Annotated in this window: 234 protein-coding genes, 6 tRNA genes, 2 pseudogenes and 2 riboswitches (2 of these 244 running past the window's edge); of the genes and pseudogenes, 163 read left to right on the plus strand and 79 right to left on the minus strand. The window is 48.9% G+C overall.

What is annotated here, in order from left to right:
- On the plus strand, positions 1-68 hold the 3' portion of the coding sequence (zwf, locus tag AC8GFK_RS01735) for a glucose-6-phosphate dehydrogenase (protein ID WP_506625484.1). The gene continues 1321 nt to the left of window position 1, outside the view; the window shows 68 of its 1389 coding nt (coding positions 1322-1389); its start codon lies beyond the left edge, outside the window; it ends in the stop codon at positions 66-68.
- On the opposite strand, the gene tgt is transcribed toward zwf, so the two are convergent.
- Positions 69-1325 (minus strand): tRNA guanosine(34) transglycosylase Tgt, encoded by a 1257-nt coding sequence (gene tgt, locus AC8GFK_RS01740; protein ID WP_506625485.1) that lies wholly within the window; start codon positions 1323-1325, stop codon positions 69-71.
- A 34-nt stretch (positions 1326-1359) separates the two neighbouring features.
- On the opposite strand from tgt, the gene AC8GFK_RS01745 reads away from it, so the two are divergent.
- The 7 genes from AC8GFK_RS01745 (at position 1360) to AC8GFK_RS01775 (ending at position 9546) form a co-directional block, all read left to right on the plus strand.
- Positions 1360-2226, plus strand: a complete 867-nt coding sequence (locus tag AC8GFK_RS01745) for an alpha/beta fold hydrolase (RefSeq protein ID WP_506625486.1) — start codon at positions 1360-1362, stop codon at positions 2224-2226.
- Positions 2227-3447 (plus strand): MFS transporter, encoded by a 1221-nt coding sequence (locus AC8GFK_RS01750; RefSeq protein WP_506625487.1) that lies wholly within the window; start codon positions 2227-2229, stop codon positions 3445-3447.
- A 107-nt stretch (positions 3448-3554) separates the two neighbouring features.
- Positions 3555-4517, plus strand: coding sequence for an ABC transporter permease (locus tag AC8GFK_RS01755; protein ID WP_095673216.1), 963 nt, complete (start codon positions 3555-3557; stop codon positions 4515-4517).
- A gap of 132 nt (positions 4518-4649) precedes the next feature.
- Entirely contained in the window at positions 4650-6404 is a 1755-nt protein-coding gene (locus AC8GFK_RS01760) for an ABC transporter substrate-binding protein (protein ID WP_506625488.1), read from the plus strand.
- Positions 6405-6530: 126 nt separating this feature from the next.
- Complete coding sequence (locus AC8GFK_RS01765; protein WP_506625489.1) at positions 6531-7535, plus strand: ABC transporter permease; 1005 nt, start codon at positions 6531-6533, stop codon at positions 7533-7535.
- Positions 7532-8566, plus strand: coding sequence for an ABC transporter ATP-binding protein (locus AC8GFK_RS01770; protein WP_506625490.1), 1035 nt, complete (start codon positions 7532-7534; stop codon positions 8564-8566). The genes AC8GFK_RS01765 and AC8GFK_RS01770 overlap by 4 nt, the downstream gene beginning before the upstream one ends.
- Positions 8566-9546 (plus strand): ABC transporter ATP-binding protein, encoded by a 981-nt coding sequence (locus AC8GFK_RS01775; RefSeq protein ID WP_506625491.1) that lies wholly within the window; start codon positions 8566-8568, stop codon positions 9544-9546. The genes AC8GFK_RS01770 and AC8GFK_RS01775 overlap by 1 nt, the downstream gene beginning before the upstream one ends.
- Before the next feature lie 64 nt (positions 9547-9610).
- On the opposite strand, the gene AC8GFK_RS01780 is transcribed toward AC8GFK_RS01775, so the two are convergent.
- Positions 9611-10141 carry a hypothetical protein gene (locus AC8GFK_RS01780; protein ID WP_506625492.1) on the minus strand — a complete coding sequence of 177 codons (531 nt, stop codon included), beginning with the start codon at positions 10139-10141 and terminating at the stop codon, positions 9611-9613.
- Between the two features lie 16 nt (positions 10142-10157).
- Positions 10158-12110 carry a M13 family metallopeptidase gene (locus tag AC8GFK_RS01785; RefSeq protein WP_506625493.1) on the minus strand — a complete coding sequence of 651 codons (1953 nt, stop codon included), beginning with the start codon at positions 12108-12110 and terminating at the stop codon, positions 10158-10160.
- Positions 12111-12182: 72 nt separating this feature from the next.
- Here AC8GFK_RS01785 and AC8GFK_RS01790 point away from each other — a divergent pair, with 72 nt between their 5' ends.
- Positions 12183-12665: a MarR family winged helix-turn-helix transcriptional regulator gene (locus AC8GFK_RS01790; protein ID WP_095673223.1), complete on the plus strand. Its 483-nt coding sequence runs from the start codon at positions 12183-12185 to the stop codon at positions 12663-12665.
- 93 nt (positions 12666-12758) lie between these two features.
- Here the strand turns inward: AC8GFK_RS01790 and AC8GFK_RS01795 are convergent, their stop codons facing one another.
- The 3 genes from AC8GFK_RS01795 to panB all read right to left on the minus strand — a co-directional run bounded on the left by AC8GFK_RS01795 (position 12759) and on the right by panB (position 15552).
- The gene (locus tag AC8GFK_RS01795; protein ID WP_506625494.1) at positions 12759-13229 is read right to left on the minus strand and encodes a hypothetical protein; all 471 of its coding nucleotides are present in this window, start codon (positions 13227-13229) and stop codon (positions 12759-12761) included.
- A gap of 223 nt (positions 13230-13452) precedes the next feature.
- A complete protein-coding gene (locus AC8GFK_RS01800; RefSeq protein ID WP_506625495.1) occupies positions 13453-14721 on the minus strand; it encodes an MFS transporter in 1269 nt (422 codons plus the stop codon).
- 9 nt (positions 14722-14730) lie between these two features.
- A complete protein-coding gene (panB, locus tag AC8GFK_RS01805) occupies positions 14731-15552 on the minus strand; it encodes a 3-methyl-2-oxobutanoate hydroxymethyltransferase (RefSeq protein ID WP_506625496.1) in 822 nt (273 codons plus the stop codon).
- 76 nt (positions 15553-15628) lie between these two features.
- On the opposite strand from panB, the gene AC8GFK_RS01810 reads away from it, so the two are divergent.
- The 6 genes from AC8GFK_RS01810 (at position 15629) to AC8GFK_RS01835 (ending at position 22829) form a co-directional block, all read left to right on the plus strand.
- Complete coding sequence (locus AC8GFK_RS01810; protein WP_506625497.1) at positions 15629-17296, plus strand: NAD+ synthase; 1668 nt, start codon at positions 15629-15631, stop codon at positions 17294-17296.
- Positions 17297-17357: 61 nt separating this feature from the next.
- Positions 17358-18650, plus strand: coding sequence for a glutamine synthetase family protein (locus AC8GFK_RS01815; protein WP_506625773.1), 1293 nt, complete (start codon positions 17358-17360; stop codon positions 18648-18650).
- A gap of 36 nt (positions 18651-18686) precedes the next feature.
- Positions 18687-19451, plus strand: coding sequence for a heliorhodopsin HeR (gene heR, locus AC8GFK_RS01820; RefSeq protein ID WP_506625498.1), 765 nt, complete (start codon positions 18687-18689; stop codon positions 19449-19451).
- A gap of 180 nt (positions 19452-19631) precedes the next feature.
- Positions 19632-21347, plus strand: coding sequence for a 2-isopropylmalate synthase (gene leuA, locus AC8GFK_RS01825; protein WP_506625499.1), 1716 nt, complete (start codon positions 19632-19634; stop codon positions 21345-21347).
- A 14-nt stretch (positions 21348-21361) separates the two neighbouring features.
- Positions 21362-22108: a DNA repair protein RecO gene (gene recO / locus AC8GFK_RS01830; RefSeq protein WP_095673231.1), complete on the plus strand. Its 747-nt coding sequence runs from the start codon at positions 21362-21364 to the stop codon at positions 22106-22108.
- A 10-nt stretch (positions 22109-22118) separates the two neighbouring features.
- Positions 22119-22829 (plus strand): isoprenyl transferase, encoded by a 711-nt coding sequence (locus AC8GFK_RS01835; protein WP_095673232.1) that lies wholly within the window; start codon positions 22119-22121, stop codon positions 22827-22829.
- Here the strand turns inward: AC8GFK_RS01835 and AC8GFK_RS01840 are convergent.
- From AC8GFK_RS01840 to AC8GFK_RS01850, 3 genes are read right to left on the minus strand one after another with little or no spacing between them, the layout of a single operon-like run.
- The gene (locus AC8GFK_RS01840) at positions 22826-23293 is read right to left on the minus strand and encodes a TspO/MBR family protein (protein WP_506625500.1); all 468 of its coding nucleotides are present in this window, start codon (positions 23291-23293) and stop codon (positions 22826-22828) included. The two genes, AC8GFK_RS01835 and AC8GFK_RS01840, sit on opposite strands and share 4 nt — an antisense overlap.
- 18 nt (positions 23294-23311) lie before the next feature.
- Positions 23312-23677 carry a Fur family transcriptional regulator gene (locus AC8GFK_RS01845; RefSeq protein ID WP_506625501.1) on the minus strand — a complete coding sequence of 122 codons (366 nt, stop codon included), beginning with the start codon at positions 23675-23677 and terminating at the stop codon, positions 23312-23314.
- A gap of 2 nt (positions 23678-23679) precedes the next feature.
- Positions 23680-24429 carry a ZIP family metal transporter gene (locus AC8GFK_RS01850; protein ID WP_506625502.1) on the minus strand — a complete coding sequence of 250 codons (750 nt, stop codon included), beginning with the start codon at positions 24427-24429 and terminating at the stop codon, positions 23680-23682.
- A gap of 65 nt (positions 24430-24494) precedes the next feature.
- On the opposite strand from AC8GFK_RS01850, the gene AC8GFK_RS01855 reads away from it, so the two are divergent.
- The 10 genes from AC8GFK_RS01855 to AC8GFK_RS01900 all read left to right on the plus strand — a co-directional run bounded on the left by AC8GFK_RS01855 (position 24495) and on the right by AC8GFK_RS01900 (position 33138).
- On the plus strand, positions 24495-24764 hold the full coding sequence (locus AC8GFK_RS01855; RefSeq protein ID WP_095673235.1) for an antibiotic biosynthesis monooxygenase: 270 nt from the start codon (positions 24495-24497) through the stop codon (positions 24762-24764).
- Positions 24765-24827: 63 nt separating this feature from the next.
- Complete coding sequence (locus tag AC8GFK_RS01860; RefSeq protein ID WP_095673236.1) at positions 24828-26207, plus strand: glycine--tRNA ligase; 1380 nt, start codon at positions 24828-24830, stop codon at positions 26205-26207.
- Positions 26177-27343 carry a tRNA dihydrouridine synthase DusB gene (gene dusB / locus AC8GFK_RS01865; protein WP_506625503.1) on the plus strand — a complete coding sequence of 389 codons (1167 nt, stop codon included), beginning with the start codon at positions 26177-26179 and terminating at the stop codon, positions 27341-27343. The genes AC8GFK_RS01860 and dusB overlap by 31 nt, the downstream gene beginning before the upstream one ends.
- A complete protein-coding gene (locus AC8GFK_RS01870; protein WP_506625504.1) occupies positions 27343-28002 on the plus strand; it encodes a YdcF family protein in 660 nt (219 codons plus the stop codon). Before dusB ends, AC8GFK_RS01870 begins: the two co-directional genes overlap by 1 nt.
- On the plus strand, positions 27986-29215 hold the full coding sequence (locus AC8GFK_RS01875; RefSeq protein ID WP_506625505.1) for a deoxyguanosinetriphosphate triphosphohydrolase: 1230 nt from the start codon (positions 27986-27988) through the stop codon (positions 29213-29215). Before AC8GFK_RS01870 ends, AC8GFK_RS01875 begins: the two co-directional genes overlap by 17 nt.
- Before the next feature lie 9 nt (positions 29216-29224).
- Complete coding sequence (gene dnaG, locus AC8GFK_RS01880; RefSeq protein ID WP_506625506.1) at positions 29225-31060, plus strand: DNA primase; 1836 nt, start codon at positions 29225-29227, stop codon at positions 31058-31060.
- A 73-nt stretch (positions 31061-31133) separates the two neighbouring features.
- Positions 31134-31208 (plus strand) — tRNA-Asn (locus AC8GFK_RS01885).
- Between the two features lie 29 nt (positions 31209-31237).
- Positions 31238-31651 carry a QcrA and Rieske domain-containing protein gene (locus tag AC8GFK_RS01890; protein ID WP_506625507.1) on the plus strand — a complete coding sequence of 138 codons (414 nt, stop codon included), beginning with the start codon at positions 31238-31240 and terminating at the stop codon, positions 31649-31651.
- 80 nt (positions 31652-31731) lie between these two features.
- Positions 31732-32835: a S1C family serine protease gene (locus tag AC8GFK_RS01895; protein WP_506625508.1), complete on the plus strand. Its 1104-nt coding sequence runs from the start codon at positions 31732-31734 to the stop codon at positions 32833-32835.
- 60 nt (positions 32836-32895) lie between these two features.
- On the plus strand, positions 32896-33138 hold the full coding sequence (locus AC8GFK_RS01900; protein ID WP_506625509.1) for an ACT domain-containing protein: 243 nt from the start codon (positions 32896-32898) through the stop codon (positions 33136-33138).
- Positions 33139-33145: 7 nt separating this feature from the next.
- On the opposite strand, the gene galK is transcribed toward AC8GFK_RS01900, so the two are convergent.
- Genes galK through glpK form a run of 3 tightly spaced genes read right to left on the minus strand, consistent with a single transcriptional unit; the run spans position 33146 to position 36917 of the window.
- On the minus strand, positions 33146-34282 hold the full coding sequence (gene galK / locus AC8GFK_RS01905; RefSeq protein ID WP_506625510.1) for a galactokinase: 1137 nt from the start codon (positions 34280-34282) through the stop codon (positions 33146-33148).
- Positions 34283-34285: 3 nt separating this feature from the next.
- The gene (galT, locus tag AC8GFK_RS01910; protein WP_506625511.1) at positions 34286-35398 is read right to left on the minus strand and encodes a galactose-1-phosphate uridylyltransferase; all 1113 of its coding nucleotides are present in this window, start codon (positions 35396-35398) and stop codon (positions 34286-34288) included.
- 22 nt (positions 35399-35420) lie between these two features.
- Positions 35421-36917, minus strand: coding sequence for a glycerol kinase GlpK (gene glpK, locus AC8GFK_RS01915; RefSeq protein ID WP_506625512.1), 1497 nt, complete (start codon positions 36915-36917; stop codon positions 35421-35423).
- Between the two features lie 68 nt (positions 36918-36985).
- Here glpK and AC8GFK_RS01920 point away from each other — a divergent pair, with 68 nt between their 5' ends.
- Positions 36986-38641, plus strand: coding sequence for a glycerol-3-phosphate dehydrogenase/oxidase (locus tag AC8GFK_RS01920; protein ID WP_506625513.1), 1656 nt, complete (start codon positions 36986-36988; stop codon positions 38639-38641).
- Here AC8GFK_RS01920 and AC8GFK_RS01925 read toward each other — a convergent pair.
- The 6 genes from AC8GFK_RS01925 to AC8GFK_RS01950 are packed head-to-tail and all read right to left on the minus strand — an operon-like array spanning position 38631 to position 43580.
- Positions 38631-39947, minus strand: a complete 1317-nt coding sequence (locus AC8GFK_RS01925; RefSeq protein WP_506625514.1) for a glycoside hydrolase family 25 protein — start codon at positions 39945-39947, stop codon at positions 38631-38633. The two genes, AC8GFK_RS01920 and AC8GFK_RS01925, sit on opposite strands and share 11 nt — an antisense overlap.
- Positions 39944-40213: a hypothetical protein gene (locus tag AC8GFK_RS01930; RefSeq protein ID WP_095673249.1), complete on the minus strand. Its 270-nt coding sequence runs from the start codon at positions 40211-40213 to the stop codon at positions 39944-39946. The genes AC8GFK_RS01925 and AC8GFK_RS01930 overlap by 4 nt, the downstream gene beginning before the upstream one ends.
- Positions 40214-40236: 23 nt before the next feature.
- On the minus strand, positions 40237-40923 hold the full coding sequence (locus tag AC8GFK_RS01935; RefSeq protein ID WP_506625515.1) for a LuxR C-terminal-related transcriptional regulator: 687 nt from the start codon (positions 40921-40923) through the stop codon (positions 40237-40239).
- 54 nt (positions 40924-40977) lie between these two features.
- Positions 40978-41826, minus strand: a complete 849-nt coding sequence (locus AC8GFK_RS01940; protein WP_506625516.1) for an ADP-dependent NAD(P)H-hydrate dehydratase — start codon at positions 41824-41826, stop codon at positions 40978-40980.
- A gap of 9 nt (positions 41827-41835) precedes the next feature.
- The gene (locus AC8GFK_RS01945; protein ID WP_506625517.1) at positions 41836-42522 is read right to left on the minus strand and encodes a response regulator; all 687 of its coding nucleotides are present in this window, start codon (positions 42520-42522) and stop codon (positions 41836-41838) included.
- Positions 42519-43580 carry a sensor histidine kinase gene (locus AC8GFK_RS01950; protein WP_506625518.1) on the minus strand — a complete coding sequence of 354 codons (1062 nt, stop codon included), beginning with the start codon at positions 43578-43580 and terminating at the stop codon, positions 42519-42521. Before AC8GFK_RS01950 ends, AC8GFK_RS01945 begins: the two co-directional genes overlap by 4 nt.
- A 98-nt stretch (positions 43581-43678) precedes the next feature.
- Between AC8GFK_RS01950 and phoU the strand changes: the two genes are divergently transcribed.
- Genes phoU through AC8GFK_RS01965 form a run of 3 tightly spaced genes read left to right on the plus strand, consistent with a single transcriptional unit; the run spans position 43679 to position 46470 of the window.
- Complete coding sequence (gene phoU, locus AC8GFK_RS01955; RefSeq protein WP_506625774.1) at positions 43679-44329, plus strand: phosphate signaling complex protein PhoU; 651 nt, start codon at positions 43679-43681, stop codon at positions 44327-44329.
- Positions 44330-44378: 49 nt separating this feature from the next.
- The gene (gene xylA, locus AC8GFK_RS01960; protein WP_506625519.1) at positions 44379-45536 is read left to right on the plus strand and encodes a xylose isomerase; all 1158 of its coding nucleotides are present in this window, start codon (positions 44379-44381) and stop codon (positions 45534-45536) included.
- A gap of 19 nt (positions 45537-45555) precedes the next feature.
- Positions 45556-46470, plus strand: a complete 915-nt coding sequence (locus AC8GFK_RS01965) for a Ppx/GppA phosphatase family protein (RefSeq protein ID WP_506625520.1) — start codon at positions 45556-45558, stop codon at positions 46468-46470.
- On the opposite strand, the gene AC8GFK_RS01970 is transcribed toward AC8GFK_RS01965, so the two are convergent.
- The 4 genes from AC8GFK_RS01970 to AC8GFK_RS01985 form a co-directional block, all read right to left on the minus strand.
- Positions 46467-47345: an NUDIX hydrolase gene (locus AC8GFK_RS01970; protein ID WP_506625521.1), complete on the minus strand. Its 879-nt coding sequence runs from the start codon at positions 47343-47345 to the stop codon at positions 46467-46469. The genes AC8GFK_RS01965 and AC8GFK_RS01970 overlap by 4 nt on opposite strands.
- The gene (locus AC8GFK_RS01975) at positions 47342-49405 is read right to left on the minus strand and encodes an RNA degradosome polyphosphate kinase (RefSeq protein ID WP_506625522.1); all 2064 of its coding nucleotides are present in this window, start codon (positions 49403-49405) and stop codon (positions 47342-47344) included. The genes AC8GFK_RS01970 and AC8GFK_RS01975 overlap by 4 nt, the downstream gene beginning before the upstream one ends.
- A 74-nt stretch (positions 49406-49479) precedes the next feature.
- Positions 49480-49553: transfer RNA gene (locus tag AC8GFK_RS01980), tRNA-Ile, on the minus strand.
- A gap of 13 nt (positions 49554-49566) precedes the next feature.
- Entirely contained in the window at positions 49567-50376 is an 810-nt protein-coding gene (locus AC8GFK_RS01985; RefSeq protein ID WP_506625523.1) for an alkaline phosphatase family protein, read from the minus strand.
- A 58-nt stretch (positions 50377-50434) separates the two neighbouring features.
- Here AC8GFK_RS01985 and AC8GFK_RS01990 point away from each other — a divergent pair, with 58 nt between their 5' ends.
- On the plus strand, positions 50435-52543 hold the full coding sequence (locus AC8GFK_RS01990; protein ID WP_506625524.1) for an alpha-galactosidase: 2109 nt from the start codon (positions 50435-50437) through the stop codon (positions 52541-52543).
- A gap of 47 nt (positions 52544-52590) precedes the next feature.
- The gene (ald, locus tag AC8GFK_RS01995; RefSeq protein ID WP_506625525.1) at positions 52591-53670 is read left to right on the plus strand and encodes an alanine dehydrogenase; all 1080 of its coding nucleotides are present in this window, start codon (positions 52591-52593) and stop codon (positions 53668-53670) included.
- 32 nt (positions 53671-53702) lie between these two features.
- Here the strand turns inward: ald and AC8GFK_RS02000 are convergent, their stop codons facing one another.
- Both AC8GFK_RS02000 and AC8GFK_RS02005 read right to left on the minus strand, forming a co-directional pair.
- Positions 53703-54008: a lycopene cyclase domain-containing protein gene (locus AC8GFK_RS02000; protein WP_506625526.1), complete on the minus strand. Its 306-nt coding sequence runs from the start codon at positions 54006-54008 to the stop codon at positions 53703-53705.
- Complete coding sequence (locus AC8GFK_RS02005) at positions 54005-54340, minus strand: lycopene cyclase domain-containing protein (protein ID WP_223298461.1); 336 nt, start codon at positions 54338-54340, stop codon at positions 54005-54007. The genes AC8GFK_RS02000 and AC8GFK_RS02005 overlap by 4 nt, the downstream gene beginning before the upstream one ends.
- Positions 54341-54388: 48 nt before the next feature.
- Here AC8GFK_RS02005 and AC8GFK_RS02010 point away from each other — a divergent pair, with 48 nt between their 5' ends.
- Positions 54389-55345, plus strand: coding sequence for a Brp/Blh family beta-carotene 15,15'-dioxygenase (locus AC8GFK_RS02010; protein WP_506625527.1), 957 nt, complete (start codon positions 54389-54391; stop codon positions 55343-55345).
- A gap of 25 nt (positions 55346-55370) precedes the next feature.
- On the plus strand, positions 55371-55955 hold the full coding sequence (locus AC8GFK_RS02015; protein ID WP_506625528.1) for a M23 family metallopeptidase: 585 nt from the start codon (positions 55371-55373) through the stop codon (positions 55953-55955).
- A 50-nt stretch (positions 55956-56005) separates the two neighbouring features.
- Here the strand turns inward: AC8GFK_RS02015 and AC8GFK_RS02020 are convergent, their stop codons facing one another.
- The gene (locus tag AC8GFK_RS02020; RefSeq protein ID WP_017955223.1) at positions 56006-56209 is read right to left on the minus strand and encodes a cold-shock protein; all 204 of its coding nucleotides are present in this window, start codon (positions 56207-56209) and stop codon (positions 56006-56008) included.
- Between the two features lie 317 nt (positions 56210-56526).
- On the opposite strand from AC8GFK_RS02020, the gene AC8GFK_RS02025 reads away from it, so the two are divergent.
- Together AC8GFK_RS02025 and AC8GFK_RS02030 are read left to right on the plus strand one after the other, a co-directional pair.
- Positions 56527-57012: a DUF3145 family protein gene (locus AC8GFK_RS02025; protein WP_506625529.1), complete on the plus strand. Its 486-nt coding sequence runs from the start codon at positions 56527-56529 to the stop codon at positions 57010-57012.
- A gap of 19 nt (positions 57013-57031) precedes the next feature.
- Complete coding sequence (locus AC8GFK_RS02030; protein ID WP_506625530.1) at positions 57032-57787, plus strand: SIMPL domain-containing protein; 756 nt, start codon at positions 57032-57034, stop codon at positions 57785-57787.
- 5 nt (positions 57788-57792) lie between these two features.
- Here the strand turns inward: AC8GFK_RS02030 and AC8GFK_RS02035 are convergent, their stop codons facing one another.
- From AC8GFK_RS02035 to glgX, 6 genes are all read right to left on the minus strand, one after another.
- The gene (locus AC8GFK_RS02035) at positions 57793-59181 is read right to left on the minus strand and encodes an acyl-CoA carboxylase subunit beta (protein ID WP_506625531.1); all 1389 of its coding nucleotides are present in this window, start codon (positions 59179-59181) and stop codon (positions 57793-57795) included.
- Positions 59182-59190: 9 nt separating this feature from the next.
- A complete protein-coding gene (gene fabF, locus AC8GFK_RS02040; RefSeq protein ID WP_506625532.1) occupies positions 59191-60429 on the minus strand; it encodes a beta-ketoacyl-ACP synthase II in 1239 nt (412 codons plus the stop codon).
- A gap of 33 nt (positions 60430-60462) precedes the next feature.
- Positions 60463-60711, minus strand: a complete 249-nt coding sequence (locus AC8GFK_RS02045; protein ID WP_095673267.1) for an acyl carrier protein — start codon at positions 60709-60711, stop codon at positions 60463-60465.
- A gap of 115 nt (positions 60712-60826) precedes the next feature.
- Complete coding sequence (locus AC8GFK_RS02050; RefSeq protein ID WP_506625533.1) at positions 60827-61855, minus strand: beta-ketoacyl-ACP synthase III; 1029 nt, start codon at positions 61853-61855, stop codon at positions 60827-60829.
- On the minus strand, positions 61855-62763 hold the full coding sequence (locus AC8GFK_RS02055; RefSeq protein WP_506625534.1) for an ACP S-malonyltransferase: 909 nt from the start codon (positions 62761-62763) through the stop codon (positions 61855-61857). Before AC8GFK_RS02055 ends, AC8GFK_RS02050 begins: the two co-directional genes overlap by 1 nt.
- 17 nt (positions 62764-62780) lie before the next feature.
- Positions 62781-64895 (minus strand): glycogen debranching protein GlgX, encoded by a 2115-nt coding sequence (gene glgX / locus AC8GFK_RS02060; protein WP_506625535.1) that lies wholly within the window; start codon positions 64893-64895, stop codon positions 62781-62783.
- 78 nt (positions 64896-64973) lie between these two features.
- Between glgX and AC8GFK_RS02065 the strand changes: the two genes are divergently transcribed.
- The 30 genes from AC8GFK_RS02065 (at position 64974) to AC8GFK_RS02210 (ending at position 92920) form a co-directional block, all read left to right on the plus strand.
- Complete coding sequence (locus AC8GFK_RS02065) at positions 64974-65756, plus strand: electron transfer flavoprotein subunit beta/FixA family protein (protein ID WP_506625536.1); 783 nt, start codon at positions 64974-64976, stop codon at positions 65754-65756.
- The gene (locus tag AC8GFK_RS02070) at positions 65753-66703 is read left to right on the plus strand and encodes an electron transfer flavoprotein subunit alpha/FixB family protein (RefSeq protein ID WP_506625537.1); all 951 of its coding nucleotides are present in this window, start codon (positions 65753-65755) and stop codon (positions 66701-66703) included. The genes AC8GFK_RS02065 and AC8GFK_RS02070 overlap by 4 nt, the downstream gene beginning before the upstream one ends.
- Before the next feature lie 30 nt (positions 66704-66733).
- Positions 66734-67876, plus strand: coding sequence for a cysteine desulfurase family protein (locus AC8GFK_RS02075; RefSeq protein WP_506625538.1), 1143 nt, complete (start codon positions 66734-66736; stop codon positions 67874-67876).
- A complete protein-coding gene (gene mnmA / locus AC8GFK_RS02080) occupies positions 67873-68946 on the plus strand; it encodes a tRNA 2-thiouridine(34) synthase MnmA (protein ID WP_506625539.1) in 1074 nt (357 codons plus the stop codon). Before AC8GFK_RS02075 ends, mnmA begins: the two co-directional genes overlap by 4 nt.
- Positions 68943-70964, plus strand: a complete 2022-nt coding sequence (ligA, locus tag AC8GFK_RS02085; RefSeq protein WP_506625540.1) for an NAD-dependent DNA ligase LigA — start codon at positions 68943-68945, stop codon at positions 70962-70964. The genes mnmA and ligA overlap by 4 nt, the downstream gene beginning before the upstream one ends.
- 12 nt (positions 70965-70976) lie before the next feature.
- A complete protein-coding gene (locus AC8GFK_RS02090; protein WP_506625541.1) occupies positions 70977-71099 on the plus strand; it encodes a hypothetical protein in 123 nt (40 codons plus the stop codon).
- A 6-nt stretch (positions 71100-71105) separates the two neighbouring features.
- The gene (gene nadD / locus AC8GFK_RS02095; RefSeq protein ID WP_506625542.1) at positions 71106-71657 is read left to right on the plus strand and encodes a nicotinate (nicotinamide) nucleotide adenylyltransferase; all 552 of its coding nucleotides are present in this window, start codon (positions 71106-71108) and stop codon (positions 71655-71657) included.
- Positions 71644-72018 (plus strand): ribosome silencing factor, encoded by a 375-nt coding sequence (gene rsfS, locus AC8GFK_RS02100; protein ID WP_506625543.1) that lies wholly within the window; start codon positions 71644-71646, stop codon positions 72016-72018. Before nadD ends, rsfS begins: the two co-directional genes overlap by 14 nt.
- Complete coding sequence (locus tag AC8GFK_RS02105; protein WP_506625544.1) at positions 72011-72670, plus strand: histidine phosphatase family protein; 660 nt, start codon at positions 72011-72013, stop codon at positions 72668-72670. Before rsfS ends, AC8GFK_RS02105 begins: the two co-directional genes overlap by 8 nt.
- 34 nt (positions 72671-72704) lie before the next feature.
- Positions 72705-72777, plus strand: a tRNA-Ala gene (locus AC8GFK_RS02110).
- Position 72778: 1 nt separating this feature from the next.
- Complete coding sequence (leuS, locus tag AC8GFK_RS02115; protein ID WP_506625545.1) at positions 72779-75250, plus strand: leucine--tRNA ligase; 2472 nt, start codon at positions 72779-72781, stop codon at positions 75248-75250.
- Positions 75251-75307: 57 nt separating this feature from the next.
- Positions 75308-75919 carry a ComEA family DNA-binding protein gene (locus tag AC8GFK_RS02120; protein WP_506625546.1) on the plus strand — a complete coding sequence of 204 codons (612 nt, stop codon included), beginning with the start codon at positions 75308-75310 and terminating at the stop codon, positions 75917-75919.
- 170 nt (positions 75920-76089) lie between these two features.
- Entirely contained in the window at positions 76090-78039 is a 1950-nt protein-coding gene (locus AC8GFK_RS02125) for a ComEC/Rec2 family competence protein (RefSeq protein ID WP_506625547.1), read from the plus strand.
- Between the two features lie 15 nt (positions 78040-78054).
- A complete protein-coding gene (gene holA, locus AC8GFK_RS02130; protein WP_506625548.1) occupies positions 78055-79005 on the plus strand; it encodes a DNA polymerase III subunit delta in 951 nt (316 codons plus the stop codon).
- Positions 79006-79109: 104 nt separating this feature from the next.
- Complete coding sequence (gene rpsT, locus AC8GFK_RS02135) at positions 79110-79379, plus strand: 30S ribosomal protein S20 (RefSeq protein ID WP_017955201.1); 270 nt, start codon at positions 79110-79112, stop codon at positions 79377-79379.
- Between the two features lie 47 nt (positions 79380-79426).
- Positions 79427-81307 carry a translation elongation factor 4 gene (gene lepA, locus AC8GFK_RS02140; RefSeq protein ID WP_506625549.1) on the plus strand — a complete coding sequence of 627 codons (1881 nt, stop codon included), beginning with the start codon at positions 79427-79429 and terminating at the stop codon, positions 81305-81307.
- Between the two features lie 6 nt (positions 81308-81313).
- A complete protein-coding gene (gene hemW / locus AC8GFK_RS02145; protein WP_506625550.1) occupies positions 81314-82432 on the plus strand; it encodes a radical SAM family heme chaperone HemW in 1119 nt (372 codons plus the stop codon).
- Positions 82433-82458: 26 nt separating this feature from the next.
- Positions 82459-83187, plus strand: coding sequence for an HrcA family transcriptional regulator (locus AC8GFK_RS02150; protein ID WP_506625551.1), 729 nt, complete (start codon positions 82459-82461; stop codon positions 83185-83187).
- The gene (dnaJ, locus tag AC8GFK_RS02155; protein ID WP_506625552.1) at positions 83184-84302 is read left to right on the plus strand and encodes a molecular chaperone DnaJ; all 1119 of its coding nucleotides are present in this window, start codon (positions 83184-83186) and stop codon (positions 84300-84302) included. Before AC8GFK_RS02150 ends, dnaJ begins: the two co-directional genes overlap by 4 nt.
- Positions 84302-85018, plus strand: a complete 717-nt coding sequence (locus AC8GFK_RS02160) for a 16S rRNA (uracil(1498)-N(3))-methyltransferase (protein ID WP_506625553.1) — start codon at positions 84302-84304, stop codon at positions 85016-85018. Before dnaJ ends, AC8GFK_RS02160 begins: the two co-directional genes overlap by 1 nt.
- A 32-nt stretch (positions 85019-85050) precedes the next feature.
- Entirely contained in the window at positions 85051-86034 is a 984-nt protein-coding gene (locus tag AC8GFK_RS02165; RefSeq protein WP_095673291.1) for a PhoH family protein, read from the plus strand.
- A 9-nt stretch (positions 86035-86043) separates the two neighbouring features.
- Positions 86044-86493: an rRNA maturation RNase YbeY gene (ybeY, locus tag AC8GFK_RS02170; protein WP_506625554.1), complete on the plus strand. Its 450-nt coding sequence runs from the start codon at positions 86044-86046 to the stop codon at positions 86491-86493.
- 13 nt (positions 86494-86506) lie between these two features.
- A complete protein-coding gene (locus tag AC8GFK_RS02175; protein ID WP_223298464.1) occupies positions 86507-87370 on the plus strand; it encodes a hemolysin family protein in 864 nt (287 codons plus the stop codon).
- A complete protein-coding gene (locus tag AC8GFK_RS02180) occupies positions 87363-87674 on the plus strand; it encodes a cytidine deaminase-like protein (RefSeq protein ID WP_506625555.1) in 312 nt (103 codons plus the stop codon). The genes AC8GFK_RS02175 and AC8GFK_RS02180 overlap by 8 nt, the downstream gene beginning before the upstream one ends.
- 32 nt (positions 87675-87706) lie before the next feature.
- Positions 87707-88495, plus strand: coding sequence for a fumarylacetoacetate hydrolase family protein (locus AC8GFK_RS02185; RefSeq protein ID WP_506625556.1), 789 nt, complete (start codon positions 87707-87709; stop codon positions 88493-88495).
- A complete protein-coding gene (gltX, locus tag AC8GFK_RS02190; protein ID WP_506625557.1) occupies positions 88492-89955 on the plus strand; it encodes a glutamate--tRNA ligase in 1464 nt (487 codons plus the stop codon). Before AC8GFK_RS02185 ends, gltX begins: the two co-directional genes overlap by 4 nt.
- Positions 89956-90006: 51 nt before the next feature.
- Positions 90007-90078: transfer RNA gene (locus AC8GFK_RS02195), tRNA-Gln, on the plus strand.
- A 57-nt stretch (positions 90079-90135) separates the two neighbouring features.
- Positions 90136-90208, plus strand: a tRNA-Glu gene (locus AC8GFK_RS02200).
- Between the two features lie 29 nt (positions 90209-90237).
- Positions 90238-91629 (plus strand): FAD-binding oxidoreductase, encoded by a 1392-nt coding sequence (locus tag AC8GFK_RS02205; protein WP_506625558.1) that lies wholly within the window; start codon positions 90238-90240, stop codon positions 91627-91629.
- Positions 91630-91690: 61 nt separating this feature from the next.
- A complete protein-coding gene (locus AC8GFK_RS02210) occupies positions 91691-92920 on the plus strand; it encodes an acetyl-CoA hydrolase/transferase family protein (protein WP_506625559.1) in 1230 nt (409 codons plus the stop codon).
- On the opposite strand, the gene AC8GFK_RS02215 is transcribed toward AC8GFK_RS02210, so the two are convergent.
- On the minus strand, positions 92909-94000 hold the full coding sequence (locus tag AC8GFK_RS02215; protein WP_506625560.1) for a glycerate kinase: 1092 nt from the start codon (positions 93998-94000) through the stop codon (positions 92909-92911). The genes AC8GFK_RS02210 and AC8GFK_RS02215 overlap by 12 nt on opposite strands.
- A 36-nt stretch (positions 94001-94036) precedes the next feature.
- On the opposite strand from AC8GFK_RS02215, the gene AC8GFK_RS02220 reads away from it, so the two are divergent.
- Complete coding sequence (locus AC8GFK_RS02220; protein ID WP_506625561.1) at positions 94037-94882, plus strand: fumarylacetoacetate hydrolase family protein; 846 nt, start codon at positions 94037-94039, stop codon at positions 94880-94882.
- Between the two features lie 3 nt (positions 94883-94885).
- Here the strand turns inward: AC8GFK_RS02220 and AC8GFK_RS02225 are convergent, their stop codons facing one another.
- Positions 94886-96922 (minus strand): hypothetical protein, encoded by a 2037-nt coding sequence (locus AC8GFK_RS02225; protein WP_506625562.1) that lies wholly within the window; start codon positions 96920-96922, stop codon positions 94886-94888.
- 91 nt (positions 96923-97013) lie between these two features.
- Positions 97014-97529, minus strand: a complete 516-nt coding sequence (locus AC8GFK_RS02230) for a TIGR00645 family protein (RefSeq protein ID WP_095673299.1) — start codon at positions 97527-97529, stop codon at positions 97014-97016.
- A 58-nt stretch (positions 97530-97587) separates the two neighbouring features.
- Here AC8GFK_RS02230 and AC8GFK_RS02235 point away from each other — a divergent pair, with 58 nt between their 5' ends.
- Both AC8GFK_RS02235 and AC8GFK_RS02240 read left to right on the plus strand, forming a co-directional pair.
- Entirely contained in the window at positions 97588-98427 is an 840-nt protein-coding gene (locus AC8GFK_RS02235; protein ID WP_506625563.1) for a CE1 family esterase, read from the plus strand.
- A 20-nt stretch (positions 98428-98447) separates the two neighbouring features.
- A complete protein-coding gene (locus AC8GFK_RS02240; RefSeq protein WP_506625564.1) occupies positions 98448-99794 on the plus strand; it encodes a pyridoxal phosphate-dependent decarboxylase family protein in 1347 nt (448 codons plus the stop codon).
- 3 nt (positions 99795-99797) lie between these two features.
- Here the strand turns inward: AC8GFK_RS02240 and speB are convergent, their stop codons facing one another.
- Positions 99798-100796, minus strand: coding sequence for an agmatinase (speB, locus tag AC8GFK_RS02245; RefSeq protein ID WP_095673302.1), 999 nt, complete (start codon positions 100794-100796; stop codon positions 99798-99800).
- Between the two features lie 76 nt (positions 100797-100872).
- Here speB and AC8GFK_RS02250 point away from each other — a divergent pair, with 76 nt between their 5' ends.
- From AC8GFK_RS02250 to AC8GFK_RS02265, 4 genes are all read left to right on the plus strand, one after another.
- The gene (locus tag AC8GFK_RS02250) at positions 100873-101241 is read left to right on the plus strand and encodes a hypothetical protein (protein ID WP_506625565.1); all 369 of its coding nucleotides are present in this window, start codon (positions 100873-100875) and stop codon (positions 101239-101241) included.
- A gap of 117 nt (positions 101242-101358) precedes the next feature.
- Positions 101359-102282: a C40 family peptidase gene (locus AC8GFK_RS02255; protein ID WP_506625566.1), complete on the plus strand. Its 924-nt coding sequence runs from the start codon at positions 101359-101361 to the stop codon at positions 102280-102282.
- A 2-nt stretch (positions 102283-102284) separates the two neighbouring features.
- Complete coding sequence (locus AC8GFK_RS02260) at positions 102285-103484, plus strand: C40 family peptidase (protein WP_506625567.1); 1200 nt, start codon at positions 102285-102287, stop codon at positions 103482-103484.
- Between the two features lie 2 nt (positions 103485-103486).
- Positions 103487-104290: a WD40/YVTN/BNR-like repeat-containing protein gene (locus tag AC8GFK_RS02265; RefSeq protein WP_506625568.1), complete on the plus strand. Its 804-nt coding sequence runs from the start codon at positions 103487-103489 to the stop codon at positions 104288-104290.
- A gap of 27 nt (positions 104291-104317) precedes the next feature.
- On the opposite strand, the gene AC8GFK_RS02270 is transcribed toward AC8GFK_RS02265, so the two are convergent.
- Entirely contained in the window at positions 104318-105424 is a 1107-nt protein-coding gene (locus AC8GFK_RS02270) for a monooxygenase (RefSeq protein WP_506625569.1), read from the minus strand.
- Positions 105425-105486: 62 nt separating this feature from the next.
- Between AC8GFK_RS02270 and AC8GFK_RS02275 the strand changes: the two genes are divergently transcribed.
- The 5 genes from AC8GFK_RS02275 to AC8GFK_RS02295 are packed head-to-tail and all read left to right on the plus strand — an operon-like array spanning position 105487 to position 110686.
- Positions 105487-107958 (plus strand): alpha/beta fold hydrolase, encoded by a 2472-nt coding sequence (locus AC8GFK_RS02275; protein ID WP_506625570.1) that lies wholly within the window; start codon positions 105487-105489, stop codon positions 107956-107958.
- Positions 107955-108803, plus strand: coding sequence for an ABC transporter permease (locus AC8GFK_RS02280; protein WP_095673305.1), 849 nt, complete (start codon positions 107955-107957; stop codon positions 108801-108803). Before AC8GFK_RS02275 ends, AC8GFK_RS02280 begins: the two co-directional genes overlap by 4 nt.
- Before the next feature lie 19 nt (positions 108804-108822).
- Positions 108823-109440, plus strand: coding sequence for a DUF305 domain-containing protein (locus AC8GFK_RS02285; RefSeq protein ID WP_506625571.1), 618 nt, complete (start codon positions 108823-108825; stop codon positions 109438-109440).
- Positions 109441-109464: 24 nt separating this feature from the next.
- Complete coding sequence (locus tag AC8GFK_RS02290; RefSeq protein ID WP_506625572.1) at positions 109465-109848, plus strand: hypothetical protein; 384 nt, start codon at positions 109465-109467, stop codon at positions 109846-109848.
- 7 nt (positions 109849-109855) lie between these two features.
- Positions 109856-110686 carry a cytochrome b5 domain-containing protein gene (locus AC8GFK_RS02295; protein ID WP_506625573.1) on the plus strand — a complete coding sequence of 277 codons (831 nt, stop codon included), beginning with the start codon at positions 109856-109858 and terminating at the stop codon, positions 110684-110686.
- 6 nt (positions 110687-110692) lie between these two features.
- On the opposite strand, the gene AC8GFK_RS02300 is transcribed toward AC8GFK_RS02295, so the two are convergent.
- Positions 110693-111013 (minus strand): hypothetical protein, encoded by a 321-nt coding sequence (locus AC8GFK_RS02300; RefSeq protein WP_506625574.1) that lies wholly within the window; start codon positions 111011-111013, stop codon positions 110693-110695.
- A gap of 118 nt (positions 111014-111131) precedes the next feature.
- Here AC8GFK_RS02300 and AC8GFK_RS02305 point away from each other — a divergent pair, with 118 nt between their 5' ends.
- From AC8GFK_RS02305 to AC8GFK_RS02335, 7 genes are all read left to right on the plus strand, one after another.
- Entirely contained in the window at positions 111132-111359 is a 228-nt protein-coding gene (locus AC8GFK_RS02305) for a hypothetical protein (protein WP_095673312.1), read from the plus strand.
- On the plus strand, positions 111359-111730 hold the full coding sequence (locus AC8GFK_RS02310) for a type II toxin-antitoxin system death-on-curing family toxin (protein WP_506625575.1): 372 nt from the start codon (positions 111359-111361) through the stop codon (positions 111728-111730). Before AC8GFK_RS02305 ends, AC8GFK_RS02310 begins: the two co-directional genes overlap by 1 nt.
- A gap of 37 nt (positions 111731-111767) precedes the next feature.
- Positions 111768-112127: a DCC1-like thiol-disulfide oxidoreductase family protein gene (locus AC8GFK_RS02315; protein WP_506625576.1), complete on the plus strand. Its 360-nt coding sequence runs from the start codon at positions 111768-111770 to the stop codon at positions 112125-112127.
- 61 nt (positions 112128-112188) lie between these two features.
- Positions 112189-112338: a hypothetical protein gene (locus tag AC8GFK_RS02320; protein ID WP_506625577.1), complete on the plus strand. Its 150-nt coding sequence runs from the start codon at positions 112189-112191 to the stop codon at positions 112336-112338.
- Between the two features lie 15 nt (positions 112339-112353).
- Entirely contained in the window at positions 112354-112491 is a 138-nt protein-coding gene (locus tag AC8GFK_RS02325) for a DUF2256 domain-containing protein (protein ID WP_095673316.1), read from the plus strand.
- Positions 112492-113328: a bifunctional DNA-formamidopyrimidine glycosylase/DNA-(apurinic or apyrimidinic site) lyase gene (gene mutM, locus AC8GFK_RS02330; RefSeq protein ID WP_506625578.1), complete on the plus strand. Its 837-nt coding sequence runs from the start codon at positions 112492-112494 to the stop codon at positions 113326-113328.
- Between the two features lies 1 nt (position 113329).
- Positions 113330-113971 (plus strand): UbiA family prenyltransferase, encoded by a 642-nt coding sequence (locus AC8GFK_RS02335; protein ID WP_506625579.1) that lies wholly within the window; start codon positions 113330-113332, stop codon positions 113969-113971.
- On the opposite strand, the gene AC8GFK_RS02340 is transcribed toward AC8GFK_RS02335, so the two are convergent.
- Positions 113963-114157 carry a hypothetical protein gene (locus AC8GFK_RS02340; protein ID WP_506625580.1) on the minus strand — a complete coding sequence of 65 codons (195 nt, stop codon included), beginning with the start codon at positions 114155-114157 and terminating at the stop codon, positions 113963-113965. The genes AC8GFK_RS02335 and AC8GFK_RS02340 overlap by 9 nt on opposite strands.
- An 85-nt stretch (positions 114158-114242) precedes the next feature.
- Between AC8GFK_RS02340 and AC8GFK_RS02345 the strand changes: the two genes are divergently transcribed.
- Positions 114243-114371 (plus strand): hypothetical protein, encoded by a 129-nt coding sequence (locus AC8GFK_RS02345; RefSeq protein ID WP_506625581.1) that lies wholly within the window; start codon positions 114243-114245, stop codon positions 114369-114371.
- A gap of 89 nt (positions 114372-114460) precedes the next feature.
- Here AC8GFK_RS02345 and AC8GFK_RS02350 read toward each other — a convergent pair whose 3' ends face one another.
- On the minus strand, positions 114461-114751 hold the full coding sequence (locus AC8GFK_RS02350) for a hypothetical protein (RefSeq protein ID WP_506625582.1): 291 nt from the start codon (positions 114749-114751) through the stop codon (positions 114461-114463).
- Positions 114752-114824: 73 nt separating this feature from the next.
- On the opposite strand from AC8GFK_RS02350, the gene AC8GFK_RS02355 reads away from it, so the two are divergent.
- Positions 114825-115574, plus strand: a complete 750-nt coding sequence (locus tag AC8GFK_RS02355) for a hypothetical protein (RefSeq protein ID WP_506625583.1) — start codon at positions 114825-114827, stop codon at positions 115572-115574.
- On the opposite strand, the gene AC8GFK_RS02360 is transcribed toward AC8GFK_RS02355, so the two are convergent.
- On the minus strand, positions 115575-116312 hold the full coding sequence (locus AC8GFK_RS02360; protein ID WP_506625584.1) for a trypsin-like peptidase domain-containing protein: 738 nt from the start codon (positions 116310-116312) through the stop codon (positions 115575-115577).
- A 30-nt stretch (positions 116313-116342) separates the two neighbouring features.
- Here AC8GFK_RS02360 and AC8GFK_RS02365 point away from each other — a divergent pair, with 30 nt between their 5' ends.
- The 3 genes and pseudogenes from AC8GFK_RS02365 (at position 116343) to AC8GFK_RS02375 (ending at position 118067) form a co-directional block, all read left to right on the plus strand.
- Positions 116343-116678, plus strand: a complete 336-nt coding sequence (locus AC8GFK_RS02365; protein ID WP_506625585.1) for a putative quinol monooxygenase — start codon at positions 116343-116345, stop codon at positions 116676-116678.
- A 39-nt stretch (positions 116679-116717) separates the two neighbouring features.
- A pseudogene (locus tag AC8GFK_RS02370) lies at positions 116718-117080 on the plus strand (DoxX family protein); the annotation flags it as partial.
- A gap of 339 nt (positions 117081-117419) precedes the next feature.
- Positions 117420-118067 carry a BglII/BstYI family type II restriction endonuclease gene (locus tag AC8GFK_RS02375; protein WP_506625586.1) on the plus strand — a complete coding sequence of 216 codons (648 nt, stop codon included), beginning with the start codon at positions 117420-117422 and terminating at the stop codon, positions 118065-118067.
- Between the two features lie 2 nt (positions 118068-118069).
- Here the strand turns inward: AC8GFK_RS02375 and dcm are convergent, their stop codons facing one another.
- Both dcm and AC8GFK_RS02385 read right to left on the minus strand, forming a co-directional pair.
- Positions 118070-119320 carry a DNA (cytosine-5-)-methyltransferase gene (gene dcm / locus AC8GFK_RS02380; RefSeq protein WP_506625587.1) on the minus strand — a complete coding sequence of 417 codons (1251 nt, stop codon included), beginning with the start codon at positions 119318-119320 and terminating at the stop codon, positions 118070-118072.
- Between the two features lie 70 nt (positions 119321-119390).
- Positions 119391-120074 (minus strand): hypothetical protein, encoded by a 684-nt coding sequence (locus AC8GFK_RS02385; protein ID WP_506625588.1) that lies wholly within the window; start codon positions 120072-120074, stop codon positions 119391-119393.
- Between the two features lie 271 nt (positions 120075-120345).
- Here AC8GFK_RS02385 and AC8GFK_RS02390 point away from each other — a divergent pair.
- The 3 genes from AC8GFK_RS02390 (at position 120346) to AC8GFK_RS02400 (ending at position 122093) form a co-directional block, all read left to right on the plus strand.
- A tRNA-Ala gene (locus AC8GFK_RS02390) sits at positions 120346-120418 on the plus strand.
- Positions 120419-120485: 67 nt separating this feature from the next.
- The gene (locus AC8GFK_RS02395; protein WP_506625589.1) at positions 120486-121583 is read left to right on the plus strand and encodes a hypothetical protein; all 1098 of its coding nucleotides are present in this window, start codon (positions 120486-120488) and stop codon (positions 121581-121583) included.
- A gap of 39 nt (positions 121584-121622) precedes the next feature.
- Positions 121623-122093 (plus strand): phosphate-starvation-inducible PsiE family protein, encoded by a 471-nt coding sequence (locus AC8GFK_RS02400; RefSeq protein ID WP_506625590.1) that lies wholly within the window; start codon positions 121623-121625, stop codon positions 122091-122093.
- A gap of 127 nt (positions 122094-122220) precedes the next feature.
- On the opposite strand, the gene AC8GFK_RS02405 is transcribed toward AC8GFK_RS02400, so the two are convergent.
- Complete coding sequence (locus AC8GFK_RS02405; RefSeq protein ID WP_506625591.1) at positions 122221-122595, minus strand: hypothetical protein; 375 nt, start codon at positions 122593-122595, stop codon at positions 122221-122223.
- Positions 122596-122732: 137 nt separating this feature from the next.
- Here AC8GFK_RS02405 and AC8GFK_RS02410 point away from each other — a divergent pair, with 137 nt between their 5' ends.
- From AC8GFK_RS02410 to AC8GFK_RS02425, 4 genes are read left to right on the plus strand one after another with little or no spacing between them, the layout of a single operon-like run.
- On the plus strand, positions 122733-124346 hold the full coding sequence (locus AC8GFK_RS02410; RefSeq protein WP_506625592.1) for a hypothetical protein: 1614 nt from the start codon (positions 122733-122735) through the stop codon (positions 124344-124346).
- A gap of 3 nt (positions 124347-124349) precedes the next feature.
- Positions 124350-125549: a hypothetical protein gene (locus AC8GFK_RS02415; RefSeq protein ID WP_506625593.1), complete on the plus strand. Its 1200-nt coding sequence runs from the start codon at positions 124350-124352 to the stop codon at positions 125547-125549.
- A 9-nt stretch (positions 125550-125558) separates the two neighbouring features.
- Positions 125559-126662 carry a hypothetical protein gene (locus AC8GFK_RS02420; protein ID WP_506625594.1) on the plus strand — a complete coding sequence of 368 codons (1104 nt, stop codon included), beginning with the start codon at positions 125559-125561 and terminating at the stop codon, positions 126660-126662.
- 46 nt (positions 126663-126708) lie between these two features.
- The gene (locus AC8GFK_RS02425; RefSeq protein ID WP_506625595.1) at positions 126709-127671 is read left to right on the plus strand and encodes a Gfo/Idh/MocA family protein; all 963 of its coding nucleotides are present in this window, start codon (positions 126709-126711) and stop codon (positions 127669-127671) included.
- Here AC8GFK_RS02425 and AC8GFK_RS02430 read toward each other — a convergent pair whose 3' ends face one another.
- Positions 127672-128223 (minus strand): DUF4287 domain-containing protein, encoded by a 552-nt coding sequence (locus AC8GFK_RS02430; protein WP_506625596.1) that lies wholly within the window; start codon positions 128221-128223, stop codon positions 127672-127674.
- A 63-nt stretch (positions 128224-128286) separates the two neighbouring features.
- On the opposite strand from AC8GFK_RS02430, the gene AC8GFK_RS02435 reads away from it, so the two are divergent.
- From AC8GFK_RS02435 to AC8GFK_RS02465, 7 genes are all read left to right on the plus strand, one after another.
- On the plus strand, positions 128287-128757 hold the full coding sequence (locus AC8GFK_RS02435) for a hypothetical protein (RefSeq protein ID WP_506625597.1): 471 nt from the start codon (positions 128287-128289) through the stop codon (positions 128755-128757).
- Between the two features lie 38 nt (positions 128758-128795).
- Positions 128796-129449 (plus strand): hypothetical protein, encoded by a 654-nt coding sequence (locus tag AC8GFK_RS02440; RefSeq protein WP_506625598.1) that lies wholly within the window; start codon positions 128796-128798, stop codon positions 129447-129449.
- Positions 129450-129452: 3 nt separating this feature from the next.
- Positions 129453-130358 carry an ROK family protein gene (locus AC8GFK_RS02445; protein WP_506625599.1) on the plus strand — a complete coding sequence of 302 codons (906 nt, stop codon included), beginning with the start codon at positions 129453-129455 and terminating at the stop codon, positions 130356-130358.
- A 1-nt stretch (position 130359) separates the two neighbouring features.
- Positions 130360-130704 (plus strand): phosphomannose isomerase type II C-terminal cupin domain, encoded by a 345-nt coding sequence (locus tag AC8GFK_RS02450; RefSeq protein ID WP_506625600.1) that lies wholly within the window; start codon positions 130360-130362, stop codon positions 130702-130704.
- Positions 130704-133121, plus strand: coding sequence for a glycoside hydrolase family 2 protein (locus tag AC8GFK_RS02455; protein WP_506625601.1), 2418 nt, complete (start codon positions 130704-130706; stop codon positions 133119-133121). Before AC8GFK_RS02450 ends, AC8GFK_RS02455 begins: the two co-directional genes overlap by 1 nt.
- Positions 133122-133216: 95 nt before the next feature.
- Positions 133217-133456, plus strand: coding sequence for a DUF4258 domain-containing protein (locus AC8GFK_RS02460; protein WP_150121992.1), 240 nt, complete (start codon positions 133217-133219; stop codon positions 133454-133456).
- Positions 133449-133757 (plus strand): DUF2283 domain-containing protein, encoded by a 309-nt coding sequence (locus AC8GFK_RS02465; protein WP_095673345.1) that lies wholly within the window; start codon positions 133449-133451, stop codon positions 133755-133757. Before AC8GFK_RS02460 ends, AC8GFK_RS02465 begins: the two co-directional genes overlap by 8 nt.
- Here AC8GFK_RS02465 and lexA read toward each other — a convergent pair.
- The gene (gene lexA / locus AC8GFK_RS02470; protein WP_506625602.1) at positions 133754-134395 is read right to left on the minus strand and encodes a transcriptional repressor LexA; all 642 of its coding nucleotides are present in this window, start codon (positions 134393-134395) and stop codon (positions 133754-133756) included. The genes AC8GFK_RS02465 and lexA overlap by 4 nt on opposite strands.
- A 148-nt stretch (positions 134396-134543) precedes the next feature.
- Here lexA and AC8GFK_RS02475 point away from each other — a divergent pair, with 148 nt between their 5' ends.
- The 9 genes from AC8GFK_RS02475 (at position 134544) to AC8GFK_RS02515 (ending at position 143736) form a co-directional block, all read left to right on the plus strand.
- Positions 134544-134912 carry a LysM peptidoglycan-binding domain-containing protein gene (locus AC8GFK_RS02475; RefSeq protein WP_506625603.1) on the plus strand — a complete coding sequence of 123 codons (369 nt, stop codon included), beginning with the start codon at positions 134544-134546 and terminating at the stop codon, positions 134910-134912.
- A 205-nt stretch (positions 134913-135117) separates the two neighbouring features.
- A complete protein-coding gene (gene nrdR / locus AC8GFK_RS02480; RefSeq protein WP_095673348.1) occupies positions 135118-135639 on the plus strand; it encodes a transcriptional regulator NrdR in 522 nt (173 codons plus the stop codon).
- Between the two features lie 3 nt (positions 135640-135642).
- Complete coding sequence (locus tag AC8GFK_RS02485; protein WP_506625604.1) at positions 135643-138483, plus strand: vitamin B12-dependent ribonucleotide reductase; 2841 nt, start codon at positions 135643-135645, stop codon at positions 138481-138483.
- 209 nt (positions 138484-138692) lie between these two features.
- Complete coding sequence (locus AC8GFK_RS02490; RefSeq protein WP_506625605.1) at positions 138693-139214, plus strand: DUF2202 domain-containing protein; 522 nt, start codon at positions 138693-138695, stop codon at positions 139212-139214.
- 536 nt (positions 139215-139750) lie between these two features.
- A riboswitch (FMN riboswitch) is annotated at positions 139751-139878 on the plus strand.
- Between the two features lie 13 nt (positions 139879-139891).
- Positions 139892-140887: a bifunctional diaminohydroxyphosphoribosylaminopyrimidine deaminase/5-amino-6-(5-phosphoribosylamino)uracil reductase RibD gene (gene ribD / locus AC8GFK_RS02495; protein ID WP_506625606.1), complete on the plus strand. Its 996-nt coding sequence runs from the start codon at positions 139892-139894 to the stop codon at positions 140885-140887.
- Positions 140888-141499 carry a riboflavin synthase gene (locus tag AC8GFK_RS02500; RefSeq protein ID WP_506625607.1) on the plus strand — a complete coding sequence of 204 codons (612 nt, stop codon included), beginning with the start codon at positions 140888-140890 and terminating at the stop codon, positions 141497-141499.
- Complete coding sequence (gene ribB / locus AC8GFK_RS02505; RefSeq protein ID WP_506625608.1) at positions 141489-142697, plus strand: 3,4-dihydroxy-2-butanone-4-phosphate synthase; 1209 nt, start codon at positions 141489-141491, stop codon at positions 142695-142697. The genes AC8GFK_RS02500 and ribB overlap by 11 nt, the downstream gene beginning before the upstream one ends.
- Positions 142697-143152, plus strand: coding sequence for a 6,7-dimethyl-8-ribityllumazine synthase (gene ribH / locus AC8GFK_RS02510; protein WP_506625609.1), 456 nt, complete (start codon positions 142697-142699; stop codon positions 143150-143152). The genes ribB and ribH overlap by 1 nt, the downstream gene beginning before the upstream one ends.
- A gap of 8 nt (positions 143153-143160) precedes the next feature.
- Positions 143161-143736, plus strand: a complete 576-nt coding sequence (locus AC8GFK_RS02515; protein WP_506625610.1) for a DUF1349 domain-containing protein — start codon at positions 143161-143163, stop codon at positions 143734-143736.
- 11 nt (positions 143737-143747) lie between these two features.
- On the opposite strand, the gene AC8GFK_RS02520 is transcribed toward AC8GFK_RS02515, so the two are convergent.
- A complete protein-coding gene (locus AC8GFK_RS02520) occupies positions 143748-144521 on the minus strand; it encodes a dioxygenase family protein (protein WP_506625611.1) in 774 nt (257 codons plus the stop codon).
- A 43-nt stretch (positions 144522-144564) separates the two neighbouring features.
- Positions 144565-145542 carry an aldo/keto reductase gene (locus tag AC8GFK_RS02525; protein WP_506625612.1) on the minus strand — a complete coding sequence of 326 codons (978 nt, stop codon included), beginning with the start codon at positions 145540-145542 and terminating at the stop codon, positions 144565-144567.
- A gap of 38 nt (positions 145543-145580) precedes the next feature.
- On the opposite strand from AC8GFK_RS02525, the gene AC8GFK_RS02530 reads away from it, so the two are divergent.
- Both AC8GFK_RS02530 and AC8GFK_RS02535 read left to right on the plus strand, forming a co-directional pair.
- Positions 145581-147578, plus strand: a complete 1998-nt coding sequence (locus AC8GFK_RS02530) for an ATP-dependent DNA helicase (RefSeq protein ID WP_506625613.1) — start codon at positions 145581-145583, stop codon at positions 147576-147578.
- Between the two features lie 4 nt (positions 147579-147582).
- Complete coding sequence (locus AC8GFK_RS02535; RefSeq protein ID WP_506625614.1) at positions 147583-148164, plus strand: TetR/AcrR family transcriptional regulator; 582 nt, start codon at positions 147583-147585, stop codon at positions 148162-148164.
- Here the strand turns inward: AC8GFK_RS02535 and AC8GFK_RS02540 are convergent.
- Both AC8GFK_RS02540 and AC8GFK_RS02545 read right to left on the minus strand, forming a co-directional pair.
- Positions 148157-149128, minus strand: coding sequence for a hypothetical protein (locus AC8GFK_RS02540; RefSeq protein WP_506625615.1), 972 nt, complete (start codon positions 149126-149128; stop codon positions 148157-148159). The genes AC8GFK_RS02535 and AC8GFK_RS02540 overlap by 8 nt on opposite strands.
- A 27-nt stretch (positions 149129-149155) precedes the next feature.
- A complete protein-coding gene (locus AC8GFK_RS02545; protein ID WP_506625616.1) occupies positions 149156-149641 on the minus strand; it encodes a hypothetical protein in 486 nt (161 codons plus the stop codon).
- 85 nt (positions 149642-149726) lie between these two features.
- Between AC8GFK_RS02545 and AC8GFK_RS02550 the strand changes: the two genes are divergently transcribed.
- The 3 genes from AC8GFK_RS02550 to AC8GFK_RS02560 are packed head-to-tail and all read left to right on the plus strand — an operon-like array spanning position 149727 to position 152223.
- Positions 149727-150647 carry a heme/hemin ABC transporter substrate-binding protein gene (locus AC8GFK_RS02550; RefSeq protein ID WP_506625617.1) on the plus strand — a complete coding sequence of 307 codons (921 nt, stop codon included), beginning with the start codon at positions 149727-149729 and terminating at the stop codon, positions 150645-150647.
- Positions 150647-151618: a FecCD family ABC transporter permease gene (locus AC8GFK_RS02555; RefSeq protein WP_506625618.1), complete on the plus strand. Its 972-nt coding sequence runs from the start codon at positions 150647-150649 to the stop codon at positions 151616-151618. The genes AC8GFK_RS02550 and AC8GFK_RS02555 overlap by 1 nt, the downstream gene beginning before the upstream one ends.
- Positions 151615-152223 (plus strand): ABC transporter ATP-binding protein, encoded by a 609-nt coding sequence (locus tag AC8GFK_RS02560; RefSeq protein WP_506625619.1) that lies wholly within the window; start codon positions 151615-151617, stop codon positions 152221-152223. Before AC8GFK_RS02555 ends, AC8GFK_RS02560 begins: the two co-directional genes overlap by 4 nt.
- On the opposite strand, the gene AC8GFK_RS02565 is transcribed toward AC8GFK_RS02560, so the two are convergent.
- Entirely contained in the window at positions 152185-152652 is a 468-nt protein-coding gene (locus tag AC8GFK_RS02565; protein ID WP_506625620.1) for an NUDIX hydrolase, read from the minus strand. The two genes, AC8GFK_RS02560 and AC8GFK_RS02565, sit on opposite strands and share 39 nt — an antisense overlap.
- Before the next feature lie 70 nt (positions 152653-152722).
- On the opposite strand from AC8GFK_RS02565, the gene AC8GFK_RS02570 reads away from it, so the two are divergent.
- The 5 genes from AC8GFK_RS02570 (at position 152723) to AC8GFK_RS02590 (ending at position 157927) form a co-directional block, all read left to right on the plus strand.
- Entirely contained in the window at positions 152723-153478 is a 756-nt protein-coding gene (locus AC8GFK_RS02570; protein WP_506625621.1) for a PKD domain-containing protein, read from the plus strand.
- Entirely contained in the window at positions 153475-154467 is a 993-nt protein-coding gene (locus tag AC8GFK_RS02575; protein ID WP_506625622.1) for a DUF4192 domain-containing protein, read from the plus strand. The genes AC8GFK_RS02570 and AC8GFK_RS02575 overlap by 4 nt, the downstream gene beginning before the upstream one ends.
- Positions 154468-154477: 10 nt before the next feature.
- A riboswitch (SAM riboswitch) is annotated at positions 154478-154593 on the plus strand.
- A 10-nt stretch (positions 154594-154603) separates the two neighbouring features.
- The gene (metX, locus tag AC8GFK_RS02580; RefSeq protein WP_506625623.1) at positions 154604-155701 is read left to right on the plus strand and encodes a homoserine O-acetyltransferase MetX; all 1098 of its coding nucleotides are present in this window, start codon (positions 154604-154606) and stop codon (positions 155699-155701) included.
- Between the two features lie 394 nt (positions 155702-156095).
- Complete coding sequence (locus AC8GFK_RS02585; RefSeq protein WP_506625775.1) at positions 156096-157724, plus strand: RNA polymerase sigma factor; 1629 nt, start codon at positions 156096-156098, stop codon at positions 157722-157724.
- A 17-nt stretch (positions 157725-157741) separates the two neighbouring features.
- Positions 157742-157927 carry a CDGSH iron-sulfur domain-containing protein gene (locus AC8GFK_RS02590; protein ID WP_095531611.1) on the plus strand — a complete coding sequence of 62 codons (186 nt, stop codon included), beginning with the start codon at positions 157742-157744 and terminating at the stop codon, positions 157925-157927.
- On the opposite strand, the gene AC8GFK_RS02595 is transcribed toward AC8GFK_RS02590, so the two are convergent.
- Entirely contained in the window at positions 157928-158137 is a 210-nt protein-coding gene (locus AC8GFK_RS02595) for a DUF7455 domain-containing protein (protein ID WP_095531610.1), read from the minus strand.
- A 187-nt stretch (positions 158138-158324) separates the two neighbouring features.
- On the opposite strand from AC8GFK_RS02595, the gene AC8GFK_RS02600 reads away from it, so the two are divergent.
- Positions 158325-160445: a DNA gyrase/topoisomerase IV subunit B gene (locus AC8GFK_RS02600; protein ID WP_420021860.1), complete on the plus strand. Its 2121-nt coding sequence runs from the start codon at positions 158325-158327 to the stop codon at positions 160443-160445.
- 10 nt (positions 160446-160455) lie between these two features.
- Here the strand turns inward: AC8GFK_RS02600 and abc-f are convergent, their stop codons facing one another.
- Positions 160456-162054: a ribosomal protection-like ABC-F family protein gene (gene abc-f, locus AC8GFK_RS02605; protein ID WP_095673369.1), complete on the minus strand. Its 1599-nt coding sequence runs from the start codon at positions 162052-162054 to the stop codon at positions 160456-160458.
- A 56-nt stretch (positions 162055-162110) separates the two neighbouring features.
- On the opposite strand from abc-f, the gene AC8GFK_RS02610 reads away from it, so the two are divergent.
- Entirely contained in the window at positions 162111-162869 is a 759-nt protein-coding gene (locus tag AC8GFK_RS02610) for an O-methyltransferase (RefSeq protein ID WP_506625624.1), read from the plus strand.
- On the opposite strand, the gene AC8GFK_RS02615 is transcribed toward AC8GFK_RS02610, so the two are convergent.
- Genes AC8GFK_RS02615 through AC8GFK_RS02625 form a run of 3 tightly spaced genes read right to left on the minus strand, consistent with a single transcriptional unit; the run spans position 162870 to position 166241 of the window.
- On the minus strand, positions 162870-164396 hold the full coding sequence (locus AC8GFK_RS02615) for a DNA gyrase/topoisomerase IV subunit A (RefSeq protein WP_095673371.1): 1527 nt from the start codon (positions 164394-164396) through the stop codon (positions 162870-162872).
- A 26-nt stretch (positions 164397-164422) separates the two neighbouring features.
- Positions 164423-165328 carry a carbohydrate kinase family protein gene (locus AC8GFK_RS02620; protein ID WP_506625625.1) on the minus strand — a complete coding sequence of 302 codons (906 nt, stop codon included), beginning with the start codon at positions 165326-165328 and terminating at the stop codon, positions 164423-164425.
- A 4-nt stretch (positions 165329-165332) separates the two neighbouring features.
- Positions 165333-166241, minus strand: coding sequence for a pseudouridine-5'-phosphate glycosidase (locus AC8GFK_RS02625; RefSeq protein ID WP_506625626.1), 909 nt, complete (start codon positions 166239-166241; stop codon positions 165333-165335).
- A gap of 50 nt (positions 166242-166291) precedes the next feature.
- On the opposite strand from AC8GFK_RS02625, the gene AC8GFK_RS02630 reads away from it, so the two are divergent.
- A complete protein-coding gene (locus tag AC8GFK_RS02630; RefSeq protein ID WP_506625627.1) occupies positions 166292-167377 on the plus strand; it encodes an alkaline phosphatase family protein in 1086 nt (361 codons plus the stop codon).
- On the opposite strand, the gene sepH is transcribed toward AC8GFK_RS02630, so the two are convergent.
- Positions 167374-168213, minus strand: coding sequence for a septation protein SepH (gene sepH / locus AC8GFK_RS02635; protein ID WP_506625628.1), 840 nt, complete (start codon positions 168211-168213; stop codon positions 167374-167376). The genes AC8GFK_RS02630 and sepH overlap by 4 nt on opposite strands.
- A gap of 61 nt (positions 168214-168274) precedes the next feature.
- Between sepH and AC8GFK_RS02640 the strand changes: the two genes are divergently transcribed.
- From AC8GFK_RS02640 to era, 8 genes and pseudogenes are all read left to right on the plus strand, one after another.
- A complete protein-coding gene (locus AC8GFK_RS02640; protein ID WP_506625629.1) occupies positions 168275-169039 on the plus strand; it encodes an inositol monophosphatase family protein in 765 nt (254 codons plus the stop codon).
- A 108-nt stretch (positions 169040-169147) separates the two neighbouring features.
- A pseudogene (gene rplS / locus AC8GFK_RS02645) lies at positions 169148-169489 on the plus strand (50S ribosomal protein L19); the annotation flags it as partial.
- A gap of 221 nt (positions 169490-169710) precedes the next feature.
- Positions 169711-170361, plus strand: coding sequence for a signal peptidase I (gene lepB, locus AC8GFK_RS02650; RefSeq protein WP_506625630.1), 651 nt, complete (start codon positions 169711-169713; stop codon positions 170359-170361).
- Between the two features lie 18 nt (positions 170362-170379).
- Positions 170380-170985 carry a ribonuclease HII gene (gene rnhB, locus AC8GFK_RS02655; protein WP_506625631.1) on the plus strand — a complete coding sequence of 202 codons (606 nt, stop codon included), beginning with the start codon at positions 170380-170382 and terminating at the stop codon, positions 170983-170985.
- 60 nt (positions 170986-171045) lie between these two features.
- Positions 171046-171426, plus strand: coding sequence for a YraN family protein (locus tag AC8GFK_RS02660; protein WP_506625632.1), 381 nt, complete (start codon positions 171046-171048; stop codon positions 171424-171426).
- The gene (locus AC8GFK_RS02665) at positions 171423-172943 is read left to right on the plus strand and encodes a YifB family Mg chelatase-like AAA ATPase (RefSeq protein ID WP_506625633.1); all 1521 of its coding nucleotides are present in this window, start codon (positions 171423-171425) and stop codon (positions 172941-172943) included. The genes AC8GFK_RS02660 and AC8GFK_RS02665 overlap by 4 nt, the downstream gene beginning before the upstream one ends.
- On the plus strand, positions 172940-173797 hold the full coding sequence (gene dprA / locus AC8GFK_RS02670; protein ID WP_506625634.1) for a DNA-processing protein DprA: 858 nt from the start codon (positions 172940-172942) through the stop codon (positions 173795-173797). The genes AC8GFK_RS02665 and dprA overlap by 4 nt, the downstream gene beginning before the upstream one ends.
- A gap of 32 nt (positions 173798-173829) precedes the next feature.
- Positions 173830-174747 carry a GTPase Era gene (era, locus tag AC8GFK_RS02675; protein ID WP_506625635.1) on the plus strand — a complete coding sequence of 306 codons (918 nt, stop codon included), beginning with the start codon at positions 173830-173832 and terminating at the stop codon, positions 174745-174747.
- Here era and AC8GFK_RS02680 read toward each other — a convergent pair.
- The 3 genes from AC8GFK_RS02680 to glgA are packed head-to-tail and all read right to left on the minus strand — an operon-like array spanning position 174734 to position 177613.
- Positions 174734-175543, minus strand: a complete 810-nt coding sequence (locus AC8GFK_RS02680; protein ID WP_506625636.1) for an undecaprenyl-diphosphate phosphatase — start codon at positions 175541-175543, stop codon at positions 174734-174736. The two genes, era and AC8GFK_RS02680, sit on opposite strands and share 14 nt — an antisense overlap.
- 20 nt (positions 175544-175563) lie before the next feature.
- A complete protein-coding gene (locus AC8GFK_RS02685) occupies positions 175564-176439 on the minus strand; it encodes a DMT family transporter (RefSeq protein ID WP_506625637.1) in 876 nt (291 codons plus the stop codon).
- A 7-nt stretch (positions 176440-176446) separates the two neighbouring features.
- Positions 176447-177613, minus strand: a complete 1167-nt coding sequence (glgA, locus tag AC8GFK_RS02690) for a glycogen synthase (RefSeq protein WP_506625638.1) — start codon at positions 177611-177613, stop codon at positions 176447-176449.
- A gap of 57 nt (positions 177614-177670) precedes the next feature.
- Here glgA and glgC point away from each other — a divergent pair, with 57 nt between their 5' ends.
- Positions 177671-178894: a glucose-1-phosphate adenylyltransferase gene (glgC, locus tag AC8GFK_RS02695; protein WP_506625639.1), complete on the plus strand. Its 1224-nt coding sequence runs from the start codon at positions 177671-177673 to the stop codon at positions 178892-178894.
- On the opposite strand, the gene AC8GFK_RS02700 is transcribed toward glgC, so the two are convergent.
- From AC8GFK_RS02700 to xylB, 3 genes are read right to left on the minus strand one after another with little or no spacing between them, the layout of a single operon-like run.
- Positions 178884-179810, minus strand: coding sequence for an alpha/beta hydrolase (locus AC8GFK_RS02700; protein WP_506625640.1), 927 nt, complete (start codon positions 179808-179810; stop codon positions 178884-178886). The two genes, glgC and AC8GFK_RS02700, sit on opposite strands and share 11 nt — an antisense overlap.
- A 12-nt stretch (positions 179811-179822) precedes the next feature.
- Entirely contained in the window at positions 179823-181337 is a 1515-nt protein-coding gene (locus AC8GFK_RS02705) for a cryptochrome/photolyase family protein (protein ID WP_506625641.1), read from the minus strand.
- Positions 181331-182755, minus strand: coding sequence for a xylulokinase (gene xylB, locus AC8GFK_RS02710; protein ID WP_506625642.1), 1425 nt, complete (start codon positions 182753-182755; stop codon positions 181331-181333). The genes AC8GFK_RS02705 and xylB overlap by 7 nt, the downstream gene beginning before the upstream one ends.
- Positions 182756-182842: 87 nt before the next feature.
- Between xylB and AC8GFK_RS02715 the strand changes: the two genes are divergently transcribed.
- The 3 genes from AC8GFK_RS02715 to AC8GFK_RS02725 are packed head-to-tail and all read left to right on the plus strand — an operon-like array spanning position 182843 to position 185771.
- On the plus strand, positions 182843-183868 hold the full coding sequence (locus tag AC8GFK_RS02715) for a 6-phosphofructokinase (protein ID WP_095673391.1): 1026 nt from the start codon (positions 182843-182845) through the stop codon (positions 183866-183868).
- 42 nt (positions 183869-183910) lie between these two features.
- Entirely contained in the window at positions 183911-185266 is a 1356-nt protein-coding gene (locus AC8GFK_RS02720; protein WP_506625643.1) for a class II 3-deoxy-7-phosphoheptulonate synthase, read from the plus strand.
- A 10-nt stretch (positions 185267-185276) separates the two neighbouring features.
- Complete coding sequence (locus tag AC8GFK_RS02725; protein ID WP_506625644.1) at positions 185277-185771, plus strand: methylated-DNA--[protein]-cysteine S-methyltransferase; 495 nt, start codon at positions 185277-185279, stop codon at positions 185769-185771.
- Here AC8GFK_RS02725 and AC8GFK_RS02730 read toward each other — a convergent pair.
- The 9 genes from AC8GFK_RS02730 to AC8GFK_RS02770 all read right to left on the minus strand — a co-directional run bounded on the left by AC8GFK_RS02730 (position 185745) and on the right by AC8GFK_RS02770 (position 195076).
- Positions 185745-186794, minus strand: a complete 1050-nt coding sequence (locus AC8GFK_RS02730) for a threonine aldolase family protein (protein ID WP_506625645.1) — start codon at positions 186792-186794, stop codon at positions 185745-185747. The genes AC8GFK_RS02725 and AC8GFK_RS02730 overlap by 27 nt on opposite strands.
- Positions 186795-187673, minus strand: a complete 879-nt coding sequence (locus AC8GFK_RS02735) for a DMT family transporter (protein WP_506625646.1) — start codon at positions 187671-187673, stop codon at positions 186795-186797.
- The gene (locus tag AC8GFK_RS02740; RefSeq protein WP_506625647.1) at positions 187670-188542 is read right to left on the minus strand and encodes a deoxyribonuclease IV; all 873 of its coding nucleotides are present in this window, start codon (positions 188540-188542) and stop codon (positions 187670-187672) included. The genes AC8GFK_RS02735 and AC8GFK_RS02740 overlap by 4 nt, the downstream gene beginning before the upstream one ends.
- A 4-nt stretch (positions 188543-188546) precedes the next feature.
- Positions 188547-190445, minus strand: a complete 1899-nt coding sequence (gene pknB / locus AC8GFK_RS02745; protein ID WP_506625648.1) for a Stk1 family PASTA domain-containing Ser/Thr kinase — start codon at positions 190443-190445, stop codon at positions 188547-188549.
- A 10-nt stretch (positions 190446-190455) separates the two neighbouring features.
- On the minus strand, positions 190456-190992 hold the full coding sequence (locus tag AC8GFK_RS02750) for a uridine kinase family protein (RefSeq protein ID WP_506625649.1): 537 nt from the start codon (positions 190990-190992) through the stop codon (positions 190456-190458).
- Positions 190958-191548, minus strand: coding sequence for a nicotinamide riboside transporter PnuC (gene pnuC / locus AC8GFK_RS02755; protein ID WP_506625650.1), 591 nt, complete (start codon positions 191546-191548; stop codon positions 190958-190960). The genes AC8GFK_RS02750 and pnuC overlap by 35 nt, the downstream gene beginning before the upstream one ends.
- Before the next feature lie 94 nt (positions 191549-191642).
- Positions 191643-192521: a phytoene/squalene synthase family protein gene (locus AC8GFK_RS02760; protein WP_506625651.1), complete on the minus strand. Its 879-nt coding sequence runs from the start codon at positions 192519-192521 to the stop codon at positions 191643-191645.
- Positions 192522-194006 carry a phytoene desaturase family protein gene (gene crtI, locus AC8GFK_RS02765; RefSeq protein ID WP_506625652.1) on the minus strand — a complete coding sequence of 495 codons (1485 nt, stop codon included), beginning with the start codon at positions 194004-194006 and terminating at the stop codon, positions 192522-192524.
- The gene (locus AC8GFK_RS02770) at positions 194006-195076 is read right to left on the minus strand and encodes a polyprenyl synthetase family protein (protein WP_506625776.1); all 1071 of its coding nucleotides are present in this window, start codon (positions 195074-195076) and stop codon (positions 194006-194008) included. The genes crtI and AC8GFK_RS02770 overlap by 1 nt, the downstream gene beginning before the upstream one ends.
- Positions 195077-195119: 43 nt before the next feature.
- Here AC8GFK_RS02770 and metF point away from each other — a divergent pair, with 43 nt between their 5' ends.
- On the plus strand, positions 195120-196007 hold the full coding sequence (gene metF / locus AC8GFK_RS02775; protein WP_506625777.1) for a methylenetetrahydrofolate reductase [NAD(P)H]: 888 nt from the start codon (positions 195120-195122) through the stop codon (positions 196005-196007).
- Positions 196004-196621 (plus strand): CDP-alcohol phosphatidyltransferase family protein, encoded by a 618-nt coding sequence (locus AC8GFK_RS02780; protein ID WP_506625653.1) that lies wholly within the window; start codon positions 196004-196006, stop codon positions 196619-196621. Before metF ends, AC8GFK_RS02780 begins: the two co-directional genes overlap by 4 nt.
- On the opposite strand, the gene AC8GFK_RS02785 is transcribed toward AC8GFK_RS02780, so the two are convergent.
- From AC8GFK_RS02785 to AC8GFK_RS02800, 4 genes are read right to left on the minus strand one after another with little or no spacing between them, the layout of a single operon-like run.
- On the minus strand, positions 196618-198126 hold the full coding sequence (locus AC8GFK_RS02785; RefSeq protein ID WP_506625654.1) for a phytoene desaturase family protein: 1509 nt from the start codon (positions 198124-198126) through the stop codon (positions 196618-196620). The two genes, AC8GFK_RS02780 and AC8GFK_RS02785, sit on opposite strands and share 4 nt — an antisense overlap.
- Complete coding sequence (locus tag AC8GFK_RS02790; RefSeq protein WP_506625655.1) at positions 198123-199196, minus strand: glycosyltransferase family 2 protein; 1074 nt, start codon at positions 199194-199196, stop codon at positions 198123-198125. The genes AC8GFK_RS02785 and AC8GFK_RS02790 overlap by 4 nt, the downstream gene beginning before the upstream one ends.
- A gap of 6 nt (positions 199197-199202) precedes the next feature.
- A complete protein-coding gene (locus AC8GFK_RS02795) occupies positions 199203-200009 on the minus strand; it encodes a carotenoid biosynthesis protein (RefSeq protein ID WP_506625656.1) in 807 nt (268 codons plus the stop codon).
- 14 nt (positions 200010-200023) lie between these two features.
- Complete coding sequence (locus AC8GFK_RS02800; RefSeq protein ID WP_506625657.1) at positions 200024-200722, minus strand: spheroidene monooxygenase; 699 nt, start codon at positions 200720-200722, stop codon at positions 200024-200026.
- 15 nt (positions 200723-200737) lie between these two features.
- Between AC8GFK_RS02800 and AC8GFK_RS02805 the strand changes: the two genes are divergently transcribed.
- Both AC8GFK_RS02805 and AC8GFK_RS02810 read left to right on the plus strand, forming a co-directional pair.
- Positions 200738-201403, plus strand: a complete 666-nt coding sequence (locus AC8GFK_RS02805) for an aquaporin (protein WP_506625658.1) — start codon at positions 200738-200740, stop codon at positions 201401-201403.
- Complete coding sequence (locus tag AC8GFK_RS02810; RefSeq protein WP_506625659.1) at positions 201404-201802, plus strand: arsenate reductase ArsC; 399 nt, start codon at positions 201404-201406, stop codon at positions 201800-201802.
- Here AC8GFK_RS02810 and AC8GFK_RS02815 read toward each other — a convergent pair.
- Entirely contained in the window at positions 201799-202287 is a 489-nt protein-coding gene (locus AC8GFK_RS02815; protein ID WP_506625660.1) for a YbaK/EbsC family protein, read from the minus strand. The two genes, AC8GFK_RS02810 and AC8GFK_RS02815, sit on opposite strands and share 4 nt — an antisense overlap.
- Positions 202288-202316: 29 nt before the next feature.
- On the opposite strand from AC8GFK_RS02815, the gene AC8GFK_RS02820 reads away from it, so the two are divergent.
- Complete coding sequence (locus AC8GFK_RS02820) at positions 202317-203519, plus strand: MFS transporter (protein ID WP_506625661.1); 1203 nt, start codon at positions 202317-202319, stop codon at positions 203517-203519.
- Here AC8GFK_RS02820 and AC8GFK_RS02825 read toward each other — a convergent pair.
- On the minus strand, positions 203516-204256 hold the full coding sequence (locus tag AC8GFK_RS02825) for a sulfite exporter TauE/SafE family protein (RefSeq protein ID WP_506625662.1): 741 nt from the start codon (positions 204254-204256) through the stop codon (positions 203516-203518). The genes AC8GFK_RS02820 and AC8GFK_RS02825 overlap by 4 nt on opposite strands.
- A 68-nt stretch (positions 204257-204324) precedes the next feature.
- The gene (locus AC8GFK_RS02830; protein WP_506625663.1) at positions 204325-204747 is read right to left on the minus strand and encodes a DoxX family protein; all 423 of its coding nucleotides are present in this window, start codon (positions 204745-204747) and stop codon (positions 204325-204327) included.
- A 214-nt stretch (positions 204748-204961) separates the two neighbouring features.
- On the opposite strand from AC8GFK_RS02830, the gene AC8GFK_RS02835 reads away from it, so the two are divergent.
- The 21 genes from AC8GFK_RS02835 to AC8GFK_RS02935 all read left to right on the plus strand — a co-directional run bounded on the left by AC8GFK_RS02835 (position 204962) and on the right by AC8GFK_RS02935 (position 227067).
- Positions 204962-205255 carry a DUF6504 family protein gene (locus AC8GFK_RS02835; RefSeq protein WP_095673414.1) on the plus strand — a complete coding sequence of 98 codons (294 nt, stop codon included), beginning with the start codon at positions 204962-204964 and terminating at the stop codon, positions 205253-205255.
- Between the two features lie 2 nt (positions 205256-205257).
- Positions 205258-208494, plus strand: coding sequence for a DNA polymerase III subunit alpha (locus AC8GFK_RS02840; protein ID WP_506625664.1), 3237 nt, complete (start codon positions 205258-205260; stop codon positions 208492-208494).
- Positions 208491-209684, plus strand: coding sequence for a DNA polymerase IV (gene dinB / locus AC8GFK_RS02845; RefSeq protein WP_506625665.1), 1194 nt, complete (start codon positions 208491-208493; stop codon positions 209682-209684). Before AC8GFK_RS02840 ends, dinB begins: the two co-directional genes overlap by 4 nt.
- 36 nt (positions 209685-209720) lie before the next feature.
- Positions 209721-210074, plus strand: a complete 354-nt coding sequence (locus AC8GFK_RS02850; protein WP_095673417.1) for a DUF3040 domain-containing protein — start codon at positions 209721-209723, stop codon at positions 210072-210074.
- Between the two features lie 199 nt (positions 210075-210273).
- A complete protein-coding gene (mraZ, locus tag AC8GFK_RS02855) occupies positions 210274-210705 on the plus strand; it encodes a division/cell wall cluster transcriptional repressor MraZ (protein WP_095531561.1) in 432 nt (143 codons plus the stop codon).
- A gap of 209 nt (positions 210706-210914) precedes the next feature.
- Positions 210915-211886, plus strand: a complete 972-nt coding sequence (gene rsmH, locus AC8GFK_RS02860; protein ID WP_506625666.1) for a 16S rRNA (cytosine(1402)-N(4))-methyltransferase RsmH — start codon at positions 210915-210917, stop codon at positions 211884-211886.
- Positions 211886-212314 (plus strand): cell division protein FtsL, encoded by a 429-nt coding sequence (ftsL, locus tag AC8GFK_RS02865; RefSeq protein ID WP_506625667.1) that lies wholly within the window; start codon positions 211886-211888, stop codon positions 212312-212314. Before rsmH ends, ftsL begins: the two co-directional genes overlap by 1 nt.
- The gene (locus AC8GFK_RS02870) at positions 212307-214112 is read left to right on the plus strand and encodes a peptidoglycan D,D-transpeptidase FtsI family protein (protein ID WP_506625668.1); all 1806 of its coding nucleotides are present in this window, start codon (positions 212307-212309) and stop codon (positions 214110-214112) included. Before ftsL ends, AC8GFK_RS02870 begins: the two co-directional genes overlap by 8 nt.
- A complete protein-coding gene (locus tag AC8GFK_RS02875; RefSeq protein ID WP_506625669.1) occupies positions 214109-215590 on the plus strand; it encodes a UDP-N-acetylmuramoyl-L-alanyl-D-glutamate--2,6-diaminopimelate ligase in 1482 nt (493 codons plus the stop codon). Before AC8GFK_RS02870 ends, AC8GFK_RS02875 begins: the two co-directional genes overlap by 4 nt.
- Positions 215587-216978 carry a UDP-N-acetylmuramoyl-tripeptide--D-alanyl-D-alanine ligase gene (locus tag AC8GFK_RS02880; protein ID WP_506625670.1) on the plus strand — a complete coding sequence of 464 codons (1392 nt, stop codon included), beginning with the start codon at positions 215587-215589 and terminating at the stop codon, positions 216976-216978. Before AC8GFK_RS02875 ends, AC8GFK_RS02880 begins: the two co-directional genes overlap by 4 nt.
- Positions 216975-218033 (plus strand): phospho-N-acetylmuramoyl-pentapeptide-transferase, encoded by a 1059-nt coding sequence (mraY, locus tag AC8GFK_RS02885; protein ID WP_095673422.1) that lies wholly within the window; start codon positions 216975-216977, stop codon positions 218031-218033. The genes AC8GFK_RS02880 and mraY overlap by 4 nt, the downstream gene beginning before the upstream one ends.
- A 7-nt stretch (positions 218034-218040) precedes the next feature.
- Positions 218041-219435, plus strand: coding sequence for a UDP-N-acetylmuramoyl-L-alanine--D-glutamate ligase (gene murD, locus AC8GFK_RS02890; RefSeq protein WP_506625671.1), 1395 nt, complete (start codon positions 218041-218043; stop codon positions 219433-219435).
- On the plus strand, positions 219428-220591 hold the full coding sequence (gene ftsW / locus AC8GFK_RS02895; RefSeq protein ID WP_506625672.1) for a putative lipid II flippase FtsW: 1164 nt from the start codon (positions 219428-219430) through the stop codon (positions 220589-220591). The genes murD and ftsW overlap by 8 nt, the downstream gene beginning before the upstream one ends.
- Positions 220588-221670 carry a UDP-N-acetylglucosamine--N-acetylmuramyl-(pentapeptide) pyrophosphoryl-undecaprenol N-acetylglucosamine transferase gene (locus AC8GFK_RS02900; RefSeq protein WP_506625673.1) on the plus strand — a complete coding sequence of 361 codons (1083 nt, stop codon included), beginning with the start codon at positions 220588-220590 and terminating at the stop codon, positions 221668-221670. Before ftsW ends, AC8GFK_RS02900 begins: the two co-directional genes overlap by 4 nt.
- Complete coding sequence (murC, locus tag AC8GFK_RS02905; RefSeq protein ID WP_506625674.1) at positions 221670-223043, plus strand: UDP-N-acetylmuramate--L-alanine ligase; 1374 nt, start codon at positions 221670-221672, stop codon at positions 223041-223043. Before AC8GFK_RS02900 ends, murC begins: the two co-directional genes overlap by 1 nt.
- A complete protein-coding gene (locus AC8GFK_RS02910; RefSeq protein ID WP_506625675.1) occupies positions 223036-223707 on the plus strand; it encodes a cell division protein FtsQ/DivIB in 672 nt (223 codons plus the stop codon). The genes murC and AC8GFK_RS02910 overlap by 8 nt, the downstream gene beginning before the upstream one ends.
- Positions 223708-223850: 143 nt before the next feature.
- Positions 223851-224978 carry a cell division protein FtsZ gene (gene ftsZ / locus AC8GFK_RS02915; RefSeq protein WP_095673428.1) on the plus strand — a complete coding sequence of 376 codons (1128 nt, stop codon included), beginning with the start codon at positions 223851-223853 and terminating at the stop codon, positions 224976-224978.
- Between the two features lie 18 nt (positions 224979-224996).
- Entirely contained in the window at positions 224997-225659 is a 663-nt protein-coding gene (gene pgeF, locus AC8GFK_RS02920; protein WP_506625676.1) for a peptidoglycan editing factor PgeF, read from the plus strand.
- Entirely contained in the window at positions 225656-226300 is a 645-nt protein-coding gene (locus tag AC8GFK_RS02925; RefSeq protein WP_506625677.1) for a YggS family pyridoxal phosphate-dependent enzyme, read from the plus strand. Before pgeF ends, AC8GFK_RS02925 begins: the two co-directional genes overlap by 4 nt.
- Before the next feature lie 12 nt (positions 226301-226312).
- On the plus strand, positions 226313-226780 hold the full coding sequence (locus AC8GFK_RS02930) for a cell division protein SepF (protein WP_506625678.1): 468 nt from the start codon (positions 226313-226315) through the stop codon (positions 226778-226780).
- A gap of 5 nt (positions 226781-226785) precedes the next feature.
- Positions 226786-227067 carry a YggT family protein gene (locus tag AC8GFK_RS02935; protein WP_095673432.1) on the plus strand — a complete coding sequence of 94 codons (282 nt, stop codon included), beginning with the start codon at positions 226786-226788 and terminating at the stop codon, positions 227065-227067.
- A gap of 4 nt (positions 227068-227071) precedes the next feature.
- On the opposite strand, the gene ileS is transcribed toward AC8GFK_RS02935, so the two are convergent.
- A protein-coding gene (gene ileS / locus AC8GFK_RS02940; protein WP_506625679.1) for an isoleucine--tRNA ligase crosses the window boundary here: on the minus strand, positions 227072-227321 show its 3' end. 2867 nt of this gene lie beyond the right edge of the window; only the last 250 of its 3117 coding nucleotides appear in the window; its start codon lies beyond the right edge, outside the window; the stop codon is at positions 227072-227074.

Genomic DNA, 227321 nt, shown 5'->3' on the forward strand with positions numbered 1-227321 from the left:
ATCTCATTCCTGGCGGTTGGGCACCTGTTGGTTCTGAAGCAGAGACTCTAAAAGATCTACATCAGTAATTAATCGCGGGCTTGCCCCGATTTATGTTTGTAGCGTCCCATAAATTCTGTCTTCATTTCCTGGAAGCTGCCGTCAACGAGCGCTTGGCGCATCTGATCAACCAGGCGCACGATAAATCGCTCATTGTGAATAGTCGCAAGCGTTCCTGCGAGCATCTCTTTGCCTCGGAACAAGTGACATAGGTAAGCACGGGTGTAGTTCTTGCAAGTGTAGCAATCGCATTCATCATCAATCGGATTGAAGTCGCGCACAAATGGCGCATTGGAAACATTGAAACGACCGGTCATTGTGTAGACCGAGCTGGTGCGAGCGATGCGAGATGCAAGTACGCAATCGAAGGTATCGACGCCATTTTCCACGCCAACAAAGAGATCTTCTGGAGCGCCAATACCGAGCAGGTGCTTTGGCTTATTTTCAGGAAGCGTTGAATTGACCCAACCAACGATGGTGCCGAGTGAATCTTTATCGAGCGCTCCACCAATTCCGAAGCCATCGAATTCGATACCCGATGAACTCATGGAACCTAAATCAGATGATGCCTTCTTGCGAAGATCTTCATACTGCGCACCTTGAATGACTCCAAAGAGAGCTTGGTAAGGCTTTTCTGCGCGTGATTCGGTAAGACGCTTATGTTCATCGAGGCAACGGATTGCCCAATCGTAAGTACGTGACATCGCTAGCTCTTGATAAGGGCGAGTGTTGTGAAGTGTTGTGCATTCGTCGAAGGCAAACATGATGTCAGCGCCCAGTTGATGCTGAATCTGCATCGACACTTCGGCGGTAAAGCGATGCATCGAACCATCGAGATGGCTCTTAAATGTCACGCCTTCATCATCAACATGCGCAAGACGCTCCTTATTCTTGGCAATTACTTGATCAGAACGGAAAGTCTGCGCATCCATGGCAAGAACTTTCTTGAATCCAACGCCAAGTGAGAGAACTTGGAATCCACCGCTATCGGTAAATGTGGGCTTATCCCAATTCATAAATTTGCCGAGCCCACCTGCTTCATCAAGAACGCTTGGACCAGGCTGCAAATAGAGGTGATAGGCATTAGCCAATAAAGCTTGTGCGCCAAGTTCTTCCATCGCTTCAGGAAGAACTGTCTTCACATTGGCTTTGGTACCGACGGGAATAAATGCTGGAGTTTGAATTTGTCCGTGGGGAGTTGTGATCACTCCGGCGCGAGCTAAACCGGATTCAGCGGCATGGGTAATCTCATATGAGAAGCCCTTATTTGATGTAGCTGAATCCATGTTGCATATTGTGTCAGAGTAATAGACTGACCAAATGCCTCAATTTAAACTCAAAGATGGTCGCGAACTCGAGATTCTCGATAATGGAATCAACTCTGAAAACGCAATCATTTTTCACCATGGAACTCCGGGCCATGCCAGCGCATGGTCTGAGTGGTTAGAGGCGGCAGCATCAGCAGGCATTCGCGCACTTTCCTATAGCCGCGCTGGTTACGGAACCAGTGATCGCAACCCTGGTCGTAGCGTTATCAGTATCAACAACGATATTGCGCAGCTACTTGATGCAAAGAACATCACCAAATTTGTTTCTATCGGTTGGTCAGGTGGGGGACCGCACTGCATCGCCAACACATTTGAACCACGCAACGTCGGCGCAATTTCACTCGCGGGCGTCGGAGCCTTTGGTGTAGACGATTTAGATTTTCTCGAAGGTATGGGTCCAGAAAATCACGATGAATTTGGTGCAGCGCTCAAAGGCGAAGCAGTTATTGATCAATGGATGAATGACAACGCAGGTCCCATGAAATCAGTAACCGGAAACGATATCCGCGAAGCATTCGGTGGATTAATTGGCGATGCCGATAAAGCAGTTCTTGAAGGCGATGCAGCAGATCAGATGGCAGCAACAATGCGCAGTGGGTTAGCAGTCAGCTTTGATGGTTGGATTGATGACGATTTAGTCTTTGTAAAGCAATGGGGATTTGATCTAGCTGACGTCACCAAGCCTGTCTTCTTATGGCAGGGCGATGATGACTTTATGGTTCCTCATACGCACTCATACTGGCTGGAAAAACACATTCCAACGGCAACGCTCTCATTTAAACCAGGCGAAGGACATATATCGCTCACAGTTAAGTGCCGCTCGGAAATTCTTGCGCAGGCGCAGGATTTATTGAAGTAAATGCTCTTTAAAGAATTTACCGTTCTGCTTAATCCGCAGTCACGGAAGCTAGTGATTGGCATGTGCCTCAACGCTATTGGCGGGGGCATGACGCTCTCACTTTTACTTGTCTATCTCCACGATATGCGCGGCTTTACCAATACCTTCGGCGGCCTTTTGCTTTCATATGGCGCAATTGTCAGCATTGTTGCCAGCACGCCGATGGGCGCTCTGGTCGATCGCATTGGCCCCAAGAAGGTAATGATTGCTGGCCTCATCTGTAACTCTGCTGCAGCGTTTTCGCTCTCATTTGTAGAGACTCACTTTCATGCAATTCTTGCGCTGACTTTTATCAATATTTCAGCACAAGCAGTCTGGCCAAGCCAGAGCGTAATTTTGACTCGCGTAACGCCTGAAGTTGATCGTCCTAAAATCTTTGGCTTTAACTTCATGTTGCTCAACCTTGGTCTTGGAATGGGTGGTTTGCTTTCATCTCTGATTATTCAAAAGGGTGACTTACTCTCATTCCAGATTATGTACTGGGTTGATGCAGCAACTTTCTTAATTTATCTACTCATTGTTTTTTCATTGCGTGGCGAACATGTCAACAAATACATTCCGAAAGAACATGAACCCACGCAGGGTTCCTATCGTGACTTGATGCAGATCAAACCGCTGATGTATCTAGGTTTTGCCGGAATCATTCTCTTCACATTTGGTTATGGAACCATTCAGGCTGGTATTCCTGTCTTTGCTACACAGTTCCTAGAGCTATCTCCTAAGTGGCTCGGAATTATCTTTGGAGTAAATACGATCTCCATCGTTCTCTTTCAACCACTTGTCATGCGCATTCTGGAAAAGTATTCAAAGTACACAGCGCTTATTTCTATTGGAATCATCTGGGCGCTCTCTTGGGTCTTTGTCGGCGTCTCTCCATATCTTCCTGTTCTTGCATCTGGCATAGCGCTCTGCATGAGCCAACTGGTCTTCGCATTCGGAGAAATGGTGCAAGCGCCGACGATTCCGGTACTTGCCAATGAACTTTCTCCTGAACATATCCGTGGCCGCACCAATGCCCTGATGAGTTTGCAGTGGTCAGTCTCGGGCGTCCTTGGGCCAGCCATCACGGGGCTGATGCTGGGGGCCGATCTGGCAACGGCCTGGGTTGTCGTAATGTTCCTCGGATGCTTCCTCTCTATTCCGCTCTTTCTGGCGATGAAGAGGCTGGCTCTCAAGGGGTGAAATAGGTCTAAATCGGACTTATGGGGTTCCGTTTTCGCTCAAATGCGACTACCTTGCAGTACTCGCGGGTAGATACGACCTGCGTCGAAGTTGAGGGAGCGTTCTAATTGGCTGAGTCCGTACTCAAGGAAGAGTCACAAGAGATTGTTCAGCGCACCCCAAAACAGATCGCTTGGGCGCGCTTTAAGCGCAACAAAGTTGGCGTTTATGCGGGATACACGACGATCTTCTTCTTGCTCTGTTCAATTCTTGCACCTCTTATTACACGCGCATTCGGAGTAGATAACACAACCATCTACGAAGGCGTTCTCGACGAATTCGCGATGCCTATTGGTAAATGGGGCGGCGTTTCATGGGATCACCCACTTGGCGTCGAACCAGGCGTCGGTCGCGACGTCTTCGCACTCCTTCTCTACGGTTCACAACTTTCATTCTTAGTAGCAGTCATTGCTACAACAGCATCAATCGGAATCGGAATGTTGATTGGAATTGCAACCGGTTACTTCAAGGGTCGTGTTGATTCAATCGTCGGACGTTTTGCAGATTTCCTTCTTTCTTTCCCAGGTACCTTCATGATCATCGCGCTCTCACTTCCATTGGTGCAGCGCGTTGAAGCAACCGGTATCGCACATGAAAATGCTGCGCGTATCTTGGTTTTGGTTATCTTCTTGGTCTTCTTTGGCTGGACAGGTTTTTACCGACTTATCCGTTCACAAGCTATGTCATTACGCGAACGTGATTTTGTTATGGCGGCGCAAGCAATGGGCGCTTCAAGCTGGCGCATCATTGTGAAGGAGATCCTTCCTAATCTTTGGCCAACAGCAATCGTCTTTACCTCGCTCTCGCTTCCTGCATATATCGCAGCAGAAGCAACCTTCTCCTTCTTGGGCGTTGGCGTACGACCACCAGCTTCAACATTCGGACTTGTGTTATCTGATGCCGTTGGTTACTGGCGTAACGACCCTGCATATCTTCTTATTCCATCAGTAATCCTGATTGCCATTGTGCTCTCGCTCAACCTATTGGGTGATGCGATCCGCGATGCACTCGATCCTAAAGCAGGACGATAGAAAGACCCTAGATTTCCCATAGCAATATGGGAAAGAAGCTTCAGTGAAGAGATATCTCGCGAGTTTCTCTTAATGAAGTTTCAACTCTGATTCACGACCCGTGGACCAGAACCGCTTCTACAAGGAGGACACATGTCCGGTTTGAAAACTAGCCGTCGCATCCTTGCTTCAACAGCTGCAATCGCACTTGCTGTTGGCGTAACAGTTGCTGCAGGCTCAAGTGCAAACGCTGCAGAAAAGCCAGTTACTGGCGGCACTTTGTACTTCATTACACATCAAGAGCAGTTTGACCACGTAGATCCAGCCCGTGTTTACACAGGCCGCGATATCGCGTTCTTCAACTCATACATCTACCGCAACTTGGTTTCATACAAGCCGGTCCCAGGATCAGCAGGTTCATCACTCGTTGCAGACCTTGCAACAAACACTGGTGTTCCATCAAACGCTGCTAAGACATGGAAGTTCACACTTCGTTCAGGCATCACATGGGAAGACGGCTCAGCTGTTACCTGTGCTGACGTCAAGTACGGTGTTTCACGTCCATTCGCTGGCGATGTAATCACAGATGGTCCTCAGTACCTCGTACAGGCACTCGATATCCCTAAGGATAAAGATGGCGCATCTGTATACAAGGGTCCTTACAAGAAGACCGGACAGGCTCAGTTCGATAAGGCAGTTTCTTGCTCAGGTAACACAATTACCTTCAAGCTAAACCGCTCATTTGCTGACTTCAACTACGCACTTACTTACCCAGCAGGTGCACCAGTTAAGGCTTCAAAGGACACTGGAGATAAGTACGACCTCAAGCCATTCGCTAACGGTCCATACAAGATCGCTTCATACAAGATCGGCGATCAGATGGAACTCGTACGTAACGCTGCTTGGAAGAAGTCTTCTGACGCAATCCGTACTCCATACCCAGATAACATCGTTGTTCGCTTCGGTCTAGCTGAAGATGTTCGCGATCAGATCATGCTCGAAGATCAGATCCCAAACACAGCTTCACTTGATTCACTACAGCCAGCAAACACACGTGCATTCTTCGCTGACCCAACAAAGAAGGCTCAGCGCTTTAACGTGTACGACCCATACGTTCGCTACTCAGCAATGAACGTTAAGAAGGGCAAGATGGACTGCCTCGACGTACGTAAGGCACTCTTCTTCTCAATCGATACACAGGCTCTCATCGACCTTTCAGGTGGACGTGAGTTCTACGGCGACCCAGGAGATAACCCTGTTAAGCCAGTTCTCGGTCTTGACTATGCAAAGACAAAGGGCAACATCCACGATCCAAACTGGAAGATCACTGGAAATGCAACATATGCAGCTTCATTGATGGCTAAGGCAAAGACCTCATGCCCAGATGCATACGCTCGCGCGACATCTGCTGACAAGGGAATCGTTTGGGATATTGCACAGTCTGCAACAAACGAGAAGGCATCTGTATTGATTCAGAATGCTGCAAAGGAAGCTGGCATTGTTGTGAAGTTCAACTTCATTCCATCAGGTCAGTACTACTCAACAGTTCTCAACAACGACAAGCAGAATGACATTTCAACTGCTGGTTGGGGAGCTGACTGGGCAAACGCATCAACAGTTATTCCTGAACTCTTCACAAAAGAGGGTGGATTTAACTTGGCTCAGAACTGGGATGATCCTGCATACGCAGCATTCAAGAAGAAGTCAGATGCAGCAAAGGTAGAAACAAACCGCACCAAGCAGGCAGCGATGTGGAAGGAACTTTCACAGTACGTTATGGATCAGTACTGGATCATCCGTCCTGTCTTCTCAAAGACCCAAGAAGTTTGGGGATCTAAGGTCGGCGGCGTGTACTACTGGGAGCCACAAGGTAACTTCGGCTTCGGACAGATGTACGTAAAGAACTAATTAATCTCTAGAGAAATCTAAAGTTAATTAGCTATTCGTAGCTGGTTGCGGGCGGTTCAGTAATGAGCCGCCCGCAACTCCACGAAATCAAGAATTTTTAATCGTTAATTTTTAGGAGATATAAAGATGTTGAAGTACTTAGCTCGACGATTGAGTGCGACCTTTGTGGTCCTTACTCTCGTCAGCATGTCTGTATTTGGCATCTTCGCAGTACTTCCGATGGATCCGGCAGCTCTTACCTGCGGCAAGGCATGTTCGCCTTCAGTAATCGAAGCTAACCGCCATCGTCTCGGACTCGATGTCCCAGTGCATGTGCAATATGGAAGATTTGTTAAAGGTTTAGTAGCAGGTCGCGAGTACGGCGATGGCGCAGCGAAGATTGAATGCCCAGCGCCAGCTTTCGGATATTCATTTAACCGTCACGAGTGCGTGACCACACTTATCAAGGAAGCATTCCCAGTAACACTTTCCATGGCCCTAGGCGCCTTTGTTCTCTGGATTTCGGTAGGTGTCAGCCTTGGAATTTTGGCGGCGCGAAGAAAGAACCAATGGCAAGATCGAGCGGCAACGGCCTTCGTCCTTGTCGGTACATCTCTTCCAACATTTATCTCAGGAATTCTGATTCTGCTCTTCGTCGCACTTAAATTTAATTTGATTAACCCCATCGAGTTGGGCCGCTGGGTCTCACCATATGAAGACCCTGTTGGTTGGTTTAAGACTTTTATTTTCCCATGCATCACGTTGGCACTTCTCTATGCTGCCAACTACACACGCTTTACCCGTTCGAATGTCATCGAGACTTCTTCTGAAGATTACATCCGTACTGCGCGCGCAAAGGGCTTACCTGAAGGTGAAATCTTGCGCAAGCACACACTTCGCGCAGCTCTTGCTCCAATCGTCACAATGGCCGGTCTAGATTTTGCTGGTTTGCTCGGAGGCGCAATCATTACTGAAAGTATCTTCAACTTACCTGGGCTCGGACGCCTATCAATTCGTGCCGTGCTCAATGATTATGACCTTCCAACAATTCTTGCCACAACTATCTTGGCTGCAACATTCGTTGTTGTCGCTAACTTGTTGGTGGATATCTTGTATGCCTATATCGATCCACGAGTGCGAGTTGCATCATGACCCAGAAGCCATTCCTCGAGGTTAAGAACCTCAACGTCGCATTTCCTACTGAAGATGGCCTCGTTCAGGCATCTAATGACATCTCATTTACCGTCGCACGTGGTGAAACCCTTGCGGTCGTAGGCGAATCCGGTTCAGGAAAGTCTGTTACTTCGTTGGCTGTTATGGGTCTACACGATCGCAAGCGCACTCAAATTACTGGCCAGGCATTTCTCAATCTCGAATCAGGCCCTGTCGATGTTATCTCTGCCGATGAAGAGGTAGTTCGTAAGCTGCGCGGCAAGGCGATGTCGATGATCTTCCAGGATCCAATGTCTGCTCTGCACCCTTATTACTCAATCGGCAACCAGCTCATCGAAGCGTGGTCTCTCTATAATGAGGGCGATAAGGCTGCCGGTAAGAAGCGCGCTATCGAGATGTTGGACCTCGTAGGAATTCCAGCTGCATCAAAGCGCGTCGATGAATTCCCACACCAATTCTCAGGCGGTATGCGCCAGCGCGTAATGATTGCGATGGCTTTGATTAACAATCCATCACTTCTTATCGCTGACGAACCAACGACAGCTCTCGATGTGACAGTTCAGTCACAGATTCTGCAACTCATCCGAGATATGCAGAAAGAGTTCAACATGGCTCTTATCTTGATTACTCACGATCTTGGCGTTGTTGCTGAAGTCGCTGACCGCGTCAACGTGATGTACGCAGGAAAGATTGTCGAAAGCGGCGGCGCAGAAGATATCTACTACCGCCCTGATCATCCTTATGCGATCGGTCTTCTCAACTCGATTCCAAAGATTGGCGAACTCGAATCAAAGCGTCTCGTTGCGATTCCTGGACAGCCACCATCACTGATCAATCTTCCTCAGGGTTGTTCATTCCGTGCACGTTGCTCATTCTCAGATCGCGTTCCTGGCAATCTCTGTGCAACAACAGCGCCAACTCTTGATCAAAAGACAACTGACCACTTCTCACGTTGCCACCTCTCAGAGGCTGAGCTCGTCAAGGCCCGTAAAGAAATCGGTGGCAACTAATGACTCATCCAATTCTTAAGATCGAAGGACTCCAGAAGCACTTCCCAACAACAACGGGTGGAGCATTCTCGAAGGTAAAAGGAAATGTTAAGGCAGTCGATGGCATCGACCTTGAAATTTACGCGGGCCAGACAATCGGCCTCGTCGGTGAATCAGGTTGCGGTAAGACCACAGCTGGTCGCACCATTTTGAAGTTATACGAACCAACGGGCGGCAAAATTACCTTCGACGGTCAGGACATCACCAATCTGACTCCGAAGCAGATGAAGCCACTTCGTTCACAGATGCAGATGATCTTCCAGGATCCATTCGCATCCCTTAATCCACGTCAGACTGTTGGAAGCCTTATCGGCGCAGCATTTGAAATTCAGAAGATCACTCCTGAAGGCGGAATTGAAGCTGAAGTTCAGCGCCTCATGGCTCGCGTGGGACTTAACCCTGAACATATCAACCGCTATCCACACGAATTCTCTGGCGGACAGCGCCAACGTATCGGCGTAGCTCGCGCGATTGCACTGAAGCCAAAACTGATCGTTGCTGACGAACCTGTATCGGCTCTCGATGTTTCTATTCAGGCACAGGTCGTTAACCTTCTTGAAGATCTGCAAGATGAATTCAATATGGCTTACATCTTCGTCGCTCACGATCTTTCAGTTGTTCAGCACATCTCAGATCGCGTGATTGTTATGTATCTCGGCAAGGTGATGGAAGAGGCAGATAAGGTCGATCTCTTTACTCACCCACGCCATCCATATACAAAGGCGTTGCTATCTGCAGTTCCTGTTGCAGATCCAATCAAGGGACGTAAGCGCGAACGCATTATTTTGCAGGGCGATCTTCCAAGCCCAGTAAATCCACCAGCAGGTTGCGTATTTAATACTCGCTGCTGGAAGGCGCAGGATAAGTGCCGCACAGAAGTCCCACAGTTGATGCAGATCGGCACCAATCACCGCATTGCATGCCACTTCCCCGAGGACTGAGAATTAAAAGCAAATAAGAAAGCCCCGACCAATTGGCCGGGGCTTTCTTATTTGCAATAACTAGTTAAGCGATCTTTCCATCTACCTGAACAGTTGATTCGCCGATGCGCACTGTCAGAGTAAGTGGTTCACCAGCTGCTGCTTGGCAACCTACGCCGTACTTGTAGCTAATTTCGCCGCCTGCCTTAAGAGCTTCAGTTGGGGCTCCGTTGATATCGAGGTCACCAAGGACGTCGAAGCAGACATTGGCACCTGATACAGCTTCGAGTGAGACTGTGGTGAAATCAAGTGGAGTTGAACCACCATTCTTGATGATCACATCGAATGAGTTAGAAGTCTTTGGCTTCTGATCGATATTTGTCATGAACTGTGTTGGCGTAAATCGAGTTGGAGCCGAGACAGTCACAAAGACGCCATTGCCAAGGTCGAGCGGTGAGTCGAAGCCGATTGTTGCTGTTGGGGCTTCTTCTTGGACGAGGGTTGAGGTATCTGCAGGGAGTTCAGGGCCGCTATTGGTCGCTGAGCGAAGGATTGCTCCACCGATAAGGACGACGACAGCGATGATGATCCACTGCTTACGAGAAAGTTTTTTCATGGTCGCGATTCTACCTTTACCAAATCCGTACGCGCTCTTTAGGCGCTAGCCAGAGCTCATCTTTTTCAGTAACTGCGAATGCGTCGTAGAACTCTTGGACGTTACGCACAATCTGGTTGCAGCGGAACTCATCAGGGGAGTGTGGGTCGATGGCGATACGGCGACGAACTTCTTCAGGACGGTTCTTATTGCGCCATGAATGCGCGTAAGAGAGGAAGAAGCGTTGATCGCCCGTAAATCCATCGATCACAGGGCTTTCGGCGCCCTTAAGGGCCAATTTATAGGCCTTATAGGCGATTGCAAGGCCACCAAGATCTCCGATGTTCTCACCCAGTGTGAAGGCGCCGTTCACGTGGATATCAGGTGTGCTTTCAGGTGAGAGCGCATCGAATTGCTTTACAAGAACGCTGGTGAGCTCTTCAAACTTTGCGCGGTCTTCATCTGTCCACCAATCGACCATGTTGCCATCACCGTCGTACTTAGAACCTTGATCATCGAAGCCGTGGCCAATTTCGTGGCCGATAGTTGCACCGATTCCGCCGTAGTTGGCAGCCATTTCAGCATCGAGGTCGAAGAATGGTGGCTGCAAGATTGCCGCCGGGAAGACGATCTCATTGGCGAGCGGGTTGTAATAGGCATTTACTGTCTGAGGGGTCATATGCCATTCGTCGCGATCGACAGGTGCGCCAATCTTTGCGATGGCATAGGCATGATCGAATTCAGCGATGCGCCAAAGGTTGCCGATCAAATCATCAGCAGAAATCTCAAGAGTTGAATAGTCGCGCCACTTATCGGGATAGCCGATTTTGGGAGTGAACTTCTTTAACTTCTCAAGAGCTTTCTCCTTGGTGACATCAGACATCCAGGGAAGTTCGAGAATGCTTAAGCGATATGCCTCGAGGAGGTAATCGACCAAGACCTTCATCTCTTCCTTGGCGCGTGCCGGGAAGTGCTTTTCAACATAGACCTTGCCGATTGCTTCACCGAGTGCGCCTTGAGTAACTGAGACTCCGCGCTTCCAGCGATCACGGATTTGAGGAGTGCCAGAAAGAGTCTTGGCGTAGAACTCGAAGTTCTGCTGGACGATGTCATCGGTTAAAAACGCAGCGCTCGCAGAGACGAGGTTGAGTTTGAGCCAGGCAACCCATGAATCGCGGTTGGCATCGAAGTTGGCGAACATCGCGGAAACTGATTCAAAGAAAGATGGTTCGCAGACAACCAGGGTCTCAAATGCCTTTGCTGGCACCTTGGCATTGGTTGCCCAGGTATCGAATAAGAAGTGTGGGGCAAGGGCTTCAAGCTCTGCGCGGCTGTACTTGTTATAGGTCAGCGTTGCATCGCGGTCCTTCACCTGATCCCAGTGGTGGGTAGCAATCTCGGTCTCGAGGGCCAAGATCTTTGTCGCAAGATCTGCGCCATTAGCGATTCCAACTAACGCACACATCTTGGTGAGGTGATCAATGAAGGCGGTGCGAATCGATGCGAATTGTTCTTCGCGGTAGTAAGACTCATCGGGCAGTGATAGCCCGCCCTGGCCGATGTACAAGATATTGGTATTGGAATCCATCGCATCGGGATAGATAGCTGCCCCAAAGATTCCGCCGATGCCGCGCATTTCAAGGCGGGCCATGACGGTAATGAATTCTTGAAGATTGGTGATGCCATCGATGGAGGCAAGGTCATCGACTATCGGTGAAATGCCACGAGCCTTGATGGCATCGGTATCCATAAATGATTTGTAGAGGTCACCGATCTTCTGAGCTTCACCGGTACCTGAAGATGTTTCAATAATCTGGCGAACTTGCTCTTCGGCTTCATCATGAAGTTTGCGGAAGATTCCATCGCTTGAGCGGTCTGCTGGCATCTCGTACTCGCGGACCCACTTGCCGTTGTAGTGGCGGAAGAGGTCATCTTGCGGGCGGACCAGCTGGTCGAGCGAAGCGGTATCGATTCCTGATGTGAGGCTCATGTCATCCAATTCGGTTGTATGAAAAGTAGTTGAAAGTTCAACATATTCTACTTCTGCCGTACACTTCTATGCATGGCAGGGCAAAACGCTACAACACCACGTTGGTTAAACCCTGCCGAAATGAAGGCTTGGCGCCGCTACATCATCGCTAGCCGCCGCTTACTTGAGGCCCTGGATTACGACCTCGATCACCACGAACTTTCGATGGCAGATTACGAAGTTTTGGCTCAGCTCAGTGATGCCCCAGAGCGGAAGATGCGTATGAGCGAATTGGCAGATGTCGCCATGCTCTCGAGGTCACGACTTTCACACAGAATCAAGGTGATGGAGAAGGCTGGCTGGGTAAAGCGCGAGGCCTGCCCCGACGATAAACGTGGCTACTTTGCGGTGATGACTGCCAAGGGTTGGAAGGCGATTGTGGCTGCAGCCCCAGACCATGTCGATAGCGTGCGCACTCGATTCTTAGATCATCTAACCAAGGAAGATCAACGAGTTCTTGCTGAAATTTTTGAACGCGTTACAGATTCATTGAAAGAGAATCCAATCGAGGAATAAACTCTAGAAGATTAGTTTTAATTCTTAACCGTATATTTCTTGCAATAAAAAACCCCGCCAGTTACCTGGCGGGGTTTTTTATAAGAGGTTAAATTACTTAGCCTTCTTAGCTGCCTTCTTACGACGCTTTGGAGCAGCCTTCTTTGCAGCTGGCTTAGCAGCTGCCTTCTTGCGCTTTGGAGCAGTCTTCTTTGCAGCCTTCTTTGCAGCTGGCTTAGCAGCCTTCTTACGACGCTTCTTTGGAGCAGCAACTGTTGCAGCTGCAGCCTTCTTCTTGCGACGCTTTGGAGCAGCCTTCTTAGCAGCTGGCTTTGCAGCAGCTGCCTTCTTGCGCTTTGGAGCAGCCTTCTTAGCTGCTGCCTTCTTACGGCGCTTTGGAGCTGCCTTCTTTGCAGCTGGCTTAGCAGCTGCCTTCTTGCGCTTTGGAGCTGCCTTCTTCGCAGCTGCCTTCTTACGACGCTTTGGTGCAGCTGCCTTTACAGCAGCCTTCTTACGACGCTTTGGTGCAGCTGGCTTAGCAGCTGCCTTCTTGCGCTTTGGAGCAGATTTCTTAGCTGCAGCCATGTGTTTATCTCCTAATCGGAAGGGTTCGGATCCGTCACCCAAACCTGTTTCGTGGATAAGTGTGACGGAATATAGAAAAAAATGCCACTACATAGTGAGAAATTTCGCAGTGCGTGTCGCTAATTATTTTTTTATTTTTAATGTGCTCTTTCGCATTTTCAATAACTTATTTTCTAAATTTTTAATAAAAATCTGGCGAAAAAGTTAAATATTCGATTGAGAGTTAGGAATTTTCCCGATTTTTACGAATTTCTCGCTCTCGAACGGCAAATTCGTTCGTTTCGACGTCGTATTTCCACATTTTCGGCAAGAAAATTGCCAAAAATCCGACCACAACGACGCACATCAGCCCTCCGGAAGTTACCGAAAAGGACAAGCTGGTAGCTGCAGCCATTGATGCGGCGCGAAGTTGTCCCGCCAATGGACCAACCGAATAGGAAAGAAGTTCGATTCCAGCAAGCCGTCCGCGGAAGTTATCGGGGATGGTTTGGTTCCAAATATTTCCGCGGAAGAGGGCGCTGACCATGTCGAAGGCTCCGGCAATTGTTAAGAAGATCAGAACGAGGATCAATGAATTGCTCAACCCCGCAGCGGCAACTGCCAGACCCCAACCCATCGCCGCCAGAATCACGGCCCGACCGTGGAATCGGTAGGTGCGAGTCCATCCGGAAGTCAGTGTGATGAAGACCGAGCCGACGGTTATTGAGGCATAGAAAAATCCGAGCGCCCAAGGAGCATTTAATTCATCAGCCCAGAATGGATACAGCGCCATCGGCATTGCAAGTGTCATTGCAGCGAGATCAATTATGTAGGTACCCAATAAATCTTGGCGTTTAAATGCATATTTCACACCATCTAATAACGCTGCCAGAGATGGCTTTTCGGCCTCTTTTGAAGGCGGAATAGATCGCACTCGCGAGAGGAAAAATAATGAAAGCAAATATGTTCCGATGTCGACAACGAATCCTGCACTTACTGACATCGTTGAGAAGATAACTCCACCAAGTGTTGGACCAACAATGACGCCGAGCTGCCAACGCAAACTTAAGAGCGCACTTGCCGCCGGCAGATCTTCATGGCTGACAAGACGAGGCAACATCGCATCCATTGATGGGCGCTGCAATCCATCGACCACGGCAAAGAAGGCGGCGACGAGATAAATGATGAATGTCTTGGGGCTGCCCATGAGCGAATTTCCAAGGAGGACGAGGACCAATACAAGAGCGCCGGCTTCAGTCGCCCAGACCATCTTCTTGCGATCGACTGAATCGGCTAGAACTCCGCCATACAGTCCGAAGATGATTAGTGGAACGATTTCAACGACACCTAAGAGTCCGACCGCTAGATAGGAACCGGTGAGCTCTTTAAGTTGGAATGGCAACGCGACATAGGTAATCATCGATCCGAAGTACGAAATGAGCCCCGCAGTCCAGAGATTTCGGAAATCCGGGTATTTCTTTAGCGGAGTTAGGTCGATTGCGAACTTTGCCATCTGAGAAAACTAGTGGAAAGTCTCTCTTTCGGTTGGGAACGTTCCGGATCGAACTTCCTCCGCGAATTCTTGGGTGGCGGCTAGTAATTCGGCGCGCATATTTCGGTATGCCTTGGCCAACTTTGGGGGATTGGCGGTGAAGCCAGCCATATCTGTCCAGACAAGAACCTGAGCATCGCAATTACTTCCGGCGCCGATTCCAATCGTTGGAATAGAAAGGGCAGAAGTAATTCGCGCCGCTAAATCGGCAGGGACTAGCTCTAGAACAATGGCAAATGCGCCAGCTTTTTCGAGGGCGAGCGCCGCTTCCAAAATTGCATCTCCATCGGTGCGACCCTGCACGCGATAGCCACCTAGTTGATGAAGTGATTGCGGAGTAAGGCCCAAATGGCCCATGACAGGAATGCCGGCGGAAGTTAATTTCTCAACTGTTGCAAGGTGGGCACCTTCTAGCTTTACCGCCATTGCACCTGACTCTTTAAAGAAACGAATTGAAGTAGCAAGTGCTTGTTCAGGAGAAGATTCATAAGAACCAAAGGGAAGGTCTGCGATAACTAGGGCGCGCTTTGAGCCGCGAACAACTGCGCGGGTCAGCGGAATCAGATCATCGACAGTGACGGGGATGGTGTTCTCTTCCCCTAAGAAATTATTGCCGGCGCTATCTCCAACTAATAGGACAGGGATACCGGCCTCATCGAAGATCGATGCCGTCATCTGCTCATAGCTGGTGAGCATCGCCCATTTCTCGCCGCGCTCTTTGGCAGCGCGCAGGTCGAGGATGGTCACGCGTCGGTGGGATGCACCGCCATAAAGGGTCGTTGAAGTACTCATTTTTATCTCCTGCCTCGAAGCCTCATGCGAGGTCCCCGGGTCTTCCATCAAATGGTACTCCCGTTACTCTTGAACTATGAAGTTGCGATTGGCGCTAGCTCAAATCAACCCCACGGTCGGTGACCTGGCGGGTAATGCTGCGCTGATTAAGCAATCAGTAGATCAGGCAGTAGGTGCGGGTGCGCATATCGCGATCTTCCCCGAGATGGTTCTGACTGGATATCCCGTTGAAGATTTAGCGCTCCGTCCTTCGTTTCAAATAGCGAGCAAGACAGCTCTCTTGGCGCTCGCTTCTCAATTAGATAAGAGCATCGTTTCTATCGTTGGTTACCTAGACCAGGTCGATGGCAAGCCCCAGAACATGGTCGCTGTTATTGCAGGTGGAGAAGTAAAGGCGCGTTATGCCAAGTGCCACTTGCCTAACTACGGCGTATTCGATGAATTCCGAAATTTTGTAGCGGGGGATTCAACACTTGTTGTTCGCATCCACGGCGTCGATGTCGGAATCGCAATCTGTGAAGACCTCTGGATTGATGGCGGAATCACCTCACAGCTTGCAGCCCGCACACCAGGGCTCGTCATCGTTCCTAATGGTTCACCGTATGAACGCGCAAAAGATGACGTTCGTTTAAGCCTTGTTACCAAACGCGCTCGCGAGGCTAAGGCGCCACTTGCCTACGTCAATATGACCGGCGGCCAAGATGATTTAGTTTTCGATGGCGACAGCATCGTTGTGAATGCAGAAGGTGCGGTCATTGCACGCGCTCCTCAATTTGAAGATGGCGTCATGATTGTTGATGTTGAAGCTGCGACTGGCACATCAAAGCCTGATGTCATCATCTCTGACGATGCAGTCGAAATCGCAAAGCCTTCTATTCCTGGGATCGCGCATCGCTTGGGTGATGAAGAAGAGATGTGGAACGCCATCGTTGTAGGCCTTCGCGATTACGTCATTAAGAATGGTTTCAAGTCAGTACTCGTTGGGCTTTCTGGCGGAATCGATTCCGCACTCGTTGCAGCTCTTGCCGTTGACGCACTTGGTCCAGACCGCGTCTTTGGTGTGGGCATGCCAAGTAAGTATTCATCTGATCATTCAATTGCCGATGCCGAAGCGATGGCTGCACATACCGGCCTAGCTTTTCGCATCGTTGAGATTCAGAAGATGGTCGATGCCTTCCGTGATCAGGTAGAGCTGACTGGTCTTGCTGAAGAAAATTTGCAGGCGCGTGTTCGCGGAACAACGCTGATGGGTCTTTCTAATCAAGAGGGTCACTTGGTTTTGGCAACAGGAAATAAATCAGAGCTTGCCTGCGGATATTCAACGTTATATGGCGATGCCGTCGGTGGGTATGCGCCGATTAAAGATATTTACAAGACCGATGTCTGGGCGCTATCTCGTTGGCGCAATCAGGTGGCAAAAGAAGCTGGTGAAGTTCCGCCGATTCCAGAGAACTCAATTACCAAAGAGCCATCTGCTGAATTGCGTCCAGATCAGAAGGACTCTGATTCACTTCCTGAATATGAAATTCTCGATCAGGTGCTGAAGGCATATGTCGATGATGACCTAGGGCGTGATGCGCTAATTGCGGCTGGCTTTGATAAAGATTTGGTCATGCGAGTAATCGCGATGGTCGATAAGGCTGAATACAAGCGTCGCCAATATCCGCCTGGCACCAAGGTTTCTAAGCGTGCCTTTGGCAAGGATCGACGCCTGCCAATGACCAGCAAGTGGCGCGAACTCTAATTTTGTAACACAGCCGTAACTTCGCTTTGGCACGATGGGGCGCATGTCCCCAAGTGAAAACATGAGCAAGCAGCAAGAGTTTGTCCTTCGCACCATCGAAGAGCGCGATATCCGTTTTATCCGTTTGTGGTTTACAGACATTCTCGGAACTCTTAAATCTGTAGCGATTGCACCTGCTGAAATTGATAGTGCTTTTGAAGAAGGCATTGGCTTTGACGGTTCTGCGATTCAAGGATTCGCTCGCGAATTTGAATCCGATATGTTGGCAAAGCCAGATCCATCAACTTTCACCATCTTGCCGTGGCGCGCTGAAGCACAAGGTGCTGCACGTATGTTCTGCGATATCACTTTGCCGAGCGGTGAAGCATCTCCTGCAGACCCACGCAATGTTCTTCGTCGCACATTAGATAAGGCAGCGAAGATGGGATACACCTGTTACACCCACCCAGAAATTGAATTCTTCCTCTTTAAATCACAACCAGAAAAAGGCGTTGCACCAGTTCCTGTAGATCAAGGTGGCTACTTCGATCACACGCCTGCTGTTGTAGGACATGACTTCCGTCGCCAAGCAATCACGTTGCTGGAAGCGATGGGCGTCTCTGTTGAATTTAGCCACCATGAAGGCGCTCCTGGTCAGCAGGAAATTGATCTTCGTTATGCAGATGCCTTGAGCACTGCCGATAACATCATGACTTTCCGCCATGTCATTAAAGAAGTTGCACTGAACCAAGGATTCTTTGCATCCTTTATGCCAAAGCCATTTACCGAACATCCTGGCTCTGGAATGCACACGCACGTTTCGCTCTTTGAGGGCGAGAAGAATGCTTTCTATGACGATAAGGCAGAGCTCAATCTTTCAACTGTCGGTCGTCAATTTATTGCCGGCATCTTGAAGCACGCTGCTGAAATCACAGCCGTCACCAACCAGTGGGTCAACTCTTATAAGCGCCTGCAAGGTGGGGGAGAAGCTCCATCGATTATTAACTGGGGCCATAACGATCGCGGCGCACTTGTACGTATTCCTATGTATAAGCCAAATAAAGAGAACTCAACTCGTATCGAATTCCGCTCACCGGATTCTGCATGTAATCCATACCTTGCCTATGCAGTGATGATTGCAGCTGGCCTTAAGGGAATTGAGAAGAAGTATGTTCTCGAACCATCAACGGATAACCAACTTCTTCCGTCAAACCTGGAAGAAGCGATCTTGGTGATGGAGAAGAGCGAACTTGTCCGCGAGACTCTGGGCGAGCACGTCTTCGATTACTTCCTTCGCAATAAGCGTGCAGAGTGGCAGGACTATCGCCGCCAGGTCAGCGCCTACGAATTAGATCGCTATTTACCTGTCCTTTAACAGGGAATCGTGAGGAGTTCTTTGTAGCCTTGTCCTATGGCTAAAGAAATCAACGCAGGATCTATTCGTCGCTACAACCTTATTGCTGGCTTCTTTCATCTTGTTCAGATGATCACAGTGCTTGCGCTAGCAAATGACTTCACGCTACCGATTGTTGCGCGTTACATGGCAGGACCTCCAGGAAGCGTCTTTGCTGAGCCCGTTACTTTGCTCGAAGCGCCAATCGGTCTAACCGTTGCAATATTTCTTGGTCTCTCAGCTTTCTTCCACTTCCTTGTAGCAAGCCCACAATTCTTTGGTCGCTATAGCGCAGGGTTAGCGGCACAACGCAATTACTTCCGCTGGGTTGAGTACTCCTTGAGTTCATCAGTAATGATAGTTCTGATCGCTCTGATTACAGGCGTATCTGATGTTGTCGCTGTCATCGCACTCTTCGGTGTTAACGCTTCAATGATTTTATTTGGATGGTTACAAGAGAAGTATGAGCAGCCAGGAAATGGTGGATGGCTTCCTTATATCTTCGGATGTATCGCGGGCGCTGTTCCATGGCTTGCGCTCTTGTTCTACGTTCTTGCAATTGGTGGTCCAGGAGATACCAAGGCGCCAGCGTTTGTTTATGGAATCGTCTTCTCAATCTTCATTCTCTTCAACACTTTCGCCATCGTGCAGTATCTGCAATATAAAAAAGTTGGCAAGTGGTCGGATTACATTCGCGGTGAGAAGACCTATATAACGCTCTCACTCGTTGCTAAATCGGCCCTTGCTTGGCAGATCTTCTCTGGCACCTTGATTCCTCAGTAGAACTCGGGTTATCCTTAAGCCATCATGAAGCTCCGCGGACTCCTCCTTATCCGCCGTAGCGAGGCCTAAGGTCCGAAACTTTCGAGTTTCGGCCCGTAAAGAAAGACCGGTCTCCTCGCTGCGGAGTTTGGTGTTGCCGGTAAACACCGCAGGTAAACCAAACAAATAAGGAGCAGTTAAATGAATTTCCCAAAGCAAACGCCTTCAAAGATGCCGGTGCATCGTTATTCACCATTTATCCCTGTAGAACTTGAAGATCGCACCTGGCCAAGCAAGAAGATGACCAAGGCCCCACAGTGGTGTTCAGTCGATCTTCGCGATGGCAACCAAGCGCTTATCGACCCAATGGATACGCCCCGTAAGCTTGCAATGTTTAAGTTGCTCGTTGCAATGGGTTACAAAGAGATTGAAGTGGGTTTTCCTTCAGCATCTCAGACAGATTTCGACTTTGTTCGAAAGATCATTGATGAGGATTTGATTCCTGATGATGTCATCATCCAGGTTCTGACCCAGGCTCGCGAACCGCTCATCCGTCGCACCTATGAAGCCATCAAGGGTTCTAAGCAGGCAATCGTTCACCTTTACAACTCGACATCTACTTTGCAGCGCCGTGTTGTATTCGGCCTTGATAAAGATGGCATCAAGAAGATTGCAACAGATGCGGCTCAACTCTGCCTTGATTTAATGGCAACAGTTCCTGAGACCAAGGTTTCATTTGAATATTCACCAGAGTCATATACCGGCACGGAACTCGAATTCGCTGTCGAGGTATGTAATGCGGTCAATGATGTTTGGAAGCCAACGCCACAGTGGAAGACCATCATGAATCTTCCGGCAACTGTTGAAATGGCAACGCCAAATGTTTATGCCGATTCCATCGAATGGATGTGCCGCAATCTCAAAAACCGCGAGAGCGTGATTGTTTCGCTACACCCACATAACGATCGCGGAACAGGCGTTGCAGCGGCAGAACTTGGCTACTTAGCTGGTGCTGATCGCATTGAAGGAACTCTGTTCGGTAACGGAGAACGCACTGGAAACGTATGCCTTGTCACTCTTGGCATGAATATGGTTTCTCACGGAATTGATCCACATATCGATTTCAGCGATATCGATGAGATTCGCCGTACTGTCGAATACGGAAACCAACTCCGTGTTCCAGAACGCCACCCATACGGTGGAGACCTTGTCTTTACAGCTTTCTCTGGTTCACATCAGGATGCCATTAAGAAGGGCTTCGAACATCTCGAGCGCGATGCAAAGGCTGCAGGAAATACTGTCGATAACCACACTTGGGCAGTTCCATACCTTCCAATCGATCCTAAAGATATTGGTCGCTCATACGAAGCAGTGATTCGCGTGAATTCACAATCAGGTAAGGGCGGAGTCGCATACTTGATGAAGAACGAGCACCATCTCGATCTTCCACGTCGCCACCAGATTGAATTCTCGAAGATTGTTCAGGCAAAGACAGATAACGAAGGTGGCGAAGTAACTGCAGAGCAGCTGTGGCACATCTTCGAAGATGAGTATCTGCCAACAGATTCAGCACCGTGGGGTCGTTTCCGACTTAAGGGAATGTCACAAGTTTCTGTGATGGGTGAAGATGTTCAGCTCACTGTGAAGATGACAGATCGTGGAGAAGCGGTTGAGTTAGCCGGAACAGGTAACGGACCAATCGCAGCGTTCTGCCATATCTTGCAGAACTACGGCGTCGATGTGCGCGTTCTCGATTTCCACGAGCATGCACTCTCATCAGGAGGCGATGCATCTGCTGCTGCCTACCTTGAGTGTGCGATTGCAGGAGATGTCTTCTGGGGAGTCGGAATCGACCCTAATACAACGACTGCTTCTCTTAAAGCGGTCGTGTCTGCAATCAATCGCGCTATTCGCTAACTATCGTACGCAGTATGTCTGCGCCTCAAACAAAGCTCTATCGCGATGAGGCAATCATTCTGCGCACGCAGAAGTTAGGCGAAGCAGATCGCATCATTACTCTGCTCACCAAAGAGCATGGCCGTATTCGCGGTGTAGCAAAAGGCGTTCGTCGTACTATGTCGAAGTTTGGCGCACGCCTTGAACCGGGCAGCCATGTCGATATCCAGATGCATGCCGGCAAGACTTTTGACACCATCACCCAAGTTGAAGCGATTATGAATTACGGCGAAGCGCTCACTGAGGATTACCAGCGCTGGACAATTGCTCACGCAATTCTTGAAACAGCAGAGCGCTTCACTCAACAAGAAGAAGAGCCAGCTGCGCAAGAGTTTCATCTCGTTGTCGGAGGCATGAAAGCACTCGCAGAAAACCGCTACGACTCATCTCTCATCCTTGATGCATTCTTGCTTCGATCGCTTTCCATTGGTGGATACGAGCCATCGATGACTGCATGTTCTCGCTGCGAAAAGCCAGGACCTCACCGTTACTTCTCATTGGTCGGCGGCGGATCTGTCTGTATGGATTGCCGCCCATCTGCATCAGCAACGGCTTCTAGTGAAGCTCTTGAATTAATGCAGGCTCTACTTAAAGGCGATTGGGATACGGCAGAAAAAAGCGAACCAAGACATCGCCGAGAGGCTAGTGGTTTGGTAACTGCTTACCTACAATGGCACCTTGAACGCGGACTACGAAGTTTGCCGATGGTTGAGAGGGCTTAGTTAGACACTGATGGCTAAGAAGATTGAGATTCCCCAGCACATCGCAATCGTGATGGATGGAAATGGGCGTTGGGCCAAAGACCGTGGCCTTCCGCGTACAGCGGGACATCAGGCCGGCGAAAAGGTTCTCTTCGATATTGTCGAAGCTGCCATTGAATTTGGTGTCAAAGAGATCAGCGCATATGCATTCTCAACAGAGAACTGGAAGCGCAGCCCTGAAGAAGTGAAGTTCTTGATGGGCTACAGCCGCGAAATGCTGCGCACCCGTCGTGATCGCCTCAACGAGATGGGTGTAAAGATCAATTGGTTGGGTCGCCCACAGCGACTATGGAAATCAGTGATTTCAGAGCTTGAAGAAGCCGAAGAACTCACCAAGAAGAATAAGAAGCTCACTCTCAATATGTGCGTTAACTATGGTGGGCGTGCAGAGATCGTTGATGCCGCTGCTGAATTAGCTCGCGATGTAAAGCGTGGAAAAGTGAAGGCTGATGCAATCACTGAGAAGACTTTAGAGAAGTACCTTTACTCACCAAAGATGCGCGATGTCGATATGTTCTTGCGATCATCAGGCGAACAGCGCACCAGTAACTTCTTGCCATGGCAATCTTCCTATGCCGAATTCGTCTTTATGGATGTCTTGTGGCCAGATATGACGCCAAAGCTTTTGTGGAAAGCGATCGAGATTTACTCAGAGCGTGAGCGGAGATTCGGCTCAGCTTAATTATTTGCTGCGTAATTGGCGTTAAGAGCCGCTGCAGTGAAGATCCAGATTTGGTAGGGGATGAGCGCTATCCCAACTTTGATTGATTGCGTAAAGGTAATGGCCAGAAATGGAATCGTCAGAATTGCTGTTGTGAAAAGAGAGATGGTCGCACCTCGCAAATCATGGACCTCGTAAAACAGGTAAGACCAGCGCAGAGCAATAATGACGCTCGCTGCAAAGAGAGCCACAGCTGAGGCAACAACTACTGGTGATGCTTTGCTCGCAATAACCCAGAGCGCGATTCCGATAACGATGAAGTTGTAGGGCCAGATCAGACCAAAGACAAAGCCGGGAGGCTGCCATGAAGGCTGGTTAAGTGATTGATACCAACCATCTTGCTTATTCCAATAGTTGGCGCCGCCTGCATATACGAGAACAAATCCAATTCCGATGACTGCGCTGATTGTTCTCCAGATGCTCATGACTTAACTATCTCACTCTTAACACTTACTGCAGAGGCCAAATATTTCTGCCGTGTGTCCTACTTCGCGAAAACCGTGTTCCTCAGCCATTACTTTCGCCCATTTTTCAATGGCGCCACCTTCGATTTCAACGGTAACACCGCATGATTTGCAGACTAAGTGATGATGGTGAGCTTCTCCACAAAGGCGATAGATAGCTTCTCCATCTTCGCGGCGCAAGACATCGACAACCTTGTCATTGACCAAACTCTGCAACGAACGATAAACAGTGGTGAGACCAATGCTTTCACCTTCTCGTTGCATAAGTCTGTAGACCTCTTGTGCACTAGCAAATCCGCCAGCGCGCTCGAGAGTACTTAAGACTCGGGGGTTGGAACGAGACATTCTTATTCCATGCCGTGAAGGAATCCGACAAGAGCCCACATCACGAGCACACCGATAATCGTTGCCATGATTGTGTATCGAGACTTATGTCGTGAATGCGCTTCAGGAAGAATGTGAGAAGTTGCCAAGTAGATAACTATTCCAGCAAAGATAGCTAGATAAAGCCCAACAAAATTATCGTTAACGGCAAAGCTAGAACCGATTGCTGCTCCGCTGATACGTGCAACTGCATCTACTCCAAGGAGCCAGACACCCTTCTTGCCCCAAGAACCGCTCTTGATCAAGAATGAAACGGTATTGAGTCCATCTGAGAATGCGTGAACGAGAAGTGCGATGAAGACGGCAACTCCGAGATTATTACTGACAGAGAAAGCAACACCGAGCGCAACGCCATCAAGGAATACGTGGCCACCCATCGCTAGTGCGCCAAATGCACCTGCAATATTGGATGAGTGATCGTGGTCGTGACCGTAATCAGATTCAGCTGGCTCGTGAGAACCGAAGATCTGTTCGTAGAAGTGAAGAAGTAAGAAGCCTGCAACCAGTGCGATTGATGCAGCAGGTGCATGGAGAAATTCCTGAGTATTGAGTTCGAAGATTTCAGGAAGTAGATCGAATGCAACAAGGCCTAGAAGTAGTCCGGCTGAAAGTCCAAGGACCAAGTGAAGGCGATCCTTTGACTTAATAGCTAAGTAGCCGCCCGTTGTTGTTGCGATTGCAGTCGATGCCGCCAAGATGATTGCGATGTTCATAGCCAGAAGGTATCACAAATGAAAATGATTTTCATTTCCGTTGCCCAGCACCCTAGGCTCATCTCATGATTGCAATCGCACGATTCCAGGTTCCCATGAGTGAATCGGCCTCATTCCGCGCCGAGATTGAACTGGCCCGCGATGTCTTGGCCCAGGCGGCCGGATATCTCTCGGGAACTGTTGGTCAGAATCTCGATGAGCCGACGCTCTGGGTTTTAAGCACTGAATGGGAGAACGTGGGCTCATATCGCAGAGCTTTAAGTTCTACTCGCGCAAAGTTAGAAGCGATTCCTGTACTTGCTCGCGCGATCGATGAACCTGGAGCCTACGAGTAAACTAAGCGCACGATTGCAACGACCGTTGCCTTTCGCCGACAGCCAGCCGGATGGAGATTTGAAATGGCCGTAGACCGTCTAGAAAATATTGTTTCGCTATCAAAGCGTCGTGGATTTGTATTCCCCTCATCAGAAATTTACGGAGGCCTTCGCGCTTCTTGGGATTACGGCCCACTCGGAGTAGAACTCAAAAATAACGTGAAGCGCCAGTGGTGGAAGTCAATGGTTATGGGTCGCGAAGATGTTGTTGGTATCGACTCATCAGTGATTTTGGCGCGCGAAGTGTGGGAAGCATCAGGGCACGTTGCAACATTTAGCGATCCGCTTACCGAATGTACTGCTTGCAATAAGCGTTACCGCGCAGACCACCTTGAAGAAGCATATGAAGCAAAGCATGGAAAGCCACTTGCATCTCTTGCAGATATGAACTGCCCAGCATGCGGCAATAAAGGCCAATTCACAACACCTAAGCAGTTCTCAGGTTTGCTCAAGACCTTCCTTGGACCAGTCGAAGATGAATCAGGTCTTGCCTACCTTCGCCCAGAAACCGCGCAGGGAATCTTTATTAACTTTGATCAGGTAATGACAACATCTCGCAAGAAGCCACCTTTTGGTATCGGCCAGATCGGTAAGTCATTCCGTAACGAAATTACGCCAGGAAACTTCATCTTCCGTACTCGTGAATTCGAGCAGATGGAGATGGAATTCTTCGTCGTTCCAGGAACAGATGAAGAGTGGCACCAATACTGGATCGATACACGTCTTGCTTGGTACAAGGATCTTGGAATTAATCCAGATCGCCTACGTATCTACGATCATCCAAAAGAGAAGTTGTCGCACTATTCAAAGCGCACAGCAGATATCGAATACAAGTTTGAATTTAACGGCACCGAATGGGGCGAGCTCGAAGGTATTGCTAACCGCACAGACTTCGACCTTAAGGCTCACTCAGCAGCATCAGGCAAAGATCTTTCATACTTCGATCAAGAGAAGAATGAACGCTGGACTCCTTATGTCATTGAACCTGCAGCAGGTGTAGATCGTTGCACGCTTACATTCATGATGGATGCGTACACAGAAGATGAAGCACCTAATGCAAAGGGCGAAATGGAGAAGCGCGCTGTGATGAAGTTTGATCACCGCCTCGCACCTGTAAAGGCTGCAGTTCTTCCACTTTCACGTAACGCAGACCTTTCACCTAAGGCACGCGATCTTGCGGCGCAATTGCGCAAGAACTGGAACATCGACTTCGATGATTCAGGTGCAATTGGTCGTCGTTACCGTCGCCAAGATGAAATCGGTACTCCGTACTGCATCACTATCGACTTCGAGACACTTGAAGATCAAGCAGTCACAATCCGCGATCGCGACACCATGGCGCAAGAGCGCATTGGTATCGATCAAGTAGAAGCATGGCTAGCGCCACGTCTACTCGGCTGCTAGATCCCTTACAACTCCCGCTCAAAGATGGAGTCCATCTAGTAGACCCTCCTGTGGTGCTTGCACCGATGGCAGGAATTACCAACGCGCCATTTCGCATGCTTTGTCGAGAACAAGGCGCTGGTCTCTTTGTCTCTGAGATGGTTACTGCTCGCGCACTTCTAGAACGTATTCCTGAAACGCTGCGCATGATTGAACCAGGTGCAGGCGAATGGCCTCGTTCGGTGCAGCTCTATAGCGTCGATCCACATCATATGGGTGAAGCGGTAAAGATGATCGGTCGCGAAAATTTAGCTGATCACATTGATATGAATTTTGGTTGTCCAGTTCCGAAGGTAACTCGTAAAGGCGGGGGAGCAGCACTTCCCTTTAAACGTAATCTCTTCCGCGAAATTGTGAAGGCGGCTGTTGATAATGCAAAGCCATATGGAATTCCTGTCACTGTAAAGATGCGCATTGGTATCGATACTGATCACCACACATATCTAGAGGCAGCAAAATCTGCAGCAGATTTAGGTGTTGCCTGGGTTGCACTCCATGCGCGTACTGCACAACAGATGTACGAAGGCAAAGCAGATTGGTCTGCCATTAAGAATTTAGTGGAACATCTCAAGCCAACCGGAGTACCGGTATTGGGCAATGGCGATATTTGGTCAGGTGCAGATGGCGCAGAAATGGTGCGCCAAACAGTCTGCGCAGGCGTTGTTGTAGGTCGTGGATGTCTCGGACGTCCATGGCTCTTTGCCGATCTCGTTGAATCTTTTTCAGGTGGAGATAACCGCGTTTTGCCAACTCTGCATGAAGTGCGCGAAGTGATGTTCCGTCATGGTGAACTCATCGTTGATTACTTCGAATCTGAAGATCGCGGATGTCGCGACCTTCGTAAACATATGGCTTGGTATCTCAAAGGCTTCCGCGTTCCATCAGAACTCCGTCGCCAATTCGGCATGGTTGGCTCACTTAAGGAACTTCGCTTCTTACTTGATCAACTCGATGATCAGCCATATCCCATTGAGATTGGCGATAAACCACGTGGACGCACAAGCAGCGGTCGTCCGCCAACCTTGCCTGATGGTTGGCTCAATGATCCTGACGAGATGATTCATCTCGATGCTGAAGATATGTTCTCGGGTGGCTAATGTTTAAGCTCATTCGCCGCCTGATTTCTCTCGTACTTGCCATCGTTGTCATCATTCCTACATACGCACTCTTCGTTACTTGGAACTCTGCAAAGAATCCAACAATTCGCACCTCAGCTGATGTCATCGTTGTGCCAGGTGCTGCTCAACTTAATGGCGCACCAGGTGAAGTTCTTCTTGCGCGCTTGCAAGAGGCGAAGCGAATTCAGAAACTGGGATATGCACCCCTCATCATTACCGTTGGCGCGGGAGCACCGGGGGATCGCACAACAGAGGCAGCTGCTGGTAAGTACTGGTTAACCCGCAACGGAGTTTCTCGTAGCAAAGTTATTTCACTTCCGGTTGGTCGCGATACTTTGACGCAGACAAAGAGTTATATCGATGAGATGCGCAAAAGAAAGCTGACGAATGTCATCATCGCAACTGATGCCTATCACTGCCAGCGCGCAATGACGATGGCAAATGATTTTGGTGCAGTTGCAACATGTTCACCTGCTCAATCAGGGCCAAATACACTGGAAAATTCACGATACCGATACTTAATTCGCGAAGCGGGCGCTTATCTTGCCTACATCACCTTAGGTCGCCGAGGTATTCATATCTCAGACCATCTCACCAATAGCGGGCTTGTAAGGTATGTGTATGACATCGTCCAGTAATTACAGCGCAGCAGATCAAGAGCGCTTTCTCGACGAGCCGGCAAAGCGTCCTGGCCGCACAGAATTTATGCGCGATCGCGCACGAGTTATTCACTCTGCAGCACTTCGACGTCTAGCTGCAAAGACTCAGGTAGCTGTGCCATGGGAGAACGATTTCCAACGTACGCGTCTATCTCACTCACTCGAATGCGCACAGATTGGTCGCGAGCTCGGTGAATCACTGGGTGCAGATCCTGACTTACTTGAAACAGCATGTTTGTCGCACGATATGGGCCACCCACCATTTGGACATAACGGTGAAGAAGCACTGGCAGAAGTTGCCGCCCCTTGTGGAGGCTTCGAAGGCAACGCGCAATCTTTCCGACTACTCACTCGCATTGAAGCAAAGACAGTTGATGCAGCAGGAAAGACAATCGGATTAAATCTCACTCGCGCTTCCCTTGATGCCGCAACGAAATATCCATGGGCGCGCGCAGAGAATCCTCGCAAGTTCGGCGTCTATGACGATGACACTGAAATCTTTAACTGGGTTCGCCAAGGTGCACCAGCAGGACGCAAATGCATTGAAGCGCAGATCATGGATTGGTCTGATGATTGCGCTTATTCGGTCCACGACCTCGAAGATGCAATCTTTGCTGGGCAAATCACTGTCAAGAATTTTGATAATGACTTTGACATTCTCTATACAGAGATGGTCAATGGCTATGGATCGGATGCGAGTAAAGATGAAGCAGCAGCTGCACTTACGCGCCTGCAAGCTCTTTCCTGTTGGCCAGCATCATTCGATAGAACTCATCGCGCACTTGCTCGCTTGAAAGATACAACTTCACAGCTCATTGGTCGCTTTGTTCTTTCAGCCGAACTGGAAACTCGCAAGATTCATGGAGATGGTCCACTCACTCGATACAGCGCAAACCTTGAAATTCCGCGCGAGCAGAAGATTGAAGTAGATTTCCTTAAGGCAGTTGCTGGGCACTATTTGATCAATGCGGCAGCATCACAAGAGCGATATGCAAAGCAACAAGTAGTAATCCACGAACTCGTCGAGATGCTCTTTGAAGCAGCGCCTAATGAACTCGACCCCATCTTCGAAGATGATTGGAAGCTGGCCACTACCGATTCCGAACGCCTACGCGTTGTCGTAGACCAGATTGCCAGCCTGACTGACCCGGGCGCATATGCGCTCCATGCACACCTTTCAAAGCGTCGCTAAGGTAGGAACATGAGCGGTCGTATCAAGGCAGATGACATCGTTTATGTGCGCGAACATGCACATATCGATGAGGTCGTCTCTGCTGCTGGCGTTGCTCTCAAAAATGCTGGTGGGGGACAGAAGAAAGGTCTCTGCCCATTCCATGATGAAAAGTCACCTTCGTTTCACGTAACTCCATCAAAGAATTACTACCACTGCTTCGGTTGTGGCGTTGGTGGCGATGTCATCGACTTCATGATGAAGACGGATCACCTTTCATTTACAGAAACAATCGAACGTCTGGCATCTCAAATTGGTTACACACTTCGCTACGAAGAAGGTGGGCCTACCCAGCCGACGTCACAACGTTCACGACTCTATGCAGCCAATCTTGCAGCTGCGAAGTTCTTTCAAGATTTACTCAACACATCTCCCGATGCAGCACATGGTCGCGATCTTCTGACCAAGCGCGGCTTTGATAAAGCAGCATGTGATTCATTTGGAGTTGGTTATGCGCCCAATGGTTGGGATGGACTCACCAAGCATCTTCGCGCAGCTGGCTTTACGATCGACGAACTTGAAGAAGCTGGACTTTCGAAGATGGGCGAACGTGGTCCTATCGATAAATTCCGCAATCGCGTTATGTGGCCAATCAAAGATATTTCAGGCGACATCGTTGGATTTGGTGCACGCAAGTTAGCAAGTGATGAAGAAGATCAAGGTCCTAAGTATCTCAACACCTCTGAAACTCCTATCTATAAGAAGTCACAGGTTTTGTATGGTCTTGATATGGCTAAGAAAGATATTGCTAAGAATCGTCAGGTAGTAGTTGTTGAGGGATATACCGACGTGATGGCCTGCCACCTAGCAGGAATCACAACTGCGGTTGCCACCTGCGGAACTGCTTTTGGTGATGATCACATCCGCATCATCCGCCGTTTGCTCATGGATGCCGATGCATTCCGTGGCGAAGTTATCTTCACCTTCGATGGAGATGCAGCAGGACAGAAAGCTGCCATGAAAGCTTTCGGCGATGATCAGAAGTTTGTAACTCAAACATTCGTTGCCGTCGAACCTGATGGCCTTGATCCATGCGACCTACGTCAACACAAGGGTGACTTAGCTCTGCGCGATCTGATTGCAAAGCGAGTGCCACTCTTTGAGTTCGCAATCCGCACCGAGCTCAAGAAACACAATCTGACTACGGCTGAAGGTCGCGTTAATGCACTCAATACTGCAGCGCCATTAGTGGCGGCTATCCGCGACAAATCACTTCGCCCTGAATACATTAAATCTCTCGCTGGGTGGTTAGGTACAGAAACTGAAGTCGTAACCGCTGCCGTTAATACCGCGCTGAAGAAAGTTTCAACAACAACTGCGCCTGTCGAAGCGCCAACTGCAGATACTGCGTGGCGACCAAACCCAACTGAGCCAACGCTGATGCTCGAACGTGAAGTATTGAAGGCGAAACTTCAGATGTCAGGGTTGGTTACCGACTGGAAGACAATCGAAGAAGAAGCATTTACTCACCCTGCATACCGCGAACTTCGTCGCATCATTGATTCATTCGGCACCGAACCAGTTCTACTTGAAAATGTCACAGATGAACGTATGCGCCAACTCTTCACCGAGCTTTCTGTAGAACCGGTGCGAACAGATGGAGCGGTATCTGAGAAATATGTTTCCAGCATTGTCGCTCGCCTGCGTGAAGTATTGGTCAGTCGCAAGATTGCAGATCTCAAATCAAGTTTGCAGAGACTCAATCCCGTTGAAAACGAGGAGCAGTACAACGCAGCTTTTGGCGATTTGGTAGCCCTGGAAACCCAGAAGCGTGGCCTGCACGAACTCTCCATCGCTTCGCTGTAGTTCCTTTTTCTTCGCTCATTTCTTCTCATTTTGGCAGGGGTTAAACCCTGAGGTAGAGTTGCGCCCGTTACATTCCCTGATAGCTCAACGGCAGAGCAGTCGACTGTTAATCGACAGGTTCTTGGTTCGAATCCAAGTCAGGGAGCCATTTATACCCATTTGCCTTACCCTTTTTCCATGAACGTTAATCCCAATTTTCAGCGTCGTGGCTTCTTACGCGCCCTTATGGTTTCGGCTCTTGCCGCAATTTCTGGAAGCAAACTTTCACCTGCAAAAGCTGCTGCAAAGGGAAAGAACATCGTCAAGCTCGCAAAGGTTCCCGTGGGTGGAACATTTAATTTCACGCACTCAGCGCAAGGAATGCCAGCAATTCTCTTTCGCACCAAAACTGGAGTCTTTGCTTATTCAGCAATCTGTACGCATCAAGGTTGCACCGTGGCCTACAACCCATCTTCAAAGCGACTTCGCTGCCCATGTCACGGCGCTGAGTTCGATCCGCTAAAGGGCGCCAAGCCAATCGGTGGAGTGACTGAAGTTCCGCTTGGAAAAGTTAAGGTGGCAGTCAAAGGCGCTTGGATAGTTGAGGCGTAAGAAAGCCGAAGCTGGAAGTCCCCCACAAGTCCATAAGTAGTATCAGGAAAATCTCAGGAAGATAAGACAGGATCATGGTTATGAAGAACATAAAAGTAATTGGCGCATTTGTAGCCGGAGTTGTCATTGCAGGCTCTGTCGCAACTGCTGCGATCACACCTTCCACCGGAACGCTAAAAGCTTGTGCAGATAATCGCACTCAAGCTCTCTTCCTATCCTCCAATGGCACCTGTTCTTCCAGCCGCACACTCGTTGAAATCGGTGGCAACGGCATGAATACCAAGACGATTTCATCTCTCGTTACTCCTTCTGTTGTCTCCATTTCGGCCACAACATCAAGTGGCGGAGGAACCGGATCAGGCTCGATTTACAAGAGCAATTCATCTTCTAGCTACATCATCACCAACAATCACGTGATTGAAGCAGCAGCAACCACTGGCACCATCAAGGTTGAACTCACAAATGGCGAGCAGTACACCGCCAAGATTGTGGGACGCGATCCTGGTTATGACATTGCAGTGCTTCAAATTCAAATTGGTAACTTGCCAGCTATCGCACTCGGTGACTCTTCTAAGGTAAGCGTGGGAGACCCAGTTCTCGCTATTGGTTCACCACTTGGCTTAGCAAGCACAGTAACTAGTGGAATTATTTCTGCGCTTAACCGTCCGGTCTCTACCGGAACTGTCGATGCGCAGTCATATGTAAATGCAATTCAAACCGATGCTGCAATTAACCCTGGAAACTCAGGTGGAGCCCTTATCGATTCACAAGGTCGCATCATCGGCGTTAACTCGGCAATTGCAACGCTTTCTAGCGGATCTGCCAGCGGATCAATTGGTCTAGGTTTCTCAATTCCAATCAATGAAGCAAAGCGCGTCATCGATGAAATCATTGCGACAGGTAAATCAACCCGCCCAGTACTTGGCGTTTATTTTGATCCAACCTTCACGGGCGTAGGCGCGAAGATTGCACGATTGAGTGCAGGAGAAGGTGCCGAGAAGGCAGGCATTCCTGTTGGCTCGGTCATCCGCAGCATTGATGGGGTTAAAGTTATTGATAACGACACCGCCATCGTGCGCATCAGATCCTACGTTCCAGGAACTGTCGTTTCAGTACTTGTAGATCTACCAACGGGCGGAAGCAAGACCTTCAAGGTCACGTTAGGGTCGGCGCCGTCGCTCTAAGAATTCTGTAAGAAACATACCCGTTACCTTAAATACATAGGTAGCGGGTATCTTTCTGCCATGGCTCTCTTCACATTGCAGGTATCTCTTCCAGACCGTCCTGGCTCACTCGGAATGCTCGCATCTGCAATCGGTTCTGCAGGTGCAGATATCCGCGGACTCGAAGTTCTTAAGAGCGAAGATGGAACTGGCTACGATCAAATTACAGTTGCTGTCCCAGGAACTGATCCTTCAGATCTCGTTGAAATTCTTAACTCAATTGGTGGAGTCGAAGTACTTTCGATTGAGCCATTCACTAATTAATTCTTAATTAATTAAGAAGGTTTGCGCTAGCACCAGCACTCGGTAGCGATGTAAAGAATCGTGGTTTCTTAAAGCCTTGTGCTTCAAATGCCTCAGAGACCGCTTCCCGTGTCTTCTGAACGTCACTGGCTTTAATCAGCGCAATAGCGCTTCCACCAAAGCCGCCGCCAACCATGCGCGCACCCATGGCACCTGCTTCAAGAGATGCATCGACTGCAACATCGAGTTCAGGGCAAGAGACTGTGTAATCATCGCGAAGCGAGACATGGGATGCGTTAATCAATTTCCCTAAAGTCACGAAATCTGATGCTCGAAGAGCGGTCACAGCATCAAGGACTCGCGCAATTTCAGTAGCAGCGTGACGAGCGCGGATGAACTCTGTTTCGGTCAACTTGTCGCGATTTGCTTCTAGCGATTCGAGAGTTAAGTGGCGCATTGATGGAATATTTAACTTTGCAGCAACAGATTCACAGGAAGCGCGACGTTCTGCATAACCGCCATCTACTAGTGCGTGATGTGCTTGCGTATCGATAATGAGAAGTTCGAGCCCAGCATCGGCTACGTTAAAGGGAATTGATTCGGTGCTGAGGTCGCGACAATCGAGAAGAAGCGCAGCTCCCGCTTGAGCCATAAGTGAAACAGATTGATCCATGATTCCGCATGGCACTCCAACGTAATCATTTTCAGCCTTCTGTGTTGCTCGTGCTAAATCTTCCTTGCTCTTATTGAGCGAGAAGAGAGTGTTGAGAGCTACGGCGACTGAACATTCGAGGGCGGCAGAGGATGAAAGTCCGGCGCCGGATGGAACAGTTCCGTCGACCAATATATCTACACCTGTTGAAATGCCAAGAGTCCAGATGACACCGAGAACGTATTTCTCCCAGTCACCTTTACTGCCAGGCTTCACATCGTTGATATCGATAGTAAAAATCTTTTCTTTACGTTGATGAGATGCGATGCGGACTAAACCATCTTCGCGAGCAGCAATTGCTGCATAGGCACGGTCGGCAATAGCAAAGGGGAGTACGAAACCTTCGCTGTAATCGATATGTTCGCCGATGAGATTGACGCGACCAGGTGCCTCTGCAATTACTTGAGGTTTACGGCCATAAAGCTCTTCAAAGGTACGTGCAATTGATGCCATGGTTTAAAGCTTTACATCTTTTAACTGCTGGGCAGATTGCTCTGGCTTCATATCCATAATGAATGCACCCATGGCAGATTCTGAGCCCGCGAGATATTTAAGTTTTCCTGGTGCGCGACGCACGCTAGTGATCTGCCAATGAAGGCGAAGTAGATCGCGACCTTCTCGCACAGGTGCCTGATGCCATGCAGCGATGTAGGCCATATCAATTCCAAAGACGCCATCAAGACGTTGCATAACTTCGATTGCAATCGATGGGAATGAATCACAGGCAGCTGGTACTAGCTCGGTCAGATCTGCAACTGGCTGCAACGGAACAACATGAATTTCAAATGGGTAACGCGATGCATAAGGTGTGTAAGCGACCCAATGTTCATTACGAGCAATGATGCGGACGCCATCGCGAAGTTCGCGGGCTAGAACGTCATCGAATAAGACGCGGCCGGTCTTGGCGTGATGGTTGCGCGCAACTTCAAGCATCTTGGTGACACGCGGCGGAAGGTATGAGTACGCATAGATCTGACCGTGTGGGTGCGCCAGAGTCACACCGATTTCTTCTCCGCGGTTTTCAAAAGGTGCGATGTGAGAAATAAATGGAAGTTTCGAAAGTTCAGCCGTGCGATCGCGCCAAGCTTCAAGCAGTGTGCGAACTCGCTGAGGAGAAAGGGATTTAAATGCGCCACCGTGGTCTGCGGTAAAGCAGATAACTTCGCACTTTCCGGCCGCTGCACCTTCATCAGTATCTGAACCAACCATGTCAGGAAGAGCGAAATCGCCATCAGGTGGCCGAAGAGATGGTGAACGATTATCAAAGACAACTACTTCAAAATCATTTTCAGGAATTTCAGTGAGAAGCTCACCTGTTGTTGGGCAGAGTGGGCAGAGTTCTTTTGGTGGCAAGAAGATGCGACCTTGGCGGTGGGCAGCCATGGCAACCCATTCGTTAACAAGGGGATCGAGGCGAAGTTCGCCGATTCCTGGCTGCTCTTCTTCAGGGCGTTGATCAGGAACGGTACGAGTTTGGCCTGCAGTGTCGTAATAGCGGATAGTGCGACCGTCGTTCATAGTGCGGCTTGTGCGCACTACACCTGCAGAAAGTTCGACTATCTCATCCATGATGGACGTACTCTACCTTGGGTTAGGCCCAGTTGAGGGTGCGTTCAATCGCTTTCTTCCAACCGGCATATCCAATTGCGCGATCTTCGCTACTTGATGTCGGGTTCCAGCGACGAGATTGTTTCCATTGCTTCTTCAACTCATCAGTATCTTTCCAGAATCCAACTGCGAGACCTGCTGCATATGCAGCACCAAGTGCGGTTGTCTCAGTGATCAATGGTCTGGTGATATCGATTCCCATAATGTCTGCCTGCATCTGCATGCAGAGTGCGTTAGCAGTAATTCCTCCATCGACGCGCATTTCCGCCATTGGTACACCGCTATCTGCAACCATCGCATCCATGACGTCACGAGTTTGATAACAGATTGCTTCAAGTGCTGCACGTGCCAGGTGTGCCTTTGTGGCCGCGCGAGTGAGTCCGACGATAACGCCACGTGCATCGCTGCGCCAATATGGAGCAAAGAGTCCTGAGAATGCTGGAACAAAATAGACACCTGCTGTATCGGTAACAGAGGAAGCGAGAGATTCAGTTTCAGCTGCATTGGTGATGATTCCAAGCTGATCGCGTAGCCATTGAATGGCAGAACCCGTAACAGCTACTGAACCTTCGAGTGCGTACATCGCAGGCGCATCACCAAATTTGTAGCAGACGGTAGAGAGAAGGCCATTCTTGGATCGAACAATCTCTTTGCCTGTATTAAGAAGTGCAAAGTTTCCGGTGCCGTAGGTGGTCTTTGATTCACCACGTTCGAAACAGACTTGGCCAACCATCGCAGCATGTTGATCGCCCAAGATTCCAGCGATAGGAACAGCAGATCCAAGAGGTCCATGCGGATCCGTCATCGCGTATTTTTCAGATGAAGATTTGATCTCCGGAAGTACAGTGCGAGGAATATCGAAGTAACCCAGAAGCTCGTCATCCCATTGCAAGGTCTCTAGGTTCATTAACAAGGTGCGACTGGCGTTGGTGACATCGGTGAAATGGACTCCGCCTTGAGTTCCACCAGAGAGGTTCCAGAGCAACCAGGAATCAATTGTTCCGAAGCGCGCTGAACCAGATGCGATAGCTGCCTTTACGGCATCTGAATTTTGAATCAACCAGTTCATCTTGCTGCCCGAGAAGTAAGGGGCAATCGCTAGGCCGGTCTTATATGTAATTGCATTCTTCGCGCTCTGCGCAAAACCTTCGAGGTAATCAGCTGTGCGGGTGTCCTGCCAGACGATTGCGTTATGAAGTGGACGTCCCGTTGTGACATCCCAAGCGACAGTGGTCTCGCGCTGATTGGTTATTCCAATTGCAGCTAAATCTGAACCCAAGATATCGGCTTGTTTCAGGGCTCCGGCAATGACCTCTTTGGTGCGATCCCAAATTTCTGCGGCATCATGTTCGACCCAACCTGCTTGAGGAAGTATCTGACGGTGCTCCATTTGATGTTGGCCGACAACTTTTCCATCAGCATCGAAGATCATGAATCGCGTGCTGCTAGTTCCTTGGTCCAAACTTCCGATGTATGCCATATAGTTAAGACTATTCAAACCCTTGAAAGTACTCAAGCACACTAAGGAATTGGTAGCTCTCAACACCGATGTTTACTTCACAGCTCAATGCGCAGCAACGCGAGAAGGCCATCGCCTCGCTGACCTCTAAAGAATTCGACATCCTGATTATCGGTGGCGGAGTCAATGGTGTTGGAGCAGCCCTCGATGCAGTTTCGCGTGGATTGAAAGTTGCCCTCGTTGAAGCGCACGATTATGCAGCAGGAACATCAAGCCGTTCCAGCAAGTTAATTCACGGTGGCCTCCGCTATCTCGAACAATATGACTTTAAATTGGTGCGCGAAGCTCTTCACGAGCGCGAACTCATGGTTTCAACTCAATGTCCTCACCTCGTAAAGCCAGTCAGCTTCCTCTATCCACTCACCGAAAAAGTTAAAGAACGCACCTACGTTGGTGCTGGGCTTGCTCTCTACGATGCGCTTCGCGGATTTAAGCGCGCACTTCCTTCTCATAAGCATTTAACTGGCAAGACCATTGCAACCATTTCACCATCGCTGCGTCAGGACATCATTACTGGTGCGATCCGTTACTTCGACGCACAGGTCGACGATGCCCGCCACACCATGATGATTGCTCGTACAGCTGCCCGTCACGGCGCGGTGATGGCAACAGGCGTTCGCGTTGAAGATTTAATCCGTAACGGCAAGAAAGTTACTGGCGTCGTTGCTCTCGATACTCACACAAATAAGAAGTTAAAGATTTCTGCCAAGGCAACGATTATGTGCGCTGGCGTCTGGAGCGATGAGCTTCACGAGCAATTCGGGCTCACAGCAGGCTACTCAGTTGCGATGTCTAAGGGCGTGCACATAGTTGTTCCAGGAGATGCCATCCACTCTAAAGATGGAATCATTTTAAAGACTCCGGTATCAGTGCTCTTCCTAATTCCTTGGGGAGATAAGTGGATTGTTGGAACTACAGATACTCCTTACGAAGGAGATCGCGCTAAGCCACTTGCTACACAAGAAGATGTGCAATATATCTTGGATCAAGCCAACCGTGTTCTTGAACCAAAACTAAAGAGCGAAGATATTCTCGGAGTCTTTGCAGGCCTTCGCCCACTAGTAGCTAATAAGACAAGCTCTGCGACAACAAAGCTTTCTCGCGAACATACCGTCGATCGTCCTGCACCAGGATTCGTCAGCATCGCAGGCGGTAAATACACCACCTATCGCGTCATGGCTAAGGATGCCGTTGATCTTGCAGTCCTAGATCTTCGTCGCTTAGTGAGTGACTCTGTTACCGAAAAGCTTCCGCTCATTGGAGCAGATGGATACTTTGCTTTGAAGCAGCAGGTAGCAAAGATTGCCGAAGAGAATTCAATTTCTGAAGCAACTGTTACGCACCTACTCGATCGTTACGGATCACTCATCGAAGAAATCCTCGGACTGATTGCCGATGACTCATCACTTGCCGAAAGACTTATCCCAGATCTTCCATATATCAAGGCTGAAATTCTCCATGCAGCTTCTCATGAAGGCGCGCTTTCAGTTGAAGATGTACTTCTTCGCCGCACACGAATTTCTTTTGAAGCTGCCGACAGTGGGGCAGAAGCTGCAAAGGAAGTTGCCAAGATAATTGGTGACGAACTTGGGTGGGGAGCGAAAGAACGTAACGCTTCAGTGAGCGCCTTCCTTGAAGTTATTGCTCAAGAAGAGGCTGCTTTAGTAGAGCTAGTTAATTCTTAATCTGGTTTCTACAACTATCGCTTGCCGGTTTTACTGAAGGCTTCTTAGTTGGCGCAGGTGGCGGAGTTGGACCCTGTTCGATAGTCAAAGTCAGGGGCGCTTTAACTTCTGAGTGAGTTCCAGATGCATCTTTAAAGCCAACATTGCCGACCCATGTACCTGCAGGAAGTCCAACGATCGACAACTTCCATGAGCCACTTGTTTCGCGAGCAATAGTCTGAGTAACTTTTGGAATAACGGAGTTAGAAGAGTGGAAGTAATACTTAACCGCACCTGTAACTACCGGTGAATTATCTGGTCGTTTTACTTCAACAGAAATCACGGCGTTCTTATTAGTTGTTGATGCACTGACAGCCGTGATGGTGATGGTCGATGTCTCACCTTGCGGCATAAAGTCGGCAGTATCAGGCAACCATGTGCCAGTTAGCAGACTCTGGAATTTCTCTGGTCCGCCGCCAAATACATTGAGATCTAAGCGACTACCGGGAACTCCGTACTTAGGCGCAATTCCACATGATGTGTACTGCCAGACGGTCCAGTTTGCAGTACATCCTGCTGTTGTCCATGAATGAACATAACAACCCGCTGCCTTCACATGTGAGCCCAATTTAAAGTTTGGAAGCGCGCCTTCTTTTGCTGGATCGATTGCATATTGCGCAATCCAGAGTGGATAAGAGCTCAGCTCCTTATCTCTTATCAGAGAATTTTCTAGGAAGTAAGGAGATGAGTAGATCAACGGAGTTCGACCTGTCTTCTCCTTGATGGTCTTTAAGAATGTCTTTGACCAGAGAGTGGCGGCACTTCGGGTAGCCGTCTTCTTGCAAACCTTTGTGCTGCTGAGGCGTACGCAGTTATTTTCTAAATCCAGTGCTACGGGCAGATCCATCTCGTTATAGCCGCCCAATGAAGCGATACGCCAAATTACTTTCTGCGCTTGAACTTGGGCATCTTTTATAAGGGCTGATGGTGCTGTCACATCCGGAAGAATCGCGTAGTGATAGAAGCCGGTATAGATACCAGCTGCTTGTGCGCCAGTGCGATCCATCTTTACGTACTTGGCTGCAAGTTGATCTGCATCATCTCGAGAATCTGAAGCTTTGATCATGACAAATGCGACACCTGCATCATGCATCTTGCCGAAGTTAATTGGCTTCCCATTGGGATGTTGCCATCTACTGATGTCGGCACCATGAATGCGCCCACCAGGACCATTTACATTGAGCTCTTTGGCTGAAGCAGGGGAGATGCTTGTCAGTGAAAATGCTGCAATAACTGAAGCAGAGAGGAGCGCGCCAAACTTCTTCACTTTTCTACAACCACAGCTGTGATGCCAAAAACGTCAAAGATTGCGCTTTGAAGCAGTGAACGATGGCGAAGACGTGCTTCTTGATAATCATGACCAGTTGCCAACTTGTTGCTATCGCGGAAATCTAAGGTGAGTCGACCATTTTCAAAGGATTCCAAACGCGCATCAAAGTATGCAATCCAGACAACTCGATCGCGACTTTCAACGAGGTCGAGAACTTCATTCCATCGCTGGCGTAAATCAGTGAGAGTGAGTTCTGCGGACATGCGGCGACTTTACCGCACGAGAGTTAATGTCTAGGGGCGCCGAGCCATTTGAAGTACTCGCCGGCGAGAATCACTCTCAGATTTCGACTGCGATCAGGTGAGATAGAAAGGTGTTGAGCGATGCGCGCCACAATCTGTTCAACAGACTTTTCAGATACATAACGTATGCGCGCTATTTCAGAGTTACTCAAGCCCTGTGCAACCAACCGCAAAGTTTCAATTTGAATATCAGTTAAATCGCTCAGAATACTGATGAAGGAGTTTTGATGAACAGCTGAGTGTGCGCTGATCCATTTCATGGCAGATCCATCGTGAGCGGAATCAATGCTCTCTGAAAGTGCGTAGGTAATGATCGAAAGGTCTGAGACCGATCTCTTGAGAATGATCTTGCTTCCGTGCGGGATATTCTTTTCAAGAAGTCCAAAGAGGCGAAGATCAGGGCACGATGTAGTGATGACTATTCCTAAATCTGGTTCCATTCTTCGAAATTTTTGAAGCAAAGCAACTGCTTCTTCTCCTGAAAATTGCAGATCAATCATCACTACTTCAGGCTGAAGTGAATTAAAGAGATTCTCGGCAACAAAGACATTTGCAGCCTCGCCAATAACGTTGATGCTATGTAATCGCAGTGAAGCAGACATAGTTGCAAGCTCGAAAGCATCATCATTAACGAGTAAGACGCGAGCAGGGTTTGCCAGAGTTTTAACCATAGATAAGGGTAAATCTCCTCTCTTGCTTTCGTGGAGAGGGGATATCCCTAGAATTTACTTAATGATTTTGCGTATTGCGTTCTGAATCTCATCAACAATCATCGATGCTGAGATAGGAGCGCCTTGCGAAGCAAGTAGTGCTGCTTGGTTATGAATGTATGCACCCGTTGCTGCAACATCAGCTAAACGCTCCGGCGAGTTGAGAATCTCAATGTAATTGGTAGCAACAAGGGCTCCGATTATTCCGGCAAGGACATCGCCTGAACCAGCTGTTGCAAGCCAAGGAGTTGCTTTCGGAAGCGCGATTGCGCGGTCGTTATATGCCACAACTGTCTTTGAACCTTTCAGCAAAACTGTCACATTAAGTAGCTGTGATGTCTTCTTCGCCCAAGTAAGCGGATCGGCTTCAATTGCTTCAGAACTTACTGTTATTGAGTGCGATGCAAGCAAGCGAGAAAGTTCACCAGCATGTGGCGTGATGAGAGTTGGCTGACTTAACTTTCCTGCATAAGAAAGAGCTCCCGCATCTAGAATTGTTGGAACAGTTTGCGCCTTCATGAGCGTGAACCAACGATGACGTAGCCATGTGGTGAAGTCGCTGTACTTTTTATGATGAATACCAGAACCGGCGAGCCAGGTTGTAACTGGACCGGGTTGCACAACGGTTTCAGGTGCATCGTGCAGGACAAGATGGGCTAAGCCTGATGAGCTATGGAAGCGAACCATGCCGATACCTGTGGCAAGGGCTGCAGATGTAGTGAGGACTGCTGCACCTGGATATTGCGCAGAACCAGTGATTGCTCCTAGTACTCCGCGAGAGTATTTATGATCAATATCGCTAGGAGTAATGATGCATCGAGCTGCATCTCTTGCGGTAAATGTGCGAACGCTTTTCTCAGCCATAGATTGATTCTACGCCTCGAACTTGTAACCCAATCCACGAATAGTTTGAATCAAGAGAGGATTAGCTGGATCGACCTCAATCTTTGAGCGCAAACGTTTAATGTGAACATCGAGAGTCTTCGTATCACCGTAATAATCGCCGCCCCACACGCGATCAATGAGTTGGCCGCGAGTAAGGACGCGTCCCGCGTTTCGCATCAGGAATTCAAGAAGTTCAAACTCTTTGAGCGGAAGATTGATGGCGACTTCATTTACCGTCACTTGGTGGCGTTCAATATCCATCTTGATTCCAGCAATGCTGTGCACGCTTGAGCTTTCAGTAGTTTCGTTATCAAGTCCACCTCGACGAAGTACAGCCTTGATTCTCGCAACGAGCTCACGTGATGAATATGGCTTCGTTACATAATCATCGGCACCGAGTTCGAGCCCAACGACCTTATCTATCTCAGAGTCCTTGGCAGTTAGCATGATGATTGGAACGGCAGATGTGGAGCGAATTGTTCGACAGACATCAATGCCAGAAACTTCGGGAATCATTAAATCAAGCAGAATTAAGTCGAAGGTGTCGCTCTTAAATGCCTCGAGCCCCTGCTTTCCAGTTTCAGCCACAACAGTTGAGTAACCCTCTTTCTCGAGAAGGAAGCTGAGCGCCTCAGAGAATGAAATTTCATCTTCAATGATCAAGATTTTTGTCATGACTGTGGCTCTCCAGGGTTTGCATAAATTGGAAGTCTGAGTGCGAATGTAGAACCTACATTTGGTGAACTCCAGACTTTAACTTCGCCACCATGTTTGGTTGCGACATGTTTAACAATTGATAGTCCTAAGCCCGTGCCTCCTGTTTCGCGTGAACGCGCAGGATCTACTCTGTAGAAACGTTCAAAGATACGAGCCTGATCGGTTTCTGGGATCCCAATTCCTTGGTCTGTAACAGAGACCTGAACAATTCCATCTTCGAGGCTGGTGGTAACAGAGACCTTCGTAAACTCAGGTGAGTAGTTAATTGCGTTCTCTACCAAGTTATGGATTGCCATTGTGATTTGTTCGGGGTCTCCGAGCACGCATGCATCAGGGGAGTCAGCCAACGCAACTTCAATTTTGCGAGCCAATGCAATGGTCTGACATTGATCTACGGCAACTTGAATCATGTCATTAACGCTATTTTCTTGGGCAATCGATAACGGATCTGAATCTTGAAGTCGCGAGAGATTGATGATCTCTTGAACTAAATCCGTAAGTCGCTTCGCCTCGTGTTGCATTCGAGATGCAAATTTTGTCACGGAGACAGGGTCATCTTTTGCTGAAAGCACTGCCTCGCTAAGTAGAGAAAGGGCTCCAATAGGAGTCTTTAGCTCGTGAGAGATATTGGCGACAAAATCTCGTCGCACTTCGTGTACTCGCTGCGCTTCAGATTCATCGCTAATAAGAACCATTACAAGAGAGTGTTTTTCGAGAGCAACTACTTTAAGAGTGAGCTCTCTTGTGCCTTCACCGATTGGTCCGCGAGGGATATCGAGTTTTCCATTGTGCGGATTTCCTGTTCGTCGCACTGCACGCACAATTGCAAGGATTTCTGGCGAAAGAAATTTTCCATCACGAAGGATGTTTAGATTTTCGACGCCTGATGACGTGATGATTGGAGTGTCACCGCCCGAAAGTAGGAGGACATCCTGATCAAGCTCATTGATGAGATCTAGGAAGAGATCTGGGGCAGGACCCTCTGTAATTTCATCCGAGCCCTTGCGAAACCACATGATGTAAGCCTAACGCCGGCTCACCCCTGTTTACCTTCCGTTCACGTGAATGATTTCCATAATTCACTCATACCCCTTACTTTTGCCCAATGGCTCTCATCCGCTCGATATTTCAAGAAGAACTCGATGCCGTTTCTCAGACCCTTGTGGATCTGACGAAGATGGTGAGCGACTCAATCAATAAAGCGACGACGTCACTCATTGACGCCAACCTCTCTCTTGCAGAAGAGGTAATTACCTTTGATGAAAAAATCGATCAGATTCAGCACGATTTGGATGCGCGCATCATTGACATTATTGCTCGTCAACAACCAGTAGCAACTGATCTTCGAGCGCTCATCACCGCACTTCGCATGAGCGCAGATCTAGAGCGCATGGGCGACTTAGCTCACCACGTTGCAAAGGTTGCGCGACTTCGCCATCCTGATTCTGCAGTACCTCTTGAACTTCAGACAACAGTTCAGCGCATGGGACATGTTGCAGAAAACATTGCGCGCAAGGTTGGCTCTGTTATTGAGACCCGCGATACTTCACTTGCTCTTGAAGTTGAGAAAGATGATGACGAGATGGATAAGCTCCATCGAGATCTCATCTCAGTTCTGACTTCAGCAAAATGGACAGCAGGTGTGGATTCAGCGATTGATCTCACTCTTCTAGGCCGCTACTACGAGCGATTCGCAGACCATGCAGTCTCAGTTGCCCGTCGCGTTTACTATCTTGTAACGGGCGAATTCGCTCCAGCAAAGTAAAATTCGCTAAATACTTTTGAAGTAAGGCATTTTCGAATAGGGTCAGAGTATGACCTACACACCTACACCTGCAGATAAATTCACATTCGGTCTCTGGACTGTCGGCTGGCAAGCACGCGATCCCTTTGGAGATCCAACCCGTGAAGCTCTCGATCCAGTTCGCACAGTCAATGAACTCGCTGCTCGTGGTGCCTATGGTGTGACTTTCCACGATGATGATCTATTCCCATTTGGATCCGATGATTCAACACGTCAGGGACATATCGATCGCTTTAAGAAAGCACTTGCTGAGACCGGAATGAAAGTTCCGATGGCAACAACAAACCTCTTCAGCCATCCCGTCTTTAAAGATGGTGCACTCACAAGCAACGATCGCGATATCCGTCGCTTTGCAATTCGCAAGGCGATGCGCAATATTGATCTCGCAGTAGATCTGGGCGCCAAGATCTATGTCTGCTGGGGCGGACGTGAAGGCGCTGAATCTGAAAGCTCAAAGGATGCCTACGTTGCTCTCGAGCGGTATGCAGAAGGCTTTAACATCCTTGGTCAGTACGTCATCGATAAGGGTTACGACATTAAGTTCGCAATCGAACCAAAACCAAATGAGCCACGTGGAGATATCTTCCTTCCAACTATTGGCCATGCACTTGGATTTATTGAAATGCTCGATCACCCAGAGATGGTTGGTCTTAACCCAGAAGTTGGCCACGAGCAGATGGCGAACCTCAACTTTGTTCATGGAATCGCACAAGCGTTGTGGCAGAACAAGTTATTCCACATCGACCTCAATGGTCAGCGCGGTCCAAAGTATGACCAGGACTTCGTCTTTGGACATGGCGATGTAAAGAGCGCTTTCTTCCTCGTCGATCTTCTTGAGCGCTACGGATATTCAGGACCGAAGCACTTTGATTACAAGCCTGTACGCACCGATGGTGATTCAGGTGTGTGGGCATCTGCAACTTCGAATATGCGCATGTACTTAGTTCTCAAGGAGCGCGCAGCGGCATTCCGCAAGGATCCACGTGTCATTGCAGCGATGAAGGAATCAAATATTCCAGGTCTTTCAGAGCCAACTCTTGCAGCTGGTGAGACATGGAAGGATCTTGCAAGAGATTCTTTCGATGCAGATGCAGCTGGAAAACGCGGTTATGGATATGAAATCCTCGACCAACTCGCTATGGAGCATTTGATGGGTGTTACTCCCTAACACTCGTTAGACTTCGCAAATGCGACTTGGTGTATTAGATGTTGGCTCCAACACCATTCATCTACAGGTAGTCGATGGCCACCTTGGTGGTCCGCCAGTTCCTAATTCATCTCACAAGTCAGTTATTCGACTTACTGAGTATCTAGATGAGACCGGTGCAATTACCGATCTTGGTATTAATCGCATCACGGATGCAATTCAGAGCAATATGAAGAGCGCTGAACACCTAGATATCGATGAACTTCTAGCTTTTGCAACTTCTGCAATTCGTGAAGCAACAAATTCGGATCAAGTTATCGCTCATGTGAATAGAGCTTGCGGCATAGATCTTCAAGTACTGAGTGGCGAAGAAGAAGCACGCTTCACATTCCTTGCAGCACGACGTTGGTTAGGGTGGTCTTCTGGAGACTTACTCGTACTCGATATCGGTGGGGGATCTCTTGAAATCGCGCGAGGCGCAGAAGAAGACCCAACTTTTAAAACTTCTATGCAACTTGGCGCCGGACGCCTCACTCGTCAATTTCTCAAGGGCGATCCATTTACCTCCAAGTCGCTTAAAGCGCTGGAGGAATACCTCGAAGAGAAAATCGAACCACTTGCATCTTCGCTATCTACCTTTGAGAAAGATAACGCGGCCGGAACAAGTAAAACCTTCCGTACTTTGGCAAAGCTCGCCCAGAATTATTATCCAAAGCTAGGACCACACTTAACGTTAAATGCTCTCGAAGAGTTGGTACCTAAGCTTCAAGCTCTTGATGTCGATGCACGCAAAGAACTTCAATCCGTATCAGCAGAGCGCGCCCCACAGATTGTTGCAGGTGCCATGGTTGCTAAACAGTTAATGCAGACACTTGAGTTGAAAGAGATTCGTATCTGTCCGTGGGCTCTTCGCGAAGGAATAGTTCTCCATCGCCTCGACTGGATTGAACGTTAATTACTGATACTTAAGTAATCGAGCCCGACTATCTCTCCACGGACGCGATGCACTATCCAAGCATCACCTGGTTCAAGCTTGATTAAATCTTTATTCTTCAACTTGGTATTGAGAATCCCGCGCAACATTGTTGGAATCACCGGGTTGTGGCTGCAGATAAGGATGTTCTTCTCATCTTGCTTGAGGGCATTGGCGAAAGAAACTGATCGAAGCGGGTCTGTCTCAAAAGTCTCTTCATTAAGACTTGGTACCTGAGTGATAGTCAATCCGCGAGAATGAGCTAACGGAGTAACTGTCTGGACACAGCGAAGATAATCTGAGGTGTACACCTCTTCGATTGCAAAAGGCTCGAGATGCTTAATCAGTAACTGCGCCTGATCAAGACCAACTTCATTAAGGGTGCGCTGAGAATCTTCCTCATCCCAGTCGCCACGCTCTAGGGCTTTGGTGTGGCGGAGAATGATGAGGGTGTCTGTGAGCGGCTCTTGGCTCATGAAGTTCTCAATGATTTCTTTATCTGATCCATGTGTAGCGGCGACAAGAGCATCTTCGGCGCTCAGCCAGCACATTTCATCAACTTCTTCATTTGGGATAAATGCGCTTGCGTCGAGTGCGCAATGTGCAGCCCAGAAGATAACTCTCTTGCGCTGTCCACTTTCTTCATACTCCACAGATCCAAGCTGGCGAGTAAATGCAGCTTTAATTCCAGTCTCTTCAATCAACTCTCGATACGCGCACTGCAACGCGGTTTCGCCTTCCTCTATCTTGCCCTTTGGCAGAGTCCAATCGTCATACTTTGGTCGATGGATGAGTGCGATCTCTATAGATCGATCGCCTAATTCACGCCATAAAAGTGCGCCAGCGGCTCTAATCATGCGCGATTAAATTTCTCGATGAAGTGATCTTGGAAATTCACCAAGAACTTGCCGTCGTGATCTTTAACGTTTCGGACCCATTTGTTTTCATCGTTGAGGCTCCAGGTTGAGTAAGTATCAGATACGGAATCATCAAGAATAGATTTCAGCGATTCCTTATGTTTTTCAGATTCAATTCGAACCAGCGCTTCAACGCGGCGATCTAAATTTCGGTGCATAACATCAGCGCTGCCGATGAAGTAATCCTCAGCGCCATCATTGCGGAAGTAGTAGATACGTGAATGCTCAAGGAAACGGCCAAGAATTGAGCGTACTTTGATGTTGTCACGACGTGCTTGATTGTTGAGTTGAATTGCACAGATACCGCGGACAATAATTTCAATCTTGACGCCTGCATCTGCTGCCTCATAGAGAGTGTCGATGATTTGCTCATCGAGCAGTGAATTGAGCTTGAGCCTGATCCAAGATGGTTTTCCGTCTAAGTGATTCTTTGTTTCGCGCTTGATTCGTGCGATAAGTCCGTTACGAAGACTATGAGGCGCCACTAGAAGTCGCGAGTAATCATGCTTAGCTGAATAGCCAGAGAGTTCGTTGAAGAGTCTTGAAAGATCTTCACCTAAAACCGGATCTGAGCTCAGGATTCCAAGGTCATCGTAGAAACGCGCCGTCTTAGGGTTGTAATTTCCGGTGCCGACATGGCAGTAACGGCGAAGTACATCGCCTTCTTCGCGGACAACAAGTGAGAGCTTGGCGTGCGTCTTAAGTCCCATGAGGCCGTACACAACGTGAACACCTACTTCTTCAAGTTTTCTCGCCCAGCGTACATTCGCCATTTCATCAAAGCGAGCACGAATCTCAATTACAGCAAGTACTTGCTTGCCTGCTTCGGCGGCTTCAATGAGAGCTTCAACGATTGGTGAGTCACCAGATGTGCGATAGAGCGTCTGCTTAATCGCTAAAACATGTGGGTCACGAGCAGCGTTTTCAAGGAATTTCACAACCGATGAAGTAAAGGATTGATATGGGTGGTGCAGAAGAATTTCACCCTTACGGACTGCAGAAAAGAATGAATCTGTTGATTCAGGGTCTACATCACGAAGTTCGTGCGCAGTCTCACTTCTAAAAGGCTTGTACTTCAGGTGTGGGAAATCAAGGTCTGCAATCTGATTGAGGCTACGAAGATCTAGCGGTGAGTCGTACTTAATGACATCGTGCGGTTCAATCTGAAGCTCGTCCATGAGTTCATTGAGAACATCTGCGTGAATGACTTTATCCACCTCAAGGCGAACAGGTGGTCCAAAGCGACGGCGAGTGAGTTCTTTCTCCATCGTTTCTAGGATGTCATCAGTCTCATCTTCATCAAGATCAAGATCCTGGTTACGAGTCACACGGAAGAAGAAATGATCCTTGAGCTTCACGCCTGGGAATAGTTCAGCAAGGTGCTCAGCGATAAGTTCGTCAATCAAGACAAATCTAAATTTAGTGGTATCTGAAGTTCTGATGAAACGTGGCAGATTTGAAGGAACTTTTACTCGAGCAAAGCTGATGTCGTGATCTTCACTTGATTCGATATTAACGCCGATGTTGAGTGAGAGACCAGAGATATATGGGAAAGGGTGTGATGGATCAACGACAAGCGGGGTAAGAACCGGAAAAATTCGGTTGTTGTAGTAATCCTTGAGATGCTCGCGTTCATCATCAGTGAGGTCAGCAATCTTTACAAATTCGATTCCTTCAGCACGTAACTCAGGAATGATGACATCGCGGAAGCGATCAGCTTGTATGTTGACCAACTCTTGTGTGCGCTTAAGCACAACCTTGAGGAGTTCTTTTGGTGCATAGCCTGCCGAGTTAACGGTGGTGCTTCCGCGTTCAATTTTGGCTTTCACTGAAGCAACACGAACCATGAAAAATTCATCAAGGTTCGAGGAGAAGATGGCTAAGAAGCGAAGTCGTTCGAGAAGGGGAATGGTTGGATCCTCAGTGAGTTCGAGGACGCGGGTATCGAAGTCGAGCCAGGTGAGCTCTCGATCTTGATAAGGGGCTACAACTTCTTTCACCGGATAAGAATGGCTTAAGTAGGTGAACATCAGGTAATCGTTAGATGAACCTAGTCATTGAAGATCAATAAATGTGAGGCGGGTCGGGCTCGAACCGACGACGACCGAATTATGAGTTCGGGGCTCTAACCAACTGAGCTACCGCCTCGTCGTCGCCAATCTTATAGTGCCAAGAGTATTTGTCCGACTAACTCTTCAGGCTTGATTTGAGCAGGCCACGACGGATGCTGAATACCGATTCCCTGCGCAATCACAAATGATGCGCGCTCTTGTGGGCTGTCTCCGCCATGTCCACCTTCATCACGATGGCCGTGATCAGTTGTAATCACAATGAGCCACTTTTCATCGTGCTTCTGATGTCTTGCAAGAATCACTTGATGTAGTTGTGCAACTAAGCCATCAATTCCTTCGATTGCATCAAAGTAGGAGCCTTCAACAGTTCCATCCAAATGTCCTGCTTCATCAGCTCCGCAGAAATAAACAAAACTAAGGTCGGGGCCATTCTCTTCGATGAAAGCGATTGCGTCATTTGCAACTTCAACGTCTACGGTTTCATAACCATGCGTTTCACCATCGCGGACAAATATCGAATGCTTTCCTATTTTTTGATCTTCATTCCTCGTCCTAATCACAGGACCGACGTCGTTGGGATCAATGAGGGGTGGCCAGCCAGCAGCGGCGTATGTTCTGATTTCGGAATTGCGAGAAGCGGCCTGAGATAAGAAATCTGGCGCTGAGTCCAGGCTGTGATCTGTGTACTCGTTATTAACGACCTTGTGTACCTGTTGAGTCACACCCGTCAGCAAAGTTGTCCAACTGGGACCAGAAACAGTGGGCATATCGACAGACATATCGCTGTAGTAGCAATTAGATCGAAGTGCGGCCAAAGTTTGTGCACGCCCAGAGTCAATAGCGCGTTGAAGCATCAGACCATCAATACCGATGAGAAGGATTTTGGTCTGCGAAGTCATCGAGAAAGAGTAGGACATTGCTCTACTTTCGCTCTAGAGCTATCGGTAGGATTCACCCATGATTCACCTCAGCCAATCGCGCTCATCAATCATCTTCGCTCACGATGGGGACTCACTTGAAGTTCTTTATTGGGGCAAGAAGTTAGGTGCTATTGATAAGGCCGCTGCTGAATCAATTCGTGCAGCGCGCACCAAGCCTGCTTTCCATGGCGGCCTTGATGTTGCACCTGGCAACCTCATTCTTCGCGAACATGCACGTGGATGGATTGGTCATCCTGCACTTCGCGGTCATCGCGGGGGAGTAAACGCATCTAACTCCTTCTCAGTAACGAGCGCGGTTCAAAAAGATCAATCGATGATTGCAGTCTTCACAGATGCAATCGCTGGAATTGAAATTGAAATGACTTACACGCTCACACCATCAGATATTTTGTTGATAAATGCGAAGGTCACAAATACATCTGAAGGAGATTACTTCCTCGAGCACTTCTTGTACTGGTTACCGCTGGCCGAACAAGCAGATCAAGTTCTTGATTTCTACGGACATTGGACAAAGGAACGTCAGCCGCAACGCCGCTCGATCGATTACGGCGTTATAACTCGCGAAGGTTTTGAAGGTCGATCAGGCCACGATTACACAATTACGCAGGTAGCACTAAACCACAACACAGGATTCCGTCATGGTGAAGCCTGGTCACTTGCCATGGCATGGTCTGGAAACAACATTCATCACGTCGAGCGTTTGATAGATGGTCATAAATCAATCGGTGCAGGTGAGTACTTACTTCCAGGTGAAGTAATTTTGAAGAAGGGCGAGAGCTATGCAGCACCTCGCGCCGTTGCAACATTTAGTGATCGCGGTCTTGATGGCCTTACCAATAATCACTACACATGGATTCGCTCGCGCACCAATCACATTACAAAGGTTCGCCCACGTCCGCTCACACTCAATATGTGGGAAGCCGTCTACTTCAATCACAATGAAGAAGGCATCCGAAAGATGGTTGATAAGGCTGCTGAAATCGGAGTCGAGCGCGTTGTTTTAGATGATGGTTGGTTTGGTTCACGCCGCAATGACCGCGCAGGTCTTGGTGATTGGGTTGTCTCAAAAGATGCATGGCCAAATGGCCTTGCTCCAATCATTAAGTACATCAATGACAAGGGAATCGAATTCGGTCTCTGGTTTGAAGGCGAGATGGTCAATCGCGACTCTGATTTGTATCGCGCTCATCCTGATTGGATTTTGCAGGAACCTGGACGTATTCCGGTTGAAGGTCGTTGGCAGCAAGTTTTAGACCTTACAAAAGAGGGCGCCTATAACCATGTGCTTAGCCAAGTAGATGCAGTGCTCTCTGAGTACAACATCGCCTACATCAAGTGGGATCACAATCGTCATTTAACGGATCCGATTTCAGATGGGCGCCCTGTTGTGCGCAAGCAGACTGAAGCCATCTATCGCATGTTCGATGAACTGAAGAAGCGCCACCCAGGACTTGAAATTGAATCTTGCTCTTCAGGTGGTGGTCGCATTGACCTTGGCATGATCGATCATGCAGATCGCTTCTGGACATCTGATCAGAACGATCCACTCGAGCGCCAACAAATTCAACGCTGGACAGGCCTTGTGATTCCACCAGAGTTCCTTGGTACTCACGTTGGTCCAACCGTGGGACATCAGATGCACCGCACCCATTCAGTTTCATTCCGCGCGCTCAATGCACTCTTTGGCCACGCTGGAATCGAGTGGAACATCAACGAAGCAGATGCGCAAGAGACCGAGACCCTTAAGGCATATATCAATTTCTATAAGAAGCACCGCGATCTTCTTCATTCAGGAACAGTTGTTCGCAGCGATGAAATTATTGGCGATGCCCAGTTATATGGCACGGTTGCACTCGATAAGAAGGAAGCAATCTTTACCTATATGCAACTCACCTCTGCAGATAACTTCGGACCACTTGTGACAACCTTCGACGGACTTGATAAAGAGACTATGTATCAAGTCAGCGTTGTTGAAGAGTTAAGTGCATCTGACTTCATTCAGAAGAAGGCGCCAGGTTGGTGGCCAGCACTCAATTTAACTGGCGATCAACTTGCACATATTGGGCTACAACTTCCAGTCTTAAAGCCAGAGACCGGGCTGTTATTCCACTTTAAAGCTCTTTAGGAGTAGCATCGGTTAAGTCCAGTCAACGTCGACTATAGGAGTTAATTGTGCTTGTCGGTATCCCAAAAGAAGTTAAGAACAACGAATTTAGAGTCTCAACTACACCGGCAGGAGTTCACTCTCTCGTCATCGCTGGCCACACGGTCTTTGTTGAAAAGAACGCAGGCGTTGGCTCGGCAATTACCGATGCTGATTATGTAAAAGCTGGAGCGACAATCCTCGATACCGCCGATGAAGTCTGGGCGAAATCCGAGATGATCATCAAGGTCAAAGAGCCAATCGCTGAGGAATACCACCGCATGCGTAAGGGCCAGATCCTCTTCACATATCTCCACCTTGCAGCTTCACGCGAATGCACCGATGCCATTGTTAAATCAGGAATCACTGCGATCGCTTACGAAACAGTTGAAATCAATCGCTTCCTTCCGTTACTTGCTCCTATGTCAGAAGTTGCAGGACGTATGTCTATTCAAGTTGGCGCAGCTGCACTTCAGCGCCCAGCTGGGGGACGCGGAGTATTACTCGGGGGAGTTCCTGGAGTTGCTCCAGGCAAGGTCGTAATTTTGGGCGGTGGAAGCGTAGGAGTTTCTGCTGCTGCAATGGCTATCGGTCTTCGTGCCGATGTCACTCTTCTTGATATCAATCTCAAGCGCCTTGGCGAAATTGATGAAATGTTCCATGGCCAGGTTAAGACCGTTGCTTCATCTCCATACTCAATCGAGCAATACTGCATGGAAGCAGATCTCGTTGTTGGTGGCGTACTTATTCCAGGTGCGGCAGCTCCAAAGCTTGTTACAGATGCAATGGTTGCAAAGATGAAGCCAGGATCCGTTCTCGTCGATGTTGCTATCGATCAAGGCGGATGCTTCGAAGGCTCACATGCAACAACACATGCTGATCCAACATTTAAGGTTCATAACTCTCTCTATTACTGCGTGGCAAATATGCCGGGTGCAGTTCCTGCAACATCAACAGCAGCGCTATCCAATGCAACGCTCAAGTACTCACTTGCCCTTGCCAATAAGGGTTGGCAGAAGGCTCTTGAAGATGATGCAGCGCTAGCTGCTGGGTTGAATGTGCATGAAGGAAAGATCATGTACGCCGCAGTTGCTGCAGCGCATGGTTAAATCAGCTTCTTGAAAAGCTAATTCTTGAATCGTTAGTGGCGCTGGAAGCCTTTACGGCCCCAGACTTCCCACAACCCCATCACGCCCAACAAGAGCGCGAAGCCGAAGAGAACATCTTCGGCAGGGGCGGAGAAGAGTCGTAGCCCCATGATTGCTTCAGGGTTGTACATGACGATATTTCTTGAAGTCAGCCACCAATTTGTTAAGAATTGAAATGGCAAGATGATTGCGTAGGAAGTCCAGAACGCTGGTCGTGTAAGCATCGATGTCTTAAACACAAAGAGGTCGACCATGACAGCAATAGCAAAAGCGGTAATCGCAATATCTGAATAGATCATTCGCCGAATTCATCCTTTCGCCAATGTGGTTTCACGGTGGTCACACCTTCGATAGTGAAGATTGCTGCCATCGGAATCACCATAAAGAAGAGATATTCCTCAAGCGGAATATTGAGCGGGCCGTAAATTCCTAAAATTTGTTCACGATCAAAGAACCAATGGCCTTGTGCAATCGCATAGGCATCCCATGCCAGGAAGAGGATGCTGATTGGTAGAACGCTGATTGCGACTCTTTTGATGCGGCGCAGAACACCCGTCTTGAGGTAAATCTCGAGCCAAGCAGATCCGCAGAAGGTGAAAATCAGCATCGCCATATATGACCACTGTTTCATATTCGTATTTTTGCATACATCCTCATGAATCTTGCTACTGTGACGTTTATGGACACAGCAAAGTTGAGAACCTTTTCAACAGTCCGAACCGCATCTTCCCTTGCTGCAGCAATCGGAATCGCCCTCTCTTTGCTCTTCTCTTCATGGCTCGGTGCCGATTCACTCAATTGGCAGGTAGCAATTGCAGTTCTTGCTTTGGCAGTAGGCATTCCGCATGGATCACTCGATCACTTGGTAACTCTTCCAAAATCTAAGCCTCTGCTGATGGCTTTCTTCATAGTTATATATGTGGCTATTGCACTTGCCGCTATTTGGGCGATTTTGCAGTGGAACGTTTATGGGTTTATTGCCGTAGTGCTCATGAGTGCAACTCACTTTGGAATCGGCGATAGTGCATTTATTGCAGAACTTGATCGTGAGAAAGGCCGCACAGAGAGAGCTATTCCAGTCTTTGCTTACGCCTCGGCAGGCGGGTTGATTCCAGTTGTCATTCCTCTTGTGCAGAGCCGAAGCACTGAAGCTCTTGAGAAGGTAAATGAGAACTTAGTTGATTGGCACTATGGATTTACATCAGAGATTCAAATCATCGTTGCGGCAATTGCAACCATTAGCCTTCTGATTCTTATCTCCCGAAAGCGCTATCGCGATGCAGTGGATATTGCACTTCTGGCAGGGCTTGCATCGATTGCTCCGCCGCTTGTCTCATTCGCTATTTATTTTGGTTGCTGGCATGCAATGCGCCACACAGCGCGATTGACCTCATTGCTTCCACGTTCACAGGCTGCGTATCAACAATCACGTGGCTTTAAGGCATTTAGTTATGCGGTTATTCCAGGGCTACCGGCACTGGCCGGCACATTTATATTCGTTATTCTGCTGGCTGCAATCGCTCGTGAAAATATCAGCGATCACTTTCTCTGGCTTACTTTGGTCACAATCTGGGCGCTGACCGTTCCTCACATGATTGTCACAGCCAAGTTAGACCGCGCCGCTCTCAAGGATTAACCCCTGATTAGTTAGGCTTCGCAGCATGTTGAGAAAAATACTTCTGCTCACTCTTGTCTTTACATCAGTTCCTTCAGCTCAAGCAGCACCGGTCTATCTCTTCCCTGTAGCAAATTGCGACGTTAATTATGCGCGCGCACATCACGACTATGCAGCGACAGATATTTTGGCAAAGGCTGGCTGCCGCTTTGTCGCCCCCATCAATGGAATTGTCGATGAAGTAAATCGGGTTGATAAATGGAGCGGTAAAACCAATCTAGGAATTGATCGCGGCGGTCTTTATGTCTCGATCATCGGAGAAGATGGAGTTCGTTATTACGGCTCTCACCTACGCTCAATTCCGGCAAGCATTCAACCTGGAGTAGAAGTTAAGGCTGGACAAGTATTGGGCGCAATCGGATCAACTGGCAGCGCACGCGGAACTGCGCCACACCTTCACTTCGGTATTTCATGGCCAACGCCTGCAGATATTTGGTGGGTTCGCCGCGGTGAAGTTCTTCCTTGGAAGTATCTCGATGCATGGAAGAGTGGAAAAGATTTATCGCCCGTGAAAGCAGTTGCGGCGCTGAAAGCTAAAGTAGGCGAGATTCCGCCTGAGCCAAAAAAGTAGAAAAAAATAAGGCCCACCGATTTCTCGGCGGGCCTTATTCGTAAGTGAAATTAGTTAGCGTTCACTGCGTCTGCCTGAGGACCCTTTGGACCCTGGACGACCTCGAATGAAACTGACTGACCCTCTTCAAGGCTCTTGTAACCGTTTCCCTGAATTGCTGAGTAGTGAACGAATACATCTTGTCCGCCACCATCAACTGCAATGAAACCGAAACCCTTTTCAGAGTTGAACCACTTAACTGTACCTGTTGCCATATTTTTTACTATTCCTTCGATATGTTGGGAGTTCGAGAATTCCTCAAACTCCAGTCTTCGTCTTGCTACAGCCATACCGAGTAAAGAAGTAAATCTAACAACGGGTACTGATAAAGCGTCCGACTAGGAATAAGGGTACCTGCTACTTCCGCGTATTCCTATTCCCAGTTTCCATCGATCACGCTCAAATCAGAGCTCTAAAACGCTCATATTCACAAAGTCGGTGGAAAGTTGTATAAATAGAGCACTCACTAGCAATTGGTAGTCGTTGTGGATCGGGGAAGGTCGCACAAATCGCACCTTGCTAGGAGCACCACATGCATGAAAAAAACCTCGCCGGTCTGGTCGTCATCCACTCCGCGCCTACTGCGCTGCGCCAACATATTGAATGGGGGCTTAACTCACTGTTGGGTGCACCTCAACAAATCTTCTGGCGCGATCAACCACTTACTCCTGGCACCGTTCGCACTTCACTCGAATTCCGTGCACCCATTGGCACGGCTGCCAAGATAGCAACAGCGCTTAAGGGATGGCATTACCTGCGCTTTGAAGTCAGCGAACTCGGTACACATAATGGCGAACTCTTTAGATTTACCCCTGAACTTGGAATCCATCGCGCAACTGTCGACCAAGTTGGAACAATTCTCATTAGCGAAGATCAAATTCGTAAGGCACTCGCGCACTTTGATGAGTTAGAGGTTCGTGAGAATCTCGAGAGAACTCTTGGAAATGAATGGGAGGTAGCACTCGAGCCTTATCGAGGCGTCGACCTTCAAGAAGTTGCGCGACTTCGCGCTATCTAAGTGGAGATAGAATTAGACCATGACAACTCAAGCACCTATGACCTCAACTGAACGCCGCCGCTCGATTCTCTACATCGCAATCGCTCTTATTCTTGCGATTGCCCTAGGCGGTGGACTCGTCAAAGTTGGTGCAGGATTTGCAGCACGTAATGCAAATGGAATTACAGTCACTGGATCTGCGAAGACATCTGCAACTGCCGATAACGTTGTGTGGACGCTCAATGTTTCACTGACACGTCCAACAGTTTCTGAAGCTGTCACCAGAGTCGGAAACGATGTCGCAGCAGTGAGCAAATATTTGACCGATGGTGGAATTCCGGCAGAAGAGCTGACACTTGGCTCTGTCTCTACTTATGCGAACGAGCAATGGGTCAACGGCAACAACACAGGCAAGATTCTGAACTACCGCGCATCGCGTGATGTAGTTGTTCGCTCAAAGGATGTCGAACTTGTTTCAAAGCTTTCGCAAGGAATCGGAACAATCTTGCAGCAGGGCGTGACCGTTAATAACTACGGACCTCAGTACTACCTTTCAACTCTTCCTAAGCTTCGCCCACAACTTCTTGAAGAAGCGATGAAGGATGCCAAGATCCGCGCTGAAGCAATTACCAAGGCGGTGGGTGGCAAGGTTGGATCAGTGCAATCAGTTCGCTCAGGCGTATTCCAGGTGACAACACCGGATTCAACGATGACTCAAGATACTGGTGCTTATGACACATCAAGCATTGAAAAGACTGTTACATCAACAGTCTCAGTAACCTTCTCAGTTAAGTAAGAGGACTACAGAGGAATATTGCCGTGTGAACCACGGCGATATTCAGTCTCTGCCAAAACCTTTGCAATAGCGCTACGAGTCTTATCTGGCTCAATCATTTCATCAACTGCGCCGATTTCAATTGCACGTGCAACGCCACCAGAAACCTTTTCATGTTCTGCCGCAAGTTCTAGTTCCATATCCTCACGCTGATCTGCAGGAAGATCAGCAAGTAAACGACGATGTAGAACGCGCACAGCAGCAACTGCGCCCATCACGGAAACTTCTGCTTGTGGCCAAGCAAATACGCGTGTGGCACCGAGTGATTTTGAGTTCATCGCAACAAACGCTCCGCCATAAGCTTTACGTGTAATAACGGTAACGCGTGGAACAACAGCTTCAGCAAATGCATGGAGCAACTTTGCACCGCGTCGCACAGCGCCTTCCCACTCTTGTCCGATGCCAGGTAAGAAGCCGGTGACATCTGCAATCACAACGAGTGGAATACCGAAGGCATCACAGGTGCGAACAAAGCGCGCAGCTTTTTCACCTGCTGCAGAATCTAGAACTCCGCCGATTACTTGAGGATTATTTGCAATCACTCCAACTGTGCGACCACCTAGGCGACCAATAACAGTCGTCATGTTTTCGGCCCACATATCCAATAGTTCGAGCTTCTCTCCATCTTTATCGAGAATGGCATCAACCAACGGATGTACTTCATAAATTCGCTTCGCTGAATCAGGAACAAGATGGGCAAGAGGAACATCATCAACGTTTGGCGACATCAGCCCTTGGTTGGCAAAGAGCGAGACAAGATCTTGAATCTCGCGGAAGGCAACCTCTTCAGAAGGCGCAATTACATGTGCAACGCCGGAATTCTTACTGTGCGCTTCAGGTCCACCGAGTAGAGCCATATCGACGATATCGCCCGTTACAGATTTCACGACATCAGGACCTGTTACGAAGATGCGACCTTCGGGTGCAAGAACAACAACATCTGTAAGTGCGGGCCCATAGGCACCGCCGCCAGCAGTTGGTCCAAGCACAAGGGATAACTGCGGAATACGACCACTTGCTGTAACCATCGCTTGAAAGACTTCACCGAATGCATTGAGGGATGCAACGCCATCACTTAAACGCGCACCACCAGAGTGCCAGATTCCGATGACAGGAATTTGTCCACCCATTGCGGCGCGATATGCCTGAACAATTACTTGCGAGCCTTCCATGCCGAGTGCGCCACCTTTAATTGTGGGATCAGATGCAAAGACAACGACTTTATTTCCCTTAACCAGGCCAGTGGCTGCAACCATTCCGCAATCGGTGCGAGGTATGAGAAGTTCGTAGCTGCCACCATCAAGGAGTGTGGCTATACGTGATTCAGGATCAAGTGGGTTGATCGGTGTTGCCATGGCTCTAGATTAGAGCGATTTAAATGCAAGTACTACGTTGTGGCCACCAAAACCGAAAGAATCATTGAGCGCTGCGATATCTCCCGCTGGAAGTTGACGAGGTGTGTCGCGAACGACATCGACAGTCACAGCTGGGTCTAAGTTTTCAATGTTGATTGTTGGGGGAGCAAGGCGGTCTTGTAGAGCCTTGACGATAAAGACGGATTCAATTGCGCCAGCGCCACCCAGTAAGTGACCTGTCATCGACTTTGTTGCAGAAACTGCAACGTGATCTGCATCCGCACCGAGTGCTTTACGAAGTGCATTAGCTTCAGCAACATCGCCTGCAGGAGTTGAGGTTGCATGTGCATTGAGGTGCACGATGTCCTTTGTAGATAAACCAGAGTTCGCTAGAGCGAATTTGATTGCGCGCTGTACGCCGCTGCCCTCAGGATCTGGGGCTGCAATGTGATAACCATCAGAGGTTAAACCTTGTCCGCCGATTTCACAGTAAATCTTTGCACCACGCGCCTTGGCATGTTCGTACTCTTCAATAACAAGGATTCCGCCGCCTTCGCCAAGTACGAAGCCATCGCGATCAACATCGTATGGACGTGATGCGCGAGCAGGTGCATCGTTGCGAGTAGAAAGTGCTTTCATCGCAGCAAAGCCAGCCATCGGAAGCTGGTGGATTGCAGCTTCAACTCCACCGGTAACGATGATGTCGGCGCGATTGTTCTTAATCATTTCAAAGGCATAGCCGATTGCTTCGGCACCGGAAGCGCATGCGCTGACGGGTGTATGCACGCCAGCCTTTGCTTGAAGTTCGAGGCCAACATTTGCAGCTGGACCATTAGGCATCAACATCGGAACAGTGTGTGGACTGACTCCGCGTGCGCCCTTTTCGTTGAGGTTAACAAATTGGTCGAGGAGGGTGATGACTCCACCGATTCCTGAGGCGATTACTACGCCAAGACGTTCCTTATCGATGTCATCAGGTGAGCCTGCATCTTTCCAGGCCTCGCGAGATGCAACGAGAGCGAACTGCTCTGAACGATCGAGGCGACGCATTTCAACGCGCTCCATCTGATCTGCAGGTTCTGTCGCAACGCGCGCAGCGAAGTGCACAGGTAGGAGCTCACGCCAATCTTCGGTGAGAAGACGGACACCAGACTGGCCGGCCAATAAGGCCTTCCATGTCGAATCCACATCTCCACCAAGGGGCGTTGTTGCACCTAAGCCTGTAACGACTACGCGACGTTGTGACATACCGCTAGATCAATTCTTCTTTTGGATCTTTACTTATGCAGCAGCGTTAACGATGAAGTTGACTGCATCGCCGACTGTAGCGAGTTCAGTTACCTTCTCATCAGGAATCTTTACGCCAAAGCGCTCTTCGCATGCAACTACAACTTCAACCATGCTAAGTGAGTCAACTTCGAGATCTTCTGTGAAGTTCTTATCCAGTTCGATTGATGCAGCTGGGATACCCGCTACTTCTTCAACGATCTCTTTGATTCCTGCAAGTACATCTGCTTGTGAAAGCGCCATTGTGTTTCCTTCTCTGTTGTTATCTGGTGTAACCGGTACTTCATTTCTTGAGGTTGCAATTGTCTACGAAAGGAGGGCTTACTTCCCAGTAAACGGGCGGGTAATCCCAAAAAAATTATGGTTTTGGAGGTAATTTCACAACTTGTCCCGCGTAAACGAGACCTGCGCCATATCCAATGAGTAGCGCTAATTTGCCGTGAAGCTCAGGATGTTTCTGCAAGAGAGCATCCATTGCAAGAGGAATCGATGCAGCAGATGTATTGCCATTCTTGCGAATGTCATCGGCGATGATCACAGAATCTGGCATATCCATCTCTTTTGCCATCGTTTCAATGATGCGCACATTTGCCTGATGAGGAATGAATGCATCAATGTCGTTGACAGTAAGTCCTGCTGATTCAAGAGCCTTCAGCGCCGCCTTGCTCATTGAGAATACTGCCCAGCGGAAAACTTTCTGCCCTTCTTGAGAAATATTTGGCCACTTGCTGCCGGCTTTAGTCAGCTGTGTCTCTGTATCGCGAACTTCCATCCAAGAAGGATTCATCTGAATCGCATCGCGATTATCAGCATCTGAGCCCCATTCGACTGGGCCAATACCTGCATCTTGTGAGGCACCGATAACAACTGCTCCTGCGCCATCGGCAAAGATGAATGCAGTTGCGCGATCATCAGGATCTGTGAAATCAGAAATCTTTTCTGCACCAATAACAAGAACAGTCTTTGAGGTTCCAGATTTAATGAAATCGTGCGCCATAGCAACGCCATACGAGAAACCAGCACAGGCTGCATTGATATCAAAAGCTGCTGCCTTGGGGTGGCCTAAGCGTTGCAGGATTGCAGTTGCAGCAGATGGAGCTTGGAACGGAAAGGTAATTGTTGCAACGATGATGGTGTCGATATCAGTAATTGAAAGCTTTGCTTTCTTCAGTGCATCTTCAGCTGCCCATGTAGCCATATCGAGAACGGTTTCTGTCTCATCTGCAAAGCGACGAGATTCAATTCCTGTGCGCTGCTGAATCCATTCATCACTTGATTCAATGCGATCGACGATTTCAGAGTTAGGGACAAGACGCTTCGGGCGATATGAACCGACGGCAAGAATCTGGCTCTCGCTACCTGTCTTTGATGCAATCATCTTTGACATTACTTACCTCCGTGGTTTGCAACGAAGGCACGCGCTGCATCAAGATCTTCTGGGCTCTTGAAAGCAAATTGTTCGATAGATGGCGCAGCGCGCTTAATCAAACCTACAAGCGTTCCTGCAGGTGCGACTTCGATAACTCCGGTAACGCCAAGTGAAACGAGAGTCTCCATGCACAAATCCCAGCGAACTGGATTAGCAATCTGATTCACGATGCGCTCTAGTACTTCCGCACCATCTTTAACGACTGCACCATCTTTATTGGAAAGCACTCCAACACTTGGCTCTGACGCTGTCATCGTTGCAGCAAGTGTGCGCAGAGGTTCGACTGCAGGTTGCATATAAGAGGTGTGAAACGCACCCGCCACAGCAAGTGGGCGAACACGCGCTCCTTCGGGTGCAAGTTGTGCAATTGCATCAAGGTCTCCGGCGGCAACGATCTGGCCACCACCATTGTCATTCGCTGCAACCAGACCTAGATCTGCAATTGCACTCAAGACCACTTGGCGATCTCCACCGAGAACTGCGGCCATTCCAGAAGGAGTAACTCCTGCAGCTTTTGCCATTTCAACGCCACGTGCACGAACTAACTTCATTGCATCAATTGGTGTGAGTGCGCCTGCAATAGCCGCGGCAGTAATTTCGCCAACAGAGTGCCCGGCAACATATGAAAATGAACCGGTTGCGCCAAGAGCATGCGCGCTCATCAAGCCTGCAGCAACGATGAGTGGCTGAGCGTTAGCCGTATCTTTAATCTCATCGGCATCTGCAGTTGTTCCAAGGCGTACGACATCAAGACCAATTGCATCTGATATTTCTTGTGCCAAAGTGCGAATCTGCGCATCTTCAAGCCATGCGCTTAACATTCCGGGAGTTTGTGAACCTTGTCCTGGAGCGATGATTGCGAGCATGTCTTTAATATAAAGGATTACGAACGAGTAACTAGCCAGACTTGAGCGCAGTGTGGCGAAACATTCACTTTTTCTGATGGCATTTTGATGATTGGTTCGTGTGTATCTACAAAAGAGGATGCATCAAAGATGCGGCGGAAACTTGTTCCCCACTTGCTATCAGGAAGAGTGAACGCAGTTTCTTCTCGTGAGGAGTTAAGGAAGAGAAGTAATCCGCGATCAGGACCGGCTTCAATTAATACAGTCAGGCTTCGCTTTTCACCATCAGCCCAATGATCTTCAGTCATCTCACGACCACCCAAGCTAAACCAGGCGATATCTTTTCGTTGCGTTCCAAGATCAACGCGACCTGTAAAGAATTCTGCTGCAACATCTGCGAGGTACGTCTTGCGAATGCGTGTTAACTCAGAGACTGAATCGCGCATATCGCGTTGAAGTTCATTGAGATCCCAATTATTTGCCCAGCCACCCATAAAAGTTTCAGATGAATCGGCGATACCTGCAGACATATTGCGCGGCATGGAATACGCATTATTTGATCCAGCTTGTGTGCGACAGAGTTCATCGCCCATCGTGATCATCGGAACACCAGCAGAGAGCAGCAACGTTGCCATCATCGACTTCTTCAGTGAATGGCGCAGTGAGACCAATGCAGCATCATCAGTAGGTCCCTCAACTCCCATATTCCAAGAACGATTCTCATTGGAGCCATCACGATTATCTTCTTGGTTAGCTTCATTGCGCTTTTCCGAATACATCGTTAAATCAGTGAGAGTGAAGCCATCATGGGCTGTAACAAAGTTGATTGATGAGGTTGGGCCGCGGTAGTAAAAGACATCTGATGAACCGCTGATGCCTGCTGCAATATCAGCAACGCCTTCACCGTAGCCACGAGCCAGATCGCCCAGCCAGAACTGACGCACAGAGTCGCGATAGCGATCGTTCCACTCGCGCCATGGATGCGGGAAGTCGCCGAGTGAATAGCGCGAAACATCCCACGGTTCGGCAATCATCTTAAAGTTACGTAATACTGAATCTGATTCGATAGCTGACATCAGAGATGAATCAAATGCTGAACCCGTTGAGTAAAGCGCAGTGGCTAAATCGAAGCGGAAACCATCAATTCCAACTACTTCTACCCACCAGCGAAGTGAATCGATGATGTGGCGCACTCCGTGTGGGCGAGATGCCGCAACGGTGTTTCCGCATCCTGTGACATCAACATAATTTCCACTGCTGTCATGGCGGTACCAAGCGTTGTTATCAATACCTTTAAAACTTAACGTTGGCCCACCAACGCCACCTTCGGCAGTGTGGTTGTACACAACATCGAGAAAGACTTCGATTCCTTCGTTATGCAATTGGTCGACCGCCCACTGCAACTCTGAAACCGGATCATCCGTTGCTGCATATTCACTGTGAGGAGCTGAAAATGCAATCGCGTTATAGCCCCAATGATTCTTACGACCGCGTTCCCAAATTCCAGGTTCAGTTGCATAAGAGTGAATAGGAAGGAGTTCGAGCGCTGTGACACCTAAATGTTTTAAGTGAGAGATAGTGCTGGGATGTCCCAAAGCTTTATACGTTCCGCGTTCACCTTCAGGAATCTCATGGTTCTTTGCAGTAAGTCCTTGCACATGCGCTTCATAAATAATTTCTTGAGTCCATGAATAGATAGGACGGTTAATGTCGCGAGCGCGATAGTCAGTCACGACTGAGTACGGAACAAACCCTGCGCTATCGCGATCATCGCGAATCGAAGTATCTCCAGCACCTGTTGCGTCAGTTGAAACGTGGCCATAAATCTGCGGAACGTACTGAAGCGTTCCATCGAGCTTATGTGCGTAAGGATCGATCAATAATTTCGCGGCGTTAAATCGTGAACCATGTTCAGGCGCCCATGTGCCATAGACGCGATAGCCATAACGCTGACCTGCGCGCACACCGGCGAGATAGCCATGCCAGATGGGGCCATTGCGGTGAGAAAGGGCGAAGCGGGTTTCTACCAACTTGCCGTTGACCTCATTAAAGAGGCAGAGCTCGACAGCCGTTGCGGCATTGGTCCAGATAGCGAAGTTGCAGCCACCGTCAGTGAGGGTGGCGCCAAGGGTTCGCGGGTCTGCAGGAAGCACGGGGTTATCTTGCCTTGCCCGCGTGAAATAGGCGGGACATCGTTGTGAAAAAGGCTACTGGTCAGTAACATACCCGCCATGAAGATAGCAGTGTGCGTAAAGCAAGTTCCCGATTCATGGGCTGAGAAGAAGATGGTCAACGGAGTTCTTGATCGCGAGAACGTTGATGCAGTTCTTAACGACCTCGATGAATATGCCGTTGAAGAAGCACTTCGTATCGCAGAAGCTCATGGCGGTAATGAAGAAGGTGGCGCACATACCGTCACTGTTATTTCAATGGGGCCAGAACGTGCAACTGAAGCTGTCCGTAAGGCACTTTCCATGGGCGCAAACGATGCAATCTTGGTTTCCGATAGCGCACTCGCAGGATCGGATGCGCTCGCAACATCAGCTGTCCTTGCAAAGGTAATTGCAGATGGCGGATATGACCTCGTTATCTGTGGCACCGAATCAACGGATGCGCGCATGAGCGTTGTACCAGCGATGATCAGCGCTCGCCTTGGTTGGGCGCAACTGACATTTGCATCAAAGGTAACCGTGGATCCTGCCGGAAAAGTTTCCATCACTCGCGTTACCGAAGCTGGCGTCGATGAAATCTCTGCCGCATTTCCTGCAGTCATTAGCGTTGTAGAAAAAATCAACGAACCTCGCTACCCATCCTTCAAGGGAATCATGGCTGCGAAGAAGAAGACTATTGAACAGAAGGATTTAGCTGCTGTTGGAGTTTCTGTGCAGAGCGCATGGTCACAAGTTAACGATGCAACACCGCGTCCACCGCGCGCAGCTGGTATCAAAGTAACCGATGAAGGAAACGGCGGAGAATCCCTCGTGAACTTCCTAGCAGAGAAGAAGTTGATATGAGCAACGTATTGATTCTCGCTGATTTTTCAGGCGATAAGGCAACAAAGACCACTGCAGAACTTGCTACTGCAGGTGCACGCATTGGCGCAGTAACTGCTGTTGTTCTTGCCGGCACCGGAAAAGGCGCAGCACTTGCTGCAACTGTTAACCAAGGCCCTATTGCAAACGTTCTTGTCATCGAATCAGATGACTTTGCATCCCACGGAGTTGCGGCATCAGCAGATGGGCTTGCTCAGGTAATTAAAGAGAAGTCACCAACTGCTGTACTGATTGCATCACATGCTTTCGGCAAGGAAGTTGCTGCACGCGTTGCAGTGCTGACTGAATCCGGAATCATCACAGATGCAGTCGATGTTGCCGCAGATGCAACAGCAACACAGTTGGTATTCGGCGGATCAACAACTGTGCACTCAAAGGTTTCACATGGCGTTGCCATCATCACTGTTCGCCCCAATAGCGTTGAAGCAGATTTCTCTGCATCAACTCCTGCCATTGAAAATGGAACGGCTGCAGTGGGTGCTGATGCAAAGAAGGCAACCATTTCTTCTTCACAACCTCCAGTTAAGGGCGGGCGTCCTGATCTGACTGAAGCAAATATCGTTGTCTCAGGCGGACGCGGAACAGATGGAAACTTCGCACCTGTCGAAGCATTTGCAGATTCATTAGGTGCAGCAGTTGGCGCATCACGAGCTGCAACAGATGCTGGTTGGTATCCACATTCACATCAGGTCGGCCAAACTGGAAAGACAGTGAGCCCACAGCTCTATGTCGCATGCGGAATCTCTGGCGCAATCCAACACCGCGCAGGAATGCAGACTTCAAAGACAATCGTTGTGGTCAATAAAGATCCTGAAGCGCCGCTCTTTGATATCGCAGATTTCGGCGTTGTCGGCGACCTCTTCAACGTGCTGCCGAAGGCGACCGAAGGCGTAACTGCCCGAAAGTAGGTTTTCCGTAGTAAGAACTAGACTGCTCCAATGAGCGTCTATCTCGACCATGCGGCTACTACGCCGATGTTCGACGTTGCTATCGAGGCGATGAATTCATCGCTACGCAAACTCGGTAACCCTTCTTCACTGCACACTGAAGGACGTTCAACTCGTAAAGATGTTGAGGATGCTCGCGAAAAGATTGCAAAGGCCGTTGGTTGCTTAGCTAGCGAAGTTATCTTCACTGGTTCAGGTACCGAAGCCAATAACGCTGCCATTAAGGGTCTGTTCTGGCACACAGATAAGAAAGTCATCCTGGTTTCAAGCATCGAACACCATGCAGTTCTTGATCCTGCACATTGGTTAGCTGAACACGAAGGCGCTGAACTTATTCAGATTCCCGTGAATACCGATGGCGTCATTGATCTTGAATTTCTCAAGAAGACAATCGCAGAGCGTGGTTCAGAGATTGCGCTGATTTCAGTCATGCACAGCAATAATGAAACCGGCGTTATTCAACCGATTGCAGAAATTGTTAAGGCAGCTGCTGATATCCCAGTTCATTGCGATGCCGTCCAGAGTTTTACCAAAGTGCCAATCTCATTTAAAGAGTTGGGTCTCTTTGCCATGACAATTAGTGGCCATAAAGTTGGTGGCCCGCTTGGAATCGGTGCACTGATCTTGCGTCGCGCAGTTGAAATCCCTGCGTTGTTACACGGCGGGGGACAAGAGCGCGATATTCGAAGCGGTACCTTGAACGCTCCATCGATTGTGGCACTTGCTGCTGCAGTTGAAGCCAATCTTTATGATGCAAAGATAGTTGCCACACTGCGTGATTCTTTTGAAGCAGGTGTCATGGCTGCTCGACCTGACGCAGTCATTAACGGCAAGAATTCAGGGCGCCTTCCAGGAATTTCAAATATAACTTTTCCAGGCACACAGAGTGATTCACTCTTGCTGCTGATGGATTCAGAGAAAGTTTCCTGTTCAACGGGTGCTGCTTGCACAGCAGGTGTTCATCGCCCTAGCCATGTATTGATGGCGATGGGCTTATCTGATGTGGTTTCGCAATCATCGCTACGCTTCTCGTTCGGCAGCACCAATACGCAAGCAGATGTTGATTTCGCACTCTCCGTTCTTCCAACCGTAATCGAACGTGGTTTAGCGGCCAATGCAGTGGGTAAAAAGTGAAGATCATTGCAGCCATGAGCGGTGGCGTTGATTCAGCAGTTGCTGCAGCGCGTGCAGTTGAGGCAGGACATGAAGTTATTGGCGTGCACTTAGCGCTGTCATCTAATCCTCAGAAGTACCGCAGCGGTGCTCGCGGATGTTGCACCATCGAAGATTCACATGATGCACGTCGCGCTGCAGATGTCATCGGTATTCCTTTCTATATCTGGGATATGGCTGATGAATTCCACGAGGGCGTCGTTGAAAACTTTATGAGCGAATACAAAGCAGGGCGCACACCTAACCCATGCCTTCGTTGCAATGAAAAGATTAAATTTGCCGCAGTTCTAGATCGCGCAAAGGCAATGGGATTCGATGGCGTAGTCACCGGGCACTATGCGCGTACTCGCGAAAGCGATGCAGGTCGCACGTTGCACCGAGCAGTAGATCCGCTGAAGGACCAGTCATATGTTCTTGCAGTACTTAATCGCGAACAAATTAACGGCGCAATCTTTCCTCTTGGTGATACCGAGAAGGTAGATATCCGTAAAGAGGCAGAAGCTCGCGGTCTTGCTGTGGCTCAGAAGCCAGATAGCCATGACATCTGCTTTGTTCCATCAGGAGATAACGCAGGCTGGTTGCGCGATCGCATGGGTAGCGAAGTTGGCCCCATCGTTGATCAAGATGGAAATAAGTTAGGCGAACATAAGGGTGCCTACACCTACACAATCGGGCAGCGCAAAGGTTTGGGTCTCACAGTTCCAACTGCTGATGGATCACCACGTTTTGTCTTAAAGATTGAACCTGTTTCAAACACTGTTGTCGTAGGTGCGCGCGAAGATCTCGCTGTGACTTCAATGCGCGGTGAACGCCCAATCTTCTGTGGCCCTGAAGTAGGCGCCGCACCTTTACGCGGCTTTGTTCAGGTACGCGCACATGGCGCCGCACTCGATTGCACCTATTACATGGATAACGGCCAACTCGTTGCCGAGCTTGATCAACCTCTACTGGGCCTTGCAACAGGTCAAGCAATGGTTATCTACGATGGCGACCGCGTCGTTGGTTCGGCGACAATCTGCGAGACCGCATGACAAACGCAGCACGCCATCGCATCACCGAACTCACTCAAGAGATTCGCGATCACCAATTTAAGTATTACGTTCTCGATGCTCCAACAATCACAGATGCTGCCTTCGATAAGTTATTAAAAGAGTTACAGGCCCTTGAAGCAAAGCATCCTGAACTTCTTGAACCAGATTCACCGTCTCTTGGCGTAGGCGGGGGATTTGCAACCACCTTTGATCAACATGATCACATCGAGAAGATGATGAGCCTTGATAACGTCTTTGATTCAGACGAGCTAAATACCTGGTTTGATCGCGTTGAAAAAGATTCCCTAAGCCCTGATTACTTGTGCGAACTTAAAGTCGATGGACTTGCCATCAACTTGCTCTACGAGAACGGCCAACTTACCCGCGCACTTACTCGTGGCAATGGCGTTACCGGAGAAGATGTCACGCTCAATGTAAAGACCATTAAGGGTTTACCTCACACACTTTCCGGAAAGAAAATTCCATCGCTGATTGAAGTACGCGGTGAAGTTTTCTTACCTGTTGCTGCCTTTAACCAACTTAATGAAGAGCTCGAAGAAGCTGGTAAACCACTTTTTGCCAATCCTCGTAACTGCGCCGCAGGTTCATTGCGTCAGAAAGATCCTCGCGTCACAGCTTCTCGTGCACTCGATGTTGTTGTGCACGGAGTCGGTGCAAGTGAAGGAATCACCTTTGATTCGCAATCTGATGCTTATGCGCAACTCAAGGCGCTCGGTCTTCCAACTTCAAACCGCTTCAAAGTCTGCAATAGCCGCAAGGAAGTCCTTGATTTTATTGAGAATTACAACGTTCATCGCCACGATGTCGAACATGAAATTGATGGCGTTGTTATCAAGGTCGACGACATTGCTGAGCAGAAAAAACTCGGCTTTACATCGCGCGCTCCTAAGTGGGCTATCGCTTATAAGTACCCACCTGAAGAAGTAACAACGAAGTTGCTCGACATCAAGGTCAGTGTTGGTCGCACAGGCCGCGTGACTCCATTCGCATTTATGGAGCCCGTCAAAGTTGCAGGATCCACAGTTACCAATGCAACGTTGCACAACCAAGAAGAGATTGAACGCAAAGGCGTATTGATCGGCGATACCGTCATCATTCGAAAAGCCGGCGATGTAATTCCTGAAGTATTGGGTCCAGTTCTTGATAAGCGCACAGGTAAAGAGAAAGCATTTGTGATGCCAACTCACTGTCCTGAATGTGGCGCAGAACTTCGGGCAATCACTGAAGGCGATGTAGATATCCGCTGCCCCAACACCCGTAGCTGCCCAGCTCAATTGCGCGAACGTATTTACTACATCGGCTCTCGTGCAGCGCTCGATATCGATGTCTTGGGATATGAAGCAGCAGTAGCCATGCTGCAGGACAAGATCATTACCGATGAGGCAGATATCTTCTCGCTCACCGAAAGCGCTTTGATGAAGTCATCTTTCTTCACGAAAAAAGATGGCACTAAGGGCAAGAACCTCGAGAAGTTACTTGAAGCGCTTGAAGAAGCGAAGGTGCGTCCACTGTGGCGCACAATCGTCGCGCTCTCTATTCGCCACGTGGGACCAACGGCTGCACAAGCTCTTGCTACAAACTTCGGAAGCATGGATGCAATCGCAAAGGCATCTGTTGCAGAGCTTGCTGATATCGATGGCGTTGGTGAAGTAATTGCGCAATCGATTGTCGAATGGTTTGAAATCGATTGGCATCGCAACATCATCAAGCAGTGGACCGCAGCCGGTGTTGCCATGGTCAATGCAAAGGTTGAAGACCTGCCGCAAACTCTTGCTGGGCTTACCTTTGTTGTAACCGGTGGCCTCGAAGGATTTACTCGCGATTCGATTGCCGAATCAATTACTGCGCATGGCGGCAAGCCATCGTCATCGGTTTCTAAGAAGACAGATTATGTATTGGTCGGAACTGACCCAGGTTCAAAGCTGGCCAAGGCGCAAGAGTTAGGCGTCACAATCATCGATGAAGCGCGCTTTTTAGAACTTCTTGAGGGTAAGTAGTAATCTTCACTCATGATCATGCTCAACGCTGAAGAAGCCGTCCGCGAACTTCCGATTCCTCCTTATGCATTCGGACTCATTGCATTCGGTGTCTTTGTATTACTTTTGTACGTAACGCTTCGTCTAGATAAGTAGTTCACTTTGCGCGTTGGGCTCTACGGCGGAACATTCGACCCGATTCATAACGGTCATATCCATGTCATCCAAGAGCTCATTACCCGAAAGATTGTCGATCACCTTTTAGTTCTTCCAGCAGGGCAACCGCGTCTTCGCGATAACGAACCACATGCAACTGGCGCACAACGTCGCACTATGTGCCAGCTGGCAGTAAATGAACTACCTGCAGAGATTAAGAAGCACATCGAAGTTAATCCGATTGAAGTTTTACGAGAAGGACCGAGCTACACCATCGACACTGTCGAAGCGGTAGCCCAGTTCTACGAAGGCGACACCATCGTTTTAATCGTAGGCACCGATGCTTACGAGAAGATTGATCAATGGCACCGTGCCGATGAGTTGAAGAAGATGGTCGAGTTCGTCGTTATTGATCGGCCAGAATTTCCAGGAGAGCACAACACCAGCGTGGATGCGATTGCAGTATCTGCAACCGATATCCGTGCACATAAATCTGATGCAGTACCCGCAGCAGTTGCGGCCTTTATTAAGGAGAATAACCTCTATGCCAGCAAGTAAAGCCTGCGTCGAACGCACACAGATTGCAGCGCGCGCTGCCGTCGATAAATTCGGTACTGAACTCGTTGCACTCGATCTCTCGGATCAGACAGTGCTCAGTGAGGTATTCCTTATTGTTACCGCCTCAAACTCAAAGATCATCGACACCATTGCTGATGAAGTTGAAGAGCAGTTGCGTTTAGTTGGCGATAAGCCACTGCGCCGTGAAGGAACTGATGAATGGGTACTTCTTGATTATTCAGATCTCGTAGTTCATATCCAATCAACAGAGCTACGCCGTTATTACATGCTTGATCGCCTATGGAATGACTGCCCAAAGATTGAGCTCGATATCGTTAAAGAGGAAGCAGCACGTGGCTAACCAGATCATCCTCTGGCGCCACGGACAGACCGAATGGAATGTGGCCAATAAATTTCAAGGCCACACAGATATTCCGCTCAACGATGTAGGACTTTTTCAGGCAGCACATGCAGCGCCAATCATCGCGGCAATGAGCCCAACGATGTTGATTGCAAGTGATTTGATGCGCGCCCAAAGCACCGCACATGAACTGGTGAAATTAACTGGACTTGAAGTAATTACCGATGCCCGTCTTCGTGAAACAAATTGTGGAAATTGGGAAGGACTCACAGGAGATGAGATTCGCAAAGTAGATCTCAACAATCTACGCGAGTGGTCTCTTGGTGGCGATAATCCTGCTGGCGGAATTGGTGAACGCCGCAGCGAAGTTGGAGCACGAGCAGTTGCTGCAATTACTGATGCACTTGCTGGAAAAGATAATCAGCGAATCGTTGTTGCAACCCATGGCGGAACATCTCGCACAGTGATTGGTTCCTACCTCGAACTTCCAATCCCATATTGGTCACGAATCGGTGGACTTTCTAATGCGCAGTGGTCAATCCTTGACCATTCTCCAAAGGGTTGGTTATTGGTCGAACATAACGCCGGATCTATTCCAGAGCCTGTATTCGGCGAAGAATCCGGCGCAGTCATACCCGACTCCGTGCGCTAAACTCTGCGCTCCATCAATATTTAGAAGCATTGACGGGGATATGGCGCAATTGGTAGCGCGCTTCCATGGCATGGAAGAGGTTAGGGGTTCGATTCCCCTTATCTCCACGTGAGTACTGAACGCGAACACGCGGCATACGACTTTGCATACGTGCAAGAGAAGTGGCTGCCTATTTGGGACAAGCTCGAACCATTTAAATCTGGTCGAGCAGATGATGCACGCCCAAAGAAGTATGTACTCGATATGTTCCCTTACCCATCAGGTGATCTTCATATGGGTCACGCCGAGGCATATGCACTTGGCGATGTCATCGCTCGTTACTGGATTCAAAAAGGTTTCAACGTTATGCACCCAATCGGTTGGGATGCATTTGGATTGCCGGCAGAAAATGCTGCAATCAAGCGCAATGAAGATCCACGTATCTGGACCTACGAAAACATTGCAACACAGAAAGCTTCGATGCGTCGCTACGCATGTTCATTCGACTGGGATCGCGTTTTCAATACATGCGACCCCGAGTACTACAAGTGGAACCAGTGGCTCTTTACCAAACTTCACGACCGTGGCTTGGCATACCGCAAGGACTCTGCAGTTAACTGGTGTCCAGGTTGCCAGACAGTATTGGCTAACGAACAGGTAGTAGCGGGTCTCTGCGAACGTTGCGATTCAGCAGTTACAAAGAAGAAGCTCAACCAGTGGTACTTCAAGATCACTGATTACGCAGATCGCTTACTCGATGACATGTCTGAACTCGAAGGCAAGTGGCCTGAAAAAGTATTGCTCATGCAGCGCAATTGGATTGGTCGCTCACAAGGTGCCAACGTCAACTTCGTTATCGAAGGTCGCACAGAGCCAGTAACTATTTATACAACTCGTCCCGATACTTTGTACGGTGCAACATTTATGGTCGTTGCAGCTGACTCAGCACTTGCTGCAGAACTCGCAGCAGGAACTCCTGTTGAAGCTGAGTTCACTTCTTATCTTGAAAAGATTAAGGCAGCATCTGATATCGATCGCCTTGCAACAGATCGCCCTAAATCTGGCGTTGATCTCAAGCGCTTTGCAATCAACCCAGTTAATGGTGAGAAGTTACCTATCTGGGCATCTGATTACGTATTAGCTGATTACGGAACTGGCGCAATCATGGCTGTTCCCGCTCACGATCAGCGCGACCTCGACTTTGCAAAGGCGATGGGACTTCCTGTCCGCGTTGTTGTTGAAACTGGCGAAGAAGATCCCAATGAGACAGGCGTTGCCACGACTGGCGATGGAAAACTCATTAACTCTGGCGCACTCGACGGTCTAACAAAGGTCGATGCGATCACTGCAATTAATAAGCAGCTTGAAGCAGATGGTCTTGGAAATTCAGCTCGTAACTATCGCTTGCGCGACTGGCTTGTATCTCGTCAGCGTTACTGGGGCACGCCAATTCCTATCGTTCACTGCGATAAGTGTGGCGAAGTAGCTGTTCCAGATTCAGAACTTCCATTGCTCTTGCCTGATGCAAAGGGACTAGATCTCAAGCCAAAGGGTCAATCACCCCTTGCTGCTGCTACTGAATGGGTCAATACCAAGTGTCCAAAGTGCGCAGGCCCTGCGATGCGCGATACCGACACCATGGATACCTTCGTCGATTCATCCTGGTATTACCTGCGCTACCCATCTTCAACCAATGCAACCGAGCCATTTAACCGCGCAGATGTTGATACCTGGTTGCCAGTTGATCAATATGTCGGTGGCGTAACCCACGCAATCTTGCACCTTTTGTATTCACGCTTCTTCACCAAGGTTTTGTATGACATGAAGATGCTTTCATTCACCGAGCCATTTACACGTCTTCTCAACCAAGGAATGGTTGTCATGGATGGCTCTGCGATGTCGAAATCTCGCGGCAACCTTGTGCGCCTCTCTGATGAACTTGAAAACCACGGCGTCGATGCAATTCGTCTCTCGATGGTCTTCTCAGGCCCACCTGAAGATGACGTTGATTGGTCAGATGTTTCTCCATCAGGCTCAGTTAAATTCTTAAGTCGCGCATGGCGTCTTTCAGGTGATGTCACATCAGCACCTGGCGTTGATTTCAGCACTGGTGATATTTCACTACGTAAGGCAACACATAAAGCGCTTCATGATGCTGGTTTTGCAGTCGAATCTTTCCGCTTCAACGTAGCTGTTGCTCGCGTTATGGAACTTGTCAATGCAACACGTAAGGCAATCGATTCCGGATGTGGAGCTGCAGATCCTGCAGTTCGTGAAGCAACGGAAGCAACAGCGATCATGTTGTCACTGGTTGCTCCATTTACCGCCGAAGAGATGTGGGAGCGCCTTGGCCACAAGCCTGCTATCGCAACTGCTGGTTGGCCTGCGGTAGATCCAGCGCTCCTTGTGGATGATGAAGTCGAAGCTGTTATTCAGATCAACGGCAAGATTAAAGATCGCATGAGCGTTTCTCCAACGATTTCAGATGCTGATTTCGAAGCTGCAGCCCTTGCTCTTCCTTCGATTGTCGCTGAACTCAACGGTGCGACTCCTAAGAAGGTTATTGCTCGCGCGCCAAAGCTCGTCAATATCGTTCTGTAATCAACAGCCCGCACCTTTTCGCGCAATACGCTGCGCAACTTCTAGCACCATCCGCGGATGGACAATAAATATCTAGATCAATTACATAATTGGTGGGGCACTCTCCACTATTCATCTCTTCAGAAACGTGGCCTCGCAATCATTGCGGGCCTCGTACTTCTGATATCTGGCCTCTTCGTCGCGCGCGGCGCATCGCAAGAAGTTGTTGCCGCTCCCGCACCTCTTGAGATCGAAAGCATCTCGCTGCAGACACTGATGGTCGATGTTGCCGGCGCTGTCGTAAACCCTGGCGTGTATTCGCTTCCCCTGAATGCACGCGTTGTCGAAGCGATAAAAGCTGCCGGCGGAATAAAGAAGGGTGCAGATACATCTGACATTAATCAGGCGCGCATCCTGAAAGATGGCGAGCAGATCTATGTATATCCATCAGCTTCAAGCGGAAGCGGAACAGCATCTCGCCCTGCATTACGTAAGAACGGCCCCATCATGATTAATCGGGCAACTGTTAAGGATTTCGAATCACTCGATGGAATTGGTCCGGTACTTGCTAACCGCATCGTTGGTTATCGCAAAGTAAATGGACCATTTAGTGCAGTTGAAGACCTCTTAAAAGTTCCAGGTATCGGACAGAGCAAATTCGCTCAATTCAAAGAGAAGCTGCGCGTGTAACCGATAGCCGCGCCCTTGCACTTGGGGGAGCGGTCTGGGTTGGTGCACTGACGCAAAGTTGGAGCGCACCGTGGAGAATCTCTGCGGTTGCGCTCCTTCTGACGTTGGTCACCATTAAGAAGAGGCGATTTAGCGTTCTTATTGTCGCGCTCCTAGTTGGCGCATCGGTTATGTCGATACGCATTGGGGCGTTGCAATCAAGTGCGATTCATAACTATCAAAACTCAACAACGGATGTGGTTCTGCAGGTAACGACAGATCCCACAAAGATTGCACCAAAGATCATGGGCACCGCCTTTGCGCCCACATCATTTAGCTTTATTGGGCAGGCGCTAGAAATAGATAATCACTATCGCCTGCGAATTCCTGTGCGAGTAATTGCAGCCACGAAGAACGTTCAGGGTTTGTTACCTGGACAGAAGATTCGTGTCAGCGCCAAAGTTCTGACCAGTAAAGAGAAGCGTGTTGCTGCCCTTCTGATAGTCGGCAAAAAGATTGAGGTACTTACGCCGCCATCGATGTGGGCACGTTCTTTGGCAACTATTCGTTCTGGTCTTCGGAGTGCAACTGGCACAGGGGACGCCGGTGCGTTAATTCCCGGAATGGTGATCGGCGATGTCAGTAAACAGAGCGTTGATTTCAAGAACGATATGCGCAGATCGGGGCTAACCCACCTTGTTGCAGTAAGCGGTGCCAACTTCGCCATCGTTTCAAGCTTTGTCTTATGGGGAATGCAATTCTTCTTCCGTCGTGTTAACCACCGTTTGATTGCAACAGCTATTTCATTGACTGCATTTATCGCACTGGTCCGCCCATCTCCTTCGGTTTTACGTGCAGCAGCAATGGCTGCAGTATTGCTCTTTGCACATGGAACCAGGCAAGGGCGAGATTCATTGCCGGCTCTCGGTTTTGCAATCGGCGCAGTTGTGATTGCCGATCCTTTTCAAGCACGAGATCCGGGTTTCGCTCTCTCTGTTCTTGCCACCGCTGGCTTATTACTGCTTGCACCGAAGATAAAGCCGAAGATCTTGGCGCCACCGATTGCGGCAATGGTCTTCTGTACACCTGTCATAGTTGCTATATCTGGCTACATCAGCCCCATGAGCATCATCGCCAACGTACTTGCAGCTCCGGCAGTCACACCTATAACTATTGTTGGATTTATTGCAGCGCTGATTTCACCTATTTCGCCACCTCTTTCATCTGCACTGATATTTCTTGTAAAACCTTTTGCAACATGGGTTGTCTGGGTGGCGCGGTGGATTTCACAGTATCCAGTTCTTACTCTGCGCACAGGTCTCTATGGATTCGCCATTGCAGCAGGTGTTGTGGCGCTTATCTACTTTGGTCGCAAGAAGTTCGCTATTGCGCTTCTTATCTTCGTCATCTCCATCTCATGGTTACAACGCTTTCCTGCCGGAGATTGGCAGGTAGCTAATTGCGATGTGGGGCAAGGAGATTCAATGGTGATTAATCTTCACCATAATCGAGCGATAGTTATTGATGTTGGCCCAGATCCGCAGCTGATGGATAGATGCCTTCACCAACTTGGAATCAAAGAGATTCCCTTACTCATTCTTACCCACGTGCACGCAGATCATGTTGGGGGATTGCAGGGAGCAAAGAAGAACCGCATCGTTGGCACAACATGGTTTGGCAATATCAATGCAGGAGCTAAAGCACGCATCGATAACATTGAAATCGATGTAAAGTGGCCGCAACAAGGTGACTTCGACGGCAATCCCAACAACTCGAGTATCGCTGCAACATTTACATCACCTGACTTCACCCTCTTCGCCGCAGGTGATATCGAACCCCCAGTGCAGGCGCAGCTCCTATCGCGGATAGGAAAAGTTGATATCTATAAAGTTGCACATCACGGTTCGCGCTTCCAAGATTTCGATTTACTGCGCGAACTTTCACCCACCATTGCAGTGGTGAGCGTCGGTAGCGAGAATAGCTACGGACATCCCGCACCCAGCACTATCGAGGCTTTGACCCAGTTAGACGCTAAGGTATTGCGTACTGATGTCGATGGCGCTGTTGCTATCCGGGCTGAGCGCCATCGATTATCTATTCAGCGCAGCAAGCGCTGGGGACGCCTATTCTTCTGGAACTAATGAAAGGAGCAGACCATGAACGCTTTCTATCTGCTCCTGGGTTCTGAAGGTGCACTTGCCGATCGCGCGCTGGCAAAGTTACAAGCGCAGCTCAAGGAAGAGAAAGCTGAATCCACCACCATCGACGCATCCGATGCACAGGTGGGCGATATCGCCGATGCCCTTGCTCCATCACTTTTCTCCGAACGTCGCGCACTGATCATTAAAGATTTGCAAGACCTGCCCGAAGATTCCAAGGCCGAAGTAACTCGCTACCTTGATCAACCAGATCCCACCATGACTGTGATTTTCGTTCACAAAGGTGGCGTCAAAGGTAAGGCTCTGCTTGATGCAATCAAGAAGATCAAACCCGAAATCATTCCCTGTGATGCCATTAAGAAAGAATCCGAAAAAGAAGATTTTGTTAAAGGTTTATTCCAAGATGCAGGACGCAAAGCAACACCAGGTGCTATTAAGGCAATGGTTGGCGCACTCGGTACAGACCTTCGCGAACTTCAATCAGCTGTTTCACAGATTGCACTCGATGCGCCCGCAGGTGCAATTGATGAAGCGATGGTCGATAAATTCCACCAAGGACGAATCGAAACAACAGGATTCGATGTTGCCGATGCAACTATCGATGGCAACTTGCCCGTCGCACTCATTACTTTGCGCAGCGCACTTGAAACAGGCACAGATCCCGTCATGGTCACATCTGCAATTGCATCTTCACTTCGCTCACTCGCAAAAGTTTCCGGAACAAATCGCGGAACAAAATCATTTGAATTAGCAGGACAACTCGGAATGGCTCCATGGCAGATAGATAAAGCTCGCCGTCAGCTTCAATCCTGGACTCCTCGCGGAATCGCAACGGCAGTTGAGGCGATCGCCAAGGCTGATGCCGATGTGAAGGGGGCCTCATCTGACCCCATCTTCGCGCTGGAAAAAGCCCTCCAAACCATCACCGCCGCCCACGGCCAGCGCTGATTTCCCGCTCAATCTCGATTTTGGGGTGACCCCCCTGCGCTGATAACCTACGCGTCTGCACAAATCACAAGGTTTGGCTAAAACACACAGACGGAGCAATACACGTGGCAAATATCAAGTCGCAGATCAAGCGTATTAAGACAAACGAGAAGGCATACCTTCGCAACAAGTCTGTCTCATCATCAATCAAGACTGCTGTTCGCAAGTTCCGCGAAGCTGTCGTAAAGGGTGACGCTGCTGCAACTACTGCTGAACTCCGTGCAGCTTCAAAGGCTCTCGATGTTGCAGTTTCAAAGGGCGTTATTCACAAGAACGCTGCTGCAAATAAGAAGTCTTCAATGGCTAAGGCTGCTGCTAAAGCCGGCGTTCGTTAATTCTTCGCCAACCCTTTAAAGATAACTCAAAGGTAACGGTCTCTTAAGTGCCTGCAATATCCATTGCTAAGGCGCCACAACCAGCTTCAACAAATCCGGCGCAGATTCGCAATTTCTGCATCATCGCCCATATCGATCACGGCAAATCAACTCTTGCCGATCGCATGCTCCAAATTACTGAGGTAGTCGAAGCACGCAATATGCGCGCGCAATATCTCGATCGCATGGATATCGAACGCGAACGCGGAATCACTATTAAATCTCAGGCAGTTCGTCTGCCATGGCGCAGCGGTCTTGATGGACAGGAATACATCCTGAACATGATCGATACACCTGGCCACGTCGACTTTACCTACGAAGTTTCACGCTCACTTGCTGCATGCGAAGGCGCTGTATTGCTCGTTGACTGTGCACAAGGAATCGAAGCGCAGACTCTTGCAAACCTCTACCTTGCAATGGAGAACAACCTCACCATCATTCCTGTACTTAACAAGATCGATCTTCCAAACGCACAACCAGAAAAGTTTGCGGCAGAACTTGCCGGGCTTATTGGCTGCAAAGTTGAAGATGTGCTGAAGGTTTCTGGAAAGACTGGCGATGGCGTTGCAGATCTCCTTGATCAGATCATCGCTCAGATTCCAGCTCCTGTCGGAGATGCCGATGCACCTGCCCGCGCACTGATCTTTGACTCTGTCTACGATGCATATCGCGGCGTTGTTACCTATGTTCGAGTTATCGATGGCCACATCAATCCGCGCGAACAGATTCAGATGTTCTCTACTGGCGTTAAGCACGAGGCTCTTGAAGTCGGCGTTATTAGCCCAGAACCGCTTCCATCAAAGGGTCTTGGCGTTGGCGAAGTAGGTTACTTAATTACTGGCGTGAAAGATGTTCGCCAATCACGAGTAGGCGACACCATCACCAACTATGCGCGTCCAACTAAGGAAGCGCTCGGCGGATATAAAGATCCAAAGCCAATGGTCTTCTCTGGTTTGTTCCCACTTGATGGCGCTGATTTTCCTGTACTTCGCGATGCGTTAGAAAAGCTACAGCTCAACGATGCAGCACTCGTCTACGAACCAGAAAGCTCTGCAGCCCTCGGCTTCGGTTTCCGTTGCGGCTTCCTTGGTCTTCTTCACATGGAAATCGTGCGCGAACGCCTAGAGCGCGAAGCAAAGCTCAACTTGATTTCAACTGCTCCAAACGTGGTTTACCGCGTCACCATGGAAGATGGCAAAGAGTTTGTTGTTACCAACCCATCAGAATTTCCTGACGGCAAGATCAATAGCGTGAAAGAGCCGATTGTTAAATCAACGATTCTTGCGCCTTCAGAATTCATCGGAACCATCATGGAGCTCTGCCAAGAGCGCCGTGGCGTGATGTTGGGTATGGATTACATCTCTGAAGATCGCGTTGAAATTCGCTACACACTTCCTCTTGCAGAAATCGTCTTCGACTTCTTCGATCAACTTAAGTCTCGTACACGTGGTTACGCATCTCTTGATTATGAAGAGATGGGCGATGAAGATGGAAACCTTGTAAAGGTCGACATCTTGCTCCAGGGCGAAGCTGTCGATGCCTTTAGCGCAATCGTTCACCGCGACAAGGCTTACTCATATGGCGTCATGATGACCGGCAAGTTACGCGAGCTCATTCCTCGCCAGCAGTTCGAAGTTCCTATTCAGGCAGCTATCGGCTCTCGCATCATTGCTCGCGAATCTATCCGCGCGATCCGTAAGGACGTTCTTGCTAAGTGCTACGGCGGAGATATCTCTCGTAAGCGCAAACTTCTTGAGAAGCAGAAGGAAGGTAAGAAGCGCATGAAGATGGTGGGACGCGTTGAAGTTCCACAAGAAGCCTTCGTTGCAGCTCTTGCTACCGATGCCGATATCGAAAAGATTAAAGCAGCCCGCAAGCTCGAAGGCTAGTTAGTCATGCTCTCGTTCTACGTCCATATTCCATATTGCGTACGACGCTGTGGCTACTGTGATTTCAACACCTACACACCTTCTGAACTACAAGATGGCGCAACTCTTGAAATCGTTTCTGGCGACTACATCGATGCCGTTCTCAAAGAGCTAGATGCCGCGCCAGTAGAGACAGTCCCAACCATCTTCTTTGGTGGCGGAACTCCATCGCTCTTGCCACCTAAAGATCTAGGTCGCGTTATCACTGCCATCAAGGCGCGCAATGGAGTTACTGAAGATTGCGAAATTACCCTTGAAGCTAACCCAGATTCAGTCACACAAGAGAAGCTCAACGAACTCTTTGCGGTCGGCTTCAACCGCATCTCATTCGGAATGCAGTCATCGAATCCTGAAGTTCTCAAAGTCTTAGATCGCACACATAACCCAGAAAACGTTCGCAAGGCTGTCGATATGGCGCGCATTGCAGGATTTGAATCTGTGAGCGTTGATCTTATTTACGGAGCGCCAGGGGAGTCCTTAAGCGATTGGGCAGCCACAGTAAAAGAGGCGCTCTCACTCAACATCGATCACATCAGCGCCTATGCACTCATTGTTGAAGAAGGCACAAAGCTTGCAGCGCAGATCAAGCGCGGTGAATACACAATGCCTGATGATGATTTGATGGCAGATATGTATTTACTCGTTGATCAGCAATGCTTGCAAAAAGGTTTGAAGTGGTACGAGCTATCTAACTGGTCAAAGCCAGGACATCAATGTCGCCACAATATTGCGTACTGGAAATCAAATAACTGGTGGGGCTTAGGACCTGGCGCGCATTCTCATATTGACCAGAAGCGTTTCTGGAATGTGAAGCACCCAAATGCATATAAGGAAAAGGTCTTTGCAGGTATTTCACCGATTAAAGATTCAGAAATTTTGAGCGATGATGAGAAAAAGTCTGAATACATCATGCTCGCTATCCGCATGCCTGAAGGCGTGAAGAAGGCAGCTCTTACCGTTGCTCAATATGAGCGAAGCATGGAATACATCAAGAGCGGCCATGTAATAGAGAAGGAGAACGCACTAGCGCTTACTCCTAAGGGGCGCCTTATCGCTGATCGCATCACGCATGAAATGCTTCGTTAGCACTCGCACGCTAAGATTGCCAAACTATGACCACTGATCGCCGCCTCGAGATTCTTCGAGCAATTGTCGACGAATATGTCGAAACCCAAGAGCCGGTTGGCTCAAAGGCGATTGCCGATAAGCGCGCACTTGGAATTAGCCCAGCAACTATTCGCAATGAGATGGCTGTTCTTGAAGAAGAAGGTTTGATTACCCAACCTCATACAAGTGCGGGGCGCATCCCAACAGATCGTGGATACCGCCTCTTTGTAGACAAAATTTCAGCCGTCAAGCCACTTTCAACTGCCGAACGTCGCGCGATTGAAACATTCCTTGAAGGTGCGCATGACCTCGACGATGTCGTAAAGAGAAGTGCAAAGTTATTGGCAGATATCACCAAGCAGGTAGCAGTTGTGAAGTATCCAAAGATTGGTGATTCACAAGGTCGCGAGATGATGGCGATTTCCGGAACTGCAAACCTTGCTCGATCTGGTGAAGATCTTGGAAACACCCTTTCTCCTATTCTTGAAGCGCTTGAAGAACAAGTGGTTTTGCTTCGCTTGCTTAGCGATGCGCACTCAACAGTGCACGTGACTATCGGCAGCGAACAACCGGATTCAAGCTTGCAGACAACTTCTCTTGTCACAGTTGGATATGGCACTGATGCATCCCTTGGAATCCTTGGGCCAACACGCATGGATTACGCAGGTTCTATGGCTGCTGTTTCTGCAGTTGCTCGCTATGTAGGTCGCTTCATCACCGAAGGAAATAAGTGATGGCTGATTTCTACGACCTATTGGGCCTTGATCGCACTGCGACAGCCGATGACATCAAGAAGGCGTATCGCAAGATTGCGCGCGAACTTCACCCAGATGTAAACCCAGATCCAGAAGTGCAGAATAAATTTAAAGAAGTTACTGCTGCCTATGACACCTTGTCTGACCCACAGAAGCGTCAGCAATATGACATGGGCGGCCAAGGTGGATTTGGTGGGGGATTCGGCGGTGGCTTTGGCGGCGGTGGATTTAGCGACATCATGGATGCATTCTTTGGTGGCGGTGGAAATCGCGGACCACGTCCACGTATGCGCCAAGGACAAGATGCACTCATTCGCCTTGAAGTAGACCTCAACGAAGCATGCTTCGGAACTGAACGCGACATTACTTTGGAATCAGCAGTTGTCTGCCAGAAGTGCGAAGGACAAGGAACAGCAAACAACACAGCGCCTTCTATGTGTCCTGTCTGTAAAGGCCGGGGAGAAACTCAATTTGTTCAGAAGTCATTCCTTGGTCAGGTAATGACTTCTCGTCCATGTAATAACTGTTCTGGTTATGGAAGCGTTATTACCGATCCTTGTCGCGAATGTGGTGGCGATGGACGCGTACGCGCACGCCAGACAATCAACATTAAAGTCCCTGCTGGCGTTGAAACCGGTAACCGTATTCAGTTGGCTGGACGCGGTGAAGTCGGACAAGGCGGGGGACCAGCAGGAGATTTGTACGTTGAAATCGTTGAAGCAGAACATGAATTCTTGCTGCGCGATGGCGATAACTTGCACGTGGCAATTGAAGTTTCATTTGCAGCAGCAGCTCTGGGCACAACAGTTCACGTTGAATGCCTTGATGGCCCAGTAAAGGTCGATATCAAGGCCGGAACTCAGAGCGGAACAACGATTCCGGTTAAGGGCAAGGGCATGACTCGCCTTCGCACTACACACCGCGGAGATTTGATTGTGCACGTTGATGTGGCAACTCCGAACAAGCTCAGCCGCGATCAAGAGAAGTTGCTCAAGGAATTTGCCTCATCTCGTGGTGAAAAAGATGGCGATGTAAAGATTAAGGGCCACAGAGAAGGTCTCTTCACTAAATTCAGAGATGCCTTCGGTCGCTAATGCTGACCTTGTTCTTCGTTGAAGATCTGCCAACCACAGTTGGTGCCACTTACGAATTCGATAATGAAGATGCCAACCACGCTATCCGTGTATTACGCATGAGCACTGGCACCATCTTTAATCTCTCCGATGGAAATGGTTCATGGGCGCAAGTGCAGGTACTTACTGTTGCTAAGAAATCTATGCAGGTAAAGGTTCTTGAGACAGGTCACCAAGATCCACTTGATACGCACTTCACCGTTATTCAAGCTATTCCTAAAGGCGATCGCATCAAGGAAAGTATTGAGATGTGCACTGAAGGTGGCGCCGATCGCATCGTCATGTGGAAGGCTGCTCGTAGTATCGGAAAATCTGATGACAAGATTGAAAAGCTTCAAACAACTGCGCGCGAAGCTTCTAAGCAGTCACGACGTTTTCGTATCCCTGAAGTGATCGGTGTAGCTGCAACGAACGCAGTTGTTGATCAGATTGCGCAAGCAGATTTAGCGATTGTCTTCCACGAATCAGCGACTATAAAGGTCTCAGAACTTGTTGTTCCTGGTTGCAAGAAGGTTGCCATCATCATCGGACCTGAAGGTGGCCTAACCGATGAAGAGGTCGACACCTTTGCAGCAGCTGGCGCCAAGGTTGCCCTGATGGGACGCCCGGTTTTGCGCTCAGCACATGCCGGTTTAGCTGCTTTATCTGCGGTCAACACCGCCCTTTCCGTGTGGTGATTTCACCTCAATACCGATAGATTTTCAGTTATATGGAACGCCTCTTAATCACCGTGCCGCCCGCAATCCCGATGGTTTCACTCGTCGGTATCAATGATGCAAATATGTTGGCCATCGAAGCAGCATTCCCATCAGTCAACGTCACAGTCCGCGGCAACGAAATCACTCTGCGCGGTCCACATATCGATTGCATCGCCATGGAGAAGTTGATCCACGAGATGATGCTTGTGATTCGCTCAGGTCAGGTGCTTACAACGGATGCAGTCACACGCAGCATTGCGATGCTTGAAGCAGAACCAGCTCAACATCCAGCTGAAGTTCTCTCACTCAATATTGTCTCTAACCGCGGTCGCACGATTCGTCCCAAGACTGCAAACCAGAAGCTCTATGTCGATGCCATTGAAGAGAACACAATCACTTTCGGTATAGGTCCAGCTGGTACAGGTAAGACCTACCTTGCAATGGCTAAGGCTGTTGCTGCCCTGCAAGCGAAGAAGGTCAATCGCATTATCTTGTCTCGTCCAGCTGTCGAAGCAGGCGAGAAGTTGGGCTTCTTGCCAGGAACACTGAACGAGAAGATCGACCCATATCTACGCCCACTCTTTGATGCTCTGCACGACATGATCGATGTCGAAGCAATTCCACGTTTGATGCAGACTGGCGTTATTGAAGTAGCGCCCCTTGCCTTTATGCGTGGTCGCACACTTAACGATGCATTCATCATCTTGGATGAAGCGCAGAACACCACACCTGAGCAGATGAAGATGTTCTTAACTCGCCTTGGCTTTGGTTCAAAGATGGTTATTACTGGCGATGTCACCCAGAACGACCTACCTAATGGACAGCGTTCAGGTCTTGCCATTATTCGCGACATCCTCGATGGCGTTGATGACATTTCATTTATGGAGCTGACAGCAGATGACGTAGTCCGTCACCGTCTGATCGGCGATATCGTCAAGGCCTACGACTCATATGATGCAACCAAATCGGTTCCGCGTCCGATTCGTAACTCGTAATTCATATATATGACGGTTGAATTAGTAAATCGCTCTGGCGCTTTGGTGCCAGAAACTCAGATGCACTCACTTATCAATTACGGCATTGAGTACATGGAGCTCAACCCTGAGTGCGAAATCTCGCTTACCTTTGTTGATGTTACAGAGATGGAAGAGCTTCACATTAAGTGGATGGATGAAGCTGGTCCTACAGATGTTCTTTCTTTCCCTATGGATATGCCAGAAGAAAAGGGCGAAGCGGTAACGCTCGGCGATATCGTCATTGCTCCTGCAGTTGCTGCAAAGCAGGCACAGGATGCTGGCCATAGCGTCGAACATGAAATCTACATACTTGCTACACATGGCTTGCTCCATATCTTGGGCTATGACCACGCATATCCTGACGAAGAGAAAGTCATGTTCGCGTTGCAAGAGAAGATTGTGAAGGAGTGGTCGCTCGCTGCGACTGACACAATATGAAAGTAGATTTAGGGTGAAGAAAAATATAATTAAGAAGATCAACCTGGCATTTAAAGGCTTCGCCTGGGGACTTTTATCTGATGAAGAAGAGCTCCGTGATCTGATGGATCGCGCTCACACACGTGGGCTTGTCGAATCTGATGAACACGAGATGATTCACAACGTATTCGAGCTCGGTGACACCCTGGTGCGCGAACTCATGGTTCCGCGTATCGATATGGTCTGGATTGAAAGCGATAAGACTCTACGTCAAGCTCTTTCACTAGCGCTACGTTCTGGCTATTCCCGTATCCCAGTTGTCGGCACAGGTATCGATAACATCATCGGAATTACCTATGTAAAAGATTTAGCAAAGCGCGCATTGGATCACCACGAAGCTGAGACAACTGAAAAGGTTGAGCAGCACACACGCCCTGCCGTCTTTGTCCCCGAAAATAAAGAAGCTGCCGAGCTCTTGAAAGAGATGCAGCGCGATCAGATTCACCTTGCCATCGTTGTTGATGAGTACGGTGGAACTGCCGGCATCATCACTATCGAAGATATTATTGAAGAAATCGTGGGCGAGATCGCCGATGAATACGATGATGGCGTTGAAGCGTTCACTTGGATCAGCGAGAAGAAGGCACGCGCCAAGGCGACGATGCACGTTGAAGATTTGGCCGATGAACTCAAGATTGATATCGACCGCCACGAATTTGAAGATGTAGACACTATTGGTGGTTATATGGCAGAAAAGTTGGGCCGCGTTCCAATTGCAGGTTCGACAATTGATTTGCAGGGATGGTCGATCACCTCTGAACGTCCTGTAGGTCGCCGTCGCCGTATTAGCTCAGTTATTATTGAGCGCCCAGAGAAGGAGATTGATGAGCATGAATAATCCAGAAGATACAAAGCTGGTAACTCTTGCGACCTCAACTCTTGTTCGTAGCGGCGCACAACAAGCTGCAGCACTGCGCGATAACACTGGACGCACCTATGTTGCAATCAATGTGACTTCACCATCGCTTAACCTTGATGCCTTCGAAGCAGTTCTGACTGTTGCACTTGCATCAGGAATCACTGGTATCGAGAGCGTTGTCGCAACAGGATCACAGCCTGCAAATATCAAGGCGATTAAGGATTTCGCTCCCACTGCAACTATCTTCTTTATCGATTCGAACGGCACCGAAAGCGCGCTTTAGCCTTATTTACCCCTTAAAGATAAGATTGCCCAATGCGCGTAGTTCGTTTTACTCCTCAGCCAGATGCTGGCCTAGGTACCGACCCGCTCTTTGGAATCCTCGAAGAAGATAACCAAATCTCGATTATCTCTGGCGATCCGATCTATCACGGCATCCAGAAGACAGCGGCAAAGGTCGAACTCACCAAAGTACGCCTCTTAGCGCCAGTTATTCCTCGCTCAAAGATTGTTGCAGTCGGCAAAAACTATGCAGACCACGCAGCTGAAATGGGCGGCGTTGTTCCTGACGAACCGATCATCTTCTTGAAGCCAAATACTGCAGTGATTGGCCCTAGCGACACAATCGTCTGGCCGGCAATGGCGCCAACAATTGATTACGAAGCAGAGCTTGCCATCGTTATTGGTCGCGTCTGCAAAGAAGTTCCTAAAGAGCGCGTGAAAGATGTGATCTTCGGATACACCATGGCAAATGACGTTACTTCTCGCGAACTTCAGAAGCGCGATGGACAGTGGATGCGTGCAAAGTCATTCGATACTTTCTGCCCACTAGGCCCATGGATTGAAACAGAATTCGTACCCGGCACACAGCGCATCACCACAACTCTTAATGGTGAAATCAAGCAAGATGCCAAGCTTTCCGACATGATCTTTAAAGTCGAAGATATCGTCCACTTCGTTACACAGGTAATGACACTTCTTCCAGGCGATGTCATCATCACCGGAACACCCGCAGGAATTGGTCCAATGCCTGAGAAATCAACTATTGCTATATCCATCGAAGGCCTTGGCCAACTAACTAATAAGGTGAGCGCTCGTCCATGACAACTGCTAAAAAGGTAAAGGTACGTTTTGCGCCATCTCCAACAGGTGACTTACACGTTGGAAATATCCGCACCGCACTCTTTGATTGGGCTTATGCACGCCACACAGGTGGAACTTTCCTTTTCCGTATCGAAGATACCGATACCACTCGCGTAACCGATGAATATATTCAGGCAGCAATCGACACTTTAAAGTGGCTCGGACTGCAATGGGATGAGGGTCCAGAAGTCGGTGGCGATAACGGTCCTTACCTACAGTCACAGCGTCTTGGAATTTATGCCGAATGGGCACAGAAGTTCCTTGATCAAGGCGATGCCTACTATTGCTATTGCTCACCTGAAGAACTTGAAGCAGTGCGCGAAGAACAACGCAAAGCAAATGTGGCACCTGGTTATAACGGACATTGCCGCGACCTAACAGCAGATCAAATCGCTGCTTTTAAGGCGCAAGGACGCGAAGGCGTAGTGCGTATGCGTATGCCTGATGGCACAACAACATTTACCGATGAGATCCGTGGAGATGTCACCTTCGATCACAAGTTTGTTCCTGACTTCGTACTTGTGCGCGCAGATGGTTCACCTCTGTACACGCTCGCTGTTGCAGTCGATGACATCTTGATGGGCGTTACCCACGTGCTTCGCGGAGAAGATTTGCTCTCATCAACTCCTCGCCAGATCCGCGTTTATCAGGCGATGGGCGTAAAGATTGAGGATTACCCAGTCTTTGCTCACTTGCCGTTCGTTATGGGTCAGGACAACGCCAAGCTTTCTAAGCGCAATGGTGAAGTTTCAATTGCTTGGTATCGCGAACAGGGTTACTTGCCTGAGGCAATCTGTAACTACCTCGCACTTCTTGGTTGGTCACCAGGGGATGACCGCGAAAACATTTCGATGAAGGAACTCACAGAGCTCTTTACCGTCGAGAAGGTTCACTCATCTCCAGCACGTTTTGATATGAAGAAGCTTGAAGCAATCAATGGCGACAAGATTCGTGCCCTCAGCCTTGAAGAGTTCGCTACTTGGACGATGCCATTCCTGATCAAGGCCGGCGTTATCACTGGCACCGATGCTGAAATCGAATTGGTGAAGAAGGCTCTGCCTCTTATCCAAGAGCGCATCGTAAAGTTAGATGAGGCTCCACAGCTTCTTAAGTTCCTCTTCGTTGAAAAGTTTGCAGTCGATGGCGATGCAGTTTCAAAGATTTCCGATGCTGCAGCTAAAGATATTTTGAAGCGCTCACTTGCAGATCTTGAAGGCGTTGCAACGTGGAACCACGAATCAATCGAGGCAGTGCTTCGCGCATCTCTGATTGAAGAACTGGGCCTCAAGCCACGCATTGCATTTACCGCTCTGCGTATTGCAACAACCGGCAGCACTATTTCTCCGCCGCTCTTTGAATCTATGGAGTTGCTCGGGAAAGAGGCTTGCCTAGCCCGAATTACGCAGGCTCTCGCCCTCTAATTTTTGGGGTAAACTTCAACCTCGCGCCGCCAAGCGCAAAGCTTTAAATAGTGGGGTATGGGGTAATTGGCAGCCCTGCTGATTCTGGTTCAGTAAGTCTAGGTTCGAGTCCTGGTACCCCAGCGCAGTACAAAGCAGTACCTACAACTTCATATGTTTGTCCTAGTTATTTTTTGGCACGGCCCCGTCGTCTAGCGGCCTAGGACTCTGGCTTCTCAAGTCAGCTACGAGGGTTCGAATCCCTTCGGGGCTACACATGTATCGATAAGAATCGAGATGTATATGGCTTTTACAGAACGCATTGATTTATCTGATGCGCAAGTAAAGGCCATTTCTGCTTTAGTAAACGGTCGCATCTCTCAGAACGAATCAGTTCTTGATGCACATGGGCGTGATGAATCTGCCTTTCCTCCTATTCGACCATCAGCGGTAGTAACCGTGCATTCCACTGAAGAAGTTTCAAAGGTGCTCGCTTATTGCAACGCTGAAAAGATTCCTGTCACAGCATTTGGCGCTGGATCATCTCTTGAAGGCCATGTTCTGCCGCTCTTCGGTGGCATCTCATTAGATTTAAGTGAGATGGATAAGATCGTAAAGATTTCACCTGATGATTTAACTGTCACTGTTCAAGCAGGCGTTAAGCGCATGGCGCTCAATAAGAAGCTAGCCAATGACGGGTTGTTCTTCTCAGTTGACCCAGGCGCTGATGCAACTATCGGTGGAATGACTTCAACGGGCGCAGCCGGCACGACCACAGTTCGCTACGGATCGATGCGCGAGAACGTATTGAAGTTAACTGCCGTTCTTGCAGACGGAACTGTGATTGAAGCAGGACGCGAGACTCGCAAACTATCTGCGGGCTATGACTTAGCGCGTTTGATTGTTGGCTCTGAAGGAACTCTGGCAGTTGTCACTGAAATTACGCTTCGTGTATTTGGCATCCCTGAAAAGATGGCGGCAGCAGTTTCGCGCTTTCCATCCCTTGCAGACGGTGTACAAGCTGCGATAGCCATTGTCCGTTCAGGTGTTGCTATCGCTCGCTGTGAATTCCTTGATGCGCAATCGATTAAGAACGTCAACGCCCACGATGGCTTAACTCTGCAAGAAGCGCCCACACTGCTCTTTGAATTCCATGGTTCACCACGTGGCGTTGAAGAAGATGCCAAAGTTGTTCAAGAGATCACCAGTGATTTCGGTGGAACAGATTTCGAGTGGACTGCCGAAGAAGGCGAACGCCGTAAGTTATGGCAGGCACGCCACAATGCTTACTGGGCAGGCATTGCAGCGTTTCCTGGAATGCGCGCAATCAGTACAGATGCAGCAGTTCCGCTATCAAAGCTTGCTGAAGCAGTTGGCGTTGCAGAAAAAATCCTTAAAGAATCACCTTTCCCGCATTCAATTCTGGGACATGTTGCCGATGGCAACTTCCACACCTTTATCGTTACAGATCCCAAGAAGCCTCATGAACTCGATGAAATCCGCGAGCTAACCCATAAGACAACATCGGCGATTATCGCTATGGGTGGCACATGTACTGGCGAACATGGAATTGGCGCCGGAAAGATTGACTCACTTCTTGAAGAAGCAGGAGCTTCATCAGTTGCAGTGATGAAATCGATTAAGGCCGCCCTTGATCCCAACGGCATTTTGAATCCGGGCAAAATTTTTCACTAGGTAAGTGCTAGCCCTCGCACTTTAGTAAAAGCGAGCTGAGTGAATGCAATAAGTTTGATACATGCGAGTTATTACTGTCGATCAATTGAAGTCAGTTCTAGTTAACCTTCCCGAGAATCCTCGAATTATCGCTTCAGGTAACTTTGCAACACCGAATACTCTTCTCAAGGTTGCAGATGAGAACATATCTGAGTTCAAGCTGCATATGCTCAACGCTCAGCCAGGGATTCCAGATCGTGAAGGCATCACTTACGAGACAGCATTCGTTGGCCACGGAATGCGCAGACATCCGCGCCTTGAATACATTCCATCACGTCTTTCACTATTGCCCGTAGTCATCCGAGACTTTGCCCGCCCTGATGCAGTCTTTATCCATACATCTGAACGTCGCCATGACACGGTCTCCCTTGGTACCGAAGTAAATATCTTGCCTGCGGCAATCGAAACCGCCCGTGCACACGGTGGAGTAGTAATTGCTCAAGCCAATAAGCAGATGCCTTACACCTATGGCGATGCACAGATTTATGAATCAGAGATTGATTACCTTGTTGAAGTCGATGAGCCACTACTGACAAAACCTGAGACAACTTTTGCACCTGAGTCTCTTGAAATTGGTCAGCGGATTGCAGCGTTGATTGAAGATAACTCAACTCTGCAGCTCGGAATCGGTGCGATTCCTGATTCTGTTCTTACATCACTCAAAGATCGCAAAGGTTTAAGAATCTGGACCGAGATGTTCTCCGATGGAGTCTTAGACCTTCACAAGATGGGCGTGCTTGACCCAGATATTTTGTTGACCGCTTCTTTTATCTTCGGCTCACAAGAGTTATATGAGTGGCTACACCTGAACCGTCGCGTGCAAATGTTGCGTACCGAACGCACCAACGATCCAAGCGCCATTGCTAAGCAGGCAAAGATGCAATCGATTAACGCAGCACTTCAAATCGATCTCTTTGATCAAGCAAACGCTTCTCATGTGCGCAGCGAGATTTACTCAGGCTTTGGCGGTTCTACTGACTTTATTGTGGGTTCCCTTCATAGCCGTGGCGGTCGTTCCTTCATGGCACTTCCTTCATGGCATCCCAAAGCTCAGGTTTCAACAATCGTTCCGCGCCTGACTGAGAACATCACCAGCTTCCAGCATTCATTTGTTGTTACAGAACAAGGAGCTGCTGCTTGCTTTGGACGTACGCAATCTGAACAAGCGCTTAATTTGATTACTCATGCAGCGCATCCAAATGCGAAGGAAGAACTAATCGCTGCGGCATCTGAGTTGAAGCTACTGAAGTAACTGCGCTATCGAAGCACCTAGTTGTGTGACTAGGGGAGCAGGGTTAGTAATGCACTTATTTATATCGGACTCAATCGACGTCAGCGTGTGAATACCTGCATACCCAGAGGCGTGATGCGTATCCGCATCACCGCAGACTAAGTAGGTAGGAATTGATAACTTCGCAGCGCGCTGCAAGATTCCCCACGGAGCTTTGCCGTGCACGCTCTGCGAATCAAAGCGACCTTCGCCGGTGATGATTGCATCAGCGCCAGCAATCTTTGAGTCAAAGGTAACGAGGTCAAGAATTAAATCGATTCCACTTCGCGCTTCAGCCTTTAAGTACGCATAAGCCATAAAGCCAAAGCCACCTGCAGCACCCGCACCTGGCGTTGTTGCATATTGACCAGCCACAAGGGATGCAAAGTGAGAAAGAGATTCTTCAAGAACTTCTACCTGCTCTGGCGTTGCACCTTTCTGTGGAGAAAAGACGTGCGATGCGCCGTTAGCACCAAGCAGTGGATTGGTGACATCGCTAGCCAAGGTAAATGAAACATGTGCAAGACGGGGATCTAAACCAGATGTATCAATCGTTACGCAATTAATGAGCGCAGCAACACCCGGCGCAATTTCAGCACCTGTTGAATCAAGCAGCTTTACGCCAAGTGCTTGAAGTGCTCCAGCACCGGCATCTGTTGTTGCAGTTCCACCGATAGCGAGAATGAACTTCGTGGCACCTTTATCAAGGGCCGCAAGAATCAACTGTCCTGTACCGAAAGAAGTTGCGTTCAGCGCATCTTTCTTACCATCAGGTAATTGAGATAAACCAGATGCCTGCGCCATTTCAATAAAGGCGGTATCACCCTTGATTGCAATGAGTGCGGAAACAGGATTGCCCATGGGGCCTAGAACTTCAACAGAGTGCGAAGTAAACCCGGCTTGCAGCACTGCATCGAGAGAACCTTCTCCGCCATCGCCGATTGCAATCTTTATCGTTTCACAATCTGGGATTACCGAATGAATTCCTGATTCAATCCATGTTGCAATATCGCCTGAAGATGCGCTGCCCTTAAATGAATCAGGGGCGATAACAATCTTCATGTATGAATACTAAGAGCGCTGCGCTAATCTTCCATCATGAAAATCGCGAGATTCGGCCAGGTAGGTTCAGAACGTCCAGCAGTGATGGTTAGCCAGACTCAAGCAGTCTATGTAGATCACTTGATTAAGGATTGGAATCGCCCCGAACTCGAAGCTGGCGCGTACGAGAAGGTGAAGTCAGCAGACCATTCTGCGCAGGCTCCCTTTGATATTGCAGGCCTTCGCATTGCAAGCCCGGTTGCTCGTCCAACAAAGTTGATCTGCATCGGCCTTAACTATGCACGCCACGCAGCTGAATCTGGAATGACACCGCCTCCAGAACCTGTGGTCTTTATGAAGGCACCTGATTGCCTCATCGGACCTAACGATGAAATCGCGATCCCGCCGAATTCAACGGCCACAGATTACGAAGTAGAACTTGCCATCGTTATCGGCAAGCGCGCTCTGTATTTGAAGAATGAATCAGAAGCTCGTAGCCACATTCTTGGATATTCAATTAGCCAAGATGTTTCTGAGCGCCACTGGCAGATAGAACGCGCTGGCCAATGGGTTAAGGGAAAGTCATTTCCAACATTTAACCCAATGGGTCCAACGATTGTTACAGAAGATGAATTTAAGCCAGATGATGTTCGCTTGTACTGCACAGTCGATGGCGAGAAGCGTCAGGATTCACGCACCAGCGACTTGATCTACGGCATCGATCACATCGTCTGGTACTTAAGCCAATTTATGGAGCTATTCCCAGGCGACATCATCAATACCGGAACACCCGAAGGTGTTGGTATGGGCTTTAAGCCAACAAAGTATTTGGCTGCAGGTCAAGAAGTAATCACAGGTATTGAGGGCATCGGAGAGATGCGCTCAAAGACTAAAGCTTCTTAACTCTTACTTCACCGTAAATTGCTTGGTAAGTAGCAAGCGGCCATTTACTTGCACAGTCACGATGCGCTTTCCTGCACCTACAGTGTTCTTGCCAACGCGGCTAACAACGCCATTGATCTTTACGATCACTGACTTACCAGTTGTATTTGATATATAGACCGAAATAACGCGACCAGCCAAAGAAGCACTTGCACGAGATTCCGGCGCAGCCTTTACAGTGACTGTAAATGTACGAATCGCGCTAGCAAATGCTGCTGTACTTGCTTGTGTAGCAGTGATTGTTACGGAACCAACAGCTACTGGGCTAAGCACTCCGTTAGAAACTGTTGCAATCGCAGGGTTACTTGATGTGAAGCTCCAGGTACCTGTTGATTGACTTACAGGTGCTGCAATCGGCTTTGCTCCAGCTCCGATTGTGAGCTCAAGGTTTGCAAATGCTGCAATCGTTGGCGATGGCTTTACAGTAATTGTTGCCTGCACAGTTGGAGATTGTCCGTACTTGCCAGCAGGTTCTTGATAGGCAGAGATCACTGCAGTTCCTGCCTTGATACCTGTGATGACGTTATCGACAATGGATGCAACTGATGGGTCAGATGATGAGAAGACCCACTTGCCTTGCGAATTAGAAGTTGGAAGAACTGGATTAGTCAGCTTTTCACCAACACCAACGCTCTGTGGTGCAAAGGCGCCCAGTGTTGGAGGAGTACCGATAACGAGAACTTCAAAGGTAACTGTATTTGCAAGATAGCTATCTGTTGCTGCTTGAGTCAGAGTAATTACTGACCTACCTGCGTTATCAAATGTCAGCGTTCCATTAGTTACCCCTACAACTGTTGGGGCACTTGATACGGCAGTCCAAGCACCATCTGAGAGAGATGTTGGATATGCAATCTTGAGCGCTGGGTCTCCAACAAGTTTGGTGACAGAAGCAGGGGCAACAAGTGTCTGCTTACCCTGAATCTTCACTGTAATTACCTGTGGTGCAGATGCTGCGTAATTACCGACGGCTGCCTGAGTTGCAGTCACTGTGATCTTGCCAGGCTTAAGCGCTGTAAGCACTGCCCCATTTGTCGACGCAATTGCAACGTTAGAAGATGTATATGTCCAAGCACCAGTTGAGTTCGATGTAGGCGCTTGAAGCACAACTGTCTTTGTCGCTCCCGGATCTAGTTCAATTGCAAGGTCTTTAAAGTTACCAACTGCCACAGTTGGTGCCACTGCAGAAATAGTCACCGTCATCTGCACTGTTGCGGAGCGATATCCATCGGCCGCAGACTGCTTTGCAGTAATAACGGCGCTTCCTGTCTTGATTGCAACCAGCGTGTATCCCTCTAGGGAAGCAACAGTTGGATCAGAGCTAGTGAGCGTCCATCCACCCTTTGAATTCGATGTTGGCAGAGTGAGTTGAACTTTCGAGACGCTATCAATTGAAAGAGTGATATTGCTAAAGGATCCAATTGTTGGAGCAGGTGCATTGATAGTTAAGTTCATAGTCTTTGTGGCAGTTGCCCACTTCTGTGTTGTGGACTGCGTTGCACGAATCTGAACAGTGCCTGCATCGCGAAGAGAGACGGTATTTCCTGAAACAGTTGCGATATCTGTATTAAGAGATGTGTAGCTCCATGAACCATCTGATGTCGATGTTGGCGCTGTTAACGTGATGAAGTTCTGCGAAAGATTTACGGTCTGATCTGCAAAGCCGCCAAGAGTTGGAATGCCGGGATTTACTGTGAGGCGACTATGGCGTGATGATGCGTTGTATTCACCAGATGCTGCCTGGAAATATTCGATAACAGTTGTTCCCACCGCAAGCAGTGTGAGGTTCAAACCATTCGCTGTTGCGATTGCAGGGTTATCAATCACAACAGTCCATGCACCTGGTGAATTCGATGTCGGCGCAGGAAGAGTAAGAGTCTTCTGATCGAGGGTCGCCACTGCAGGTGTTGGGGTCTGGATGATTGTTACCGCCGCCTGAACCGGAAGTGCTGTAAAGGCAGATAGAAAGAGTGCGATAACGATGGGCAGCGATTTGATTCTCATGTGCCCATTATCGATTTATGAGCACAGTCCAGATTGAATCGACACCCCTATAAGTTAAAGGATTCTCTGTGAATTATCTTTCGGACCAGAACTATCTTTCAGATTTGTGGCGATCAGCCATCATCTCCATGAGGGCAAAGAGAACGCCAGATACGACGAAGGTCATATGAATTCCGATTCGCCAGCCTTCGCGGTTGGCATCGAAGGTTCCTTCTTGCATAAAGTCTTTAAGAAGTTCGATCACTGAGATAGCCACGAGTGAACCGATGAGCTTGATCTTCATGCCGCTTGAATCAACATGTCCCATCCAGTGTGGGCGATCTTCTGCGCCATCTGCGATTGCAATCTTTGATACGAAGTTTTCATAGCCGGCAAAGAGCACCAAGATGATGAGGTTGCCGAGCAATACTGTGTCGAGAAGTTCGAGAACCTGAAGCGTAATTTCACTCATTGTTGAAGTAGTGATGTGGCTCATGATGTGCCAGAAAGAGTGGAAGAAGCGATACAGAATTGGAATAAGGGCTAGAAGCAGACCGATATAAAGGGGAGCCAATAACCAGCGTCCGGCGAAGATTACTTTTTCTAGAAAGTGCTCGAGTTTCAACATGGGCAAAATTATGGCAGTCCAGTGTGACAAAGCTCGGTAGACATACAAAGATAGAACAATGAAGTTACGCCTGCTCGCCCTGCTTGCGCTAACTCTGGCATCCCTATCGCCTGCAGATGCGGCACAGACCTTTACTGTCGGCGGCGATCGCCCCGTCACGGTCCATCTGCCAAACCAACTTTCTGATCCCGCACCACTCCTTATCTTGCTTCACTCAGCTTCTACTTCGGGTTCGCACTTAGAGAAATACATGGGAATTGCACCTCTTGCTAAGAAGTCAGGCGTTATCTATATCGCACCCGATGGAATGGTGAACCCCATTGGAAAACGTTTTTGGAATGCATCGAAATCTTGCTGCAATCGCTTTAAGCAAGAAGTCGATGACGTTGCCTATATCAATTCATTGATCGATGAAATCAGCGCAAAGCAACCCGTTGATCCAAAGCGTATTTATTTAATTGGCCATAGCAACGGCGCATTTATGTCATTTACCTTTGCATGTAAGACAAATAAAGTCGCAGCAATCGTTGCTATCGCAGGTGCCATGGATGACGCAGCCGACTGCACGCCATCAGCGCCGCTCTCACTACTTAATATTCACGGCACTGCCGATAAGACCATCAAAGTTGGCGGGGGAGTCATGAATGACTTTCCCTACACAAGCGTGAAGACCACAGTGAAGAAGATTGCCGCTGCCAGCAAGTGCGTTGATCCCGTGAAGGTAAAGAAGGATTTCGAACCCACCATCAAGGGCCAAGAGACAACAATCTTTGACTACACCTGCGGTACACCGACCCACTTGCAATATTGGGAGATCAAAGACGGAGCACACCGCCCCAACTTGCCATCTGATTTTGCGCAACAGGTCATGGATTTCCTGCTCAAGCAGCATAAGTAAAGAACTGGCAGAATCCACCCGTGCATGAATTCACCGCAGAGGTAGAAGAACTCGCAAAAGCTGTCATGGAGTACAGCCTTGCTCGTTTGAAATCAGATCCGCCACTTGATGGCCCTCGCACAGAAGCAGATCTCTACTCTGAACTTGGTAACACCATTACCGCACAAGGTCTTGGCGGCAAAGAGACTCTCAAAGTATTTACCGACACTCTCGCATTGGCCTGTATCTCTACAGATCACCCACGCAACCTCGCATTTATTCCATCTGCGCCCAGTGAATACTCAAACCTCTTTGATCTCGTAGTCGGCGCATCTTCTCTCTATGGCGGTTCATGGCAAGAAGGCGCTGGCGCAGTCTTTGCAGAAAACCAAGCAATCAAATGGCTGATTGATATTGCAGGACTTCCACAGTCAGCCGGTGGAGTCTTTGTTCAAGGCGGCACGATGGGAAATCTTTCAGCTCTCGTTGTCGCGCGTGATCAAGCACGCAAAACACACCCCGATACTCAGCGCTGGGTGATTGCCTGCAGCGCCGAATCACATTCATCAATTACATCTGCTGCCCATGTGATGGATGTTGATGTTCTTAAGATTGAAACAAATGATGAACTACGTCTTGATGGTGCACACGTTGCTAAGGCAATCGATGATTTACATGCCACCACAAATAAGCGCGTCTTCGCGATTGTCGGAACAGCAGGAAGCACCAACCTCGGGATCGTTGATGATTTAGCGACACTTGCTAAGACAGCCAAAGAGCGAAACATCTGGTTCCATGTCGATGGCGCATATGGTCTCGCAGGTCTTTGTGCACCATCTGTTCGCCACCTGTATAACGGCGTTGAAGATGCAGATTCATTTATCGTCGATCCACATAAGTGGCTATTTGCTCCATACGATGCCTGCGCACTTGTCTATCGAAATCCCGCGTTAGCTAAAGAGACACACACTCAGCACGCCAGCTATCTTGAAACTCTGCACGATGATTCTTGGTCGCCATCTGATTATGCAATCCACTTAACTCGTCGCGTACGCGGATTACCTTTCTGGTTCTCACTCGCAGCCCACGGCACAGATGCGTATTCAGAAGCTGTTGAAGAAGGAATTCGCCTTGCTAAGGAATCTGCAAAGCGCATCGTGGCTCACCCAAACCTTGAGCTCGTGCGCGAACCAGAGCTATCTATCGTTGCCTTTACTCGCAAAGGTTGGACTCCAGCCCAGTATCAGCAATGGTCTGATGCACTGCTAGAAAAGCAGATCGGCTTTATTCCACCATCAAAGCATGCAGGTGAATCAATCTTGCGCTTTGCCTTCGTAAACCCTTGGACATCAATGGATGATGTCCAGATGATTCTCGATACGCTCTAGTTCTTAGCGATCCAACAAGTTCTGCGTTGGATCATATGTAGAACCATTACGGCGCTTTGCAATTGCACTGAGTGCTTCTAGAACAACGCGGTTAGCCAAGATTGCGGTGATATCAGCGCTATCAAATGCTGGTGCAACTTCGACCACATCGATACCAACGACAGGCAATTCAAGACAGATACGGCGAACTGCTTCAAGCAATTCACGTGAAGTCATTCCACCTGGTTCAGGAGTTCCTGTTCCTGGCGCCATTCCTGGATCTACAACATCGATATCGACAGATAAGAAGACTCCATCGCAACCATCGGTGAGCGTTGCAAATGATTCATCCAATACAGCCTTAAGGCCGCGGTGATGAATCTCAGTCATCTCGTATGAACGCATTCCTTGATCGCGCATCCACTCGAGAGTCTTGTTATCTGGCCAATATCCACGAAGACCTAGCTGTAAGAAACGATCTCCGCGGACATAACCTTCATCAATTAATCGACGCATCGGTGTTCCATGCCCAACGAGTGCGCCCCACTGATCTTCGCCGGTATCAGCATGTGCATCAAAGTGCACCATCGATACCTTGCCGTGACCTAAGTGGTTTGCAATACCGGCAACGTCAGCTGATGCAATGGAGTGATCTCCACCCAACACAACAGCAATTGCACCTGCACGTGAGATCTTTTCAGTTGCTTCGCGCAAGACAGCAAGGGATGCGACTAAATCTCCACCAGGCATCAATAAATCACCAGCATCAAAGACCTTAAGATCTTTCAAACCATCTGTGCGCAGAGCTAAATGTGGACGTTCTCCATCATGTGGCAAGTAATCGCCACCGCGAATAGCTTGCGGACCAAACTTCGCACCTGAACGATGTGAAGTTCCGCTATCGATCGGTGCGCCCACGATGATGACATCAGCACCCTTATAGGTCGCAGGATCATCAAGATCACATGCGGGAATACCTAGAAAGGTAAATGCCGGTCCATACATATTGCCGTGGTTAACCATGAGTGAAGAATATCTCTCAGGAAGAGATAAGCATGTACAAAGGGACAGAGAATGCCCGTATTGCTAACCTTGGGGTGTGTTCAAGTCGAAATTAAGAATGTCACGAGCGGCCTCGGCCTTCGCTCTTGTCATTTCACTTCTTTCTACTGGCGCAGTTATTGCTCATAATTGTCACAACGAGGCTCAAGCCCCCGTCGTGACTATGGAACATGAGCACTCAACTCATTCTGAAGCAGGCAGCGCCGGATCCAATCTCCTTAACGAGATTTGTTTCGGAATCATCTTCTTCGCACTTCTCTTCGGAGGCAAGTACCTCTTGCTCCGCCGCAGAGCGAGAAACCTAGACAGACTGCTGGGCTTCTGGAATCAATCTCTCAACTATCTGCGCCCCCCAAATCTCACTTTCGCGCTCTCTCTCCCACAACTAGGAATCTCCCGAATCTAATACTTCTCGCTGCCCATTTCACCCCACAGCGAGAAGAGGATTCTTTTGAGACGTTTTATTTTTTTATTAGCTATCTACATGGCTTTGTCGGCCAACCCCGCAATAGCGGCCCCGACCGTGCAAAGTGCCCAACGTGAAGTCGACCGACTTCGTACTCTGGCTGCAGAAAAGTTTGAAGCGGCCAATGAGATTAATATCCGAATACGTAAACTTGAACAAGAGACACAAGTCTTACAAAAGCGCGAAGCAACTTTGCAAATAAAGCTAGATGAGTCTCAGAAAAAGTTAGCTCGTATCGCGATAGCCAAGTACAAATCTGACGGGCTGGGAGAGTCGCTGGGCCTACTTTTCTCTAGCGATCCCACCGGATTCTTATCTTCATCGGGAACCTTGGATGTAATTGCAAGAAATTATGCGGCTCAAAGTCGTGAGTATGCAGTAAGTAGGCAGAACGTTGAAGCTTCTCAATTTGTTATTTCAGATCGAACAGCACTGCTCAAGTCAGAGCGGACAAAACTCAAAGTAGAAGTTTCTCGAGCTAAGTCGGCTCTAACTAAAGCAGAGAAGATTCTTAATTCACTCAAAAAGGAAGATCGTGATCGACTAGCCAGGGAAGAGGCAGATCGCGAGAACAAGATCTTGAGCGCGTCTCAAAAGTTTGCCCAGAGTTACAAAGGAGATAACACTCGAGGCTCGATTGCACTAAAGTACGCTTTACAACAAGTCGGTGATATCTATGTCTGGGCTGCAGCCGGTCCAACCAAATGGGACTGCTCGGGACTTACGATGCGTGCATTCCAACAAGCGGGAGTTTCACTTCCGCACTCATCCCGTATTCAAGTTAGATATGGCAAGTCAGTCTCTTACGGATCTGTAAAACCCGGTGATTTGCTGTTCTTCGGAAAGCCGATTAGTCACGTATCCATCTACGTGGGTGGCGGCAAAATGGTGCAGGCTCCCCGTCCTGGAAAACGGGTTGAAGTAATCCCACTTACTCCACGTTTTGGCTCGAAGCCCTTTGTTGGGGCGCGGAGGCTCTAGCGATGAAAAAAATTAACCTCTACCTCACCGTCCTTCTGATATTTCAAATCTCTTCATCGGGAGCACAAGCCACAAACCACAAACCAACGCTTGCCCAAATTGAAGCTGCAAAGAAAGCAGAGTTGGAAAAGAAGGCAGTAGCCGATGCGGCGATGAAACGGTTAGCGAAAGCGCGTGGAAATCTCAAACTACTCACTGCACTAGCAAATAAGGCTCAGGCTCGATATCAGGAGGCGCAAACACAATTGGTTAAGGCGACCGCACTTGCTCAGAAAGCCGCCGCTGATTACCAAGAGGCTGCAGCAGCCGTTGCTTCCACTCATCGGGAAATCGGAAAACTCGCTGTCAATGCCTACACATCTGGGGGAGGACTTTCCGATCTTGAATCAGTGCTTTCAGCATCTGGCCCGCAGGAGATGATTGATCGGATATCAACTCTCGAAAACTTGGGTGCTTCAAATAAAACCGCGCTCAAGCGATTTAAAGCTGCAGAGGCGATTGCACAAGAGGCCAAGAAGGTCGCTGAAGCTGCCAAAGATGCCCAACGAGTAATCACTGCAAAAGTTGCAGCAGTAAAGAAAGAGGCCGATGATGCCAAGACTGAACAGCAAAAAGAAGTAAATAAACTTCAAGCGGTCCAGGATAAATTGCAGCGCGATTTAGCATCGGCAAAGAAAGTTCGCATTACTCTGGAGCAGAAGCGACAACTTGCGATTCTGGAAGAGACGCGTGCCAATGAAGCGAGCAAAGTTAAGGGCCAATCCAAAGTTTGGAAAACCGGTGGCCCAAATGGCAAGAGCACTTCACGAACAACTGAAGCACAGAGAGCCCAGGCAGTTGAATTTGCAAAGCGACAAGTGCTCGCCCGAAAGCCGTATGTCTGGGGTAATGAAGGTCCGAGTTCATTCGATTGTTCTGGGCTTGTCTATGCAGCCTATAAATCAGCTGGTTTAGGTTGGCCAATCTGGGATCGACTTAACTCTGGTCTGTATTACACATACACAAAGCAGATTCCTCTAGCTGAAATGCAACCAGGCGATCTGCTCTTCTACTCCTATAAAGGAACCATCAGCACAATTCACCACATGAGCATTTATGCAGGCAATGGAATGATGTGGGAAGCGCGGTCGACAAAGAGCGGTCTTCGTTTCTCCAGCATTTACAGCGTAGATGGCCTCATGCCATACGCAGGAAGGGTTTAGCAATGAAAAGAATAATCGCAGTAATTCTCTGTTGGATAGCGCTCGGTTCAGCACATCCAGCAGCAGCATCTGGTGAAAGCCTTGGCTCGATTTCTCATATCCATAACGTCAGAGTTCTCGGTCAGAAAATTCTGCTGGGCACTCACGAAGGCTTATACATACTCAACGGTGAGAATGACATCACTAAAGCAAGTCCAGAGAACTTCGATGTAATGGGCTTGAGTATTGATGGATCTCGAATCTATGCATCTGGTCATCCTGGTGCAGGTTCTTCATTGCCTAACCCAATTGGATTATTGCTCTCAACAAATACTGGAAAGAGTTGGAAGAAAGTCTCACTGCAAGGAAAAGTTGATTTCCATCTTCTTGAAAGTTCGGGTGCCGAACTCTATGGAGCTGATTCGCAGAGTGGCGATCTCTTCTACTCAAATAACGCAGGAAGAAGTTGGTCAAATCAAGGCAAGAATACTTTCTCGGAGATTGCCATAAATCCAGTGAAGAAACGTGAAGCACTAGCCATTCGAGAAGGAGCGCTGATCTGGAGCAAAGATTCATTTAAGAGTGAGCGAAAACTTCCTTCGAAATTGAAGTTCAGCCAGATTGAGTGGAATAAGAAATTCTTGCTGGCAAGTTCAGGTAGCAAATTGCTCGCTTCAGTAGATCAAGGCAGAACATGGAAGACTCATTTCACCTTCAGCGCAGCCATTGGAACTATCACCCAATCATCTGAGCTCATAGTTGTTATCACGGGTAGCCAAGTCTGGAAATCATCCGATGGAGGAAAGTCATTCGCGCAATTTATTTAGCGAGTTGATTCTCGTACCCGAGATTGGTTATTGCGGAGTTGCTGCAATTACCCCGAGACACATTTCATCAGATGAACCTTCACCCCATGTGATGTAGCGCGGCGCTAGTGACTTTAACTGCGGAATCTTCTGGCGCAGCGTTGGATCGAATGTGCACTTCACGCGAATCGTGTCGCCTGCAACAACCTTTACCGGAGTCTTTAAAACTGTCGCAGATTGGTCATCGAAGTTGTAATTCTTCACATCAAGGAGCAACTTTTCAGTTGGCTTTCCTGGATTGAGAATGATGGAAAGTGAACGGCCGAGCAAGTGCATATGTGGCGCTGCAGCAATCACAGTGAAGTTGGTATTAATAACCTTGTCACATTGCGAAGTAAGAGATGCCACCGGCTTAAATGGATCTTGACCACAGAGGGCGTTGATTCCAGCAGATTCAAATGCGCTGGTTGTACTTGTACGTGCAGCTAAATCAATCAGAGATTGCTTGCGATCACAGAGAGGACCAGTCACCCCAGCAGGGCATGCCAATTCAACAGGAGCAGGGAAGAGTTCAACATGGAGTTGCTTCACGGTTGATCCCTTTGCAGGAATTGTCTCCATCACAATCTTTGATTGATCTGTCTCTACCTTGCCCCCGCTTGCTGCAAGTAAGTTGTAGTGGACTTGAAGAACGAATCGTTCATTCTTCTTAAATGGTGTCCCGTATCCCGCAGGTGAAACATCTTTGCCACGTCCTGGCGCCCATGAGCTGAGCCAAGGGGATGAGATGAATGTCGAAAGCATTCCGCCGAGACCAGATCCGCCAAAACATGGCCAGCCTGTTCCATTCTTATCTGCAGCAATCGCTTCTTCAAGATCTGCATCTGTCACGCGGAAGATGATTGCGTGGTGAACATAATTCTTACGTTGCGGAATAAATTGAATTGAGCGGATGATGGAATCCTCAGTGACCTTTGGATCAAGTAAGAAGCAGCGATAATCATCGGTGCCATTCTTAGGAGCAGCAGGTAGATGCGCCTTCTTCATCGTCACGGTATATCGCTTGGTCTTAGCTGGTGCGGCTTCGGCAACATGTGGCAAAAGAGATGCAGATAACACTGCAACAAGAGCAAGTGGAAGAACTCGTAACTTCATAACGGTGAGAATACCGAAAATTCGGAAATGCAGCGAAGCGAAAATCCAACTACCTTTACCAAGTGAGAATCAGTAGAGTTAAATTACAAGCGATAGCAGCACTTTTTGTTCTATCAGCCATCTCCCTGACTCCGATTCCAGCCACAGCAGACTCTGTGCAAGTTCGCACAATTGATACAGCAGGTGCGGTTTCACTTGATACATCGCTCTACCTTCCAAAGAAGGTTCCAGCTCCTGCCATCTTGATCGCCCATGGATTTGGTGGCAGCAAAGATTCTGTGGCAACCGACGCTCAGTACTTTGTAGATAAAGGTTTTGTTGTTCTCACATGGACTGCGCGCGGTTTCGGTAAATCAACTGGCCAGATTTCGATGAACGCCCCTGATGCAGAAGTTGCAGATACCAAGGCTTTAATTTCCTACCTTGCTCGTAATAAGAATGTACTTCAAGATAAATCAGGAGATCCACGCGTTGGCATCATGGGTAGTTCCTATGGCGGAGCCAATGCGCTGATGACAGCTAGCGCTGATTCACGAATCGATGCTGTCATTGCCGACATCACCTGGAGCGACCTAAAGAACGACTTATTCCCGCAGAGCGCAGCAGGTGTCACAACACCTGGACCATTTAAGAAAGTGTGGGCCGGAACATTCTTCTCGGCCGTATCGCTACAGGGCGCATACCTCGGTGAGTGCGGAACCTTTACTCAAGCTTGGTGCGATGCATATTCCAACGCAGCAATCAACGGCAAGCCAACTGCTAGTGAAAGCAAACTTCTCGGATCTGTTTCGCCAAAGAATTATCTGCAGGCAATCACTGCGCCAACCTTGCTCAGCCAGGGACAGGCAGATTCACTCTTCCCGCTGACTGAAAGCTTTAATTCGGCCAAAGCAATTGAGAAGGCGAAACCAAATCTTCCACTTGCCCTTATCTGGCACGCCGGGGGACATGATGGCGGAATAGACCAGACGAGTTACCTGCGCGAGCAATATCTGCAATGGTTTAAGAAGAATTTGCTGAAAGAGAAGATTGAATTCCCTGCGTTCCAATTTACAAAGACCAACGGTTCAATCTCGTTACAAGATTCCACCGTTATTCCTAAGGTATTTGCGAGCCCGAAGCTGCCAACAGATGCGACGGTAAAGCAGCTTCAGTTACTAACTCCAACTGTGGCACTTTCATTTCCTATCGGTGGAATTCCAAGTGCAATTTCAGCACTTCCTGGAATTGGTTCAGCTGGCGCACTTGCCTCACGCGTTGCTTCAACCATCGCTGGATTTAGCCCAGCGCTATTGCCCGGACAAAGTGGCTTGATCGAAAGCGCTCCGCTGACAGAGCCAATCTCTGTTGTCGGTCCATCATCTATCAAAGTTCGCATCACCAGCACAACAGGAGATGCCACTCTCTTCTTTTCATTGGTAACAAAGTCACCAAGTGGTTCTATCAATCAACCAAATGGTGTTGTTGCACCGGTACGTCTTGAGAACATTCCGCAGACCGGAACTGAAGTAACAATTAACTTGCCTGCCACAATTCTTGATGCATCAGTCGGCGACATCATTGCAGTCGGTGTTTCAAGTACTGATCAAGGCTATGAACTGCCTAAGCCATCACGCTTCTATTCTGTTTCAGCGCTATCGCCACTTTCCTATACGACTTCTGATGCAACTGCATCGCGTGCAGGGTCTGCCAACTTGATTTGGCCAATTGCCGCAGTACTTTCAGTTCTACTTGCAGCGGTTTATATCCGCGTACGCAGACCAAAGATTGCACCGAGCCATGAGAACAGCACCGCACTCGTAGAGGTTGAAAATCTCGGTAAGGTCTACAAGGACGGATACCGCGCAGTCACCGATCTTTCGTTCTCGGTAGAACGCGGACAAGTTGTTGGATTGCTCGGTCCAAATGGAGCTGGAAAGACCACAACTCTTCGTATGTTGATGGGCTTGATCTTTCCAACAGAAGGTTCCATCTTTATCGATGGCAAGCCTGTCTATCCAGGATCAGAGGCGCTAGCTAATCTCGGTAGCTTCGTTGAAGGTCCAGGTTTCTTGCCACACCTTTCTGGTCGCGAAAATCTTTCTCTCTACTGGCGCAGCATCGGTCGCGATGGCGAGCAGTACCTTGATGAAGTAGTTGCAATTACCAAACTTGGAACCGCACTGGATAAGAAAGTGCGCTCTTACAGCCAAGGTATGCGCCAACGCCTAGCAATCGCACAAGCAATGCTCGGCATGCCAGACCTACTTGTTCTCGATGAACCAACCAATGGTTTGGATCCACAACAAATCGCTGAGATGCGCCAAGTACTCAAGGATTACGCAGCAACTGGTCGCACCGTCATCATCTCTTCACACTTGCTTGCCGAAGTTCAGCAGACCTGTAGCCATGTGGTCTTGATGCACCGCGGTCAATTGATCTCGTTTGGCCCGATGAAGAAGTTGCTCGCCAAGAATCGCAAGGCTAATAACCTCGAAGAGATATTCCTCGAACTTATCGGCGATGACTTAGTCATCGGAAAGGAGAAGAAATGAGCTACACAGCCTCGAAGACTCTTCCCTATAACGTCGAGCTCTATCGTCAGTTAAAGCGCAAGCGCACAGCCTTTGCCTACGCATTCGTACTTTCACTGCCAATCCTTGTTGCTATCGCTGTGAAGTTCGGCCCATCAGGAAACAGTGGGGGACCAACCCGGCTAGGTTCTGGAACAACTGACCTTATTGGTCTTGCAACAATCGGCGCTGCCAACTTCACCACCACAATGTTGTACTTCGCCACACCATTCCTTCTTGTCACTGTAGTTGCACTCTTTAACGGCGACACTGTTGCATCAGAAGCATCGTGGTCGACTCTTCGCTACTTGCTTGCATCCCCAGTTCCACGTCGACGTTTATTAATTCAGAAAATCAAAGTAAGCCTCACGCTCTCAGCGATTGCTGTACTGCTGATGCCGATATCCGCCTGGATAGTTGGCACCATCGCATTCGGAACAAAGCCTTTACAGACACCACTTGGTGCAACTTTCACCAACTCAGTTGCGCTTTCACGAATAGCAATCATGACTGGCTACCTTGCAATCTCACTTCTCTTCGTTGCAGGCCTTGCCTTCTATTTAAGCGTTCGCACCGATGCACCACTTGGCGCCGTCGGCGTCGCAGTTGGTATCTCAATCTTGCTCAACATTCTTGATGCCATCACCGCGCTCGGCAGCATCCGCAACTGGCTTCCCGTTCACTACGCCTTCTCGTGGTTCGACGCCCTGTCCACCACCATCGACTGGTCAGTCATGATCCGCGGCGCCAGTTACTGCTTTATTTCAGGAACTGTTCTATACGCGCTAGCAATCAATCGATTCGCTCATAAGGACATCACTTCCTAGAAGGGCTACTCTAGAAACTATGCAGATCACCATTGATAAGAAGACGGGCGTATTTCTAGCCATCATCGCGCTACTTCTTGCCGTAATCGCTTCCTTTGCCATCAACCGCGGAGATCGCAGTGATCAAAATGGCTCTCAGGGCATGGGCCATCACAACGATTCTGCCTATGGCAAAGCTTCAGGAAATTACACAGGCGCCGACATCATGTTCTTGCAGATGATGATTCCTCATCACCAACAAGCAGTTGATATCTCAACCCTTGCCATCAGTAAATCTAAAGACGCAGAACTTCTTGCTCTTGCAAAGAAGATTCGCGCAGACCAGGCAGCAGAAATTGTTCAGATGAAGGCATGGCTCAAAGATGCAGGTGCATCAGAAGATATGGGCCACTCAATGGATGGAATGGGTGGAATGCTTAACGATGCTGAACTCTCTGCTCTGAAAATAGAGAGCGGTTCCAAGTTCGACATTTTGTGGCTCAAGGGAATGACTGGTCACCACGATGGTGCAATCCATATGACTCAGATGATCGAAGATGCGCAGAATGCCGATATCAAGGCTTTCAGTGTAAAAGTCATTTCTGATCAATCAGCGCAAATCGCTCAGATGAAAGAGATGCTCAACCGCATTAAATAGTTAATTAAGTGGAAGAATAGAACTATGGCAACCACAAAGAAGACCGCAGTTTCAAAGACAGCTACTAAAGCTCCAGCGAAGAAGACAGCAGCCCCAGCACCTGCCCACCAAGGCATTGATTGGCGCTCTCTCTATCTCTACGCAGTCTGCCTCGTTACCCTGCTCGTCGTACTCTTCTCAACAGTTGCCCTCGTTAATGCAATACTCGATGCAGTATTTCCAGACCCTGCCTACGTAGACCCTTATCTCAAGGCCGAAAACGCACCGGACCCTGCGCTCTTGCAGCAGCAAGAAGATAACAATCAGCGCCAGGCGCTTAAGAACATCTTCACAACTTTCTCAACAATGGCGATAGCAGCACCTGTCTATCTCTATCACTGGCGCCAAGCTCGCAAGACAGGCAACTAATTTTCCAATGCGCCGCACCCTGACCACTGCACTCGCACTCGCGATGGCATTCACCATTGCACCATCTGCTTCAGCTCATCAACCTGTCGAACTTCTTGATACAGACACCACACCAGCTGCTGGTCCACTTCTTGCCGACGGCACAGTTTCATTTGCGGTTCGAGCTTCATTTACCAAGTCAGGTCAGAAGAAGGCTTTCCGCGCAGCGCTCAAAGATGGCGATCAATTCGATCTGCAGTATTTGATTGTCGATAAGAAGCCTGAGAACGCAATGAAGAGCACCTTGCTTCCTCAGCTGGTAATTACTTCACCAACAGGTAAGAAGACCACCATCAAATACACTGAACGTACAAAATTCTACGAACCATTTGGCCGCACCAATTTCCTCTATCTAGCGCGCTATTCAGTCCCTGCAGAAGCTGGTATCTACAATTTTGTAATCACTTCCCGTGCAAAAGCTGCAATTACTCTTGGCGTTGGAATAAAGGAAGTTCCAGGAGAAGTTCTCCGTGGACCAGCACCAGCTTCAACTCCATCACCTGCTGCAACGAAAGAAACTCCACAACCTTCTGCATCACCCACACCTGAAATAACAACACAATCTGCCTACACAATGGCAAAGGTGAAAGAGAATAACTCTGCTGCTAGTTGCTGGACTGTTGTAAGCGGTAATGTGTATGACCTGACCCAATGGATTAAATCCCACCCTGGTGGATCTTCTGCAATCTTGAGCCTCTGTGGCACAGATGGAACCGCATCATTTAAAGCACAACACCGCGGTTCAGGGCGACCAGAATCAACTTTGGCCGGTTATTTACTCGCGCCGCTAGCTAAGTAATTAGTACTAAGGCAGCCTCACAACCAAATCAACTATCGAATCCGCATCAGCACTTGCTCCAAGTTCAATGCTGACATTGGTACTAAAGCCACGCAGCGTTGCTTCTGACAACACCACCATCTGCGCCGCAATATCTGTCATCCAATAGAACGCACCTGGCCCCACCTGTTCAATAATCTCTGCAGCCCTTTCAAGTGCCTCATCACTGAATTTCTCAACACCATCGCGATTATCTGCAAGCACCTGCAATAAGAAATCCTTGATCGCCTGTGCATCGCCTCGCACCCGCGCGTGCTCATCAAGAATCTCAGTGAGTTCGCGATCCATCGCCCTATGCCTTAACCATGTGAACATGCCTCAAAGCTAGAGCCACCCGCTGACACCGACGCGATAAGTGCTATCATGATGCATCAAGATTCATCAAGAAATCCATTGGAGGCCAACAATGACCACTCAACGTGAGAAATTCTCGTCCCAAGCCGACCCCGAAATCTTGGCCGCCGCTCGCGAGCTCGCGCAGAAGCAAGGGCGTCAATTCCAATCAGTTCTAGAGGAAGCGCTCACCGAATATTTAGAGCGCAATCAACTTGATCGACCTCGCGCGCATGTACTTGAAGCATTTGGACTGAGCATGGATCAGTTCGATGATCTATATCAAAAGCTCGCCCAGTAATGCCAGCTATCCAATACCTCACTGTTCCTGATGTCCTCGCAATGCATATGGTGCTCATTAAGAAATATGGCGGCAGTGATGGCATTCGCGATATGGGTGCACTTGAATCTGCCGTAGCCAGACCCCAATCGGGGTATTACAAAGATGTCATCGAATCAGCAGCAGCGCTACTTGAGAGCCTAGCTATCAATCACCCGTTTATCGATGGTAACAAGAGAGTTGCATTTGCTGCGACCGATACTTTTTTGCGAATTAATGGATACACAATAAATTCCGATAGCAAATCACTCCATAAGGATCTAATGAAATTTTTCGACACTGGTCAATTCAAAATGGGAACCTTGGAGCCGTGGCTTCGTAAGCTATTGTGATTTAGCCCCCCACTGACATCTCCAGTAACCTCAAGCCATGAATCCAATCGCCACAGTCATCTTCGATGGCGAATGCAGATTCTGTCTCGCATCCCTTAACTGGCTACGCCTCAATGCAGATATCAACGCACACCCATTCCAACAGGCAGACCTCCCCTCCTTCGACCTGACCCGCGCCGAGTGCGAGAAAGAAGTCATCGCCATCATCGACGGCACCACACACCGCGGCGCCGCAGCCATCGCACACCTTCTCGCACTTCGTGGCAACAGCAACCTTTCACGCCTCATCACAGCCTCAGGAAAACTGGGCGACGCGAGTTATCACTGGGTAGCAACGCATCGAAACTCACTCGTCATCAAAGCGCTCACCGTCATCCTCGAGCGCGCAGCACGCTAACGCGCGTTCCCACCCATACTCACCTAGGATTGCGCACACCTACCTAGAAAAGAGATATCTCATGGGCGCTTGCACTTGTGGTTACACAACAGATCCAGAGAAGAACTGCAACGGAACACATAAAGTCGTTCAGGCAGTTAAAGCAGATATTGCTGAGAAGCTTGCAGAGAACGGCTTCCCTCACGCATCTGAATACGTAAAGAACAACTAAACCCTTTCACATCGCATGCAGGCAAAGATCAAGAACGGCTTCCCACCCAAGACCTGCCTGCGCTGTGAACGCCCCTTCGAATGGCGCAAGAAATGGGCGCGCGATTGGGAGAATGTGAAGTACTGCTCCGAAAAATGCAAAGCAGGAAAGTAAGTGCCCGAACTTCCAGAAGTTGAAACAGTTCGCCGCGGCCTCGATCACCTCATCACCGGCTATCGCATCACCGAAGCTCACAACCTGCACCCGCGCGCACTCAAACCAGAATCCATCGCACCACTTGCATCCCTTGTCGGCGCAAAGATCACCGGCACCAATCGCCGCGGAAAATTCCTCTGGCTCACACTCAATCGCCCCTATGTCTTAGTCGCACACCTGGGCATGAGCGGACAATTTCTCATCCACCAGAAAGATCGCCCCAAAGCCACACATATCCGCGCACAATTTCAATTAAAGAAACCACTGCGCTCACTTGATCTCGTCTTTAACGATCAACGCACCTTCGGCTGGTTATCGGTTGAAGAGACCACAAACAACGTCCCCTCATCTGCCCAACACATTGCACCTGATCCATTTGATCCACTCTTTAACAAGCAAACCACCATCAACAATTACTTAAAGCGCAATATCAAGATTAAGACAGCACTCCTCAATCAAGAGATCATGTCCGGAGTCGGCAATATCTATGCCGATGAAACTTTGTGGCGCGCCAAGATCCACCCAGAAACACTCACCTCAGAACTCACACCCAAGAAAGTTGCAACCATCATCGACTTCGCCACCGAAGTCATGCAGGAAGCAATCAACCAAGGTGGAACTTCATTCGATGACCTATACATAAACGTCAACGGTGAATCCGGATTCTTTGAACAATCCCTTGCCGCCTATGGCCAAGAAGATGAACCATGTCCGCGCTGTGGAACACCCATTAAACGCATTACCTTTGGAGCCCGCTCATCTCATTTCTGCCCACGCTGTCAAAGGAGAAAATAAGATGAAGAAGTTCCAAGGCCTGCGCAAAGCTTCACATTTTGGCCCCACACTCATCGTCACCACAATCGGTTTCGCATTCGCCACTCACTACTGGTGGGAAGGCCCCGCATATGTCATCGCCTTCGGAATCTTCTGCGGCCAACTCATTGTCGGTTGGACCAATGATCTCTATGACTACCAAGACGACTTAAGCCACAACCGCACCAAGAAACCACTCGTTGCAGGTCTCATCACTCCTGCTTTCTTGCGCAAGTGGATCTACTTCATGACTCCCTTTGCATTCATCGCTAATCTCCTTGGCCCACTCGGCTTCTACGGAGGACTCGTCTACATGCTCGGCATCGCATGTGGCCTTGCCTATAACTTCTACTTTAAATTCACTCTTCTTTCACCACTTCCATACGCCATCGCATTCGCTGCCCTTCCATCATCGATAGCAATCTCAAAAGAGATCACACCGCCTACATGGATGTGGCTCGGGGGAGCGCTCTTTGGAATGGCTGCACACTTCATCAACGTCATCAAAGATTTGGATGAAGATCAGCAAAGCGGCATCAACGGATTACCTCAACGCCTCGGTAAACGCCGCTCCATCATGGCAGCAGCGATTCTTATTGCTCTCGGTCTTATCGTTCTACTGTAAATCAGCGCAGGCTTCAGCAGCCTTCTCATTCGCATAATCCAAGTTTGAACCTGTCTCATCAAGCCACTTAGCAGCTTCTGTCTCAAGGCACTTGTTATATGCAGCAGGATCACTCTTGCTTTCACCGCAGCCCGCAAGAGTTAGCGATGAAGCAATAATTAGAATTGCCAAAGTTGCTTTTGTCATCCCACAAGAATAATCAACCGAGCATGTGAGTCAAGGTCTCTTGTTGTGTAGTGCTCGTTAAAGCCATATCTGTTAAATTGGACCTATGAGCACAGTGACTAAGCCAAAGCGTAAGAAGATCACCGCGTACCAACTATTTGGTTGGACCCCGCTCCTAATAACAACCGTCGGCGCAGGCATCGTGGTTGCCTTAAGCGTGTTGCGGGATTTGTAATCCTTCGACCACATAAAAAATATGCGAAGTAGATACATTGCTTTTGTCACAGCAGTCCTAGCAACTTCCATTCTTTCACCCGCGGCAGCTCAAGCTGCAACTAAAATTGGCAAACCTTGCAACAAGCCCAACGCAATTTCGATCGCCAGTGGCGTATCGGTGAAGTGCCTCAAAACGGGATCCAAATACACATGGAAGAAAGTTGCGGCAGCCAAGCCAACTTCAAAAGCGACAATGGCGCCCGCGCAACCAGTTACATTTCCAACTTCATTTTCAGATTTAAAGGCTAACCGAAAAGGAATTTCCCAGGCGGTATGGTCAAAAGTCAATGCAGCAATAACAACTAACGCAGCAAAAATCGGGACTTTCGAAATTTTCACAGGTCCTAACACGAAGCCTTACTACGAGGATTACCTCAAGGTCGCCACACTCGTATCTAAGTTATTCCCAAATATGAAGGAACCTTCCTCGAACATCGTCATCCGTTACAAATACGAAGACCTTGAGTGGGCAACGACAAAGATCGCCCAGCTCTTGCCTAAATCAGAGATTGAAAGACTAAATCGTGATGAAGGTGGCCGTCTGCTAAGCAGTAACTGTGAGCCCGAACGAAATACATGTTTTGGCTCTAAACAATTGACCACAACTACGGGGGTCAACGTAATTCTCCAGGGCGTTCCAACTTCCTCCCCGGCCGGTGATTCAGTCGAGAGACAACGTTTCTTTGAAGGCATGTTGGAAGCGCATGAGTATTTCCACTCTTTCCAGCGCATCCCATTACTGAACAAGCCTCTTGAGCAGAAGGATTACCCTCCTGTGTGGTTTGTCGAAGGATCTGCGGAATGGGTTCAAAATGCAGCAACCAACGGCACTAACTTCCAAAAGTATAAGAACTTCATCACCGCAGATTGCAGATCTGTTTGCACAAACCTGACTCAAGCAGATATCACCAAGATTCTTACTGAATCCACGAATAGTTTCTGGCCAAACGAGTACGACTACTTCCTGAATTACAACCTCGGGAGCGTCATTATTGAAAGCCTTGTTGCAATCACAAACCCAGAATCAATTATTGCTTTTTATGACCAAATCGCAGAGCGAATTGGATTCGAAGCAGCGTTTAAGAGCGTCTACGGCCTGGCGTGGAAAGAAGCTATCCCAATCTTGGCAGAGGTGACCTTCCTTAACCTCCAAGGCAAGTAACTATTCCTCCCAGTAAAACTTTCCATCGCATTTAAGGATCTTGGAGCACATCGCATCTAATGACCTGGCGACGTTGTACTGCTCGTCAATTGCGCTCTCAGTCAATGTGCCAATGACGTTGCCTTCATTATCAACAACAGGCCCACCGCTATTGCCACGCGATGCATTAGCTGTAATGAGAACCTCGGTCTGATTGATATTGAGTACTGACCCAAAAGAGACCGAGCCTTGATATCCGTCGGCGCTTCCAACAACCATCGTCCAATAACCAGGAGATGGCATGTACTGGGACAAACTCAACACCGGAATTTTCAGATCAGAGACAATTACCGCTAGATCATTTTTCTTGTCGAGAGTGATAATTCGCGCTGAATAATCTTTAGCAAAGAGTCGATGAACTGTTAGATATTTTTCGTTACCGATGCAATCTTCAACAACATGGTGGTTGGTGATAAATACCTTGTCGTATTTTGCGTATGCCTTTTCTTCGAGCTGTACCGCCCAAGCAGAACCGAGACTTTCTTTGCCCGGAACGTCGCAATTAACCATCACTGTAGAACGCTGGGTATGTTCGACCAGCCCTCCCACATCACGAGGCTGCACATACCCATCACTACGAGGATCGGTTAATTGATACTGCCCCGAAGGTGACCATGCCAAGAGGAAGGCACCCATAGCAAAAGGGGCAACAACTATGACAATGGCTGCAATGAACTTATTAGCTGGTGATTCGCTCATACCCATCAGCCTAGGCACCCCCACTGACAAATGCCCGCATCTTCCCAACCCATTCAATCTGCGCTTAAATCAGATATGGAAACTTTGATTCTGACATTCCCTTGCAAGCCAAGTGCTGGAAAAGTTCTCCTCGAAGCTTTCGCAACGGCCCTCTCGGATACCCGCGCATTCCCAGGTTGCATCTCTGTCACTACCTACACAAGTGCAACAAATCCCGACGACATCATTCTCATTGAAGAGTGGGATACCAGAGATTCTCAAATGAAATACATGCAATGGCGCGCAGAAACAGGAATGCCCGAACAACTGGGACCTCTTCTCGCAGGACCTCTCAAAGAGGAATGGCTTGTTGCACACTCCATTTAATTCTCACCTCACACCTAACCTCACTCCATGAACGCATTCATGCGTAAGGCCACACAGATCCTCTTAGGTGCCACCCTCATCTATACCGGCACACTCCACCTCACAAGCAGTCGTGAAGAATTCCAAGCACAAGTTCCACCATGGGCACCATTCACACCCGACTTCATTGTTCTTGCATCCGGAGTAGTCGAGATAGCCCTTGGCCTTGCCCTCGTATCTCTCCAACGTAGGAAAGCAGTCGGAATAGCAACAGCTGCCTTCTTCATCGCAATCTTCCCTGGAAACATCTCTCAATTCGTCAATGGAATCGATGCATTCGGACTTAACGATGACCGCGCTCGCGCAATCAGACTGCTCTTTCAACCACTCCTTGTTCTCTGGGCGCTTTGGTCAACCACTGCCATGCCTAAAGGAACCTTCAAACGCTTTTGGAATTATGTAAAGAAAACAATTCGAGAAAACAAAGCGGCGACAGTGATTGGAATCCTGATTGGAGGAGTCGCGACAAGGTTCCTCGAGGACGGGAATTTGTTGGTAACCACAGTGCTGACGGGGATGAGTGTGGTGGGGACGTTGGTGATTGCGATAGCCGTCAAGCTAATACTCTACTAATTCATTAATTTGCTCAAAGAATCCTGCTCTAGAGCCATGAATATTGTGAGATTTGGAACGGGTGTAACCTGTTGAAAGACTATGTAAATCAGTAGAATTCAGTTCACGCGAAACGAAGGGTACTGATTAATGAATTTTATTACTCATAACCATAGATTTGCCTTAGATATTGTTGAATCAAATCCAGAATTAAAAAGCCTCTGGGAAGAAATTACGGCTTCCATTCTCTCAATTACAGATGAGCAGTTAATTGCTGAGTTTTCAAACACCCCAACAAAGATGAGTATTAGCGACGCTATAAATAGACTTTTAGATGCAGAATTGGTCAAACGCGGCTGGATTGCGCAGAGTGCGATTTTTCAGGGGGAAGAGTATTTAGAGAAGAAATGGCGCTTGGACTTTTCTAAACGGATTCAGAATCCTGCGAAAGGGATTTCTGGTATGGCAATTGAAGTCGCATTTAACCACGGTGAAGCAATCGCCTGGAATTTGATGAAACCAGTATTAGCGGCAGAAATGAATCAGGTGGAATTGCAAACTGAAATAGGTTCAGGCGTTGGAGTCTATATATGTGCAGCATCAGATTTAAAAGAGGCAGGCGGGTTTGACGGTGCAGTAGGAGAATATGAAAAAGTTTTGAGGTACTTAAATCCAATGTTCCAAAAACTATCAGTTCCATTAATCATAATCGGTCTAAATGCACCAAAAACTTTCAGGATTGAAAAGACCAAAAACCCAATTACCAAACGAAATATTGGAAAAGTAGTAAAAATTTAGAACTATTTAATTTCGCTAGCGAGAACTTTTCCAACTTTTTCAATCAGTCCAATCACTAGAGCATTCCCCATAAAAAATGCTCGCTTAGCATCAGAAACAATCTTTCCGTCAGAACTTTTTTTGCTCCAGTCATCTGGGAATCCATTGAGTCGTTCGAGCTCGATTGGAGTTAGTCTCCGGTAACCATTCTTAGTCTTAATAATGTGTTTGAATCTGGAAGGCGTAGTTCCGCCTTCACCGGTCAAGATTGTTCGACTTGGATTAGTTAGTAGATCAGGGAAAGCCATCTTTCCTTCAGCGTAGTTATACGTGACCCCACTTCCCTTGTGGGTGCGCTCGATACTTTTGGCACCCTTTAGATATTTCCACTCTTTCAGTCGCTTTTCTTCTACCCAATACTCATCGGGGACTTGTGAATCAGGCTGCAAAACTTCACCTAAGACAACAGGAGATGATGAAAGTTTTGCCTGTGTTTTTACCGTGTATGCAATTCCGTCTATGAAATAGCCTGCTGAGAGAAACGGACTCTTCTCTTTGCCCTTATTAAAGCGTGCACTAATTTCATCTGCATCCGCACTCAAATCTACTTCCTGCAATTCATCAACAGGTTTTTCAATTGGTAAGGCACGAGCAAGAATTCCTGTCTTGGCAATTACAGCTGCAGGGGACACTTTCTTTCCAGCTTTTTTGCGCGTTGCAACAATGAAAACTCGAATGCGCCGTTGAGGGAATCCATATTCAGCAGCATTCACTACCCGCCATTCAATGGTGTAACCCTCGTCGCCAAGAGTTTTGAGCATCACGGCAAAGTCGCGACCTCTTTGGTTTGAAGGAGATTTCAAGAGGCGATCGACATTCTCGAGAAAAATAAACTTAGGCTTTTGGCCATTTACGAGACGAAGGATTTCCCACCACAGCACACCCTTCTTCCCCTTTAATCCTTTAGAAGAATTGAGAGTCTTTGCAACTGAGTAATCCTGGCAAGGGAATCCACCAACGAGGAGGTCAATATTTTTTGGAAGAGATTTAATCTTTGCGATGTCAATATTTGTGTGACCATCTTCGCCGAATTGAGCGACATAGACATCTGAGGCATGTTGAACTTTTGTAGAAGGCTCCCATTGATTGGAAAAAGTTGTTTTCCAACCTGCACGAGCAAGGCCAATTCGGAACCCGCCTACGCCTGCAAAGAGCTCGGCGACGTTACCCACCGGATTTACTGGTTCTTTAAAGCCTTTTGATTTATATGCCACGTTTTGCCTCCGGGACGAAGCATAGGAAGAGGCACTGACAAGGTGTGGGATCGACGCGCGAATAGCGAGGTTAGATTGCCGTTATGGAGGTTTGCGAAGGCAACGCCAGCTTCGGTTCCTCTTCGTAAATCCTTTTCTCAATTCCCTTGAGTTCCTTCAAGACTTCTTCGATTCCATGTTCATTTACTGCTGTTGCAGAGCCTAGGAATCTATTGAATTCGCGGCCGGTTGCGGGATCGAAGCGGACTCCGGAGGTTTTCTGGCGGTTGGAGACGCTGAGGAAGTAATCGGATTGGTCGGGAGTTGTTGAGGCCATGAGAAGTTTGTCGAAGTCCCATTGTTGAGTCTTGATGGGGCCGGTGAAGATGAGGCGGTCGGTGGTGAGCATGACGACGCCTTGATCTTTATCCATCTGTAGTTCTTCACCGGGGATTACTTGGCCTTGCATTGCTCCTACGCGAAAGCGGATGCCTCCGCCGATGGGAATGCTGACTCCGGATGATCCGCCGGTGTAGCGAGAGGGAGTGCGGCCTGCTTCGTGGAAGATGCCTGTGGCAGACCAGAGTGTGCGTTCACCTTTTGCTTGCATGAGTGAGTTGGGGACTGAATCTTCGCCATTGGATGCGGCGGTGAAGACGGTGATGAGTTTGGTGAGCGTCTCTTTATCTTCTTGCCAGATTGCGTGAAGGCGGTTGTATTCATTGGTTGCGGCTTTGTCGGCGCGCTTAGCTTTGAAGTTTGCTATCCATCCCATGGCATAAGGGTAGTGACTGGGAGTGACAATCGGTCTTGGATTTATCCATAATTTTTTACCATCGGTAGATAAGTCTCAATAATCGCCTGATATCTTGTTGGCATGCTGATTCGCTGGGTTGGCTAACCTGAGTTACAAGGCGAATTGACATTGGAGGTGGGGACAAAAAGCGGGTTCTTCGGAGCCCGCTTTTTCACATTCCAAAGTTATGCACATCCAAACACATTTCACATTTCTGGCGATCACGTCCAAGCCACTATTCGCGGGCCGGGGTGGGGTGGTGTAGTGGTAACACGTGTTGATTCGCCATCAGCAAAATGCGAGTTCGATTCTCGTCCTCACCTCCGGTCCACCCACGACCTACCTCACGAAACTAGTGACTTTGTCAGGGCTACGAATTAACCTCGGGGTATGAGAAAGCATCTGCGCTTGGTGGCTCTGTTAATTCCTATGGTGCTTGTTGCCTCGAATTCATATGCCGCAGTTAAAGCGGGAAGTGCTTGCAAAAAGGTGGGATCCAAGAGTGTCAGCGGTGGAAAGAGTTACACCTGTATCAAGAGCGGCAAGAAGTTGGTCTGGGATAAAGGTGTGCTTGTAAGTAAGCCAATGCCGGCCGTTTCGGCAACGCCATCGCCTTCTACTGCGCAGAAGATTTCCTTTACGCCTTGGGAAAGTTCATTTGTAACTGAACACATGACACAAACCGCATTGAGCAAAACCAGCGAATATCTTGGAAACGTAAAGCCAAGTAACGCTTATGGTTTCACTGTTGACCCAGCTATAACACCATCAGATCGTGAATGGATAACAAAGGTTCTTGATTACACCAACGGCGCATTTAGCAATGTATTGCAAGGACGCGTTAAGGTCTTTCTAGGTACGACACATCAATGGTCTGCCACAACACTTCGAAGTGCTGGCACCTGGGTTGGAGATCCGGGATCTCCATATCCGTGCAGTAATGGGGTAAATGACGCTTACTGCGCTGGCCCTGATTTAACACTCCTAATTTATAGCGACATCTACAAGGCGAATTCGAATTACCAGTGGGATGCCGGAAGGCGCTCAACACCTGCGCACGAGTTATTCCATAATGTTCAGTTTGCACTAGGCGGGCGAAATGTTGCTCCAAGCGATCCAACACATATTCCGCGATGGTTAATGGAAGGTAGCGCCAATTATTTCGGGTTCTACATCGTAGATAAGTTGGAGCTGGCTACTTATGAATCGGGAAGAAATCAGCAAGTTACTACTAACCCTAACTATCGAACCGTCACGCCATTAGTTGAGTACGACAATTTCAGTTCAGATCCATACGGAATCGGGCAAGCCGCAACTGAGTATTTGATTGCATCGATTGGCTTTGAAAACTTCTTGAATATCTGGAAATTTACAAAAGCCGAGGAGAGCTTCGCCTTAGGTTTCCGTAAAGCAGTAGGCATCGAGATATCGGATTTCTACTCGAAGTTTGAGGCTGCTCGAGGTTCAATGAAAATCGGAACTCGGTGAGTCGCACCATAAGGGCTTGGCGCAGGCGTACCTTTAACTATGGCTAAAGAAGAGAAAGACCGGGTAGAGACTTCGATCCTGCCGCTTAAGTATGTGGATCTCGTTGAAGATATCTTCCATGCGGTGCTGGCTATCGCACTCTTTGCTATTGGTGTGGGGGCCTTCTTCTTCAGCATCAAGCGCTTGCTTGAGACAGCGCCCTTCTTTCCTAACGGAATGATTCAAGGCGTTAATGACATTTTATTTATCGTCATCATCTTAGAAATCTTGCGCACTGTTATCTCGCGCTTCACCGATGGCGTGTATCAGCTCGATAAGTTCCTGATTATTGGTGTGATCGCTGCTGTGCGACATATCTTGACTGTGGGCGCATCTCTTACCTTGGAAAGCGGAAAGAGCGATACGGCGTTTGAGAGAGCGATATTTGAGATGGGGCTCAATGCCCTGATTGTTGTGGCGCTGGTCTTTGCAATCTTTATGTCAAAGAGCGCGCATAGAAAAGCGAAGTAGCTTTACTCGAAGTCACCGCCGCGCCCCGTAAGGCGCTGGCGGTTCTTTCGAGGTCGATCAGCTCTCGTAATGAGAAAGATAACCGCGGCTGAATAGATCGCGATGAGAGCTAATCCGAGTCTCATGGTTATCCGAGTACTGCTAAGACAACGAGTGCGAAGATTGCAAGGTCAAGTGCCACGATTGCAATTGCTGAGAGTGAAAGCAAGCCGCGTGAATCTGCGATTTTCCGTGAGAGTGCAGATGGCTTATCAATCTTCTTGAGGTCGAGTAGGAGCGCTTCGCCTTCGCGAACGGCTGCGTACTGGCTGATGGTGGCAAGGATTCCGGTTGCTGCTGCAACGCCGAGGGCTAAGTACTTTGCGCCATCTGAAGCTGTTTCAAATGATCCGATTGCAGCGAGGACTAGAACGCCGATCAATACAAGTGCTGGTGCGACCTGTGCTTGAATGATTTGGGCGCGCATCTGGTTCCACTGCTTGAGTAATGATTTTTCATCCATGGTGTTGCCTCTCTCCGTGAGCTATCCAATGTGGATACGTAAGAGGTTAAGGGGTGCGGGGGCGAAGTGCTACCCCAAATTCGCGTGTATTTGGGTGGGGTGGTGACATTGTCGGTCTGGGGTTTTAACCTCAGGGGATGAGAAAGCATCTGCGCTTGGTCGCTCTACTAATTCCAATGGTTCTTGTTGCCTCGAATTCTTATGCCGCAGTTAAAGCGGGGATTGCGTGCACCAAGGTGGGTGCGAAGAGCGTCAGTGGCGGAAAGAGTTACACCTGCATTAAGAGCGGCAAGAAGTTAGTCTGGGATAAGGGCGTGGTTGTTGCGAAGCCTTCGGTTGCAAAACCATCTCCGGCTCCTTCTGCGAGTGCATCAGCTGCGCCTGTTGCGAAGCCAGAGGTTATAAAAGTCAATTTCAGCAATACATTTTCAACTGATCAGGGGTACTACATAGATTTTACGGATCCTTGTCAATGGGATTCTGCGCTTGACGGAAAACTGATGGAGATACAGCAGTACTTCTGGAACATTAATCGATGTGCAGGTCAGATGCGTATCAATAAGTACACATTAGGCAATGCTCGACCATCCAGTACTTTTGATTCGAAATCACTATTCGCTAATCCTGAGCCTTGCAAGTTAGTAACTCCAAAAGGAGTGATGACTAATAATGGATACACCACCGCAGAGCCAGAAAGAAACAGATGGTCGGATGAAAGACGTTATCCATCACCCGACACAGTGATTCAACTTGTGCCGATCTATTCTGAAGACACAGCGGAACCGAGGAATTCACCATCTGAGGACTATGTGGTGTACCTGAATTTCTTGAAGGATTGGATTGATTACTCAAGTGATCTTGGATCAAACGTGGAAATTCGCATTCCAAGCAAATATATAAAGATGGATAAGAAACTCGGTGATTACGGGATTAGCCATACAAATCGCTACGACTCGCCAGGTCACGTTGCATTCAATAAGGCGATGGTTGTAGCCACTGATGACTCGATTGACTTCAAGGGCGTAAATATTGCGATTGTTGTTCCGCCTGCGGGCACTGACACTTCTGTGTTCGCGCAAGCCTCAATTGGTTCATTGGTAACAAAAGAAGGAACTGTTGGCGTGGCAATGTCTGAATACGGAGTAAAAGCCGCAAGACCTAATGCATCCAATTTTTCAGGGCTTGGACACCCATTCTTCTGGATTCACGAATTAATGCATTCAGGATATGGATTCGATGATCATTACGGGGATACACAGCAGAATTTGAATACTGAATACGGCATGGGGTGGCTCACGTTAATGACTCCATATGGAGGCGATCTAACTACGTGGGAAAAGTGGATTCTTGGATTTATGAAGGATTCGCAAATCCAATGCGTAACTGGAGGTCAATCATCTACACATTGGATTGCACCCTCGACAGTAAAAACTACGGAGAGCAAAGCAATTGTTATCCGAGTCTCCGCTACGAAAGCGATTGTTGTTGAAACTTTGAGGCCTGGAGGTCTCTATTACAAAATTCCAAAAGATACGCAGGGAGCTCTCGTCTACGAGATAGACCTACTGCAGGCAAATCATGGAATGGGTATGAAACTGTCTCTTCCGATTGGGCGTAACGTGAACAATAAGCCATTCTTTATGGCTTCGTATCCACTTAAACAAGGAGAATTCACGATTTCAAATGGATACAAGATCACAATTGTTGAATCAGGTACTTTTGGTGATGTAGTGAAAGTGGAAAAGGTGTAGTAGATGAGAAGAAATATTCTTACATGGGCTTTGGTGGTTGGCGTTGCTTCTGTATTTCTAGTTCCGAATTCATCTGCGGCAGTCAAGGCAGGCGCCGCCTGCACCAAGGTGGGTGGGAAGAGCGTCAGTGGTGGAAAGAGTTACACCTGCATCAAGAGTGGTAAGAAGTTGGTGTGGGATAAAGGCGTTCTGGTTGCTAAACCATCGGTAGCAAAGCCAACTCCGGCACCTTCCGCGAGTGCCGAGGCATCTGCTTCTCCAAAACCTGTTGTTGTTCCAGCGGTGACATACCCAGAAGGTCCTACAAGTTTCGATGATCTCGTCGAGAAGTATCAGGGAATTTCTTATGCTGCATGGAGGAAATCAACAACAGTCCTCAAGGCTGCCGACAAAGTAGTTGTGCCATTTAATTCTGTCACTGGACCGAAGACAACGCTTGCGTACAAGACACCAGAAAAAATTTATGACTTGGTCTCGCGCATGTATACCGGGTATCAAAGCGCGAAAGATTTAACAGTTCTTTCATTTTCATACGATGACCGCGACTGGGCTGAGCAACAAATGAGAACGATTCAACCTTCATCAACTTGGCAATGGATTAAATTCACTGCCTGCGAGACTCGTGAAACTTGCTGGGGTGGCGGAATGCATACCGATGCAAGCGGAAAGGGCTTAATGGTTATGACAACTGAAGTTGTAGATGAGAACCACACTTCGGGAACCTTGGATGCGCACGAATACACACATGCAGTGCAGCAGAATCAGATGGGTCGCTCGCAACCTTGGCCACCTTCAGGAACTTGGCCACCAACTTGGTACCTGGAAGGGCAGGCTAATTACACTCAATATGTAGCGGTCTATAACGAATCGTTTGAGGAGTATCGGAAGAAGCGACGTCCATCTGACGAAGGTTTATATCGAGATTCAAAGATCACTTCACAGTGGATTCAGGACTACTTCGTTGTAGATCCTCCTGCAGATTGGTTCAATAAGTATGAACGTTGGCGCCAATATGACCTCGGTGCCATGTTGATCGAAGTACTGACCGCGGTTAAGGGCCCTGCTTCAACAATGGAGCTCTGGAAGCAATGTGGCACAGGGTTAAAGTTCAAGGATGCCTTCGAAAAGGTTTACGGAATTTCATTCGATAAAGCGCTACCAAATATCTCCAAAGCGATAGCCCTTCAATTAGGTCGCAGCTAAGTTCCGAACATGAAGAGAATGATTCGCGCGCTAGCATTCATGATTCCAATGGTTCTGGTTGCCTCGAACTCATATGCCGCTGTTAAAGCGGGAAGTGCGTGCACCAAGGTTGGGACTAAGAGCGTTACTGGCGGAAAGAGTTACACCTGCATTAAGAGCGGCAAGAAGTTGGTGTGGAGTAAGGGTGTGGTTGTTGCGAAGCCGTCGGTAACAAAGCCAACTCCCGCTCCTTCAGCGAGTGCGATCCCTGTGTCGGTCGCATTTACTCCGTGGGCTAGCTCTTTTGTAACTGAAGATATGACCAAGGCAGCGCTTTCAAGCACGAGTGCATATCTTGGAATCGTGAAGCCAAGCAACGCATACACATACACCGTGGATCCTGCCATTACTGAATCTGATCGAGCTTGGATAACCAAGATGCTTGATTACACCAACGGTGCATTTAGTGAAGTTTTGCAAGGACGAGTAAAGGTTTATCTTGGTACAACACATGAATGGTCTGCCACTGTTATGCGCGCTGCCGGTGATTGGGTAGGAGATCCGAAAGGTCCATATCCGTGCAGTGATGGAACGCGAGATGCTTACTGTGCGGGAGAGAATATTGCTCTCATGATTTATAGCGATATCTATAAGCCCAACTCGAATTACCGCTGGGATGTGGGAAGGCGTTCAACTCCTGCCCACGAGTTATTTCATACTGTTCAATTTGCTTTAGGCGGAAGAAATCTTGGACCAGATGATCAAGCTCATATTCCACGCTGGTTGATGGAGGGAAGTGCCAATTACTTCGGGTATTTCATGGTCGACACGCTTGGGATTGATAGCTATGGAAGTGGCAGAGGTAATCAAGTTTCTATGAATCGTGCCTATAAAACTATCGTTCCACTTGTTGAATATGACAATTTCACTTCCGATCCCTACGGGATTGGACAGGCAGCCACGGAGTACTTAATCGCATCCGTTGGTTTTGAGAATTTCCTAAATATTTGGAGGTTTACAAAATCTGAAGGCACGTTTGCTAAAGGATTCGCAAAGGCAACAGGTATTGAGCTCTCTGACTTCTATGCCAAGTTTGAGGGCGCACGAGGATCCATGAAAATAGGTTCTCTGTAATCAACTTAAGGGTGACATATCTCTTCTCGCAAAATAGAGTGCACCCATGACAACATTTAAATGGGGTTTTGTTGGGGCGGGCATGATTGCCAAGAAGGCTTTATATCCGGCTATCTCCAGATCTAATGTGGGTGAGATTCATGCTGTGGCATCGCGTGATGCAGATAGGGCGATGACTATCTCGCCTAAGGGTTTGATCTATACAGATTACGACCAGTTATTTGCTGACCCTGCTGTTGATGGTGTCTATATCTCTTTGCCGAATGCTTTTCACTTGCCGGTCGCTATTAAGGCGATGAAGGCGGGCAAGCATGTCTTGTGTGAGAAGCCTTTGGGAATGAATGCAGCTGAAGTAAAGGAAGCGATTGCTGTATCGCAAGCAATGGGCGTTTTATTTGTTGAGGCATCATGGAATAGATGGCATCCGCGTACACAAAGAATTCAAGAGATTGTGCAGTCAGGTGAATTGGGTGCGATTAAACGTATTCGTGCAGCCTTTACTTACGATGGATTAGATCGCGGCAATATTCGCCTTGACCCAACTATTGGTGGGGGAATCTTGTATGACTTGGGGCCATATTCAACTGTGGCACCTTTGTGGTTAATGGACTTCCCTGAAGTTTCTAACTTATCTGTGCAGTCGGTGAAGCATTCAGGTGGAGTCGATGAGACAACGCGTGTGAATTACAAGTTGGGCAACACTGTCTGCGAGACAGTGGCATCGTGCAATATTCCTGAGACCAGCTGGTTAATTGTTGATGGCGAAAAGGGAAGTGCGAAGATGTTGGGCGACAACGTCTTTAACTCACGCCATGCGGGTAGCTTGCTAGAAGTTGAAGTGGGCGGAGTTAAGCGGGTTGAAGAGTTTGGTCCTGTTGATCCATATCAAATCATGGCCGATAACTTTGCGCGTAAGGCTATGGGTGGAAGTGATTGGGTAATGCCACTGACTGAATCTGTGCGCTTTGCAGAACTCTTTGATGCAGCTTTTGCTCAGATAAAGAAGTAACTACTTAGTTTCTGCAATACGAGCTTTGACCATATCGAGGATTAACTTCTCTTCGACCTTCCAATCACTTGGAATCACGATGGTCTTCTTATTTACCTTTAGGTGATCCATCTTGTCGCGGAATGCATCGAGGACATCGGTGCTCCATGGAGCGATGGTGATGTGGTTCTTTGAACATGAGCCACCGAAGATGTAATCATCACCTAACTTGAGCATTGGTTGGTTCCAGGCGATGACAAGTTCAGTCTTTGGGTACTTGGTTTGAATCACCTTAAAGATCTTGCGCAGAGTCGTGGCCTGCTTTGGGTCGATGGTCTTGTAGTAATCAGCTGGGGTGTCATGACGACGTGAAGAAGTAGATCCGCGGGAATACATCACGAGTGCGTTGGCATGGGCCTGCGAAAATCCGTAGTTCTCGCGCAGGTGAGCAATCTGTTGTGGGTACTTCTCGTCCTTGATTTCCTTCATAATCTTGAACCAATAGGACATCTTTTCGCCATAGCGCTTTTCAATAGCGGGGAAGTGAGCCTCACGTGAAGGATCTTTAGGCATAGGCTCAGAATACGCGAGATTGAGGCGTAGACTGAAGGTATTGCATTCGATGAGCGGAGAATAATGAAGCGCCAGAAGAAATTAGCCCAAATTGATTATGTCGTGAGCTTGATGGGAGCCATGATGTTGGTCTGCTTCTGGCTCATCATCTCGACACTTCCAGACTTTTTCTTCATTAATCCGCAGGGAACCAGTAGTGAAATCCGCCGGGCCGAATTGGTTCTATCAACAATTGGTTGGATTCTGCTCTCAACAGTAGCTCCACTACTGCTATTTCTCTATGCAGCAGGTCTTCATGGAGCTCGTAAATTTCTTCCGGTTGCTGCGCTGTGGTGGCCAATCAGCCTCACCATCTCTCAAGTTACCGTGTACATACTTGATGGTGCTTTCTATCTAGATTACTTAGTTAAGTTTCCTGTCTTCATCTTCACCGACATTATTCTTCCGATATTCGTGCTGATTCTCTGGCATGACCTTCGCGAAGATAAACCGTTTGAGATTCATGAAGATGCACGAGACTTGCTGCAACCATGAAAGGTAGAAATCGCTTAGAAGGCTTTTCTTTAATTTCAGTGGTTTTTGGCTTGCTTCTTTCATTCGCAGTTTCACAGGCGCTTTCTCCGCTTCCGTCATCTGCACTACTTCTTAAAGCAGATGAAGAAGTCGTTTATGAGACCGCGGGCGAATCTGTGGGCAGCGCATCCGTTTTACCTGTAGTTGTCGCTGGTTCAACAGGTGCACCTGGTCAGGTCGGATCTAAGGGAGCGGTTGGTCCGATTGGACCCCAAGGCGAACAAGGGATTCAAGGTCTTCAAGGTGAAGATGGATTGCAAGGGCCTGCTGGCGAAAAGGGAGATAAAGGCGACCAGGGGATTCAGGGCGAGATAGGTGCAACAGGTGCAACAGGTGCAACAGGTGCAACAGGTGCAACAGGTGCAACAGGTGCAACAGGTGCAACAGGTTCGTCTGGAAGTAATGGTTCATCCGGAGCAACTGGCGCGCAGGGACCACAAGGTGCAACAGGTGCAACAGGTGCAACAGGTGCTGTAGGTCCGATGGGACCAGTTGGACCTACCGGAACATTTAGCAGCGCAGGTTTTGAAGAGCGTAAGGCATGCTCATTTGTTGATGGGAAATTCAAAATTCCTGTGGGCACACTCATTTTAGGTTCGTGTGCCGAAGTTGGAGTTGAGGGCAAAGACGTTGTGATTGTGATGCGCCCCTAATTTATGAATTCTGTTTCATTAGCAATTGATGTCGGAGCTACCAAGGTAGCGGTTGGCTTAGTGACACTCTCGGGGCAGGTGCTTGCGCGTATTGATGTGAATTCAAAGGCGGGCTCGATTGCAGAGCTCAATGGTTCTTTGGCGGACGCGATTAAGAGCGTGATGGCAACACCTGATGTGGTTGTGGTGGGTGCGGGAATTGGATCGGCAGGACCTATCGATAATGTGAAGGGCACAATCAATCCGGTCAATATTCCGCATTGGGTTGATTTCTCACTCGTTGATTTTGTCCGTGAAGTTTCTGGTCTTGCTTCTGTTCGCATTATTGGAGACGCAAGTGCGCTTGCTTATGCTGAGTTTGTTCTGGGTGCAGGTCGTGGTGCAACGAACTTGATGGGTATTGTGGTTTCAACAGGAATTGGTGGTGGCGTTGTTTTGAATGGCGCATTCCATGTGGGGCGCACAGGTAATGCGGGAATGATTGGCCATAGCGTTGTTGTGCAAGGTGGAAATGAATGTGCGTGTGGCCAACGCGGATGTGTTGAGGCGTATTCAAGCGGAACCAATATGGCGAAAGATTTTGGCGCAGATAACTTTGAGGCTGTGGCTAACGCTGCGCGTTCTGGTGATGGTGCGGCAGTTGCTGCAATTGAAAAAGGTGCGGCTGTTTTAGCTCTTGGGTTGTTGAATGCGGTGGCGCTGATGGATCTCGACACCATTGTGGTGGGCGGGGGAGTCATGTTGGCCGATGATGTGTATTGGCCGATATTGGTGAAGCACTTTGAAAAAGAGATGAAAGCGCTCAATTTCCCTGGAAATGTGGCGTTAAAGAAGGCAACACTCGGCAAAGATTCAGGACTTGTTGGCGCTGGTTTGGTTGGATTCATCTCACCAACAGAAAGGGCATAGCGTGCTGGAATTCTCAGAACGTCCGTGGGGCACTTATCAAGTGCTGCATAGCAATGCCTTTTCACAGGTGAAGGAAATTACCGTCAAGGCCGGAGCTCGCCTTTCTTATCAAACACATGAAAAGCGCGCAGAGCACTGGTTTATTACTCAGGGGCCAGCGATTGTCACCATTGATGGAGTAACAAAGACTCTGCAGATGGGTGAATCAGTTGATATCGCAGTCGGTGTTGCACACCGCATGGCAGCTCCTGAAACAAATGGTGTGACATTTATTGAAGTACAGACAGGTACTTACTTTGGCGAAGATGACATCGTGCGCCTTGAGGATGATTTCGGCCGCAACTAATGAAGGTTGTGCGGCGCAGCGTTACTGAAGGCTTCTCACTCGCACTCGATACACCGCAAGGCCGCAAGACTTTTCCGGCTTCCGTTCCGGGTTCAATCCACACAGACCTCATTGCAGCAGGCGTCATAGGTGATATTCGCATTGATGGCACAGAGGTAGAACAAGAGTGGATCCGTAACGCTGGTTCGGTTTATGCGGCGCAGATTCTGGCGCAGAGTGGTGGCGGTAAGTACGAATTAAAGTTTGATGGCCTTGATACCTTGGCAACTGTTTCGGTCAATGGTGCGGTGAAGTTGGAATGCGAGAACATGCACCGCGCGTATTCGATTGATGTCACTGATAGCGCAACCGATGCAATGGATTTAAAGGTGGAATTTAGGGCACCTCTTCCTGAAGCGCTGAAGAGACAAGATGAGATGGGTAAATATCCCAACCCATATGACATGCCCTATAACTACTTTAGAAAGATGGCATGCAGCTTTGGTTGGGATTGGGGTCCCATCACAGTAACCAGCGGTATTTGGAAACCTATTTGGTTGATGCAGTGGGATGAAGGAATTCTTGATGAAGTAGGGATCGTTGCAGATGTTGTTGATGGCATTCCGCAGTTGCGTGTGCGCACGGTGGGGCGCGGAAGTGCAACGGCTGTTTCAGTGCGCATTAGCGGCCACGGCAAAGAGAAGAGCTATACAACAACGCTAGGTAGCGATGAAGTCATTACCTGCGAGGGCTTTAAGCTCTGGCATCCACGGGGATTCGGCGAAGCAACGCTGTATTCAGTTGAGGTAACGCTGCTTAACGGTGCAGGTGAAGTCATTGACGAAGCCAGTAAGCGAGTGGGCTTTAGGCATGTATCTCTTGATCAAAGTAATTTCGGAGATCGTCAGATGTTTGCCATCTGCGTCAACGACAAGCGTGTGTGGGCCAAGGGAGTGAATTGGATTCCAGATGATCCTTTCCCGCATCGAGTTTCGAAAGAGCAGTATGCGCAGAAGATTCATGATCTTTACTCAGTTGAGGTAAATGCCATCCGTGTCTGGGGTGGGGGAATCTATGAGTCAGATGATTTCTATGATCTTTGTGATGAACTCGGAATTATCGTCTGGCAGGACTTCCTCTTTGCATGCGCGGCGTATCCAGAAACACCTGCGATGTTTGAAGAAGTTGCAGATGAAGCACACCAAGCAATTACTCGATTGGGTTCACATGCGAGCCTTGTGATGTGGTGCGGTGGCAATGAATGTATTGAAGGTTTCCAGCATTGGGGATGGCAAGAAACGTTAGCAGGTAAAGCGTGGGGACTTAATTTCTATCTCGATACTTTGCCAGCGGCGCTGGCTGCCTTCGATGGATCACGTCCTTATATTCCAGGTTCTCCTTTCTCGACGCTGAAAGAAGATGTGAAAGATTTTTCTTCAGGAACAAACCACATCTGGGATGTCTGGAATGACACTGGGTATCAGCGCTACGAGGAATATTCGCCATCGTTTTCTGCTGAGTTTGGATATAACGGACCAGGTTCTTGGCGCACGCTAACCAAGGCGATTGGTAAAGCGAATTTAGATTCAGCAGATAGCGATTTAGCCACGCATCAAAAGGCATTCTTCGGGATGGATAAAGTGGCAAATGGTCTGGTGCGCGAATTCAGTAAAGAATTTACGCAAGGTCCTGCTTGGTATTTTGCAGCGCAGCTAGTGCAAGCCCGTGCTGTTGAAGTGGGGTTAAAGCACTTTAGAAGCCAGTATGAAACCTGTTCAGGATCTGTCTTGTGGCAGTACAACGATATGTGGCCAGCAATTAGCTGGGCAGTTCTTGATTCAGCATCATCGCGAAAGTTATCTTGGTATGCGATGCGCGAGGCGTATAGGCCGCAGGTATTGCACTTCTCAGGGGTGATGCGAAAGCTGATTCTGATTAACGATACGGATACGCCGTGGCACGACATGCTCAACCTTCATCTGGTGGGCAAGAATGGTGAAGTCATTGAACAGAGTTCACGAGAAGTAGTTCTAGCTCCGCGTTCGCAGGCAAGTTATGAATTAGGTGAACTATTCAAGACTGTAGAAGTTGCAGCTATTGATGGATATCTGGTGGCAGAACTTGGCGAGATTCGTACCGCTCGACGTATCTTGGATGCAGCTGTTCAGGAAGTCTGTGCGCATAACGTGGCATTAGTTGAAAGAGTTGAGGGCAAGCAGGTGCGGGTTCTTGTGCAGGCTGAGTGCTTTATTCACGAGCTTTCGATATTGCCTGAATTGGTTGCAGCAGATCGCGTCACGGTATCGGCTGAGCGAGTTACTTTGCTGCCGGGTGAATCAATCAACATTGTAATTGATTGTTCTAGTAATGAAGATGCTCAATTGGTCGCAGCACAGATTGAAGAGATTACCTGGAGCCTGAACCGCTTAATGAATTAAAGCGAGCGCAGTACTGCTGTAACGATTCCTAGAACTTATCAACAGAGAGCAGAATTCTTAGCTCATAGCGGGGTAGGGGCACCTACCTTCCGCCGATGGATTTCATATACAGCCGGCATGCACGCCGGCAAATGTTGGAACGCAGAGTAACCGAAGAGGAAATTAATTACGTTTTACATCGATATTCACTGACCTACCCAGCTGACAAGGGAGGAACATCTCTCTTTGCAGAACTTCCAGATGGGCGCAAATTGGTGGTCTGGCTAGCAAATAGTCGGCCGCTGAATAAACCGTTCTTTATAAAATCAGTAGCTAGGAGAGATCGACATGTGTAATTCGATTATTGAAATTGACCTTGAAGTCGAGGCTGCGGCAGTTAATTTCCTGCAAAAGGGTTCGGAACGCACTGATCCTTTTGGAGAAGATATAAATGTAGATTTCGCGGCAACAGGCGAGGTGGTGTCGGTGGAATTTCTGAGTTTTAAGAAACTCGACTTGACCGAAGCGGAATTAATCGCTTTGAATCCTCATGCAAATATGGAAGCAATTTATGCCATTGAGTTTGCACAACGCTTCTTACTCGCAACGCTTTCAGAGGCTTCCTTGCAAGGTAAGGCAATCGAGGAAGCGAGTTAGAGCGAGCGCAGTACTGCTGTAACAATTCCCAAGACTTCACATTGATCGCCATCGATTGGCGCGAAGTCATCATTGGCAGGAAGCAACCAGATGTGGCCGCTCTTGCGTGAGAATGTTTTTACAGTTGCTTCGCCATCGATCATTGCAGCAACGATGTCGCCATTGTTGGCATCTTTCTGCTGACGAATAACAACGTAATCGCCATCGCAGATAGCTGCATTAATCATCGATTCACCCTTGACCTTGAGCATAAAGAGTTCGCCCTTGCCAACGAGTGATTCAGGAAGTGGGAAAGTTTCTTCAATTTGTTGATCTGCAGTGATTGGAACACCTGCTGCGATCGAACCAACGAGAGGGATAAAGCGAGTCTTATCTGTGTGGGCACCTTCACCGGTCATGCTGTCGGGAAGGACGACCTCCATGGCGCGGCCTCGGTCGGCATCGCGGCGGATGAAGCCCTTCTCTTCCAAGATATCGAGCTGGTACTTAACGGATGCGGGGGAGTTGAGCCCTGCTGCCTCACCGATTTCACGCATAGATGGGGCATAGCCCTGGGATTCGGTTGAGGTCTTGATGAAGTCGAGGATTGTTACCTGGCGGGTGGTCAGCTCAGGCTTGGGTGTGGGGTTCTTGGCCATACACAGATTCTTCCACAGGTTGGGGATAAATTCAAACAAATGTTCGAAAAAATGTTGCAGATGTCAGTGGGCAGGTATATGGTTTTCCTATCGAACAAGTGTTCGAAAACCTTCCCCAAGGTTTAAGGCGTAGCAGGAGCTGAGAACTATGAGCACATTAACACTTTCAACATATGGCTCTGAAAGCATTGTAAATCAAGCACTTTCGACCGTTCCGTCTGGCATTCGTTTGAATCGCCGTGGTCGTCTAGCGCGCACCTTTGTGGTTCTCTCTCTCGCTATCGTCTTGGGGTCAGTTGTCAGTGCAAAGGCAGGGGCGGGCACCGATGTGGCACCTGCTGCTGCCGGATCCTTCATCACAGTCACTGTGGCGCCCGGAGATACCGTCTGGTCGCTGGCTACACGCCTTGCAGATGGCGGCGATGTGCGCTCGCTCGTCTCAGAGATCATCTCGGTCAACTCATTGGCCTCAGTCGATGTTGCTACAGGTCAGAAGCTACGTATCCCGCTTAACTAGCCAGATCTGCAGGGTTGGCCGCGACACGAAGACGCGCCACGCCTTTCATCCTGCAAACTCTCAAGATTTGCTTTACAGTTCCCACTATATGTAGGGGTCGAAGACGCAAAAACTTCCATAAGTAGTGGTTTTACGGTAGTTTAGCCAATTCGCTAATACACCGAAATTTGGGAAAAACTGAGCATTCGAAGGGAGACACGCCGAAATGATTTGTCCGTTCTGCAGACACGATGATTCTCGAGTCGTCGACTCCCGTCCGGTCCAAGATGGCACAGAAATCCGCCGTCGCCGCGAATGCCCTAAGTGTGGCCAACGCTTCTCAACACAAGAGGTGGCGCTGCTCAACATCATCAAGCGATCAGGGGCTACTGAACCATTTAGCCGCGAGAAAGTTCTTGTGGGCGTCCGTAAGGCATGCCAAGGTCGCCCAGTAAATGAAGATGATTTGGTTCTCTTAGCCCAGCGAGTAGAAGAAACCCTTCGCTCAACCGGTCAAGCAGAAATCGAAGCTCAAGAAGTAGGGCTGGCAATTCTTGCGCCACTACGCGAACTCGATGAGGTGGCTTACCTCCGATACGCGTCTGTGTACCGTAACTTTGCCTCCCTTGAAGATTTTGAAGGTGAGATTGCACTTCTCCGCGCCCTCCCATCAAATGCAACAACAGCTACAAAAGCAGTAAAAACACCAGATACAACATCAACAGTTCAACAGAAGACGGGGAAATAACACATGTCAGATACGGTCATCAATCGACCAGTAAAGATCAAAGCTCACAACACCCTCAAGGGTAAGGGCTTAACGATCGAACGCATTTATACAAAAGAAGGCGTTCATCCATACGATGAAGTTAAGTGGGAACGTCGCGACGTCGTTCAGGCTAACTGGAAAACAGGCGAGACCGTATTTGAACAACGCGGTGTTGAATACCCTGACTTCTGGTCAGTGAATGCTTCAACAATCGTAACCACCAAGTACTTCCGTGGCGCAGTCGGTGCTGAAAACCGCGAATGGTCTCTTAAGCAGGTCATTGATCGCGTTGTACTCACCTACACAAAGGCCGGAAAAGAATTCGGTTACTTTGCAACTGATGCAGATGCAACAATTTTCGAGCACGAACTTACACACATGCTCATGCACCAAATCTTCTCTTTCAACTCCCCAGTTTGGTTTAACGTCGGAACTGCTGCCCCACAGCAAGTATCTGCATGCTTCATCTTGTCTGTTGATGACACTATGGATTCAATCCTTAACTGGTACCGCGAAGAAGGAATGATCTTTAAGGGCGGTTCTGGTGCCGGTCTTAACCTTTCACGTATCCGTTCTGCAAAGGAACTTCTTAAGTCAGGTGGAACAGCTTCAGGGCCAGTTTCATTTATGCGCGGTGCTGATGCATCTGCAGGAACAATCAAATCTGGTGGCGCAACCCGTCGCGCTGCAAAGATGGTTGTTCTCGATGTAGATCACCCAGATATCGAAGAATTTATCGAGACCAAGGTCAATGAAGAGGACAAGATTCGCGCCCTCCGTGATGCTGGCTTTGATATGGACCTTGGTGGAAAAGACATCATCTCTGTCCAGTACCAGAATGCAAACAACTCAGTACGCCTTTCAGATAAGTTCATGAAGGCTGTTGAAAACGGTGAGCAGTTTGGTCTAACAGCTCGTTCAACTGGTGAAGTTATTGACACAGTTGATGCGCGCGAACTCTTCACAAAGATCGCACAAGCTGCATGGGCATGTGCTGACCCAGGAGTTCAATTTGATGACACCATCAATGATTGGCACACAACTCCAGAGACAGGTCGCATCAATGCGTCAAACCCTTGCTCTGAGTACATGTCACTTGATAACTCATCATGTAACTTGGCTTCACTTAACTTGATGAAGTTCCTCAAGGCAGATGGTTCATTCGATGCAAAGACATTTGCAAAGGCATCTGACTTGATCATCACCGCAATGGATATCTCAATCTGTTTCGCAGATTTCCCAACCGAAGCAATTGGTGACACAACTCGTGCCTTCCGTCAGCTCGGAATCGGATACGCAAACCTTGGCGCGCTTCTAATGGCATCAGGTCTTGCATACGATTCAGAAGGCGGCCGTGCTCTTGCTGGTTCAATCACATCGCTTCTCACCGGAACGACATACAAGCGTTCTGCTGAGCTCGCAGGAATCGTTGGACCATATGCAGGCTTCGCACAAAATGCTAAGCCACATGCACGCGTTATGCGCAAGCACGCTGCTGCTTCATCTGCTGCAAAGCAAGAAACCACACTCGATATCGATGTATGGGCAGAAGCAAATAAGGCGTGGGATGCATGTCTTTCAATTGGCGATAAGAACGGATGGCGCAACGCGCAGATCTCAGTTCTTGCACCAACAGGAACAATTGGTTTGATGATGGATTGCGATACAACTGGTATCGAACCTGACTTCTCACTCGTTAAGTTCAAGAAGCTTGTCGGTGGCGGATCTATGCAGATCGTTAACCAGACAGTTCCACAGGCTCTTCGTAAGCTTGGATACACCGAAGAAACCATCGAAGCGATCGTTGAATTTATCGCTGCAAATGGACACGTCATCGATGCCCCAGGACTTAAGCAAGAGCACTACGAAGTATTTGACTGTGCACTTGGTGCACGATCAATCGCTCCAATGGGCCACGTCCGCATGATGGCTGCTTGCCAGCCATTCTTGTCAGGTGCAATTTCAAAGACAGTTAACCTTCCTGAAGACGCAACTGTTGAAGAAGTTGAAGAAGTTCACCTCGAAGCATGGCGTATGGGCATCAAGGCACTTGCTGTCTACCGCGATAACTGCAAGGTCGGTCAGCCACTTTCAGATGGCAAGGCTAAGAAGAAGGAAGCAGTTGTTGAAGAAGACGTTGCAACTCCAGTGCGCAAGCGCCTTCCTAAGTCACGTCCTGCAACAACAACTTCATTCTCAGTCGGAGGCGCAGAGGGTTACATGACCGCTGGTGCATACGCTGATGGTGCACTCGGTGAGGTATTCCTCAAGCTCGGTAAGCAGGGTTCAACTCTTGCCGGCGTCATGGATGCATTCTCAATCGCAGTATCGATCGGTCTTCAGTACGGAGTACCTCTCGAGACATTCGTAGAGAAGTTCACCAACCTACGCTTCGAACCAGCAGGTATGACAGATGATGCAGATGTTCGCATCGCACAGTCAATGATGGATTACATCTTCCGTCGCTTGGCACTTGATTACCTTCCATTCGAACAGCGTTCAGCAATGGGTCTCTACACAGCAGCAGAGCGCGCAGCTGCTCTCGATAACGGTGGCGAATATGCACCAATCGCGAGTGCTGATACCCCAAAAGCGCCTGTTGCGGCGGCTCCTGTAGCTGCTCCAAGTAAGCCAGTAGCAGTAAAGATTGAAGCAGCACCAGCTGCTCCACTTGCTGCAACGATTGGTTCATCATCTGATCTCCTAGAATCAATGGGAATCAAATCAGATGCACCGATGTGTATGACATGTGGCGTGAAGATGCGTATGTCAGGTGCTTGCTACGTATGCGAAGGTTGTGGAAACACATCTGGTTGCAGCTAAAGATTAACCAACCCCGTTAAGAAAGCCCGCCGGCTAAACCCGGCGGGCTTTCTGCTTTTGGGGCTAGCACTCAGAACCCCTGAATTCAGCGGGTGCACAAGTGATTCCCAGCAAGTATCTATTTGCCTCTCACCTTTGTAGAGGAATCTTCATTTTGAAGGCGAAAGGTTCCAGATTGGAACTTTTAAAAGCCATCAGGGGAAGTAAAAATGTTAAAGCAGAAGAAAGTCTCAATCGCAGTTGTTGCCGCACTCTTTGGAGCACTCGCTATGGCACCTGGAGCTTCAGCTGCTGTAACTAGTCGTCCAACAACAGCACAGAAGTTGCAGTTGCAGTACCTCGTTGAAGAAGAGAAATTGGCTCGCGATGTGTACGCATACTTGGCGGCAAATGTGACTTCACAGAAGTTCTCAAATATCGTCAAATCTGAGCAGACTCACATGGATAACGTTGCAGCAGTGTTGAAGACCTATAACTTCTTCAACCCAACTACAACTCGTGCAGCGGGAGTCTTTAGAGATCAAGAACTTCAGGCTCTCTATAACCAGCTCACAGCACAGGGTTCTGCAAGCATTGCAGATGCCTTCGGAGTGGGCTTAGCTATTGAGAAGCTCGATATTTCTGATCTCGAGAAGATGTTGAAGGTGACATCAATGCCTGCAGATATGCGCGCGATGATGGAGCTTCTCCTTAAGGCTTCTTACAACCACTTGGCTGCCTTCCAGCGCTAAGTTTCATAACTGTTAGTAAAGGAATCCCTCGACTTGGTTACAGGTCGGGGGATTTCTCTCTTTTCACTCAAAACTTTCCTAAATCAATGAATCTAAAATTGCTCGAAATGCTATTTTTCCCTTGGCGAACAGATGCGCCTCTGAGGACTCGCATCTGGTGGCCGGCAAGTCAGCTTTGATTCAATTCGAAGGTGGCTACCGGCCACGTCACCAAAATGGAACGCCGCCTTGAGAAAACTCAAGACGACGCCCAACTTCGGTTAGGAAGTATCGGAATGCCCGTCGTTCCTGCGGCGGGCATTCTTCATTTCTATAAATAGAAATATGAATCTGCACGTGCACAAAACAATTTGGAGCGCTTCTTCTAGCTTCATAACTCCTCCCTTCTCTCATCCACCACGGATGCGGCGGAATAATTGGGGGAAGTCAGTGACGGACCCAACGAGATCTGGAAGCGAAGTGCGCGAAAAATAGGTCTTTGAGCCAAACTTTGTATTTGATTTCTCGACCCCTGTGGATGAGTAGTAGACTCACGGTGTTGTTATCGGGGTCGATGTAATTTCGAACCGGCGGTTATAGTCCGCGACCCGCACATATCCAATGGGCGGTTGACTCAGTGAAACTCTGGGACCGACGGTTAAAGTCCGGATGAGAGATAACAGCGGAATCGGTGCACCATGTTTATCGATGACGCCTACGCGCATCTGTACTCACTGAGCCTTCAGGGTCTCGGTGTGAGTACCCCCAACCCAAATGTCTCGGCCGCAATCTATGGCGCAGATGGGTCTCTAATCTCTGACGGTTTCCATAACCGCAAAGTCTCAGTAGATCACGCAGAAGTTGTGGCTCTTAAAAAGGCCGGCAGCGCAGCACGTGGAGCGACGATGGTTATCTCTCTTGAACCGTGTGCGCATACCGGAGCAACTCCACCATGTGTTCAGGCAATCATTGATGCTGGAATTACAAAGGTCATTTACGCAGTTGCTGATCCCAATCCGATCGCAGCTGGGGGAGCCCAGAAGCTCGCTGATGCCGGAATCCTTGTCGAGCATCGCGAATCTGAACAACTTAACTTTGTACAACGCGCCTGGCTACATAAAGAGCGCACAGGTCGTCCACTCATGATCTGGAAGGTTGCTACAACTCTGGATAGCAAAGTTGCTGCCAGTGATGGAACTTCGCAGTGGATTACAGGTCCTGAATCACGCGAAGACGTTCAGGAACTTCGTGCGCAATCTGATGCAATTTTGATTGGCACTAATACGGCCCTGGTTGACAACCCACATCTGATTCCACGCGGGCATGAAGCACGCCCTGTGCGCGTGATCTGCGGCGAACAAGAAGTTCCTGCCACCAACAAAGTATTTGATAACGAAGCTCGCACCATAGTCGTGAAGAGCAAATCAATCCCAGAGCTAATCAAGGTATTAAGCGATGAAGGCTTCAATCAGGTACTTGTCGAAGCAGGCCCAACGCTGGGTTCAGCGCTTATGGCTTCTGGAAAGATCGACGAACTGATTGTCTATCAGGCGCCAAAGATTCTGGGCGCAGGCAAAGAATTTGTAAGCCACTTAGGTATTTCAACGCTCAATGATCACCTCAAGCTAGAACTTCTTGGTGTTCAGCCATTTGGTAGCGATATCAAATCTCACTATCTAGTGAAGGGGCGCTAAATGTTTACAGGACTTATTACCGAACTCGGGACTGTGCAATCTATTGAACGCGGTGAAAGCTCAGCGATCTTCACAATCAAAGCTCCAGAATCAGTGCAGGGCTTAGCGATTGGCGACTCCATTGCAGTGAATGGAACTTGCTTGACTGCCACCTCTTTGTCCGCAGATTCATTCACAGCAGATGTGATGGTGCAGACGCTGTCTTTGACATCTCTTGGCCAACTAAAAGTTGGCTCACCTGTAAACCTTGAACTGGCGGCGCTGATGGATATGCGCATGGGCGGTCATATCGTGCAGGGCCATGTCGATGGCACCGGCACAGTGGCGCAGTTGGCACCAGGTGAAAAGTGGGCACAGTTCGATGTTATAGCCCCTGAGCATTTAACTAAGTATGTAGTCGCACAGGGTTCAATCACTCTCGATGGAGTCTCACTCACCGTGGGCAATATCGATGATGCAACCAACACAATCACGGTTTGGCTCATCCCTGAAACTCTTGCAAAGACAAACCTGTCTTCTAAGAAAGCTGGCGATCTCATCAATATCGAAGTCGATATCTTGGCCAAATATGTCGAACGCTTGATTTCGAAGGGGGTTGCTCGTGGAGAATAATTTCAGCGCAGCCCTTGATCGCTTTAGACGCGGTGAACTTGTCATTGTTGTTGATGATCACGACCGCGAAAATGAAGGCGATCTCATTATGTTGGCAGAAAAGGCCACTGCCGAAAAGACTGCCTTCATGGTTCGCCACACCACCGGAATCTTGTGTGTAGCAATCACTTCAGAACATGCTCATCAACTGCGTCTTCCATATATGGTCGAACAGAATCAAGATGTTCGCAAGACTGCCTTTACTGTCTCTGTTGACTTGGCTGAAGGAATCACAACGGGCGTTAGTGCAGTAGAACGCACCAAGACAATTTGCGCCCTCGGTTGTGCAACTTCACGTGCCACAGATTTCATTCGCCCTGGACATATCTATCCGCTGATTGCACATAAAGATGGTTTGGCAGCTCGCGGGGGACATACCGAAGCAGGAATCGCACTTGCTGAACTCACTGGCTCATACCCAGCAGCGCTGCTCTCTGAAATTGTGGCCGAAGATGGATCGATGGCACGCGGTGAAACACTGCAAGCATTTTCCGCAGAACACCAGATTCCGATTATTTCTATTGCAGAGATTAAGAAGCACCAGGAATCACTTGCTCCCGTTGCTCGTGTTTCTACATACCCGGCTCATGAATTCGAATGGGTTCCTGTGCAGTTACGTGATGCCGAATGGGATCTTGCAACGTACCCATCACTGAAACACCGCGAGCAAGTAGTGATGCGTTTCTGCACCGAAGATAAGGTGCCGATGGTTCGTATTCACTCGGAATGCTTTACTGGAGACGTGGTTCATTCTCAGCGTTGTGATTGCGGACAACAACTCGATGCATCTATTGCGGCGATTGAAGCCTATGGCTGTGGTTACATCATCTATATCCGCGACCACGAAGGCCGCGGCATTGGGCTGACTGAAAAGCTCAAGGCATATATCTTGCAGAACGAAGGCCTCGATACAGTCGATGCCAATCTCAAATTAGGCCATGTTGTTGATTCTCGTGATTGGTCTGAAGCCATTGCAATCTTAAAGAACTTGGGCGTTTCAGCAATCAAGCTATTGACTAACAATCCTGAAAAGGTGAAAGCTGTTGCTGATAGCGGAATAGCTTGTGAGCAGGTTTCTTTAAGCGTTGAACCTAATGAATTTAATAAGAAGTACCTAGCAACTAAGGCAGAGCGCCTTGGTCATACGGGAGGAAAATAATGGCCGGCCACGCACCAGAAATCGCAGTACCAAAATTTCCTAAGGCAAAGGTCGCCATCATTTCTTCTTCATGGCACCTCGATATCTGTAACGACCTCATTGCAGGCGCTGCTCGAGCACTAGAAGCTGCAGAAGTTAAGAAGATCAAAGTTGTCTACGTACCTGGTTCCTTTGAGATTCCATTGGCCGCGCAGAAGATGTTTGAAAAGGGTTATGACGCAGTAGTTGCCGTAGGGCTTGTTCTTAAAGGCGAAACTCCGCACTTTGATTACGTCTGCCAAGGCGTTACACAAGGCGTTGTTGATGCGCAACTGAAGTGGTCGAAGCCAATCGGTTACGGCGTATTGATGTGCAACGACCTTGATCAAGCAATCGCACGTTCTGGCCGTCCCGGAAGTAAAGAAGATAAGGGTTACGACAGCGCTATTGCTGCCCTTGCTTTGATGGGTCTTTAATTCACCTCATGAAGAACGTTGCATGGAGTGAAGGCACCTGGACTCGTGAACCGGTCTCGCAATCACAAGAAGGCGCCGTTCTCACAGTAGAAGCAGCTGCTGAAAGTGATTGGTGGCGCACAACTTCTTACGGCTTTATCCATGACGATGGCCACGCCCTCGTTAAAGAATTTCCCAACGAATCAGCGATCGAAGTTACATTCGTTCTGAATTACACCGAACAATTCGACCAAGCTGGAATCTTTATTACTGCAGATAGCGAAAATTGGATCAAGGCAGGCGTTGAATTCTGCGATGGCTTTCCTCAGGTGGGCGCCGTCGTTACGCAGAAAAATTCAGATTGGTCTGTAGCTCCCGTTGCTGAATGGATGAATAAAGAGGTAACTATTCGCGTCAGCAGATCAGGTGATGCCGTCACTGTCCGAGCTGGGATTAACAATGATTTACGCCTAGTTCGCGTTGCACCACTTGATCCATCGCGCACATGGAAGGCAGGCCCAATGTTCTGTGCACCAACTCGTGCCGGGTTGAAAGTGAACTTTACGAATTGGTCTGAAGGACCAGCTGATTCAGATCTGCATTAATTCATTTGAAATTAGGCAACAAGCAGTGAACGCTTAGAAAGCCCCATCCAAAAACCTTCAATCAAAGTCTCTGGAATTGCATCGACTTGCGTTGCAGCGCCAAGAGTTACAAATAATGGAGTGAAGTGCTCGACGGTTGGGTGGGCATAGTTCACAGCCGGCGCTAAATCCTTATAAGAAGCGAGCATGTCTACATCACCGCGAGAAAGTGCATCTGCTGCCCACTGATCAAAGTCTGATGACCAGCCCGGAGCCTTGGCATCAATTGACCAATCGCGAAGGAATGGAAGACCGTGGGTCATAAATCCAGAACCAATTATCAGAACTCCTTCGTCGCGCAAAGGACGAAGTCGCTTTCCGAGTTCTATTAACTTTCCTGGGTCCGATGTCGGCATAGACATCTGAAGAACAGGAATATCCGCATCGGGATACATGATGCGAAGTGGAACCCACGCGCCATGATCAAGGCCGCGACGAGATTCATGAAGTGGCTCGTGATCAGGCATCATCGCTGCAATGCGTGCAGCAAGTGCTGATGCATCAGGAGTTTCATATGTCATTTCATAGAACTTCTGAGCAAATCCACCGAAGTCATAGACAAGGGGAGTGCCGGCGACAGGTGATGTAATCGAGATTGGTGCAGATTCCCAATGCGCTGAAACGATCAGAATTGCCTTGGGCTTCTCAAACTTTCTGGTGATTTCAGCGATTTGCGAAGACCAGACAGGATCATCGAGCAGCAACGGAGCGCCGTGGCCGATATAGAGAGCTGGCATCTGGGTCATGAATGCAGGCTATACCTAAGTAGTTGAAATTTCAACTACATCTTTAGTCACGGAAAGGTGGCTGCGGAACAAGCTCTTCATGGAGTGGTGGATTAGCAGGCAGCGATGCGTTGAGCTGTGCCATTTCATCTGCGCTGAGTGTCACGTTAAGGCCGGTGAGGGAATCCAAGATTGATTCCTTGCGAGTGGCCCCAGGAATAGGAATGGCAACAGGTGAACCAGCAAGATGCCATGCGATGGCGATGGCAAATCGAGAGACACCATGTTTTGCAGCAACTTCTTCAAAAGCTGCAAAGTGAGCATTCTCTAAGCTCTGTGAATTATCAATTCCTCCAAGTGGAGACCATGGCAAGAATGCGATGCCATGCTCTTCACAAATTTCGAGAACATCTGCCCAAGCGCGAGATCGAGGCGACCATTCATTTTGAACGGAAACTAGTCCGCCTTGTGCAGGTGTGCCACCAATCTTGATTGCGCGGCGCAGTTGCTCAGCGCTGTAATTACTCACACCAATATTCTGAACGATTCCATGTGCCTTTAACTTCATAACATTCTCAAATTGCTCTTCAAAGGGCATGAAGTGATTGAGGCGGTGGTGCTGCCACAATTTGATGGTGCTTAGCTGCATCTTGGCCGCCGAAGCTTCCACTGCGCGATAGAGGTAATGCTCTGATGCATCTCGACCTGAAATTCCAAACCAATTGCCTTCATCTGGGGCGCGAGTAATTCCACCCTTAGTTGCAATGACAATCTCATCTTTTTGGGCTGGAGTTCCATTCCAAGTGCGCACTGCTTCTGCCACGAGAATCTCATTGTGACCCACTGAGTTCCAAGTAGGTGCGTAAATATCGGAAGTATCAAGTAATCTCACGCCCGCATCGAGAGCTGCTTGGATTACGCCGATTGCGGTATCGCGCTCCTTGAGAATCCAATCTTTGCTCGGTGGCATTCCAGACAGCGGCATACATCCCAAGCCAATAGCAGGGACTTTATAAGGACCAAGCACACGTGTTGATGTCATGCAGTCAGTATCGTCATTGAACCGTTAAAGTGCCACTCATGAGTGATCTATCGGCACAGGTGCGCAGTGCACTCGATGCCGCAGTCACCGCAATTGGTGGATCTGCTCGTGAAGGCCAGATTGAGATGGCCGAAGCCGTTGCCAACGCCCTGACTGACCGCCACCACTTGATGGTGCAGGCTGGCACAGGTACAGGTAAATCTCTTGCCTATTTAGTCCCTGCTTTGGTGCATGGCCGCAAAGTCCTGGTCGCAACAGCAACTCTTGCTCTGCAACGCCAATTAGTCGAACGCGATTTACCCGCAGTTGTTCCGGCGCTAGAAAAAGCACTGGGCCGCGACATTACTTATGCGATTTATAAAGGCGTTGGAAACTATATCTGTCTGCAGAAGATGAATGCAGATGAGACTGATCCTGATGGCGAACTATTACTGGAATCTTCTTATCTAGAGAAAGATGCAAAGCGCCTGATTGCATGGGCGAAGACTCCAGGAGTTTCAGGAGATCGCGATGATGCACCTGAAGTGGATCGCAGAGTATGGGCGGCAAATTCTTTATCGGGACGCGAATGCGTGGGCGCTGATTCATGTGCGTGGGGAGCCCAATGCTTTGCAGCGAAAGCTAAAGCAAAAGCGCAAGATGCTGATGTTGTCGTTACCAACCACACCTTGCTGGCAATTGAAATCGTTGATTCGCATCCCATCTTGCCCGAACGTGATGCAGTGATTCTGGATGAAGCGCACGAATTTATGGATCGCACAACGCAGGCGGTAACGGAAGAACTCACATCAGGTCGAGTGCAACGCGCTGCTGCAATGGCTCGCAAGTACATGCCAGGCAAGCCATCGGATGCCTTCACCAATGCCGCAGATAGTTTCCATGATGCGATGGCCGATTACGGCGAAGATGTAAAGGGCGATTTCTCAGCGCAAGGACGACTTGAAGAGATTCCGATGTCTCTTGAAGCACCGATTCGTAAGGTGAAAGAGGCAGCAACTGCCATTGTTCAGTTAATCAATGCGGACGATGAAATTATTGACCCAGACGAAAATGCAGAACGCGCACGAGTAAAAGGCGCCGTTCAGGAAATCGCAACGACGGCAGGCAAGTTACTGAAGATGGGCAATGAACATGTGCTCTGGTATGAGCCAACATTCTCAACTCTGCACTTAGCTCCGCTCTCTGTCTCGCACGTTCTTCGAAGCAATTTACTTACCCAAAACCCAGTCATTGCAACATCTGCAACACTGACAGTTGGCAATAACTTCGATGCGATGGCGCGCAGTATTGGCTTCGTTGTGGGCTCTGACTCTGATGAAGAGATCAAGCCCGGTGAGATTGACCCAGCAAACCTGCAGATGCTCGATGTGGGATCCCCATTCGATTTCGCAAACCAAGGCGTTCTCTATATGCCAAAGCATTTACCTGAACCAGGGCGCGAAGGTCCGAGCCAAGAAGTATTGGATGAACTCGGCGAGCTGATTGATGCAGCAGGCGGTCGTACTTTAGCGCTCTTTAGCTCTTGGCGTGGAGTAGAGGCAGCCGATGCACACCTGCGAAAAGTTTTGGTGGATTTACCAATTTCGATTATTACTCAGAAGCGCGGCGATGCGGTGGGTCCATTGGTAGAACGATTTGCAAAAGATGAAACATCAATCTTGCTCGGAACAATGTCCTTATGGCAGGGAGTCGATGTTCCTGGCAATTCGTGCATCTTGGTTGCCATCGATCGCATTCCATTTCCGCGTCCTGATGAACCAGTGATGTCGGCGCGCTCTTCTTTGGCTGATGCATCAGGTGGAAGCGGATTTATGCAGGTCTCAGTTCCACGGGCCGCCTTGTTGTTGGCGCAGGGGACAGGGCGCTTGATTCGCAGCATTGATGATCGCGGGGTCGTAGCAATTCTCGATTCGCGTATCGTGACAAAGCGCTACGGAAGTGTCCTACTTAACTCAATGCCGCCCCTGTGGCGCACGAGCGATGGCGCTGTCGTCCGAGATTCACTGCGCAGACTTGCGGCGAGCGTGGAAGAATAAAGATGTGCCTCGCATTCAGACCGATACCCTCGCGCAACATCGCGATTGGCGTCGTAATCAACTAATCGAAGCTGCAGCTGCCATCGCACTCGAATCCGGCGGAGAATCCATCACGGTTGCAGCAGTTGCTCAAAAGGCGGGGCTTTCACGCACTTCTGTCTATGAATATTTTGCAAGCAGCTCAGACCTAGTCGCAGATCTTGTAATCGATGAACTCAATGAGTTTGCACAAACCTTAGAAAATGCACTGACAGGCATCGATGATTCCTACCTCGCCATTCAGACTTGGATTTCCGCATCCTTAGAGTTTGTAGCCGATGGTCGACATCTTCTGGCAAAGGCGCTTAGCGCTGCCGACCTTCCGCGCGAACGCAGTGCTGCAATCGGTGCAGCACACCGCAATCTCTTATCCCCGCTTACGCGCAACCTTCAAGTAATTGGAATTTCAGATATTTCGCAAGCACTTGCTCTCTTGCAGGCAGCAACTGATGCCGCAACAAAACGCATTGAAAGCGGAAACGATGCAGAACGCGAGGTCGCAATGACCACCGCATTCTGCATCGCAGGAATCCGCGCCCTTATTTAATCGGGATAGCAATCATCTGATCAAGCAGTGCCCAGGTATCTGCTTTACCTGCAGCAGTTGCCTTAATAGAACAACTTCCTGACTTCACAGCCTTAACTGTGTTGCCTTCTACAGTGCACTTCTTGCTTAGAGACTTGTAGGTAATAGCACTACCAAAGTTGGTTTCCAAAGGAAGCGCCTTGATCTGACCCTTCTTTATAGTCTTTGTTGCTCCCTGAATCTTTTGATTTCCGAGTGTGAGGATGAAAGGAAAGTTTCCAGACGCTGCAGCCGTTGTGGCATTACCTGCAGTTGTGTAACCGAGTGCGCACTGACCAGCACCCTTAAGCGCAGTAAAGGCGCCGTTGGCATAAGTGCAATCTGCAGTCAGTGATGTAAATGTGACTGGCAAACCAGACTTGGTTGTAGCAACAATCTTTGCCTCCGCGCGATAAGCCAAATTGCTTGGAACATTGCGCACAAGTGGCTTGCCATTGAGAGTCACTGTTACTTCATCAGCTGCCAGAGCGGGAGCTGCAGCACCTTTAGCAAAGGTGAGCGGGAAGAACTTATCCTCTGAGAAATCTGTTGGTGCAGTGTGATCTAAGCGGAAGAAGAGGCCGCATTGTGAAGTTGTGCAATCTACTGAGACTCCCTTACCGCTGATTGTGCTTGCTACCTTGATGCCAATCGGACCTGTTGGGCTAGTTGTACCTGGCCCACCAGCAGCTGTTACCCAGAGCTGAATAGTGTCGCTACATGTTGCAGGGCGCGCAGTTCCGACTGGAGCGATGCATTGTTGGATATACATACCCGCAGTTGTAGGAAACTTAGTAAAGCCGCCATTGATTGTGGCTCCAGCAGGATTGAGGTTTGTAAGTGGGCTACTTGAGAAAGCGAAGGTCTCAGCTTGTGATGGGCTCACTGAGATTAATGAGATGACCAACCCAGTAGTTATAGCGAAGATACTTTTCTTGAGTTTCATAGTGATGCTCCTTGGCTCTGTGATGCGTTATTTTCGAGTAAATGAAATTGGGATAAAGAGATCTTGAGTTCGATCTCCTTCATGAAGATGATCAGATCTGACAGTGATGGCGCATTTAACTTTTGTGCAATCAAACTTTCCTATTTTCTTTGTCACAGCGACTTGTTCTTTAAATCGTCCGCCGGCCTTAAACGGAATCGCCAGCCCTACTCCATATGCAGGTGGATTGGATGAGATCCAATAAGAGGCCTCTTTCACGCCCTGAATATCTGCGCCGCCACCACACGGTGAGGGTGCTTGGCCTTTCTTGGGGAGAACGCAGTACGCGAGATAAATACCGATTGTTTCATCGAAGCCTTTTCCAATCACGGTCAGATTGCCATCTTTACTTACTCGCGAAGTAGTGACTGAAATAGATTGACCGGATGCACCTGAGATAGAAGTTGCGGCGTACGACGTTGTGGAAATGCTCATGAGAAGAGTCAGCAATCCGATGACGACGCTTTTCTTCATACACCTGAGCCTAAATCTGTAGCCAGATTTCTTTATCCGACAGCTCTGTCGTACCTGTCGGAAAGATATTTGAGAGGATAACTCCATGCGTAAATTCAAGGGATTTCTGGCAATAGCTGTTGCCACAATCACTATGGCAACGCTCACCGGTTGCGGATCAACGCCAACTGCTCTCGAACAAATTGATAGTGCGCGCAGTCTGCAGATTGCCACCGATGAAACGCCTCGGGTGAGCCGAGTGATTGCACTGGCTAATGGCTCTGCTGAAATTATCTCTGCCCTGGGATTTAAATCTCTGATTATTGGTCGCGATATCGCAAGCACGGATGCTGATTTGAAATCAATTCCAATTGTGACTTCAGGACATCAAGTTGTTGCTGAAAAGATTATTTCTATGAAGCCAGATCTGGTTCTGGTAGATAAGTCCACAGGTCCTGCCAGCGCACTCGCTGTGCTCAAGAGTGCAGGAATCAAGGTGAGTGAAATACCAGAAGCGTGGACGTTGACAGACATTCCAGCAAAGGTGAGGGCAGTTGCTCAAAGCATCGGCACTCCGAAGAGTGAAGTTCTACTCAACGATAAATTCTCAGCTGCCTTCCAAGCTGCAACTGATGCATCACTCAAGAATGTTCGAGCCGCCTTCCTTTACTTACGCGGAGGAAGTGCCATCTATCTCATAGGCGGAGAAGGATCTGGCGCTGATTCTTTGATGCAAGCAATCGGTGTTACGGATGTTGGGGCGAATAAGTTCTCACAACCTTTTACTCCGATGACCAGTGAGCTCATGATTTCACTCGACCCCAATCTCATCTTGGTAATGACTAAGGGTTTGGCATCTGTTGGGGGAGTATCGGGGCTGGTGCAGCTTCCAGGAGTAGCGCAGACAAGTGCTGGAAAGAAAAAGCGCGTTATCGCTGTTGATGATTCACTTCTGCTCTCTTTTGGACCGCGTACCCCTGATTTGATTACGCAACTTTCTGCTGAGGTAAGAAAGGTAATGCGCTGATGAAACGCTACCTTCCACTTCTTATCTCACTCATTGCCTTCGCACTCTTTGCACTCTCGCTCGGAGCTGCTGATATTTCTCATGTCTGGGGCTACATTCTCAACCCATTTCATGATGTGAATTCAGCATCTCATCAGATTATTTGGCAGATACGCGCTCCTCGCATCGGGGCCGCCATCTTGGTTGGTTTATGTCTTGGTATCGCAGGTGTGCTCGCGCAAGGTTCAACAAATAATCCATTAGCCGATCCTGCGATTTTAGGAACATCTGCTGGAGCAGCAGTCGGAGTCTTAACCGGCGTAATTTTCAATATCGTGGCAATTGGTAGCGTCGGAGCAGTTCTCTTCGCTGCCATAGGTGCACTCCTTGCAACGCTTCTGACATTTTCATTGGCGCGCTCAGCGCTACAACTGATCACAATTGGAATCGGCGTCTCTGCAATTCTGACTGCCATTGTTGGCTTAGCGCTATCAATCGTTTCCAGGCCAGATGCACGCTCAGTCTCTTTCTGGTCATTTGGATCCCTTGCACTCGTTACCCCAAAAACTTTGGCGGTACTTCTACCCGTTGCAATCATCTGCGCTCTCCTTGCATGGAAATTAGCGCCAACAATTGACCTACTCTCGCTAGGCGATGAATCAGTACGCCATATGGGATTTGATCCACAGAAGATTCGTCTGCGTTCATTTGTTGTCCTGGCAACTTTGGTTGCTGTCACTGTCTCAACCGTCGGCGCCATCGCCTTCTTAGCTTTAGCTGCGCCGCACATTGCGCGATATCTAGTTGGTCCACAGAATCGCAGACTCGTTTACTTCTCAGCCATTATCGGCGCTCTGATCCTGCTCATTGCAGATACCGCATCGCGCGCCTTAGTTCCGCCTAACGAACTTCCGATTGGGCTACTCACCTCATTGGTAGGTGCACCAATTCTTATTCTCACCTTGAAGAAAGGTGGAGATATATGGCGATGATTTCAATGAGAGATATCTCCATCGTTCGAAATGGGCGTACCGTTCTCTCGCATTTTTCTGCAGAAATCGAACCCGGCACAATCACCGCAATTATTGGACCAAACGGTTCTGGAAAGAGTTCGCTGATTGCAGCTATTGCAGGCGATATTGCGTTGTCTGAGGGCGAAATTTACTTATCTGGAAAGAATCTCTCAGACCTTTCCTTAATTGATCAAGCCGCACTTCGTAGCGTGGTTATACAGAATCGTAATTACTGGCTTTCATTTAGCGCGCAAGAAGTAATCGAGATGGGCCAGAGCAAAGACGCCCGAGAGCGAATTCCATCAGTGGTGGAAGAACTTGATATGGCTCAATACATCAACCAGAGCGTCACGACACTCTCTGGGGGAGAAGCGCAACGAGTAGAAATCGCACGTGCTCTGGTGCGTGATACTGAGATTTATCTCCTAGATGAACCGTTGGCTTCGCAGGATTCGCAGAGCAAGTTTCGAATAATTGCCAGCTTAGAGAAGCTACGCGCAGAGGGAAAGACCATCTTAATTATTGCTCATCTTGATAAGAATTCTTTAGCTTGGTGCGACCAAGTTATCGATACATTGGCGTAACTCAGGCCAACTACGCTCGAAACTGGGATGTAGCGGCAACCGCGTTACATCATCGAATTTCACCCAGCGAACTTCATGAGATTCATCGTTTAATTCATGGCCTTCTAGATTTTCGTTGGCAAAGGCAATCACTGTTGAGTAGCTCCAACCTTCGTGATCATCAGTAAAGGTATGAACGGGCTCCAGATCTTCCGGTTTGATGCCTGTCTCTTCAACTGCTTCACGGATTGCACCTTCAATAATTGTTTCGTGCGAATCACGAGCTCCGCCTGGAATTCCCCAGGTATCGCCGTTATGCACCCATGGTGCGCGGTGCTGCAAGAAGACTGAACCATCGCGAATAATCAAAAGGCCTGCTGCGCCGTGCTTGCCCCAATGTTTTGAGCCGCATGCGCATTCGATCCAGCCATCACCATCGCGCGCAGTCATACTCCTAGAGTATCCACAGTTCGCAGATTTCGAACTTTGAAGCGATAGATACGCACTTACCCTCCCGCGCATGAAGAAGATGATTGCGTTCTCATTAATCCTTACATCTATTGCACTTCCCGCACATGCCACAGATTGCATAGAAAAGGCTTGCATTGATGTCTATACCCAAGATGGAAAGATCATCATCGAAGGACGAAAGGGAAGTGGTCTGCCTGAGAAGAAGGCAGTTGCCCCAGCGCCCGTAAAGACTCGCAAAGCGATTGTGCGAAAACCAGTTGCGCCAAAGCCAAAGGTGACAGGAACTGCGAAGCCCAAGGTAATTACATCAACGAAGAAGCCCGTGGTGCGAAAGAAACCCACGCCGTTAGCTTCAGCAAGTGCAACCTCGCTGAGCGACAAATTAGTAGAAATCCTGCCAACTGCAGGAATCGCATATTCGCCTTCTTTTCAGCCATTGATAAAAGTTCCCGTCTTTTTCTGGAGCGATATTCCTGAAGTCATCACAAAGAAGATTGAGATTGTCGGAGAAGTCGTTGATGTAAAGCTCAAACCAACCTTTCTCTGGCATTACGGAGATGGCGTTGTATTTGTAACGCGAAAAGTTGGCGCTCCTTATCCCGAAGGCGAAATCCAACATACCTATTCCAATCCGGGCCATTACTTAATTCAACTTATAACGCGGTGGGAAGGCAGCTTCACCATCAGCGGAGTCACCGCGCAAATTCCAGGAAAGATCGACACCGTCTCCATTCTTCCCATCACCGTTGTTGCAGCACCTACTCGTTTTACTCCACCCGTTCTCTATAAGAAAGGCAGACCATGACAACACTTACTTCTCCTCACGATCTACTTGCAGCAATTCCATTTCTTATCGGTTACCACCCGGATCGCTCTCTCGTGCTTGTTTCGCTTAAGGACGATGCGATTGGCATGGCGATGCGCGTTGATTTACCGAGCGAAATTGCACCTGAAAGCTATGACTTACTTGCATCTCATTTGGTGCGCGAAGAAGCCGATGGGGCATTCATCGTCGCCTATAGCGGTGAATCCGAAAGCGATGCCGAAAGCGCTGTTATCAATACTTCTGCGGCTCTTATCCGCGCGGGTCTCGATATCAAGGAATCCCTGGTCGTTCGCAATAACCGATTCCGTTCGATGCTCTGCACAGATCTGACATGTTGCCCGCCTGAAGGAAGTGAAATTCCAGACCTCGATACTTCACGAATTGCTGCAGAACATGTCATCGCAGGACACCCGATGCCATATGAATCAGTTGAAGGTCTTGTGCAATCCATCGCTGCCGTTCCGTCTTCGTTTGAACTTAGTTGGCAGGATGAAGTACTGGCCTTCATCGTTTCCAGTGATGCCGAAGAACTCAATGATTTACAGCGCGATGGCGCCACAGCAATTATTGATTTGGCTGGCGAATACCGCGAAGGTCGAGGCGCCGAAGATCGTGAATTAGTAGCTCGGGTTATTGGTCGTATGAGCGATATTCAAGTGCGCGACTTTGCACTGGGTTCTCATTCTGAAGAGAGCGCCGATCATTACTGGTCGATGTGGCATCAACTTCTGCGTATTGCACCCCGTGGCTTTGTTGCTCCCATTGCTTCTCTCTTTGCGGCGATGGCCTACGAACGAGGCGAAGGTGCGCTGGCGCATAAGGCGCTCGATCGGGCGCTCGATGATGATGACCAGTACTCCTTAGCCCTTCTCCTGCGACGAGTCTTCACAGCGGGCTGGCCGCCGCACTCATTTACTGCGATGCGGGCTGAACTTCACCCCAAAGTGGTGGCGACAATCTTCGGGTAATATTTGCACCGGTCACGAGTTCTCATCGATAGCCCCGGCTGATGAGACGGCAACCCTCCACCGCGGTGGGGTGCTCCGGGTGACGACCAGGCAGGTGCGTGTAATGCGCAGTTGCAAGTGCGTGAAGGATTTTTCTATGAGCAGAACACCTAACTTCAATGTCACCGGTGCGTGGCTTGAGGGCGATGACCCAGGCGATCGTAAGTTCGTCAAGATTGGTTACTTACTTCTTGAAAATGGCGAGACGCTGCCAGACATCACCATCGCATATCAAACATGGGGCACGCTTAACGCAGATAAATCCAATGCAATTTTGATCAACCATGCGATGACCGGATGGTCAGATGTCACTGGTTGGTGGCCACAGATGGTCGGCCCTGGACTTCCATTCGATACAGATAAATATTTCATCGTCTGCCCGAATGTCATTGGGGGGTGTCAAGGCTCAACTGGCCCGTCGAGTATTGCCCCTGATGGAAAGCGTTACGGTTCCCGCTTTCCTATCATCACCATTCGCGACATGGTGAACGCTGAAGTTGCATTTAGTAATGCACTCGGAATCGATAAATATTTATTGGCAGTTGGACCTTCACTCGGTGGAATGCGTTCACTCGAATGGGCGGTCCAACTTCCAGATCGCGTTGGTGCCATCTGCACCATTGGTTCATCAGCTGTTGCCACAGGCGATCAAATTGGAACTGCATCGATTCAAATCCGTGCCATTAAGGCGGACCCACATTTCAATGATGGCGATTACTACGAGCAAGAGCGCGGACCAATCGATGGCATGGGAATTGCCCGCCGCATCGCGCACCTGACCTATCGCACCGAATCCGAGATGGATGTCCGCTTTGGTCGCCAGCTTCAGGGAGATGAGACCGGCCGTTACGCCGTTGAGTCATACCTGGACCACCAGGCGACAAAGCTGGCCAAGAGATTTGATGCCAATACCTATATCGCTCTGACTGATGCGATGAACTCACATGACATCGGCCGCGACCGCGGAGGAGTGGCAGCAGCCCTAGAAGCCATCACAGTTCCGGTCGTTGTGGTCTCGATTGATACCGATCGCCTCTTCCCACCTCGACTTCAGGTTGAGATATCTGAGCTAGTTCCGACTGCAGATGCGCCAATAACCATCAGTTCTGACTTTGGACACGATGGATTCTTAGTTGAGGCAGAGGCGATGGGCGATGCGATTCGGCACGCCTTGAAGGTTGCGGGTACAATATAGGTATTGCTTCGAGAAGTTCGAAGAAAACAACCAAAGGACAATTGTGGCTGTATTTAGTGCGCTCAAAAACAAGGCAAAGGGCAAGAAAGCTGCAGCAAAGCCAGCAGCAAAGAAGGCCGTAGCTAAGAAAGCTCCTGCAAAGAAGGCGACTCCAGTTAAAAAGGCTGTTGCAAAGAAAGCAGTAGCGAAGAAGGCAGCACCAGTTAAGAAGGCAGCGCCAGTTAAGAAGGTTGCAGCTAAGCCAGTCAAGATTGAACTCAAGAAAGATCTCACTGCGAAGGAAGTACAACAACTCGTTGATTTGAAGAACGCAGTTGCGCGCCAGAAAGAGATCATTGAAACTCTTGCGGCAAGCGGAATCGATAATTACCGCAAGGCAGTGAAGAAAGAATTTATGGCGCTCGCTCTTGAAGCGCGCCAGCTCGATGTAGAAATTCCAGAAGCAACTGAAAAGGCACGCAAGGCAGGACTTGGCGCACCAAGTCGCATCTTGTCGAAGGCACAGCTTGCACTCATTGCACCGAAGGAAGAGCCAAAGCCAGCTGTTGAAGCACCTGCAAAGGGTGGCAAGGCTGCAGTTGTTCTCGATGAAGATGGCAATGAAATCGTTGTCGAAGAAGTAGAACTCGAAGATGTTGAAACACTTATCGCTGAAGCTGCTGAAATCATTGATGCAGAGGCAGACGGAAAAGATCAGCCACGCGTTGTCACTCTCTCAGATGAGACAAAGAATGAAGAAGGCTCATTTACCCTTCTTGATACAGATGCAGATGATGAAGAAGAAGATAAGAACGAGCGCGAAAAGCATAAGAAGGATCTCAAGAATGTAAACCTCGTTCTTGAAGCTATCAACGGCAAGATCCAGGGCGTTGAAGTCGCTCCTAAGCACAATATTGATCAGGCTGATGCAAAGGCGCTGACCTTCAAGCAGATCCAACAGCAATTTGCGATGAACACCTTCAATGAAAAATCAGCGAAGATGATTGCAGAAGCTGTAAACCAGGGTTACCTCAAGAACCTCGAAGATTTGCAGTACTTCTTCAATGAGCAAGCTCGATTTATTCAGATTGAAATCAAGCGCCTCCCACCAGAACAGACTGTTCTTACAGCAGGTGCAACAGCTGACCCTGTAAAGGATTACCTCAAGCAGATCGGTCGCGTTGCTCTTCTTAACGCAGAGCTTGAAGTAGAACTTGCTACACGCGTTGAAGCTGGTCTCTTTGCTGAAGAAGCACTGAAGAACACTAAGAAGATTGATAAGAAACTTAAGCGCGAGCTCGAGTGGATCGTTGAAGATGGAAAGCGCGCAAAGAACCACTTGCTCGAAGCAAACCTTCGTCTCGTTGTCTCTCTTGCAAAGCGTTACACAGGTCGCGGAATGTTGTTCCTTGACTTGATCCAAGAAGGAAACCTCGGTCTTATCCGTGCTGTCGAGAAGTTCGACTACACAAAGGGCTACAAGTTCTCGACATACGCAACATGGTGGATCCGTCAGGCAATCACCCGCGCGATGGCAGACCAGGCCCGCACAATCCGTATTCCTGTTCACATGGTTGAAGTCATCAACAAGCTTGCACGCGTGCAGCGCCAGATGCTGCAAGACCTAGGACGCGAACCAACACCTGAAGAGCTCGCAAAGGAGCTCGATATGACACCTGAAAAGGTTGTCGAAGTTCAGAAGTACGGTCGCGAACCAATCTCGCTTCACACACCACTTGGTGAAGAAGGCGACTCTGAATTCGGTGATTTGATTGAAGACTCTGAAGCTGTAAAGCCAGAAGAATCAGTGACATTCACAATCTTGCAGGAGCAGTTGATGCAGGTTCTCGGTGGGCTCACCAACCGTGAGGCTGATGTGATCAAGGCTCGTTACGGACTTACAGATGGTCAGCCAAAGACCCTAGATGAGATCGGCAAAGTTCACGGCGTAACCCGCGAACGTATTCGTCAGATCGAATCAAAGACAATGTCGAAGCTGCGCCACCCTTCACGTTCGCAGTCACTGCGCGATTACCTCGATTAAAAAGATCGGTTCTCGTAATGTCTGATGCAAAGGCTTTTATCAACCCTAAGAGCGGTTCCATCCGCATCACAGGAGTTGTCGATATCGTCGATGCAGATGGCAATGTGATTGAAACTATCGAAAACCCAAAGTTCTGCGGTTGTGGTCAATCAAAAGAAAAACCCTTATGCGATGGTTCGCATAAGGGTCTTCAACAAAACTAGTTACTTAACTTCAACCAACTTCTCTGACTCGTCCTGAATCTTTGCAGCGACGGTCTTAAGCTTTTCGGCATATTCCTTGCCGTGATGTGCGCAGAACATCAGTTCTCCACCGGTCACTAAAGTTGCACGCACATAAGCCTGTGCGCCACATCGATCGCATCGATCGAGGGCATTTAGAGGTGTGGATTCGAGGATTACTTGCTCGGTCATCGCGCTCTCCGTTTCGCTTCGGTATTGCCTGTGTGGTGGGAAGTTGCCTTACATCTATGGAACATCATGCCAGTTCTCTTTATTCCCCGCTCGGTAAAAAGATTCGAATATTGTGTGAAGTATCGATTTTCTTGAGATATCTCACCCTAAATAATCAATATATGAGACCTTCGGCGCGCTTAACCAGATGCGAACCATTCGCTGGCTAACCTTTGCCACCGTGGCAGATGAATTGAACTTTGACGTAGCGGCGGACTCTAAGGATTCCTATACCGCCAAAGACCTAGCTGTCCTCGAAGGTCTCGATGCCGTTCGTAAGCGCCCAGGTATGTATATCGGTTCAACCGATTCACGCGGCCTTCAGCACTGTCTCTGGGAAATTATTGATAACTCAGTCGATGAATCTTTGGCAGGTCATTGCAAGAAGATCGAAATTAATCTTGAAGCCGATGGCTCTGTAGAAGTTCACGACGATGGTCGCGGTATTCCTGTTGATAAGGAACCAAAGACTGGCCTAACAGGCGTTGAAGTGGTTATGACCAAGCTCCACGCAGGTGGAAAGTTCGGTGGCGGTTCATATGCTGCTTCCGGTGGTCTTCACGGTGTCGGTGCATCAGTTGTAAACGCACTTGCAGAACGCCTTGATGTTGAAGTCGACCGTAACGGCAAGATTTACTGGATGTCATTTAAGCGCGGCGTTGCTGGCGTATTCGATGGCGATGGACCAAAGGCTGAATTCACGCCGCAATCAGGTCTTCGTACTATCGGCAAGATTTCTGCAAAGGTAACAGGAACACGCACCAAGTGGTGGTCAGATCGTCAGATCTTCCTTAAAGATGCTGAACTTGATCTTGAAGATATCTACGCACGCGCACGCCAAACATCATTCTTGGTCCCAGGACTTTCCATCACCGTTAACGATAACCGCAAGAAAGAGAAGACCACACAGGTCTTCTTCCATAAGGGCGGAATCTCTGAGTACTGCGACTTCTTGCAGCCAGATGCACCAGTTGGTGAAGTAATTCGTATTTACGGTACTGGCCACTATCAAGAGACTGTTCCAGTTCTCGACGATAAGGGACACATGGTTTCAACTGATGTTGAGCGCGATATGGAAGTTGATATCGCGATGAAGTGGGGCGTTGGCTTTGATTCAACTCTTCGCTCATTCGTGAACATCATTGCTACCCCAAAGGGTGGATCTCACGTACTTGGCTTCGAGCGCGCAATCACTAAGGCATTTAACGAAGCGATGCGCAGCGCAGGTATCTTGAAGAAGAATGAAGCCGATGTCATTAAAGATGACGTCATGGAAGGCCTGACAGCTGTTGTCACAGTGCGTATGTCTGAACCGCAGTTCGAAGGTCAGACCAAGGAAGTCTTGGGCACAGCAGCTGCCACAAAGATTGTCTCGGCAGTCGTTGCCGACAAGTTGAAGGAATTCTTCGCAACAACTCGTCGTATCGATAAGGCTAACGGCAAGTTGATCATGGAAAAGATTGCCAATGCCTCACGCACACGTATTAGCGCGCGTGCTCACAAAGATATTCAGCGCCGTAAGAACGCTCTTGAATCTTCATCACTTCCGACAAAGCTTTCCGATTGTCGTTCAGAAGATGTCACTCGTACCGAACTCTTCATTGTAGAAGGTGACTCAGCGCTAGGCACAACAAAGGCTGCCCGAAACTCAGAATTCCAAGCAATCTTGCCTATCCGCGGAAAGATCCTTAACGTTCAGAAGGCATCACTTTCACAGATGCTCGATGATAAGGAGTGCGGATCTATCATTCAGGTTATTGGCGCTGGCTCAGGTAAATCATTTGAACTTGATGAAGCTCGCTATGGCCGCATTATTTTGATGTCAGATGCTGACGTTGACGGCGCACATATTCGCTGCCTCTTGCTTACTTTGATGTATCGCTACATGCGTCCAATGCTCGATGCCGGACGCGTCTTTGCTGCTATTCCACCACTGCACCGCATTGAAACAATGGGCGCAGGCGGCAAGAAAGGTGAATACATCTATACATACTCAGATGATGAGATGAAGAGCGTCACCGCAGATTTGAAGAAGAACGGCAAGCGTTGGAAAGAACCAATTCAGCGCTACAAAGGCCTTGGCGAAATGGATGCTGATCAGCTCCGTGAAACCACTATGGATCCTGATGTTCGTACGCTTCGCCGCATTACTGTCCCAGACGGAGAAGCTGCTGAGAAGATGTTTGAGCTCTTGATGGGTTCAGAAGTTGCTCCTCGTAAGGAATTTATTGCAACTGCTGAGATCGATCGCGAACAGATCGACGCTTAAGCCTTAGTTTTTAGTCAATCGAAACTAAGTCGAAGTACTCTTCTTTCCAAATATCTTCATCGCCATCAGGCAACAAAATCACGCGCTCTGGTTTAAGAGCCTGCACGGCTCCTTCATCGTGAGAGACCATGATGACTGCGCCTTGATATTCACCAAGAGCCCCAAGGATTTCTTCTCGAGATGCTGGGTCTAAGTTGTTTGTAGGCTCATCGAGAAGCAGAACGTTCGCAGCCGATACAACCAAGGTCGCAAGTGCCAAACGAGTTCTTTCGCCACCAGATAAGACCTTTACTGGCTTATGAACATCATCGCCAACAAAGAGGAATGATCCAAGTACGTTACGAGCTTCTGGTTCACGCAAGTCATCCTTTGAAGACAACATATTTTCAAGAATAGTGCGCTCGAAGTCGAGCATTTCATGTTCTTGGGCGTAGTAGCCGAGTTTCAAACCATGGCCGTGTTCAACTTTTCCGGTATCGGATTCAAGTTGGTTGGCAAGAATCTTAAGAAGAGTGGTCTTGCCAGCTCCGTTAAGTCCCAAGATCACAACGCGTGAGCCCTTATCGATAACGCAAGAAACGTCGGTAAAGATTTCAAGAGATCCGTAGTTCTTAGAAAGCTCTTCACCCGATAGGGGAGTCTTGCCACAAGGAGCAGGTGTAGGGAAACGAAGCTTTGCGACCTTATCTTTAACGCGAACATCTTCAAGACCTGCGCGCAATTTATCTGCGCGACGTAACATTCCTTGAGCCGCGGTTGCCTTAGAAGCCTTAGCGCGCATCTTCTCACCCTGCTTCTGCAAAATTTCAGCTTTCTTCTCAGCGTTGGCGCGCTCTTTCTTGCGGCGATGTTCATCTTGTTCGCGCTGTAAGAGGTACTGCTTCCAACCCATGTTGTAGACATCGATGACGTTACGGTTTCCGTCGATGTAGAAGACCTTATTTACAACTGTTTCAATCAAGTTCACATCGTGGGAGATGATGACCAATCCACCTGCATAGTTGATGAGGTAGTTGCGAAGCCACATGATCGAATCAGCATCCAAATGGTTTGTAGGCTCATCGAGCAGAAGTGTTTCAGCGCCTGAAAAGAGGATGCGAGCAAGCTCAATACGTCGACGCTGACCACCAGAGAGTGTGTCGAGCTGGTTGTTAAATACTGACTCTGAAACTCCCAGAGAAGTTGCAATAGCTTCCGCTTCAGAAGTTGCGGCATATCCACCAGCTGCTGAAAATTCTGCATCAACACGTGTGTAGCGCTCTAGTGCTTTTTCAAGTTCGGCACCTTCAGTAGTTGCCATCTCTTGTTCGACTTGGGTCATACGCGCAGCGATTTGATCGAGATCGCGGGCAGACAAGATGCGATCTAAAGCTGTTCCCTGATCTTCACCAGTACGAGGATCCTGGGGGAGGTAACCAATCTTTCCTGTGCGCTGAACGCCGCCACCTGCAGGCAGGTTTTCGCCAGCTAATACTTTTGCAAGAGTTGATTTACCAGCACCGTTACGGCCAACGAAGCCGACGCGATCGCCATGGTTGATGCGCACATTGACGCCAGATACTAAGAGGCGCGCTCCGGCACGGAGTTCAAGAGCGGATGTGGAGATCATTTGGCGTATCTTCCCACAGTATTCCTATTACCTTGTAATCAGCCTAGAATCTTCAAATGCTCAGCCTGATGATTCTGCTCATCGCACTCTTACTTCTTGCGATTTCCTTCTATCAGATTCGAATTCTGAAGCGCATCAACGAAAAACTCATCAAGTTAGTAGCACCTGAAAGAGATGTGCGTCGCATTGCCAAGGCACAGAGCGAAGCAGCTTGGGAGAACTATCGACAAGGTGAGTTCTATTCGCAATTACTTCGATTGCTCGATCTCAGCGCTCCAATTCCATCTACTCGCAGCTGGGCAGCATCACCTGATGTTCTGCTGACACTTCTTGATCTGGCTAAGAGTTCTAAACCAACGCGAATACTCGATTTGGGTTCAGGAATGTCCACCTTGGTGCTTGCAAAGAGCGCTCCTCAAGCAACAATCACAAGTATTGATAACTCTGCTGAATACGCCGGAAAGACAAAGAGACTTCTTGCTGCCCATGGTGTTACCAATGTCGACGTTCGAGTTGCTGCACTTACTCCACATACTTCAGGAGTCGATTGGTACGACTTATCTCAGCTCAACGATGTAACCAATATCGATCTTCTCTTTATTGATGGACCTCCGGGATCTAAAAATCCCAAGGCGCGCCACCCAGCTATCGTTGAATGCATTTCGAAGTTGAGTCCACGAGCAATTATTGTCATTGACGATGCTGGGCGAGAAGGTGAAAAAGATATGGCTAGCGAATTTGCAAAGGCTCTTCCAAGCCATACCCTGGAATTTCTCTCGCACGAAAAAGGAACGGCAGTTTTACTGCCTAACTAATTACTCCTTGCCGATACGTGTGCGACGAGGCACTGCGAATGATTTACCGACAGCAGTGAGTTCTTCTGAAACCTGCTTGCGGATTGCATCCTCATTTTTAAGCAAAGTTGTAAGGGCTGCGATGATTGCCTTGAGTTCTTTCGACTCAGTTTCGAGTTCGAGCTTGCTCATCTTTGTTAGACGGCGAAGAGGCATATCCAAGATGTAGGTAGCTTGTTCGTCGTTGAGCTTGAAATCTTTGATGAGCTTCTCTTTTGCAGCAGCTGCATCATCGCTACCGCGAATAATCTTGATGACTTTATCGATATCAATGATTGCCTTGAGCAATCCATCAACCAATGAAAGGCGATCTTCAGCTTTTGCCTTACGAAATTCTGAGCGACGACGAACAACTTCAATGCGGTGATCGATAAATACCTGCAAGAGCTCTTTCAATCCCAGCGTCTGTGGCTTGCCTTTAACGAGAGCCACAGCGTTGATCGCGAATGCATCTTCCATCGGAGTCAGCTTGAAGAGCTTTTCTAGAACATCTTCAGGCTCGAAACCATTCTTGAGTTCGATAACTACGTTTGTGCCTGTCTGGCCATCGGTGAGATCGACGATATCTGAGATACCTTGAATTTTCTTTGCCTTAGCAAGGTCTGCAATACGTTCAACGATCTTTTCGGGACCGATGTTGAACGGCAGCTCCTTGATGATGATGCCCATTTTGCGTGAAGTAACTTTGCTGATTTCAACAGTTGCGCGGACTTTAAATGAGCCCTTACCTGTTGCATAAGCTTCGCGAACGCCTTCGAGTCCAACGATTTCTCCACCTGTTGGGAAATCTGGAGCCGGTACATGCTTCATAAGCTGATTGAGAGTCGCCTTAGGGTTATCAATCAGGAACTTTGTTGCAGCGATAACTTCGCCGAGGTTATGGGGAGCCATGTTGGTCGCCATACCCACTGCGATACCTGAACCGCCGTTGACCAGTAGGTTAGGAAAAGCTGCAGGAAGAACAAGTGGCTCTGAAAGCTGACCGTCGTAGTTAGGTCCGAAGTCAACTGTATTTTCATCTGCTTCTGCAACCATCGACATGGCCGCTGATGCAAGGCGCGCTTCCGTGTAACGCATCGCTGCAGGACCTGCATCGAGTGAACCGAAGTTTCCGTGGCCATCGATCAGAGGAATCTGCATTGAGAAAGATTGAGCCATACGCACAAGTGCGTCGTAAATTGCTGAGTCACCGTGCGGGTGCAACTTACCCATTACTTCACCGACAACACGCGCGCTCTTTACATGTCCGCGCTCTGGGCGAAGACCCATATCGCTCATCTGGTGAAGGATGCGGCGGTGTACTGGCTTTAATCCATCGCGCGCATCAGGAAGAGCGCGTGAGTAAATTACTGAGTATGCGTACTCGAGAAATGATTCCGACATTTCAGAAGAGACATCGATATCAACGATCTTGCCAGGAAATTCTCCTGGTTTAGGTCCGACGACCTTCGCTGACTTCTTTGGTGCTGCTGTCTTCTTCGTTGCCATGGCGCGTATTCTGCCAAGCGAAGTAGCTAAATCTTGGTACCTACACGCGGTCTAGCCCCAACGATTGCAACACAATGGGCCGCCACCTCTGCTCCGGCCATCAAAGCACGAGCAAGGTCCTTCTTTGTCGCAAAATATGAAATAAATCCAGCAGCAAATGAATCTCCCGCCCCCGTCGTATCGACAACAGTTGTTGGGATAGCAGGAACGCTTACTGACTCGCCTCCGCGGGATTTTCCAATCGCTCCATGTGATCCACGTTTAATGACAACGGTCTGGCACTGAGTCAATAAATAATCCAGAGCAACTTCGATATCGCTCGCGCCTGATAAATAAATTGCTTCTTCCTCATTGAGAAGAATGACATCCATCAACGGGAGCCATGACTTTACTTCCTCAATCGCAACTTCTTTCATGCCGCCAACGGAAGCTGGATCGAAGTAAATAGTTATTCCAGCACTACGAATCTTTGCAATCATCTCTTTAACGCCCGTGAGCGATAAGGGATCAAGCGGGGAGTATCCAGAGATGTACACAGCATTGAAACCTTCGAGTTCGGGAAGGTCACCTATGTGAAGTCCAGAGTTGGCACCATTATCAGGAAACATCGTTCTTTCTCCTGTTGGGTCTACAAGAACAACCACCACACCGGAGTGACCATTTTCAACAACCAAGTTGTGATGTCGAACGCCAAGCGCATCAAATTCGCTCACGAGAGCAGAACCTGCTGCATCGTTTCCAACATGGCCCACGATTGTTGCGCGCGCATCAGTGCGAGTCAGCCAGGCCGCTACATTTCCTGCTGCTCCACCACCGTGAGTTGAAATCTTTGCCGGTGTATCACTGCCGTAATTAATTTCCGAAGGCATCACTTCAATCTTTGTGACGACGTCGAGCATGACATCGCCAATGCATAAAACCTTGGCTGTCATGTAATTACTTTGCGACCGCTACGGCGATATCTGCAGCAAGTGCTGAGTTCGACTTAATAATTTCGATATTAACCTTGAGTGATTCACCTTCAGAGGCGGTATGGAAATGCTCGAGAAGGAATGGAGTAACCGCTTTGCCGACGATTCCATTCTTGGCAGCGCCCTCAAGTCCGCTCTTCAAGATGGCATCGTGGCGCACACGATCCATCTCTTTAAGAACTGGGTTGGCAACGATGAGTGCATGGATATCTGTCTTCAGTGAATTGCGCGCATGAATGATTGCTGCGATTTCATCGGCGGTATCTACATGATGCTCAAGTGTGTAGCCAGAGTCGGTGAGATAGAAACCAGGGAAGTGGGTTGTCTTATAACCAACGAGTCCAATAGCAAGAGTTTCAAGGCGCTCAAGGGTTGCTCCGACATCGAGAATGGATTTCACACCGGCACAGACAACGGTGATATCAAGATCAGATAGTGCAGTCAGGTCAGCCGATTCATCGAATGATTCATTTGCTCCGCGGTGAACTCCACCGAGGCCGCCAGTTGCAAAGACATGGATACCAGCCAAGACTGCAAGGTGAGCTGTTGCTGCAACAGTTGTTGCCGCTGACTTTCCAGTTGCTGCGATGATTGCAAGATCACGGCTTGAAGCTTTGGCGATGTCATCGCGGTTTGCGATAGCCACAAGCTGATCATCGGTAAGTCCGATACAGACCTTTCCATCGAGAATTGCAATCGTTGCCGGCGTTGCTCCGTGATCACGAACAATCTGCTCAACTTCGCGCGCTACATCTAGGTTTGATGGGCGTGGAAGTCCATGGCTAATAATCGTTGATTCAAGTGCGACAACAGGCTTGCCTGCTTTAAGGGCCGCAGCAACTTCAGGAGATGGAACGAATTCATACGAGTTCATGGCGGCAACAATACCCGTGAGAAGATAGCGCCGTGCATTTATCGCAAATCATGCCCTCGATCCTCTCGAGTCTGGGTTTAACAACAGCGCATGATTCAATCAACTGTGGCGAAAGTCCTAGCGGCCGCGAACTCGTATTTCTTGTCGATGGTCTTGGCGCCGATGTCCTAAGTAAATATGCGGAAGTTGCCCCAACTCTTTCGCGCATGGTTCTGCACGGAACAATCACAACTTCTTTTCCTTCTACAACTGCAACAAGCCTGGCAACTCTGACAACAGGTGAAATGCCGGGCGCTCATGGGATGTTGGGATACACAGTCCAAGTTCCGCGCAGTGGGGGACGAGTACTTAACTCTTTAAAGTGGGATGAACGCGTTGATCCAGTTATTTGGCAACCAGTGCCAACCCTCTTTGAACGAGCAAGTGCCGCAGGAATTACTACAACGCATGTTGCTGCCAAGCGCTATGAAAATACTGGATTTACTCGCGCCGTATTCCGCGGAGCGCATTACAGGGGCGCCAATGTTTTGGCCGATTTGATTTCAGAGACTGTCGCAGCACTTCAGAAGTCACCTTCATTTGTTTATCTCTACGTTAATGATGTTGATTCAGCTGGCCACTCAGATGGAGTTGGTTCAGATAAGTGGTTAGCGGCCTTGAAGAGTGTGGATGAATTGGTGCAGGCGCTTATGCAGAAATTACCCAACGGAACTCGCATATGGCTGACTGCCGATCACGGAATGATTAACGTGGAAGAGAAGATCATCCTGGGCCAAGATAATGATTTGCTTACGGATGTGGCGGTGATTGCAGGAGAACCACGTATGCGCCATCTCTACCTTTTAGCAGATAGCGCAAACGCAGAGAAGGAAGTGATTGCTCGTTGGCAGAGCGCGTTGGGCGAAAAGATCACCATGCATACCCGTCACAGCGCAATTACTGCTGGGCTCTTTGGACCAAACGTCTCACTCGATGCATCAGAACGTGCGGGTGATGTCATTGCCATTGCTCAAGCCAATGTTGTTCTGCTTGATCCAGAACGAGCAGATAAAGAAGGCGCGATGATTGGCCACCATGGTGGCGATAGCGTTATTGAAAGTTCCGTGCCGTTATTGCTGCACAGCGTGAAGAGTTAGTTATCTTCCTCAGTTGGTTCTTCAGACTTTCGTCCAAACATAATTTCATCCCATGAAGGAACTTTTGCGCGAGCTGTAATTCCATCTTGTGAATCAGCAGCTGATGGAGTCTCGCGAATAACAGCAAGACGTGGTGTCTCAGCCTTTTCTTCAGGAGCGTTGAGAAGATCTGCGATACGAACGATTTCTGGTTCTGGAGCTACTTCTTCAAGTCGTGAAGGATGTGATGGCTCTGAATAAATCATTGCTGTTGATGGAGCGCGAACTGGTGCTTCTTCATCAATGAGCCATGCGCCGTTATCGTCTGATGCATCGAGTGCGCGACGTGAGAGATCGAAGTTCCAAGTTGCGATGCCATTGCCGTCGCGGTTTGGGTAGTGAAGTTCGATATGCCATGTGCCATCAAGTTGGCGCCATGTATTCCATGAAACTTCATCTGTATCGACGCCACGTGCTGCAAGCTTGGCCAGAACTACTTCGCGGAATGTCAGATCGATGCGGTGAATATCTTTACGCATGATGAGGTTACGAGCGCTTTCAAGGATGTATTCGCGCTCTTGCATGATGGGACCTGAGAAACGTTCGACCTTATCGACAGTTGTCTGGCCCTCGCGAGCAATCTGTTCAAAGCTATCGCCGGCACGAAGTCTGCGCTGAATCTCTTTTACAGAAATCGTTTCAACTGCATCTATTGCAGGAACTGAAGTAAGACGTGGCTGATTCACAGTTGCGCGAAGAGTGTCGCTGATACGAAGTGAATAGTTATTCCCATCGGTATCGACAAGTGAGAGATGGCTTCCATCTTCAGTCTTGCCATCTAAACGAAGCTCAGTCATGGGGTGAGAATAACCGATGGGGTGGTATTTTCTCGAGAGTTAGACCCTTTAGACTTCATATATGCATGAAGATTTGCTCGAACTTGCGAAGAAAGTCGGCGCCGAGGCGGCTGCGCTCCTCATGGACCGCCCACCTGCCTTTGAAATCGAAGAGAAATCCACTGCCATCGATATCGCCACTCAGATGGATAAGAAGGCAGAAACTTTTATTGTGCAATCACTTCTTGCAGCTCGCCCCGACGATGGAATCATCGGCGAAGAAGGCGCTGAGGTCGCTAGTAAATCTGGCATCACATGGGTTATCGATCCACTTGATGGAACCGTTAATTACTTTTATGGACTTCCTGGTTGGAACGTCTCAATCGCTGCAAAAGATAAAGATGGCTCTGTTGTCGGAGTTGTCGTTGCACCTACGATCAATTCAACCTGGTGGGCTTCTCGCGGTGGCGGAGCTTTCTTCAATGGCAGCAAGATCAAGACCAATGAGCCAGTTGAATTCAATCGCGCATTTATCGGAACAGGTTTTCAATACGATGTTGCTCATCGCGGACGTCAGATTGAGAACGTCGGTCGCATGCTTCCGTTGATTCGCGATATTCGTCGCAATGGAGCAGCAGCTGTTGATATCTGTTCAGTTGCAATGGGCTCACTCGATGCTTACTTTGAAGATGGGCTGAAAGAGTGGGATTGGGCGGCAGCTTCCCTCGTTGCCACTGAGGCAGGGGCGCGCTTCGGTCTCTACGGTCAGGCTCCTTATATGACCACCTTGGCGGCAGGTCCAACCCTGTTCGACGAACTCGAGGGCTTCCTCAACCTCCACGCGTAATTTCGAGGGGCATTTGGCCGATTTACGCTCAGAGCCCCTTCTATGGCAAGATACGCAGTCTGCACGGCGATACCCGTGCTTATAGATAAGTAATGAACAGGAATCACCATGAATATTCTCGACGTCGTAGATGCAGCCTCACTTCGTAAGGACATCCCACAGTTCCGCGCAGGCGATGAGCTCAAGATTCACGTCCGTGTTATCGAAGGTAACAAGTCACGTCTTCAGGTATTCCAGGGAATCGTTATCGGTCGCCAGGGCGACGGAGTCCGCGAAACTTTCACAATCCGTAAGGTTTCTTACGGCGTTGGCGTAGAGCGCACATTCCCAGTTCACACACCAGTTATTGAAAAGATCGAGCTTGTCACTAAGGGCGATGTCCGTCGTGCAAAGCTCTACTACCTCCGCGATCTCCGCGGTAAGGCTGCAAAGATTCGCGAAAAGCGCGATGGCATTGTTGGTTACGGTGATGGAATTCTTTCAACTCCAGTTGCAGTTGTAGAAGAAGTTGTTGTGTCCGAGCCAGCTGCGGTTGAAGTGGTGGCAGAGGTTCCAGCTGAAGTTACGATTACAGAAGATGTCGTAGTAACAGAAGCAGTTGCAGAAGAAGCTCCAGTTGCAGAAGCACCAGCAACTGAAGAAAAGCCTGCAGAGTAACTTCACCTCTTCACATGCCACGCAAGGGCTCAGTCCTTCGTGAGTTCCCGATTCTTATAATCGTTGCGCTCGCCGTTTCTCTTCTTATAAAGACTTTCCTTGTGCAGTTTTTCTATATTCCTTCGGGCTCTATGGAGAACACACTTCAAATTGGTGATCGCGTAGCCGTTAACAAGCTGCCATTTATCTCAAAGACAATTAATCGCGGCGATGTTGTGGTCTTCCGTGATCCTGCTAATTGGCTTCCTGAACCATACGAAGCATCTGGAAATAAAATTCTTGGAAAAGTTAAAGATGGCCTCGTGACTGTGGGAGTACTTCCCAACCCTGCAAAGCAATACCTTGTTAAGCGCGTCATTGGCGTAGCGGGAGACAAGGTCATCTGCTGCGATAACGGCAAGCTGACAATCAATGGCAAAGAAACTTCTGAGCCATATATTTTTGCAGGCAATAAAGCGAGCGATTTAGATTTCAACATCACTGTCCCAGAAGGAAAAATCTGGGTAATGGGAGATCACCGCGGTTCATCTGCTGACTCTCGTTATCACCAAGATGATGTCAATAATGGTTTTGTTCCGGTCTCTAAAGTAACTGGCCAAGTCTTTGCAACTATCTGGCCAATCAAGAGCGTCGGATTAGTTCCAGGCCAGAACCCCATCAAGTAATCAGACACCGCAAACATTATGAAAGCGATCGAAGAACTTCTTCGTAACGCAGGAATCTCACCTATCGCAGGTGTTGATGAAGCCGGTCGCGGACCGTGTGCTGGCCCATTAGTTGTTGCCGCAGTTATTCTCAAAGATCCCAATGCGCCAGAACTAGCTGAAGTGCGAGATTCCAAAGAAGTCTCTGAAAGTAAACGCGAGATTCTCTTTGATGTGATTATGAATATCGCCGAAAGCGTTAGCGTCATTATTGTTCCGCCAACTGAAATCGATGAACGCGGTGTGCATGCAGCAAATCTTGATGGAATGCGCCGTGCAGTGAAGGGGCTTTCTATTGAACCGGCATATGTACTGACAGATGGTTATGCCATCGAAGGATTAGCTATTCCCAACGTTGCGGTGTGGAAAGGCGATCAAGTTGTGACGGCAATAAGTGCAGCATCGATTATCGCCAAGGTAACTCGTGATCGCATGATGATTGAGCTAGATAAGACTTATCCGCAGTATGGTTTCGCAAAACATAAGGGCTATATCACTGCTGTTCACACAAAAGCCCTTGCCGAACATGGTCCGTGTATAGAACACCGTAAATCGTTTTCAAATATCGCTGCCCTTCTTCAATAGTTTCCACAGGCACTTACTTTTCTTCATGTGAAGTAAGGGGAGGGCTCTAACCTCCCGCGCATGGTGGCTAGAGTTAAACGTCCAGGAGCTAAACAGCGCACAGGCGCCTTTGGTGAAGAAGTAACTGCGCAATATTTATTGGCCCGTGGAGATGAAATCCTCGATCGTAACTGGCGCATACGTGAAGGTGAAATAGATCTTGTTTCACTCAGTAGCGATGGTGCTTTTCATTTCATTGAAGTAAAGACTCGTAGCTCACTCGCATTCGGGCATCCCTTTGAAGCAATTAATCGGGATAAAGCACATCGTATGCAGCGCTTGGCGATGGGATGGTTGGCAACTCATGGGTGCTTGGGATGCGAATACACAATTGATGTCGTTGCAATTCTGATTGCCGCCGATGGCACTCACACCTTGGAATACCGAGGTAATTTGTTATGAGCATCGGACAAACTCAGAGCATCGCACTACTGGGGCTCACCGGAAGTGTTGTCGAAATCGAAGTAGATATCTCAGATGGAATCCCCATGTATTCACTCTTGGGACTGCCGGATGCTGCCCTGCAAGAATCGCGCGACCGTGTGCGAGCTGCGATATCGAATTGCAATGAGATCTGGCCCAATAGAAAGGTAACTGTTTCGCTATCACCAGCATGGTTACCAAAGAGTGGTTCCAGCTTCGATCTCTCGATTGCGCTAGCGATTCTGATTGCGCATGGCACAGTGCCACAAGAACCTTTTACATCCATGGTCGTACTTGGCGAGCTAGCACTCGACGGAAAAGTTCGCTCAGTGCGCGGTGTATTGCCAGCACTCATTGCAGCTTATAAATCTGGGATTACGCGCGCAATTGTTCCGGCCGCGAATCGTTCTGAAGCTGCACTGATGACACAGATGCAGATCCTTACCTTTGAATCACTTCGAGAGGTTCTTCTATGGGGTCGCACGGGCGAGCATCCTGTTGCCCAAGAACTCGATTTAGAGAAGACAGATGTCGATGAATACCTCGACTTCGCCGATGTCGCAGGACAAACCAAAGCGCGCTTTGCTGCCGAAGTCGCTGCCAGCGGCGGGCATCATCTGCTGCTTATTGGTCCACCGGGTACAGGAAAGACGATGATTGCATCGCGTATTCCAACAATTCTTCCTTCCCTCACGATTGATCAGGCGCTCGAAGTAACTGCAGTGCATTCCATTTCAGGAGCGCTGGGTTCGCGTTCACCGATGTCGCTGGTTGCTCCAATTGTTTCGCCGCATCACACAGCTTCGCGCGCTTCCATTGTTGGCGGCGGTTCGCATGTCATTAAACCAGGTGCGTGCAGCTTGGCTCATCACGGAGTGCTCTTTATCGACGAGGCACCTGAATGTGCCATTGGCGTTCTCGATTCATTACGCCAACCTCTTGAATCCGGAACCATCACTATTGCGCGCAGCGTTGGAAACATTACTTTCCCTGCGCATTTTCTCTTAGTGCTTGCAGCAAATCCATGTCCTTGCGGAAAGTACACAGGCAAAGGTCGCAATTGCACTTGTTCGTCAGTCCAGGTTCGTCGCTATTTAGGAAAGCTCTCCGGTCCGCTCATGGACCGCATCGATATGCGAGTACAAGTTGATCCTGTTAGCCGAGTAGAGATGGCGCAGACAGAGCTTGGCGAAAATAGCGCCGAAATTCGTGCTCGAGTAATCAAGGCACGAAAAGCTGCGGCAGATCGTTTTGGTAATGATCCATGGCAACTTAATGCTCAGATTCCAAGTCGTGAACTTCGCGGCAAGTATCGCCCACAACGCGATGCCATGAATTTTCTCCACGATGAACTAGATCGAGAACGAATAACTGCGCGCGGACTTCATAAGGTCATTCGCTTGTCATGGACCCTTGCTGATTTAGCAGGGCATGCAGTTCCGACCCTCGATGATGTCGAACGAGCACATTCACTACGTGAAGGAACTGATCTATGAAAGAACGTGCACAACGCCTTGCGCTCTTTTCAGCCATTGAAGGAGGGGCAACTTTCTGGAATCGTGAAATCACAGAACGGGGAGTGCAATCAGTTTTCGATCGCATCAAAGGCAATGTGTATGACTCTGTAAAGCATGCGGCGTTAGTTGAAAAGGTTCAAAGTTTTGAGAGCTCTACAGCTTTTCAATCCATAGAGAAGTTAGGTGCCCACTTCATCATCCCAGGAGATGCGCAATGGCCGCTGCGCGTGGATGAACTTGAGTGCCCACCAATTGGTCTGATCGTTAAGGGAAATGTTGAAATCTTAAGCAATCCCTCTCTTGCAATTGTTGGCACACGTAATCCAACGCCCTACGGCATTCGTATCGCAGGAGATTTTGCTGCGGGTTTTGTTGATCGCGAATGGGACATTGTGAGCGGGGGAGCATATGGAGTTGATACAGCAGCGCATCGTGGTGCTCTCGTTGCTGAAGGTCGCACCATTGCGGTGATTGCATCAGGAATAGATCTGCAATACCCATCGGGAAATACCAGGCTCTTTGAAGAGATCTGCGAGAACGGAGCGATCGTTACCGAGGTGATGCCCGGAGTTCCGGCACTTCCTCATCGTTTCTTAACTCGCAATCGACTTATCGCAGCGCTTTCACAAGCAACGCTGGTTGTCGAGGCGGCTTTTCGAAGTGGATCACTGCGAACTGCACGAGATGCGGCCGAACTTATGAGACCAGTGATGGCGATACCTGGGCCAATCAATTCTCCTTCATCAGAAGGCTGCCATCGACTTATTGGAGAGAGAGCGGCTGAACTAGTGACATCTGTGCCTGATGCAATCGAGTTGATCTCAGCGCTTTAGGTTCTTCTCGCATGTAATGAGAGAATACATACATGAGTGATTTCCGTTCGGGCTTTGTGGCTATTGTCGGCCGCCCCAACACTGGTAAGTCAACTCTCATTAACGCACTCGTTGGAAGCAAGATTGCGATTACATCGCCTCATCCCAACACCACTCGTCACGCTATTCGCGGAATCGTTAACAATCCTGATTATCAGGCAATTCTTGTAGATACACCCGGAATCCATAAGCCAAAGACGTTGCTCGGTCATCGCCTCAACGCTGTCGTCAACGAGAGCCTTGATTCAGTCGATATTGTGATGATGTGTCTTCCGGCTGATGAAACTTCAGGTGCTGGAGATGAATTCCTAGCTGCTGAAATTGCGAAGTATTCACGTGCCAAGAAGTTCGCACTGGTTACCAAAACAGATTTAGTTTCAAAGAAGAATTTAGCGACTCGCTTGCTTGGAATTTCCTCCCTTGCAAAGGGATTTACTTGGGATGAAATCGTCCCAATCTCTGCTGCAATTCACGAGCAGATTGATCTCCTTGAAAAGCTGATCGGCGATAACTTGCCTGTTGGTCCTGCCTTTTATCCAACAGATGTAAAGAGTGATCAGAAGATTGAAACTCTCATCTGCGAACTCATCCGCGAAGCTGCCTTACGCGATGCTCGCGAAGAACTTCCTCACTCAATCATGGTCACCATCGATGAGATGGCAGAACGTGAAGAGAAGGGCAGTCGCCCTTTCTACGATATCCACGCCACGATTCACGTTGAGCGGGATTCACAGACAGGTATCTTGCTGGGCCACCAAGGCGAGCGATTGAAAGATATTGGAATGCGCGCACGTAAAGATATTGAGCGCGAACTCGGTGCACGTATTTTTCTTGGACTTCACGTCAAGGTTTCAAAAGAATGGCAGCGCGATCCAAAGCTGCTTGAGCGTCTCGGATTTACTGAGCGCTAATAAGACCTGTTGCTAAGGCAACAAGGAGAGCTGAACCCAGCACAACGCGGTAAATCACAAAAGGCGTAAAGCTCTTGGTTGAGATGAACTTCATCAACCAAGCAATCACTGCATAACCAATAAGAAATGCTGTGACAGTTGCAGCGAGTATCTCTGGCATGGAATAGACCGAAACAGTTGAATCATCCATAGCCTGCTTGAGTTCGTAGAAACCACTGCCAAATACCGCAGGGACTGCCAGTAAGAATGAGTAACGAAGAGCTGCTTCGCGCTTGTATCCCAAGAAACGACCGAGAGCGATTGTTGCGCCAGAGCGAGAGACGCCAGGAATAAGCGCCATGGATTGTGCGAATCCGTAAATAACTCCATCACGTGCAGAAAGGTTAGATAAATCTTTAGCGCTCTTACCGACGCGATCGGCAAATCCGAGAATCAACCCAAAGATGATGAGCGTGGATGCGATAACCCACAATGAACGGAAGTTGTTGGTGATGTACTCCTGGCCGAGATAGCCAAGTACAACTATTGGCAGAGTTCCGATGATGATGAGGCTTCCTAAGCGAGCTTCAGCAGATCCATCACGTGTAAACCAGGCACGTGCGATATTGAGAATGTCTTTGCGGAAGTAGAGCAAAACAGCGAGCTCGGTACCAATCTGCGTGATGGCAGTAAAAGCAGCACCTGGGTCAGTTGCGTTGGGTAGAAACTCTCCGACAATACGGACATGCGCACTTGATGAAATAGGCAGGAACTCAGTAAGACCTTGGACCATTCCTAAAAAGAGCGCTTCTAACATGGAAGTTAGTATCTCAATAATTACTTGGCGACAGGTTTACGGCTCGCGAAGTATGAACCGATTAATACCAATGGAAGTCCAAGGACGATTCCAACTGTGAGTGGTTCATTCAAGATGATGACTCCCAGAACTACTGCGATTGCAGTGTTGAGGTAAGTAACCAGAGATCCACGGGCAACGCCGATGATGGATGCAAGAGTAAAGAATGCAGCAAAGGCAGCTCCTGTTGAGAGAACGCCAAGACCAATAATCGAGAGCACTGCGCCCTGCGAAATCTGATGCGTTGGCCATTGAACGATGGACCACGGGAGGTAGAAGATTGCAGTCATCGCCATCGCAACTGCATTAATTGCAATTCCTGAAACGTGGGGTAGAGCACCTTGCACCATCATGACTGCATATGAGTAACCAACTGATGCAACCAAAACCATTGCGATCGAAAGTGGATCAGCAGATCCGGTAATGCTCTCGATACCAACAACAGCTACGAGGCCGATAAAGCCTGCGATGATTCCGAATAAGCGCGTGTGATGCCAGACTGATTTATCTCCGCGCATTGAAGCAAAGATGGTTGCCCAGATAGGCACTGACGCTACAAGGAGTCCGGCAAGTCCAGATGAAATCTTCTGCTCTGCGGTTCCAATGAGAATCCAAGGACCGATCATTTCTAATAGCGCATAAGCAAAGACATAACGCCATCCACGAACAGCTGCAATCAACTGACGTTGCTTAATGGCGATAGGAATCAAAATCGCAGCACCGATTGCCGTACGCAAGAAAACAACTGTTGCAGGGCTAAAACCATCATCGGGATCAACTGCTACCTTGATGAAAAGGTAAGGAATACCCCAAAGAAAACCGACAAGAATGAATAAGAACCAACCGCGACGTGACATGTTTTCCTTAGTTGTTGATAACGCTCTTATAGAGCGCGATGGTTTGGGCAGCGACGGCATCCCAGCCGAACTCTGACTGGGCACGTGCACGTCCTGCTTTTCCATACTTTTCAAGCAGGGCAGGATCTGCCATCAGTGATGAAATAGCTGTTGTTAAATCTGATTCGAATTTAGTGTGATCTGTTGTGTAATCAACGAGTTCACCTGTCTGCTTATGAGAAACGACTTCAGGGATTCCACCAACACGAGACGCGAGCACTGCTGTTTCACAACCCATAGCTTCAAGGTTGACGATTCCAAGAGGTTCATAAATTGATGGACAGAGGAACAAGTCGGCGTGAGTAAGAGCTGCTGTCAGCTTGTCGTGGGGGAGCATCTCCTTAATCCACCAGACGTTGGAGCGAGTGCTCTGAAGTTCTGCAATGAGTGCGGCAACTTCATTGCCAATCGTCTCTTCATCAGGACTTCCGGCAGCAAGAACGAGTCCGAATTCAGCTGGAACGTTCTTCCAGGCACGGAGTAAGTGCGCTAAACCTTTTTGACGGGTAATGCGGCCAACGAACATTGCGTAGCGACCAGTGATTCCAAATTCCTTCAAAACCGAGCCATCGTGATTTGGAGCAAACTTATTAGTGTCAACGCCATTGCGGATTGTGACTACCTTGGCAGGGTCCACTTCTGGATACGCGCTTAATACATCTGCGCGCATTCCATCGCTTACGGCGATGATGGCAGCAGCAGCTTCGTAGGCAGTCTTCTCAGCCCATGAAGAAATCTTGTATCCGCCACCGAGTTGTTCTGCTTTCCATGGGCGTAAAGGTTCGAGCGAATGTGCGCTGACGATATGAGGTGTGCCGTACAGAAGTGAAGCTGTATGTCCTGCCATATTGGCATACCAAGTGTGTGAATGGATGACATCAACGTTGTGAAGGTTCTGGGCGATCGCTAAATCAGTTGCAATCGCTTGAAGCGCAGGGTTTGCAGATGCGAATTCGGCGGGAGTGTCATAGCCGTGAGATCCGTCGGTGCGAGGTCCGCCAAAACAGTGAATATCGACTTCGACACCTGAGACCGCGCGAAGGGCTTGGGTTAATTGAACGACGTGGACGCCGGCTCCACCATAAACCGCTGGAGGCCACTCTTTGGTAACGATTCCGATTCGAGTAGCGCTCATGAGGTAAGAGTATCGGTGACTCTAGATAGATTGAAAGTTGTTAGGTAGCCTTACGCCATGCCTCGCTACGAAGTTCCCCTCGGAATTGTTCTTGCGGGCGGTGAAGGCAAGCGTTTGATGCCACTTACTGCAGATCGCGCAAAGCCTGCAGTGCCATTCGGTGGTTCGTATCGCCTCATCGACTTTGTACTTTCAAATCTTGTAAATGCTGAAATGCGCAAGATTGCAGTTCTCACTCAATACAAATCACACTCACTCGATCGCCACATCACCACTACATGGCGCATGTCGACACTTCTTTCAAATTACATCACTCCAGTACCTGCACAGCAGCGACTCGGTCCACGTTGGTACACAGGATCTGCCGATGCAATCTTGCAGAACTTCAACTTGATTCAAGATGAAAATCCAAAGCATGTTCTTGTCTTCGGTGCTGACCACGTTTATCGCATGGATCCAAGCCAGATGTTCGAACAACATCTCGAGACAGGTGCAGGAATCACAATCGCTGCGATCCGTATGCCACGTGCAGAAGCACACGACTTCGGAGTTATCGAACTCGCAGAAGATGGCATCACCATTAAGGCATTCCACGAGAAGCCATCTAATCCACCAGCGATGCCAGGACACCCTGATCTCTGTCTTGTCTCAATGGGTAACTACATCTTTAAGCGCGATGTCATGGAAGAGTCGCTCATTCTCGATTCAGAAGATCTTGAATCACGCCATGACCTAGGTACAAACATTATTCCGATGCTTACAAAGGCTGGCCTTGCAAAGGTCTATGACTTTGAAAATAACGTTGTACCTGGCGCAACCGAGCGCGATAAGGGTTACTGGCGCGATGTAGGTTCAATCGATGCTTACTACGACGCGCATATGGATCTAGTTTCGATTCATCCAATCTTTAATCTCTATAACCGCGAGTGGCCTCTGCTTACTAACCCACCTTCACTTCCACCTGCAAAGTTCAGCGCAAGCGGAATCGCTCAGGATTCAATCGTGGGTGCAGGTTCAATCATCGCGGGTGGTCACGTTAACCACACGGTCACTTCTTACGATGTTCACGTTGGAAATGGTGCTTTTGTTGATGGCGCTGTCCTCATGCCAGGTGTAAAGATTGGCGATCGCGCTGTAGTTCGTAAGGCAATCATCGATAAGAACGCGATTGTCGAAGCAGGTGCGCAGATCGGTGTTGATCTTGAAAGAGATCGTCAGCGCTTCACCGTTACCGAGAGCGGAATCGTCGTCGTCGGTAAGGGCATGATCGTTACTGCGTAAGCTTCTTAATCTCTGCAGCAACAAAATCAATCGATTCCCGCGCAGTAGGCGTCACAGCCATATTGGTGAAGAATCCGTGAATCATTCCCGCATATTCTTTATAAATCACCGGCACCCCATCGCGCTGCAATAGCTCGGCATATTTTTCACCATCACTAATCAGCGGGTCGTATTGGGCGGTAATGATGATTGCAGGGGCAAGATCTGCAAAAGATGTTGCTTTCATTGGCACTGCATATGGATTTGTATCGTGCTGACTTCCTTGTAAGTACTGATCCCAGAACCATTTCATCGCTTGCGTTGAAAGCCCATATCCCGTTGCATTATTAATATATGAATCAGTTTCGAAATCACGATCGTTGCACGGATAGATAAGAAGTTGAAAAGCAACGCTTACATTGTTATCACGAGCTTTGATTGCAACACCGGAGGCCAAGTTAGCTCCTGCGCTATCTCCTGCAACACCGATTTTTGCAGGATCAATCTGCAATAGCGCGGCGTTTGCGATTACCCATTGAAGAGTTGAGTAGCAATCATCGAAAGGAATCGGGAATGGATGTTCGGGCGCTTTCTGATAATTGACGCTGATGATTGTCGCGCCACTTTGATTCGCTAACCGAGCAAGAGAAGCATCGTAAATATCGAGGAAGTTAAGAACCCATCCACCGCCATGGAAATACACGATTGCTGGTGCATTAGTGGCCGTGGCTGGTCGATAGATTCGAATAGGTAAATCAGCAGTTGGCCCTGGAAAGTACCTATTGATGATTTCGTGCACCGGTTCTACGGGACCAGCTAATGCAGGACGTGATTGCGAGTTCTTACGAATGACATCGACGGGGGCTTCCCATACTTGCGGAAGACCAGCTGCAGCACCTGCTTCAAGGAAAGCTTTGATTTCTGGAGCAAGTGACATGGAGTTATTGAATCAGAGTTCACCACGAGAGAGAAGGTCTAACACTTCTTTCGCGCGCTCTCGCAATTCCGGTAAATCACTCAATCGTTTCAACCCGGCTAATTGCTGGCCCATGCGATGGTTCTTTGCAAAACGTTCTTGATTGCGATCAAGGAAATCCCAGTACAGCGTTGTAAATGGACAGGCGTCATCACCGATGCGTTTCTTGGGATCAAAGGCGCATCCCTTGCAGAAACTTCCCATCTTTGAAATATATGAACCACCTGATGCATAAGGTTTGGTAGCTAACTTGCCGCCATCTGCATGCAAACTCATTCCAATGACATTGGGAACCATTACCCAATCGGCAGCATCGATAAATGCTCGGCGCATCCAATCTAAGAATTCTTGCGGTGAGGTTCCGGTGATGAGTGCCAAATTACTTAAGACCATCAAGCGTGGAATGTGATGCACCCAAGCGCGCGCTTCGATATCTCGAACCTGAGTTGATAAGCAATTCATCTCAGTTTTGCTGGAATCTGTAAAGAGAGGCAAGAGTGGGCGAGTGGCAGCTAAAGCATTTTCATTGCGATAGAGATCTCCAAAGTGCCAATAGAGACCATTGATGTATTCGCGCCAACCAATGATTTGGCGAATAAATCCCTCTGCACTTGCTAGCGGAATATCACCTTGAGCAAAGCGCTTGAGCGCTGCAGCGATTACCTCTTCAGCATGGAGCAATCCAACATTGAGGTAAGGACTTAAGAGTGAGTGATTGACCGCCCACGAATCGGCGACCATCGCATCTTCATAGGCGCCGAATTCAGCAAATCCTGTTTCGAAGAAGTGGTGCATCTGCTTCAGAGCAGCGGCGCGGGTTGTGCCCCAAGTTGTATCGGGATCATCACCAAAGACAGGAATCTTGCGCTTCTTGATATCAGCAATTATTGCCGCATCGATTTCATCGCGTGAATGTTCAAGATACGCGGGCCATATGTGCGCACCCTTAGGAGGCGGAAGACGATTATCGGCGTCGTAATTCCACTTGCCACCTACGGGGTCGCCGCCTTCCATCAAGATGTTTAGGCGAACACGTTGTGCGCGATAGAAGTTCTCCATCACCAAGCTCTTCTGCGCATTGGCCCATTGCGCAAAAAGTGGGCGGGATGTCAGAAAGAAATCGTTAGGGATAAGAGTCAGCCCGAGGCCTTTTAACTGTTCGAACTGTTGATGTGAAGATGGCTCGGTAACTTCAATCTCAACGCCTGGGTTGGCAGCGCGAAACTCGTTGATTCCTACTTCAGTGTTAGCGCTTTGAATGAATGTGACTGTAAATCCTTCATCGCGTAGCTCTTGCAAGAAGTGATCGCGGGCGGACATCAGAAAGAAGAGGCGCTGAATATGCCAAGAGCGAGTAGTGAGCATGCGTTCACTCTCGATGAAGAGAATCTGATGGGACTTTGGATCTGCTTTCTTCAGCGCTCCGTAATCGCGATTCAGTTGGTCGTTAAGAAGAAGTACTGTCTTTTTAGATTCAGCAGTTACCAATTGGCGGTTCTATCTCGTAGGGTTCGGTATGCGCTCACAACATCTGGCGTTGCCGGTGAGTGAGTAGATGTAACTTCACCCAAATTCCATTGTGGCGGAGTAGCTCCACCCAAGAGCGCCCACGCAGCTTGTCTGGCAGCACCATCAGCAACATATTCGCCAGGTTGTGGCACAAGTACTTCACGACCAAAGAGTGATGATGCAATAGATGAAATTGCAGGATTCTTTGCTGCTCCACCAATGAGTAGAACACGATTAATTGAAACACTTAATTGTTCAAGCGCGTCAACTGCATCTACAAGGCCACACAACATTCCTTCAATCATTGCGCGTGCGATATCTGCAGGATTTGAGTTTGAAAGGTTCATGCCAGCAAAGACGCCAGTTGCATCAGGACGATTTGGAGTGCGCTCACCTTCGAAGTAAGGAAGGAGAGATAAACCATTTGCTCCTGGCTTTGCGCTCAGTGCTAGAGCGCCCACTTCATCATGAGTCTTTCCTAAGATGCGGGTGGCAGCATCCAAAATTCGCGCCGCATTGAGCGTGCAGACCAGAGGCAAGAAGCGACCTGTTGTATCAGCAAAACCTGCAACCGCGCCACTTGCATCATGGGTTGGCTTATCTGAAACTGCGAATGCGGTTCCACTTGTACCAAGAGAGACAACAACATCACCAGGTTGGGCTTGAACACCAAGGGCAGCACCTGCGTTGTCACCTGCTCCTGCTGCGATAGGAATACCCGAAAGTGTTTCGCCACCAAAGGCACTTGGTGCCACGATGCGTGGAGTAATAATGGCGCGATCTGTTAGTAGCGCTGATTTCAGTAAGTCGTCGCGATATGTTGAAGTGACAGGATCGAAGTAGCCGGTACCTGATGCATCAGAGCGATCGGTAAATAGCTTCTCGAAATCTTTTCCACCTTGTAAGCGCCAGGAAAGCCAGTCGTGGGGGAGCGCTACTGCTGCAACTTTATCTGCATTTGCTTTTTCATTATCAGCAAGCCAGCGAAGTTTCGTTGCAGTAAAGGATGCAACTAGAACTGAACCAACTTTCTTTGCAGTTTCTGCATCACCTCCCATTTCAGAGTTGAGATCGCGTGCAGATTGCGCAGAACGAGTGTCGTTCCACAAAAGTGCGGGGCGAATAACTTCGCCATTGCTATCGAGTGTGACCATTCCATGTTGTTGTCCGCCGATTGAGATTGCAGCAACATCGTCTAATCCGCCCGCATCGGCGATCGCACTTTCGAGGGCTTTCTCCCAGAGGGCTGGCTCTATTTCTGTTCCGTCAGGGTGAGAAGCGCGACCCTGGCGAAGTAACTCACCAGTATTAGCGTTGCGAATAACGACCTTTACGGATTGGGTCGACGAGTCCACGCCAGCAACCAATAGGCCAGCCGAGTGGTGGGGTTTTGCCATGGCGAAAGGCTAGACTGTGCCAGTCAGTGTTGACCACAGTGCGGCTTATTTATTTAGCCAAATCTCACTTAATTTTGGAGCGTTGCAATGCGTATTGGAATTCTTACAGGTGGCGGAGATTGCCCAGGACTTAACGGCGTTATTCGCGGAGTAGTTACAAAGGGAATCAAAGAGTACGGATACGAGTTCGTCGGATTCCGTGATGGTTGGAAGGGTCCTCTTGAGGCTCTCACCATGCCTTTGGATCTTGCAACTGTTAAGCCAATTCTTGCAAAGGGCGGAACCATCCTTGGTTCATCACGTACCAACCCATTTAAGATGGAGAATGGCGTCGAGCGAATCAAGCAGAATCTTGCTGATCAGGGCATCGATGTTCTCATCGCAATCGGTGGCGAAGACACACTCGGCGTTGCAACAAAGCTCGACGCGCTAGGCGTCAAGGTCATCGGTGTTCCAAAGACAATCGATAACGACCTTAACAACACAGATTTCACATTCGGTTTCGATACTTCCGTCAACATTGCAATGGAAGCAATCGATCGCCTTCACACAACTGCAGAATCACACCACCGCCCATTGATCGTTGAGGTCATGGGTCGTCACGCTGGTTGGATTGCACTCCACTCAGGTATTGCAGGAGATGCGGCATGCATCTTGATTCCAGAAGTTAAGTTCTCTGTCGACAAGGTATGCGAATACGTAAAGTCACGTTTTGAAACAGGTACAGCTCCAATCATCGTTATCGCTGAAGGTGCAATCCCTCAGGATGGCGACATGATCACTAAGGATCAACCACTCGATGCATTCGGCCACGTACAGCTTTCAGGTATTGGCGATTGGCTCGCAGCTGAGATCGAGACAAAGACTGGCTATCAGACACGTTGCACAGTCCTTGGACACATCCAGCGCGGTGGAACTCCATCAGCATTCGACCGTGTTCTTAGCTCACGCTTTGGACTTGAGGCAATCACAGCAGTTCACGAAGGTGACTTCGGCAAGATGATGGCTCTTCACGGAACAACAATCGCTCGTGTGCCTTTGGCATCAGCGACAGATGTTCTTAAGACTGTTCCAATCGAGCGCTACGAGGAGATCACTTCGTTCTTTGGATAATCTCCCTCCGAGATTGCCACTGAATTACCTATTCTTATGACTATGAATACTTCTTCCTCGCAACTGGATTCACTCTTCGATCCATCACTCGTCGCTGCCCAGCAACCTAATTGGCCGGGCGGACATGATGGAGAGCAGATGAAGAAGGCTGTTGCTGATCTTCGCGCGCTTCCTCCACTTGTCTTTGCGGGCGAGTGCGATGATCTCAAGGCGAAGATTGCAGAAGCTGCAGCAGGACGAGCATTCTGGTTACAAGGTGGAGATTGCGCCGAAACTTTTAATTCAGCAACTGCTGATTCAATTCGTAACCGCATCAAGACAATCTTGCAGATGGCTGCTGTATTGCAGTATTACTCAAGCTTGCCTGTCATCAAGGTAGGCCGCATGGCTGGGCAGTTTGCAAAGCCACGCTCCAATGACCTTGAGACTCGTGGGGATGTCACACTTCCTGCATACCGCGGCGATGCTGTAAACGATATTGAATTCACAGAAGCAGCTCGTACACCAGATCCAAATCGACTTGTTCGTGTTTACAACACATCTGCTGCAACTCTTAACTTAGTTCGCGCATTTACCCGTGGTGGTTTTGCAGACCTTCGTCAGGTGCACGAGTGGAATAAGGGCTTTATCCGCGATTCTAAGTTCGGCGATAAGTACGAGCAGATGGCAAATGAAATCGGTCGCGCACTCTCATTTATGCAATCAGCTGGCGTAGATCCAGAACAGTTCAAGGCTGTTGATTTCTATGCAAGCCACGAAGCTCTCATCATTGAATACGAGAAGGCACTTACTCGTATCGATTCACGTACGCAGCTTCCATACGATGTTTCAGGACACTTCATCTGGATCGGCGAACGCACACGTCAGCTCGATGGCGCACACGTTGATTTCGCATCAAAGGTACGTAACCCAATCGGTATCAAGCTTGGACCTAAGTCGACTGTCGAAGATGCACTCGCACTTATTGCAAAGCTCAATCCAGATAACGAGCCAGGTCGCATTACATTCATTACACGTATGGGTGCGGGCACGATTCGCCAGGCACTTCCTGCACTTGTCGAGGGTGTAACAAAGAGCGGCGCACAGGTTCTCTGGGTATGCGACCCAATGCACGGCAATACCTTTGAATCTAAGAATGGCTACAAGACACGTAACTTCGAAGATGTTCTCGATGAAGTACGCGGATTCTTTGAAGTCCATAAGAAGCTCGGAACCCACCCAGGTGGAATCCACATTGAGCTCACTGGTGACGATGTCACTGAATGCCTTGGTGGCGGAAACGAAGTATCTGAAAAGGATCTCGAATCACGCTACGAAACAGCATGCGACCCACGCTTGAATCACTCGCAATCACTCGAGCTTTCATTCTTGGTTGCTGAAATGTTGCGCGACCGCTAATTTAGCGAGCGTGACGCTGCTTCTTTCCACCCTCGCAACACCTATCGGCAACCTCAATCTGATTGCAGATCAACATATTCTGCTTGCAGCAAATCTCTCTAATCTCAAGGCGCTCAAAGAGAGCCTGGGTGCCGATGATGCTGCGCACGAGATCAAGAGCGTTGCAAAGATTCCTGTCATCACCGATCTGATTAATGATTACTTTGCCGGAGATATCTCAGCACTTAATTCGATTCAGGTGCGCCAACCCGGTGCGCCATTTTCGCAAGCAGCATGGAAGGCGATGAAGAAGGTAAAGCCTGGCGCAGTTATCTCTTATGCGGATCTAGCAGAGCGCGCCGGAAGCCCTGCAGCTGTACGCGCAGCTGGAAGTGCGTGCGCAAAGAATGCAATCGTTCTTATTGTTCCGTGCCATCGCATCGTAAAAACTGGCGGAGCGCTAGGAAATTATGCCTACGGTTTAAATAAGAAAGAGTGGCTACTTCGCCACGAGGGCGCTCTTTAATATTTTTTCCAGGATTTCAATCGCCTGAGAACACTGCGCATCATCGAAATCAAGATGAGTAACAAGACGTGCGTAGTGAGGACCCAGTGCGCTAATCCATAGCCCAGCTTCTTTGCAGCGAGCAGTTAATTCAGCGGCCGTGATTCCGACCTTAGATAGATCAAGACCCACAATATTTGTCATAACTTTTACAGGATCTACAAGGGATGAATCAATGGCCGCAAGTGCCACGGCAATCTTCTTTGCGCGAGCATGATCTTCGGCAAGACGAGCAATATTGTTATCAAGAGCGTAATGAGCAGCTGCTGCAATGATTCCTACTTGTCGCATTCCAGCGCCGTAACGTTTGCGCCAGATGCGCGCTTCGCCAACACGTTCCTTCGTTGAAAGCATGACTGAACCAATGGGTGCGCCAAGTCCCTTTGAAAGACAGACGCTAATGGTGTCGAAGTGCTTGCCGTATTCTGAAAAAGTGACACCGGATGCAACATGGGCATTCCAGATGCGCGCACCATCGAGGTGCATGGCGATTCCGCGTGCACGTGCAGCTGTTGAGAGCTTGGCAATTTCCTCAATCGGCTGAACAGTTCCGCCACCGAAGTTATGTGTGTTCTCAACTGCAATTGCCTTAGTTGAAACTAAGTAAGGACCAGCGTTCTCATGTGCAATAGCTAAAGGATCTTCAGCATTCAAAAGGCCATCAATTGAAGGCCAGGTACGCGTTGTGATTCCGCTAAAGGTTGCCGCGGCTCCAAGTTCAGCGCGGACAATATGTGAGCGAGTTTCTACGAGCAGTTCTTCACCGGGCTTTACCAAGGTACGAATTGCTAGCTGGTTAGCAAGTGAACCTGTGGGGGAGAAGAGGCCAGCTTCGTGGCCAAACATCGCAGCAACGCGTACTTCGAGTGCGTTAACGGTTGGATCATCGCCATAGACATCATCGCCAACTTCGGCAGATGCCATAGATTCGCGCATTGCAAGGCTGGGCTTAGTGACAGTGTCAGAGCGTAGATCAATAGCCATTTATTTGTTCTCCGATGGTGAATTCTCTGTGAGAACGATGACGAACATTGCGGTCAGAACCATAAGACCACCAAGGGTAGCTTGAATGGTCAAACGTTCACCACCGAAGATAAATGCAAAGATTGCCGCGAAGACGACTTCCATCGTCAGGATGACAGCCACTTTGGTTGTGGTCATATGCGCCTGAGACCAAGTCTGAACCACAAAGGCAACGGCAGTACAGATCACTGCAGTAAATACAACGACTGCCCATACACCTGAATCTGGTGGCGCTGAATAGCCTTCGGGGATAGATGCGATTCCAGAGAGAAGTGCGCAGACTGCAAGTTGTACAACTGTCATCGCATAGACGTCGCGACCCGATGACCATTTACCTAACGCGATGATGTGAGCGGCGAAGAAGAAGGCGCTTGCCAGAACTAGCATCTCTCCAAAACCAACTGAGAAGCCTCGGATGGAGAGAAGCCCAAGTCCAACCGTTGCCACAAAGACACAACCCCAAATTAATTTTGTAAGTTTCTCTTTCAGAAAGTAACTAGCAAGCAACGGCGTAAAGACAACATAAAGACCAGTAACAAAACCTGTGATGGCTGCTCCTGTGCGCGCTAGCCCAAGAGTTTGAAAGATATAGCCCAGCCCTAGAAAAATGCCGGCATAGCTTGCGGGCAGAAGTAGCTGGCGATTAAATTTCTTAATAACGCTTGGTTTCAAAGCAATCATGACAAGGACTGCTAAAGAGAAGCGGGTAAAGAGAAAGTTATTAACGCTCTGACGTTCGATGGCATCTTTCATCACAACAAAGGCCATGCCCCATGCAGCAGAAACAGAGAGAAGCGCCCAGGGCGCAAGGCGAATCTTTAACGCGTGAGACGAACTCATCCACGTAGCTGCTTTAGAAGTGCGATTTCCTCGCCGTGTTCAGGTTCCATTCCTGGAGTTTCGAGAATAAGTGGTGCATTCGCTACCGCAGGATGCTTCAGCAATTCCGCGAATGGATCGACTCCGATAAAGCCCTTACCGATATTTTGGTGGCGGTCTTTAAGTGCGCCACAGACATCCATTGAGTCATTAGCGTGGATAAGTTGAATTCGTTCGATGCCAGCAACTTGAACGAGAAGATCGAGGGTCTCTTTCATGCCGCCCTTCTTTGCAATGTCATGCCCTGCTGCAAAGACGTGACAGGTATCGAGGCAGATACCCACCTTGGGATGGTAGTTAAGGGCCTTGAGGTAATTCTCTAGATCTTCAAGTCGCTTAACGAGAGATTGACCTTGCCCCGCTGTTGGTTCGAGAAGGAGCATTGGAGCATCATCATCGAGTGATTCAAGAATTGGCATCATGCCTTTTTCAATCTGCTTCCAGGCGTTATCGACGTTATCTTCCTTCACAGCAGAACCTGTGTGAACGACAACTCCGAGTGCGCCAATCTCTTGGCCGCGCTTTAGTGAATAAGCAGTCGATGCCAACGAGTTCTTATATGTATCTTCAGTTGGCGAACCTAAGTTAATGAGAAATGGTGCGTGCACATAAGTTTCAATATCGAGCGCTTCAGCCTTTTCGCGAAAGAGCGCATCAGCTTCATGATTGGTTTCAGGCATCGCCCATCCGCGTGGATTCGATGTAAATACTTGAATCGCCTCAGCTTGTGTTAGCTCGGCATATGCGATGGAACGCTTAGCCATTCCTCCTGAAGTAGGAGTATGAGCGCCGATACGTGGCTTTTTTGGTGACTTAGCAGCTGGAGACATTTGCCTACCCTACTGTGATGGTCACCGTACTGCCACGTTTGACCTTGCTTCCCACCTTCGGAGAAATATTTGTCACCTTCTTGACCGCCTTCTTACCGATCTTCTTGACGACAACCTTCAATTCAAGATCCTTCAGGGCTTGAACAGCCTTGGCTTCTTCAATTGAAAAGAGGTTAGGGATATATGCGTATTGCGTTCCCTTAGAAATAACCAATGCAACGGCAGAACCCTTATCTGCAGTTGCCCCTCCTGCAGGTTTCTGCGAGACAACTTCTCCAGCAAGACGCGTCTCACTAAATGCATATGTGGAAGTCACAGCAAAGCCTGCATCTTGAAGTTCATTGAGAGCCTGATCTGAACTCTTGCCAATATAAGAAGTGAGAGCTACTTGTTCGATTCCCTTAGATACACGAATCACAACAACAGAGCCGCGCTTTACCTTCTCACCTGAAGGTGGATTGGAATCAATGACATAACCCTTTGGAACAGTGGTGCTGAACTCTTCAGAAAGCGGTTTGAGATCCAGTGGCATCTTCGCAATTAGATTCGTTGCTGCCTCTGGTGTAAGTCCCGCTACTAGCGGAAGAGTGAAACGTTCAGGTCCCTTTGAAACAATCAGTTTCACAGTTCCGCCTGCATCGACGCGACCGCCTGCTTCAGGAAGAGATTGAATGACTCGACCTTCAGCAATATCTTCACTGAATTGCTTCTCGATAATCAGAGAGGTAAGACCTAGTGGTTCAAGGGCTGCAGAAACTTCACTCTGTGATGCGCCAACTGTTGATGGCACAACAACGCGAGAGCCTGGCCCAATTAATACATACCAACCAACAATGCCGACGACTACGGCCATGAGCAAGGCAATCTTGCGGTTGCGACGAACGCGCTTGCTAGCTTTCTTGCGCTTTCTTACCTCTTCAGTGGTTTCACGGGGTGCAGGAGTTGGGATACTTTCAGTCAATTCTCTTACCTTTGCTCGCAGTGATTTCCGGTTTGGCTTTGGTCGCATCGGTTCGATGGGAATATCTAGTTCAAGGCTGAGTTGATTCTCTTTAGGGCTGAGGGCCTGATTAATGCGCGATAGCTCTTCATGGAAGACCGTTGCATCACGCGGGCGTTCATCGGGATTGGAACTAGTGGCGCGATAGATCAAATCATCGAGTTGCTCAGGAATACCTGAAACTAATGAGCTGATCTTAGGAACGCGATTATTCACATGCATGTAGGCAATCTGAATTGGTTCGGCACCTTCAAAAGGTTTCTTGCCGGTAAAGATTTCAAATGCAGTAATTGCTATCGAATAAATATCGCTACGTGAATCTGCGATGCCGCGTTGCACCTGCTCGGGGGAGAGGTAAGAGACGCTACCGAGAATGACGCTGGATTCTGCCGTCATGGTGCCGCCCAGCAAAGGACCCTTTGCTAAACCAAAGTCGGCAATCTTGATGCGACCTTCTTTAGAGATCAAGATATTTTCTGGCTTTAAGTCGCGGTGAACAATTCCGATTTTATGGGCGGCAGATAGCGCGCTGAGTACAGGAAGCAGGAACTTGATTCCATCCTTGACTGAAAGACTTCCTTGTTCATTGAGATATTCACGAAGCGTGTGGCCTTCGATCATCTCCATCACTAGGAAGATTGCTGGTGTGCCATTCTGATTCCAGCCTTGATCTTGTACAGCAACAATATTTGGGTGAGAAAGCGCGGCAGCGGCTTTCGCTTCGCGGATAAAGCGTTCAACAAATTGTTCATCCTGCGCCAAGTGGGGGTGCATGATTTTGACTGCAACTTTGCGATCCAAACGAGTATCGAGTGCCTCGTAGATGCTGGCCATGCCGCCTGTGGCCATCTGGCGAATGAGTTGGTAACGCCCATCAATGAGCTCGCCGGTCAGGTCGGACATATCCCGAATTCTAGGTAGTCAGTACGAAATCAGCGGCGTTCTGCGTGCCCTCGTCGCGAAAATGTTGCTCTTGTGTGGAAAGCCACTTTTTCATCTGACTCTCGATTTCATTTCCATCACGTTCTAAAACCCTTGCCAAACCTTCTGAATCATCAATATCAATCCAGATGAGGGCAGCAAGTGAATCGCGAATAGCCATCTGTCCGCTGCCGACCCCTTCGAGGATAAGCAGCTCTGACTTTTCAATTTCAGATACTGGATTAAATTCGCCAGCAAGCCAGTTATATGTCGAAAGAGATATTGGCTTTGCATCCTTATGGGCGCATACAAGGTGTGTAAGAACGTCGGTCAATTGCGATGTGAGTGCGTTATCCCAACCGTCATAGAGATCATCCATATGAACTTCGGTGATGGAATAACGCTGGGCCAGAGCAAGCTTTACATCGTGGGCAAGAGTTGTCTTTCCTGCACCTGCTGGCCCATCAATTGCGATGATGGGTTGCGGTACGTCCTTACAGAGATCGGATAGCGCGTCTATGAGATCCATACCAAGCACTCCATCCCAGCGCAGCCATTGCAGTGAACGCTACATAGAGCAGCGTTGTAAAGAGCAACCCTTGTGATGCATAGAGCGCGACGTATCCGGCATCGACAACCAACCACATTGGCCAGCTGTCGTACTTTTCATAAACCATCAGAATCTGTGCCGCGAGTGAACCAAAGAAGAGGAGTGCATCAACGTAGGTAGATGCAGCGCCTGCCCACTTCAAGACTGGGCCGAGTGCAAGTGTTGCAACCAAGATTGCACCGATTGTGTACAAGCGATACTTATTTTTAAATGGACCAGGCTTTGCACCCGTTGGTTCCCAGCCATACCAGCCGGCAATTGCTGCTGCGATAAAGACTAATTGCAGCGCCGCGCTTGCATAGAGTTTGTAATGTAAGAAGAAAACTCCATAGAGAACGCTGCTGAGCGCCCACCATGGCCAGGTAATTCTCTTGGCTGTAATACCGAGTGCAACACCGATAAATGAAACTACTGATGCAATAAATTCGAGATAAGAAACTTCATAAGTCCAGGCGGTGAAAAAGGTGGAATACATCTATCCTCATTTCTAGATCCGCATTACCGGACCAGTCAGACGGTCGACTTCGATGAAGTCCTCTCAGCCACTGTGGCTCCCGTTGTGTATAACTCTAGCGAATACGAGCAGCAATTGCCTGTATGTAGGCAGCTCCTGCAACGCGTGCGCGGCGAGCAGTTGAAGTCTTGGCTCGCTTATTGAAGATGTCATAGCCAATTGCTTCGACTTCATCGACGATTCCGCAATATAACTCGCTGGCTGCACGAATACATGGACGAGATTCCTTATCCAAGTAGGCAATCCCGATATCGGCTTCTCGCTGTAATTGTCGAACGCGAGCGATTTGGAACTTCAGCGCAGCAATAATTTCAGGGGTTAAGACGCGACGTTCTAGCATGGCACGGTCTACGCCAAATTGAGCAAGCTCTTGAAGAGGTAAATACACACGACCGCGATCGAGATCTTCATTGACATCGCGAATAAAGTTGGCGAGCTGGAAGGCGATACCTAACTTCTTTGCTGCCTCATATGCGCGCTCATCCGAGTAACCCAAAATTGGGACCATTTCCAGGCCGATGACAGCAGCAGAACCGTAGACATACTCAAGAAGATCTTCGTAGCTCTGATATTCGGTGACGGTTAAATCCATCTCCATAGAGTGCAAGAAATCAACAAAGTGTTGGTGAGGGATATCAAACTTATGAGCCGTATCAACCAGTGCGCGACCTATGTGATCGGTACTTGTACCCGCCTTTAGGTCTGCAAGAACTCCGCTGCTCCAAGAGCGCAACGCTTCAGCCTTCTCTGTCGGAGAAAGAGTCGAAGCTAGATCATCAACGATTTCATCGGCATAGCGAGCAAAACCGTAGAGAGCATGAACGTAGGGACGCTTATTCTTGGGAAGAAGCAGGGTTGCTAAGTAGTACGTCTTGCCATGCAACGAGTTAAGTCGTTTGCACTCTTCATAACTTGCTGCAAGAGCTTGATCCATTTACTTAACCGGACCCACAATTCGTTCTGCGGCCAGTCGTCCTGAGATAAGAACCATTGGAACACCAACACCTGGTTGAGTTCCGCTACCTGCGAAGACAACGTTTTCAAATCCAGCTGCCATATTGCGTGGTCTAAATGGACCTGTCTGGAAGAAGGTATGCGCGCTAGCAAATGGTGCACCGCGCTCCATTCCCTGTGCCTGCCAATCAAGGGGAGTAGTCATTACCTCTGTCTCGATAGCGTCGCCAAAACCTGTATATCCACGATCTTCAAGAGTCTGAATCATCTGATCGCGATAAGGCTTTGCCTGCTTGGTCCAATCGATATCTGCATCCAAGTTAGGAGTTGGGTACAAGATGTAATACGACTGCTTTCCAGCAGGTGCAAGAGAAGGATCGTCATGAGTTGGCACAGTCACCAATACGGAAGGATCACTCATCAGAACCTTCTTATTGATGAGTTCGTCAAAGACGCCATCCCATGATTCACCGAAGTGAATATTGTGGTGAGCAATGTGGTCATACTTCTTAGAAGAACCAACGAGCAAAGTTGCACATGATGGTGAGTAGTTAAGACGCTTGATATTAAGCGGTGTCTTACCGAGCAAGTCACGCCATACAACTGGCAAATCTGGGTTCATCACAACGACATCGCACTCAATGCGTTCGCCGGTATTTGTTGTGACAGCCTTGACGCGACCGTTCTGCTTATCAAGGCCAGTAACGGTTGTGTTGTACTTGAATTCAACGCCGTGCTTCTGGGCAGCAGCGGCTAGAGCGCGTGGAACTGCATGCATTCCGCCCTTAGGGAAGAAGACGCCGTTGACTGAATCCATATAGGCAATGACTGCATAAATTGCCAAGGCTTGCTGGGGGCTAACGCCGGCATACATCGCCTGGAATGAGTACACCTTCTGAAGGCGTGGGTCCTTGAGGTACTGATTGACCTTTGGCTGTAAATGTCTGAAACCACCGAGTGCAATCAAGCGAGCCAGGTTAGGAGTCAGAAGATTAAGTGGTGAATCGATGTTCTTATCGATGAAGTCATGCATCTCGTACTTGTAAAGCTTGGTGACGAAATCTACGTAACGGCGATATCCCAAAGCTTCTTCAGGTGAAACCTTTTCGCGGATCTCTTCTTCCATCTGCGCAGTATTTGCATGGACATCAATCTGAGAACCATCTGCATAGAAAGCGCGATACAAAGGTGAAAGTGGCATGAGTTCAAGCCAATCCTTCATATCTTCACCCACACAACTAAATGCATCTTGAATAAGTGATGGCATTGTTAAAACAGTTGGACCCGTATCAAATGAGTAGCCATCCTTATTAAGCAGACCGTTACGTCCACCCGGTACGGCTTCACGTTCAATTACTGTGACTTTACGGCCAGCACCGGCAAGGCGTAGCGCTGCACTGAGTCCACCAAGACCTGCGCCAACTACGACGACGTGATCTGTGGGTCCCTTAACGGTTCTTGTCATTAGTAGCTCCTACGGATTGCGGTCTCAGCGAGAGCTAAGAGAAATGGACGTGCATTTTCGTTAATCGTTGCAGAATTTGCTGCAGCTACTGATTCTTCGCCAAGGCGGTCGATCAATTTCTCTACATCGGCGATTGCTCCGGTATCCATGATGAGCGCACGAAGTGACTCGATTTTTTCTGCAGAGAGGTCACGCTTACCGAGATTGGCAGAAAGTTCTGCGCGAGCAGCATCCGTTGCCTTCTCCATGGTCATCGCCATCAATACTGTGCGCTTTCCTTCGCGTAAGTCATCCCCTGCAGGCTTGCCCGTAGTTTCAGGATCTCCAAAGATGCCGAGCATGTCATCGCGCAATTGGAATGCTTCACCGAGTGGAAGGCCGTATGCAGAAAGTACGTTGAGAAGTTCAGAATGCTCAGTCGCTGATGGACGGGCAATGACCGCACCTAAATGCAGCGGACGTTCGATTGTGTACTTACCTGACTTGTAACGGGCAATTCGTAGCGAACGTTCGACGCTATGTTCGCGTTCGCCTGCTTCACGAACATCGAGGTATTGACCTGCCATTAGTTCGATACGCATTTCATCGTGGATGCGAAGCGCTGCTGTAAGTGATTCATGTGAAAGACCACTGTTGTGAAGCATGTGATCTGACCAGACAAGTGCGAGATCTCCGAGCAATACAGCAGCTGCTTCACCAAATTGTTCAGCAAGTCCTGCCATCGAACCTTGGCGATGAAGATTTTCAAAGTGGCGATGGATTGCTGGCTTTCCACGACGAGTATCTGAACCATCCATTAAGTCATCATGAATAAGTGCACAAGCTTGCAATAGCTCAAGGCTCGCCATGGCACGAATATCTGTGCGACTTGGAGTTGCACCTGCTGCCATGAATCCTGCATAGGCAAAGAGAGGGCGAAGACGCTTGCCGCCTTCAAGAAGATAATCTTCGAGGGCATCACAGACTGGTACTAATTCAGATGCGATGCTGGTGAGATAGTCACGTTGTTCGGCGAGATACTGAGTTAGTTCGCCTTTCACGGCATCGCGTACCTCTAATGCGCTCTTCATGACCTCTTTATCCACGGCGCAACGATATCCTGAGGCCGTGGAGATGCGCAGTGTGAACAGTAGTGTGAACAGTCCTGTCAGCAAAGCCCTCACATATTCATTCGAATTCTTCCCACCCAAAGATGTTGAAGGCGAAGAGCGCCTCTGGGCTGCGATGTCACAGCTTGAATCCATCGCCCCTGATTTCATCTCTGTGACCTATGGCGCAGGCGGTTCAACCCGCGATCGCACTATTCGCATTACCTCAGAAATTACCGCTCGTACACATATCCCAACTGTTGCCCACCTAACTTGTGTGGGCTCTACTCGCGATGAGTTGGTAGATATCTTGAGTAAATATCGCGATGCTGGAATCAAAAGTATCTTGGCACTTCGTGGAGATCCAACTGGTGGACCTCGTGCACCTTGGAGTGCAACTGAAGGCGGACTCAATCACGCAGATGAGTTAGTAACTCTCGCTGCTGAATTCGGTGGATTTACTATCGGCGTCGCCGCGTTTCCAGATGGGCATCCATCATCTGATGGAGATATCGATAAAGATGTTCAGGTGCTGCTTGAGAAAGAGAAGCGCGGTGCAACATTTGCCACAACGCAATTCTTCTTCGATACAGCAAAGTGGAAAATTCTCGTTGATAAGTTAGCTGCAAAGGGCTCAATGCTTCCAATCATTCCCGGCATCTTGCCTGTGACCAATGTGAAGCAACTCAATCGCATGGCAGAACTCAGTGGCGTGCCAATCCCTTCAGAAATTTCAAGCGCCTTTGCAAAGGTCGAGAGTAATCCAGATGATGTGCGCAAAGTTGGCGTCGAACTTGCAACCAAACTCTGTCAAGAGCTACTTGAAGCAGGCGCACCAGGACTTCACTTCTACACAATGAATACCTCATCTGCTACGCGGGAGATTTACTCACAGATTAAAGATGAGCGATGAAAGAGCAGGAGTTTAAAGAGCGCTGGAGTGAACTCCATGGAGGCGCAGATACGGAAGGCGTTGTCGGAGGATGGCTTTCATTCTCTTATCAAGCAGCGCGTGTATGTGTAGCCCTTCGCATCACACCTAATCTCTTAACATTTCTCGGCCTCGGAACAGCGATTGCAATGGGGCTATCTGAGTACGCGGCCATTGCACTCCTTCTACTTGTCATCTCACTCTTCTTCGACGGAATCGATGGCAGCGTTGCGATTCTCCGTGGCACTGAAAGTAAATGGGGCGAGCTCCTTGATTCACTCGCCGATCGCATCTCTGAGGCTTTCTGGCTCTATATGGGTTGGCGTTTAGGAATTCCTGCTTGGGTTGTCATCACGATGTGGACGATTGCATCGACTCAAGAATATGCACGAGCACGCCTTGCATCACTTGGTCATCGTGAAATCGGTGTTGTGACCCCAACTGAGCGACCAGTGCGCGCAATCTTTATGGCCTTTGCTTTGATCTTCTACATCTTTGATATTCCAGGAACGCAGCAACTTTCATACGCGTTCTTGGCTCTTCTTACCTTTAGCTTCTTAAAGGTTATGAAGGTGGCCAAAACGATTCTTGGCTAGTCAAGTATTGCGTTAGAAACCATTTCCGCGCTGAGGCCCACAAGAGGAAGCCCGCCACCAGGATGAGCGGATCCACCTACTAAGTACAGACCCTTAATTGGTGAGCGGTTCTTCGCGCGAGCAAATGCAGAGCGCGCACCGTTACTTGAAGTTCCATAGATCGAACCACCTGGTGCATTAACGCTCGTCTGTAAATCTAGGGGAGTGCGAATCTCAAGAACTTCTAGACGGCTACGAATAGCAATTCCCTGCAATTCAATCTGATCGATAATCGTATTTGCATACTGGCGCTTAAAGTTTTCATCGCTCCAATCAAAACCATCACCAGTGGTGCTGTGGCGAGGAGCATTTACCAAGACAAACCAAGCCTCGTGACCTTTATCTTTGACCATCAGCGGATCGCGAGGTGCGCAGATATAGATAGTTGGTTTCTCAACTGGGGTCTTGCTTGTGAAGATTGCTTCAAATTCAAGGTCGTAATTTTCTGGGAACAAAATGGTGTGATGCTCAAGTGGTTGGGCATCTGATGGCTTAAGACCAAGCAGCAGTGAGAATCCGGCAAGAGAAGGCTCTTGTTTTGCCAGTTGCTTACGAACCTTTACTACCTTGTTTGTTGGTGCCAATAACTTCTCGTAGACAAATTGCGCATCTGCGTTGGCAACTACGCGATCAAAGCTCTGCTGATTGCCATGTACGACAACACCTGAAACACGGCCTGAGGTGAGGGTAATTTCTTCAACGCGGGCGTTGAGCTGAATACCTACGCCTAGCTTCTCGCATCTCTCAGTAATCTTTTCAGAGAGCGTGCCGATTCCGCCTTTGATATGCCAGGCACCGAATGCCTCTTCGACGAAAGCAATAGTTGATAGCACTGCCGGAGCTACGCGAGGGTCAGACCCGCTATAGGTTGCATAACGATCCATGATCTTTGCCAGGTTTGGATTAGAAATAGCAAGACCGCGTAGAGATTTCCACGGTGAAATAGTTTTGAGATCACGAATCAATCGTGGGCGCTTGAGTAGCGAAACTGGTGATTTGAGTTCGGACTCAATAAATGGTTCGCGCGAGACATCCCACATCGCTTCCGCCTGCAACATCACTCGGTCCCATTCAGCAGCTGCATCTGCGCCAAGAGATTCTTCAATCGAAGCCAAGGTCTTCTTGCGAGATAAGTTGGCAAACTTCACCGACTTACCATCATGGAATCGGTAATCAAAAGATGGGTTTACCTCTTCAATTTCAAGAACGCGACCCATGACATCGCCTGTGCGCTGGAAGAAATCGCGATAGACAGCCGGCAGAGTCAGAAGTGAAGGACCAGTATCGAATGCGTAGCGGCCGATCCATTCAGTGCGGCACTTACCGCCGGTGCGATCGGATGCTTCAAAGATTGTGACCTTATGTCCGGCTTTTGCTAAACGAGCTGCTGTGCAGAGTCCGCCGATACCTGCGCCAATAACCGCAATGTTTTCAACGTTCTTTACTTTCCCCACATGGCCGGTCATAAGGTGCGACCTTTCCACTGGATAGTTCCGCGCTTAGCCCATGAGTAGATGATGAGATAGATCAACAGAGCGCTTGAGAGCGGATGCAAGAATGCGTAAATCGGATTACCGCGCGAACGGATTGCGCTGATTTCGCGAGAGAAAACTATGTAGGCGTAGATGAACCATCCGGTGAGATAGCCGTTGAAAATAAGAATGACAGGCAGGATTCCTGTAATAAAGATAAATGCCACTGCAATGACAGCACCAATGCGACCACCGAAGGCTTTCCAGAGTGATTTCCCGTAGCCCTGTCGGATTTCATCAAATGATCCGTACATACGAGTGCTTGCAATCCCTGAGCCTTCAGTGACTACGCCCTTAAAACCTGCTGCAATCAGTGAACGTGCAAGTTCGATGTCATCAAGGATTTGATTGCTGACTGATGTGAATCCACTGATCTTTTCTAGTGCAGATGAGCGCACGACAAAGAATTGACCATTGGCTACGGCAGTTGAACGACGTGGATACTTCTCAGCAAGGCGAAGAATGACGGTAGCCATCCAAGACCAATGCAGAAGAGGCTGAATTAATTTTTCAGAGAAAGTCTGCGCTATCTGACGAGGGTAAGGTGAGATGAAATCCAGTCTCAGCCTTTCCATCTGTGTAATCGCGCGCATGATGGCATTGGGTTCTAGGCGCACATCTGCGTCAAGTGTGATGATGTAATCCGAAGATGTTGCTTCATAACCGGATTGCAGCGCTGATACTTTTCCGAGCCAACCTGGGCGAAGGGCGGGGGAGTCGATAACGGTAAATCGTGAATCGCTTCCAATAACAGTTTCAAGCAGCTCGGCTGTCTTATCTGTCGAACCATCGTTGATGATGATGAACTTGAGCTTCTTGACGCCCATCTGCGAGACCAGCGCCGAGATGAATTCGGGGACATTCTCAGCCTCGTTGCGCATCGGAACCAAGACGGTGACTGCCTTCTTGACCTCTTCATCCCTTTTGGGAATGCGAATTGTGAAAAAGTTAATGAGCGAGATTGCAAAGATGAGAATTGAAAACGATAAAAGAAATTGAGCCATTACAAATTAATCTTTGTTGCCGAGCCAGCTTGAGAAGAAGTACGGAGTAAGTAACCCGCCCATAATCACTGTGCCAAAGAATGCGAGTCCCGGGCGATCGAAGAAGAAGAGGTTGCCAACGAATCCGCCAAAGAGAGTCCAGAGAAGAAGTGCATCAACTGCTGCAAGGGAAGCTGCTTCTTTGCGGCGCTCTTTCGGTAGAACGAGATTAAGAATTCCGACAATGACTAACCCTGCAAGCAACCAACCAAAGGCATTCGATAGTGGAATATCTGGAGTGAACGGAACATGTGCGCCAGTTACTTCCCATGTCCAACGACCAGCGCCGACCATCAGCGGATCAAGGAAGAGATCCCATGCCGCAAGAACTGCGCCTCCGTAGAGAAATACCCAATTACCTGCGATGCGTCGTGCAGCCATAAGCGCAGGATGAACCATCATCACCCAAGCAAAAGGAACAACAAGCGGAACTCCAAAGAGTTGTGCGCCGAGGGATGAGTCATATTCATAGACCCCAAATGGCCAACCTGTATGTACGCCGAGAACTTCGATTCCTAAACCAAAGAGCGCGGTAATCGGCAGATAGCGAGTCGAATACTTTGCTCCGTAAGAAAGATGACCGTGCACAACCATCGCGAGTGCGCCCATATAGATAGTTGCGATAGTTACTAAGCGCAACGCTTCGCCTTCGATGAGCGGATATGAAATCTGAAGAAGGATTGTTAAGCCAACAAAGAGGAAGAGAAAGTTTCTCGCTTGAGGAGAAATACCGCCACGACGCCTTCGGCGCGGGTTGTAATGGCGGATCGACATGGTCTAAGTCTGCCTTACTTCGCTCTCGTTGCAGAAATCTCACCGCGGAGCTCGAGTACCTCAAAGCGCGCGAATAGTTCTTCGCTATACCAACCGATTTCTTCGGTCTGCTTAATGGCAACTTGATGCGCCTGCCCCTTATAGGCAAAGTCACGCAAAGCAGCCGCTGATTTCCAGAGTGAGAAAGTGCCTTGCAGTCCGATAGGTGCCTCACCGATTCCGATTGCTGTTATCAAACCAGGGGAGTTGTGAAGATCTGTGACCACCGGTGGCACCGCGCCCCAGAAACGAAAGTTCTGATGCCACTTAATTCGCGCACGAGTAATTGCAGCAATCTGCGCATCTGGGTTTGAAAGTGCAGATGTAAAGTGAAAAGGATTGGTCTTCGCCCACAAACCATGTGAAGACAAAGGCGAGAGAACTGCGCGAAATTCTGATGTAGATCTCTTGCGCCAGTTGGTGACTATCGAAGAAGAATCGAAATCAGTAAGACGATTCTTATCGACGACCACAACCATTCCCCATCGAGTTAGGTCGGCATCGCTTGGAGTAAAGGTCTTGCCGGTGCCCGTTCCCAGAAGCTTCGAAAATGAAATTCCGGTGAACTTACGGCTACGAATGCGGTCAAGTGCCATACTGAGGAAGGCGAAGGGAATACTCTTACGAGCAATAGTAAAGAAGTAAGCGACGGTGACTTTCTCGGCGCTTTCCATAGCAAAAGGATACCCATGCTGCGCAGGAAGTTATTCGCTGAGTTTCTAGGAACAGCCGTTCTGGTAGCCACCGTTGTTGGCTCAGGGATCATGGCAACTAACCTCAGCCCAGACCTTGGCATCGACCTTCTTATAAATACCGTTGCTACCGTCTTCGTTCTCTACATTCTTATTACGCTCTTAGCTCCAATCAGCGGTGCCCACTTCAACCCATTGGTCAGCGCAATCGCATACTTCCGTAAAGAGCTAAAAGCAGCGCACGCAATTGCATTCTTTACTGCACAAATCCTGGGTGGCTCACTCGGAGCAATCATCGCCAACCTCATGTTTGAATATCCAGCCATTGATCCTTCGCAGAATGCAAGAGATGGCGCCAACCTTCTTCTCGGAGAAGTAGTTGCCTCCGCTGGCCTCATCTTCATTATTTTCTTGGCAGTGAAGCAGGGAATAGATAAGAAGATTCCACGCCTTGTTGCTGCCTGGATTGGCGCCGCTTACTTCTTTACATCATCAACATCATTTGCAAATCCAGCTGTCACGATTGCACGAAGCCTGACTGATTCTTTCTCAGGCATTAAGTTTTCATCAGTTCCTGCATTTATCGCCGCTCAAATCGTAGGCGCAGCCATTGGTTATGCAGGATTCAAATACCTCACCACTAAAGCAAAGTCAGGAAAGTAAATGAGCAAACCAACGGTTCTCTTTGTCTGTGTTCACAATGCAGGCCGCTCACAAATGGCAGCAGGCTTTATGCGCGAACTCGGACAGGGTCGCGTAGAAGTTCTCTCTGCAGGCTCTGCTCCTAAGGATTCAATCAACCCAATAGCTGTCGAAGCAATGGCTGAAGTTGGAATCGATATCGCCAACAACACTCCAAATGTATTAACCACCGAAGCAGTTCAAGAATCAGATGCTGTCATCACTATGGGCTGCGGCGATGTCTGCCCGTTCTATCCAGGTAAGCGTTACGAAGATTGGGTACTCGATGATCCTGCAGGACAGGGGATTGAACCTGTTCGAGTAATCCGTGATGAGATTAAGTCGCGCGTAGAAAAGTTACTTGCTGAACTTCTTGCTTAATCTCCGACGACTATAGGTGTTGCACCTGTGCAGGCAATGAGTTCTTTGTAGCTCGTTGGGTAAACCGCGTGCGGATGTCCTGAAGCTGCCCAGACGACTTCGTAATCGTTGAGTGCTTCGTCGATCAGTGTTATTTCTGGTGTTGAGATCCAACCGATGGGGGATACGCCGCCGACTGAATAACCAGAAACCTCTTTGACGTAGTTGGCATCTGCGCGACCGAGTTCGACAATGTTGAGGTTCTTAGCAACAAGGTCTGTATCAACTCTGTGGCGACCGCTGGTAATAATCAGTAGCGGATTTCCTGATGGAAGTTTGAAGATGAGTGATGATGCAATCTGACCGACTTCAATACCAAGGCCGTTAGCTGCATCGATTGCAGTGCGCGCAGTTTCTGCAAGGATATTGATTTCACCTTTGACACCAAGTGAATCTGCGGCCTCTTTGAAACGTTTAACTGCAGCCTTTTCGAGAATTCCATCCATATGAGAACTTTATGAGATAGCGTCGCGCTATGTCACAGACTTTGACCCCGTATCAGCATGGAATCAGAGCCCGTAATGCGCTCTGGGCAATCTTCTTCTTCATGGGAGTTGTCTCGATGGGGTGGGTGCCTCGTATTCCTGAGATTAAAGAGGCGATCGGTCTTACCAACTCTCAGCTGGGAATGGTCTTCATCGGCAGCACGATTGGCGCAGTTCTTGGTGCGCAGTTTGCAGGACGTGCGATTCATACATTTGGAATAAAGAAAGTTGTTTCTGGCGCAGTTCTTGTGATGCCTGTAGGACTTATCGGCATGGGAAGTGCGACGACATTTACTCAGCTCTTCTTGGCTCTATTTGTTATGGGTTTCGGTTATGCCAACCTTGATATCACAGGCAATACCGTGGCAGTCGAAGTTGAAAACCTTGTAGATCGTAAGTGGATGGTTTCATTCCACGGATGCTGGAGCGTTGGCGCATTTGCAACAACTGTGTTGGGCGGATCCATTGCTCATGCTGTAGATCCACGCGAGAACTTGATTGGCGTTGGAATAGTTTCGATTCTCTTCTTTATTCCACTCTCTCGCTACATGTTGCCGCCAGATCTTGATAACCATAAAGGTGACGATAAAGATTCATCAGCAAAGATTCCGCTCTTTGCAAAAGAAACAGCTCCACTGTGGTGGATGGGCTTTGGAATGCTCGGTGGTTTGATTGCAGAAGGATCAGCCAGCGATTGGGGTGCACTTCTTCTTAAAGACAGCATGGGTATTGGCAAGGGACTTAACGCTGCAGCCTTTGCATCGTTCTCACTTGCAATGATTATTGCTCGCTTCTCAGGAGACTGGGCGCTGACAAAGTTTGGACCGGCAGCCGTTGTCCGTATCGGTGGTTTTGGTGGAGCAATCATCTGGGGAAGTGCGATTGCAATTGCAGTTCCGCTTTCAGATTCACATCCATTGCCTGCGTTCATCATTATCAATATTGGCTTTGCAGCTGCTGGTTTAGGTATCGGACCAATGTTCCCGGCATTTATCTTGGCTGCAAGTCGTATTCCTGGAATCGCTCCTGGTGTAGCAATTGCACGTGTGGGCGTAACAGGTATTGCTGGTTACTTTATTGGACCAACAATTACAGGATTCCTTGCAGATATCTTCTCGTTGCCGGTGGCGATGTTCTATCCAGTTGCGCTCTTAGGTATGGCTGGTTTCTTCTCGCGCGTAATTAAGGTTTAAAGCCAAGTCTTTGCAAGGGTAAAGAGCGAAACTGCGAAGAGTAGATAAGCAAAGGTTTTACGTAGCGCAATAGGGGATGACTTTCCTGAATAGTGCGATGAAATCTGTGCAATCACAATTGCTGCACCTGCCATAAAGATTGGGATATGCCACTGCACATCAGCCCACAGTGCGTGGTGGCCGATAAATGAAATTAAAGAGTTAAGAGCGATGATGAGCAGTGATGTTCCTGCGGCAATTGCTTGAGGAGTTCCGAAGAAGAGAACAAGTACTGGAATGGCTAAGAAGCCGCCACCGATTCCGAAGAGCCCGGTCATTGATCCGATCAGAAGTGACATCAGAATGAGAATGTGAAGCGGCATTCGTTTATGTTCTTCAAGTCTTGGTGGGCGCAGCATGGAAAAGCCAGCTAGAAGAAGAACGGCTGCAAAACCTGTGGTGATCACGTTGTCGGGAATGTGTTCGGCGATGAGAGCGAAGCCGATATTGGTGATGAGGCCAATGCCTGAAATAACAAAGGCATCTCGATAGAGAATCTGTTTCATGCGAGCTTTTGGAACAAGCCCTGATAGCGCTGCAAGAAAGACAACGGCAAGGGCCGCGGTAGTTGCAAGCTTGGGTTCGAAGTCAAAGAGATACATCAAGATTGGTACCGAGAGCATGGCACCGCCTGCACCGATAAATCCAAGGACGGCGCCGATAAATGAACCAGCAAGCAGAGCGCCGAGAATTTCCATGTTGCTATCTTGTCAGGAGAATGGAAAAAGCCCCCCGATTTCTCGAGGGGCTTTTCGTGAACTTTAGATTAGAAATCGAAGAAGTTCAGGCTTCCAACGCTTGGACCGAACTCTGTGAGTGATCCGAATGCGATGAGTGCAAAGAGGATAAGAGCAGCGCCTGCAAGTGCGATGTCCTTGTTAAATGCGATCATCTCGTTCTGCTTAGCTGTTGCATCAGTTTCTTTCCAGAAGTTGTGGAAGATGACTGCAGCGAGGATAAGAGTGATTGCCAATAGAAGTGCACCAAGGTCAACCCAGAGACCGATAGCGATATAGACGCCACCGAGTAGGAAGAAGAGGCCTGAAATAAGAACACCAAACTTTGCAGCTGGGAGCTTCTTGTACTTTGCGTAACCTGTCATCGCTTCAAGCTTTGCGAAGTGAGCGATACCTGATGTGATGAAGATGAAGGCGAAGAGGATTCGGCCTACGAGTAGAACTGCGTTCAATTGATTCTCCTAAGGATTAGCGGGTACTTACAGGCTAAGAGTAGTTGAAATTTCAACTATCTTCCTCCACGCCACGCCGTTTTACCCCCTGGCAGGGGGTCGATCCACGCTCAAATCCGCCCCGGGATAGGGCCACTTGCCCTTGTCAGTCCTCTGGTCTACTTTTCGAACATCTGTTCGAATTATCAACAGGCACCAAGGGGAAGTAGTAAAGATGTCAGCACAATCTGTACCAGCTCAAGTAATACCAGCACACGAAGTCGTATCTGATGGCGGCCTTACGCCAATCGAGTTCACCTTTAAGGGACGACGCTTTCGTATCCATGCAGTCTTATCGCGATGGTGCGAAGCCGGGGGATGGTGGAACCGCATTAGCGATGGCAAGTTCCGCCCCGACGATCAAGCGCGCGCTTTATGGACTGTCGAAGCAGCGCCTATCGGTGCGCTCACCACATTCCAACTCGAACGCGATGAGACAACGGGTCAATGGATTATTAGGGCCATCTAAGAATGAGCTTTATCCATCTGCGCACCGCAAGTGCGTACTCACTTAAATACGGAACAACGCAGCCACGCGATTTAGTTGCGCGCGCATCGGAACTTGAAATGCCGGCGCTCGCACTCACTGATCGCGACGGCATGGCCGGTGCAATCCGTTTTACCAAGGCATGTGTATCTCATGGCATCGCACCGATTATCGGAATCAATCTTCCGATTCGTATCGGCGATCTATCAGGAACACTTCCGCGCGTTACCGTGCTTGCACATGGCGATGGTGGTTGGCGCAGTTTGGTCCGTCTCTACACAGGGTTGCAGATGAATTCACTCGATCGCACTGCGGTCTTAACACCTGAACTTCTTGAAAAATTTAGTGAGTACACCTCTAACCTGCATTTACTACATGGCCCCGAATCCCCAGTGTCACAGGCGCTGGCCATGCATCGATTCGATGCAGCACTTGATATCTTCAATCAGACCCGTGATTTATTTGCTGACCATGCCATTGAATGCGTATCGCACTTAGTTGCCGGCAGCGGTCCACGTTCCACGGCGCATGCTGCCCGTTCTCTTATCTTTGCTCGCGATAACGATATCGATGCAGTAATCACTAACGCGGTGCGTATGCGCGATCGTGCCGATGGACCAGTAGCCGATGTCCTCGATTGTGCGCGCCAATTAGTTCCGTTGCATCCGCGTAACGTCGAACGCCGTAACTCTGAAGCTTTCTTAAAGAGTAGCGATGAAATGATTGCGTTAGCTGCAGAAATTTCACGAGCAGCCGGTGAACGCACACCACGTGCACTACTGAAGACAACGCGTCAGTGGGCAGAACGCGCAGTGCTTTCACCGCATCGCGATATTGGTTTAGGCGGCATTCACCTACCTGAACCCCATGTTGTTGGCGCAGATTCACCTGCTGCAATGCGCGCGCTACTGCGCACTCGTTCTGAAGCCGGAATCAACTGGCGCTATAACGATGGCGCAACGATCGCAAAGGCGCGTGCACGACTCGATGACGAACTCGCCATCGTTGCAACGCTGGGCTACGAGTCTTACTTCTTAACTGTTGCCGACATCACGGATATGGCGCGCGCTGCCGATATCAGGGTTGCAGCGCGTGGCAGCGGTGCAGGTTCACTTATCTGTCACCTGCTCGGAATATCCGGAGTTGATCCGATGGAACATGGTTTATTGATGGAGCGCTTCTGTTCACCGCTTCGCCGCGCACTTCCAGATATCGATATCGATGTTGAATCCGCACGTCGCCTCGAAATCTACGAGATGGTCTTTAAACGATATGGCGCGCAAGATTGGAGCAAGCCCGGGTTGGTATCGCGTTGTGCCACCGTTGCAATGGTCGATACCTACCGGGCGCGCAATGCGATTCGCGATGCAGGGGCGGCGCTCGGCATGCCCGCAATGGAGATCGATCTGCTGGCAAAATCAATGCCACATATTCGCGCCGGCAATATCGATGCAGCACTTAACTCACTACCTGAACTTAAGAACCTCAACACATCGGCGCCTCTTACTCGCGCCACGATTGCACTTGCTGCACGCCTTGATGGTCTGCCTCGCCACTTAGCGATGCACCCATGCGCGATGGTCTTATCCGATGCAGCTTTTCTCGACCGCGCACCAGTTCAGATCAATGCTGGTGGTTTTCCTATGGTCGAATTCGATAAAGATGATGTTGAAGATATTGGTTTACTCAAACTCGACATCTTGGGTGTGCGGATGCAATCTGCCATCGCGCATGCAGTGCATGAAATCAAACGAGTTGAAGAGAAAGAGATTGATATCGATGCGGTGGCACTCGATGATCTCGATACCTATCAACTCATTCAATCAACGCGCACATTGGGTATCTTCCAAGTGGAAAGTCCCGGGCAACGCGAACTCGTTGGAAAACTTGAACCGCATACCTTCAATGATTTGATTATCGATATCTCACTCTTTCGACCAGGGCCAGTAAAGAGCGACATGATTCGCCCATTTCTAGAAGCTCGCCACGGTTTCAACCCAGCACAGATCATTCACCCTGATTTGTTGCCCATCTTGTCTGAAACCGAAGGCGTTGTTGTCTTTCACGAACAAGTGATCTCGATTATCTCTGTCATGACAGGTATTTCATTAGCTGCTGCCGATGAGAAGCGCAGAGCGCTGGGGGATAGGGCCGGCCAACAAGAGGTCTGCGATTGGTTCTTTCCTGCTGCAACCGAACGTGGCTATGAACTGAAAGTCATCACCGAGATCTGGGATGTTCTGCGCGCCTTTGCATCCTTCGGTTTCTGTAAAGCACATGCTGCTGCCTTTGCCCTGCCCACATATCAATCGGCATGGCTGAAGACTCATCACCCGGCAGCTTTTATCGCAGGTGTACTGACGCATGACCCCGGCATGTACCCCAAGCGGTTACTGCTCGATGAAGCGCGCCAGATGGGCGTGGGTATTGCACCTCTTGATATCAATAAATCTTCCACCGATTATCACGTCGAGCGCACACTCGTTGGCGATGCAATCCGTATCGCTTTCTCAACTGTTGCAGGAATATCGGATAAAGAAATTACCTCCATCATTGCCGGCCAGCCCTATATCGATCTCGCCGATTTCTATCGCAGATCAGGTGCATCAGTGCCGGTGATTGAAAACCTCATTATGACCGGTGCATTCGATTCAGTGCACACCAATCAACGCGATCTCTTGTTGCACTTTAGCGATCTACAGAAATCACCGGTTGCGCATCTTCCAGGTGCACAGATGACCTTTGGTTTTGCTGCCCCTGCTCTCGAAAGTAGCGGGCTGCAACCATTGAATACTGCCGAAAAAGTGCGCAGCGAAGTCGAACACTTAGGCATGGATGTCACTCAACATATGCTCAGCTTCTACGCACCGTTTCTCAATGCCATCGGCGCTGTGAAATCTTCTGACTTACTTTCGCACCGTTCCAAATCATCAGTGCTGGTCGCCGGAGTCAAAGTCGCGCTGCAAACTCCGCCGGTGCGTTCTGGTCGCCGCGTTATCTTCTTAACTCTCGATGATGGTTATGGATGCAGCGATTCAACATTCTTTCCTGATGCACAAGTCGATCATGCATCAACGCTCTATTCGACATCGCTGCTTCTGGTGCGCGGTGAGACCCGTCGTACTGGTGCCCGCGGAATCTCTATCCGCGCAACAGCAGTGTGGGACTTGCGCCTGGCTTACGAAAAATGGCGTAGCCAAGCAGATAGTGTGGCGATATGACGAGCGAGGAAGTACAGGAGTCAACAATCCTGCACGTCGATATGGATGCCTTCTATGCATCTGTCGCCGAACTCGATAACCCGCAATATAAAGGTAAGGCGCTCGTTGTGGGCGCTGGCGTTCGCGGCGTTGTCTTGTCGGCAAATTACGAGGCGCGCAAATTTGGAATCCGCGCAGCAATGCCAGTCGGACGCGCAAAGCGAATGGCGCCCCATGCAATCTTTATCGCACCTGAACACCATAGATACTCTGAAATTTCAGAACGTGTGATGGCGATCTTTAATTCCTATACACCGCTGGTTGAGCCCATCTCACTCGATGAAGCATTTCTCGATGTCACGGGGTCGCAGAAATTATTTGGAACAGGGCGTGAAATCGCCGCAAAGATTCGTGCGCAAGTAGAGAAAGAAGAGGGCATTACCTGCTCGGTTGGAATCGCGCCCTCTAAATTCATCGCAAAGCTGGCATCGCAACATTGCAAACCAAACGGCATGCTCGAAATTAAATCCGACCGCATTCTCGAATTCCTGCATCCACTTCCTGTGCGCGCAATATGGGGAGTCGGACCAAAGACTGCCGAGTCTCTTGATCGTTTAGGGCTGCACACCGTTGCCGACATCGCCAATACTCCGCGCTCCACACTTATTCGCGCGCTCGGCGATGCAACAGGTGAATCACTCTATGAACTTGCATGGGGGCGCGATTACCGCGATGTCGTTGTCAATGAACCCGAGAAAAGTATTGGTAACGAAGAAACCTTCTCTCGCGATATCGATAGCCCAGAAGAAATCTTGCGCGAATTCCTTCGTATGACTGAGAAAGCCACTGCAAGACTTCGTGATGCCAATCTCTTTGCAAAGACAATCACCATCAAGATTAAATTTGCCGACTTCTCATCCATTACGCGATCAAAAACTCTGCCACTTGCAATCGATAGCACCCACGAAACGTATGAAGTAGTGAAGAAGCTGTACTTAGCTCTTCGCAACGATGGCGCCCGTATTCGTTTAGTCGGTGTATCACTCGGCAATCTTCAGGAAGATGTCCCGGTCCAGCTTGAACTCGGCGCCCGCGAACGAGGATGGCGAGAAGCAGATAGCGCTATAGATAAGGCCACAGCCCGTTTTGGCAGGGCCAGCGTGCGCCCAGGACGCTTGATTAAGCCTGAAAAGTCTCAAGATGAGGCGTAAGTAGCGCGTATTTACGAACTGTTCTATTCTGCACATATGGCTCTATCCGATCGCGAACGTCGCCTCTTGGCCGAGATGGAAGCTGCTCTGGCCACTGATGACCCACGCCTTGAATCCCGCCTAGGAGCCACAACCCTTGCACCCGCACGCCCACGCTTATTGCTGGGCGCTGCTGCAACCCTTGCTGGAATTGCCATCCTCTTCGGTGGCTTGATCTCAAAGACCACACCTATTGGCGTTGCCGGATTCCTCGTAGCCCTCTTTGGCGTACTTACCTTGGTCCGCTCACTGGGATCGATTACTAAGGGTTCGCCTCGCACCAAGGCGCCTCGCACATCCTTAAGCGCTCGCCTAGAAGAGCGTTGGAATCGACGTGACTTTCAGCAGTAAGTAGACCAATACCCACAAGCCCTGGCCTTCGGTCGGGGCTTTTTTTGCGCCCTAAAACAGGTGGGGAGAGGTGGGGCTACTGGGGGAGGACTAGGGAAAATATTGGTGAATAGTGGTGTAAAAAGGGGGAAAGTGGTGTAAAGTGGGGAATTGAGCGAGGAATACACGCTCAAATCCTTGGGGAAGGGTGGTGAAGACAATGTTTCTAGGCACACACGAACCACGCCTTGATGAAAAAGGCCGTCTCATCCTCCCTGCCAAATTCCGTGAAGATCTCTCATCAGGTCTAGTAATCACCAAGGGACAAGAGCGATGCCTCTATGTCTTCCCAGCTGCTGAATTCGCAACGATCACTGAAACGTTGCGCCAAGCCCCAGTGACTGCAAAGAGCGCTCGCGATTACCAGCGCGTGATGTTTGCAGGCGCCCACGATGAAATTCCTGACCGCCAAGGTCGCGTCACCATCCCACAAGGTCTTCGCACATATGCGGGCCTTGAAAAAGAGTGCGTTGTTATCGGCGCAAATACTCGCGTTGAAATTTGGGATAGCGCTGCATGGAACGAATACCTCGCTGATCGCGAAAAGAGTTTTGCTGATGTCTCCGAAGAAGTTTTTCCGGGACTTTTTTAGAACATCAGCAAAAAACATTTAAAACAACTGAATAGCACGACCGAAGAACACAACTACATAGAGCGCTCATTTGTGGCCACCGCCGACCTTTCCATTCATGTTAGGCCGGCAGCGACGTCCCTTCCCCGGCGTCGCTATCGAAAAAGATCCGTCGGCCGGCGGTGACCAGAGATGAGCGCTCGAAGTTATTGCACAGCAATAAAAAGTAAATGAAACGAAGTAAGAGAACGGGGGAGAAGATGCAACATATATCTGTAATGCGCGATCGCTGTGTCGATCTGCTCGCTCCCGCAATTCTCGCTTCTTCAAATCCTGTTGTTGTTGATGGAACTCTCGGTCTTGGTGGACACACAGAAGCACTCTTGCAGCGTTTTGAAAACCTTACTGTTATTGGAATTGATCGCGATGAAATCGCACTAGAGCGCGCAACGAAGCGCCTTGCACCATATGCAGATCGCCTCAAGACAGCGCATTGCGTCTTTGATCAGATTTCAACTGTTGTAGAAGGCCTTGGATATAGCCACATTAATGGCGCTCTCTTTGACCTTGGTGTCTCATCAATCCAACTCGATGAAACAGATCGTGGATTCTCTTATTCACAAGATGCGCCACTTGATATGCGCATGGATCGCAGCCGAGGAATTACTGCTTCAGAGATTCTCAATACTTACGAACCAGGCAAGTTGGTTCAGATTCTTCGCACCTATGGTGAAGAGAAGTTTGCAACTCGTATAGTTGAAAATATCGTCAAAGCTCGCGCAAAGGCGCCGCTGAATTCAACAACTGAATTGGCAACTCTTGTAAAAGAGAGCATTCCCGCAGCTACTCGTCGCACAGGTGGAAATCCTGCAAAGCGCACCTTCCAAGCACTTCGCATCGAGGCTAATGATGAACTCGGTGCAATCACTCGTGCTCTTCCTGATGCACTTGAACTTCTCATGGTTGGCGGTCGCCTTGTGGTGATGTCCTTCCAATCACTTGAAGATCGCATCGTTAAAGAGGTCTTCGCAGAGGCTTCAACCTCGAAATCTCCACGCAATCTTCCTATCGAACTTCCTGAATATGCAGCGAAATTCTCACTTGTCTTCCGCTCAAGTGAGACTCCAACTGCAGAAGAGCTCGAATCCAATCCACGTTCGGCATCAGTTCGCCTTCGTGCAATCGAGAGGGTGGCTGCCTAATGTCTCTTGCCACCGCTCGTAAAGTTTCAACTGCTCGTCCTCTTACAAAGAAATCTGCACCCAAGGCAAAGAAGCAGGTTTCAGAGCGCACTGCAGAGATCATCTCTGGTCTCTTCCCTGAGATTTCATCTGGTGCCCGCGCAACACATAAATACTTTGCAACATTCTTAACTGTTGTCAGCGCTGCAGGATTCCTCGTTCTTCTTGGAGTCAACACACTTCTAGCTCAAGATGCATTCACACTCTCTAATCTCAAGACAGAAGCGAAGGCAGTAGCCGATCAACGCGATGCCGTAAATCGCCAGATTGATTCTTATGCAGCTCCTGAGAAGTTAGCCGCAGCCGCTACAGCTCTTGGCATGCGTCCATCTGAAACCCCGGTCTTCCTTGATCTCACAACGCCCGAAGGCGGTGTAGCAAATGGGTAACCTGCTCTTATCTAAAGCTCGTATCAACATTTTGATTATCGGAATTTTCGTTCTCTTTACAATCCTGGCAGCACAGCTCTTCAGAGTGCAGGTTGTTCAGGCAAGTAATTACCAAGAAAAAGCTGCCAATGAGATGCAGTCGACCCGCACAATTCCAGCTCAACGCGGTGAAATCACAGATATCAATGGCATCGCCTTTGCTCGTAGCGTTTCAGCAATCACCATCGTCGTAGATCAGACACAAATCACTGATCCTGCACGCGTTGCAAACTTTGTTGCTCCCATCTTGGGTCTATCAGCTGCTGATGTTCAAGAGAACATCACAGGCACTCGAAAGTACTCAATCGTTCTTAAGAACGGTCGCCCAGCACTCTGGGATAAGTTGACCGAAGCAATTTATGAATACAACAAAGCGCTCGATGATAAGTACTTCGATAAGCGCATCATCGGTTTCTTCCCAGAGCGTTCATACATCCGCGAATATCCATCAGGGCAGCTGATTTCATCACTCGTTGGTTTTGTTCGCGCTGATGGAATTGGTGCAACCGGTATCGAATCAAGCTTGAACTCAATCATCACCGGCACCGACGGTAAGTACTCATACGCACGTGGCTACGGAGCTGAAATCCCTGGTTCACAGCGCGAAATCGTTGCAGCTAAAGCGGGCACAAATATTCGCCTCACCATCAATCGCGATGTGCAGTGGGTTGCATCTAAGGCAATCGCCGATGCAGTCAAGAGTGCCAACGCAGTCAGCGGAACAGTTATTGTGATGGATCCAAAAACAGGCGCCATCGTCGCTCATGCAACAGCTCCAACATTTAATCCAAATAACACAAAGAATGTGCCTCTTGCATTGATGCGTAACCCATCTGTCCAAGATGTCTACGAACCAGGATCAACTGGAAAAGTTATGACAATGGCGGCAGCTCTTGAAGAGAAGACAATTACTCCAACAACAGTATTTACAGTGCCTTACATGCTCAAGCGCGGTGGTTCTCCGTTTCACGATCACGAACCACATCCAACTCAGCAACTAACATCTTCAGGAATCCTCGCAGTTTCCAGTAACACTGGAACAATTAAAGTCGGCGAAACCATGAGCAATGACACGCTCCACAACTACCTCACTAGATTTGGTATTGGCTCGAAGACAGGTTCCGGACTTCCAGGAGAATCTGCAGGATTGCTTCGCCCGGTTTCGAACTGGTCTGGAACTACAGCTCCAACAGTTGCATTCGGTCAGGGATATTCAGTAACAGCAATGCAGGCCACGAGCGTCTTTGCAACGATTGCAAATAATGGCGTGCGCGTCTCCCCAACAGTTATTGCAGGAACAAGTGATCCATCTGGACACTTCACACCAACAGCAAATCGCTCAAGCGTTCGTGTCGTCAGCGAAGATACTGCAATCAAACTTCGTCTCATGATGGAGAGCGTTGTTTCATCTCAGGGAACTGCGCCCAGTGCAGCGATTCCTGGATATCGAGTTGCAGGCAAAACAGGTACCGCAATGAGATACGACCAGAAGACAGGTCGCTACAGCGGTTACACCGCTTCATTTATTGGTTTCGCTCCTGCAGATGCTCCTCGCTACGTCATCAGCGTTACTCTGCAAGATCCACGTAACGGCCACTACGGCGGTTCACTTGGTGGACCTGTATTTAAGAAGGTAATGACTTTCGTACTCCAATCAGAACATGTGGCACCAACAGGAACCAAGGTTCTTCCTGTTGCTCTGACAAAGTCTGAACTCACTCGAGCTCGTGCAACACAGGTAAGCGCAAAGAAGCAATGATTCGCCCACTCGCACCGTTTACTGCGACCCTCGAAAATACGGCGCAGTTGATAGGTGCATCTCTACACGGTGACAACGTCGCCTTTACCGGCGTAACTCATGTGGATTCAGAGGTTGAAGCAGGCGATCTCTTTCTTGCAATTCCTGGGGCGCGTGTTCATGGTGCGACCTTTGTTCAAGCAGCAATAAAGCGTGGCGCAGTTGCCGTTCTTACAGATGAAGCCGGCCTTGTTCACTGTGCTGGGATTCCAGCCCTCGTTGTTAAGGATGTCCGTACTGCAGGAGCACTTGCCGCTTCCTCTTTATATAAATATCCAACCCGTGATCTTGTCAGCATTGGAATTACCGGAACTAATGGAAAGACCACAGTTTCAACACTGCTCTATCAAATCTTCGAAGCAGTTGGCCGCGAGAGCGGACTTATTGGCACTGTTGAAACGCGCATCGGCGCAGAAGTTGTAAAGAGCTCACGTACAACACCGGAGGCAGCTGAGCTTCAAGCACTTGCTGCTGTGATGCGCGAACGTCATATGCGCCATCTAGTTATGGAAGTTTCCAGCCATGCACTCTCTTTAAAGCGCATGAAAGGTAGCCACTTCTCAATAGCTGCCTTCACCAACCTCTCGCAAGATCACTTAGATTTTCACCACGATATGGATTCGTATTTTGCAGCCAAAGCGCAACTCTTTACCTCTGAATATGCTGAACAAGGATTTATCAATATAGATTCACCATACGGTCAACGCCTTGCTACCGAGGCAGGGATTCCCGTTACGACTGTCTCGCGAGCAAATAGAGAGGCTACCTGGCATTTTGTAGAGACTCATAACGTTTCTCGTGGAATTGAATTCAGTATTCGTGGGGCAGGCGGAATCTTGATTGAATCACGTACTCGACTCTTCGGTGGATATAACCTCGACAACCTATTGCTTGCAGTTGCTATCGCTGTTGAATGCGGAATTGATCCCATTGAACTAGCTGCAATTATTCCAACGTTATCTGGCGCACCAGGTCGTCTTGAATCAGTTTCACTTGGTCAGCGTTATGCAGCGCTCGTTGACTATGCGCATTCACCCGATGCGGTAAGCAACGTTCTCGCGGCAGCTCGCGAATTTACAGCTGGCAAAATCATTGCTGTTCTTGGTTGCGGGGGAGACCGCGATTCTTCTAAGCGTCCTCTTATGGGTTCGGCGTTATTGCAGGGCGCTGATATTGCAATCTTTACCAGCGACAATCCACGTTCTGAATCGCCAAGCGAGATACTTTCTCAGATGACAGCCTCACTCACCTATAGCGCGCCATCTCAAATCATTGAAGATCGCAGCGATGCTATTCGCGCAGCTGTCGCTCTCGCATCAGATGGAGACACTGTCTTAGTTCTCGGCAAAGGACATGAAACCGGACAAGAAGTAGCAGGCGTTGTGACTCCCTTCGATGATCGCATTGCGCTGGCGCAAGCAATTGAGGCCAAGCCATGATTACCATGAAAGCATCTGAGATCGCATCAGTTATTCAGGGAACCCTGCACGGTAATGACGTCACGGTGACAGAAGCAGCCGTCATTAACTCTGCCGAGGCAACTCCCGGGTCGCTCTTCTTGGCTATTAAAGGCGAAAAGGTAGATGGGCACGACTATGTAGCTGATGCTCGATCTCATGGCGCAGTACTAACTCTCTCAACGAAGTCAGTTGATGGTTCACATATCGTTGTATCCGATGTAGTAGTTGCTCTGGGCAAACTTGCACAACATGTTCGTAGTAACTTGCTCAACCTCACCGTCATCGGAATTACTGGCTCACAGGGAAAGACAACTACAAAAGAGTTATTGGCGACCGTACTTTCTTCAGCGGCGCCAACTGTGGCACCTCACGGAAACTTCAATAATGAAATAGGTGCTCCGCTATCACTGCTTCACTGCACTGAGGAGACTAGATACTGCATCGTTGAAATGGGCGCACGCCACAAAGGCGATATCGCGCACCTCTGTTCAATAGCACAGCCAAATATCGGACTTGTCCTCAAGGTAGGAACTGCCCACGTTGGTGAATTCGGTTCTGTTGAAGCTATCGCTGAAACTAAATCAGAACTCATTGCCTCCCTTCATGAAGAAGGGATTGGAATTCTAGGAACTTACGACGAATTTACTCCAAAGATGGCAGCGCTTCACAAGGGCAAGAACATCACCTTTGGTGAAGGCCCTGATTGCGATATCCGTGCTACCGATATTGAAGTTCGTGAAGGTCGCGCACATTTCGATCTCGTTACTCCTGAAGGGCGCAGTGCTGTCGGATTGCGCATTGTTGGGCTGCATCAAGTAGCTAACGCTCTCGCTGTGGCATCTGTTGCAACTGTCCTCGGATTCTCTCTCGATCAAATCGCTGGCGGACTTTCGACCGCGGAATCAGCCGCCAAGTGGCGCATGGAAATTCACGAACTTCCTTCACTCGTTCTGATCAACGATGCCTATAACGCCAGCCCCGAAGCGATGGCAGCGGCCTTGCAGACTCTGGTCCTCTTTGCGCAAGAGCGCGGGGGAGAGTCATGGGCATTCGTAGGAAAAATGAATGAACTCGGCGAGTCATCTGATGCCGATCACGCAGGTGTTGGCACCCTTGCCTCAGAACTTGGAATCGATCATCTGGTCTGCGTTGGAGCTCCAATCTACGGAGCAAAGATTGCAGCAGATAGCGCCACCTCTGTTCATCTCTGCGCCGATAAAGCTGAAGCACTCACCGTTGCAGCCAATATCAATCCTGGAGATGTTGCGTTGGTTAAGGCGTCACGATCGGAGAAGCTTGAAGAGTTAGCAGAATCAATTTCTGCACAGTGGTTGGAAAAAATGAAAGAGAGTGAAGAGAACGCATGAAGCTGATTTTGATTGCTGGAGCTCTCGCTCTCATCCTTTCACTCTTTGGAACCCCCGCGCTCATTAAAGCGTTAGCTCGTCGCGGTTACGGGCAGATCATTCGTGATGACGGTCCATCGACACATCACACCAAGCGCGGTACACCAACAATGGGTGGGCTAATCATTATCTTTGCTTCTCTGGTTGCTTATCTTGTGGCCCACGCAGTCACGCAGAGTTCTATTTCGACTTCAGCAATTCTGATTCTCGGACTTGTCATCAGCTTAGGTTTTGTTGGCTTCCTCGATGATTACATGAAGATTTCTCGTCAGAACTCTCGCGGCATCAGCGGCAAGCAAAAGATCCTCGGACAGGTTCTCTTCGCCTCAATCTTTGGTTATCTCGGAACTCGTTTTCCAGATAAAGATGGACTTACTCCGATCTCGCTCAATCTCTCAACTGTGCGCGATACCAGCATCACTCTCGGCGTAGTACTTGTTGTTATTTGGATTGCTCTCATGGTTACTGCAACCAGTAACGGAGTAAACCTCACCGACGGACTTGATGGATTAGCAACCGGTGCATCTGTCATGACTTTCTTGGCATTTGTTCTGATTGGCGTCTGGGAATTCGGTCAGAGCTGCGCAGTTACTGCCTCAGCAAACTGTTACAACGTGCGCGACCCACTTGACCTCGCAGTACTTGCTGCAGCATTTGCGGGTGCATGTACAGGTTTCCTTTGGTGGAACGCATCTCCTGCAAAAATCTTTATGGGAGATACCGGCTCACTTGCTCTTGGTGGAGCTCTCGCTGGCTTAGCTGCCTCCCTTCGTGTTCAACTCTTGCTCATTCCACTGGGCGGACTCTTCGTCATCATTACTCTTTCAGTTGCACTCCAAGTGCTCTATTTCCGAATCACTGGCGGTAAACGACTCTTCAAAATGGCGCCACTACAACATCACTTCGAACTTATGGGTTGGGGCGAAGTCACCATCGTGCTTCGTTTCTGGATCATCGCTGGCCTCAGCGTTGCACTTGGTCTCGGACTTTTCTATACACAATGGGTAGCAAGCTAAAACTCCTATGGCACATGCTCTCTACACAAACCTTGATGGCAAACGAATTCTTGTTGCCGGCGCAGGGGTTACGGGCGCAGCTTGTGCGCGTGCGTTGGAAAAACGAGGCTCCGCTGTCACGATTGTTGACGAGAAAGTAACGTCGCTCGAAAGTTTCTCAGTCATCACACCTGATGCAGTTAATTTCTCGAACTTTGATCTCTTATTGGTATCACCTGGATGGCGCGAAGATCATCCTGTTGTACTCGCAGCCCGTGCTGCGCGAATTGCTCTCATCAATGAAGTAGACCTTGCCTGGAGCCTTAAGCCAACTGGTCAAAAATGGATTGCGCTGACGGGCACCAACGGCAAGACATCGACAGTTGAACTCACGGCCGCAATGCTTCGTAGCGGAGGATTCCAAGCAGTTGCTTGCGGCAATGTCGGCACAACTGTGATTGAAACTGTTGATTCCATCGAAAAGCATGACTTTCTGGTTCTCGAACTATCTTCATTCCAGCTTCACTGGCTAGAAGATGCGCAATTTGTATCTTCTGCAATTCTGAACATTGCACAAGATCATGTGGATTGGCATGGCTCATTTGATGCCTATGCAAAAGATAAAATCTCTATTCTCGATAAATCGATGACTGCAGTTCTCAACGCTGATGATGGCGAGATCGTTAACCGCACTACACATTGGCAGGGACGTAAAGTCTTCTTCTCACTCGAAACTCCAGCACCCGGTGAAATTGGAGTAGTCGAGGAACTGCTAGTAGATCGCGCCTTTGTTGCTGATCCGCAAGAGGCTGCCATGATTTCGGAACTCGTTGAAGTAACTCCAACAGTTCCCCATAACGTCTCCAATACTTTGGCAGCAGCCGGTCTAGCGCGCGCTGTCGGAACATCTCACGAGGCTATTCGCGCGGCTATTCAAGAATTTAGCCCTGGTCGCCATCGCATTGAAAAGGTGGGCGAGAAGGATGGAATTACGTGGATCAATGATTCCAAGGCGACCAATCCGCATGCCGCATCTGCCTCAATCATGTCAGCGCTCTCAGTCATCTGGGTTGCTGGGGGATTAGCCAAAGGCGCATCGATGTCAGAGCTTGTTACTCGCATCAAATCACGTGTGCGCATCGCAATTCTCATCGGTGAAGATCGTGAACTCATCGCGCAAGAGTTGACCGAGAAGGCACCACATATCGAAATTATTCGAATAGATGCACCGACTGATTACGTTAAAGGCGGAGCAAGTAATTCATTAATGGAAGAAGTTGTGCGAGCAGCTCACGCGAAAGCACTTTCCGGAGATACCGTCCTTTTGGCTCCCGCATGCGCATCAATGGACCAATTCATTTCCTACGGTGATCGTGGAGATAGATTTAAAGATGCAGTAGAGAAGGTTGTTATCAATGGCTAATAAGACCGCTTCAACATTTTTGGCAAAGCCAGTTAATCATCTCTATATGTTGTTAGTCAGCGCTGGTGCGCTCACCTTCCTCGGTTTGATTATGGTCTTCTCCGCCTCATCGATTACAGCCATTGATAACCAAGGTAGCGCTGCATCCATTGTGATTCGCCAGCTGCTCTTCGTGGTTGTCTCAATTCCACTTGCTGCATATCTTTCTAAGCTTCCAATTGTCCGCTGGGAAATCATCGGCCGTATCGGTCTGGTTATCTCGATTGGACTTCTTGGTCTGCTCTTTATTCCAGGACTTGGCAAGACGGTGAATGGAAATACCAACTGGATTAATCTCAAATTTTTCGATGTTCAACCCAGCGAATTTGCCAAGTTACTTATGATCTTGTGGGCAAGCTATCTTCTTGCTCGTAAAGAGAAATCTGGTCGCCACAGCACCAATGTTGTAAAGCTGATTGCGCCAGGATTTCTCATCATCATGGCGATGATCATGTATGGCCACGATCTAGGAACCACTTCAGTCGTGGCTGCGATTCTCGCTGGACTGCTCTTCGTCTCTGGTATTCAACTACGCATCCTGGGTTGGATCACCGCTGCAGGAGCGCTTGCCTTGGCATTCTTAATTGCGACATCGGGATATCGCGCGCAGCGCTTCCTAGTATTTCTCAACCCGTTTGCACCTGAGGATTACAAAAATATTGGATGGCAACCTGCTCATAGCTTGCTCGGTTTAGCTACTGGCGGACTCTTTGGTGTGGGTCTTGGTGGCAGTCGTCAGAAGTGGGGAAATCTCCCCGAAGCACATACTGACTTCATCTTCTCTGTCATTGGTGAAGAACTTGGTCTCGTTGGAACACTTACAGTTCTTATTCTTATGGCAGTTCTTATCTACTCAATCTTCCGTATTGCACTTCGCGCACAGGACCCAATGGTTCGTTATGCATGTGCCGGAATTGGTATTTGGATTACCGTGCAGGCATTTCTCAATATCGGCTCAGCAACGAGCGTTCTCCCTGTTGTTGGCGTGACACTTCCTTTAGTCTCTTATGGCGGCTCAGCTCTGGTGGCAACTCTCTGCGCAATTGGTTTCGTTGCAGGCGCTGCTTTACGTGATCCAGCGGTGCGCAAAGAAATCGTAAAGAAGAAGAACAAGTGACCCGAGTACTTTTTGCTGGCGGCGGCACTGCCGGACACGTAGAACCTGCAATCGCGGTTGCCCGCGAATGGCGCGCTCACCATGCAGATTCCACAATCTCTTTTATTGGAACTCGTAGCGGACTGGAATCACGTCTCGTTCCTGAAGCTGGATTTGAAATTAATTACATAACAAAGGTTCGTATTGCTCGCCGACTTTCTCCATCTCTTCTCGTTGCACCCTTTTCACTCCTTCGCTCTGTTGCGCAATCTGTTGCGCTAATGCGCAAGAACGATCTTGTTGTGGGTTTCGGGGGATATGTCTCAGCTCCTGCCTATATCGCTGCCGCACTTACACGCACTCCCATCGTTATCCATGAAGCAAATGCGCGCCCCGGGCTGGCCAACCGTCTTGGCGCCCTCTTCACTTCTCATACTGCAATTACACATTCCATCGGCTCTGGAAAACTTTCTGAATCACTTCTAGCTGGATTGCCACTTCGTGAAGATGTGGTCAGCGCATATCGATCAGCGTCGCACGATTGGCAGAAGGCACGCACTGAGGCAAAACGTCAGCTTGGATTTAATACAACAAAGCCACTCATCTTTATCTTTGGTGGTTCACAAGGATCCGTTGCTCTTAACCAAGTCATTTCCGATTCACGTTCTGCACTCCTCGCCGCCGGTGTTCAAATCCTTCATGGAATTGGTGCCCGCAACGAGGAGCCAACAAAGCTCGATGGATATGAAGCGCGCGGGTACATCACCGATATGGCAACTGCTTATTTAGGAGCAGATCTGATTATTTCTCGCAGCGGTGCGGTGACATGTGCTGAGGTAAATACATTGGGCCGTTTTGCTCTCTTTATTCCATTGCCAATTGGAAATGGCGAGCAAGAACTCAATGCGCGCGATCTCGTTTCTCAATCTCGCGCCGAAATTCTGCCTCAGAAAGAGTTCACAGCCAGCTGGCTCACTTCGAATATCAAGCGTCTTATTTCTCACAGCGCCACCGCGACCATCGCAGGTTCAGATATCGATATCAACGCCGCATCTAAGATGGTCTCACTGATGGAACACGCGCTGCACGGAGGTAAGTAGTGAATTCGCTTAAGGGCAAGAAGATTCACTTCATCGGCATCGGTGGTTCTGGAATGAGCGGCCTAGCGCGTATCGCACTTTCCGATGGAATCGCAGTCTCTGGCTCTGATGCAAAAGATTCTTCTGTTCTCACAGCACTTCGCGCACTTGGCGCTGATGTTTTCACTTCGCACGAGGCAGCGCACGTTCAAGGAGCAGATGTAGTTATTTACTCCACTGCAATCTCTGCTTCTAATCCTGAGATGGCCTATGCGGTCGAACGCTCTATTCCCATCTTGACTCGCGCACAGGCGCTGGCGGCGCTGATGTCCGGAAGTAAGAGCATCGCTGTTGCTGGAACTCATGGAAAGACTACGACTTCATCAATGCTCACTGTCGCACTTCAGGCATGCGGAGTCGATCCTTCCTTCGCAATCGGTGGAACACTCACCGCATCAGGGTCGAATGCACACCGCGGAACCGGTGATTTCTTCGTCGCTGAAGCCGATGAATCAGATGGATCATTCGTTGAGTACCGACCACTTGCTGCGATCGTTACAAATATCGAACATGACCATGTGGACTTCTTTCATACTCCTGAAGCAGTCACAGAGGTATTCGAGAACTTTGCAGCCACTATTTCGCCGCAGGGATTTCTCATCTATTGCGCAGATGACACAGGGGCGACGCGACTTGGAACCTTAGGGCTAACGTGCACACCTATCTCTTACGGTGAATCAGAGAGTGCCGATCTGCGTATTGATCAGATTGAATTGAAAGCGATGGGATCTTCAGCTCGCGTGATGTGGAGAGGTAGAGCGGTGGGTCATCTCGAACTTCAGGTTCCAGGTCACCATAACCTTCTGAATGCAGCGTCCTGTCTAGCGATGGGGCTGACTCTTGAACTGCCAATCCATCAACTCCTTGAGGGACTTCATAACTTCCGCGGAGCTGGACGCCGATTTGAATTAAAGGCGACTGAACATGGAATCAGAATTATTGATGACTATGGCCACCATCCAACGGAAATTACAGTGACGCTACAGGCAGCACGTCGCTATGCCGGCGATGGTCGCGTCTTGGTAATTTTCCAGCCTCATCGTTATTCGCGTACACAAGCTTTCTTAGAAGATTTTGCTCTTTCACTAGACCTTGCCGACGATGTTACATTGCTGGAAATTTATGCAGCGAGCGAGAAACCTATTCATGGGGTTTCGTCATCACTCATCGCCGAAAAGATGAGCCGCGGACATTTCATTCCTAACTTTGCTTCAGCAGCAGAGCGCGTGATTGAGATGGCAAATCCTGGAGACGTCATCATTACTCTCGGAGCTGGAGATGTGAATTCACTTGCTCCGATCATCGCCGAAGGGTTGCAACGTCGCTTTGCGTAAAGTCTCAAAGATTCCATTAGTTGCAGTCATTGCTGCGGCGCTCTTCGGTGGGCTCATCTATCTCTTGGCTTGGTCTTCAATCTTTACAGTTTCATCCATCACGGTAACTGGTTCGCCTACACCCGAATCACAGTCAGCGATTACAAAGATCTCAGCAATTACTACAGGTGAGAAGCTTGCACGAGTAGAACCCCAAGCGATTGAGAAGCGCCTACTTCACCTTAAATGGATTGAGTCTGCACATGTAGCTCGTAACTGGCTTGATGGAGCAGTAGAGATAGTCGTGACACCCCGAACACCTACTGCAATATTCAATGGCTCAACCATCGATGCATCCGGAACCATCTTCACTCTGCCCGGATTTACGACGGCAGATCTTCCTCGAGTCTCGGCCAAGACTCCGGCCCTTGGCCTTGCTGCAATCAAAGTTTTCCAAGGTCTTCCACGAGAGTTTCAGAGAAGTGTCGTATCTCTTACTGCCCGCAACAGCTCTAACTTCGCACTCTTTGTAGATGTCGATGGTCGCAACGTTCAAATTTTGTGGGGCGCTAATGAAGAAACTGCCTTGAAAATAGAGGTTATTAGCGCACTTCTTACACTTGAAGAGAATAAGAAAATTCGTCGCATTGATGTGAGTGCACCACATGCACCCATCGTTAAGTAATAACAATTCACTCAAGTTGTAGTTGAGAAAATAGTTCGTGGCGGTCTTTGATTACTACCTTCATACGCCATACGTTGCCGCCATCAAAGAGAGTAGAAATGTAATTCTCAAGTAGAGGTTTACAGTTCTAAAGGGGGACTCACGTGGCTGCACCACAGAATTACTTAGCTGTCATCAAAGTTGTCGGTATCGGCGGCGGCGGAGTAAACGCAATCAATCGCATGATTGATGTTGGATTAAAAGGCGTTGAGTTCATCGCAATCAATACAGATGCACAACATTTATTAATGAGTGATGCAGATGTGAAATTAGATATTGGTCGCGCATCAACAAAGGGTCTCGGTGCAGGTGCTGCTCCTGAAAAGGGTCGTCAAGCTGCAATCGATCACACAGAAGAGATTGAAGAAATTCTTCGCGGCGCGGATATGGTTTTTGTAACTGCAGGAGAAGGTGGCGGAACCGGAACTGGTGGAGCCCCAATCGTTGCAAAGATTGCACGCGATCTCGGTGCACTCACAATCGGTGTTGTTACAAAGCCGTTCTCATTTGAAGGAAAGATTCGTTCACGTCAAGCAGAAGAAGGAATTGAACTTCTTCGCGAACAAGTAGACACACTCATTGTTATTCCTAACGATCGCCTTCTTGCAATTTCAGATCGCTCAATTACGGCAGTGGACGCATTTAAGAGCGCTGATCAAGTTCTACTTTCAGGCGTTCAAGGAATTACCGAAATCATTACTCAACCAGGTCTCATCAACCTCGACTTCGCAGATGTGAAGACAGTGATGACAGATGCAGGTTCTGCCCTTATGGGTATTGGTTCTGCTCGCGGAGATAACCGCGCATCACGTGCTGCTGAACTTGCTATCTCAAGCCCACTTCTTGAGGCTTCAATCGATGGAGCAATGGGAGTACTCCTCTCAGTTGCCGGTGGTTCTGATCTCGGCCTCTTCGAAATTAACGAAGCATGCGAGCTCGTACAGGCAGCTGCTCACCCAGATGCACGCATCATCTTCGGTACAACAATCGATGATGCACTGGGCGATGAAGTTCGCATCACTGTTATCGCTGCAGGCTTTGCTGGCGGAGAGCCAAAGAAGGTTGAGATGCCTGTCATCAATGCAACAACTCTTGGTGGCGTTGCAGATCCAATCCCTTCAAATGATCCACTCTCTGTGGCGCTCGATTTGGATTCCTCTCCTCGTAAGCGCATTACATTTGAAGAGCTCGTCTCTGAAGATGAAATTGATGTTCCAGATTTCATGAAGTAATCCACGAACGCACTTCGCATGAAGTATCGCTTTACCAATCGCACCGGTGGCGCAAGCTCCGGTGCTTTTGCGTCTTTGAACCTGGGCACTCATGTCACTGATGATCTTGAAACTGTTTTAGCAAATAGAGCGCTCTTGGCTAACGAACTTGGCCCGATTCAATATATGTCGCAGGTGCACGGCAATCGAGTGGCGATTATCGAAGAGGTAACAGATGAAGATCCCACTGCCGATGCCTTAGTTACAGGAATACCTGGTCTTTCGCTGGCCGTACAAGTGGCTGATTGCATTCCATTGTTGCTCCATTCAACTCACTCCGTTGCCGCCGTGCATGTGGGTCGCAAAGGACTCGTTAATGGCGTTGCACTTGCTGCCATAGAAGTAATGCGCGATATGGGATCTACAGAGATCACTGCAATCATCGGACCCTCTATTTGTGGAAATTGTTATGAAGTTTCACAAGAAATCCACGACGAAGTTGTTGCTCTACATCCGGCAGCGCGTGCGAAGACTGCACAAGGAACACCTGCGCTTGACCTTCCTGCAGCTCTGCGGGTTCTCCTGAAAGATGCAGGCATTTCAATTATCGATGAATTCCGCTGCACGCATGAGAATTCTGATCTTTATTCGTATCGTCGCGATGGAGTAACTGGGCGCCAAGCAGGGATCATTACGCTATGAGCCGCCGCGATGAATTAGCCACAAATCTCGAAGCCGTAAAGGCGCGGATTAAGAACCCGGATATCACGCTGATTGTTGTGACCAAGACATATCCAGTTTCTGATGTGCAGATTCTCCATGAATTAGGAGTCAGGGATTTTGGCGAGAACCGCAACGAAGAAGGTTTAGAAAAATCTGTAGCAGTTGATGGTAGATGGCATTACCAAGGCGAAATCCAAAGTCGAAAGTTACGAGATATTGCAGCGTGGGCTGATGTGATTCATTCCCTCGATAACGCCAGCCATATTTCCAAATTATCCAATGCGGCAACCAAGCCGCTCGATATCTTCCTTCAACTTTCACTCGATCGCGATCCTGCACGTGGGGGAGCCGTTGAATCCGAGCTGCCGGCCCTTGCAGATATCGCACTGGCGTCTGCCAATCTTCACCTCGCCGGGTTGATGTGCGTCCCGCCAGTTGCTGCAGACCCCCGAACTGCCTTTACCGAAATCGCTGCGATTCATCGAAGATTTATCAGCAACTACCCAGAAGCAAAATCCCTCTCTGCTGGAATGTCGGGTGACTTTGAAATTGCTATCGACTGCGGAGCGACACATATTCGCGTAGGTAGCTCAATCCTCGGCTCACGCACGGTGCGCTAGTAACCTAGCCATATGTCAGCACTCAATAAAATGATGGGCTTCCTTGGCCTCGTCGATACAGATGAAGAGACCAACGTTTCCGAGGTTCCACAACGCGCAGCAGTTGCACGTCCTACTCGCGAACGAACCGGAGTAACAGTTCTAGGTTCTCACCAACCTGCTCCAGTCGCTTCACAGCCTGCGATGATCGAAGAACCAATCTCTTCATACAACATCATCACTCTTCAACCACGTTCTTACTCTGAAGCTCGCAAAGTTGGCGAGTACTACCGTGAAGGAAATCCAGTGATCATCAATCTCGATGACATGGAAGAGTCAGAGCGCAAGCGTCTTGTCGACTTCGCAAGTGGTCTTGTCTTCGGACTCCACGGACGCATCGAACGCATCAGCCTTAAAGTCTTCCTTCTCTCGCCAGCAAATGTCAGCGTGAGCAATGAAGATAAGACAGCTGCACAAGCTTCGTTCTTCAACCAGAGCTAATACGCATGCTCTCATCGCTTCTCGTACAGCTTCTTGGACTTTTTAAGTTAGCTCTCTTCGCACGCATCATTATCGATTACGTTCGAATGTTTGCGCGCAACTGGCGCCCCAATGCATTCTTCCTTGCAATCTTTGAAGTGATTTATTCAATCACCGATCGCCCAATGAGATTTGTGCAGCGCTTCGTTCCACCGCTTCGCCTTGGTGGCGTAGCGATTGATCTCTCTTTCATCGTTTTACTTATCGCGATCAATTTTGCTCAGACCGCAATCAGAATAATTCTCTAGCTTCTTAAGCCTTCGCGAGAGTTACTCCAACGCTCAATTCGTTATCTCCTGCAGCAACTGCTGCATCAAATTCGAATGAAAGCGCCAGTACTTCGTCAGAGATATGCGCAGCGTGGGCGGCAATCACTTCAGCTAACTCGGCAGGGGCGTTCCAGCGCACAGAGATACGATCCGAAATATCAAAGCCATCGCTCTTGCGACGTTCTTGAATTAAGCGGATGACTTCACGGACGTTTCCTGAAGCTATCAACTCT

This window comes from Planktophila turicensis (SeqCode) (genome assembly GCF_965234405.1).
GTDB classification, from domain to species: Bacteria; Actinomycetota; Actinomycetes; order Nanopelagicales; family Nanopelagicaceae; genus Planktophila; species Planktophila turicensis.

Bases quoted from the DNA above. Each gene is read 5' to 3' on its own strand.
- AC8GFK_RS02295 (WP_506625573.1), top strand. From the start codon at position 109,856: ATGCGCCGCACCCTGACCACTGCACTCGCACTCGCGATGGCATTCACC.
- AC8GFK_RS02435 (WP_506625597.1), top strand. From the start codon at position 128,287: ATGAAGCGCCAGAAGAAATTAGCCCAAATTGATTATGTCGTGAGCTTG.
- AC8GFK_RS02410 (WP_506625592.1), top strand. From the start codon at position 122,733: ATGAGAAAGCATCTGCGCTTGGTCGCTCTACTAATTCCAATGGTTCTT.
- AC8GFK_RS01750 (WP_506625487.1), top strand. From the start codon at position 2,227: ATGCTCTTTAAAGAATTTACCGTTCTGCTTAATCCGCAGTCACGGAAG.
- ribH (WP_506625609.1), top strand. From the start codon at position 142,697: ATGGCCGGCCACGCACCAGAAATCGCAGTACCAAAATTTCCTAAGGCA.
- AC8GFK_RS02205 (WP_506625558.1), top strand. From the start codon at position 90,238: ATGGCTTTTACAGAACGCATTGATTTATCTGATGCGCAAGTAAAGGCC.
- AC8GFK_RS01840 (WP_506625500.1), bottom strand. From the start codon at position 23,293: ATGAGCATCTGGAGAACAATCAGCGCAGTCATCGGAATTGGATTTGTT.
- lepB (WP_506625630.1), top strand. From the start codon at position 169,711: ATGCCACGCAAGGGCTCAGTCCTTCGTGAGTTCCCGATTCTTATAATC.
- AC8GFK_RS02525 (WP_506625612.1), bottom strand. From the start codon at position 145,542: ATGACATCAACACGTGTGCTTGGTCCTTATAAAGTCCCTGCTATTGGC.
- rsfS (WP_506625543.1), top strand. From the start codon at position 71,644: ATGCCAGCAAGTAAAGCCTGCGTCGAACGCACACAGATTGCAGCGCGC.
- galK (WP_506625510.1), bottom strand. From the start codon at position 34,282: ATGGCATCAATTGCACGTACCTTTGAAGAGCTTTATGGCCGTAAACCT.
- AC8GFK_RS02070 (WP_506625537.1), top strand. From the start codon at position 65,753: ATGAGCAACGTATTGATTCTCGCTGATTTTTCAGGCGATAAGGCAACA.
- AC8GFK_RS02560 (WP_506625619.1), top strand. From the start codon at position 151,615: ATGATTTCAATGAGAGATATCTCCATCGTTCGAAATGGGCGTACCGTT.
- AC8GFK_RS02740 (WP_506625647.1), bottom strand. From the start codon at position 188,542: ATGTCTCCAGCTGCTAAGTCACCAAAAAAGCCACGTATCGGCGCTCAT.
- holA (WP_506625548.1), top strand. From the start codon at position 78,055: ATGAACGCTTTCTATCTGCTCCTGGGTTCTGAAGGTGCACTTGCCGAT.
- AC8GFK_RS02310 (WP_506625575.1), top strand. From the start codon at position 111,359: ATGCCAGCTATCCAATACCTCACTGTTCCTGATGTCCTCGCAATGCAT.
- glgC (WP_506625639.1), top strand. From the start codon at position 177,671: ATGCCTCGCTACGAAGTTCCCCTCGGAATTGTTCTTGCGGGCGGTGAA.
- AC8GFK_RS02805 (WP_506625658.1), top strand. From the start codon at position 200,738: ATGCTGCGCAGGAAGTTATTCGCTGAGTTTCTAGGAACAGCCGTTCTG.
- AC8GFK_RS02485 (WP_506625604.1), top strand. From the start codon at position 135,643: ATGTCAGATACGGTCATCAATCGACCAGTAAAGATCAAAGCTCACAAC.
- AC8GFK_RS02420 (WP_506625594.1), top strand. From the start codon at position 125,559: ATGAAGAGAATGATTCGCGCGCTAGCATTCATGATTCCAATGGTTCTG.
- AC8GFK_RS01970 (WP_506625521.1), bottom strand. From the start codon at position 47,345: ATGATTAGAGCCGCTGGCGCACTTTTATGGCGTGAATTAGGCGATCGA.
- AC8GFK_RS02050 (WP_506625533.1), bottom strand. From the start codon at position 61,855: ATGTCAAAGATGATTGCATCAAAGACAGGTAGCGAGAGCCAGATTCTT.
- xylA (WP_506625519.1), top strand. From the start codon at position 44,379: ATGACCTACACACCTACACCTGCAGATAAATTCACATTCGGTCTCTGG.
- AC8GFK_RS02875 (WP_506625669.1), top strand. From the start codon at position 214,109: ATGATTCGCCCACTCGCACCGTTTACTGCGACCCTCGAAAATACGGCG.
- AC8GFK_RS02600 (WP_420021860.1), top strand. From the start codon at position 158,325: ATGCGAACCATTCGCTGGCTAACCTTTGCCACCGTGGCAGATGAATTG.
- AC8GFK_RS02760 (WP_506625651.1), bottom strand. From the start codon at position 192,521: ATGGATCAAGCTCTTGCAGCAAGTTATGAAGAGTGCAAACGACTTAAC.
- AC8GFK_RS01855 (WP_095673235.1), top strand. From the start codon at position 24,495: ATGATTGCAATCGCACGATTCCAGGTTCCCATGAGTGAATCGGCCTCA.
- AC8GFK_RS02680 (WP_506625636.1), bottom strand. From the start codon at position 175,543: ATGTTAGAAGCGCTCTTTTTAGGAATGGTCCAAGGTCTTACTGAGTTC.
- AC8GFK_RS02550 (WP_506625617.1), top strand. From the start codon at position 149,727: ATGCGTAAATTCAAGGGATTTCTGGCAATAGCTGTTGCCACAATCACT.
- AC8GFK_RS02820 (WP_506625661.1), top strand. From the start codon at position 202,317: ATGTCACAGACTTTGACCCCGTATCAGCATGGAATCAGAGCCCGTAAT.
- AC8GFK_RS02015 (WP_506625528.1), top strand. From the start codon at position 55,371: ATGTTGAGAAAAATACTTCTGCTCACTCTTGTCTTTACATCAGTTCCT.
- AC8GFK_RS02235 (WP_506625563.1), top strand. From the start codon at position 97,588: ATGAAGTTACGCCTGCTCGCCCTGCTTGCGCTAACTCTGGCATCCCTA.
- AC8GFK_RS02005 (WP_223298461.1), bottom strand. From the start codon at position 54,340: ATGAAACAGTGGTCATATATGGCGATGCTGATTTTCACCTTCTGCGGA.
- AC8GFK_RS02770 (WP_506625776.1), bottom strand. From the start codon at position 195,076: ATGAAGAGCGCATTAGAGGTACGCGATGCCGTGAAAGGCGAACTAACT.
- AC8GFK_RS01745 (WP_506625486.1), top strand. From the start codon at position 1,360: ATGCCTCAATTTAAACTCAAAGATGGTCGCGAACTCGAGATTCTCGAT.
- AC8GFK_RS02715 (WP_095673391.1), top strand. From the start codon at position 182,843: ATGCGTATTGGAATTCTTACAGGTGGCGGAGATTGCCCAGGACTTAAC.
- AC8GFK_RS02520 (WP_506625611.1), bottom strand. From the start codon at position 144,521: ATGACCCAGATGCCAGCTCTCTATATCGGCCACGGCGCTCCGTTGCTG.
- AC8GFK_RS02405 (WP_506625591.1), bottom strand. From the start codon at position 122,595: ATGGATGAAAAATCATTACTCAAGCAGTGGAACCAGATGCGCGCCCAA.
- AC8GFK_RS02660 (WP_506625632.1), top strand. From the start codon at position 171,046: ATGGTGGCTAGAGTTAAACGTCCAGGAGCTAAACAGCGCACAGGCGCC.
- AC8GFK_RS01900 (WP_506625509.1), top strand. From the start codon at position 32,896: ATGGCTCTCTTCACATTGCAGGTATCTCTTCCAGACCGTCCTGGCTCA.
- AC8GFK_RS02610 (WP_506625624.1), top strand. From the start codon at position 162,111: ATGCTCAGCCTGATGATTCTGCTCATCGCACTCTTACTTCTTGCGATT.
- AC8GFK_RS02180 (WP_506625555.1), top strand. From the start codon at position 87,363: ATGAATAATCCAGAAGATACAAAGCTGGTAACTCTTGCGACCTCAACT.
- AC8GFK_RS01930 (WP_095673249.1), bottom strand. From the start codon at position 40,213: ATGTCCGCAGAACTCACTCTCACTGATTTACGCCAGCGATGGAATGAA.
- AC8GFK_RS02555 (WP_506625618.1), top strand. From the start codon at position 150,647: ATGAAACGCTACCTTCCACTTCTTATCTCACTCATTGCCTTCGCACTC.
- AC8GFK_RS02315 (WP_506625576.1), top strand. From the start codon at position 111,768: ATGAATCCAATCGCCACAGTCATCTTCGATGGCGAATGCAGATTCTGT.
- AC8GFK_RS01860 (WP_095673236.1), top strand. From the start codon at position 24,828: ATGGCCGTAGACCGTCTAGAAAATATTGTTTCGCTATCAAAGCGTCGT.
- AC8GFK_RS02215 (WP_506625560.1), bottom strand. From the start codon at position 94,000: ATGAAGATTGTTATCGCCCCTGATTCATTTAAGGGCAGCGCATCTTCA.
- ybeY (WP_506625554.1), top strand. From the start codon at position 86,044: ATGACGGTTGAATTAGTAAATCGCTCTGGCGCTTTGGTGCCAGAAACT.
- AC8GFK_RS02750 (WP_506625649.1), bottom strand. From the start codon at position 190,992: ATGGATCTCATAGACGCGCTATCCGATCTCTGTAAGGACGTACCGCAA.
- AC8GFK_RS02285 (WP_506625571.1), top strand. From the start codon at position 108,823: ATGCAGATCACCATTGATAAGAAGACGGGCGTATTTCTAGCCATCATC.
- AC8GFK_RS02415 (WP_506625593.1), top strand. From the start codon at position 124,350: ATGAGAAGAAATATTCTTACATGGGCTTTGGTGGTTGGCGTTGCTTCT.
- AC8GFK_RS02530 (WP_506625613.1), top strand. From the start codon at position 145,581: ATGAGTGATCTATCGGCACAGGTGCGCAGTGCACTCGATGCCGCAGTC.
- AC8GFK_RS02930 (WP_506625678.1), top strand. From the start codon at position 226,313: ATGTCAGCACTCAATAAAATGATGGGCTTCCTTGGCCTCGTCGATACA.
- AC8GFK_RS02030 (WP_506625530.1), top strand. From the start codon at position 57,032: ATGACAACTCAAGCACCTATGACCTCAACTGAACGCCGCCGCTCGATT.
- AC8GFK_RS01850 (WP_506625502.1), bottom strand. From the start codon at position 24,429: ATGAACATCGCAATCATCTTGGCGGCATCGACTGCAATCGCAACAACA.
- tgt (WP_506625485.1), bottom strand. From the start codon at position 1,325: ATGGATTCAGCTACATCAAATAAGGGCTTCTCATATGAGATTACCCAT.
- AC8GFK_RS02835 (WP_095673414.1), top strand. From the start codon at position 204,962: ATGTCAGCACAATCTGTACCAGCTCAAGTAATACCAGCACACGAAGTC.
- dprA (WP_506625634.1), top strand. From the start codon at position 172,940: ATGAAAGAACGTGCACAACGCCTTGCGCTCTTTTCAGCCATTGAAGGA.
- AC8GFK_RS02515 (WP_506625610.1), top strand. From the start codon at position 143,161: ATGAAGAACGTTGCATGGAGTGAAGGCACCTGGACTCGTGAACCGGTC.
- AC8GFK_RS01990 (WP_506625524.1), top strand. From the start codon at position 50,435: ATGATTCACCTCAGCCAATCGCGCTCATCAATCATCTTCGCTCACGAT.
- AC8GFK_RS02825 (WP_506625662.1), bottom strand. From the start codon at position 204,256: ATGGAAATTCTCGGCGCTCTGCTTGCTGGTTCATTTATCGGCGCCGTC.
- panB (WP_506625496.1), bottom strand. From the start codon at position 15,552: ATGAGTACTTCAACGACCCTTTATGGCGGTGCATCCCACCGACGCGTG.
- AC8GFK_RS02460 (WP_150121992.1), top strand. From the start codon at position 133,217: ATGGATTTCATATACAGCCGGCATGCACGCCGGCAAATGTTGGAACGC.
- AC8GFK_RS02780 (WP_506625653.1), top strand. From the start codon at position 196,004: ATGAAAGAGCAGGAGTTTAAAGAGCGCTGGAGTGAACTCCATGGAGGC.
- AC8GFK_RS02630 (WP_506625627.1), top strand. From the start codon at position 166,292: ATGCCCTCGATCCTCTCGAGTCTGGGTTTAACAACAGCGCATGATTCA.
- AC8GFK_RS02340 (WP_506625580.1), bottom strand. From the start codon at position 114,157: ATGACAAAAGCAACTTTGGCAATTCTAATTATTGCTTCATCGCTAACT.
- AC8GFK_RS01810 (WP_506625497.1), top strand. From the start codon at position 15,629: ATGAAGTTGCGATTGGCGCTAGCTCAAATCAACCCCACGGTCGGTGAC.
- AC8GFK_RS02800 (WP_506625657.1), bottom strand. From the start codon at position 200,722: ATGGAAAGCGCCGAGAAAGTCACCGTCGCTTACTTCTTTACTATTGCT.
- mraY (WP_095673422.1), top strand. From the start codon at position 216,975: ATGAAGCTGATTTTGATTGCTGGAGCTCTCGCTCTCATCCTTTCACTC.
- AC8GFK_RS02565 (WP_506625620.1), bottom strand. From the start codon at position 152,652: ATGACTGCGCGCGATGGTGATGGCTGGATCGAATGCGCATGCGGCTCA.
- AC8GFK_RS02260 (WP_506625567.1), top strand. From the start codon at position 102,285: ATGAAAAAAATTAACCTCTACCTCACCGTCCTTCTGATATTTCAAATC.
- AC8GFK_RS01835 (WP_095673232.1), top strand. From the start codon at position 22,119: ATGGCTAAGAAGATTGAGATTCCCCAGCACATCGCAATCGTGATGGAT.
- AC8GFK_RS02925 (WP_506625677.1), top strand. From the start codon at position 225,656: ATGAGCCGCCGCGATGAATTAGCCACAAATCTCGAAGCCGTAAAGGCG.
- AC8GFK_RS02425 (WP_506625595.1), top strand. From the start codon at position 126,709: ATGACAACATTTAAATGGGGTTTTGTTGGGGCGGGCATGATTGCCAAG.
- AC8GFK_RS02615 (WP_095673371.1), bottom strand. From the start codon at position 164,396: ATGGCAACGAAGAAGACAGCAGCACCAAAGAAGTCAGCGAAGGTCGTC.
- AC8GFK_RS02840 (WP_506625664.1), top strand. From the start codon at position 205,258: ATGAGCTTTATCCATCTGCGCACCGCAAGTGCGTACTCACTTAAATAC.
- AC8GFK_RS02305 (WP_095673312.1), top strand. From the start codon at position 111,132: ATGACCACTCAACGTGAGAAATTCTCGTCCCAAGCCGACCCCGAAATC.
- AC8GFK_RS02720 (WP_506625643.1), top strand. From the start codon at position 183,911: ATGAATACTTCTTCCTCGCAACTGGATTCACTCTTCGATCCATCACTC.
- AC8GFK_RS02400 (WP_506625590.1), top strand. From the start codon at position 121,623: ATGGCTAAAGAAGAGAAAGACCGGGTAGAGACTTCGATCCTGCCGCTT.
- AC8GFK_RS02625 (WP_506625626.1), bottom strand. From the start codon at position 166,241: ATGAACTCGTATGAATTCGTTCCATCTCCTGAAGTTGCTGCGGCCCTT.
- AC8GFK_RS02590 (WP_095531611.1), top strand. From the start codon at position 157,742: ATGTCTGATGCAAAGGCTTTTATCAACCCTAAGAGCGGTTCCATCCGC.
- AC8GFK_RS02640 (WP_506625629.1), top strand. From the start codon at position 168,275: ATGCATGAAGATTTGCTCGAACTTGCGAAGAAAGTCGGCGCCGAGGCG.
- AC8GFK_RS02160 (WP_506625553.1), top strand. From the start codon at position 84,302: ATGCTGACCTTGTTCTTCGTTGAAGATCTGCCAACCACAGTTGGTGCC.
- AC8GFK_RS02020 (WP_017955223.1), bottom strand. From the start codon at position 56,209: ATGGCAACAGGTACAGTTAAGTGGTTCAACTCTGAAAAGGGTTTCGGT.
- AC8GFK_RS02120 (WP_506625546.1), top strand. From the start codon at position 75,308: ATGGACAATAAATATCTAGATCAATTACATAATTGGTGGGGCACTCTC.
- galT (WP_506625511.1), bottom strand. From the start codon at position 35,398: ATGGATGAGATAGTCGAACTTTCTGCAGGTGTAGTGCGCACAAGCCGC.
- ftsL (WP_506625667.1), top strand. From the start codon at position 211,886: ATGTCTCTTGCCACCGCTCGTAAAGTTTCAACTGCTCGTCCTCTTACA.
- AC8GFK_RS01760 (WP_506625488.1), top strand. From the start codon at position 4,650: ATGTCCGGTTTGAAAACTAGCCGTCGCATCCTTGCTTCAACAGCTGCA.
- AC8GFK_RS02685 (WP_506625637.1), bottom strand. From the start codon at position 176,439: ATGTCACGTCGCGGTTGGTTCTTATTCATTCTTGTCGGTTTTCTTTGG.
- AC8GFK_RS01800 (WP_506625495.1), bottom strand. From the start codon at position 14,721: ATGGCAAAGTTCGCAATCGACCTAACTCCGCTAAAGAAATACCCGGAT.
- AC8GFK_RS02395 (WP_506625589.1), top strand. From the start codon at position 120,486: ATGAGAAAGCATCTGCGCTTGGTGGCTCTGTTAATTCCTATGGTGCTT.
- AC8GFK_RS02500 (WP_506625607.1), top strand. From the start codon at position 140,888: ATGTTTACAGGACTTATTACCGAACTCGGGACTGTGCAATCTATTGAA.
- AC8GFK_RS02290 (WP_506625572.1), top strand. From the start codon at position 109,465: ATGGCAACCACAAAGAAGACCGCAGTTTCAAAGACAGCTACTAAAGCT.
- AC8GFK_RS02730 (WP_506625645.1), bottom strand. From the start codon at position 186,794: ATGGCTATTGATCTACGCTCTGACACTGTCACTAAGCCCAGCCTTGCA.
- AC8GFK_RS01845 (WP_506625501.1), bottom strand. From the start codon at position 23,677: ATGTCTCGTTCCAACCCCCGAGTCTTAAGTACTCTCGAGCGCGCTGGC.
- heR (WP_506625498.1), top strand. From the start codon at position 18,687: ATGGCTAAAGAAATCAACGCAGGATCTATTCGTCGCTACAACCTTATT.
- AC8GFK_RS01945 (WP_506625517.1), bottom strand. From the start codon at position 42,522: ATGACAAAAATCTTGATCATTGAAGATGAAATTTCATTCTCTGAGGCG.
- AC8GFK_RS02795 (WP_506625656.1), bottom strand. From the start codon at position 200,009: ATGTCGATCCGCCATTACAACCCGCGCCGAAGGCGTCGTGGCGGTATT.
- AC8GFK_RS02345 (WP_506625581.1), top strand. From the start codon at position 114,243: ATGAGCACAGTGACTAAGCCAAAGCGTAAGAAGATCACCGCGTACCAA.
- AC8GFK_RS02270 (WP_506625569.1), bottom strand. From the start codon at position 105,424: ATGAAGTTACGAGTTCTTCCACTTGCTCTTGTTGCAGTGTTATCTGCA.
- dnaG (WP_506625506.1), top strand. From the start codon at position 29,225: ATGAGCGGTCGTATCAAGGCAGATGACATCGTTTATGTGCGCGAACAT.
- AC8GFK_RS01950 (WP_506625518.1), bottom strand. From the start codon at position 43,580: ATGTGGTTTCGCAAGGGCTCGGATGAAATTACAGAGGGTCCTGCCCCA.
- fabF (WP_506625532.1), bottom strand. From the start codon at position 60,429: ATGTCACAACGTCGCGTAGTCGTTACAGGCTTAGGTGCAACAACGCCC.
- AC8GFK_RS02225 (WP_506625562.1), bottom strand. From the start codon at position 96,922: ATGAGAATCAAATCGCTGCCCATCGTTATCGCACTCTTTCTATCTGCC.
- AC8GFK_RS01985 (WP_506625523.1), bottom strand. From the start codon at position 50,376: ATGACTTCGCAGACCAAAATCCTTCTCATCGGTATTGATGGTCTGATG.
- glpK (WP_506625512.1), bottom strand. From the start codon at position 36,917: ATGGCATACATCGGAAGTTTGGACCAAGGAACTAGCAGCACGCGATTC.
- AC8GFK_RS02870 (WP_506625668.1), top strand. From the start codon at position 212,307: ATGGGTAACCTGCTCTTATCTAAAGCTCGTATCAACATTTTGATTATC.
- AC8GFK_RS02620 (WP_506625625.1), bottom strand. From the start codon at position 165,328: ATGACAGCCAAGGTTTTATGCATTGGCGATGTCATGCTCGACGTCGTC.
- glgA (WP_506625638.1), bottom strand. From the start codon at position 177,613: ATGAGCGCTACTCGAATCGGAATCGTTACCAAAGAGTGGCCTCCAGCG.
- AC8GFK_RS01895 (WP_506625508.1), top strand. From the start codon at position 31,732: ATGAAGAACATAAAAGTAATTGGCGCATTTGTAGCCGGAGTTGTCATT.
- AC8GFK_RS01795 (WP_506625494.1), bottom strand. From the start codon at position 13,229: ATGGCTGCAGCTAAGAAATCTGCTCCAAAGCGCAAGAAGGCAGCTGCT.
- AC8GFK_RS01790 (WP_095673223.1), top strand. From the start codon at position 12,183: ATGGCAGGGCAAAACGCTACAACACCACGTTGGTTAAACCCTGCCGAA.
- xylB (WP_506625642.1), bottom strand. From the start codon at position 182,755: ATGGCAAAACCCCACCACTCGGCTGGCCTATTGGTTGCTGGCGTGGAC.
- AC8GFK_RS02570 (WP_506625621.1), top strand. From the start codon at position 152,723: ATGAAGAAGATGATTGCGTTCTCATTAATCCTTACATCTATTGCACTT.
- hemW (WP_506625550.1), top strand. From the start codon at position 81,314: ATGCTCTCGTTCTACGTCCATATTCCATATTGCGTACGACGCTGTGGC.
- AC8GFK_RS02325 (WP_095673316.1), top strand. From the start codon at position 112,354: ATGCAGGCAAAGATCAAGAACGGCTTCCCACCCAAGACCTGCCTGCGC.
- AC8GFK_RS02545 (WP_506625616.1), bottom strand. From the start codon at position 149,641: ATGAAGAAAAGCGTCGTCATCGGATTGCTGACTCTTCTCATGAGCATT.
- AC8GFK_RS02540 (WP_506625615.1), bottom strand. From the start codon at position 149,128: ATGAAACTCAAGAAAAGTATCTTCGCTATAACTACTGGGTTGGTCATC.
- sepH (WP_506625628.1), bottom strand. From the start codon at position 168,213: ATGACTGAGCTTCGTTTAGATGGCAAGACTGAAGATGGAAGCCATCTC.
- AC8GFK_RS02850 (WP_095673417.1), top strand. From the start codon at position 209,721: ATGGCTCTATCCGATCGCGAACGTCGCCTCTTGGCCGAGATGGAAGCT.
- AC8GFK_RS02075 (WP_506625538.1), top strand. From the start codon at position 66,734: ATGAGCGTCTATCTCGACCATGCGGCTACTACGCCGATGTTCGACGTT.
- gltX (WP_506625557.1), top strand. From the start codon at position 88,492: ATGACAACTGCTAAAAAGGTAAAGGTACGTTTTGCGCCATCTCCAACA.
- AC8GFK_RS01770 (WP_506625490.1), top strand. From the start codon at position 7,532: ATGACCCAGAAGCCATTCCTCGAGGTTAAGAACCTCAACGTCGCATTT.
- AC8GFK_RS02455 (WP_506625601.1), top strand. From the start codon at position 130,704: ATGAAGGTTGTGCGGCGCAGCGTTACTGAAGGCTTCTCACTCGCACTC.
- AC8GFK_RS01785 (WP_506625493.1), bottom strand. From the start codon at position 12,110: ATGAGCCTCACATCAGGAATCGATACCGCTTCGCTCGACCAGCTGGTC.
- AC8GFK_RS02935 (WP_095673432.1), top strand. From the start codon at position 226,786: ATGCTCTCATCGCTTCTCGTACAGCTTCTTGGACTTTTTAAGTTAGCT.
- AC8GFK_RS02300 (WP_506625574.1), bottom strand. From the start codon at position 111,013: ATGGATCGCGAACTCACTGAGATTCTTGATGAGCACGCGCGGGTGCGA.
- AC8GFK_RS02280 (WP_095673305.1), top strand. From the start codon at position 107,955: ATGAGCTACACAGCCTCGAAGACTCTTCCCTATAACGTCGAGCTCTAT.
- AC8GFK_RS02045 (WP_095673267.1), bottom strand. From the start codon at position 60,711: ATGGCGCTTTCACAAGCAGATGTACTTGCAGGAATCAAAGAGATCGTT.
- AC8GFK_RS02010 (WP_506625527.1), top strand. From the start codon at position 54,389: ATGGACACAGCAAAGTTGAGAACCTTTTCAACAGTCCGAACCGCATCT.
- AC8GFK_RS02125 (WP_506625547.1), top strand. From the start codon at position 76,090: ATGTCGATACGCATTGGGGCGTTGCAATCAAGTGCGATTCATAACTAT.
- metX (WP_506625623.1), top strand. From the start codon at position 154,604: ATGAGCAGAACACCTAACTTCAATGTCACCGGTGCGTGGCTTGAGGGC.
- AC8GFK_RS02230 (WP_095673299.1), bottom strand. From the start codon at position 97,529: ATGTTGAAACTCGAGCACTTTCTAGAAAAAGTAATCTTCGCCGGACGC.
- AC8GFK_RS02320 (WP_506625577.1), top strand. From the start codon at position 112,189: ATGGGCGCTTGCACTTGTGGTTACACAACAGATCCAGAGAAGAACTGC.
- AC8GFK_RS02490 (WP_506625605.1), top strand. From the start codon at position 138,693: ATGTTAAAGCAGAAGAAAGTCTCAATCGCAGTTGTTGCCGCACTCTTT.
- pknB (WP_506625648.1), bottom strand. From the start codon at position 190,445: ATGTCCGACCTGACCGGCGAGCTCATTGATGGGCGTTACCAACTCATT.
- speB (WP_095673302.1), bottom strand. From the start codon at position 100,796: ATGGTTAACCACGGCAATATGTATGGACCGGCATTTACCTTTCTAGGT.
- rnhB (WP_506625631.1), top strand. From the start codon at position 170,380: ATGAAAGCGATCGAAGAACTTCTTCGTAACGCAGGAATCTCACCTATC.
- AC8GFK_RS01765 (WP_506625489.1), top strand. From the start codon at position 6,531: ATGTTGAAGTACTTAGCTCGACGATTGAGTGCGACCTTTGTGGTCCTT.
- dinB (WP_506625665.1), top strand. From the start codon at position 208,491: ATGACGAGCGAGGAAGTACAGGAGTCAACAATCCTGCACGTCGATATG.
- pnuC (WP_506625650.1), bottom strand. From the start codon at position 191,548: ATGTATTCCACCTTTTTCACCGCCTGGACTTATGAAGTTTCTTATCTC.
- AC8GFK_RS02220 (WP_506625561.1), top strand. From the start codon at position 94,037: ATGAAAATCGCGAGATTCGGCCAGGTAGGTTCAGAACGTCCAGCAGTG.
- AC8GFK_RS02430 (WP_506625596.1), bottom strand. From the start codon at position 128,223: ATGCCTAAAGATCCTTCACGTGAGGCTCACTTCCCCGCTATTGAAAAG.
- AC8GFK_RS02335 (WP_506625579.1), top strand. From the start codon at position 113,330: ATGAAGAAGTTCCAAGGCCTGCGCAAAGCTTCACATTTTGGCCCCACA.
- AC8GFK_RS01870 (WP_506625504.1), top strand. From the start codon at position 27,343: ATGTTTAAGCTCATTCGCCGCCTGATTTCTCTCGTACTTGCCATCGTT.
- AC8GFK_RS02090 (WP_506625541.1), top strand. From the start codon at position 70,977: ATGATCATGCTCAACGCTGAAGAAGCCGTCCGCGAACTTCCGATTCCT.
- AC8GFK_RS02035 (WP_506625531.1), bottom strand. From the start codon at position 59,181: ATGGCAACACCGATCAACCCACTTGATCCTGAATCACGTATAGCCACA.
- AC8GFK_RS02585 (WP_506625775.1), top strand. From the start codon at position 156,096: ATGGCGCTCGCTCTTGAAGCGCGCCAGCTCGATGTAGAAATTCCAGAA.
- AC8GFK_RS02880 (WP_506625670.1), top strand. From the start codon at position 215,587: ATGATTACCATGAAAGCATCTGAGATCGCATCAGTTATTCAGGGAACC.
- AC8GFK_RS01775 (WP_506625491.1), top strand. From the start codon at position 8,566: ATGACTCATCCAATTCTTAAGATCGAAGGACTCCAGAAGCACTTCCCA.
- nrdR (WP_095673348.1), top strand. From the start codon at position 135,118: ATGATTTGTCCGTTCTGCAGACACGATGATTCTCGAGTCGTCGACTCC.
- AC8GFK_RS02385 (WP_506625588.1), bottom strand. From the start codon at position 120,074: ATGGGATGGATAGCAAACTTCAAAGCTAAGCGCGCCGACAAAGCCGCA.
- AC8GFK_RS01940 (WP_506625516.1), bottom strand. From the start codon at position 41,826: ATGGCTGAGAAAAGCGTTCGCACATTTACCGCAAGAGATGCAGCTCGA.
- AC8GFK_RS02665 (WP_506625633.1), top strand. From the start codon at position 171,423: ATGAGCATCGGACAAACTCAGAGCATCGCACTACTGGGGCTCACCGGA.
- crtI (WP_506625652.1), bottom strand. From the start codon at position 194,006: ATGACAAGAACCGTTAAGGGACCCACAGATCACGTCGTCGTAGTTGGC.
- AC8GFK_RS02065 (WP_506625536.1), top strand. From the start codon at position 64,974: ATGAAGATAGCAGTGTGCGTAAAGCAAGTTCCCGATTCATGGGCTGAG.
- AC8GFK_RS02365 (WP_506625585.1), top strand. From the start codon at position 116,343: ATGCCCGCATCTTCCCAACCCATTCAATCTGCGCTTAAATCAGATATG.
- metF (WP_506625777.1), top strand. From the start codon at position 195,120: ATGCGCAGTGTGAACAGTAGTGTGAACAGTCCTGTCAGCAAAGCCCTC.
- AC8GFK_RS02465 (WP_095673345.1), top strand. From the start codon at position 133,449: ATGTGTAATTCGATTATTGAAATTGACCTTGAAGTCGAGGCTGCGGCA.
- AC8GFK_RS02700 (WP_506625640.1), bottom strand. From the start codon at position 179,810: ATGTCACTTGCTCCAGAAATCAAAGCTTTCCTTGAAGCAGGTGCTGCA.
- AC8GFK_RS02185 (WP_506625556.1), top strand. From the start codon at position 87,707: ATGCGCGTAGTTCGTTTTACTCCTCAGCCAGATGCTGGCCTAGGTACC.
- murD (WP_506625671.1), top strand. From the start codon at position 218,041: ATGGCACATGCTCTCTACACAAACCTTGATGGCAAACGAATTCTTGTT.
- ribD (WP_506625606.1), top strand. From the start codon at position 139,892: ATGTTTATCGATGACGCCTACGCGCATCTGTACTCACTGAGCCTTCAG.
- AC8GFK_RS02360 (WP_506625584.1), bottom strand. From the start codon at position 116,312: ATGAGCGAATCACCAGCTAATAAGTTCATTGCAGCCATTGTCATAGTT.
- AC8GFK_RS02355 (WP_506625583.1), top strand. From the start codon at position 114,825: ATGAAGGAACCTTCCTCGAACATCGTCATCCGTTACAAATACGAAGAC.
- AC8GFK_RS02475 (WP_506625603.1), top strand. From the start codon at position 134,544: ATGAGCACATTAACACTTTCAACATATGGCTCTGAAAGCATTGTAAAT.
- AC8GFK_RS01875 (WP_506625505.1), top strand. From the start codon at position 27,986: ATGACATCGTCCAGTAATTACAGCGCAGCAGATCAAGAGCGCTTTCTC.
- AC8GFK_RS02265 (WP_506625568.1), top strand. From the start codon at position 103,487: ATGAAAAGAATAATCGCAGTAATTCTCTGTTGGATAGCGCTCGGTTCA.
- abc-f (WP_095673369.1), bottom strand. From the start codon at position 162,054: ATGATCTCCACATCCGCTCTTGAACTCCGTGCCGGAGCGCGCCTCTTA.
- AC8GFK_RS02785 (WP_506625654.1), bottom strand. From the start codon at position 198,126: ATGACCGGCCATGTGGGGAAAGTAAAGAACGTTGAAAACATTGCGGTT.
- AC8GFK_RS02055 (WP_506625534.1), bottom strand. From the start codon at position 62,763: ATGCTCGCAATCATCGCTCCAGGACAAGGTTCACAAACTCCCGGAATG.
- lexA (WP_506625602.1), bottom strand. From the start codon at position 134,395: ATGGCCAAGAACCCCACACCCAAGCCTGAGCTGACCACCCGCCAGGTA.
- AC8GFK_RS01965 (WP_506625520.1), top strand. From the start codon at position 45,556: ATGCGACTTGGTGTATTAGATGTTGGCTCCAACACCATTCATCTACAG.
- AC8GFK_RS02375 (WP_506625586.1), top strand. From the start codon at position 117,420: ATGAATTTTATTACTCATAACCATAGATTTGCCTTAGATATTGTTGAA.
- AC8GFK_RS02025 (WP_506625529.1), top strand. From the start codon at position 56,527: ATGCATGAAAAAAACCTCGCCGGTCTGGTCGTCATCCACTCCGCGCCT.
- recO (WP_095673231.1), top strand. From the start codon at position 21,362: ATGTCTGCGCCTCAAACAAAGCTCTATCGCGATGAGGCAATCATTCTG.
- dusB (WP_506625503.1), top strand. From the start codon at position 26,177: ATGGCTAGCGCCACGTCTACTCGGCTGCTAGATCCCTTACAACTCCCG.
- AC8GFK_RS02810 (WP_506625659.1), top strand. From the start codon at position 201,404: ATGAGCAAACCAACGGTTCTCTTTGTCTGTGTTCACAATGCAGGCCGC.
- ligA (WP_506625540.1), top strand. From the start codon at position 68,943: ATGACAAACGCAGCACGCCATCGCATCACCGAACTCACTCAAGAGATT.
- mraZ (WP_095531561.1), top strand. From the start codon at position 210,274: ATGTTTCTAGGCACACACGAACCACGCCTTGATGAAAAAGGCCGTCTC.
- AC8GFK_RS01780 (WP_506625492.1), bottom strand. From the start codon at position 10,141: ATGAAAAAACTTTCTCGTAAGCAGTGGATCATCATCGCTGTCGTCGTC.
- ftsW (WP_506625672.1), top strand. From the start codon at position 219,428: ATGGCTAATAAGACCGCTTCAACATTTTTGGCAAAGCCAGTTAATCAT.
- AC8GFK_RS02445 (WP_506625599.1), top strand. From the start codon at position 129,453: ATGAATTCTGTTTCATTAGCAATTGATGTCGGAGCTACCAAGGTAGCG.
- rsmH (WP_506625666.1), top strand. From the start codon at position 210,915: ATGAAACGAAGTAAGAGAACGGGGGAGAAGATGCAACATATATCTGTA.
- era (WP_506625635.1), top strand. From the start codon at position 173,830: ATGAGTGATTTCCGTTCGGGCTTTGTGGCTATTGTCGGCCGCCCCAAC.
- AC8GFK_RS02735 (WP_506625646.1), bottom strand. From the start codon at position 187,673: ATGAGTTCGTCTCACGCGTTAAAGATTCGCCTTGCGCCCTGGGCGCTT.
- leuA (WP_506625499.1), top strand. From the start codon at position 19,632: ATGAATTTCCCAAAGCAAACGCCTTCAAAGATGCCGGTGCATCGTTAT.
- AC8GFK_RS01920 (WP_506625513.1), top strand. From the start codon at position 36,986: ATGTTTACTTCACAGCTCAATGCGCAGCAACGCGAGAAGGCCATCGCC.
- AC8GFK_RS01935 (WP_506625515.1), bottom strand. From the start codon at position 40,923: ATGGTTAAAACTCTGGCAAACCCTGCTCGCGTCTTACTCGTTAATGAT.
- AC8GFK_RS01890 (WP_506625507.1), top strand. From the start codon at position 31,238: ATGAACGTTAATCCCAATTTTCAGCGTCGTGGCTTCTTACGCGCCCTT.
- AC8GFK_RS02790 (WP_506625655.1), bottom strand. From the start codon at position 199,196: ATGGCTCAATTTCTTTTATCGTTTTCAATTCTCATCTTTGCAATCTCG.
- AC8GFK_RS02165 (WP_095673291.1), top strand. From the start codon at position 85,051: ATGGAACGCCTCTTAATCACCGTGCCGCCCGCAATCCCGATGGTTTCA.
- AC8GFK_RS02815 (WP_506625660.1), bottom strand. From the start codon at position 202,287: ATGGATGGAATTCTCGAAAAGGCTGCAGTTAAACGTTTCAAAGAGGCC.
- AC8GFK_RS02595 (WP_095531610.1), bottom strand. From the start codon at position 158,137: ATGACCGAGCAAGTAATCCTCGAATCCACACCTCTAAATGCCCTCGAT.
- pgeF (WP_506625676.1), top strand. From the start codon at position 224,997: ATGAAGTATCGCTTTACCAATCGCACCGGTGGCGCAAGCTCCGGTGCT.
- AC8GFK_RS02575 (WP_506625622.1), top strand. From the start codon at position 153,475: ATGACAACACTTACTTCTCCTCACGATCTACTTGCAGCAATTCCATTT.
- AC8GFK_RS02000 (WP_506625526.1), bottom strand. From the start codon at position 54,008: ATGATCTATTCAGATATTGCGATTACCGCTTTTGCTATTGCTGTCATG.
- AC8GFK_RS02210 (WP_506625559.1), top strand. From the start codon at position 91,691: ATGCGAGTTATTACTGTCGATCAATTGAAGTCAGTTCTAGTTAACCTT.
- AC8GFK_RS02150 (WP_506625551.1), top strand. From the start codon at position 82,459: ATGACCACTGATCGCCGCCTCGAGATTCTTCGAGCAATTGTCGACGAA.
- AC8GFK_RS01815 (WP_506625773.1), top strand. From the start codon at position 17,358: ATGAGCAAGCAGCAAGAGTTTGTCCTTCGCACCATCGAAGAGCGCGAT.